General features: G+C 52.3%; 194 protein-coding genes and 3 pseudogenes (2 of these 197 running past the window's edge). 113 read left to right on the forward strand and 84 right to left on the reverse strand.

The genetic code is table 11. The features are described from left to right. On the forward strand, positions 1–1,575 hold the 3' portion of the coding sequence (locus tag ACHZCX_RS14240) for a hypothetical protein (RefSeq protein ID WP_319587876.1). Its footprint begins 945 nt before the window's first position; the window shows 1,575 of its 2,520 coding nt (coding positions 946–2,520); its start codon lies off the left edge, out of view; its stop codon occupies positions 1,573–1,575. A gap of 41 nt (positions 1,576–1,616) precedes the next feature. Here ACHZCX_RS14240 and ACHZCX_RS14245 read toward each other — a convergent pair whose 3' ends face one another. The 6 genes from ACHZCX_RS14245 to ACHZCX_RS14270 all read right to left on the reverse strand — a co-directional run bounded on the left by ACHZCX_RS14245 (position 1,617) and on the right by ACHZCX_RS14270 (position 9,504). Next, on the reverse strand, positions 1,617–1,856 hold the full coding sequence (locus tag ACHZCX_RS14245) for a hypothetical protein (RefSeq protein WP_319587877.1): 240 nt from the start codon (positions 1,854–1,856) through the stop codon (positions 1,617–1,619). 81 nt (positions 1,857–1,937) lie between these two features. Beyond that, entirely contained in the window at positions 1,938–6,890 is a 4,953-nt protein-coding gene (locus tag ACHZCX_RS14250) for a TPR end-of-group domain-containing protein (RefSeq protein WP_319587878.1), read from the reverse strand. A gap of 133 nt (positions 6,891–7,023) precedes the next feature. After that, on the reverse strand, positions 7,024–7,575 hold the full coding sequence (locus tag ACHZCX_RS14255; protein WP_319587879.1) for a hypothetical protein: 552 nt from the start codon (positions 7,573–7,575) through the stop codon (positions 7,024–7,026). Between the two features lie 164 nt (positions 7,576–7,739). Continuing rightward, a complete protein-coding gene (locus ACHZCX_RS14260) occupies positions 7,740–8,189 on the reverse strand; it encodes a cyclic-phosphate processing receiver domain-containing protein (RefSeq protein ID WP_319587880.1) in 450 nt (149 codons plus the stop codon). 63 nt (positions 8,190–8,252) lie between these two features. After that, the gene (locus tag ACHZCX_RS14265) at positions 8,253–8,582 is read right to left on the reverse strand and encodes an FUN14 domain-containing protein (RefSeq protein ID WP_319587881.1); all 330 of its coding nucleotides are present in this window, start codon (positions 8,580–8,582) and stop codon (positions 8,253–8,255) included. A gap of 178 nt (positions 8,583–8,760) precedes the next feature. Further along, positions 8,761–9,504 (reverse strand): NUDIX domain-containing protein, encoded by a 744-nt coding sequence (locus ACHZCX_RS14270; RefSeq protein WP_319587882.1) that lies wholly within the window; start codon positions 9,502–9,504, stop codon positions 8,761–8,763. A 21-nt stretch (positions 9,505–9,525) separates the two neighbouring features. Here ACHZCX_RS14270 and ACHZCX_RS14275 point away from each other — a divergent pair, with 21 nt between their 5' ends. The 22 genes from ACHZCX_RS14275 to ACHZCX_RS14380 all read left to right on the forward strand — a co-directional run bounded on the left by ACHZCX_RS14275 (position 9,526) and on the right by ACHZCX_RS14380 (position 24,971). Beyond that, a complete protein-coding gene (locus ACHZCX_RS14275) occupies positions 9,526–9,711 on the forward strand; it encodes a hypothetical protein (protein ID WP_319587883.1) in 186 nt (61 codons plus the stop codon). Continuing rightward, complete coding sequence (locus ACHZCX_RS14280; protein ID WP_319587884.1) at positions 9,712–9,888, forward strand: hypothetical protein; 177 nt, start codon at positions 9,712–9,714, stop codon at positions 9,886–9,888. A gap of 520 nt (positions 9,889–10,408) precedes the next feature. Further along, on the forward strand, positions 10,409–10,615 hold the full coding sequence (locus ACHZCX_RS14285) for a hypothetical protein (protein ID WP_319587885.1): 207 nt from the start codon (positions 10,409–10,411) through the stop codon (positions 10,613–10,615). Positions 10,616–10,845: 230 nt separating this feature from the next. Continuing rightward, positions 10,846–11,019, forward strand: coding sequence for a hypothetical protein (locus tag ACHZCX_RS14290; protein WP_319587886.1), 174 nt, complete (start codon positions 10,846–10,848; stop codon positions 11,017–11,019). A 132-nt stretch (positions 11,020–11,151) separates the two neighbouring features. After that, a complete protein-coding gene (locus tag ACHZCX_RS14295) occupies positions 11,152–11,358 on the forward strand; it encodes a hypothetical protein (protein ID WP_319587887.1) in 207 nt (68 codons plus the stop codon). A 754-nt stretch (positions 11,359–12,112) separates the two neighbouring features. Beyond that, positions 12,113–12,334: a hypothetical protein gene (locus tag ACHZCX_RS14300; protein WP_319587888.1), complete on the forward strand. Its 222-nt coding sequence runs from the start codon at positions 12,113–12,115 to the stop codon at positions 12,332–12,334. A 244-nt stretch (positions 12,335–12,578) separates the two neighbouring features. Next, positions 12,579–12,968 carry a hypothetical protein gene (locus ACHZCX_RS14305; protein ID WP_319587889.1) on the forward strand — a complete coding sequence of 130 codons (390 nt, stop codon included), beginning with the start codon at positions 12,579–12,581 and terminating at the stop codon, positions 12,966–12,968. Between the two features lie 79 nt (positions 12,969–13,047). Continuing rightward, entirely contained in the window at positions 13,048–13,251 is a 204-nt protein-coding gene (locus ACHZCX_RS14310) for a hypothetical protein (protein ID WP_319587890.1), read from the forward strand. 123 nt (positions 13,252–13,374) lie between these two features. Next, positions 13,375–13,737, forward strand: coding sequence for a hypothetical protein (locus ACHZCX_RS14315; RefSeq protein ID WP_319587891.1), 363 nt, complete (start codon positions 13,375–13,377; stop codon positions 13,735–13,737). A gap of 528 nt (positions 13,738–14,265) precedes the next feature. Further along, complete coding sequence (locus tag ACHZCX_RS14320) at positions 14,266–15,090, forward strand: hypothetical protein (protein ID WP_319587892.1); 825 nt, start codon at positions 14,266–14,268, stop codon at positions 15,088–15,090. Positions 15,091–15,157: 67 nt separating this feature from the next. Beyond that, positions 15,158–15,469: a hypothetical protein gene (locus ACHZCX_RS14325; RefSeq protein ID WP_319587893.1), complete on the forward strand. Its 312-nt coding sequence runs from the start codon at positions 15,158–15,160 to the stop codon at positions 15,467–15,469. Positions 15,470–15,517: 48 nt separating this feature from the next. Beyond that, positions 15,518–16,072, forward strand: coding sequence for a macro domain-containing protein (locus tag ACHZCX_RS14330; protein WP_319587894.1), 555 nt, complete (start codon positions 15,518–15,520; stop codon positions 16,070–16,072). A 461-nt stretch (positions 16,073–16,533) separates the two neighbouring features. Continuing rightward, positions 16,534–17,217: a hypothetical protein gene (locus ACHZCX_RS14335; RefSeq protein ID WP_319587895.1), complete on the forward strand. Its 684-nt coding sequence runs from the start codon at positions 16,534–16,536 to the stop codon at positions 17,215–17,217. A 103-nt stretch (positions 17,218–17,320) separates the two neighbouring features. Beyond that, the gene (locus tag ACHZCX_RS14340; RefSeq protein WP_319587896.1) at positions 17,321–18,292 is read left to right on the forward strand and encodes a hypothetical protein; all 972 of its coding nucleotides are present in this window, start codon (positions 17,321–17,323) and stop codon (positions 18,290–18,292) included. 83 nt (positions 18,293–18,375) lie between these two features. Further along, the gene (locus tag ACHZCX_RS14345; protein ID WP_319587897.1) at positions 18,376–18,771 is read left to right on the forward strand and encodes a single-stranded DNA-binding protein; all 396 of its coding nucleotides are present in this window, start codon (positions 18,376–18,378) and stop codon (positions 18,769–18,771) included. Positions 18,772–18,862: 91 nt separating this feature from the next. Then, positions 18,863–19,072 carry a hypothetical protein gene (locus ACHZCX_RS14350; RefSeq protein ID WP_319587898.1) on the forward strand — a complete coding sequence of 70 codons (210 nt, stop codon included), beginning with the start codon at positions 18,863–18,865 and terminating at the stop codon, positions 19,070–19,072. Positions 19,073–19,098: 26 nt separating this feature from the next. Next, on the forward strand, positions 19,099–20,142 hold the full coding sequence (locus ACHZCX_RS14355; protein ID WP_319588737.1) for a DUF6094 domain-containing protein: 1,044 nt from the start codon (positions 19,099–19,101) through the stop codon (positions 20,140–20,142). An 82-nt stretch (positions 20,143–20,224) separates the two neighbouring features. After that, positions 20,225–20,791, forward strand: a complete 567-nt coding sequence (locus ACHZCX_RS14360) for a hypothetical protein (RefSeq protein WP_319587899.1) — start codon at positions 20,225–20,227, stop codon at positions 20,789–20,791. Positions 20,792–20,871: 80 nt separating this feature from the next. After that, a complete protein-coding gene (locus tag ACHZCX_RS14365; RefSeq protein WP_319587900.1) occupies positions 20,872–23,172 on the forward strand; it encodes a DEAD/DEAH box helicase in 2,301 nt (766 codons plus the stop codon). A gap of 80 nt (positions 23,173–23,252) precedes the next feature. Next, positions 23,253–23,732 carry a DNA repair protein RadC gene (radC, locus tag ACHZCX_RS14370; RefSeq protein WP_319587901.1) on the forward strand — a complete coding sequence of 160 codons (480 nt, stop codon included), beginning with the start codon at positions 23,253–23,255 and terminating at the stop codon, positions 23,730–23,732. A 54-nt stretch (positions 23,733–23,786) separates the two neighbouring features. Beyond that, positions 23,787–24,722 carry a zincin-like metallopeptidase domain-containing protein gene (locus ACHZCX_RS14375; RefSeq protein ID WP_319587902.1) on the forward strand — a complete coding sequence of 312 codons (936 nt, stop codon included), beginning with the start codon at positions 23,787–23,789 and terminating at the stop codon, positions 24,720–24,722. Positions 24,723–24,734: 12 nt separating this feature from the next. Then, entirely contained in the window at positions 24,735–24,971 is a 237-nt protein-coding gene (locus ACHZCX_RS14380; RefSeq protein ID WP_319587903.1) for a hypothetical protein, read from the forward strand. Positions 24,972–25,285: 314 nt separating this feature from the next. Here the strand turns inward: ACHZCX_RS14380 and ACHZCX_RS14385 are convergent, their stop codons facing one another. From ACHZCX_RS14385 to ACHZCX_RS14465, 17 genes are all read right to left on the reverse strand, one after another. Beyond that, complete coding sequence (locus ACHZCX_RS14385; protein WP_319587904.1) at positions 25,286–25,681, reverse strand: hypothetical protein; 396 nt, start codon at positions 25,679–25,681, stop codon at positions 25,286–25,288. Between the two features lie 67 nt (positions 25,682–25,748). Then, positions 25,749–30,026: a hypothetical protein gene (locus tag ACHZCX_RS14390; protein ID WP_319587905.1), complete on the reverse strand. Its 4,278-nt coding sequence runs from the start codon at positions 30,024–30,026 to the stop codon at positions 25,749–25,751. Between the two features lie 33 nt (positions 30,027–30,059). Further along, positions 30,060–30,908, reverse strand: a complete 849-nt coding sequence (locus ACHZCX_RS14395; protein WP_319587906.1) for a DUF4007 family protein — start codon at positions 30,906–30,908, stop codon at positions 30,060–30,062. Between the two features lie 2 nt (positions 30,909–30,910). Further along, entirely contained in the window at positions 30,911–36,244 is a 5,334-nt protein-coding gene (locus ACHZCX_RS14400; RefSeq protein WP_319587907.1) for a type IV secretion system DNA-binding domain-containing protein, read from the reverse strand. Between the two features lie 81 nt (positions 36,245–36,325). Then, complete coding sequence (locus tag ACHZCX_RS14405; protein ID WP_319587908.1) at positions 36,326–37,909, reverse strand: hypothetical protein; 1,584 nt, start codon at positions 37,907–37,909, stop codon at positions 36,326–36,328. Next, complete coding sequence (locus tag ACHZCX_RS14410; protein ID WP_319587909.1) at positions 37,906–42,441, reverse strand: protein kinase; 4,536 nt, start codon at positions 42,439–42,441, stop codon at positions 37,906–37,908. Before ACHZCX_RS14410 ends, ACHZCX_RS14405 begins: the two co-directional genes overlap by 4 nt. Before the next feature lie 14 nt (positions 42,442–42,455). After that, on the reverse strand, positions 42,456–43,244 hold the full coding sequence (locus ACHZCX_RS14415) for a phosphoadenosine phosphosulfate reductase family protein (RefSeq protein WP_319587910.1): 789 nt from the start codon (positions 43,242–43,244) through the stop codon (positions 42,456–42,458). A gap of 192 nt (positions 43,245–43,436) precedes the next feature. Continuing rightward, entirely contained in the window at positions 43,437–46,898 is a 3,462-nt protein-coding gene (locus tag ACHZCX_RS14420; protein ID WP_394708794.1) for a hypothetical protein, read from the reverse strand. A gap of 13 nt (positions 46,899–46,911) precedes the next feature. Next, positions 46,912–47,847: a DUF4007 family protein gene (locus ACHZCX_RS14425; RefSeq protein WP_319587912.1), complete on the reverse strand. Its 936-nt coding sequence runs from the start codon at positions 47,845–47,847 to the stop codon at positions 46,912–46,914. A 130-nt stretch (positions 47,848–47,977) separates the two neighbouring features. After that, positions 47,978–49,468: a DNA phosphorothioation-associated putative methyltransferase gene (locus tag ACHZCX_RS14430; RefSeq protein ID WP_319587913.1), complete on the reverse strand. Its 1,491-nt coding sequence runs from the start codon at positions 49,466–49,468 to the stop codon at positions 47,978–47,980. Between the two features lies 1 nt (position 49,469). Further along, a complete protein-coding gene (locus ACHZCX_RS14435) occupies positions 49,470–50,000 on the reverse strand; it encodes a hypothetical protein (RefSeq protein WP_319587914.1) in 531 nt (176 codons plus the stop codon). 1,217 nt (positions 50,001–51,217) lie between these two features. After that, positions 51,218–51,988, reverse strand: a complete 771-nt coding sequence (locus ACHZCX_RS14440) for an ADP-ribosylglycohydrolase family protein (protein WP_319587915.1) — start codon at positions 51,986–51,988, stop codon at positions 51,218–51,220. A 140-nt stretch (positions 51,989–52,128) separates the two neighbouring features. After that, entirely contained in the window at positions 52,129–52,299 is a 171-nt protein-coding gene (locus tag ACHZCX_RS14445; RefSeq protein WP_394708837.1) for a protein-tyrosine phosphatase family protein, read from the reverse strand. 35 nt (positions 52,300–52,334) lie between these two features. Further along, positions 52,335–52,478, reverse strand: a complete 144-nt coding sequence (locus tag ACHZCX_RS14450; RefSeq protein WP_319587916.1) for a hypothetical protein — start codon at positions 52,476–52,478, stop codon at positions 52,335–52,337. Between the two features lie 32 nt (positions 52,479–52,510). Then, positions 52,511–53,158: a vWA domain-containing protein gene (locus tag ACHZCX_RS14455; protein ID WP_319587917.1), complete on the reverse strand. Its 648-nt coding sequence runs from the start codon at positions 53,156–53,158 to the stop codon at positions 52,511–52,513. A gap of 127 nt (positions 53,159–53,285) precedes the next feature. Further along, positions 53,286–56,396, reverse strand: a complete 3,111-nt coding sequence (locus ACHZCX_RS14460) for a UvrD-helicase domain-containing protein (RefSeq protein WP_319587918.1) — start codon at positions 56,394–56,396, stop codon at positions 53,286–53,288. Beyond that, positions 56,387–58,954, reverse strand: a complete 2,568-nt coding sequence (locus ACHZCX_RS14465) for a PD-(D/E)XK nuclease family protein (protein ID WP_319587919.1) — start codon at positions 58,952–58,954, stop codon at positions 56,387–56,389. The genes ACHZCX_RS14460 and ACHZCX_RS14465 overlap by 10 nt, the downstream gene beginning before the upstream one ends. Before the next feature lie 207 nt (positions 58,955–59,161). On the opposite strand from ACHZCX_RS14465, the gene ACHZCX_RS14470 reads away from it, so the two are divergent. Beyond that, positions 59,162–60,145 carry a WYL domain-containing protein gene (locus tag ACHZCX_RS14470; protein WP_319587920.1) on the forward strand — a complete coding sequence of 328 codons (984 nt, stop codon included), beginning with the start codon at positions 59,162–59,164 and terminating at the stop codon, positions 60,143–60,145. A 259-nt stretch (positions 60,146–60,404) separates the two neighbouring features. Here ACHZCX_RS14470 and ACHZCX_RS14475 read toward each other — a convergent pair whose 3' ends face one another. From ACHZCX_RS14475 to ACHZCX_RS14580, 22 genes are all read right to left on the reverse strand, one after another. Then, positions 60,405–61,355 (reverse strand): lytic transglycosylase domain-containing protein, encoded by a 951-nt coding sequence (locus tag ACHZCX_RS14475; protein ID WP_394708795.1) that lies wholly within the window; start codon positions 61,353–61,355, stop codon positions 60,405–60,407. Between the two features lie 103 nt (positions 61,356–61,458). Continuing rightward, positions 61,459–64,545, reverse strand: a complete 3,087-nt coding sequence (locus tag ACHZCX_RS14480; RefSeq protein WP_319587922.1) for a conjugal transfer protein TraG N-terminal domain-containing protein — start codon at positions 64,543–64,545, stop codon at positions 61,459–61,461. Positions 64,546–64,562: 17 nt separating this feature from the next. After that, on the reverse strand, positions 64,563–65,996 hold the full coding sequence (locus tag ACHZCX_RS14485; protein ID WP_319587923.1) for a conjugal transfer protein TraH: 1,434 nt from the start codon (positions 65,994–65,996) through the stop codon (positions 64,563–64,565). After that, entirely contained in the window at positions 65,993–66,946 is a 954-nt protein-coding gene (locus tag ACHZCX_RS14490; protein WP_319587924.1) for a conjugal transfer protein TraF, read from the reverse strand. The genes ACHZCX_RS14485 and ACHZCX_RS14490 overlap by 4 nt, the downstream gene beginning before the upstream one ends. Further along, positions 66,906–67,367 carry a S26 family signal peptidase gene (locus ACHZCX_RS14495; protein WP_319587925.1) on the reverse strand — a complete coding sequence of 154 codons (462 nt, stop codon included), beginning with the start codon at positions 67,365–67,367 and terminating at the stop codon, positions 66,906–66,908. The genes ACHZCX_RS14490 and ACHZCX_RS14495 overlap by 41 nt, the downstream gene beginning before the upstream one ends. A gap of 34 nt (positions 67,368–67,401) precedes the next feature. Then, positions 67,402–67,734 carry a hypothetical protein gene (locus ACHZCX_RS14500; RefSeq protein WP_319587926.1) on the reverse strand — a complete coding sequence of 111 codons (333 nt, stop codon included), beginning with the start codon at positions 67,732–67,734 and terminating at the stop codon, positions 67,402–67,404. Then, a complete protein-coding gene (locus ACHZCX_RS14505; protein ID WP_319587927.1) occupies positions 67,731–68,480 on the reverse strand; it encodes a TrbC family F-type conjugative pilus assembly protein in 750 nt (249 codons plus the stop codon). Before ACHZCX_RS14505 ends, ACHZCX_RS14500 begins: the two co-directional genes overlap by 4 nt. Continuing rightward, entirely contained in the window at positions 68,468–69,385 is a 918-nt protein-coding gene (locus ACHZCX_RS14510) for a TraU family protein (protein WP_319587928.1), read from the reverse strand. The genes ACHZCX_RS14505 and ACHZCX_RS14510 overlap by 13 nt, the downstream gene beginning before the upstream one ends. After that, entirely contained in the window at positions 69,369–69,974 is a 606-nt protein-coding gene (locus tag ACHZCX_RS14515; RefSeq protein WP_319587929.1) for a hypothetical protein, read from the reverse strand. The genes ACHZCX_RS14510 and ACHZCX_RS14515 overlap by 17 nt, the downstream gene beginning before the upstream one ends. After that, positions 69,964–72,507 carry a TraC family protein gene (locus tag ACHZCX_RS14520; protein ID WP_319587930.1) on the reverse strand — a complete coding sequence of 848 codons (2,544 nt, stop codon included), beginning with the start codon at positions 72,505–72,507 and terminating at the stop codon, positions 69,964–69,966. The genes ACHZCX_RS14515 and ACHZCX_RS14520 overlap by 11 nt, the downstream gene beginning before the upstream one ends. Further along, positions 72,504–72,917, reverse strand: coding sequence for a TraV family lipoprotein (locus tag ACHZCX_RS14525; RefSeq protein ID WP_319587931.1), 414 nt, complete (start codon positions 72,915–72,917; stop codon positions 72,504–72,506). Before ACHZCX_RS14525 ends, ACHZCX_RS14520 begins: the two co-directional genes overlap by 4 nt. 13 nt (positions 72,918–72,930) lie before the next feature. Continuing rightward, positions 72,931–74,106 (reverse strand): TraB/VirB10 family protein, encoded by a 1,176-nt coding sequence (locus tag ACHZCX_RS14530; RefSeq protein ID WP_319587932.1) that lies wholly within the window; start codon positions 74,104–74,106, stop codon positions 72,931–72,933. Next, the gene (locus tag ACHZCX_RS14535; protein ID WP_319587933.1) at positions 74,103–74,873 is read right to left on the reverse strand and encodes a type-F conjugative transfer system secretin TraK; all 771 of its coding nucleotides are present in this window, start codon (positions 74,871–74,873) and stop codon (positions 74,103–74,105) included. Before ACHZCX_RS14535 ends, ACHZCX_RS14530 begins: the two co-directional genes overlap by 4 nt. Further along, positions 74,870–75,445 (reverse strand): type IV conjugative transfer system protein TraE, encoded by a 576-nt coding sequence (locus ACHZCX_RS14540; RefSeq protein WP_319587934.1) that lies wholly within the window; start codon positions 75,443–75,445, stop codon positions 74,870–74,872. The genes ACHZCX_RS14535 and ACHZCX_RS14540 overlap by 4 nt, the downstream gene beginning before the upstream one ends. Next, a complete protein-coding gene (locus ACHZCX_RS14545; protein WP_319587935.1) occupies positions 75,442–75,717 on the reverse strand; it encodes a type IV conjugative transfer system protein TraL in 276 nt (91 codons plus the stop codon). The genes ACHZCX_RS14540 and ACHZCX_RS14545 overlap by 4 nt, the downstream gene beginning before the upstream one ends. 7 nt (positions 75,718–75,724) lie before the next feature. Next, entirely contained in the window at positions 75,725–76,039 is a 315-nt protein-coding gene (locus ACHZCX_RS14550) for a hypothetical protein (protein ID WP_319587936.1), read from the reverse strand. A 49-nt stretch (positions 76,040–76,088) separates the two neighbouring features. Then, positions 76,089–76,610: an OmpA family protein gene (locus ACHZCX_RS14555; RefSeq protein ID WP_319587937.1), complete on the reverse strand. Its 522-nt coding sequence runs from the start codon at positions 76,608–76,610 to the stop codon at positions 76,089–76,091. Between the two features lie 111 nt (positions 76,611–76,721). Next, a complete protein-coding gene (locus ACHZCX_RS14560) occupies positions 76,722–77,177 on the reverse strand; it encodes a hypothetical protein (RefSeq protein ID WP_319587938.1) in 456 nt (151 codons plus the stop codon). Next, the gene (locus ACHZCX_RS14565; protein WP_319587939.1) at positions 77,177–77,710 is read right to left on the reverse strand and encodes a hypothetical protein; all 534 of its coding nucleotides are present in this window, start codon (positions 77,708–77,710) and stop codon (positions 77,177–77,179) included. Before ACHZCX_RS14565 ends, ACHZCX_RS14560 begins: the two co-directional genes overlap by 1 nt. Positions 77,711–77,912: 202 nt before the next feature. Next, complete coding sequence (gene trfA, locus ACHZCX_RS14570) at positions 77,913–78,770, reverse strand: plasmid replication initiator TrfA (protein WP_319587940.1); 858 nt, start codon at positions 78,768–78,770, stop codon at positions 77,913–77,915. Between the two features lie 119 nt (positions 78,771–78,889). After that, positions 78,890–79,114, reverse strand: a complete 225-nt coding sequence (locus ACHZCX_RS14575; RefSeq protein ID WP_319587941.1) for a helix-turn-helix domain-containing protein — start codon at positions 79,112–79,114, stop codon at positions 78,890–78,892. A gap of 480 nt (positions 79,115–79,594) precedes the next feature. After that, positions 79,595–79,987, reverse strand: coding sequence for a hypothetical protein (locus ACHZCX_RS14580; protein ID WP_319587942.1), 393 nt, complete (start codon positions 79,985–79,987; stop codon positions 79,595–79,597). A gap of 86 nt (positions 79,988–80,073) precedes the next feature. Here ACHZCX_RS14580 and ACHZCX_RS14585 point away from each other — a divergent pair, with 86 nt between their 5' ends. The 6 genes from ACHZCX_RS14585 (at position 80,074) to ACHZCX_RS14610 (ending at position 85,193) form a co-directional block, all read left to right on the forward strand. After that, entirely contained in the window at positions 80,074–80,697 is a 624-nt protein-coding gene (locus ACHZCX_RS14585) for a hypothetical protein (RefSeq protein WP_319587943.1), read from the forward strand. Positions 80,698–81,159: 462 nt separating this feature from the next. Further along, complete coding sequence (locus tag ACHZCX_RS14590) at positions 81,160–81,621, forward strand: GNAT family N-acetyltransferase (RefSeq protein ID WP_319587944.1); 462 nt, start codon at positions 81,160–81,162, stop codon at positions 81,619–81,621. Positions 81,622–81,717: 96 nt separating this feature from the next. Continuing rightward, positions 81,718–82,287 (forward strand): hypothetical protein, encoded by a 570-nt coding sequence (locus ACHZCX_RS14595; protein WP_319587945.1) that lies wholly within the window; start codon positions 81,718–81,720, stop codon positions 82,285–82,287. 334 nt (positions 82,288–82,621) lie between these two features. After that, complete coding sequence (locus ACHZCX_RS14600) at positions 82,622–83,014, forward strand: hypothetical protein (RefSeq protein ID WP_319587946.1); 393 nt, start codon at positions 82,622–82,624, stop codon at positions 83,012–83,014. Between the two features lie 165 nt (positions 83,015–83,179). Further along, entirely contained in the window at positions 83,180–84,361 is a 1,182-nt protein-coding gene (locus ACHZCX_RS14605; protein WP_319585389.1) for a tyrosine-type recombinase/integrase, read from the forward strand. Continuing rightward, positions 84,288–85,193: a tyrosine-type recombinase/integrase gene (locus tag ACHZCX_RS14610; RefSeq protein WP_319585388.1), complete on the forward strand. Its 906-nt coding sequence runs from the start codon at positions 84,288–84,290 to the stop codon at positions 85,191–85,193. The genes ACHZCX_RS14605 and ACHZCX_RS14610 overlap by 74 nt, the downstream gene beginning before the upstream one ends. Before the next feature lie 469 nt (positions 85,194–85,662). Here the strand turns inward: ACHZCX_RS14610 and ACHZCX_RS14615 are convergent, their stop codons facing one another. Continuing rightward, on the reverse strand, positions 85,663–86,370 hold the full coding sequence (locus tag ACHZCX_RS14615) for a thermonuclease family protein (protein ID WP_319587947.1): 708 nt from the start codon (positions 86,368–86,370) through the stop codon (positions 85,663–85,665). 251 nt (positions 86,371–86,621) lie between these two features. On the opposite strand from ACHZCX_RS14615, the gene ACHZCX_RS14620 reads away from it, so the two are divergent. The 3 genes from ACHZCX_RS14620 to ACHZCX_RS14630 all read left to right on the forward strand — a co-directional run bounded on the left by ACHZCX_RS14620 (position 86,622) and on the right by ACHZCX_RS14630 (position 88,004). Then, the gene (locus ACHZCX_RS14620; RefSeq protein ID WP_319587948.1) at positions 86,622–87,068 is read left to right on the forward strand and encodes a MucR family transcriptional regulator; all 447 of its coding nucleotides are present in this window, start codon (positions 86,622–86,624) and stop codon (positions 87,066–87,068) included. 25 nt (positions 87,069–87,093) lie between these two features. Continuing rightward, on the forward strand, positions 87,094–87,378 hold the full coding sequence (locus tag ACHZCX_RS14625; protein ID WP_319587949.1) for an HU family DNA-binding protein: 285 nt from the start codon (positions 87,094–87,096) through the stop codon (positions 87,376–87,378). A 239-nt stretch (positions 87,379–87,617) separates the two neighbouring features. After that, complete coding sequence (locus ACHZCX_RS14630) at positions 87,618–88,004, forward strand: hypothetical protein (RefSeq protein ID WP_319587950.1); 387 nt, start codon at positions 87,618–87,620, stop codon at positions 88,002–88,004. 832 nt (positions 88,005–88,836) lie between these two features. Here ACHZCX_RS14630 and ACHZCX_RS14635 read toward each other — a convergent pair. Continuing rightward, the gene (locus tag ACHZCX_RS14635) at positions 88,837–90,381 is read right to left on the reverse strand and encodes a sigma 54-interacting transcriptional regulator (RefSeq protein WP_319587951.1); all 1,545 of its coding nucleotides are present in this window, start codon (positions 90,379–90,381) and stop codon (positions 88,837–88,839) included. 259 nt (positions 90,382–90,640) lie between these two features. Between ACHZCX_RS14635 and ACHZCX_RS14640 the strand changes: the two genes are divergently transcribed. From ACHZCX_RS14640 to ACHZCX_RS14665, 6 genes are all read left to right on the forward strand, one after another. Beyond that, a complete protein-coding gene (locus ACHZCX_RS14640) occupies positions 90,641–91,285 on the forward strand; it encodes an SGNH/GDSL hydrolase family protein (RefSeq protein ID WP_319587952.1) in 645 nt (214 codons plus the stop codon). Next, the gene (locus tag ACHZCX_RS14645; RefSeq protein WP_319587953.1) at positions 91,285–92,220 is read left to right on the forward strand and encodes a PHP domain-containing protein; all 936 of its coding nucleotides are present in this window, start codon (positions 91,285–91,287) and stop codon (positions 92,218–92,220) included. The genes ACHZCX_RS14640 and ACHZCX_RS14645 overlap by 1 nt, the downstream gene beginning before the upstream one ends. Before the next feature lie 10 nt (positions 92,221–92,230). Next, positions 92,231–93,481, forward strand: a complete 1,251-nt coding sequence (locus ACHZCX_RS14650) for an MBL fold metallo-hydrolase (RefSeq protein WP_319587954.1) — start codon at positions 92,231–92,233, stop codon at positions 93,479–93,481. After that, positions 93,482–94,477, forward strand: coding sequence for a hypothetical protein (locus ACHZCX_RS14655; protein ID WP_319587955.1), 996 nt, complete (start codon positions 93,482–93,484; stop codon positions 94,475–94,477). It abuts the gene before it with no gap. A gap of 358 nt (positions 94,478–94,835) precedes the next feature. Further along, positions 94,836–96,017: a tyrosine-type recombinase/integrase gene (locus ACHZCX_RS14660; RefSeq protein ID WP_319585389.1), complete on the forward strand. Its 1,182-nt coding sequence runs from the start codon at positions 94,836–94,838 to the stop codon at positions 96,015–96,017. Further along, on the forward strand, positions 95,944–96,849 hold the full coding sequence (locus ACHZCX_RS14665) for a tyrosine-type recombinase/integrase (protein WP_319585388.1): 906 nt from the start codon (positions 95,944–95,946) through the stop codon (positions 96,847–96,849). Before ACHZCX_RS14660 ends, ACHZCX_RS14665 begins: the two co-directional genes overlap by 74 nt. 664 nt (positions 96,850–97,513) lie before the next feature. Here the strand turns inward: ACHZCX_RS14665 and ACHZCX_RS14670 are convergent. Further along, on the reverse strand, positions 97,514–98,320 hold the full coding sequence (locus ACHZCX_RS14670) for a hypothetical protein (protein ID WP_319587956.1): 807 nt from the start codon (positions 98,318–98,320) through the stop codon (positions 97,514–97,516). Positions 98,321–98,397: 77 nt separating this feature from the next. On the opposite strand from ACHZCX_RS14670, the gene ACHZCX_RS14675 reads away from it, so the two are divergent. Together ACHZCX_RS14675 and ACHZCX_RS14680 are read left to right on the forward strand one after the other, a co-directional pair. Further along, a complete protein-coding gene (locus ACHZCX_RS14675) occupies positions 98,398–98,724 on the forward strand; it encodes a transposase (RefSeq protein WP_319585208.1) in 327 nt (108 codons plus the stop codon). Positions 98,725–98,798: 74 nt separating this feature from the next. Beyond that, positions 98,799–99,740, forward strand: a complete 942-nt coding sequence (locus tag ACHZCX_RS14680; RefSeq protein ID WP_319585350.1) for an IS3 family transposase — start codon at positions 98,799–98,801, stop codon at positions 99,738–99,740. Here ACHZCX_RS14680 and ACHZCX_RS14685 read toward each other — a convergent pair. Together ACHZCX_RS14685 and ACHZCX_RS14690 are read right to left on the reverse strand one after the other, a co-directional pair. After that, positions 99,674–101,146 carry a hypothetical protein gene (locus ACHZCX_RS14685; protein ID WP_319587957.1) on the reverse strand — a complete coding sequence of 491 codons (1,473 nt, stop codon included), beginning with the start codon at positions 101,144–101,146 and terminating at the stop codon, positions 99,674–99,676. The two genes, ACHZCX_RS14680 and ACHZCX_RS14685, sit on opposite strands and share 67 nt — an antisense overlap. A 698-nt stretch (positions 101,147–101,844) precedes the next feature. Then, a pseudogene (locus ACHZCX_RS14690) lies at positions 101,845–102,888 on the reverse strand (IS4 family transposase); the annotation flags it as partial. A gap of 418 nt (positions 102,889–103,306) precedes the next feature. Between ACHZCX_RS14690 and ACHZCX_RS14695 the strand changes: the two are divergent. After that, entirely contained in the window at positions 103,307–104,350 is a 1,044-nt protein-coding gene (locus ACHZCX_RS14695) for an IS110 family transposase (protein ID WP_319585255.1), read from the forward strand. Positions 104,351–104,375: 25 nt separating this feature from the next. On the opposite strand, the gene ACHZCX_RS14700 is transcribed toward ACHZCX_RS14695, so the two are convergent. From ACHZCX_RS14700 to ACHZCX_RS14720, 5 genes are all read right to left on the reverse strand, one after another. Then, positions 104,376–104,570 (reverse strand): hypothetical protein, encoded by a 195-nt coding sequence (locus ACHZCX_RS14700; protein ID WP_319585256.1) that lies wholly within the window; start codon positions 104,568–104,570, stop codon positions 104,376–104,378. Between the two features lie 530 nt (positions 104,571–105,100). Beyond that, complete coding sequence (locus ACHZCX_RS14705) at positions 105,101–106,330, reverse strand: ISL3 family transposase (RefSeq protein WP_319585207.1); 1,230 nt, start codon at positions 106,328–106,330, stop codon at positions 105,101–105,103. A 41-nt stretch (positions 106,331–106,371) separates the two neighbouring features. After that, complete coding sequence (locus tag ACHZCX_RS14710; RefSeq protein WP_394708838.1) at positions 106,372–106,635, reverse strand: GNAT family N-acetyltransferase; 264 nt, start codon at positions 106,633–106,635, stop codon at positions 106,372–106,374. A gap of 9 nt (positions 106,636–106,644) precedes the next feature. Beyond that, positions 106,645–107,792, reverse strand: a protein-coding gene (locus tag ACHZCX_RS14715) for an IS3 family transposase (RefSeq protein ID WP_319585211.1) whose coding sequence is annotated in 2 segments (ribosomal slippage) — positions 106,645–107,534 and positions 107,534–107,792 — 1,149 coding nt in all. Because the reading frame shifts where the segments join, the coding sequence is not laid out codon by codon here. A 66-nt stretch (positions 107,793–107,858) separates the two neighbouring features. Further along, positions 107,859–108,068 (reverse strand): hypothetical protein, encoded by a 210-nt coding sequence (locus tag ACHZCX_RS14720; protein ID WP_319587959.1) that lies wholly within the window; start codon positions 108,066–108,068, stop codon positions 107,859–107,861. A 30-nt stretch (positions 108,069–108,098) separates the two neighbouring features. Between ACHZCX_RS14720 and ACHZCX_RS14725 the strand changes: the two genes are divergently transcribed. From ACHZCX_RS14725 to ACHZCX_RS14735, 3 genes are read left to right on the forward strand one after another with little or no spacing between them, the layout of a single operon-like run. After that, the gene (locus ACHZCX_RS14725; RefSeq protein WP_319585584.1) at positions 108,099–110,234 is read left to right on the forward strand and encodes a type I secretion system permease/ATPase; all 2,136 of its coding nucleotides are present in this window, start codon (positions 108,099–108,101) and stop codon (positions 110,232–110,234) included. Then, positions 110,231–111,574, forward strand: coding sequence for an HlyD family type I secretion periplasmic adaptor subunit (locus ACHZCX_RS14730; RefSeq protein ID WP_319585583.1), 1,344 nt, complete (start codon positions 110,231–110,233; stop codon positions 111,572–111,574). Before ACHZCX_RS14725 ends, ACHZCX_RS14730 begins: the two co-directional genes overlap by 4 nt. Continuing rightward, a complete protein-coding gene (locus ACHZCX_RS14735; RefSeq protein ID WP_319587960.1) occupies positions 111,564–113,030 on the forward strand; it encodes a TolC family protein in 1,467 nt (488 codons plus the stop codon). Before ACHZCX_RS14730 ends, ACHZCX_RS14735 begins: the two co-directional genes overlap by 11 nt. A gap of 190 nt (positions 113,031–113,220) precedes the next feature. Here ACHZCX_RS14735 and tnpA read toward each other — a convergent pair whose 3' ends face one another. The 3 genes from tnpA to ACHZCX_RS14750 form a co-directional block, all read right to left on the reverse strand. Further along, the gene (tnpA, locus tag ACHZCX_RS14740) at positions 113,221–113,652 is read right to left on the reverse strand and encodes an IS200/IS605 family transposase (RefSeq protein WP_319587961.1); all 432 of its coding nucleotides are present in this window, start codon (positions 113,650–113,652) and stop codon (positions 113,221–113,223) included. Positions 113,653–113,853: 201 nt separating this feature from the next. Then, positions 113,854–119,892 carry an Ig-like domain-containing protein gene (locus tag ACHZCX_RS14745; RefSeq protein WP_319587962.1) on the reverse strand — a complete coding sequence of 2,013 codons (6,039 nt, stop codon included), beginning with the start codon at positions 119,890–119,892 and terminating at the stop codon, positions 113,854–113,856. 39 nt (positions 119,893–119,931) lie between these two features. Then, the gene (locus tag ACHZCX_RS14750; protein WP_319587963.1) at positions 119,932–120,663 is read right to left on the reverse strand and encodes a hypothetical protein; all 732 of its coding nucleotides are present in this window, start codon (positions 120,661–120,663) and stop codon (positions 119,932–119,934) included. Between the two features lie 205 nt (positions 120,664–120,868). On the opposite strand from ACHZCX_RS14750, the gene ACHZCX_RS14755 reads away from it, so the two are divergent. Next, the gene (locus tag ACHZCX_RS14755; RefSeq protein WP_319587964.1) at positions 120,869–121,090 is read left to right on the forward strand and encodes an HGGxSTG domain-containing protein; all 222 of its coding nucleotides are present in this window, start codon (positions 120,869–120,871) and stop codon (positions 121,088–121,090) included. 278 nt (positions 121,091–121,368) lie between these two features. On the opposite strand, the gene ACHZCX_RS14760 is transcribed toward ACHZCX_RS14755, so the two are convergent. Then, positions 121,369–122,013: a PEP-CTERM sorting domain-containing protein gene (locus ACHZCX_RS14760; RefSeq protein ID WP_319587965.1), complete on the reverse strand. Its 645-nt coding sequence runs from the start codon at positions 122,011–122,013 to the stop codon at positions 121,369–121,371. Between the two features lie 894 nt (positions 122,014–122,907). Beyond that, complete coding sequence (locus tag ACHZCX_RS14765) at positions 122,908–123,258, reverse strand: metalloregulator ArsR/SmtB family transcription factor (RefSeq protein ID WP_319587966.1); 351 nt, start codon at positions 123,256–123,258, stop codon at positions 122,908–122,910. 82 nt (positions 123,259–123,340) lie between these two features. Here ACHZCX_RS14765 and ACHZCX_RS14770 point away from each other — a divergent pair, with 82 nt between their 5' ends. From ACHZCX_RS14770 to ACHZCX_RS14805, 8 genes and pseudogenes are all read left to right on the forward strand, one after another. Then, positions 123,341–123,676, forward strand: coding sequence for a cytochrome c3 family protein (locus tag ACHZCX_RS14770; protein WP_319587967.1), 336 nt, complete (start codon positions 123,341–123,343; stop codon positions 123,674–123,676). A gap of 21 nt (positions 123,677–123,697) precedes the next feature. Beyond that, positions 123,698–124,459: a 4Fe-4S dicluster domain-containing protein gene (locus ACHZCX_RS14775; protein WP_319587968.1), complete on the forward strand. Its 762-nt coding sequence runs from the start codon at positions 123,698–123,700 to the stop codon at positions 124,457–124,459. Then, positions 124,449–127,682 (forward strand): molybdopterin-dependent oxidoreductase, encoded by a 3,234-nt coding sequence (locus tag ACHZCX_RS14780; RefSeq protein WP_319587969.1) that lies wholly within the window; start codon positions 124,449–124,451, stop codon positions 127,680–127,682. The genes ACHZCX_RS14775 and ACHZCX_RS14780 overlap by 11 nt, the downstream gene beginning before the upstream one ends. A 252-nt stretch (positions 127,683–127,934) precedes the next feature. Beyond that, positions 127,935–129,023, forward strand: coding sequence for an ACR3 family arsenite efflux transporter (gene arsB, locus ACHZCX_RS14785; RefSeq protein WP_319587970.1), 1,089 nt, complete (start codon positions 127,935–127,937; stop codon positions 129,021–129,023). Next, positions 129,004–129,445 (forward strand): annotated as a pseudogene (locus ACHZCX_RS14790) (arsenate reductase ArsC). The gene arsB and the pseudogene ACHZCX_RS14790 overlap by 20 nt, the downstream one beginning before the upstream one ends. A gap of 53 nt (positions 129,446–129,498) precedes the next feature. Beyond that, a pseudogene (locus tag ACHZCX_RS14795) lies at positions 129,499–130,566 on the forward strand (IS630 family transposase). Positions 130,567–130,777: 211 nt separating this feature from the next. Then, entirely contained in the window at positions 130,778–131,491 is a 714-nt protein-coding gene (locus ACHZCX_RS14800; RefSeq protein WP_319587972.1) for a Bax inhibitor-1/YccA family protein, read from the forward strand. A gap of 230 nt (positions 131,492–131,721) precedes the next feature. Continuing rightward, positions 131,722–132,642: a manganese-dependent inorganic pyrophosphatase gene (locus tag ACHZCX_RS14805; protein WP_319587973.1), complete on the forward strand. Its 921-nt coding sequence runs from the start codon at positions 131,722–131,724 to the stop codon at positions 132,640–132,642. Positions 132,643–132,711: 69 nt separating this feature from the next. On the opposite strand, the gene ACHZCX_RS14810 is transcribed toward ACHZCX_RS14805, so the two are convergent. Genes ACHZCX_RS14810 through ACHZCX_RS14820 form a run of 3 tightly spaced genes read right to left on the reverse strand, consistent with a single transcriptional unit; the run spans position 132,712 to position 135,070 of the window. Then, the gene (locus ACHZCX_RS14810) at positions 132,712–133,557 is read right to left on the reverse strand and encodes a hypothetical protein (protein WP_319587974.1); all 846 of its coding nucleotides are present in this window, start codon (positions 133,555–133,557) and stop codon (positions 132,712–132,714) included. 12 nt (positions 133,558–133,569) lie between these two features. Further along, a complete protein-coding gene (locus ACHZCX_RS14815) occupies positions 133,570–133,725 on the reverse strand; it encodes a hypothetical protein (RefSeq protein WP_319587975.1) in 156 nt (51 codons plus the stop codon). Next, positions 133,700–135,070 carry a replication-associated recombination protein A gene (locus ACHZCX_RS14820; protein ID WP_319587976.1) on the reverse strand — a complete coding sequence of 457 codons (1,371 nt, stop codon included), beginning with the start codon at positions 135,068–135,070 and terminating at the stop codon, positions 133,700–133,702. Before ACHZCX_RS14820 ends, ACHZCX_RS14815 begins: the two co-directional genes overlap by 26 nt. Before the next feature lie 137 nt (positions 135,071–135,207). Here ACHZCX_RS14820 and ACHZCX_RS14825 point away from each other — a divergent pair, with 137 nt between their 5' ends. Next, positions 135,208–136,761: an adenylate/guanylate cyclase domain-containing protein gene (locus ACHZCX_RS14825; RefSeq protein ID WP_319587977.1), complete on the forward strand. Its 1,554-nt coding sequence runs from the start codon at positions 135,208–135,210 to the stop codon at positions 136,759–136,761. A 21-nt stretch (positions 136,762–136,782) separates the two neighbouring features. Here the strand turns inward: ACHZCX_RS14825 and ACHZCX_RS14830 are convergent, their stop codons facing one another. Then, positions 136,783–137,232: a PilZ domain-containing protein gene (locus tag ACHZCX_RS14830; protein WP_319587978.1), complete on the reverse strand. Its 450-nt coding sequence runs from the start codon at positions 137,230–137,232 to the stop codon at positions 136,783–136,785. A 192-nt stretch (positions 137,233–137,424) separates the two neighbouring features. Here ACHZCX_RS14830 and ACHZCX_RS14835 point away from each other — a divergent pair, with 192 nt between their 5' ends. Next, positions 137,425–138,888 carry an NAD-dependent succinate-semialdehyde dehydrogenase gene (locus tag ACHZCX_RS14835; protein WP_319587979.1) on the forward strand — a complete coding sequence of 488 codons (1,464 nt, stop codon included), beginning with the start codon at positions 137,425–137,427 and terminating at the stop codon, positions 138,886–138,888. Between the two features lie 9 nt (positions 138,889–138,897). Here the strand turns inward: ACHZCX_RS14835 and folE2 are convergent, their stop codons facing one another. Next, a complete protein-coding gene (folE2, locus tag ACHZCX_RS14840) occupies positions 138,898–139,662 on the reverse strand; it encodes a GTP cyclohydrolase FolE2 (protein ID WP_319587980.1) in 765 nt (254 codons plus the stop codon). A 198-nt stretch (positions 139,663–139,860) separates the two neighbouring features. Between folE2 and ACHZCX_RS14845 the strand changes: the two genes are divergently transcribed. The 9 genes from ACHZCX_RS14845 (at position 139,861) to ACHZCX_RS14885 (ending at position 150,175) form a co-directional block, all read left to right on the forward strand. Continuing rightward, positions 139,861–140,241: an RNA-binding S4 domain-containing protein gene (locus tag ACHZCX_RS14845; protein ID WP_394708839.1), complete on the forward strand. Its 381-nt coding sequence runs from the start codon at positions 139,861–139,863 to the stop codon at positions 140,239–140,241. 19 nt (positions 140,242–140,260) lie between these two features. Beyond that, complete coding sequence (locus tag ACHZCX_RS14850; RefSeq protein ID WP_394708840.1) at positions 140,261–140,893, forward strand: IMP cyclohydrolase; 633 nt, start codon at positions 140,261–140,263, stop codon at positions 140,891–140,893. After that, positions 140,886–141,467, forward strand: a complete 582-nt coding sequence (locus tag ACHZCX_RS14855; protein ID WP_394708841.1) for a phosphoribosylglycinamide formyltransferase — start codon at positions 140,886–140,888, stop codon at positions 141,465–141,467. The genes ACHZCX_RS14850 and ACHZCX_RS14855 overlap by 8 nt, the downstream gene beginning before the upstream one ends. After that, a complete protein-coding gene (gene pyrR, locus ACHZCX_RS14860) occupies positions 141,464–141,997 on the forward strand; it encodes a bifunctional pyr operon transcriptional regulator/uracil phosphoribosyltransferase PyrR (RefSeq protein WP_319587984.1) in 534 nt (177 codons plus the stop codon). The genes ACHZCX_RS14855 and pyrR overlap by 4 nt, the downstream gene beginning before the upstream one ends. A gap of 68 nt (positions 141,998–142,065) precedes the next feature. Beyond that, a complete protein-coding gene (locus tag ACHZCX_RS14865) occupies positions 142,066–143,526 on the forward strand; it encodes a HAMP domain-containing sensor histidine kinase (protein ID WP_319587985.1) in 1,461 nt (486 codons plus the stop codon). A gap of 90 nt (positions 143,527–143,616) precedes the next feature. Beyond that, positions 143,617–145,896: a peptidase U32 family protein gene (locus ACHZCX_RS14870; protein ID WP_319587986.1), complete on the forward strand. Its 2,280-nt coding sequence runs from the start codon at positions 143,617–143,619 to the stop codon at positions 145,894–145,896. A gap of 87 nt (positions 145,897–145,983) precedes the next feature. After that, positions 145,984–147,732 carry a lipid A export permease/ATP-binding protein MsbA gene (gene msbA / locus ACHZCX_RS14875; protein ID WP_319587987.1) on the forward strand — a complete coding sequence of 583 codons (1,749 nt, stop codon included), beginning with the start codon at positions 145,984–145,986 and terminating at the stop codon, positions 147,730–147,732. Further along, complete coding sequence (locus ACHZCX_RS14880) at positions 147,729–148,943, forward strand: O-antigen ligase family protein (protein WP_319587988.1); 1,215 nt, start codon at positions 147,729–147,731, stop codon at positions 148,941–148,943. Before msbA ends, ACHZCX_RS14880 begins: the two co-directional genes overlap by 4 nt. Positions 148,944–149,089: 146 nt before the next feature. Then, a complete protein-coding gene (locus tag ACHZCX_RS14885) occupies positions 149,090–150,175 on the forward strand; it encodes a glycosyltransferase family 9 protein (protein ID WP_319587989.1) in 1,086 nt (361 codons plus the stop codon). On the opposite strand, the gene ACHZCX_RS14890 is transcribed toward ACHZCX_RS14885, so the two are convergent. The 6 genes from ACHZCX_RS14890 to ACHZCX_RS14915 all read right to left on the reverse strand — a co-directional run bounded on the left by ACHZCX_RS14890 (position 150,150) and on the right by ACHZCX_RS14915 (position 158,292). Beyond that, positions 150,150–150,962 (reverse strand): glycosyltransferase family 2 protein, encoded by an 813-nt coding sequence (locus ACHZCX_RS14890; RefSeq protein WP_319587990.1) that lies wholly within the window; start codon positions 150,960–150,962, stop codon positions 150,150–150,152. The two genes, ACHZCX_RS14885 and ACHZCX_RS14890, sit on opposite strands and share 26 nt — an antisense overlap. Then, positions 150,959–153,181 carry a type IV-A pilus assembly ATPase PilB gene (gene pilB, locus ACHZCX_RS14895; protein WP_319587991.1) on the reverse strand — a complete coding sequence of 741 codons (2,223 nt, stop codon included), beginning with the start codon at positions 153,179–153,181 and terminating at the stop codon, positions 150,959–150,961. The genes ACHZCX_RS14890 and pilB overlap by 4 nt, the downstream gene beginning before the upstream one ends. A 223-nt stretch (positions 153,182–153,404) precedes the next feature. Then, positions 153,405–154,352: an FAD-dependent thymidylate synthase gene (locus ACHZCX_RS14900; protein WP_319587992.1), complete on the reverse strand. Its 948-nt coding sequence runs from the start codon at positions 154,350–154,352 to the stop codon at positions 153,405–153,407. Positions 154,353–154,428: 76 nt separating this feature from the next. Further along, positions 154,429–155,613, reverse strand: a complete 1,185-nt coding sequence (nifS, locus tag ACHZCX_RS14905; RefSeq protein WP_319587993.1) for a cysteine desulfurase NifS — start codon at positions 155,611–155,613, stop codon at positions 154,429–154,431. Further along, positions 155,613–156,449: a Fe-S cluster assembly protein NifU gene (nifU, locus tag ACHZCX_RS14910; protein WP_319587994.1), complete on the reverse strand. Its 837-nt coding sequence runs from the start codon at positions 156,447–156,449 to the stop codon at positions 155,613–155,615. Before nifU ends, nifS begins: the two co-directional genes overlap by 1 nt. Before the next feature lie 85 nt (positions 156,450–156,534). Beyond that, a complete protein-coding gene (locus ACHZCX_RS14915; protein WP_319587995.1) occupies positions 156,535–158,292 on the reverse strand; it encodes a phosphoglucomutase in 1,758 nt (585 codons plus the stop codon). Between the two features lie 277 nt (positions 158,293–158,569). Here ACHZCX_RS14915 and ppsA point away from each other — a divergent pair, with 277 nt between their 5' ends. Continuing rightward, positions 158,570–161,020, forward strand: a complete 2,451-nt coding sequence (ppsA, locus tag ACHZCX_RS14920) for a phosphoenolpyruvate synthase (RefSeq protein ID WP_319587996.1) — start codon at positions 158,570–158,572, stop codon at positions 161,018–161,020. 57 nt (positions 161,021–161,077) lie between these two features. Here the strand turns inward: ppsA and ACHZCX_RS14925 are convergent, their stop codons facing one another. After that, positions 161,078–161,257: a Trm112 family protein gene (locus ACHZCX_RS14925; protein WP_319587997.1), complete on the reverse strand. Its 180-nt coding sequence runs from the start codon at positions 161,255–161,257 to the stop codon at positions 161,078–161,080. Between the two features lie 334 nt (positions 161,258–161,591). Between ACHZCX_RS14925 and ACHZCX_RS14930 the strand changes: the two genes are divergently transcribed. The 13 genes from ACHZCX_RS14930 (at position 161,592) to gspE (ending at position 175,475) form a co-directional block, all read left to right on the forward strand. Further along, the gene (locus ACHZCX_RS14930) at positions 161,592–161,795 is read left to right on the forward strand and encodes a hypothetical protein (RefSeq protein ID WP_319587998.1); all 204 of its coding nucleotides are present in this window, start codon (positions 161,592–161,594) and stop codon (positions 161,793–161,795) included. A gap of 199 nt (positions 161,796–161,994) precedes the next feature. After that, positions 161,995–164,379 (forward strand): delta-60 repeat domain-containing protein, encoded by a 2,385-nt coding sequence (locus tag ACHZCX_RS14935; protein ID WP_319587999.1) that lies wholly within the window; start codon positions 161,995–161,997, stop codon positions 164,377–164,379. Between the two features lie 56 nt (positions 164,380–164,435). Then, positions 164,436–164,897, forward strand: coding sequence for a type II secretion system major pseudopilin GspG (gene gspG / locus ACHZCX_RS14940; protein WP_319588000.1), 462 nt, complete (start codon positions 164,436–164,438; stop codon positions 164,895–164,897). 30 nt (positions 164,898–164,927) lie between these two features. After that, the gene (locus tag ACHZCX_RS14945; RefSeq protein WP_394708796.1) at positions 164,928–165,461 is read left to right on the forward strand and encodes a Tfp pilus assembly protein FimT/FimU; all 534 of its coding nucleotides are present in this window, start codon (positions 164,928–164,930) and stop codon (positions 165,459–165,461) included. Then, entirely contained in the window at positions 165,427–165,882 is a 456-nt protein-coding gene (locus ACHZCX_RS14950; protein ID WP_319588002.1) for a prepilin-type N-terminal cleavage/methylation domain-containing protein, read from the forward strand. Before ACHZCX_RS14945 ends, ACHZCX_RS14950 begins: the two co-directional genes overlap by 35 nt. Before the next feature lie 2 nt (positions 165,883–165,884). After that, positions 165,885–166,565 (forward strand): prepilin-type N-terminal cleavage/methylation domain-containing protein, encoded by a 681-nt coding sequence (locus ACHZCX_RS14955; protein WP_319588003.1) that lies wholly within the window; start codon positions 165,885–165,887, stop codon positions 166,563–166,565. Further along, complete coding sequence (gspK, locus tag ACHZCX_RS14960; protein WP_319588004.1) at positions 166,555–167,541, forward strand: type II secretion system minor pseudopilin GspK; 987 nt, start codon at positions 166,555–166,557, stop codon at positions 167,539–167,541. Before ACHZCX_RS14955 ends, gspK begins: the two co-directional genes overlap by 11 nt. Before the next feature lie 37 nt (positions 167,542–167,578). Next, positions 167,579–169,084, forward strand: a complete 1,506-nt coding sequence (gspL, locus tag ACHZCX_RS14965; protein ID WP_319588005.1) for a type II secretion system protein GspL — start codon at positions 167,579–167,581, stop codon at positions 169,082–169,084. Then, positions 169,081–169,623: a type II secretion system protein GspM gene (gspM, locus tag ACHZCX_RS14970; RefSeq protein ID WP_319588006.1), complete on the forward strand. Its 543-nt coding sequence runs from the start codon at positions 169,081–169,083 to the stop codon at positions 169,621–169,623. Before gspL ends, gspM begins: the two co-directional genes overlap by 4 nt. Before the next feature lie 20 nt (positions 169,624–169,643). Continuing rightward, positions 169,644–170,579, forward strand: a complete 936-nt coding sequence (gspN, locus tag ACHZCX_RS14975; protein ID WP_319588007.1) for a type II secretion system protein GspN — start codon at positions 169,644–169,646, stop codon at positions 170,577–170,579. Positions 170,580–170,583: 4 nt separating this feature from the next. Next, positions 170,584–171,351, forward strand: a complete 768-nt coding sequence (locus tag ACHZCX_RS14980; RefSeq protein WP_319588008.1) for a type II secretion system protein N — start codon at positions 170,584–170,586, stop codon at positions 171,349–171,351. A 93-nt stretch (positions 171,352–171,444) separates the two neighbouring features. After that, positions 171,445–173,715: a type II secretion system secretin GspD gene (gene gspD / locus ACHZCX_RS14985; protein WP_319588009.1), complete on the forward strand. Its 2,271-nt coding sequence runs from the start codon at positions 171,445–171,447 to the stop codon at positions 173,713–173,715. A 68-nt stretch (positions 173,716–173,783) separates the two neighbouring features. Beyond that, entirely contained in the window at positions 173,784–175,475 is a 1,692-nt protein-coding gene (gene gspE, locus ACHZCX_RS14990) for a type II secretion system ATPase GspE (protein WP_319588010.1), read from the forward strand. On the opposite strand, the gene gspF is transcribed toward gspE, so the two are convergent. Together gspF and ACHZCX_RS15000 are read right to left on the reverse strand one after the other, a co-directional pair. Further along, the gene (gene gspF, locus ACHZCX_RS14995; protein ID WP_319588011.1) at positions 175,468–176,697 is read right to left on the reverse strand and encodes a type II secretion system inner membrane protein GspF; all 1,230 of its coding nucleotides are present in this window, start codon (positions 176,695–176,697) and stop codon (positions 175,468–175,470) included. The genes gspE and gspF overlap by 8 nt on opposite strands. 120 nt (positions 176,698–176,817) lie before the next feature. Then, positions 176,818–177,330, reverse strand: a complete 513-nt coding sequence (locus ACHZCX_RS15000) for a metal-dependent transcriptional regulator (protein ID WP_319588012.1) — start codon at positions 177,328–177,330, stop codon at positions 176,818–176,820. Positions 177,331–177,447: 117 nt separating this feature from the next. Between ACHZCX_RS15000 and recN the strand changes: the two genes are divergently transcribed. The 29 genes from recN to ACHZCX_RS15145 all read left to right on the forward strand — a co-directional run bounded on the left by recN (position 177,448) and on the right by ACHZCX_RS15145 (position 211,469). Continuing rightward, positions 177,448–179,142: a DNA repair protein RecN gene (gene recN / locus ACHZCX_RS15005; protein ID WP_319588013.1), complete on the forward strand. Its 1,695-nt coding sequence runs from the start codon at positions 177,448–177,450 to the stop codon at positions 179,140–179,142. After that, positions 179,139–180,182 (forward strand): thiamine biosynthesis protein, encoded by a 1,044-nt coding sequence (locus ACHZCX_RS15010; protein ID WP_319588014.1) that lies wholly within the window; start codon positions 179,139–179,141, stop codon positions 180,180–180,182. Before recN ends, ACHZCX_RS15010 begins: the two co-directional genes overlap by 4 nt. A gap of 3 nt (positions 180,183–180,185) precedes the next feature. Next, positions 180,186–181,691: an HDIG domain-containing metalloprotein gene (locus ACHZCX_RS15015; protein ID WP_319588015.1), complete on the forward strand. Its 1,506-nt coding sequence runs from the start codon at positions 180,186–180,188 to the stop codon at positions 181,689–181,691. A 21-nt stretch (positions 181,692–181,712) separates the two neighbouring features. Then, entirely contained in the window at positions 181,713–182,315 is a 603-nt protein-coding gene (locus ACHZCX_RS15020) for an RlmE family RNA methyltransferase (protein WP_319588016.1), read from the forward strand. Between the two features lie 48 nt (positions 182,316–182,363). Beyond that, positions 182,364–183,113, forward strand: coding sequence for a YebC/PmpR family DNA-binding transcriptional regulator (locus ACHZCX_RS15025; protein ID WP_319588017.1), 750 nt, complete (start codon positions 182,364–182,366; stop codon positions 183,111–183,113). A 22-nt stretch (positions 183,114–183,135) separates the two neighbouring features. Further along, positions 183,136–183,630, forward strand: coding sequence for a crossover junction endodeoxyribonuclease RuvC (gene ruvC / locus ACHZCX_RS15030; RefSeq protein WP_319588018.1), 495 nt, complete (start codon positions 183,136–183,138; stop codon positions 183,628–183,630). 56 nt (positions 183,631–183,686) lie between these two features. Continuing rightward, positions 183,687–184,313 carry a Holliday junction branch migration protein RuvA gene (ruvA, locus tag ACHZCX_RS15035; RefSeq protein WP_319588019.1) on the forward strand — a complete coding sequence of 209 codons (627 nt, stop codon included), beginning with the start codon at positions 183,687–183,689 and terminating at the stop codon, positions 184,311–184,313. Between the two features lie 34 nt (positions 184,314–184,347). Next, positions 184,348–185,415 (forward strand): Holliday junction branch migration DNA helicase RuvB, encoded by a 1,068-nt coding sequence (ruvB, locus tag ACHZCX_RS15040; RefSeq protein ID WP_319588020.1) that lies wholly within the window; start codon positions 184,348–184,350, stop codon positions 185,413–185,415. Positions 185,416–185,841: 426 nt separating this feature from the next. Further along, a complete protein-coding gene (gene mraZ / locus ACHZCX_RS15045) occupies positions 185,842–186,294 on the forward strand; it encodes a division/cell wall cluster transcriptional repressor MraZ (protein ID WP_319588021.1) in 453 nt (150 codons plus the stop codon). Between the two features lie 13 nt (positions 186,295–186,307). Next, positions 186,308–187,201, forward strand: coding sequence for a 16S rRNA (cytosine(1402)-N(4))-methyltransferase RsmH (gene rsmH / locus ACHZCX_RS15050; RefSeq protein WP_319588022.1), 894 nt, complete (start codon positions 186,308–186,310; stop codon positions 187,199–187,201). 177 nt (positions 187,202–187,378) lie between these two features. Then, positions 187,379–187,624, forward strand: a complete 246-nt coding sequence (locus ACHZCX_RS15055) for a hypothetical protein (protein ID WP_394708797.1) — start codon at positions 187,379–187,381, stop codon at positions 187,622–187,624. Positions 187,625–187,631: 7 nt separating this feature from the next. Then, on the forward strand, positions 187,632–189,455 hold the full coding sequence (locus ACHZCX_RS15060; protein WP_319588024.1) for a PASTA domain-containing protein: 1,824 nt from the start codon (positions 187,632–187,634) through the stop codon (positions 189,453–189,455). A gap of 13 nt (positions 189,456–189,468) precedes the next feature. Further along, positions 189,469–192,486 carry a UDP-N-acetylmuramoyl-L-alanyl-D-glutamate--2,6-diaminopimelate ligase gene (locus ACHZCX_RS15065; RefSeq protein ID WP_319588025.1) on the forward strand — a complete coding sequence of 1,006 codons (3,018 nt, stop codon included), beginning with the start codon at positions 189,469–189,471 and terminating at the stop codon, positions 192,484–192,486. 15 nt (positions 192,487–192,501) lie between these two features. After that, a complete protein-coding gene (mraY, locus tag ACHZCX_RS15070) occupies positions 192,502–193,581 on the forward strand; it encodes a phospho-N-acetylmuramoyl-pentapeptide-transferase (protein WP_319588026.1) in 1,080 nt (359 codons plus the stop codon). A 3-nt stretch (positions 193,582–193,584) separates the two neighbouring features. Then, a complete protein-coding gene (murD, locus tag ACHZCX_RS15075; protein ID WP_319588027.1) occupies positions 193,585–194,961 on the forward strand; it encodes a UDP-N-acetylmuramoyl-L-alanine--D-glutamate ligase in 1,377 nt (458 codons plus the stop codon). A 9-nt stretch (positions 194,962–194,970) separates the two neighbouring features. Beyond that, positions 194,971–195,192, forward strand: a complete 222-nt coding sequence (locus tag ACHZCX_RS15080; protein WP_319588028.1) for a hypothetical protein — start codon at positions 194,971–194,973, stop codon at positions 195,190–195,192. Further along, positions 195,183–196,271 (forward strand): undecaprenyldiphospho-muramoylpentapeptide beta-N-acetylglucosaminyltransferase, encoded by a 1,089-nt coding sequence (gene murG, locus ACHZCX_RS15085; protein ID WP_319588029.1) that lies wholly within the window; start codon positions 195,183–195,185, stop codon positions 196,269–196,271. The genes ACHZCX_RS15080 and murG overlap by 10 nt, the downstream gene beginning before the upstream one ends. 33 nt (positions 196,272–196,304) lie before the next feature. Next, complete coding sequence (gene murC, locus ACHZCX_RS15090) at positions 196,305–197,690, forward strand: UDP-N-acetylmuramate--L-alanine ligase (RefSeq protein ID WP_319588030.1); 1,386 nt, start codon at positions 196,305–196,307, stop codon at positions 197,688–197,690. Between the two features lie 44 nt (positions 197,691–197,734). Next, positions 197,735–198,667, forward strand: a complete 933-nt coding sequence (gene murB, locus ACHZCX_RS15095) for a UDP-N-acetylmuramate dehydrogenase (protein ID WP_319588031.1) — start codon at positions 197,735–197,737, stop codon at positions 198,665–198,667. A gap of 19 nt (positions 198,668–198,686) precedes the next feature. Then, positions 198,687–199,628, forward strand: a complete 942-nt coding sequence (locus tag ACHZCX_RS15100; RefSeq protein WP_394708798.1) for a cell division protein FtsQ/DivIB — start codon at positions 198,687–198,689, stop codon at positions 199,626–199,628. Positions 199,629–199,632: 4 nt separating this feature from the next. Further along, positions 199,633–200,856 carry a cell division protein FtsA gene (ftsA, locus tag ACHZCX_RS15105; protein ID WP_319588033.1) on the forward strand — a complete coding sequence of 408 codons (1,224 nt, stop codon included), beginning with the start codon at positions 199,633–199,635 and terminating at the stop codon, positions 200,854–200,856. An 86-nt stretch (positions 200,857–200,942) separates the two neighbouring features. After that, positions 200,943–202,154: a cell division protein FtsZ gene (gene ftsZ / locus ACHZCX_RS15110; protein ID WP_319588034.1), complete on the forward strand. Its 1,212-nt coding sequence runs from the start codon at positions 200,943–200,945 to the stop codon at positions 202,152–202,154. A 205-nt stretch (positions 202,155–202,359) separates the two neighbouring features. Continuing rightward, positions 202,360–204,102, forward strand: a complete 1,743-nt coding sequence (locus ACHZCX_RS15115) for a radical SAM protein (protein WP_319588035.1) — start codon at positions 202,360–202,362, stop codon at positions 204,100–204,102. After that, positions 204,089–205,633 (forward strand): ATP-binding protein, encoded by a 1,545-nt coding sequence (locus ACHZCX_RS15120; protein WP_319588036.1) that lies wholly within the window; start codon positions 204,089–204,091, stop codon positions 205,631–205,633. The genes ACHZCX_RS15115 and ACHZCX_RS15120 overlap by 14 nt, the downstream gene beginning before the upstream one ends. A gap of 26 nt (positions 205,634–205,659) precedes the next feature. Further along, positions 205,660–206,763 carry a glycosyltransferase family protein gene (locus ACHZCX_RS15125; protein ID WP_319588037.1) on the forward strand — a complete coding sequence of 368 codons (1,104 nt, stop codon included), beginning with the start codon at positions 205,660–205,662 and terminating at the stop codon, positions 206,761–206,763. Further along, positions 206,750–207,376: an ABC transporter ATP-binding protein gene (locus ACHZCX_RS15130; RefSeq protein ID WP_319588038.1), complete on the forward strand. Its 627-nt coding sequence runs from the start codon at positions 206,750–206,752 to the stop codon at positions 207,374–207,376. Before ACHZCX_RS15125 ends, ACHZCX_RS15130 begins: the two co-directional genes overlap by 14 nt. Further along, positions 207,366–208,181 (forward strand): ABC transporter permease, encoded by an 816-nt coding sequence (locus ACHZCX_RS15135; RefSeq protein WP_319588039.1) that lies wholly within the window; start codon positions 207,366–207,368, stop codon positions 208,179–208,181. The genes ACHZCX_RS15130 and ACHZCX_RS15135 overlap by 11 nt, the downstream gene beginning before the upstream one ends. Before the next feature lie 184 nt (positions 208,182–208,365). After that, complete coding sequence (locus ACHZCX_RS15140) at positions 208,366–210,138, forward strand: ATP-binding protein (RefSeq protein ID WP_319588040.1); 1,773 nt, start codon at positions 208,366–208,368, stop codon at positions 210,136–210,138. A 137-nt stretch (positions 210,139–210,275) separates the two neighbouring features. Continuing rightward, positions 210,276–211,469, forward strand: coding sequence for a multidrug effflux MFS transporter (locus ACHZCX_RS15145; RefSeq protein WP_319588041.1), 1,194 nt, complete (start codon positions 210,276–210,278; stop codon positions 211,467–211,469). 31 nt (positions 211,470–211,500) lie between these two features. Here ACHZCX_RS15145 and ACHZCX_RS15150 read toward each other — a convergent pair whose 3' ends face one another. Continuing rightward, positions 211,501–212,889 carry a putative sensor domain DACNV-containing protein gene (locus ACHZCX_RS15150; RefSeq protein ID WP_319588042.1) on the reverse strand — a complete coding sequence of 463 codons (1,389 nt, stop codon included), beginning with the start codon at positions 212,887–212,889 and terminating at the stop codon, positions 211,501–211,503. Positions 212,890–213,081: 192 nt separating this feature from the next. On the opposite strand from ACHZCX_RS15150, the gene nadA reads away from it, so the two are divergent. The 3 genes from nadA to ACHZCX_RS15165 all read left to right on the forward strand — a co-directional run bounded on the left by nadA (position 213,082) and on the right by ACHZCX_RS15165 (position 215,346). Next, a complete protein-coding gene (gene nadA / locus ACHZCX_RS15155; RefSeq protein WP_319588043.1) occupies positions 213,082–214,140 on the forward strand; it encodes a quinolinate synthase NadA in 1,059 nt (352 codons plus the stop codon). 31 nt (positions 214,141–214,171) lie between these two features. Beyond that, on the forward strand, positions 214,172–214,756 hold the full coding sequence (locus ACHZCX_RS15160) for a hypothetical protein (RefSeq protein WP_319588044.1): 585 nt from the start codon (positions 214,172–214,174) through the stop codon (positions 214,754–214,756). A 395-nt stretch (positions 214,757–215,151) separates the two neighbouring features. After that, entirely contained in the window at positions 215,152–215,346 is a 195-nt protein-coding gene (locus tag ACHZCX_RS15165; protein ID WP_319585256.1) for a hypothetical protein, read from the forward strand. 25 nt (positions 215,347–215,371) lie between these two features. Here ACHZCX_RS15165 and ACHZCX_RS15170 read toward each other — a convergent pair whose 3' ends face one another. The 7 genes from ACHZCX_RS15170 to ACHZCX_RS15200 form a co-directional block, all read right to left on the reverse strand. Beyond that, positions 215,372–216,415: an IS110 family transposase gene (locus tag ACHZCX_RS15170; protein WP_319585255.1), complete on the reverse strand. Its 1,044-nt coding sequence runs from the start codon at positions 216,413–216,415 to the stop codon at positions 215,372–215,374. Positions 216,416–216,637: 222 nt separating this feature from the next. Further along, positions 216,638–218,635 carry a hypothetical protein gene (locus tag ACHZCX_RS15175; RefSeq protein WP_319588045.1) on the reverse strand — a complete coding sequence of 666 codons (1,998 nt, stop codon included), beginning with the start codon at positions 218,633–218,635 and terminating at the stop codon, positions 216,638–216,640. Next, the gene (locus ACHZCX_RS15180; RefSeq protein WP_319588046.1) at positions 218,636–220,108 is read right to left on the reverse strand and encodes a GTPase/DUF3482 domain-containing protein; all 1,473 of its coding nucleotides are present in this window, start codon (positions 220,106–220,108) and stop codon (positions 218,636–218,638) included. Then, a complete protein-coding gene (locus ACHZCX_RS15185; protein WP_319588047.1) occupies positions 220,105–221,721 on the reverse strand; it encodes a DUF2868 domain-containing protein in 1,617 nt (538 codons plus the stop codon). The genes ACHZCX_RS15180 and ACHZCX_RS15185 overlap by 4 nt, the downstream gene beginning before the upstream one ends. Positions 221,722–221,847: 126 nt before the next feature. Continuing rightward, positions 221,848–222,924: an adenylate/guanylate cyclase domain-containing protein gene (locus ACHZCX_RS15190; RefSeq protein WP_319588048.1), complete on the reverse strand. Its 1,077-nt coding sequence runs from the start codon at positions 222,922–222,924 to the stop codon at positions 221,848–221,850. After that, a complete protein-coding gene (gene aroC / locus ACHZCX_RS15195) occupies positions 222,924–224,018 on the reverse strand; it encodes a chorismate synthase (RefSeq protein ID WP_319588049.1) in 1,095 nt (364 codons plus the stop codon). Before aroC ends, ACHZCX_RS15190 begins: the two co-directional genes overlap by 1 nt. Before the next feature lie 1,093 nt (positions 224,019–225,111). Then, a complete protein-coding gene (locus ACHZCX_RS15200; protein ID WP_319588050.1) occupies positions 225,112–226,140 on the reverse strand; it encodes an SDR family oxidoreductase in 1,029 nt (342 codons plus the stop codon). Between the two features lie 132 nt (positions 226,141–226,272). On the opposite strand from ACHZCX_RS15200, the gene dinB reads away from it, so the two are divergent. Both dinB and ACHZCX_RS15210 read left to right on the forward strand, forming a co-directional pair. Beyond that, positions 226,273–227,493: a DNA polymerase IV gene (gene dinB / locus ACHZCX_RS15205; protein ID WP_319588051.1), complete on the forward strand. Its 1,221-nt coding sequence runs from the start codon at positions 226,273–226,275 to the stop codon at positions 227,491–227,493. A gap of 181 nt (positions 227,494–227,674) precedes the next feature. Next, entirely contained in the window at positions 227,675–228,055 is a 381-nt protein-coding gene (locus ACHZCX_RS15210) for a hypothetical protein (protein WP_319588052.1), read from the forward strand. Positions 228,056–228,181: 126 nt separating this feature from the next. Here the strand turns inward: ACHZCX_RS15210 and ACHZCX_RS15215 are convergent, their stop codons facing one another. Together ACHZCX_RS15215 and ACHZCX_RS15220 are read right to left on the reverse strand one after the other, a co-directional pair. Next, entirely contained in the window at positions 228,182–229,897 is a 1,716-nt protein-coding gene (locus tag ACHZCX_RS15215; protein ID WP_319588053.1) for a cation:proton antiporter, read from the reverse strand. A 158-nt stretch (positions 229,898–230,055) separates the two neighbouring features. Beyond that, positions 230,056–230,686, reverse strand: the 3' portion of a protein-coding gene (locus tag ACHZCX_RS15220) for a DUF1566 domain-containing protein (protein ID WP_319588054.1). 311 nt of this gene lie beyond the right edge of the window; only the last 631 of its 942 coding nucleotides appear in the window; its start codon lies off the right edge, out of view; the stop codon is at positions 230,056–230,058.

Here is a 230,686-nt window from a genome sequence, read left to right on the forward strand (position 1 = left end):
CCGAACGTCAAAGAACAGCCCTACCTTCCGCTCAAGGGCGGATTTTCTGTTACACCAATCAATGGCCAGAAATTTCTCGCCCCTGATTATTTTTCACCCAACGGCATCATGACGGTCGACGAGGCTGCCTGTGCCTTCCGTATTCCTTGGCCGGAAAGGATCGATCCACAAGGCTTGCCTATTAAAAACCATCGTTCAGGCTTGATCTCACCGACGATACTGCAGAACCAAAAACCTCAGATGCTGCTTCTTGGCACCAACCGCCATAACGGCCATATCAACGAAGTCCGGGTTTCCGATGAAGACCGGATGCGCCACACCCTGGTCATGGGCCAGACAGGAACCGGAAAATCAATTTTTCTCGAAGGGATGGCTATTTCAGATATCGAACAAGGTAAAGGTATCTGCTTTATCGACCCGCACGGAGACTCGATTGAAAAAATTCTCCAACTCTACCCTGAAGACAGAATCGATGATCTAGTGCTGATCGATTTTCTTGATCAGGAACGAATCATACCGTTCAACATTCTTTCCTTTGGTGACGCGGAAGAGCGGGATCACCTCATTGATGATCTCTACGGATGGATTGATCTTGCCTATGACATGAAAACCACGGGTGGCCCTATATTTGAATCGTACTTTCGCAGTTTTCTCCGCCTCCTGATGGAAGAGGAGGTGTGCAAAACATTTTCCCCAACCATCCATGATTTTCTTCGCCTGTTCAACGATCGCAAATTCCGCAACTATTGCCGAGACAAATGCGCCGATCCGGAAGTTGATCGCATGATCGATCAGGCATTGGCCGCGGGGGGGGATGCATCTTTGCAAAACATAACTCCTTATGTGACTTCGAAACTCAATCGGTTTTTTTGCAATGAGACCGTGAAAGTCATGACCGGCCAGGAGAGCATGGCCCTAAATTTTCAAGAAATGATGGATCAGGGCAAAGTCATGCTCGTCAATCTTGGTCGAGGACGTTTTGGCAGCGTTGCAGCCAGCCTGCTGGCCAGCCAAATTGTCAGCCGAATCCAGATCGCCGCTATGAACCGGATCAAGATGAAAGCAGCGCTACGGCGTGATTTTTTTCTTTACGTCGATGAATTTCAGACCATCGCCTCCGAACCCTTCATTGCCATGCTGTCCGAGGCACGGAAATTCAAACTCGGCCTGATCCTGGCGAATCAATATGCCGATCAACTGGATACAAAAAAAATAGGAAGCGGTGATTCTGTTCTCAGTGCGTTGCTCGGCAATGTCGGCAATACAACCTGCTTTCGGCTTGGAATCAACGATGCCCGTACCATGGAAGGTGTCTTTCACCCGAATTTCAACAGTGAAGATCTGGTCAACCTGCCGACTGGCACCTGTTATGTCAATCTCAAGACCAGGTCAGCCAATCCATGCTCGTTCAGCCTGGAGACACGGTACATGGAAGGGAAAAACCGACCTGACTACGAGGCCAGGCTTAGAGAAACATCCCAGAGAAAGCATACCATTACCCTGCAGGAGGCGCGTTCGAATATGACCAAACATGACGAGCTAATCCGAACACTGTGCAATAAAGACGATGAATAAATCCCATTTTTCTTAAATGAGTCCGCTAATTGCCGATCATTTCATGAGAAAAATGTTGGTGTTCGGATACACGCCACCAGTCCTGGAGCTTCCGTCTGCAGCCGAAGCACAACATCAAAGCAGACACGTTTGTCTCCTTCGCCCAGTTGACAGCTTACTAGGCTCTCGATGGTGCCGTGACACACCCTCTCTTGCCACCTTGGACTGGCTGAACTGGCCGGGGTGGTCAATCCTGTTAGGCACATGTTGAGCAACAAGGCGAAAACTATTCGTTGTTTCATGGGCCAGCCTCCTAACCATTTAAAATCTTTGGGATGACGAACGATCGTGTCCATCTCTTCCATCTGATTTCCTTTCGACATCTACTCTGCCTTCACATCCCGCATCCGGACGAGGAGGGCCTGGAAAGTGGGCAGGTCGCGCAGCGAGGCGAGATCTTTGTCCTGCTCTGCGTGGTCGGCATCGGTGTTGCCCAACTCGACGGACCGGGTTAGGGCAGTCAGAGCTTCAACCTCCTTGCCCAGCCGGGCGCGAGTGCAGGCCAGGCCATACTGGATATCCGCATCTTCAGGCTTGAGGGCAACAGCACGCTGCATGGCCACATCGGCCTCAACACTATGTCCATGCTCCCTGGTCGGGTCTCCCTGGTCCTGATAGAACTGGGCGATCAACCCTTGGGCAAATGCCACCAGATTCCAGAGCATGGCATCCTCCGGATACTCCCTGATTAACTCCTGAAGGATTTTTAGGGCACGCTGGTAGCCTTGCAAGGCCACTTGCGGATTGGCTGCTTGTTCCCGTATCGCCACCTGCAAAAGCCATTGACAGAGGATTTTCTTATTCTCAATATTGGGCAGAAGATCGGCCATATGGGCGCTGAACATTGAACCTCGCCGCCACCAGATGATGGCGGCACCCGCATCCTCGCGCTCTGTTGCTGCCAACCGATGGCAGGAAGACAGACAGTCATTCAGATACTGGGTGTTCTCCGGTTCCAGCTCCCGCAGACGCTCATGGATGGCCAGGCCCTTAGCATACCATTTACGCGCCTGTTCCGGGTCGCGGCGGCCATCCAGGTCGCCCATCTTGTCGCAGGAGACGGAGAGATCCCGCAGATACTCGGTGTTCTCCGGCTCCAGCTCCCGCAGACGCTCATGGATGGCCAGGCCCTTGGCATACCATTTACGCGCCTGTTCCGGGTCGCGGCGGCCATCCAGGTCGCCCATCTTGTCGCAGGAGACGGAGAGATCCCGCAGATACTCGGTGTTCTCCGGCTCCAGCTCCCGCAGACGCTCATGGATGGCCAGGCCCTTGGCATACCATTTACGCGCCTGTTCCGGGTCGCGGCGGCCATCCAGGTCGCCCATCTTGTCGCAGGAGACGGAGAGATCCCGCAGATACTCGGTGTTCTCCGGCTCCAGCTCCCGCAGACGCTCACAGATGGCCAAGCCCTTGGCATACCATTTACGCGCCTGTTCCGGGTCGCGGCGGCCATCCAGGTCGCCCATCTTGTCGCAGGAGATGGAAAGATCCCGCAGATACTGGGTGTTCTCCGGCTCCAGCGCTACCAGTCGCTCACTAATTTCCAAGGCCCGTTCGTACCAGCGCCCGGCAAGCTCGGGATCGCGCGTTTTCTCCATGTCCCCCATCCGTTCGCAGGAGACGGAGAGGTTATATAGATATCCCCTGGTATCAGGCTCCAGCGCCACTAGACTCTCAATAATTTCCAGGGCCCGGCCGTACCAGCTCCGGGCCTGCTCAAGATCGCGACGCTCTTCAATTTCGCCCATCCCAATGCAGTCACAGAAAAGGTCAAACAGATAAACAGTATTCTCCGGCTCCAGTACCACTAACTGCTCATGAATTTTCAACCCGCTCTCGTACAAGCGCTTAGCCTGCTCAGGGTCGTGCTGCTCCTCCATCCTGCCCTTCCCAAGGTAGGAGGCGGAAAGATAACGCAGGTTACTGGCGTCCTCCGGCTCCAGCGCCACTAGACTCTCACTAATTTCCAGGGCCTGGCCGTACCAGTTCCGGGCCTGCTTAGGATCGCCCAGTTCCTCGATCTTGCCAATCGCAAGGTAAAAGGTGGAAAGACCACGCAGGTGATTGGTGTCCAACGGCTCTTGCGTCACTAGCCGCTCCATTATTTCCAGGGCCCAGACGTACCAGCGCCGGGCTAACTCCGGATTGCGCAGCTCCTCCACGCAGCCAATCATGTGGAGGGACATGGAGACACTAAACAGATAATGTGTATTCTCCGGCTCCAGCGCCACTAGACTATCACTAATTTCCAAGGCCCGTTCGAACAAGCGCCCGGCCTGCTCGGGATCGCGCATTTGCTCCACGCTGCCCATCAAAATAAGGGATTCAAGGAGTTCAAACTGGTAGTGGCTGTCCTCCGGCTCCAGCGCCACTAGACGCTCTCTAATTTCCAGTGCCCGTCCGTACCAGCTCCGGCCCTCCTCAGAATCACGCTGCACCTCAATCTCGCCCATCTTGCGGTAGAAGTAGGCGAGGAAAGATTGGTATGAGGTATTATCCGGCTCCAGCTCCACCATACGCTCGCATATTTCCAGGCCCTGAGCGTGAATCAGGTGAAGGGCCGGGCTGGCCCCAAGCCGTTTGTTCAGGTTTATGCCGGTCCCCATCAGACCAAAATATAACCGCTCAAGGCTGGATGTATGGTTTTCCTGCAGAACGTAACCGCATAAAGCTTGCAGCTTTTGGCCATACCTGGCCAGTTCCGCCTGAATCGACCGAGCAGTGCCCAAGGGGGCGACCTGCTCAAGTATCCGGGCCAAGAGTAGACAGCTGCGTAAGTCTCCCATTGCCAATATGTCTCCCGATGGCAAAAAGACATGCAACCAACTGGGATTAATAGCAAAAACGATCTCCCCAGACTTGGTCAAGGCACCATCGAACCGGGCAGTCTGGGGTAGTTGCAGCCAAGCGGTAAGACTTACCTCGGAGAAGGCTGGATCGCGGCGCTGTAGGGCACGAAATATGACCTGTTCGGCCAGGGAGTCGCTCAACCAATCCAAACCACCAGATTCCGATTTCCGAAGAAAACCGGACTCGACCATCCGCTCGAGGTCATCCATACCAGCGGCAATCCGCACTGGATCGTTCCCTAGTCGCTCCTGCCATTGACAGTGCCACTGGTCGGCCAAGGATTCCGGAATCTGCTCATAACCCTGATCAATGCAGATATCGGCCAAGGCCAGCACCCGCTCTTTCAGGGAGCCTTTCCTCCCCTGGCTAGCGGCGAAGCTCCGATCCAGCCAGGCATCCCACACCTTGGCCTCGGTAAGAGTTGAAGGAGGATATTCTTGGCCAGCGAAAGCCTGGTGAAAAAGCAGTACCATCAATGGATGGCGCAGCAGTGTTCGGGTTTTCGGGGCAAGTTGTTCCCAAGGAGCCGGACAGGAGGAAGCCAGGGCCGTGGCGGTGGCCTGAAAGGCGCCTCTGGTCTCGGCTTCGGTAAAGGGACGAAGGCAGAGCCAGGGCTGATCCTCGCCTTGCAGGTCAGGAAAATGGGCAAAATTGCGGGGCTGATCGAGGAAATGGCCGCTACTGCCGGTCTCATTCCATCGGTCCAGGAGCACAAAAAGCCGTTCAGTACGCACCGAGACCAAGAGGCGGACAAATTGCCGGCCCAAGCGCTTGTTGCAGGCGGCAGCCATGGAGGCCAGTTCCGCAACTTCCTGCAACAATTTCTTGGCATCTTGGGCCTCGTTGACCGCATCGAGTAGAATAATGAGGCGGCGCTGTTCGTGATCAGCATCCTGTTGCCGGGCCTGCTGCTGCCAGGCGGTGAGCAGTTCGTCAAAACGTCGTGCCATGGTCTTGGGATCGTAGAAAAAACCTAGGCCATCACGGATACGGCCAAAAAGACTGGTGTCGTCGCGCAATGCTCCGCCCAACAAGAGTAGCACGCAGTCGTTGTTATCGCAGGTTTCCTGTACTGGATCTTCGGTGACAGAGTCGGCTGAGGTCAGCAGATCTTCGGCAAGACGGCAAAATAGCGAGGTTTTGCCCATGCCCGCATCGGCAGCAACCATCAAGGCCACCTCTCGCCCATGATCGAGCCAGCGGCGGATGGCATCATCGACGCCATGGATCTGCTCGGCTGGTTCCCCTCCGGTAGTAGCACCCTGTGGGCTCCGACGCAAACGGACCTGATAGAAGTCTGGAAAATATTTCACGCCCTTTAGGTTGTTGACCAGCCCCAGGCTGGTTTCCTTGGCCCACTGGCTCACGCTCCAGGGATCAAATTTTCTGTAATCAAATCCTGGGTCGATATTTTTTGCCCGCAGCAGGTCCTGATACCGTGCGAGGGTATCCTGGCGTTCGCTTCGACTTCTGACCCCCAGATAGAGGGCCGTTTCCTTGCCATGCCCCCCGAATACCAGGAGAGGTTCGGTGAATCCTTGGGGCAAGGGCTCATCCGAGGACAGGAACAGGGGATAGAGTGGCAGAAGATCGTCATCATGATTCCTGAGAATCGTCGATGACTCGACGAACAGGTCCTCCATTCGCGCATCGTTACATTTCTGTTCGGTAAAGAATTCCTGCCCGCCAATCAGGACAACCACGCCGTTTGGGCTTTGGCGCAACACGGTAATGGAGGCCACAGGAATGAAGGTGTGCAAAACGACATCGAGAAGTTCACGTATTTCCGGCAGCCGTCGGCCACATTCCGCCTCATCCCAGGGAGAATCATGGGCTCGTTCATTGCGTAAGTCACGGAGTCGTTCATGGATCTTCAAGCCGTTACGCTGTAATTTGGAGAATTGCTTGGCAGCAAGCACCAGATCCGCGGCAAAAGGGCCACCTTCGCTGAATGTGGGAAAGCCTCCTTGCCGATCCTGTTGCGGAAGAAAGACGTGCTTGCACAACGTGTTCAACACATGAAACCAGCCTTCCAAGGACGGACGACGCAGATACTGCAACGCGATAGCCGCCTTTTCGCACTGCCGAGTCTGAGATTGAAGAAACTGCGCCAGAAAGATGAGGGCGGTAAGGCGGAGCACCGAGGTGTAGGCATAGAAGGCACAGTCCACTGCCCAGGAGGCTGTTTTGGACTCGAGCATACTGCGGTAGCCCCAAGCGATAGGAAAAGGGTAGCGCTCCAACACCAGGGTGGAGAGTGTATCGGCTGGAGGTGAAACCGAGCCGGCTGGAGTATCAGTGGTCGGTGATTCCGGGCCCGCCACCGGCCACCGATGGTCACAATCCTCGCAGAGGAACCCTTTGTTTTTGGAGCGCACGGTCACATCCGTTGAGCCACATGCGGGACAGCTACGTTCATTCATGCCGGGCGTTCTCCTTGCTTGTTTGTTGTCATGGTTTAGCATTCACCGGGCATATGCCCTACCGTCCTCTTTCCACCGTTTGGAACCGCTCTAGACGGCCTGACAAGGACAACTTCTGGAGGACAAGAGCTGCCTACAGGGAATCAAGAAGCTGTTTGGCATAGCGAAAATACTCATCTCTAAGTATGCACCACTTGACCTCGATGAATTCCGCCTGTGTCGATGCAAGCCCCTTCATTATTGCCATTATAGACTCCCTGGCGCTCAACCTGTAAGTGTTTCCCATCAAGGTCATGGCGATGGATTGCAGACCATTTTTCACACTCTCTTCGGCCGTGTTTCTTACGGCGGAGGTCAGCAGGGCAGAGGCTTGCTGGGGAGAAAATACGGTGTCATTCACATGGTGATAGAATGCGGCCGCGACAACAAGATGCCCCCATGTTTCATTTCCCTCGATTACTTTGGCATAACCATGACGTAACGGCTTTATTCTGGCGATTTCCTCCTCCACGGCAACATACAGTTCCCCTTGCTCCTCGACACTCTCCACTTCGTGTGTAGATGAGGTTTTCAAGGCTTTTGCTGCTGCCGTTCCACCAATGGCGCAGACTTGCCCGTCGACCGGTAACACCAGACCGTCGGCGTCTACCCTTGCAATATCCTTCTGTAATAATGTGATTTTCAACGACACCCTCCTGCAATCCAAGATACATGGTAGTGAATTTCCAAGGCATTCGGAAAGAAAAAACATTCCGTTACAAGGTGGAACGGCCGACTCCTGCGGGGGCATTCGAGCTTGATTTAGCCGCTACGACGAATATTGGACTATTGCCCCAAAAAATCTGCACGCTACGCATCCCTGTCTTCCCACGCCTCGCGAACTTCTTCCAGCCATTCATGGTAGAGTGCGTCGTTGATGTCAAACCAAGATGTTCTCGTCACTCCAAATCCGGCCTCTTCCAATCTTCTCACCATGATTGGCGCCTTCCCCGGATTCATGGAATGAATGAGCACTGGCACACGGTTGGAGATGTTGCCGATCATGGCTTCAACCATTTGAGTCCCTGACAGATCCCGATCGGCAACGGTCACCACCCCCATCTGCAGATCATGGTCCAGCAGGATACCGCCAAGGACATGGCCACGATCTCTCTTCAACATCCCCAGCGCACTGCCGCCATTACGTACGGCCACGAGCCGAAACCCGATTGGGAGGTAATTCTGAAACCATTGGATTCTTATTGGGTTATCCTCGATCAGCAGGATAGGAATGAGAGGTGTGTTTTTTGCTCTTGCCATGCCACTCCTTGGAAAAGAGTTATCCGTCGATCAGTTGAACCCGCTTTCATACAACGGAAAAGGTTATCCCATGCGCAAACCCGCAAGAAACCCTGCCCCAGCGCTCACCCCCTGACAGGTGAATCGGGAGAGCCGATCCATGAGAAAGCCACCAGATTGTTTCGCCAAGTCCATGGCTGATTGGGCCGCTCGCTCTATTTCGTGATGATTGACCACGGCAATACCGTAATATTCTGTAACAAAAAACAGGATGACAATCATTCCACCCAACAAAAGAGCCGCGCGCAACATCTTTTTGGCGCAATACCCTACAGCTAGACCGATGACGAAGGGTGCACCGACATTCGGCAGCAAAAAAGAGGGGTCGAGAAAATCCTGGGAAGGTTCGGGCATGGCTTGTCCTCACGACAGGAAAGGTTTTTTTCAAAGGAACTTATTCCGACTACCCCTTGAGTCGATCCTGATGACGAATTGGTGACAGGCCAGTTAAAAATTACTCTCTATCGATATATTTACAAAGGGAAGATGTGGCTAATGTGTACTTGATCGCATTGAGAACGCATGCTTTTGATCAGAAACTCACCTCCGAAGAAAAAAAGATGTTCGTCAATCTCGGAAGATCATCCTTGGCTTTGTCGCCGCTCCTAAGCCTGTCCATAAGTTCGCTTGGCGTCAGCCAATAGAACGCGCAGAAATCATCCTGATTGTAAATCGGTGTCTGGTCGGCACAGATCTCATACACGGTCATGAAGGCTGAAACCCCATGCCTATAGGGTGTAAGCCGGCCCAGGATTCTTGGCTGCATCAATGCGGCTTCGAGATTCAACTCCTCCTTCAACTCGCGTGCAAAAGCCTGGTCATAGGTTTCGCCAGAAGCAACATGCCCGCCCATGCTCATGTCAAGGCACAGGGGAAAGAGTTTCTTCCCTGCTGCGCGCCGTGGAATCCACAACTGGCCGCTGCCGTTTCTCAAGAAGGCATTGACTACCCTGAAATTGCAAGCCCCTTCCAGATAGAGAACCGATCTCCATTGTTGACCGATGACCCTGTCATCGGTGTCAACGATATCCAGCAGTTCATCGTCCTGATGAGTGTGATGAAGAAACACCATACCTGTCAGTACCCCCCCTAAACCGGGCCAAGTAATCCATCGTCTGTCACATCTAGAACAATCAATAAGACTAATGAGATAAGGGATAATTTCCGCTATCCCGGCGATCGAAAAATATACGGCAAAGGAACAAGAAAAATGAATCTGACGACAAAGTAACTGAAATCGAAAACACCAAGTGAGCCGATGAAATTCCCCATCCATCAATCCACTGGAGAATATCGTATGCGTACTCTGCAACTCGTCATGATCACCTTATTTGTGCTCGCCTCCTCCTCAATCTGTCAATCCGCCGGCAATCTGTACATCGTCGGTGTCGATGAAAGCGGCAGCTACACTATGCGCCCCAAAGTAATTAAAATGGTCGAACGGCTGATACATTCCCTTGAACCAGGAGGGGACACCCTGTAAGTGCGGCGTGTCACCGACAAGAGTTATATCGATGGCGAACAGACTCAATTATTGCCCGTGCCTCTCAAGATTCCAGCGGTCCCGCCCGAGTTCAATCAACCGGCTCCAGGTCGTTACAATATGGTGGCCCAGAAGCAGTATCTCCTAGCAAAGGCCAACAGTGCACGTATCGCCTAAGAAACGACTGCACGAACCGAAGCGCTCAAGTAGGGGGCCATTGGCCATATTCCAGCATCGTTCCTCTTAAAAGTCCGAAAACCAATATTTACGGATTTCTTGCAGCCAGTGCAGGCCGTCTTAACGCACAGGATCAGTACATCCGGAAGATTATCCTGATCGCCAGTGATATGCGGGATAACTGCAAAGGTAATATCGATCTCGAACTGAGTAGCGCTGAAGTTGTGGTCATGGCCTTTGAAAAAGACCTTGATCCTAAAAAATACTAAGGAAATCCGTGATACATGGACCACAACCTTGACCGCGATGAAAGCAGCCCGTGTAACCTTCCTCAATCCGGACGAAAATGTGCTGTCCTTTATCAAGCAGTAATGAGATGAGCGGTCATTCAAAATCCATGCTGCTAAAAAAAGCACATCAGCTTCAAACTAACTGTCATATTCTTCATCGCATTACTGACGATAGAAGCACAACGCGGCCACAACGGCCATTCCTGAACCAACACAATAAGGAGAACAAAATGGCAAACGCACACAATCAGGGACAATCAGACGCAAGTCAAGACAACCAAACCACCAGTGATCATTTCGATTCCCAGGGGTTCGTTGGCGGAACCATCAGTATGCTCTGCGGTGGAGGACCGAGTTCTACCTACAATCCGCCTTCCGATTCATCGGAAAAAGCAGACTACGATGCCGGCTGGAACCATACCAAGAGTCAGTCTTGAACCAAAGATTCCCCTCATCATTCCGGGGTGCTACAGGGGCACCCCGGAAATTTATCCTCTCTAAAACTGCACTTTTCCATGCATTTTGTCCTGACTGTTCAAGCGGACGGGTTCTCCGAAAAAAAAATTTCCCTGTCACAAACAGGTCCCGCTGAAACGACATAATAGGCAAGGGCACAACGCAGCCACCAAGGCCGCTCCATCAACCACCAGAGTAAAGGAGAGAACACATGAGCAGCAAACCCGTGGTCAACAAGTACGACAAAGCAGGCGTCACCCATGTCTGGCACGAGAACAGCGCCGGGAACACCACCAAGGAGGGCCATCGAGTCCATCACCACCAGTCAGGCAATGTGACCAACAACCACGGCAAAATCGTCGGCAATGACAGGAGGAAAAAATAGGTCACACCGGAACGAGGGGCGGGCTCCGAGCCTGCCCCTAATATCACCCATAACATTAGGTGAACCATGCGATTAGCAAGGTGCCGACCGCATGTCAAACAACACAATCAAAAAATAACAAAGGAGACAACAATGTCAAACGCACACAATCAAGGGCAATCAGACGCAAGTCAAGACAACCAAACCACCAGTGATCATTTCGATTCCCAGGGGTTCGTTGGCGGAACCATCAGTATGCTCTGCGGTGGAGGACCGAGTTCTACCTACAATCCGCCTTCCGATTCATCGGAAAAAGCAGACTACGATGCCGGCTGGAACCATACCAAAAGTCAATCCTGAACCAAAGATTCCCTTCACCATTCCGGGGTGCTACAGGGGCACCCCGGAAATTCATCCTCCCTAATTCACTTTGCACCGCCAATATGACCACTGCCCATGAACTGTGCATGGATGAAACGAGCACGGTTTCAACTGGCATCGGTACTTTCTGCGACTGCGAAATCAGTTGAAAAATCTGTCACGATCCAAGGCAAACAGACGACATATCCAGTAAACACATCAACCACGGAGGCGCAGCATGAACCATTGATTAACAGCATAACACACTGTCTGCCGCAGGGCGGGCCGGGCGGACGGCGCCTGGGAACAGAAGCCGAACAATTAAAGCTCCACTGTCATCCGGTTAGTAAGGAATCAACTCCCCTCCTCGTCTCAACGTTTAGGATACCATCCTGAGCGGCAAGCAGAGGCATATTAAGGAGTACGTTAATCGCCGGACATTGAAGAAGGTGATTCCGCGAAAATTCATTCCAACTAGCTGAATTTATAATTTAAATATATAAAATATTATAGTTGCTTATGTCCGCAAATTAATGACCGTGTTAATAACAGCAACTAAAAAAACATTACAAATTTTGTCACAAAACGTCGGTATAACGCGACGTAATCAGTAACAACAAAGGAGGTGGGATATGGGTTTCTAAGTAATTATGAAAGATCCTGGCCTTGTCAAAGGCCCCGGCGTAGCGAGCCTGGGAACAGAATCGCTTTTAACAAAGTCATCGTCACAAACAATCAACCAGGAGAACAAATTATGGAAGAACAACAAGGAATCATCAAGGTGCAAGAACTCGAGGCATGTTTGAAGGAAATTGAAAAACTCGTCAGAACGGAAAGTGATGAAGCGGACCGTCGTGCCAACGACCATCGCGCGCCGGAATATTATCGCTCAGATATGCAAGGTTACAGCAGGGGCGTATCTGTCTGGGGCCTGAAAGTTGTCAACATGATTCGGGACATGTACTGCAAAGATTGAGCGGGCGGAGAGCCGGGGCATTCTTGCGAGATATTTCATGCAATCAATTCAATGTCATGGAGGTCAATCATGAGTGAGCAGGTAAGCAATTCCCCATCTTATGAAAGCTCCCCCCGGCTCCGAACATTCCCACCCTCTAGGAAAGATTACCTACCCGAGCCCGGGATGAGATTGCCGCTGCTGGCGGTCTCGGTGCAACACGTAATCTTCTTGCTGATCACTCGAATTCCGTCCCCTGGCTGATTTGACCGTCCAGCACACCTCCCTGCAGAGCCATAAAGAGGGACTGGCCGTCCTGCTTCTTTCTTCCATGGTTTCGGCAATAGAACGAGTGCCACAACTTGCCGCGATGGTCAACCTCGATGCCGAGTTGGATAAAATTAAAAGTGAAGCGGGCAACCTGCTGCAACTGGCCCAATCAAGCAGCGGTCACAATCTTTCTGCCAGAGCCATGCAGGCCGAGCAACAACTTCGCGACATCTCCGCACGAACCCACCAACAACTTGCCACCGTTGAGGGTGAACTGTTGCATGAACTGGTTGGAGGCACTCTGAGAGACTTGGGATATAAAGTCAATATCAAGGGGACCACCGTGCGTGCAACCAGAGGACGACCTGCATCTGGGCAAGCGTGAACGAACGTAGCGGCCTTAATCTTGATGTGTCGGGTTTTTCAGGTCGCACCTGCCAAACCGAAATCAAAGCACTGGAAAAATGATGGATCAACTTGGCCTTGTTCTCAAACGCACCTCGGCTGTTATGCATCAGAACGTGAAAGGGGGCGATCTTGCCCAAAGCCTGGCCAATGACTTTGATGCCCTGACCACAACTTCAAACGCTCCGGTTTGGAGCCAGCCGGTGGGGAAATCTCAACCTAACACCTCGATCGTCTCAACGAAAATCCTGCTGCGCACCTAGACGGGCAACGATTTGATACCAAACAGCATTGGGAAAAATGGAACAGAAAGCAGGTAATATCGACACGTTGAGAAGTGGCAATGAGCCTTTAGACGGCAATCAAACAAACCTGGAGGTCAAATTATGCGTACAGCCGGCTTGTTAGCCTTCCTTCCACAGGAATTTCTTCCTCTGATGATGGTTTGCGGTGGCCTCCTTGTCATTTTAGGGCAGAAAAAGCTCGCCGGGATGCTGTTCACTTTGTGCGGTGTCATGATTGTTGCCCCCATTGTTCTTGATCCACTCCTCGCCCAATTACCCGAATGGGTTCTGTATCTGCTCATCGCCTATTTAGTCATGGATGTGCTGGCCATATTCCTCGTCTTGCTCGTCGGTGAACGAGCCTGGGATGAAGCCAAGGGGCATCTGGTTGCGCGCTCGATCATCTTCCTGATCTTTGCGCCCTTTAAACTTATTGGTTTTTTAATGTTCGGGCGCCGCAGATGAAAATGTTCAGGCATAAGGAGGAAGCATATGTTGCCTAGGATATTGTTGTTGCCAACAATGATTTTGAACCTATTCCTCGTTTCCTGTTCTGGATTGGTCACCACATCAGACTACACAAGAAAAACCTATAGTTATGAACATAAATCTCTAAGAAATATAGAAGATATGAGATGGGATGCTTCGAAACAAACTCAGCATTATCACGTACACGGGATGAATCGTGAATGGGATCAACATCATCACGTAAACCGCGTGTATCAAGAACGGGAATTTAACAGGTCAGATATACACTCAAAACATTACGACCAAAATCATCATTTAAACTGGGTTAATCGGGAACGGAAAACTGATAGGCCAGATAACCACTTAAAACATGACGACCATAAGACAGGAGAACATAAGGCCCACAAGCCACCGTCTAAGTCCAACGAAAACAACAAGCAAACATATAAACGCCATTCAACCTCTAACATGGGAAGAAGACCTTAATAATCTGACCCCTTGCTTGGAAGAAAATTGACAGCGGCAATGTTGCACCAGAAGAGCAAATTTAAAAAGCCAGATACATTCAAGATGCCGTCAAATTATTTTTATAAAGGCTGTTCTATGAACAAAATTCAAAAGGTGACGAATCAAATGCGGCTTAGAAAATCATTGGTTTCAATACTGCTCACCGCTGTTTCTATTATTGCTATCGGGATTCCAATCCATCCCTCCCATGCCGGGGTGCTCTCCAATTCGATCAGCAAAGCTCTCGCCGAAAAAGCGGCGCAGAGGGTTGCCGTGAAGGAAGCAGCAGAAAGAGGGGCTGCTCGCACGAGCATAGAAAGAACAGCAACCGCCCGATCGACCAGTAGCCAGACTGCGGAAAAGGCTGCAGCAAAAGAACTGACTACCAAGCAAGCTGAATCCCAGCGTGCCAATCGTCTGTACCGGGAGAATAAAATCGACTGGGCAGAAAAGAACACCAAGAATCTGCAGTACGATGCCAGCAAGCATGAACACGGAAATCTGCCGATCAGAACGTTGAATGCTGACAAACAGGTGCAAAAGTATTACCCCACGGTCCGGGAGGCGAGAGCAGCGATGAAAAAAGGGATTGAACCCAATCGCCACATGACTGCCACAACCCACGGACCTGGTAGGGAATCCTTTAAAAAAGCCCAGCAACGGTACGGTCTGACCGATGAGCCGAAAGCACGCGTGACCATTCAGATGCACAAGGAGCAACAGTATATTTCCACCAAGGCCATTGGTGGCGCCAGAGGAGTGTCCGAAAATCTTCCCGTTAAAAGAATCCCGCCAGAGGACGTTGGCCATCTCTATCTAGGCCCTTCTAAGAGGACACACTGATCCGGTATCAAATTGCCCTGCATGCAATTTTTCTGTCACTCGTTCATCACGCCCAACGACATATTCCATGAACCCAACCAAGGAGGTGGATATGGACCGGTGGACGGAAGAAACCCTCGACAAGAACCAGGCAAAGGAAGAAAGTGCAGTTCAACCGATCAGGGAGGAGGCCATTCAATGGGGGATCGCCAGGGTGGCTGAACTGGAAGAGCGGTTTGGGATTACCTCCCCAGCCCTTGTCGCCAGGGCGCTGGGGATTTCCATCTCCCTGGCGCTAACATTTTTGCAAACCAGAGACTCTGTTCCGATCAATCATCAGCAAAGTAAAAATAATGCTGTTCCATTTTGGCAACGAACAATTTTTCGGATAAAAAAGTAGACAAGTTAACAGAATAGAAAAACAGCAAATGCGGATAGGGCCACTCCCATGCCATGGTTTGACAAACTCAATATTGATTGCATTCATGGAGATATTCTCGCTATGCAGACTGAAGCCATAGCATGTAATGTTAATCTCCATTTGGACATGAATTATTCTCTCGGCAAACAACTGGCTGCCAAGTATGGCGCTGAACTGAAAACAGCGGCCAACTATGCCCGGCAACTTCTTCCAAACGGATCTCTTGAATTGGGTCAGGCAATTTTTACTCCGTTAACCACCTTTCCTCCTTTGAAAGGAGTTATCTTCTTTGGCTGGTGGACAGCCGACAATGAATTCACCAGAGCGTTGATTTATCGTTCACTTGCCAATGTCTTGCGGAAATGTTTCGAAAATAATTGTTTCTCTCTTGCCCTTCCCTTGTTTGGTTCCGGATCGGGCAGCATGCCCTTTCAAAACTTTCAGGATACCGTTGCTCAGGTACTTGAAGAGTTAAACAGTCTTAATCGCTCTGATTCTTTTCCATTGGAAGAATTATATTTCGTTTCTACAAACCACGATCGAGTAGAACAATTGAGACAGAGGTTGGATTTGCTCCAGTGATATTGAGCGTTTTCTCCATTGTCCCTCTTGCTATTTCTGCCTTAAAACGGTAGGTTAATTCTTAATTATTCCGACTCATTTCCAATGAGATACCCCTTTCCAGGGCTTAACTGAACACGATTTTCGTGTTCTTGAACTCCAGTAGTACGCGGCGCTGCCTTTCCCCGGCCAAAGACGTTTAATCGCAGAGGCGAACGTCTTTCTTTGACCTGGAAGAGTCGCGCACGCACCCCTACAAACGAATCGCTCGATTCGTTCCCTTCATTCTCTTTTTCCCGTTGAACCGATAGCTCATTCTCTGTCTTTTCGAAGCCGTATTCTCTCTGCGAGTTCTCGAAAAGGCTGAACCTATCGGTCTTTCAATACATACCCCACCCCACTCATCCATCGGGAGCTGTTACGTCATGCTCCCGGCGGAGCCATGTCGTCTTGTTCCCCCATACTCATAAGGAGGCAACACCATGGCACCATTGCAGGAACAAATTCAATCGATCAACGAACGCTTGCGAGCATTTGGCATCGAGGCGATTCAGGAAGTCAAGATGACCGACAAGGGAGGTAACCAGATCGGTCAGATCAAGTACGGCTTTCGGCCGCAGTACGTCTTTGACAGCGTTAATGAGGTACTCGGTCCGGAAAACTGGCGGTACGAATTGACCAAGGAGGAGATTTTTGAGTCCCAGGCGGTCGCCGAGGTTCGATTATTTTTAAAAATCGATGGCGACTGGCTGTGCAAGGGCTCACACAAGGGACAGATGCAGATCGTCAAAGGCAATGTCGGCGATGCCCAGAAAGGAGCCATCACGGATGCCATTCAGAAATGCATGTCACTGTTGTCCATCGGCAGCGACGCCTACAAGGGACTGTTAAAAAACGTCTACCTTCAAGGAACGCAACGAACTCAGCCACCCGCTCCCCAACCAAAAACCAAACCCGCATCCAAAACCAGCCAACCCGTTGAGCCGCCTGCCAATCAAGGCGATACGCAGGCAACCTTGCCCAAAATCGCCGGCGTTACCTTCGAGAACCGTCAAGGCGTGATCATCGCTATCGGCGAACATCTTTTCGACAAGAAGGAACTGCTCAAGGCCGCAGGCTTTCAATGGGATAAAACCGGCAAGACCTGGATGAAGCAAGCAGCTTAACCAGCTCAACCCTACTCAACCCAACCCAACCAAAGGGGGAGTGATACCATTCCCTCGGCGGGAATCCGTGTATCCTCCCTCATTTTTCCAGGAGGACACCACCATGTCAGACCAGTTAATGCTCACCTTGCAGGCCGCTCTACAGCAGCTTGCCATCCAACAGACCGAGGAAACGCTCGGTGATCGAAGCACCTATCTCGGGGCTTCCGACATCGGCGCCTGCCCACGCAAAACCATTCTCAGAAAACTCCATGCCCCCGAGGCCGACCTCGTCACCCTGCTGCGGCAACGACGCGGTCACATGGCCGAGGAATTGGTTGCCGCCGCCTTCATGGTTGCCGGTTTCAGTAACTTCCAGCGGCAAACCGAGGTTCGACATGCGGGCGCTGTCCCGGTCATGGCCCATCTCGATTTTGTCTTCATCTCGGAGGTGCGCAAAACCATGGCAGTCCTGGAGGTGAAAGCACCGGAGAACATCCCGGAACACCCCTACGGCGCATGGGAGACTCAACTCTATCTGCAAATGGGACTGCTGGCCGATAGCTTCCCCGATTACACCGTGGAGAAAGGCGCCATCCTGGCGGTCAATTTCGGTGATCAGGGGATGCGGCTCTTTGGCGGTTACACGCCCCAGGACACCATCTATCACGGCCTGATCGACCGGGCCGCCATCATCTGGAACCAATACCAAGCCTACAGTGCAGGTGATCTTGCCACTCCTTTCATGGAAGTGGGACCACTCTGCGGCTACTGCCCCTTCCTCATTGATTGCCCCAAGTTCGAGGCCGAGGAGGTACGCGAGCTGACGGAGAGTGTCGAGATCCTGCTGGAACTGCAACACCAGCAAAAGGATCTGGAAGCAGAGATCGGCATGCGCAAGAGCGATCTCTTGGCCATCGTTGCTCAGCGTGGTCCGCTCAAGGCCTATGGCCATCTGCTGCGCAAGGCGGTCCGAACACGAAAGTCGCTGGATACGGACCAACTCAACCAGTTCCTTCAAGGCTATGACCACTCGCTGAATGATTTCCAGAAAAGCAGCTCCTACGCCTTCCTGGAAATTAAGAAAGCCGCCTGAACCCATTCTTCCCATCCATAATGCACCCAATTCTCTCCCCATGGAGGGGAGAGCGATCACCTCATTCTTCAAGGAGAATCATCATGTTGAACAAGACCATGCTGATTGGCAATTTAGGCGCAGACGTTGACACCCGTTACACCAAGACCCAGGTCGCCGTGGCCACCTTCCGTATCGCCACCACCGAACGGTGGAAGGATAACGAGGGTAAACCACAGGAATCGACCGAATGGCATCGCATTGTTGCCTTCGGCCGCCTGGCTGAAATCTGCTCCGAGTACCTCTCGAAAGGCTCCAAGGTCTACCTGGAGGGCCGTTTGCAGACCCGCAAATGGCAGGACGCAGGAGGTGTCACCCGTTTCACCACGGAGATTATTGTCCGTGAGATGAAGATGCTGGGTGGCGGCGAACGAACCGATATTCCGGTGCCACCGGAAGACGGTCAGGATCCGCCTCCTTCCGACGATGTACCGTTCTGATTGCCACTGATTGCACTCACAACACCCCATGCCTGAACTCCACATCTGTGGGGTTCAGGCCCTTTTGCGAAAGAACTACAGGAGAACAACCATGACACGACGCACCGAATCCGCCCGGCAGGCGCTTGATCAGTATTGCCTGAGCAAAGGTGAACCACTGGATACGCTTGAAACCGGAATCATCGATCTTTTGACTGACCTGCTGCATTTGGCCCAAACAGAGGGTCAGGATGGCTTTATGCTCGGGCAAACAGCTCAGATGCATTTCCTGGTCGAAACCGAACACTTGAGAAAGCCCTGAATACACCACCACCAACACAGGAGAACATCATGGCACGACTGGGTTCACAGGCCAAGGCCGGCTTCTATCCGACACCGGAAAGCATCCGTGGCCAACTCAAAACACTGCTTGATATTGAAGACGGCGCCCGCATTCTCGATCCCTGCTGCGGCAACGGCAACACACTTGCCGCATTGGCAGAAAGAACAGGCGCAATTACCTATGGCATTGAACTGGATCATGATCGGGCCACCGAAGCTCGGCAACGAATTGACCATCTGCTCTGGGGCGACGCTCTGGTGGAGATGCGGATTTCACCCGGCGCCTTTGGCCTGCTCTATCTCAATCCACCCTATGACTACAGTCTGGAGCCGGAGGCCCAGGCCCAGCGACTGGAAGCCCTCTTTCTCAGACGCTTCCAGGAAACCCTGCACAAGGATGGCTGGCTGGTGCTGGTTGTCCCCTACACAGTGCTGGCCGCCTGCGCACCAATCCTGACCCGGCATTTCATCGACCTTCAGGTCTACGCCTTTCCGGAGGAGGAGTTTCACATCTTCCACCAGTGTTTGGTGCTGGGGCGGAAACGCTCGCTGGTGACCAAGACCAAGGCTGCCCAAATGGAGCAAGAGCTGAACTGCATCGCCGGCATGGATCCGGAGATCTTTCTGGCAACAGCTCCGCAGTTAGAAAGCCGTACGGAACGATTGGTTATCCCAGCACCCAAACATCCCTGCACCTTCAAGTGCAGCCGGATCGATCCCCGGGAAGCTATCCCCCTGGTCCGCAAGAGCGGGCTGTTGGAGAATCTGCTCACCCACGATCTGGCACCCGGACAGTGCCACTCCATTCGGCCGCTTGCTCCACTGAAAAACGGCCACCTAGCCCTGATGCTTGCCGGCGGTTACATGAACGGCGAGATCGAGATAGACGGCCGCCGGCTGGTGATCAAGGGCGTGGTCCACAAGACGGAAAAAATACACTCCATAGCCGAGAACAACAGCGGCGACACCATGGTCACCACCCGTGACCTGTATCAGCCCACGGTCAAAGCCATCGACATGGCCAAGGCCGAGATGCTGATCATCCGCTAAGTTTTGTAATCTTCAATCACACCAACCCATTGGGGGAGTCTTCCCCGGTGGGGATGTCTCCCTCTTTTTTCAAGGAGGCATCATGCACGACTATCTCACCATCCGCAGCAACGGCTTTGTCACTTACTGCGATGGTCTCATCGCCAGCATCCAGGCGGATCAGGCGCGGGCTTATCTGCTCAGTCTGGTCGGCAGCCCGGCCCGGATCCAGGCCACCTCGGCCCACTTCTACAACGGCGGTTTCAGCCGGATCTCCGGGATCGAACCCACTCCCTTGGAGTTGGGCCGCACCCCGGGAACCATCCGCTCCATCCGGGCGCGGAAGATCGGCGATGTGGTCAACAAGGTGCTGATCAGCGCTGAGCAGTTCGAACGTAAGGCTCAGCACACCGAAACCACCTGCTCGGTCATCGTCTTTGGCGAGGACATGGCAGCGGTCAAGCAGCAGGCATATCATCGCTTGGACAACAGCACCACCATGCCGCTGAAACCCAAGTGGCGCGACTGGTTGTGGGACGAGGTCCTGCAGCCGGAACGGCTCTACTCGTTCGGCAATCCGCAACTGCGGCAAGCCTGGAAAATCAACTGGCAGGAGGATGAACTGGAGGAACGGATTCTGGAAGGGGTCCGACTTAATTACCTCAGTTAACCGAATTCAAATCAACCCTATCAGGGAAGGCATTCGTTCCCCTGACGGGGATCGTCTGCCTTCACCATGGAGGACAGACGATGGACATCCCTTTAAGCGAATTTCTCGATCAATGGGGCGAGGTACTCAAGTCCCAGGTCATCACCACCATGCACCCGGTCTATCAGCCCAAGGCAGAGGATCAGTGGGATGCGCAGGCCCGCGAACAACTGGTCCAGCTCAAGCGCACCCCGTTTGAGGCCCAGATCCGCTGCGGCATCCTGCCCATTGCCCGGACGCTCTACAAGGAGGACCGCAAAGGTGCCTTCCTGGTGGGCGAGATGGGAGCGGGCAAGACGATCATGAGCCTGGCCGTGGCCGCGGTCGATCCCAAGCCGGCCAAACGGATCCTCATTCAATGCCCCGGTCATCTGGTGCGCAAGTGGATCCGGGAGGCGGAAGCAACCCTGCCCGGCTGCACCTGTGTCAACCTCAACGGCCGGGACATGACCTTATTACTTGATCATAAACATAACCCTGCAAAACCTCGGGGCACCGAGATCTGGGTCCTGGGCAAGGAGCGGGCCAAGCTGCACTACCAGCGCAAGCCCGGCCTCATGGTCCGGCAAGGGGCAACCTGCTGCCCGGATTGTGGCGCTCAGGTCTTTTTGAATCTGAGCGACCCGGCACCGGTCTGCGAACATTGTCGGGCCCGGATGTGGTCGGCCGATGGTGGACGCAACCGGCGCTATGCCAAGGCCGAGTTCATCAAACGCTATCTCCCCAAAGGGTTCTTCGACCTGGTCATCCTCGACGAGGTCCACGAACTCAAGGGAGGCGGCACCGCCCAGGGCCAGGCCATGTCCTGCCTGATTGCCCGCTCCCGCAAGGTGCTGGCGCTGACCGGCACCCTCATGGGTGGCTACTCGAAGGATTTGTTCTACCTCCTCTGGCGGATGTTTCCCCGGCAGATGGTGCAGGCTGGTTTTGAATACGGCCGCACCCTCGGGTTTGCCGAACGCTACGGGGTGGTGGAACGCACCTACAAGGCCGATGATTTAGGCCCGGACTGGAATCAGGCCAGCATTGGCCGCAAGACCGGCAAGGCCCGGATCAAGGAAGCGCCGGGGATTTCCCCCTTGCTGCTGCCGGATCTGCTCTTGGAGCGTTCCGCTTTTGTCCGGCTGAACGATGTCAGTCAGGCACTGCCGGATTACGAAGAAATCATCGTCACCACACCCATGGATGACGTACTCCAAACCCATTATTTCGAACTCTCCAACACCTTGGTCTCTGCCACCCGCAAGGGCCTGGCCTGCGGGGATATGCGGATGTTGGGCAAGATGCTGCAAAGCCTCCTGGCCTATCCGGATGGTTGCCGCTTCGGCGAACGAGTCTATCTCGAACGTGGCGGCGTGGAGGAATTGATCGCCTCGGCTCCGGCCCTGGAAATCAACCTCCTGGCCAAGGAAAAGCGGCTGTTGGAGATCCTGGCAACCGAACGCAAACAGGGTCGCAAGGTGGCGGTCTTTGTCGAACACACCGGCACCCGCGACTTGCTCCCCACCCTGGTGGACAAGCTGCATCAGCAAGGATTCACTCCTTTGGTCCTGCGGGGACAGGCGGTCAAACCGGAACAGCGGGAAGACTGGCTCAAGGAGAACCTCGCCACCAACCAGTATGACTGTCTGCTCTCTAACCCCAACCTGGTCAAGACCGGTCTGGATTTGCTCGACTTCCCGACCATCGTCTTCTTCCAGTGCGGGTATTCGGTGTTCACCCTCAGACAGGCCAGCCGGCGTTCCTGGCGGATTGGTCAGAACCTGCCGGTCCGGGTCTTCTACTTGGCCTATGCCGAAACCATGCAGGACAAGGCGCTCAGCCTCATGGCCCAGAAGATGGAAACCTCGCTCGCGGTTGAGGGCGAACTCTCGGGGCAAGGGCTGGCTGCCCTCTCCGAATCGGAGAATAGCATGATGTACGAGTTGGCCAAGGCCCTTACCGGCCAGCAGCCTGTGGAGGATGTCAACACGGCCTGGAGCAGGTATCGCCAGCGGGAGTTGGCCTCGGTGCTCGATCTCGATGAGACCCGGATCATCACCACCACCGAGGAAACTCGTGTGACCACCACAACCACCATCAGTTTTCCCGACGGGCAGACCGCCCTGGTCCGCCACGAGTTAGTGATCAGGGGGCGGGTCTATCTCCGGGGCAATGCGGCGGTGGCCTATGTGGACGGCAACCGGTTCCGGCTGCAATCCGGGATCATCTATTGGCAGGGTCGCAGGATCGGCAGCTATGACCGCCAAGGACATGGCGAAATCAACCACAAACCCATTCGCGTCTACAAGCCGCCACAACTCAGCCATTTCGTTCTGGCCGAGGTCCGACAGGCTGCTTGAATACTTTTTGAACTCAAACCAATCCCTGACGGGGCACACTGCCCCGATGGGCTGTTGTGCCTCGTCCATAGGAGGCACACATGCTCTACATCAGAGATCTCTGCGGGTTCTACGAACCCGCACCTAAGGAAACCATCCTCTCCGAAGCCCGCAGGTTGAGCGGTTATCAGTTCCGGCGTGCGGCTGCTATATCAACACCTACCGCCGCCAAAGAAGCCATCGGTCTCAAGTTGGTCGGCCTGGAATATGAACTGTTCGCCTGTCTGTTTTTGGATACAAGACATCAGGTGCTGGCCTGGCGGGAGATGTTCCGGGGTTCGATCAACCGCAACTCGGTCCATCCCCGGGAGGTCGTCAAGGAGGCGCTAAAGCTCAATGCAGCAGCGGTCATCCTGGCCCATAACCACCCCTCCGGCAGCATCCAACCCAGTAAGGAAGATCTGGAACTCACCCGTACCCTGACCGAGATCCTCAAGGTGATCGATGTCCGGGTCCTCGATCATCTGATCGTGGGTGACGAGGTCGTCTCTCTTGCTGAAACCGGTCATCACACCGCATGAAACCCATTGGGGACGATCCAACGGGCTCGTCCCCTGCAACCAAGGAGCGAGATTATGAACAATCAAAAAGTATCCATCTACGAAGAAATCACCGCCAAGATCATCACCGCCCTGGAAGACGGCGTCAATCCCTGGGCCAAGCCCTGGCAGGCAGTCCATTACGGACCATTCCGCAATGCGCTCACCAACCGGCCCTATCGGGGGATGAACGTCCTGCTGCTCAACCTGGCGGCGCTCTCCCGAGGGCATGTCGATCCCCGCTGGCTCACCTTCCGCAATGCCGAGCAATTGGGCGGCCATGTGCGCAAGGGCGAGAAAGGAGCCTCCATTGTCTTCTGGAAGATTCTGCCGGCCAGGGACCGGGACGGCGATGCGGAACCCGACGCACTTACCGACAACGAACAGGAGCGGAAGCTGATCCCCTTTGCCCGCAGCTACACGGTGTTCAATGTGGAGCAGTGTGAGGGACTGGAGCTAGCGCCGCTGGTCGAAGAAGAGGCGCCGGATGTGGACGATTACAATGAGTTGGCGGAGCAGATCATGGCCCTGCCAAACCTGAAGCATGGCGGAAACCAGGCCTGCTATCTGCCGGGTCCGGATATGGTGCTTCTGCCGCACCGGTCCAGCTTTGAGCATGATGATTTTTATTACGCTACTGGTTTCCACGAGACAGTGCATTGGGTAGGCCACCCCAGCCGGTTGAACCGGGTGTTCGGCACCCGGTTCGGTGATCTTGGTTACGCCTTCGAGGAGTTGGTGGCCGAGATCGGCGCCGCCTTCCTTGGTGCCCACACCGGCATTCCCTTTGAGAACATGAGGCATCCAGAATATATTCACCATTGGCTGCAGATTCTCCAGGGCGACAGCAAGGCCATCTTCACCGTCGCTGCCAAGGCCCAGCAAGCTGCCGACTTTGTCCTCGATAAAGCCGGGATTGTTGGTGCTCAGGAAGATGTTTCCGTAACGAACGAGCTTCCCGTTGCGGCGTGAGAGGAGGGGCTGATGAACATGAAAAGGTACAAGATTCCGGTGGTTTTTGAATTCGCGGGTGAATTCAGTATCGAAGCGCCTTCACTCGAAACCGCAAGACATTGTGTGCAGCACCACTGCGGGCTTACCATAGGCACGGTGCATTCGACCTTGCCAGCCGATCAGGTTGACTGGAGTTTTTCCTGCCATCCAACCAAGAAGGTCGGAAAAGGGTGCCGTTGTGAAGAGTCGGTAACCGACCACGAATAATTTGAAGAAACGAAGAAACCCCAGTAACGCCAACGGCTGCTCCGACCATAACGGTTGGGCAGCCGTTTTTTAATGCCGGTTTAACGGGTCAAAAAGGCAAGAAACAGGGCCTCCGGCAAAGAAAAAAAAACGGGGTGTTGGAAGAAACGAAGAAACAGGTTGTTAAAGTCAAAATGTACTGGTGAAATGTGAATTATAACGTGGCATTCACTAGCTGGGTGAAACGCAGCGGAATCCCAGTCCGTGTGCAAGGCATGGTTAGCCACAATCCTGACATTTGGCTTTATTGTGAGACAATGCCTCCAGCAGATTGCTCAGCCAGGCATCACGGATGCCTCCATAAAAGCAGCTTCACGGGAAAACTGAACTATTAAGCTCCCAACCATAAAAAGGAGATAGACCAACTGTCCTTCGCCATTTGAAAATATTTCGATGGAGGCCTCAGCTTCTTCATTCAGGAAACCGCTTTCCCATTCACTAGCTTCAACAAAATCAATGCCTTGGCGTAATAACTCCATTTCATTATTTTGAACTTCAAAGAATACTTTGCGAGCGTTCTCAACACACCGTTGATGATCTTTCCCATCGACATGAACAAACAGCCGAATGTGTATCCCTCTATTCCATGGAACTTCCGCGAAATATGCCGACTCATCTACAAGGGACAGTCTGCCAAAGTTGGTATCCACTATTTCTGATGGTTCTCTCATATGGCAATCTCCTAATCTGAGCTATATGAAAATTGCTGGGGATTACTGAGCTAAATTTTAAGATTCCCTATGTTGACAAGTCGGTGTTGATGATTTTTATGAATTCTCTTTGTAATTCTGCAGAAAGACTCCGGTACATTTCTATGACGCCATCTAGCTGGAGTTCACCTAATCGTTGCGTTAGCTGGTAACGGCTACGTTCGACTATCTTTATTTGGTCTGGAGAAAGGCAGAGCGGCGGATTACCAATTTGCGCTAAGTTGACACGGCAGCTCCTTGCATCCATCTCGTTTATTGAGTCGTTATTAATGGCATTTTCAACTAGCCAACGGTCTGCTAACCTTTGCCTCTCCTCCAAGAAATTTTCTAAAATATTTCTATATGTATCTTCATGGTCCCATGGTGCTTCGTCTTCGTCATCCTGTTCTGTGAGCAATGTATTTATCCGTGACTCGACAGTGTCTATTAATACCTCATTTGAGCACTGCAAATTACTCCATACAGAACAATCCTCCTCAAACTGACTAAGCTGACGCTGCATTGAGGTAAGATCGTCGATATTTGCGGGGTTATCTTCAGAGAATATCGTTAGCAACAGATTGACTTCTCGTTGCCCATTTTTTATTTCTGGAAAATTTTGAAACGATAAATTCCATAATTCTCCAAATCTATCCTCATGTTTTTTTATTTGCCCCTTACACTTTTCTTTAAATACTTCTAACCCATTCAACATGGTTCTAATTTCTGGAGCGTTAATCTCCTCCCCAGCTTGAATCAATGGCTTGACCAAATTGTCAGCCTCTTTGATCCAAATTCTCAATTCAGCAACCCGGCTTTGTTGTGAGATACGATTTTGATGGCTATCTATAAAAGCTTTCGATTCATTAACAATATAGGATATTTTTTGCCGTTCGCTGATCTGGGAGATAATGTGTAGTGCATGTTTTTCTGTTTTTTCTGCATATTCATGAAGGCTAATATTTCTAAAAAAACGACATATTTTGTCAATTAATCGAATTCTAAATTCAGGGATTTGAGCTGAAGACAGGCAACTTTGATACGGCAACCAATCATCAAAACAGTTCACTGCAGCTTCCCTAGCCTTGCTAAACAATTCCTTAAAAGGTTGAGATTGCTCCTCGGTCCAGAAATCTACCTCATTTTTCATCAAGAGTAGGCGTTGCTGCACATCTTGAGCAATCCAACACAAAGTACCTGCATCTTTCTTTTTATATGACCAATCAAATCTTTCCGCCTGCTTTTCCCAGAAATTATCGAGAGCTCGCAGGGCGTTAATTGATCTCTCAGCATGCTCCTCGAGCCTTGTGTACCTTTCGTAAAGCTCGCCGTGAGGTAGAGGAATTCTCTTTCTCAGCTGCTGTGCTCTTTCAAGATAAGATAATTTACCAAGATGAGTAAGCTCCATATCCCATTGAGACAGGAGCTTCTGCCATTCTCCGGTTTCAGAATCAGAAACATACCTTATTCGAGTTTGATCAAGAATTTTTAGATTGAGAAAACTACCAGAGAATGCCTGTCTGATCCAAGTTGCAGGCGTAACATCTTGGCCCTCATAAACAAGTACAGCTATATTTTGCCTCGGAGAAAGAAACACTCCAAAAACAAGACCAGCCGAAGCAATATTGAATCCGTAAGGAGGGGCGAGCAGCTTTTTAAACAACTTGCCGATATTCAGTATTTTTTCCTGTTCCAGTTGATCATCGAGTAAGCCAATAAGCTGACTAAGTTTTCGGAGCTTTGGCCGCATACTGATCTGGCCGTCGCCACCCATTACGTCCCAAGATTCAAGTAACTGGGAGGCGCGATTTTGTGTTTGCCTTGTTTGCGTTGAAAGCCACGAATGGTTCAAACTTCCGGTCAGCAGTTCGACGGTAATTAATCGACAATCTTTTGCTGCATTACCTTTTGTTGTTCTGAATCCATCAAAATCAAATGGAATGATATCAGGGTATGCTTGCTGAAAGACATCGTTGCATACCTTTACGAGACGATTATTGCTAATTTTGAAAAAAGAAGAGAAAAAATAACATCTGTTTTTAGTTAGTTCTTCACAAATACGTTTGAGCTCTTCTTTAAGTTTACTTTTGTGATCTTCAATAAAATGAGAAAATTTATGTCTTTCATCTATTGGCAGGTCGCCGCATAAAATAGAATATTCTGCTAATATTTTACTGAGGGTATTGTGCTCGTCATGAAGAAAAACGACGATTATTGGAGCTACAGCATTTTCTTTTTTCCCGAGTGTAGTATCTAAAATTTGCTGAATAGATCGTGAAGCTGCTTCATTATTTTCATCTCCTCTTCCATAGCAATAAATCAGTTGACCTCGAAGTTCGTCAGGTTTAATTGCATTACGCCAATCAACTAAGGCATTTTCAATGGAACCTGAAAGAATATCAAGATTTGAACAACTGGTTACAAACTGCCACTCAGGTGTTGAAATACTATGTTCAGCTGCAAAAATTGGTTCGATATCAGCGAGATCCGCCCACACTTTGCAGTGAGTAGAAAATATGCTTTCGATCTGCCCGATAGCGATAGACTGCGTTTTTTTTCTGAGAAAATTTAAAAAGGTACTCCTTGGGATAGCATCGCCAATAATCTCGTAACGATGAAAACGATCATTCCACTCAAGTACCCCATACTCACTAACAAGGTTTCCAATAACATTCTCAACCTTTTCTTGAATGAATCCTGATAAAGCCGACAAAGCTCTATGGGCCTCCTCGATGTTACCAACTTTTAATCCAAGTTTAGAAGCAATGAGTACCGCGAGAAGGACTTGACGATCTTCAGTAGAAAAATCATGCTGGTATTTCTGCGTTACTAACTCATAGGATTGCGCTGCGGCTCCTCCTAACCCCGACTCTTCCGTAGCAATCAATTCTTTGACAAGAGGGGAATCACAAAGCTTTGTCGCAGAAATACTCCAGGACTTATCCCCTTTTCCTAGAATGCGATCCTTTTCCTGATCAAAAGCGTCAGCAACAAAACTCAGAGCAGAACGCTGCTGGAGAAATTCAGAAGAGCGGCAGAGAAACCAAGTAGCTAAAGGATGAAGTGGCCAGCATCCTCTGACTATAACCTGCTGAAACAGTGCGGAGTTTTTCCAAACACTCTGCTGTTCTGACACAGGGAACCATGCCTGTATATCCCGTTGTAGTGCCTGATTTTCTGAAGATTTCCCCTGGAGAAATTTATCAAGAAAACCTGTGTCTTTTTTTTGAATCAGATGGGCAAATAGTGTCTCGAGATTACTCGATAAATGATATTTTTTCGCTGAATCATAGCGACCAATATATCGCTGGATTACGGATTGACTGTCTCGTGAAATACGAGACAAGTAGACCTTGAGTTCATACTGATTCAAACACAGCATAGAACATTTGTCCGAATTGTTCTGCACACCTTCATAGATCTGTTGCAGGGCAGCATCCCCGGCAATATGAGGTCTGTCTGCGGCGAACTCTAGATAGCGACCAAATTCATCAAAGATAATGAGTAATCCATGAAAATGTTTTCCTTCGCCGCAATAGTGTTCGCAAAGCGTCTCTATAAGTTGTGTTGGGGATTCTTCTCCTATAGCGCGTAATGGATAGCCATTAGCTTGCAGAAACACTTCGTTGACATACTGAAAGGCGATATCTTCATGGAGCGAGAGTCTATTAATGATTTCAGACTCACTTGTGTCATTTCCAAAATATTTAATAAAATCGTTTTTCCTGAGAGTAAAGTTACGTTCGACAAAGCTGCTAGCCTGCTGAAAACGTGGCCAAAGATCATCAATTGCCGAGGTGTCTAGTCCGCGATCATGAAGCCGACCTAAGGCTTGTCTGCTTAGTTCACTAGCAAGATCAAAATTACCCATCCCGTTAATTGGAAGCACAAGAATCGGTGCTGAGCATTCATTAAGGACTATTGAAATTTTACTGCCTAGAACAGGATCGGTTCGTTTTAGATTCTCAAGTATTTGGCGACCAGATTCACCTTTAGGGTCAGACAGAAGTGTCGCAAGAGTAAGTGCAAGATGTGACTTACCGGTACCGTATCCGGCGATCGCAAGCGAGATAGGTGACTCGCGCTTCACTGCCCCGGCAAGTGACTCTACAACACTTGCCGTAAACGTTACGGTGTCTATTAAATTATACCCTTGTGATTCAACTAAATCCTCTACGGCGACCCCATGGTACTCTGGACCATGAAAAACAAAATTCGAGGCAGCTTTATCACGACGGGCAGTATCACTTTCAAACCAATTTATCTGTACTGCCCCATCAAAAAAGAGATCTCGCCTAAACTCGACGACTTCGGATACAGTTGCCATGTCTTCTCCAAGTCTTTTATTGATCAATGCTCATTAGGCTAATTCATCATACAAAGTTGACCAGAATAGTTTAGATTCAGCACTTCGAGTCAAAACCCATGGTCTCATTTGTTTATCGATGGTGAATGCACCGGCTTCTTGTATTAAATCTAAGGCAATTTCATATTGTCGTTCATTCCATCCGCACATCTCTTGAAAACAAACAGATCCGAAATTTGTAACTGTAACTTGACGGTCTTCAGGGAAATACTCGTCCCACAAAGAGAGAAATAACGCACTGTAGCCATTTCGGAAACTACCGAGAATCGGGGCATGAGCGCGGACGAAACCGCTTGGACCTCGCTCAAGAACAGATGCAAGCCGTAAACCTGCGGTCTCCTCATAAGTGCGGATAAGAGGGCCCAAAGGAGACCTGTTGCGCTTGCCGCAATACCGTTCTATAAATTCTTTAAGATTCTTTTCAGTGAAGCTCATCCCTAAGGTTTTATACCCTTCGGTGAACGCCAGATACCAGATTTCGGCACCATTTTTTTTTCGGCATAGATGGAGATGTGCGAGCCACTGTGTCAAGTTTTCACTAAGGTTATTATCTTCAAGCAGTACAACTCTACCAAACGGGGTTAGCTCGAAAGTTTTTTTTCCTTGCCCATTTTTTTGGGGAAATTCTATAAGCCCCATCCCAATACAATAGTTTATTGTTGCAGGCACTTTACCGGATGATCGGCCAACAGGGATCCCGGTTTGTTTAGAAATGTCCTGATCTGTTCCTCCCTGTCCGCTGGCGACAAATTTGAGTAGCGAGGCAACATTCTGACGTTCCATGATAAAAGATTGATGAAACGTAACAGGTAGGCGGCATCCTTTTACTTGATCTTCAGTCATGCTCATTTTGCTAAACGCTCAGATAAGGCTGTTATTCTGATAGGAAAAGCTTTTTCTTCCAACTTCTTTGTATGGGGGTTGAGAGAAGGGCCGAGTGAATAGCACTCACCTTTTTGCAAAACTACTAACTTCTCTTTCCATATATTAACGTTTTCACTGGTAGCGTTAGCAAGTATGGTCGCATACTCTTTCAATTCCGTGTCTGCCGGCCGAAAAAATAATTTGTGCGATGCCATGAATAACCGACTTCGCTCCTCCAGGGCTAGGTTGCTCAAAGTCTGGGTCGCAAGAATTGCAGCTAACCCAAATTTTCTTCCCTCAGTAAGGAATTTAGCTAAAGGAGCATCAAGTCGGTGGTCCAGATTCTGTATTTCATCCAACACCATGGGCAATGGATACTTTTTATTTCCCTGATTACGCGCGAAATCATACAGATCCCATAAGATAAATTCTGTGGTCATTCTAGCAATATCACGTGGCAACCCAGCAAGCTGAAGAATGTTAATTTTATTAATGGAATTAGAATACATTTCCTGCCAGCTATTCTGTTCACTACTTTGGAACAAAGCAGCGCGGCCCAGAGGCGTAAGCTTGTTAACTACGGCTTGGGCATAACTACTTCCATCATCTTCCAGGTCTTTCAACAGCTTCCCAAAATCATACCCTTCTTCAGTGTATGCTATTAGCCCTTGCTCAATCACCTTTTGCAGGAGTGCTTTTTGCTGCTCTCCAAAAGAATCATACACAGCGGTGAAAACGCTTGTCACTCTTCCAGCGATAGTGTAGGGATTTTCAATAGTTTCAATGCCTTCATCAATGAGCATTCGCTGTGCCCTGAAGGGATTAATAGGAAGAGGAGAATTGATAACTACATGCTGTTCGGGCTGAACTGTCTCTGTGAATTGCGGCTCCAGGTGCTTTGGTAAAAATCCCATGGTGTAGTCAACTATGACACAACGCTGACTTTGTTTAGCAAGCTCCAAAAGAATGCACTGGATGGCATAGGTCTTACCCATACCTGAATTCCCAAAAATGAGAATATGTCGGTTTGCCAGCTGCGAATGGCCAAACTCCCAAAACACTTCACGTTTTACCATGCCTAGGGTCTCCCCTAATAGGATGCGGTCAGGAACTTGGCTAGAAACACCCGATTGGCTCCTTTTGTCTCCTTCGCGCTCTGGGTTGGGTTCGGCAGTTTTCACGGCACCTAGATCTTCATCTGGTTCGCCTTTTTTAGTTCTCTCAGATGGGCCCCCACTGCTAGCCTTTTCTTTTGTATCGTGTTCTTCCTGTTCCTTCTCTGCGGTGCTCTTTTCGGGTTCTTTTATATTTATATCTTCAGCAATATTTCCCTCCGTAGTCGTTTCTCTTTTCGCTGCTTCATATTCTTCTTCTGGAATACATAATTTACTATCTGAGCAGGGGATATTTATTTCATTCCCACCATCACAGATGGATGATATCGTGTTTTTTCCTGCGAATATGACATCTATTTTCATAGGTCTCCCTTGATAACAAAAATCCCACTGTCGATCCAGTGCATAGGAGTCACTATTATTGTCTGTCCAATAAACTACGGCCATGGCTCGCCAACAAATAACGAACTTCCCTTCACCTAGTTGCTCCAAGGCAAAAGTAACGTCGGCCTGTTGTTTAGAAGTGATGCGGCTTTTGCTAGCAATCAGGCGCTGAAGCTGTGCCCACCAGTAGCGTTGATCAAAATCAATAGGTATTTTTTTCCTATTTTTGCCGTTGTAGGTTCTAGGAGAAAATACTTTCACCAAATGGCGCAGCCCGCTTTCCAACTGAACATGTGCTTTATTTAGATGATCTTCATTGGTATTAGCAAGCTTGCACTCGATAATATGGGCATCGATTACGATGCGATTGCCTGCAACTAAATGAGCAACAATACGGAGAAGATCCGGACGGTTGGGATCATATGAGGTGTCAAACCAGTGAATAAAGGAATCCAGTGAAATCAACTCATCACAAAGAAGTGTCCCTTTTTCTTCAGGTTCCGGCAAGGACATGCGAACCAAAGTTGATGCAATCAGTTCACGGATGTTACGCTCCCCCGAGCCCGTCGCTCTGACCAAGGACAAACCTGAAAGCAGTCTTGAGCAGTCAACTAGGCGATGAACGGTGTTATCAAGAATGCGCTCCTCCCATGGGCCACAAATCCTATTCAGTTGCCTTGCCACCTTTGCTTTGATATCTACTAAAGACGAGCGCTCTGTAGAGACTGTGTAATTCAGTTCCCCTCTAAATCCAAGACCTGCAGAAAACCCTATAATCTCACGTTCTTTTAGCCCCACTACTCCTACGTTTTTGGTTAACTTTTCATCAATGGCTGGATCAAGACATACAACCCAGGTGGCTTTTTCGTGGAGCTTCTCAATCAATTTCAGCCATTTGCCGTAATTCCCCTTGCTTATAACAATAAATTCCTGCCCCAAGGCATAGCCAGGATGTTTGAAATAGACCCCAAGTTCCGAATGTAGGGTAGCTAAACGAAAACGTCGGTTACTGATTACTGTGGCTCTTTCATGCATATGTGCAGGTAAATCAATGCTGCAACAAGGAGTTTCCACGACCGGAAACTTTAAGGAGTAGGCAAGATCAACCTGATATGGCTCCGTCTTTTCGACTTCATTACCAGCATCACTAGCGGAGATAAAATTCATCAGTAAGGCCAAATCCGCTTCAAAATCTTCCCTCTTAATCAAGCGCTCATAGTCTTGAATGTCATGGGCAATCCGGTGGGCGATGGAAAGGCGACAATTTTTATAAAATGAAAATTTGGTTGTCTCTCTGGCTAGTTCCCACCGTTTCTTCCACTCTTGCAGATATCTGCTTGCTTCTTGTTGTTGCTCATCAGTGGTAAAAAGAGTCAGAGAAAAATGGTACGGGGATGTCTCGGCTTCAAGGGATTTACTCGCCAGCCGTTCCATTAAAAAAGTATTGATACCGGCAATTAACGGTTGAAAAGCGTCAGGATTGATCACTGCCAATGAAATTCCATCAACTGCATGGGGATACACCATCACATATTCTTCAAGGAAGCGTTTAATAACCCTAGATTCACGGTTTTCCCGAAAAAGTACCGTATCTGTTATATCGTCCTCCTCGTTTTCATCCGCCCGCAATAGCATCTTGGCCGATAAAGGCGCTGTACTTTCTGGTGGATTACCAAAACAGTGAATTAATCCGTGAGATTTAATACAGGTATTTAATGTTTTGCTCGAATCGGAAATCAAACCAAAGAGCGGATAATTGATCTTTGCCAGATCGCAGACATCACCCCATTGCTGCGAGCTGATCTTCATCCCTGCTCTATCAACTAAAATATTTTCTATTTTTGAAATAAACCCATGAACGAGAAAAATATCTCGACTTTCAAGCATCTCTAAGAGTGCAGGGTGCATCCCCGTGAGGACAGCGGTAGGCAGATAGTTCGTATGAGGATTTTCAAGATCCTTTGCATTCATGATTGCAAAGGATTTATACACTAAGGGTGCGTATGGGTTTGTCGGGCCAACTTTCTGGTCCCTTGTGAACGATTTTAAAATTTCCTTATATTTATTTGAAAATTTTGGCCATGGTCCATCAAGAGCGGTATACATCCCATCCTGGTCCATGGCCCGGATCAATTTTCCATACTCATGTGATAAATCATGAAGGAGGGGTCGAATCGGATCCAGGGGTGGAAGTTCGGGCAGATCTAGAAAATTTTCCACTTCTAAATTCTTGAGTCCCAACTGCAAAATACGATTTATTTCATCTTCATCAGAAGCGAGAAATAGTTCATCGTAATAAGATATGGAGAAAACTGGAAGGCAGGGATCCGCAGAAGGTAACTTCTCACGAATTGCTCGAGCTAGATTCCAAAGATTCCTTTCAGGTTGAGTTGCCGGAATTTGCCACTGAAATGTCCGCTGCACACCGTGTTGATTTTGCGTCTGGAAATGAATAATAAACTGAAAACCAGGAATTCCAGCTCCTGCTCGCTCAAAGCTCACATTTTCAGAAAGAAGTGCGCTTTTTATTGCTATATTTTTCTCGACTCCATCAAGTTCAACCGTGATTCTTAGTTTTTTCTCAATATAGGCGTCAAGGCCACCTAAGCAGCCTCGCAAGAGATCTATGCCATCGTTTTCTGTATCTAGGTCATGGCGGAACTTACGGCCAGTAATGCTGATTTGTTCGAGTAACTCTGCAGGACTTTGATCTCCGCAACTTTTTTTAAAATCAACGAGACAATACCATAGTGCGGTCAATACCGTCTCCAAAGGCGAAGCGTCAATTTTAGTAAGCTTTGACGGGGCCGAATTTTTTCGTGGCTTCTTGAATTTTAGTATCTTATCTTTTATCGGTGCAAAATCGGTTCGCAAAAGACGTTTTCTTGCCGAAATATCGTTATTCCTGATGTATTGACGCAAGTTGGCAAGAAGATCATTCGTATCGATGAATTGATCCACGGAAAAAGATATCTCCGCTGTTCCTCTTTCAACCTCTTCAGCAAAACGATCAATGTTATCAAGTGTTTTTTTTCTTTCCGAGTTTTTCAGAAAACTCTGGTAAGAGAAAAATTTTGCGGCCTCCTGGATATAATCAGGCCAGCTGTTTTTCCTGCGTTGGGGAAGCTCCCTGAATGGAGGCAAGTCCCAAAATCCTAGATTATTATACATGGCCAACAAGGCGTCTTTCCCATCTTGCACGCCATTAAAATCCATTTCCCCAAGGAAAGCAGCCATCGATAAAAAATCTCCGGTGCCCTGCTTATGCAATTGCTGCAATAAAGCATCTATATCATCAAAGTGTTCGTCTTCAGCGTAGATGTTTTTTTCGGAAAATAGGCGATTCACCCAAGGGATAAAAGAACGATTGAGTGCCTCATCCCAGACAGTTTTCCCATCCAAACGGAAAAAATCTTCTAACCCACCGCTATCCCGCGCGTAATCTATTCCGATCAGAATAATTACCAAGTTGTCATACTCAGGGAAGTCCTCAAGCTTCAAGTTGCGATAATGGGTCAGTTTATCATCTTTATCTATCCACTGTTTTCCCTCAAGCTGGTCAACACTATCTTGAACGCTCTTTGGATCAGTTGCCTGCCAATGCTGATAAAGCCCATATCCGACCTGAAAAAAAAACTTTATGTTCTGCGGATTGCCAGCGAGGAATTCCTCTAGTGCGGTACCCGTCTGCAAAATAACATCGGGCGGAGCAGACGAGAGTACTGCTCGGAATTCTTTACTGCCAGTAGTGCCTGCAAGGCATGGCCGACAATGGTGGACGAGATACTCTGCTAAGGTATGGGCATACAAATTCATTTCGAAAGATTTCCTTGTACTAACTAGTGCAGAAACGGTTCAAACAGACACCAAAGGAACTGATTGTGAATCGATCTTCCATTAGAAAGGATTCGTCACTTGTGAAACTGCATCCGAAAGGGGAAGAAGGAATCCAGCGGCCAATAGATCCTCTTCCAACCATTTGTTATCACTATGGGTCATATGCAGTTTCTGGCGAGGATGCGTCCACTTGATCGCTTTTTCTAACAGTGGCCCTCCGGTTGCCATACCGTAATAGCAGTACATAAGTTGTTCAAAACTCTGAAGAGTGCGTTTCTCTCCAGGCGGTATTAGGGCGAGTACCAGGTAGCGTAACAATTTATCAGAAATTACCATCCTTGCACCAGGTCCGGTTTTAGGAATAATAAAACCGATTCGCTTTGCTAGTGATACAAACAGCTCGTGTCCCTGTTCATCCCCTCTTTTTTCTGGGTCATTCGCGCCTGTTCGGGTTGAAGGCACAATATCTGGGTGCCTCAAGGCACCATGAATAACCTCTTGAACGCGGACTAAATTGCTTTTCGCCGTCTCCTTCAACACCGGGTCGTCAAGCTGCTCGGGGCTAATAATCCAGGAAAAACCGCAGGCACCACCTAGATCAGACAATGCGTCATTCATAGTGCCACTGTACCGGCAAGCTTGGGCACATAGGCTACGCAATACCTGCAATACGCAACATAGGGTTAGCATTTCAATCTTTTCTAACGGATCGATAGACGATCGGCAAATATTGGCAAATTCACAAGCAAACAGATAGGCTTCTTTCCAGCTCTCTTCGGGACACCAGCCGCACTGTGCGGGGTTACGCTTGATCAGACGGTTAGTTTGTTGGTCGGCTGCTTCAATCCACTCGCAGAGTGAATCAATGGGGCTTGTTTTTTGAAACAACTCATTGAGGCCACTAGTTACAGATGCGACAGCGTCCTCTGCCTGCCCTTTTCTAAATTTGTTTTTTTCTTCAAAAGCTACCAGTTCAGGACTGTTGAAATAACGTATCAAATTACAGAGCTGCAGATAGAGAATTTCGCCGCCACGAGCAAGGAAATCATGTTGGGTAAAGGTGAAAAATCCTCTTGGGTCATCAAGTGCATTATCCCATTGGATATCGGGATTTTGGTTTCCCATTACCCGTTTCCAAATAGTTTCACAGGCAACTAAGCGAGTACTCACCGGCAAATAGACTTGAGTGCACCAGGTACGGTTAGCGGCTACTCCAACAAAACCATAAAGCAGCTGCTCCAGTAATTCCAAAACCTCATCTTTGGAGATATGCTCTGTTTCTATTCGCTCCTTTAAAGTGGTTATTATCTGTTTGAAGTGCTGTTTATGACAACCATGCCGGGTCTCAAGCTTTGAAGAGCCAAGAAAAGAGAAAAGTTTCAGTCCCAATCGCGGTTCAGGTGTATATTTTAACGTACTGTTTTCAGGCCACCTTGCCATGATTTCCCTGTCCGGCAGCGAACAGCCCCAACCAACATCCGAATCGAAAACCGTTTTTGGAGAAAGAAAGACCAGCAAGAATTCCACAAGGTATTCAATGTCGGTCTGATCTTTGTAAAACCGTCGGCCAAAGATCTGAATGGCGGCGTTGTCATCATCTGATTTATGCTGTGCCAACCGTGGAAATCGAGGTACAGTTGTCATGATGTCACCTGTAACTGCTGATCATTGATTTCAAGTGTTCTGACTTTTAGCCGCCCACTCCTTCCCATTTCCAGCAGATTGAGCTGAGTGCCTGTGCCTGTATTCTTCTGTTTCTCAAGTAAGCGGGACTTGAAGCGTTCCAGTCGGTCTCGATAGCCCGGGTGCAACCCTTGGCCAAGCTCCCCTCTATCACGCAGAAGAACAAAATCAAGAAAAGGTAGATCCAGTTCAAGGCTGTTTTGGGAGTTACTTTCACGCAGTTCAAGCACACTCCGTTTCGGTTCAAATTGTTCATTCACCGATTTCCAATCGAGGGAAAAAGAGCTGAAGGGAATCTCAGCAAGCAGAAGTTGGACGCTTTGCCGATAACCTTCATTGCGTCTTCGTAAAGCGATATAAAGGCTGTTTGACGCATGATTTTCACTTAAGAGAAATCCAGTGTACTGTTCCTGAAGGACGCGGAGTATTTTGCGCAGCAATTTACTCTTGTACATAGTCTGCGGCCCGTTTCCTTCCTGCCATTGCTCCATATCTACGAGGACCTCAGATTCAAGAAACTGTGGAATAAAGCTAGACAAAGATGAAGGGAACTCACCAAAAATATAATAGAGGCGGCGAAGTGCCCCACGGTCCTGACAAGTTTTTTCATTCTCACCATTTACTCTGAAGATACTATCCTTCTGAAAGGGCTCAAGAAGAGGTGTAAGTAGAGGCGGCAGATGGGGGAGTTCCCCTTTTTCCATGCTCCAAAAAATTTTATCGAGAGCAGGAAAGGGCTTAGAACCGCATTCGAGCTTACGGATATGTCGGATGGCCGCCATGCGACCGACAAGCTCGTTCCTTTTTCCCTCTTTGTAACCGAAAAAGAGGTCGCTGAAGAAGAAATCCATTGCATCCGGCGGATTTGGAGCAGCCGCCTGACCATGAATCACAGAACAGTCAAGCCCCCCGGTCAGACTATAGGCAAGATGCCCGGTTAATTGACGCATGGTCAGGCGGGTTCCATATTCTTTCAATCGCCGATAAATCCATGAAATCCGCTCGCTCACTCGTTCTTTGGCTGCCAGCAAGGCCATAATATTTCGTCTTATGGGGCAGGAAACCTGGACCTGACAGGAACTGCATTTTCCCCACCCTTGATGTTCTAAAATCCTCTTCAAGACATCAATACAAGTCGAGATATTGTCTGTGCCCGCTAGATTTATAATCGAAAGCTGGGTATCCAAAAGGGTCAACTCCCGAGGGTCCGCCGAACCTAAAGTATCCAGGAGACGACCTTCCACGTCATAGCTATCTACCCCTAGTTCCTCGGCAAGAATTTTCCATGTGGCCAGCAAGGTACCGGTATTGGAAATAATGAACCATCGCTCGCTATTCTCCGACTGAAGGACGGACCTTATTTTTGAGACTCTTTCTTCCGCGCTTAACTCGCTCATATCTTTAACGATATGAATTGTGTGGCCATGATATTCAATGGATTCATCTTCTTTCAGTGGACGATCGAGAGGTAAATCCGGCGGAATACCGTGCAATTGTTTGTACAGCTCTAAACCAATAGTTGATTTTCCATCGCCGGCATGACCAGTAAGGAACACATGGATGCCCTCTGGGGCTGTAAGGCGTTCAAGAATATAATTTGTTTGCGGCAACGGGACGTGTATCTGGCCAAAATGCTTGCTGAGGGCTTGAGTTTCAGCAAGTGCACCTTCATCAGCAGCGGTGGCATTGTGCAGGCTATTCAGATAGCGTACAAAATCGTTTTCTTCAGTGTGAGCGACTTCTTCTATCTTTAAGGGAAGAAGTGATTCATGTGGAGCTGGGGTCTTTTCAGGCTCAGGCAAGAATTGCTCATTCTGTTCCTCTGGTGGCAGCCAAATTGTATCAAAAACCTCTTGCATGCGATCAATATCTGCAAATCTATCATTGCGCAGAGGTTGCACCGCTTGTTCTAACCAGTCAAATAAAGCGGCAGGTATTTCTATTTGCCGCTCTTCATTTGTGACCTGAGGGATACTGTCAACAGTGGGTACTCCTACATAAGGCCGCCGTCCTAGCAGCCATTCAAAAAGAGTAACTCCTAAAGCAAAAAGATCCCCTGACTCACAAAATTCATAATCAATTTTTCTAAGTAAATCCGGAGCAATATAATAATCAGTTCCCTGGTAGAGGCCTATGTGTGGGCTGCAAGCAGTCCCAAAGTCAAGAAGAACAGGATCGCCCTGGACAGTGAGAAGAATGTTGTCCGGTTTGATATCGTTATGGAGAAGGGGCGTTTCCCGGGCAGGGTCGCGATGCAGGGCTTGCAGCGCCATGAGCAGACATGTAGCGACATGCCTAAAGGTTTCTATTGTTGGAATCCTTCCATTTTTGATCAGTTTGCGTAAGGACGGCCCCTGAATTAGGTTGGTTACCAGAAAAAAACGTCCGTTGCTCCAAACATGGACGCCATATTCATGAAGCACGAACGGGCTGTTCACCAAAGAGAGGTGTTTTTGCTCGGCGTTGATTCTTTCTCTGGGGATCTCATGAAAATAAAGCTTCAAAGCTATCTCGTTGCCATTGAAGCCTCTTCCCGCATAGACCTGTGCTTCCCGGCCTTGGCCAATCAAACTATCAATGACGTAGACATCATGGGAAGTCCCGGGAGCTAGAGGATCATTGCTCTTTTTTGCGGGCGCCTTCTTGTTATGATCATCGAGCTGTTCCTCGAGTTGTGTTTCTATATCATTCGTGTTTTGGGGACGTTGATTGCGATTCAAGAGGACGAGAGAGGAAATGAGAGGAATAATAGTCTTATTGACGACGACCTCTCGAAGGCAATCTTTATTTTCTTCAGTCAGGCTGTCCACACGATTTAACAACTCTAGTGAGTTATCAAACGGTGGTTTACCACACAGCAGAGTGTAAAAAATAACACCGACGCTAAAGAGGTCGGTCGCTTCAGAAAATTGTCCGTCCGTATACAGCTCTGGAGCAAGAAATGGAGAAGCTACCAGATTCTCCGGGTCATGAAACACCGTGTACTCTGGCCCGTGATCTGGGATATATGTATAGTCAAAGTTCATCAATACAGGTAGTAGACCCTGCATTAAAATATTTTCAGGTCGGAGATCTCTATGCACTATGGCTTTTTCATGTAACACCGAAAGTCCAGCTACTATTCCCAGAATTATTTTAACAGCTTCTTCCTCCGAGAATTTCCCCTTGTTGTGCAGAACATCGGCCAAGGTTCCTTCGTTCGACCAATCCGAAACCTCAATAATCAAATCATCTTCGTTAGGAAGCGCCTCAACTCGCAACAAATTAGGGTGATAATCTAATTGATCAAGAGTCTTTAAAGTGTTGAAAGCCTGTTTACGCTGCTTCTCTTGCTGGTTGTAAGGTAGGGTGGAATCAGGAGTAAAGATCCGTAATCGTTTGACCGACTGCAATTCTAACCCTTTCACCCGGGCAAGAAGTTCCAGTCGTCCAGGGGTCTGGGTGATATTATCAAGGAGTTCGTATCCGGGAATATGCAAACCTTTTTTCTTAGGTCCATCAACCAGGTTCCATAGAGAGTCAGCGATTTTTTCCCGATCATTTGGACCTAGGATTTTATCTTCGGTACTAATTCTGAATTGGAAATAATGCACCAAATCATCTGTGCCTGCAAAGGTGGGATTTTTTGCGGCTTTTTTGGGAAGAGATTGGTTGTATACGATTGCTTTAGGATTGGTCAGAACTACAACTGAATCTACCCAAGGAATTTTGATAAAAGGGAATGTATTTTCGAGATGACTTTTTAAAACTTTACATTTGTAGGTATTTGCCTTGTGCGGATCTGGAGGGAATTTTCCGTGGACATGCCAGTTATTGGGAAGAATCTCGATCTCCCCACCCCAATGTTTTAACTCTACAATGGCAATAAAACTGCTGCATATAGCAATTAAGTCACATTCAAGATATTCATTTGTAGCAGAATCATGGAGCTCGAAGTTGGGGATAAATTCCACCTGCTTGGCAAGCAGTGGAATGATGGCCTCCAAAGCTTGCTGCTCATGGGGGAATTTGGAAGGAATTTCTAAGGCGCGAGGGGTGGGAGATGATATATATGGAGCCAATGCGCCAATGATAAATCTTTTCACCTCTCCGCAATGCTCAGTATCCGATATTAAGTATGAAAAAAGTTCTTCGTCAAGATGTGCATAATCTACCAAATTCAACAAATCCTTGGGAGATCCTACGGAGGTTAAGGCGTCAAGCTCTTCTTTTTTACCTTTTAAAGGTTGTAATTTCCAAAAACTGCTGGAACGCAAATGAAAGAATGGATTTACAGGCCTGTTACTGTCTTGTGGCCTAGAATATTTTATGAAATATTTTTTAAATAAATCTTTAAAATATGAATTAAAATATATCTTATTTTCAGTATATACCCCTGATTCAATCCCTTCAATCACTGCCAGTATAGCTAGTGCTTTATGAGGTTTATCTTCATGTATATTTTTCGGCAAAACAGTAAGCAGTAATTTTTCTATATTAGAAAATTCAATCATAATCATCCTGTCAATTATAAATCACAAACTATACAAGCCCTTTGGGTACATCCTCCTAAAATATCAACAAGCTTTCTTCCATTAGGTCCATTGAGTTTAACAGGGACTTTATCTTTAAATGATTCTATAATTTGTTCTTTACGTTCTATCAATTCGCTCAAGCTTTCTTCTTGGCTCCATGTAAAGCGTTTCTGATCTTTTCCTACCTTTTCATATTCCATGGCTTTTTTAAAAAGGTCAGGATGCTCATTGTGCAAATTGACCCATTCTATTTTTTGTTGAAAAAAACAGAAAAAACAACCGGATCGGCTTCTCCATTTGTAATATTCAGGAAATCCTAATCCGCTACTCTCTAGCAAGTTTTCAATATCTGCATACACGAGTCCATCTTCTATAAAAGGATATCTTGGAATGATATTATCTTTAGATGAAAGATATCCTTCTCTATCTTCATCTGCTCTTATGCCGATGTAACTAAATATTTTATCATTCCCTATATATAGCTCATAAGGAGAAATTTTGAGTACATCTGTACACCATCTTTTAAAAGGTGATGGTAAATAGCCTCCTTTGAGCTCAAGCCATGTTTCAAAATCTCTTTTTGGCTTCAGGACTTTGATCTCAATCCCCAACATTGCGCGCATGCGCTGCAAAAAATCATAGGTTTCCGGCAACTCATAACCGGTATCCATGAATACATATTCCAAGTTAGGTATCTTATCATGTAAATAGACAGCCAAGGCTGCGCTATCCTTGCCACCCGACAAGGATAGTACATGCCGCCGTTCATCGCTTTTCTTCATATTTCCCTTCCACTGTACTTATTTCATTTCAGTCAGCCTTAATGATCGGCATATCTAAAGGTGTCCTGTCAATAAAGAATTAAAATTTTTTGAAAGCTTTCCTAATGCCTTTTTTTCAATCCAGAGACTGGTAACTATTTCTGATTAAATTTCAGCCTAAAAGAGCTCGTTTTCAAAAAACCTAAACATCGTTCATTTCGCGCTTATTTCCCCTTGCAACACCGAATCGCCGAGGAGTAGTAAGAGGGCCTCTAAATCATCTGGCGAAAGCGATTCCCTTAATCGCCTGGCTATAGATTGCATCCCGCCAAGAGTTTTCTTTTTTACCCGCAGAATTTTTCTTTGACTGCTACCCGCTGAATTCATCATTGATACATAACGAATTTCTTCATTTTTCTTTTTCGTGGGCAAGTCGAGTTCAGCAGCAACAAGCGATTCAAAGGAGTGGAAGCGATCGACAAGATCATGGAGGCGGGTGGCAAAAATCTGAAGATCGTTGTCTCGCCAAGAGTTAACAGGACGCTGATTAACTACGGTTGCTACTGTGACAACCCACTCTGAAGGACTTGGAGCCTGTTTACCAAGAACGATTAAAAAAGGTTTCAGATCTTTGTCCGCACATCTTTCAACAAGCAACGCCGAACGTTCTCCGAGATCTTCTTGCAGAGATGACAAAGGAACCTCCCGGCCAAAAACACTTTGCATGACTTTGGCAATTTCCTCATGAAGAAGTTTGTCCGCTCTTGTTAGTTCAAGTAAAGTTTCACGAAGAGCCTTTTGGAACTCAAGCTCTTGCACTTGGGAGTTGCATTGCCCCTCGCTAACGAATGGTTCAAAGGAAAGAGCCTTGGGTAATTCACGAAAAAGCAATTCTATGGGATCTTTTGAATTTAACAAAACACGAAGAATGTTTCTGGCCCTGTTACTGACAGTTTTTGTCTGCAAAACATAGCCCGACAAGTTGTTTGCAAACTGAATCAAGGGGCCGACTACGCTCACCATGCTCGCATTGCGAATCCTATCAGTTCCCAATTCCACATTGGCATTGAGAAGTTGCTGGTAAAGCCTGAAAATTTCATGGAGAGTTCCGGAAGTCGCGAATCTTTTTACAGAGAAAAGATCCGGTCTTTTTACGAGAAGCTCCATCTCCTCAGGAGACAAGTAAGGAAGAAATGTATTTTCCCGGTATAAAGCTACTTCTTCGGAATTGACCAAAAGATAGAGGCATAATATGACAGGGACAGGACCATACTTCAGTCCAAAGGGTGGCTGCTGCAAGGTTTGTATAATATAGCTGAGAGGCACCCTCTTTTTCTCGGCCTGCTTTAACCCATCATCTATTTTTTCCCAAACAGCATGAAAAGTTGATGTCTGGCACGGTGCTGTGAATTTCCAGGTGTCACCATTGTCTTCTTTATGGAGCCCTTCGGCAAGGAGCATGGTGCGGTAGATTGCGACCTCGGGTCCCGTGCCCTGCATGTTCAAGAGAGGAACCGTGCTCTGTGTTACCATCGCGTCAATAAGTTCACGCCGTGCCATTGCAGTGGCTGACGACAATTTGTCACGATTAATAAGTTCGTTCCGGATAAGCGGGCAAGCCTTAAAAACTTGATCACATAAGATTGAGAGTAAGCCTGAGAGTTGCCGATGAGTGGTTATCGTATGCTTCTTGCCAAAGGCATACCAGGCAACAGGAGCGCCTGGGGCAAAGAGCGTTTCTAACAATTGCTTCAGCCGTTTCTCGGCAACCCCTGCTCGGTATCTAGCCTCTTTACGAGCTACGCCATCTCTGGCCAACTCGGGAGACTCCGCTAGCATATTATTAGTGGCAGTAGCCTCAATTACAGCTTCCCGTAGTTGTTTTTCGCATGAGGCATGGGCAATGAGCACAGGTCGTCCATCAGGCGTTGCCTCTACAAATTGGATTTCTTCAGATGTTCCATCAAAACAATATACAACCAGGCCATCCGCTTCTTTTGAAATGTTGGTGACTAGGTATTCTAGATTTGCACAGGAAGACCAATGTCTTTCAAAATATCGCAACGTGCCAGTCCGGTATGAATGGCGTGAAGCTATAAGAGGGTGCAACGGGGCTGTTTTTTTCAACATATCCTCAAGCACAAGTACCGATGACCTTTCTCTATATTCTTCTAAAGTCGAAGCGATGTCGATGTCCGTTCCTTCCCACAAACGGTATTCGTCGGCGTATTCGCGATATATAAGCAAGCCTTTATTAATTAATTTGTCCAAAAGGCCATCATGATCTGCGGCAGCACGTATGTTTTGATGACCCGGAAAAGAAAGGGCAAATTTTGTAATATCCTGAGAAGCACGCAACCCTGTAGGTTTTGCAAGCAGATTCAACAAGCCGATATTTTTAATCAACTCTTGTTCATTAGCTGGCAGGTGGCGGGTTTCTTCTATGATGGAGTTGACCTCAAACCATCTTTTTGCTTCTGGGCGGTTGAGGGAGGGGGTGCTGGTGACTGAGAGAAAATAATCATACAGCGTCGCAAGGCCAAAAGTTGTCAGACTTTCAGAGTCGTGCTGAATATCGTTGTGGTGTAAAAAATAGGGTAAAGCGCAAGGATCTCCCCCACAGAGAAAAGCAAACAGAGTGCGATCATTTTGGGCGAATCTGGCGCACAACTCAGGCAGCACATAAACTACTAGTGGGTGTAAGGGGTAGCAGTCTTCAATGGTTTTTCTGTTTAAAGTAAGAGGTCCCGGCAATGATAGGGCAGAAAATTGTTCAGAGTAAAAATTGGTCCATGCTTGTAATTTTTCAGCAAATGGAGAGACCTTATTTGCTTTTTTCAGGGTGTATGCAATAAAGCGAATCATCTGTTGCTGAGGCTCGACGAATGAGATGTCTTCAAACCGTCCTTGGATCTTGCCCCATTCCTGCAACTGTTTTCCTGAAAATTCGGATGAATATTCCTCAAAAGCTTGATGCAAGCATACCCACAAGTATATGTTCGGACTTTCAGCTAAAGTCTGCAGGATGTAGACATCACCCAAGCCGTTATGCTGGGCCATGTACTCCAGGTTTTTCCCAAACTCATCAAGCACCACCACAACTGGTGCCCCGTACAAGGAACCAGCTTCCTTGATATAGCGAGCGAGCGTAGGGGTGTCCTTAGCATCTCCGTCCTTGAAAACTTCGACTTGGGATATAAGCTGCCTTAAGGAGTTGGAAGGCGCCATATCCCGAAATTCTCGATGCAAGGAGTTGAGTAATGCTTGAGCAATGGTACGATTGACAGGCTCAAATGAAGAAGTTGCAATAATTCGAAAAAACCCCTTATGGGTTTTCGTCAATTCACTAGGGAAACTTCTTGTAAAATCTTTATAGACGTTTTCTGATGACGCCCGCAGAAGCTCTCTGGCAATCTGGCCATGTCTTGATGTTTTTGCCCCACATAACGCGATAAAGAAATTCACAAAAGAAGATTTTCCCATTCCGTAAGGCCCGGTCAGCGACCAGGAAGAAACCTTCTCGCCTTTTAAAGCGCCTATGAATCTTTTTATAATTTCCAGCCCTTTATCCGTCAGAATGTACTGATTAAGAGTTGAGACATTTCCCAAGTCTCTCTCAATGTTGACAGAGCGGGCAATGATGGAATCGGGGACTACAATATCGGATAAAAACATATGAGAGTATTGATCAGTTGTTTTGTGTGTAATATTGGCTTAGGAGTTGTTGAGCTATGCGATCAGGTTCCTGTTCAAATTGCAGCTGTCTATTCCCATAAGATTCAATAAAAGCAACTCCTGGGATTGTCATCACCCCTTCATCGAGACGCCGTCCAGCGCCTGTCTCAGAAATTCGGAACAGTACCCCAGGGCTATTGAAACCATAGACCAGCTTGTGGAGGGATAAGGTTCTTAAAGTGGGCTGAGTGTGGGCAGCATATTGGAAGCATGCGGCAAGAAAAATTTGATTAGGCAAGGTGTTTTTTTCATCAATGTTAAAAGAAAAAGCCTGCCTATCACCGTCGGAAGACAAAAGGCCGAGCTGGGTAAATGGACATTCTATTTCGTCAGAATTTTGTGATTTTGACGAGCCATACATGCGGATAAAACAAGATGCGTCTTTTTCTATTGAGGCAAGCGCAACGTTTTTTGATTTATAATGCTGACTCATACGTTCAGTCACTGCCGTGGCAAGATCCTTGGAAGTAAATTTACCAGACAGCGACAGGTTCAGGACAAGTGGCCATGCTGTAGCCAAGATGGGCGGCATACAAAGCTGCCAATGGAGAAGCCAAAGGCTACCTATATCCTCTAAATACGGATCCCAGCCTGTCTGATCGTTAAAAAGCTGGTTACCCAAGTCTGTGACTTGCATTTGACCGCCGATCCGAAGTGTTTTTTTATCACCTACAGGTTCAAGAATTTTATAAGCCATGGCCCAAAATCGAACCGCTCGCACCATATTCTTCCCTACCCCGAGATACTCAATTGCGTTAGCTGAGTCAAAAACATCGGAGCCATGTTCTACGACAGCATCATAACCTTTTTTTAGCCAGCCATAACGTGGCGGGAAAGTCTCATGGCGGGCAAAAAAAATAGTCTCAATCCATTCAGTCAACTCCATCATGATTCATCAATACCATTAATAATATTATATAATTTTAAAGAGGTAATATGGCAAAGCGAGATCCTGAAAGTAGAGGTACTTGCTTGAGACATGGGGGTATCATTGCGCATATCGCCCTCTATTACTCGGACTATTGTATTTTATAAAATTTAAAACCCTTAATTTGCATATTATTTTGATTCAACAGGGCGTCAAATTCCGTTTTCGACGGTCCAAAACCATTGAAATTTAACCATTCAAACGACATCAACCTTTTATCAAATGCTTTTTGTTTGGAATAATTTGGCATATCGTCTTTCAACAATATTGACTTCAAATAAAGCGGCTGCGGCGGAAATTCATCCCCGTAATTAAAAAAATCTATAACCTGTTCACGTAACTTTACCTTTACCCGTTGCTCTAATAGAGGCAGCGGTTTATTCCAGAAATCATCGTAGCGTAAAAAAGTTACCTTGCCCGAATTAAAATGGATTTTTATCAGGTCAATCTCGCTTACATCTCCGTATAATCGACTGGCACAGCCAATGTAGACCCGCAAAACGGCAGGCAGGTATTCAAGGAGCGCACCGTGCACAATGAAAGAATGGTCAGGTACCAACTGGCCGCATTGCAAATCTTGATTTGCCAGAATACAGGCTTTTCTAATCAGCTCAGCTTTCCCCGCTGAAAATAGGAGCTCCCTCGCTTGATCTAAAGCCTTGCCGTACTTCCCCCAAAAAGTTTTGATGTCTCTTTTTAGCCCATCTGGCATGTGGAGATAAGGCTTTCGCCTTTCAAAAAGCCCTAGGGCGAAATAGACTGACAAATCATTTTTCTTAGATTCAGCAGCGGTTACATATATGGCATCTCCATGGATGGCGATTAGGAGACGAATTGCTTTTTCATGAGATCCGACAGAAGAACGTAACTGTTCAGATTGGGAAAATTCTTCTTGAGACGGAACCCTCCCAAGGTCGAGACATTTAGTCCAAAAAAGATCGAGTAATTCTTTATGTTGTTCATAAAAAACATGCTGTCTTATTTCTAACCGTTTCGAGTCGCAGGTATACGACAATCGTTGCCAATTTTTTTTACTTTTTTCGCGGGATATAAGGAAATTTTGTTCTTCAATTTTATCTTTAAAAATATAAAAAATACCAGGGCCAATGGCTATCGCATCTTCCCTCAACACATCTTCTATGTATTTACGAATTTCAGGCTGGGTATAGTATTTTTGAAATGTATTCCTTGCAGTTACTACACCGTCATTTAATGGTTGAAAACGATTGATTATGCTTTCGCCACCCAGCATAACAGCCACTACAAGCAGCTTTTTTGCGTAATTGTAGGCGTTAAATAATGTTTTTTTTCGTTCTCCTTGGTCTTCTATAACGTTGATAACAAAACCAAGATTAACGATATCACTGACAACAATCTCTTGATTGGGGAAATAGACAGGATCCCATCCTAACGCATTGATATTGTATTGTTGTAAAATACGAACATCGTCACCTTTTCCGCAACCATAATCAAGGATAGTAATGTTATCTGAAATATAATCATGACGATACAGGCTCTGCATTGGTGCAGACAAACTGTAACGATCAATCGCAGTTCGATGACGTTCTATTTTTATGCTCATATCACTTTGCAACTACGATGTGCCCATCTTCCAGCTTATAACCTCTTTCGGCAATAATATTACTCCAATTTTTCTTGAAACCAATAAATTTAGAATTATCGTATAAGCCAGCTTGTTCACCTTCTCGTGTAAGTTCTTTAAATAAAGGAACTAATGGGTGATCCTTTGAAAGAAACATTTCTTTACGGTGCAAGATAGGAGGGTTGGAAGATTTTTTATAATTAAAAGAACGCAGAGTATTTTTTAAAAAATTATATACAAAACTGGTATGCAATTCAGGGTATGCCATAGAAAAAAAATCAGGATAATGCAAAAGTGAAATTTTAAATTCATATTTGAATATTTTAATAATATTCCATAATAATTTGTCATCCGACAACAATTTAATTTTAAAATTAATAAATTTAATTAATTTTTCATTTTGATTTAAATATATCGATTTATGCATATAAATTGCATCAGGCATCTTTTTTCCATCAGCAATACATGCCACCATCTGTAAATATTCATCAGGAGAAAGTTCGTTGATCATACTGTGCAACCAAAATATTCAATTATTATATGGATATTTCTTTAAAAGCACACTTTCTATATGAGAATGTGGAGATGCCCTTTTTTTAGATACCATTCTTTAAGAAAGGAGGTGAGGGGGATGAGGTATGTCTACAATTACCTTGTATCATGACTTTGATATGGTTGGCTATCGCTACAAAAGCCCCTCGTATCGGGAGGGCAATCTGATCTCCACGATTGAAAATGATCCGCACTCCCTGCGCCGCCGCCCCTATTGCCAAAGCCCACAGGCGGTTAGACGCGGCACATCAATGCGAATTTCAAGACCGTGGCTATTGGCATTACTGAGGACAAAAGCCGGATTGCACCGGAAAACAGGGCACCTACGCCCAAAAAACGCCGTCAACCATCGCAAGGATTATTACAGGGGGCTCTTCCTCACTCCTGCCACCCAGCCGACTGATCCAACTACCTCAGCGCCAAAAAGCTCTTTTTTATATATGACCATCGGGCTCGTCCAACGAATAAGGTTAGATTGTCAGAGCGCAGAAAGCCACAATCTAACCTTATTCGTTAGCCTGTTGCCTTTCCCTAGGCTCTGCGCTCCGTGTTGTTTACGTCTTCAAGCCACTGCTCAATTTCTTCGCTGCTCAAATCTTCCCATAGCATCACCTCCCATGTTTCATCGAGCAAGAAATTTCTCAATAACGCTTCAAACTCTTCGTCCGTCTTATTAACCCATTGGTTCGGAGGCCACTAACCACCTGAGTAGCCTAAGAGCATTCCAGGTGATGCACAAATCACTCCAGGGGAACTACTGCGAGAATTCAAACCCCTGTCACCTGCGCAATGAACGGTGCGATAGGCTTCAATGGTTGAATCATGTCCTCACGTTTCATAGGTTGTACCATTTCTTCCTCAAACATATGGCTTTCTTACCTTATTGGACTAATGGGATGATATTTCATCTGTCCACAGCCTTTTTCGTCATCTTGTGCGGAAAGGAGCTTTTTTATATATCAAATCCACACAAAACAACAAGGAGCCATGAGGGGGCTTGGTCAGATATCGTGGTTTGGGTGCAGAGGTGTCCATGCTTTTAACCTGGGTGCTGTGCTTGCGTTTGGAGAAAAATCCGGGACGAACTTATCGGCTTCAATGGACGCGTGATTGGTGGTTACAGAAATCTGGCCGTAAATGGCAGCCGTGGTATCGGCGTCGTTGCCCAGATTGACCCTAAGTAGACAACCTTCCTTTAAGGATGACGATCGGTGGAAGGCCTACAAAGCCGCTTCCAGCAACTGGAGCACATAACCGCTGCCGACAATTGCAGGGGGGGGGCTTTTGCTTGAATGAGCCGCATGCAATCTCGTCTATTTCCCGGCAAAGAGTTAGCACCCCTAAAGACCGGGCACCGGTGCATAGCGGGAGGACAAGCAGTTCTTCCTTGCAGGTACCCAGAACAGCGCCGACAAGCAGTCCCGCTGACAAGTAGAGGCAGTCATCCAGGAAGGAACGGGCTCCGTGCGCGGTCCTGGAACTCTCCCCGCTCAGGAGGATCGCTCTTTCCGGGTCAAATGCGAAGAACAGGGCAACCGGTGCAATCCGCATTAAGCTGCCATTGCCGGCAGAATGGGGATCAGTGGAACCGCAGAACGGGTTACCCGTCTGCTGATAGCGGTGCAGGGCTTTTGAGACAGTCCCGCCAATATCAAAACTTTTGCCGTTACTGCTCAGACACCCTTCCTTCCACCAGCGGACATACAGCTCCATCTGGTCGCGGGCATCGAAGCCCTTACAGGTAATCAAACTGCCTGCCAGACAGAGCGCCATGGAGGTGTCATCGGTCCACTCCCCAGGGTTGAGCCCAAACGGCCCGCCGTCGACCATATCCTCGACCAAAGGGAAAGTGCCAGGGGGCTTGAACTCCACCGTTGTCCCCACAGCATCACCGACGGCCAACCCCAGCTGGCATCCTTGATAGCGTTGTTCCAAGGAAATCATCATTCCCTCCAATCCAAGATATACTGCTTCTGTTCCAAGGTTTCCGGTGATTGCAGGTAGGCTGATTTGGTATTATGCCGACAGAGCTCCTGAAGCCGATCATAGGCAGCCTGCCCCTCTTGACCGTGTCGTGCCAACCAGCATCAGACTACGGTTCCCGTTCGACCAATCCCTCTCCAGCAATGGACATACAAAAACTTGCTCTCGTTTATGTGCTGATCGATGGCGTCCAGGATTTTCAGCATCAGTTCGGAGGATATGGGAACCGAAACATCACGGATGGGATATCGGAGATATCGCGCCCCAACAATCATTTCCTTGTATGGAATCAATCCGTCCTCTTCCTCAGTCAGGTCATGAAAAGCGACACGCCGGCCTGCATCAGGGAGTTGAGTTTAATGAGCGAATATTGTTCGTCGAGATTACGCGAGTACTTTTCCGCAAGGAATTGGCCAGGAGAAACGTAGTAGCAGTGTGGTATTAGCCGTTTCATGGTCGTCTCCGGCGGTGTTGAGTGGTTTTTTTTCAAACTCCAGCCTTCTTTTGTGCATCGAAATCTTCCTCCTCATAGGCCATGTCCACTTTTTCACCGCGCCTGAAGGATGCAAGATTGGAAGACAGGGAGCAGAGTGCTTCCCTAACTCCCTCAGCATTATTGGCATACTTCATGGCCCTGTCCTGCCTGATCCCGATATCGGCAGCCACACTTACCACATCGATATTCGCACCGAGAAAAACAACCTCCCAGGAATAGACTTCCTGTTGTTCCTTGATCATGGATTTGATCCGGTTGAGGGTAAATTCTTTGGATGCGTTTTCCTCACCATCGGTTTGAATCAGAAAGATCACTTTTTCTGGTCGACCTGACTCGTCCATGTCGCTCAAACGTATGCCGGTGGAGGTGATAGCCTTGCCGACGGCATCAAATAAAGCTGTCATGCCCCGGGGCACATAGGTGGTCTCGTCTAGATGTCTCGCCTCCTGGATATCGATTGCATTGCAGTTGACCTCATAGCGGTCATCGAACTGGATGAGGGTGAAGGTAGCATCCCCTTCGACCTGTTTCTGTTCATCGACAAAGGTGTTGAATGCGCCGATAACTTCATTGGTAAGTGGTTCCATGGAGCCGGAACGATCGAGCACCACGGTTATGTCGCTGTAATTTTTTTTCATATCGTCTCCCGGTAAAATTGTCTTCGGCAGTTTCTATGGCCATACGATACCATGGTTGGTATGACAAATAGCGTCTGACCAATAAAAAAAACCATGGCAGAATATCAACACTTCTCCGAGAGTATTTCTATATACCTTTGACCTCTACCATCAGGCCAACCACGGGCAGATGGATATATGTCGCCAACACCTTCTTCCTACCGGCATGAAACAACGCATCACGATACATCACCAACTGACCGGCAAAGCCTTCCGCCTTTTCTTTTGCATCGGCAATACTGCCGGGAAAGCTCTTGTGATCGATGATGATGTATCCTTCCTCCGTTTCAAGGAGTAGATCGATAAAACCCGAGATAATTGTGCCGACATCGGTTCGGTATGTTACTGGGATTTCCCTGTGGCAGACAGCTTGCGGCCATTGCTTCTGGATGAAATTATCTAGCCGTTCACCCGCCTGCAGCAGAACCTCTGGACTCAGGTTCCCTTTCACGCCCCAGCGCTCGAGAGTCTCTCCTGCTATCTGCAGGCGCTTCTCCTGCGCATATTGACGATGATTGGCACCGAGAAAGGTGTGCATTGCTTCCCCCAACATTTGCATGTCCGGTTTTCCCTGCAGAGTAAGTCGTTCACCCAACCGTTCTTCCGCTATAATATTCCCTTGGGCAACAACTGAAGAGGCAGCCTGATAAGCCGGAGGATATTCCCTGCCTTCTTCTGCCCTATACCCGGAACCAGGCACGACAGCCTGTTCGAGGGGCGGCAGCGGAGTCCCGATCCTTCCCGTAACTGCCACCTCTTTTCCAGCCCACAGAGCAGCACCATCCTTGGGCGTGGCAAGAAGTGGCGCATCTCCATCATCAATCAGCAGGCGAAGGATTCCCTTTTGCAGAAAACCCGGTCTTCCTACCAGCACCAGAATATCCCGTGCTCTGGTCCAACCGACATAGAGGAGGCGTAATTCTTGACGTTGCTCCTTTTCCCGATGAATAAGGGTTGCATCGTCTCTCATCAATCGATCATGAAACGGTGCCCCTATTTTGAAATTCCCATAAGGATTGGGCCAAAAACGCAGCCTCCGGTTTGCCAGAGGATCATCCAAGGTGAATTCTGTATCACTCACCACCGTAACGCCCAACGGCAGAGGATTGTAAACCTTTTCGAGTTGAAACAAGACGGTCACCGGCCATTCGAGCCCCTTTGCCCCGTGCCAGGTCAGAATCTGCACAGTATCCTCATCCTGCACAACCGCTTTGGTGTCCGCATCGAGTCCTTCAAGATGTGCAAGCAGTCCGGCAGGGCTTATCCCCCTGCTTGCGACATTACAGCTCTCAATGTACTGCGCGCACAGAGAGCGCAGGCTATCCAGGTTGGCAAGTCGTTCTTCTGTATTTCCCCAGGAACAACAGTGCGTGCGCACATCGGCAACCTGCATTGCCTTATCGACTACCTGCAGCACCCCTGCGGCCTGCAGCGAGAACCCGATCTGTTCCACCTCGTCAAAAATTGCGAGATCAAAGGCCTGCGCATACCTGGCCGAGAGTGCCTTTTGTAGCCAGCGATTGTAATCGCCAGGATTATCAAGCAGTCTTGCTACCTCTGCACGGGCAAGTGAATCCGTGGGATCGATCAGAAGCCGCATGACGGCAAGGACAAGTATCACTTCGGGACAGGCCAGTAACCCAGGGCGTGGCACTGCCGCGCTTATACCCTGCTTTTCCAATGCCTCGGCAACAGCAACGCAAACGTCGTTTACCCTGCAGAGGATTGCAATATCGCCGCCCCTGACCCGTCTACTCATTCCCGTTTTGGCATCACGCACACGTACGTTCTCATCGGCGAGGAAGGCTTTCATCGCCCCTGCCAACGCCAAGGCATCATCCGACTGATTTTTGCTCTCCAAGTTCCAGCACTCATAGGCCGGACCCAGCCCTCCAGGTATTTGCTTTTCCACCTCAGGGGCCGGTTCAAGACGCACCCGCTGTTCCGGAAATTCTTGGTGTGCGAAGGCAGACGCAAAGACATCGGAGGTAGAGCGCACCAACTCGGGCCGACTGCGCCAGGACAGGGAAAGAGTCTCTGGCTCCTCGCCGGAAAGGATTGTCTCAATGGCCGCATCCATTAACGAGGGATCGGCATCACGAAAACCATAGATTGCCTGTTTCTGGTCACCAACCCAGACAGAACGCTTGGCAAGCGCGGCAAGCTTTAGAAATATGGCCAGTTGGATAGGACTGGTATCCTGGAATTCATCAACCAGCACTAGGTCGAGTCGCTCGCTCAAAATTTCCGCAGGCTCTTGCATCTGCAGCAGCTTTAAAGCCAGGGCTTCCTGATCGGTAAAATCAATAAAACCCCATCTACGTTTATACTCCTGATAGGCCGTGAGAGCCCTTGCAGCAATATCAAAGGTAAGCGTTATCAGCCGCTGGGCATCTTCTTTCAGGCGGGGATGATTGTCATGGACCGCCGCTGCTGCATTGAGGGGATCGGCGACTTCCTGGGATTTCTTGCCTGTCTTCAACGTTGCCAAACGATGCCATTCGTTCCAGGGTAAATATACTTGCTGCTGCATACACCTCTGCAGCTGTTGCACTGTATTCCTGGCTTCCTTAGTAGTTTTCGTCGTATCGGATTCGATATCGACATCGCGCAGGAATTCACGAATTGCGTCCCGTAACTGCTGATCAAGCTGGGCTCCATTGGGGTGTGTTTCACCAAAGAGCCTTTGATATTCTTCGACTGAACGCCTACCGCAGGCAAAAAGATCCTCCCCGGAGAGACCATTGGCGCGCGCTTTACCAATAATGGCACTCACTTCTTTGCGGATATCAAGACCTTTGAAACGTCGCTCAAGCTGATACATCTCGCCACTGAGCTTGGTGTCGATCTCCCCGGCCATGGCCTTTGCGATGACACCGGCAACGGCGTTTTCCTCCAATACGCGTTGCTCGGGAGATATTCCCAAATAAAAGGCAAAGTCTTGCAATAATCCGCCACACACCGAATTCACCGTCCCGATGCGTGCCGCCGACAATTGTTGTGCCTGTGTGGTGAGCTTGCCGCTGAGCAGACGTGTGCGTACCCTCTCCTGCAATTCGGCAGCCGCCTTGATGGTGAACGTCGTTGCCAAAATAGCATCCGGACGGACGTTGTCCTCTTTTACAGCGTTAAGCAATAATTCAGACAATTTATACGTCTTACCGCTTCCGGCACTGGCGGATATAATTTCTATGCGCATTGTTGAAACCTCCTACCGCAAAGAACCTCATACTCACAAAATCTGCAGGGCGGCTCAAGAATGAGCTTACCCTCCTCAACCCTGCTCTCAATATCTTCACCATTATTGCCAGGGCATAACAGCACGCCGGATTTCACAACCTTCCAGGTAGAAATGAAAGTTTCCTCGAATATCTGAAATATTTCTTCCGTTTCAGGAACAATAGCCTCTTCCCCCAGAGGAAAACTGCGGAGATCAGTCGTCAGTAGGGCCTGGTCCTCCAGGGTATAATAGGCAAGTTGTGGATATCTCCCTCGCAGCTCCTTGAGCAGAAAACCATAAAGGACAATCTGCAGGGCCGTACCCGATTCCATTTTCTTTTTATAAAACTTTGCCCAACTCCGTTTCATATCAACTACCGTAAAGGGACTGTCTATGACAAGGTCGGCAAAGCCTTCCAGACGTTGTGAAGAAAAAACAGCGCTGAGTTTTTGTTCCAGGGAGATCTTTTGGACTCCTGCCTTATGGAGATGCTCCAGCAGGGCCTTGGTTGCGAGCATCACCGTTCGGCGAATTCGCTCCCGTTCCACCTCCATGCCCTCCTGGAAGAGTACAGCGACCATTCTCGGAGCTTTTTTCGCGAACAGATCCGCCGCCATTTGTTCACCTTCTTCTGGCGTCGGCAGAGTCTCTGATGCCAGTACCTCTTCAAGCAGGGTATGGGCAAGACTACCAAGAACAGGGACAAGGTCCGGCAGAGAGGTCTTGTGATCTCCCCGGATACCACCACAATACTGCAGGCTCCATTTCAGTGGGCAGCCAAGAAAGTTTTCTAAACTCGAAGGCGACTCAACTTCACGCGGTGTCACAGTTTCAGGGGCTACGTGCCACACCGGTTGCGGGCAAGGCACCTGCAACGGTGGTGGTGTGGTAAGAGTAGGGGCAAAATCACTTTTTATCCGCTTGCAGGCCAGATTTTCCGTCTCTTTCCCGGATGCGGCCAACAGTTCGTCCCAAAGTGGATGAGGATAGAGTTCCGCCCCTAGGTGGTTCTGCTCCGGACAGATCAGCAGCAGTCTCGATTCGGCACACAGAAGAGGACGCCGCCAGCGTTCAGCCCTGCTGTTCGCAAGGAGTGCGGAATCAGGCAGATGAACGCCTGCTTCTGTGAGCAGATCCATTTCTTCCCTGGAGAACAGGGGCAGATTGATGGCAGACACACTGTCGCGGGTGAAATTCCACCACACCACTGTTCCTGCTCTTCCGGCAACGGCCTCGGGATAGGGAACGGCGGCCAGCCCTGCCTGAGCCGGTATAGCTGGAACGCCACGCTGCTCTGAAGTGGCACCATCCAGCAATTTCTGTAACAATGGCCCTTCAACGGTCTCTTCCTGTAACGATAAAACCATCTCCCTGAAGAGAGAACATTGGTTGATCGTAGGCAGAGCGACCGGATCATCCTTGAACCGACCACGCAGCCATGTCCGCAGCATGTCGACACGCTGTACAATCTCATCTGCTGTGAAGTGAAGGCTTGTAACCTGCGAGAATAACAGCTCCAGCCGATCAGCAACACGGCTGCGTTTTTCGGCATCATCAAGTGCTTGCAGTCCCTCTTTGAGCTCTGCATTCCACAGATCACTGCCAATGGCGGGCCATCGTGAAAGAGCCTCGCGCAATCTACGGCCAATACCTTTGGGAACCGGTGAGACGGGGAGAGTGAGCAGATCCATAACTCGTTCAGGATCCGGAGGATTATGTCCCATGTCGAGGACCAGCGGCAGCAGCTGAAGCAGGGATGAGCCTTCTTCCGGTTCTGCACCTGTGACTGGAAGACCAAAACGATGCAATGCATTATCCAGTATGGCATCGCCACCTATGATGACGACATCGGCCAAGCCCTTTTTTTCTTGTAGGGCATTCAACCACGCAGCAACTTCCTCCGCTGCTCGTAACATGCCATCTGGTCGTACCAGCTGCAATGTACCGTCTCCGCAAGGGGCAAACTTCTCTTTCCGCGCGTTGCCAAGATCACACTCGGAGTTACCAGCGTTTTGCACCGGCCTGCAATGAATAACCGCCCCCTGCTTTTGCAGCACACGGAAAAGGTCCTGCCAGAGGGGAGGCAAGACGTCAATCTCCTCCAACAGCACAATTTCAGGAAATTCGGCTTTGAAATCAGCAACTTTTGCGCAAATGGCCAGCAATCGCTGCGCAATGCCAGGGCGAATATGAGTTGAGATGCTGGCAAGATCCGCCAGTCGTAGTGTCAGAGCTTGCCCTTGCCAGCCATGAAAAACAAGGAAATCATGCAGGTGGAGAATGTTGCGGGCAACTCCGAAGGGATCGGCGGAAAAGGACGATGACCAAAACTTGTTATCCTCTCTTTTCAAAAAAGGAATGAGAGAGGAAATCCGTATCACCTCATGCACAGCAGGGCCACGCAAGCCGAGCATACCCTCCAGATAGCTAAGCATGCCCAAGCACCCAAGCCGGATTTCCCCTACTCTACCTCGTTCCGTATAGGGCCAGATCGGCCATGTCCGAGCGTCAAAGGCGGAATCGAAAATTATTTTCATCTCACTCTCCTCGTTGAGGCATAGGAATTTACTAGAAATCAGGTAAGTTAGTTGTCACATAGCCCCGGACCGGTCGAGCGCTACGGGTACGTCGCTCTAATTTTTTACATATCGTCGTCCGGTGAAAATTGTCTTTGGTGCTTTGTCAGGCCTTACGATACCATGGTTGGTATGACAAATAGCGTCTAACCAATAAAAAAAAACACCATGGCAAAATACAAACCACAGCATGCACGTCTGTTGTTCATCGACAGGAAAATTCGGGAAAAACGATATCCAAATTGTTCGTCACTGGCCGAAGAGTGGGAAACAAGCTCCAGAACCATCCACCGGGATTTGGATTACATGCGTTGCGAACTGAATGCACCTTTGGAGTATTCAGCCAAGGAGCGGGGATTTTATTACACCGAAGAACAATACCAACTCCCGGCAATGAACATCAGAGAGAGCGATCTCTTTGCCATCTACCTGACCGAAAAATTGCTGGAGCAGTATGAAGGAACGCCAATTTATGACAGTTTGAGATCAATGTTCAGAAAGATCGAGGATTCACTGCCGGACAAGGTGGTCATCAAGCCTGCTGATCAATCTCGCTTCACCGTGATCCCCCCTTTTTCTACAGTTATTCTACCGGAGGTTTTACCAACCGTCTTCGACTGTCTGCGAACTTTGACCCGATTAGAAATCGAATATCGCACCCCTGGAGGCACGACGGTCTGGCGGCAGATTGATCCGTATCATGGGGTTCGCTTCGAAGGTGACTGGTATGTGGTTGGATTCTGCCATCTGCGAAAAGAGATAAGAACCTTCAGTCTTTCTCGAATCCAGAAGTTAAAGCAATGCAAGGAGCGTTTTCGTTTGCCGGAACGATTCGATTTCAAAAAACTCTCCGGCAGTCACTTTGGCGTTCATTGGAGCGATAAGGAGTTCGAGGTGCGTATTCTGTTTGCAAAAGAAGCAGCCACATATGTGCGCGAACGCCAGTGGCATCCGACACAGAATCTTGAGGAGCATGAGGATGGATCACTTCTCTTGACGATGACGGTCAATCATCTTCTGGAGTTGAAACGATGGGTATTGTCGTGGGGGGATGCAGCGCGAGTGCTCGCCCCTTCTTCTCTGGTTGAGGAGATGCGAAATGCAACCCAAAGCATGGCTGCATTCTATCGGGATGCAGGTCATTCTGAGTAGACGGGAAGCACAGGCGTCTGTAAAAATATCCATACTTCTAACAGTTAAAAACAAATTAGATTCGCAATGTGCAATGACGACGATGAATATAATGGTCTTTTTGATGACGATCCAGCGTTGGACTGCATTCTTTTTGAGGAAATGCGGAAAGAAAATGCCCAGCGAACGGGGAGAGGAGGCTGCTTGGGAATACTGATTATCTTCTTGATTCCTGCCTGTTATTTGGCAATTCACTTTGCGATCATTTGAATGAGTTGCATTACCGCATCCTTTTGAAAGACTGATATTCTTCAAGTACCTTGGATACATAGGTCTTGGTTTCAACGATATTCGGCATGCGTCCCTTGACCTTGCCAGGCCCGGCGTTGTAGGCCGCGAGGCTGAGTTCTACATCCCATCCATAACTATCGAGCAGGGAACGCAGGTATTTTGTGCCGCCAGCAATGTTGTCTTGAGGATCAACGGGGTCGGTAACCTGAAGGTCTTTTGCGGTCGCCGGCATGAGTTGCATCAACCCCTGAGCGCCCTTGGGCGAAACAGCGGCAGGGTCAAAATTCGATTCGGCTTTGATGATGGCCTTGATCAGCAAGGGATCGACACCGTGTTCGGTGGCGGCTGCGTGGATGAATGCGTTGATTGTTTGAGAGGATATATCACTCGTTGATCGTGCAATCGGTCGGTTGATTGCGATCTTCTTGTTCGTTTGGCTGCTCTTGCTCCGCATATAATGGACGTTCCCTTGAACGTCCATATAGGCAGCAACTGTTGCCCCGGCGGTGATCGGTAGAGTGCAGCTCGACGCGAAGTAGATTAAAAAAACGGCCAAGAGCGGAAACAATGCAAAGGGCTTTCGTTCTTTTGGATCCACCTTAATCCTCGTATCTGTCACTTGTAAGGCTCTTCCTGATGGTTTGACTTTTTTCAGAAACATGATAAGTGTTAATTTTAAAGGTATTTTCTTGCACACGAACCGGTACTGATCCTCCAGCAAACCAGCACACCGGAGAACAATCATGGCTGACGAGACCAAGTGGACCACCATTTGCCCCCACTGCGGGTATGAATCTGAAGACAGCGCGATGTGCCGGTCCTGTGGCCGATTGATGGATGAGTCGGTGCCGGTGCGACCTTTTTCCGCAAGCGGGTTGATGTCAAAAATCGTGGAGTCTTGGCAGCCTTGCAACGACGAGGAAGCATTATCGCCAATCAAGGAAGAACCTGAATTTTGTCCCAGTTGGCGCATGTACCAGGGAAACATTTACCACTGGGATGACAAATAAATTTTTCTGGCATACTCCCCATTCCTTATAAGCCTATTTCCTTTTGTGAATTTCAACCACAGCTCCGGGTTTTCTTTCACCCGGAGCCAATCGAATCTCTGTCGGTTCCTGAAAGTATCCCTCTGTGGTCGGCCTATTCCCCTGACTATCCACCACCCCTTTGAACACCTTGCCGATCCCCTCTGTGGCCATCCCTTTTGCATCGGTGCGAATTCGACCTTGTCCTGATTCCTCACGCCGATTGACACTCCGCAGATTATCCGCGTCGGTTATAGTTCTCGTCCCATTCGGTTCTTGTAACGGGAGGTGATTCTCGGGGGATTGGATGCTTCCCTCGTTAATGCTAGCGGTGTTGGAGCGAGCCAATCTGGCCGTCTGATCGACAAAACCCTTAATCAGACCTTGGTCAAGGATACGATTCCGAGCGTTGTGGATGGCTCCTTGCACCTCTGATTGTGTACTCCCCCAGCCGTACCCGTGCCCGCTGACAAAACCACTGACGATAGCGTTCATGTTATTGACACCGGCTGCGCCGTGCTGGGTGACATAACTGTTGAAATCGCTGATGGTTTTGCGGATCGTCTCCGGAGTTTCTTCGCCGTACCGATCTCGGGCATAATTCCTCACCAGAGCCGTGGTCAAATCTGCACCGTAAGACTCCTGCGATCTGCTGATTGACCGGGCCTCGTCAATGATGGAGTAGGCCTCTGTGGCACCAATGCGCTTGGCCACATTCGCCAGGTAATCCAATCCACGACCATCGCTGAATGTCTGGGCGACCGCTTCAGAGCGTACTCTAGCCTCGTCCCTGGCGAAGGCTTTGGCAGTATCTTCGGAAACTTGAAAGCTCACCCGTTCTCCATCACCTCCTACTACTGACAATTGGCCATTCGCACCCAAGCTGGCACCAACGATTTTTCCTCCTGCGCCCAACATGCCTTGCAGTTGAGTTCTTTGAATTTCATCCAGAGAGTGCATAAAACTCGACTGATCATTAAAGGCCCGTTTCCAACTGTTGCTGAGCGCATTATTGAGGGAGTCAGAATAACTCTGGTTGGTTCCACCAGAAAGACTATCCCTCTGCACCTGTTGCCAGAGCATCCCCCAGTTGCTGTCACTGCCCAGAGTTTTGGCGGCACCGGACACCTTCTGCTGCACCGCCATGGCGCCAACCTTGATCGGATCAAGGCCATGAACCGAGGCATGGGTGGTAGTTCTGGCTCCATCACTATCAACCACGTAAGAGGCCTTTCCGGTGGCAAGTATATCCTCCTGGATGCCGGTTTCACCTGGACCAAGGGTGACGACACTGGAAGAGCCGTCCGGGTTGACCGATTCAGACCGCATCCGGGTCGCGGCTCCGTCAGGGCCGGTGGAGATAGAGACCGGTCCGGAGGCGGTGCCGACACTCTGGTTGGCCGAGGCCATCATGGTGGCAAAGTCCCCCTGAGATGGCATCGGCGGAATTTGTCCCGACTGTTGCAAACTCCTGCGGGCGTTCATGGCAGCGGTATGCCCGCCCACCGATTTGTGCAGACCCCAGGATTCAGCGGCAGCCAGGTTGGCAAAGCGATGTTCAGCCATCCCGTCCAACAGGCCGGCGGCCTTGGTTTGCTGACGCATGGCAGACGAAAGACCATCCGGAGTGAGCAAGGCACCGGCATGACTGCCAGCTCCTTGAACAAGGCCACTCAGATTGCCGGCCAGCATGGCCAGGGCATGGCCACCGAAGCGGATCAACATCATCGAAAACAGACTGGCCAACATGATCCCGGCGGAACGAATGACGCCAAACATAGCCAGCATCTTGGTAGAGACCGAAGGCAGGGCCGCCATAGCATAGACACCGAGGTTTGATTGCCGGACTTCCTCGAAGTTGCGGACGGCATAATCCATGGCCGCCCCGTGGATCACCGCATCAGTTACGCCCCAGGTGGAGAGGAAGACAAAAAAGCCCAGCATCACCGAGGCTGCCTTGCCGACAATCGGGGTGGGAAGAAAGAGGACCAGAAACGGGATCACGCCGATGGCAATGGCGGTCATCACCGCCCGGATGATCGGTATCCACTCGTTCATGGTCAGGCCGATACCCAAACCGGAAGTGGTTATCTTGCGGTCGCTCTCCATCAGCATGGAGGTCTCGACATCATCCTGGAAATAGAAGTTATAGAGGATCTCGGCAATCTGTCGCTGCTGGATGATCCGCTCCGGTGTCACCGCTGTACCGGTGGTAAAGTTGAGGGTGTTGGTGATCTGATTGCGGCAGGTGGCCAGCTCGGTGGCGCTGCTTGGATCGTAGTAGGATTTGCTGCAGACCTTGCGGATCGACTCGCTGTAGTTGGCAGCGGTGGCGTAGATCGGCTGCAGGTTGGTCCAGGCCTGGGTGCAGCTCATGGCGGTCCCGGCCGGACTCGCGGCATCGTAATAGACGGTATAGACCGAAGGGTTGACCGTCTGGGCGAGATTGACCAGAAAATCAGTGCTGGTGTTGCGCAGGTCATCCAGGGACAGGGTGGTGCCCGGCCGCATCAGCTCGAAGGTGACGCAGTCCTTGACGTAACGGATCATGGAGGTGCGGGCATAGTTGTCCTTGGGCGAGGAACCCTTGACCGACTCCAGGGTCTTGAAGCCGATACCTCCTGCCGTTTGGGTATAGGCAGCATCCGGAGCCGCCGAGGTATCGATGATGTCGACTAACCCGCGTTCGATCAGGTTGAGGGTGCCGGCGGTGAAGACGATGGCATCCGGGATTCCACCCACTGTCTGGAAGCGGTTGAGAACCGGGTCATAGACAGTAATGTTGCCTTTGGGGACGAAGACAGCCAGATAGACGATGGCCCCAAACACCACCGGCACGGTCCAGGTGAGCGGGATGATCCGGGCCCCGGTGGTAGCCCTGGCGATCCAGGCCGCTGCCCCGGCCATGATGCCGATGACCGTCATCACAAAGATGAGGCCCTGATAACTGGCATCACTGAAGATCAGGGCAATGCGGATGAAGGCCTGAACGATGGGATTGAAACCACCGTAGGTGTAATACTCCATATCCAGGGCCAGGGCAGACCCGGCCGAAAGGAAAATGGCACCCAAGGCCAGAGGGAGCATCGTCCATTTTTTCATCGTGCCTCCTTTTACCATCACAACTGCATCCTCGCGGCCAGGTCCTTGCCGTAGCGCCGGGTGATCTCGGCGGCCATCTGCACCTCCATCCGCTGCATGTGGTTGAGATAGGCGACCGTGGTGTTCATCTCGTTCGCCGCCGCGACATAGCCGGTCTTGGCAGCCTCTTTCAAGGTGCGAATTCGCGCCAACATGGCGGTAATACTCTGGTCGGCATGTTCGGCAAAGAGCACGGCGGCGCACTTCTCCGGTCCCTGACCGGTGGAAGGCCCGGCTTTCTTCTCCAGCACCTCCTTGGCCTTGGCGGCAATGGATTCACCCCGGAGATAGAGATCGGAGAGCATCTGCAGGCTGTAGGCCTTGGCGGTGATGTCCGCCAGGCCGGGGATGATCGTCGCCCTGGTGCTGGTGCCCACTGCGGTTTTGAGAATCGGCAGGGTGGCGAGCGGGTTGGACTCAAGAAAGGTCTGCTCGGCGGTAGTAAGAGCACCCTTATTCTCCACCTTGTCGGCAATGCTGTTCAGAGTGGTGCTGACATGGGTGACCAGATCCCGGTTGGCATCATTGATCTGGCTGCAAGTGCTGGTTGTACTCTTGATGTAAACCGCTCCTTCGGTGAAGGCCTTGATGTCGTCCGGATTGTTCTGCGGACAAGGTGGGATGGCAGAAATTCGATAGGCATTGGCAGGGCCTTCCAACTGCACGTCACCCACCAATCCACGAATCAGATCAATATGGCTGGCCGGAATACTCATCCGCGAGCCGACATTGGCGAGCAGCGAACCACCGGCGAGAAAGATGTTGGTTATTTCAGCATTGCAGCCGCTGGTCACATCAGCCACATCCGCCGGCTGGGGCTGATTGTTGTTGGCCCGGTCCTGCTTGGTGAGAATATCCCACATCTCGGCGGTGCCGCTGACCAGTTTGTTTTCCTTGATGGCCGTGCCGAGCTTCTCCCGCATCACCTCGGAGGAGTGAAAACCGTTTTCATTGGCCACGATCCCCACCAGTTCCTTGGAGGCGGCACATTCATCCAACTGCATGGAGTTGAGGTTGTCGGCCAGTGCCTCGAAGTTCTTGATGGTGTTGGAGCACTGTTCGCATAGTGTCTTCAAAGCCAGATCAAAGGCCACCGCCGGTGCACCGGCGAGGATGGCCTGGAGCTTGTTGACCAGGTAATCGGTGTTCATGAAACTGAAGCCGCCCATGAATACATCGATACCACCGCAGCCGCTCTTGATCCGGGGCACCTCCACGGTGACGGGGTATTCAGCCGTGCTGTGCCAGCGGCCCGAGAAACTGCCGCCGGAGTAATAGCCTCGCTGTTGCCCGCTGAAGTAATTGGGCGTGCTGCCGGCCTGCTGCTGCAGCCAGTCGTCGACCCAGCCTGCCTGCGCCGTTTGGGCGGAAATGGTCACCGCGAGAATGGTGGAAAGGAGTGCTTTTTTCATGGCGATGGCCTCGTGGATGACTTGTTGGTTGGACCGGTCCCTTGCCAGGGTGTCTGAATTTTCAGGATCGAGGTTGGATCCAGGGCACTGCCTTTCTGAAACTCATAGGTAGTGAACGATTCCATGGAGGTGTCACCACGCATGGAGCGGATAACCTGGTAGAGGTTGCGCTCGATCTCCGGCAGCGTGGCCACGCCGGTGGCAATGGGCATGGACTGTTCCCGGTCCTGCCTGATCAGCAGCAAGGTCGGGGTAGTGGTGATGTTGAAGCGCAGGGCGATATTGGATTCACGTTCCATATCCACCGGCTTGACCTGCCAGCCGTATTTGTCGACGAAGTAGGCCAGGATTTGGGCCTGCTTCTCGCAAAAGCCGCAACCAGGGGCGACGAAGAACAGCAGGGCATGATCATTCCTGGCCTCGCTGATCGTCTCGCCTATCTCCTCCTGCTGCATCTGTACCCGGGCGACCGCTCCGGGGCTGGAGGTGGGATAGACCTGGTTGATGTTGAACAGGTCCGCCCGCTTCTGGGTGACGAACTGGGCCGCATTGGCGTAGGCCAGGGCCTTGCGCCGCGCGATGTCCTGGATGGAGAGATATTCAAGAATATTCTGCTCGGTCGGAAACTGGACCGCCTTCTTCTGCAGGCCGTTCAGTAACTGCTGGAAATCATCCGGATGCATGTTCCACAGGGTTTCCGTGGAATAGTGGGCCAGGGATACATCACGCGACATGGTGGCGGAGGTTGTGGGCACAGTGGCCGGTTCTTCTCTGTCCTCCTCAACCGGAGCCGGATCCTCGTACCAGAACCAGCCGTGCTTGCTCTCCTGGTAGAAGTTGGTGGTCGTGGGAGGAACGGCGGTTCCGGCCCAGGCCGGCACCGCCAGCAGCACCAGACTCAAGCCCACGCTACCAAAGCGGCAGCGCTTGATGGCTGATCTCGTGAACATCAATGAACCCATAGTATTTGCTGTCATAACTGCGAGGATGAGTGCCGACCATGAACAGTTTGTCCGCCGGAACTGGGCCGTTGAAGGAAAATTGGGGCAAGGATCGACCCTTGCTATCCGCTTCCAATGCCTGCCCCAGCAGCCTGCCATTGCAGAAAAAATGGTGGGTTTCGTCGGTGGTCAGTTGCTCGCCCGGAAGGCAACCGACCTTCTTGAGCATCTGGCCATGATCTGCACGCAGTCCTGACCGCACCTGCGAGAGATCCTGACGACGAAAGACCCGGTAATCGCCCAGCTCCACCTTGGCGGGGGCTGGCAGGAGAAAAAAGACCCGATGCTCCAGCGAACCACTGGTGGCCACGGTAATCCGTCCGGGCAGCCAGGCGCCGACCAGGAGGAAGGCGAGAAAGACGATTGTCACGGCCTGTTCTCGCCGGCTCAACGGCCAGAGCGGTCTATTTGAGTTTGATTTCAGTATCCGGATCATGATGAAGCACCACATCCTTGAGGATGATCATTTGGTGAGGTGGTTGTTCCTGGAACACCTGTTCCAGGGTGTCGAGATTTCGTTTCCACTGCTCTTCGGTAATTGTCCCGGCAGCGAGCAAGGTCTTCTGTTCCTGCAGGTATCCTTTCAGATCAGCCACCTTCACCTTGGGGACCAAAAAGCGGTCGTAGGAAAAGACCACTACCAGAACAATGACCAGGACAATGCCGATCACCTCCAGGTAGCCGGGAGAAACTGTTGCCCTGCTTTCTTCGTCACGTACTTCTATTGGTTCGTTCATTGGTTACCTCGCAATTTGGCACCGATGCCAGCCAAAGCGGAATTGTTTGCCGCCTTGCCAACCTTTTCCAGCAGGTAGGCCAGCTCCGCTTCCCCATGGATCGACCAGGAATTCTGGCCGTTGTCATAGACCAGTGCCGGTACCTCGATGATGTTGTATCGGGTGAACAACTCCGGGTTGACCCGTAGCGGTATTTCCAGCCGCTGACAGGGAGATTCGGGTGTATCCCTACATCCCGGATCGGTGTGCATTACCCGGTTAAAATAGTCGGCATTGAAGCGCCTGCCTTCCAATCCTTGCGGCAGACCAAACAGGGCCGGCACAATCCGTTGTTCGCCGGTTCGGCCAATATCGATCAGGTATCGGTTCACTAGGCTCTCGGGTACGGAACTGGAAAGGAAGAGGTAGAGCGACTCCTGGATGTTAAGCGCACCTTTTCCCTGTGGCGCTATTGCCTGTTCCTGCGGTGGCCCACCGTGCTGGATCCTGTCCATCTGGCAACGGAGCTTCTCCTGAAAGTCAGGCGCGTGGAATTGTTCCACCGCTTGCCGGGCTTCTTCCTGCCCTTTCTGTTTATGGACATTCTCAGGAAGAGGCATTGACGCACTGGTTTTTCTGGCTTGTTCGACCGCTTTATCCACCAGTTCTCGGGTTTCTTTTCGTTCTTTTGCCAAGACTACCCACTCGCCTTGAAAGAGGGCGATTATCAGCACTACGGCAAGTATCCTCCAACTTATTCGCAGCATGTGCAGCACCGTTGCTTGCGGTAGACCACCCAGAGGAACTCGTCGTTGGAACCCAAGGCGCCCATGTAGGGCGGATTGAGTCCGGAGTCATACAGGGAAGTAGCCCGGCCGATGGGATGCACTCCCCGAATTCCGGGCCTGGCCACGTTCATCTTGTAGTTGCTTTTGATCCAGACTGGGGTTTGCATACAGCCACAGAGCGGAGATGCGTCACAGATCATGCCGATACGATTGAGCTTGTAGAGCATTCGGTAGGCAGCTGTGGCATTGGCCTGGACGATGTTGTCGTTATCGACATGGCCGGTCAAGGGATAGGCCAATCCGCCACTACCGACACACCAGGGCATGGCATCGAGCGGCCAGCCGGCATTGGCGGCAGTGGCATCGGCCATGCAACTCATCACCATTGCCTTGTTGGCAAAAAGGGAGACCTCGGGGGTGAGCAAGGCCGCCAGTTCATCATTCTGCCAGAGCGGGTCATACTCGCTCCACCAGGTTCCGTAGTCGTTACGCTGACAGATCCCGCGCATCAGAGGCAAGAGAAAGGCATGCGACTGGGCAAAGGTGGATTCGTTGGCCAGATCGACCGCATCCGAGCTTTTGTTTTTGCCCCCCAGTTCATCGGTCAAGGTTCCTCCAACCGAACGGCCCAGCATCGCCGAATAAAAGGCAATCGATGAGGTGTCCAGCAGGAGAAAAGGCTCCCAGTAACTGACGATTATCCCGGTCTCCATAAAAACGGGTGGTGGGCGGGGGCAGATACATACTCCTTCGATGGTGAAATCGATTTCGTTCCAATCGATATCCGTAATCGAATTAAAAGACGTTCCCGATTTGGCAAAGGACGGGAATGGAATCAAGAGAAGCAGGCAGAGAGCGAGCATCCTGCTAAGGCTTTGCGGCAAGGCGCACCTCCCGAACCGTCAGTTTGTTGTCCTGCTCGATCACCACGGAAGGAGCTGCCTTGAGCTGGAGTCGGGCGGCAGTGTCGTGGGTCAGGTAGTAGACCGAACGCTGCAACTCTTGCTTCAACTGGGCCGCGTAGCCGCCGGACAGCAGGAGGGTGACCCGGTGATTCTGGAAATAGGGAGAACCCTTGAACCATTGGATCTGCTCCGGATCGCTACCGTCGATGACCACCAGCCCACCGGTAAGCCCAGCATACTGCAAGGGATTGAAGGTGAAGCCCTGGGGATAGAGCAGGTTGCCCTGGCTATCCTTGATGTCGCGCTCCAGGGTTTGGGTCAGGTCCACGGTGAACACCCGATCACTCGCTGCCCGGGGCAGCGGGTGAAGATTGGCCGGCTGATAGCGGTTATGGGTGTTAAACAGGGCGTCAATATCTATGCCGGTTGCCTTCTGCTTGAACTCTTCACGGATATCCTGCTCAACAATGGGATAGGTCTTTCCCGCACTCTCCAACCGGGTATGCACTGCCAACGCCTGCGTGACGCAGGTCACTGCCCACATGCAGAGCAACAGTTTAAATCGCATCCTGCTCCCTCCGGGCAACCATCTCCAGGATGGCTTGGTGATAGGTGAGGTCACTCTTGACCATGGCCTCGATGGCGGCAATCTCGGCGGGTTTGGAGGTGTAGATGAAGTAGTCGTAGTGATTGACCACCAATCGGGCCACACCCAGACCAAAAGGTGTGTCGAAAAAGATCTCCGAGTATTTGGGGGGATTGGATTTGACGCTTTTCAGCAGCTGGAGAACGAAATCGTCATACTCGATCAACCCCTGCTTGCGGGCCTGATCAAAGTCCGAGGATTCGAGGTAGATCTTGAAGGCCGAGTTACCATTGATCACCCGGCCCACCTCGCCGAAACTGTCCAGATCAAGGATCGACTGGGTGATAATCATGAAGCTGCCGTTGTACTTGCGGGCACGCCGGTACCCCTCGTTGATCACTGGCCCCAACATGGCCGCCTTGCCCAAGAACTGCCAGGCCTCGTCAAAGATGATCAGCCGCGAACGGGACCGGTCAGAGAGATAGAGATCCTGGGTGACCGCATTGAGCACCAGGAGGGTGACGACCCGGTAGAGATCAGGCTGAATCTTTAGATTCTCCAGCTCCAGGACAACAAAGGCGTCGCGGTGGATGTCAAAGGTGGAGGGGCCGGTGAAGAACTTGCCGTGAAAGCCGTGACTGGTGAACTCGCGGATGTTGAAGGCCAGCTTTCGTGCAACTTCAACCAAGGCTGGATTGTCGCTCATCGAGTCGAAATCAGCCGCCGGTACCCCAGGGAACTTAGCGAGAAATTCATAGACCGCATCGGCATCGGCCTCTTGCCCCTTCTGCTGCCAGGCCCAGCGGACCGCATTGCGGATCATGTTCAGCTCGGTGTCGTCGCACTTCTCAGTGTCCGAATTGGAGTAGGCCATCTGGGCAAAGACGGCGGTCACCGATTTGAGTTCCTCGTCCGGCTCCTGGATGGAGGTGAAGGGATTGAGGCAGACCGTGGTGCCCGGCTGGAAATCGAGATAGCGGGCGCCCAGCATGTTGGCGATTTTTTTATACGAGCCGCCGATGTCGATGATCCGCACCAGGGCACCGCAGGCGTAGTAGTTGAAGGCCAGGAAGTTGACCAAAAAGGACTTGCCCGAGCCGGTGGTGGCGCAGCAGACGGTGTTGTGGTTGGGAGCCCCTTTGGCAAAGAAATCCAGGCTGACCAGTTGGCCCTTGCGGCCGGTGAAGATCAGCTTCGGTACCCCGCCGGTACCTGCAAAGTCGCCCTGGACGGGTAGCAAGGGAGTCACTGAAGGGACCGGGGCGATGAAATCCCGCTCCAGGTTGTCGATATTCTTGCCGGTGGTGTAGAGGCCGAAGGGTAAGGCCGAGAGGAAGAGGATTTTGAGGATGAAAGAATCCTGCTGCATGACATAGCCGTTATCCTCCCAGATCCGCCGTGCCCGGGTGCAGGACTCGCGAGCCCCTTCCAGATCCCGGCCCCAGACTAGGAGGATGGGGATGATGCGAACGAACTTGACCCCGTGCTCCAGGGCGTCGGTTGCCTCCAGATGCTCCTCCTGCTTTCTCCGCAGCAAGGGAGACAACGAGCCGACCGCCTGCTGATTGAGGAGCAGGTTGCATTTGGCGTGGATCCTGGTTTCCAGTCCCTGCTCAAAGAGGATATTGAGGGTGTAGAGGAAGCCAGTTTTGATTTGATCCATATCCGACACCAGGCCCCAGATACCACCAAAGAGTGCATTGGTCTGCAAGGGGTCGACCTGGGTGGGGATGGTCTTGGGAGTGGTGCAGCAGAAAAAATTATCCCCCACCTGGAGATGGTCACCCGCCTCCCGCACCACGGTGTCAGCGTTGAGGATTTGTTTGCGAAGGGGGATGGTGTCGTTGTAGCTGGTGAAGTTGTGCTCTGGATAGCTGGCCGGATAATGGTTGAATAACCGCCGCGCCCATTCGAGCAGGTCGCCCGGCTGCATGGAACGCGGAGACAGGAGCGCCGCCTTCAGGGTTTCGGTGATCTGCCGTTTGATGTCCTGCAGGGGTTTGGATCTCTCCCGGTCGATGAAGTCCTCGGGATTCGGCGCCTCCGGGGTGTCGCCGGGCAGTTTGACCGCAACGAATAGGCGGAAGTTGCGCACCGGGATGTTGGAGCAGGCGGCAAGACCTCTGCGTCCTTTTTCCATGAAATCGACAATTTGATTCGTACTTGTGCGGACAATGATGTCTGCCACTTTTCTACTTTCCCGGTAGGCCTCCAGGGTCGGGGCGATATGGGAGTCGGCATGGAGGATCAGTTGGAGCACGCTCCCCTTGGGCAAGCCGGCCCGAAATAACCCTTCCAGCGAGGTCAGGGCCTTGGGACCGGCAAAGGTCAGCGGGGTGCATTCCCAGAGCATGCCCAGACTGCAATCCTGGTTGAGGTAGATGTCGAGGTTATAGTCGTAGGCCAGATAGTTCAGGTAGGCGGAGAACGGATGCCGGCTGGTCATTTGCTCAAGGTCCGCCTGCTTGAGGTGGGCGCCAGGACCCAAGCCGATTTTTTCCAGCAGGGAGATCATGGCTTTTTCTCACTGACCTCGGTCAGCGCCCACTGGGAGGGCTCAATCTCCAGATAGGCGTACCGGGTCATGAACAGTTCGTTGTTTTCCCCCCGGTAAGGGAGCAGCAGTACCCGCAGGATCTTGGGCGGATTGAGCACCGGAGTTTCCGGTGCTTCCAGCAGATCAGTCAGCGCCTTGTAACGGCTGTTTTGGGCCTCGATCTGGGAAATGTTGATTGAATTTGTTTCAATACCCTGATTGTCAGGAAGCCGGGCTTCCTTGTAGGCCGTCGGCGTATCCAGGCACTTGCCCTCACTGTCCCTGGCTTTGCAGCGGAAGTTCTCCTCATAGGGATTGACCGCATCCTTGACCCCGGCACAGCCCGAGACCAGGACAAGCGCGGCGAGGTAGGCGATTATTCTCATCATGGCATATCCTCGTTTACTGTTGGGCAAACTCATTGTTCTTGATGTCCCTGATCTCCAACTCCTTACCCTCGGAGATGATGACCGTGATTTTTTTGGCTGCACCGACCTCGATCACCGGGGTGGTCTGCTTCACCAGGTCGAGGTAGAAATCGCTCATGGTCTGGGCGCCCTGGGAGAGGCCGGTGCCCAGAGCGGACTTGCCGATCTGGGAGCCGTCGATGGTCGAGGTGGAGCCCAGAGCAGAGGTTGAGGTGGTCGTAGCCGATGACTTGAGCGCATCACCGGCGCCTTCGAACAGACCGGCGACAATGGCCCGGACCGTGGCCGCGCCCATGCGCGACACCACCCGGCCGGAGATCCCTACCTTGGAATCAGAATCGGTGACAAAGCCCTTCACCTGGGCATCAATCACCGCCTTGCCTTCGTTGCTCAGGCAGGAGAGCGAGACCAGCCGCACATCGGCCCGTTCCTTGTCGAGCCGGCCGACCGCCTCGGCAACCACAAAACAGCCGGAGAGTTCGGCCTTGATGTCATTGGGCAGGACCGCCGGGGTCTTGATCCGCAGCAGCAGCGGTTCCGGGCTGTTCTTGCTTGTGCCCGAAGTGGCCGCGTCAAAGCCGGTCAGCAGGTTAGCCTCCATGAATGAGGGCGGCAGGTACACGGTCCGGCCTTTCTTCTTGGTATCCCCTTTGGGCAGGCTATCGTTCTTGACCACCGTGATCTTGCCGACCCGCTTTTTGTCCTTTTGATTGGAGGCAGGTGCGATATGCGGATTCTCCTCACCTCCGGCCACAGGTTGCTGCAGGGGCGGAGGAAAGGCAGCCTTGCCGCGTTCGATCTCGCCGGCTTCGGGTATCTTGGGCAGTTCTTTTTCCCTGGCAGCTTTCTGATTGCTCCTTTCAGTCGCTTCGAGATCCTTCCGGCCCCGTTCCAGATCCCGTTGCATGGTGGAGACATGCCCCTCAAGCTCTTCCAGCTTGCGCCGGTACTCGCGGACAATGGTCTTCTCCATCAGATCCGGGTCAAGCCGGGTATTCTGGCCGCGTTCATTGCTTTGGTTGGGCGGGTGCGTCGATCTGGAGTTGTAGCCGGTCACCACCAGCACCAGGAGGACGGCGCCTATCAGCGACCAGATGACGATCTTCTTCCGTGCCGGTGTGAGCCGATTGAACCGTTCCTTGATCTTCATGGCTCAACTCCGCCATCAAGGGTGGCCATGGTTGCGGCAGGCACATCTTTGCGTTCCACCACAAAGACCCGGGTCGACTGCTTGGGCTTGAGGTTGTGCTGTTCGATGGCCACCGCCAGAATCGGGTTGCCGACAGCGGCAGCGAGAAAGGTCTTCTCGGCCAGCTCCAGATCCGTGGTCGACCGGGAGGTGGCCTTGAAGGACTTGAGCCGCAGGCCGACGCCTTCAATCTCGACCACCTGCTGCCGGACGAGGTCAAGGTCCGGGCAGAGGTGCACAGGTTGTTTCTTGTCGATCACCTGATAACTAGAAGGGAAGACGCCATCGTAGGCCTCCTGGATGAGTTGCAGCGCATGCTTCTCCAGGGGCATGTTCTTGTAGCGGGCGATGTTCTTCTCCACGGTCTCGCTCTTGGGCAGGGCAAGGCGGACCGTGACCGCATTGATCTCAGCCGGGGCACCGATGATGGTATAGACCGAGCCGTTGCAGACCGCGTAAATCTCGCTGGGCTCCTTGCTGTACTTGAGCTTGCCGGCCATCTCCTCGGCGGTGAACTTGACAAAGGCATTGTTGCCGGAGAAGTGGCCGGTCAGCCCCTTCTCTTCAGAGAAGATCAGATCGCTCATCTGCCCGGGGCAGACGATGCGGTTGATCTCCCGGGCTGAGAGTTCCACCATGGTGGGGACCTCGGCAGGAACGCCTTCGCCTGAAAAGGCTTGGCCGGTGGTCAGCAATAAATAGCCGATGGAAAGGCACAATCTCTTCATCGTTCACTCCTCTCTTCTCCGGATTGTTCCTTCTCCTTGAAGGCCAGCAGGGAAAACCGGCCGTCACGAATCTGGTAGTCGAGGAAATAGGTTCGGGTGGTGTTTTCCAGTCGAGAGTTGCCGGTGTACTGCTTCAGATCGCCAAACACCTCGATGCGGTTGTCCTTCATGGTCAGAATCTGCGGATAGAACACCGAGCTGACCTGGGACTCCTCGATCCGGCCGGCCAGCGAGTACCAGAGGGTGGAAGCCTCGGGGTAGGACTCGGGGGCGTAGTAGACCAGCAGTTCGTTGAACTGTTTGCGTGCCGTACTGGGCGAATAGGTGGTGGCCAGGGAAACGATCCGCCGGCCGATATCCTGGATGTAGGCCTCCGTTGGTTTGCCCTGGACAAACTCCACCGTGCCGGTCATCTGCGGCGGGATGAGGATCACCTTCTGATAGCGTACCGCCCGGTAGGCCATGAAGGAGGTGAACATCAGGCAGACGGTCAAGGCGATGACCACAAACTGGAGTAACCGGTTGTGGGCAAAGAGGTTGCTGCTGTGTTGCACATAGGTGTTGAGTTTCACTCGTGGAACTCCTGTTCAAAGTAGCCGGGGTAGTTTTTCATCTGCAGCAAGGCGCAGGCATAAAGCAGGTGCTTGAGAAATCCTCTCGGCTTGCTCCGTTTGGTTCGGATATAACCGTACTGGATGCCAACAAAGACGATCCAGGCCAGGCCCCCGTAGATCAGGGCCACCGTGAGGGTGAACAGAAAAATGGCCAGCTCATCGACCTCAAACCATAGCACCTGGAAGGGTCGGGATAGGTACTGGGGAAATTTTCGGGATGAGCCGGCCATGTTCCCCTCAGCAGATTAAAGCGCCAATGGTCTCGACCACGGTGTTGGCCCGGAGCAGAAAAGCCCCGCCCAAAACCACACCGGCCGCCGGCAGGATCATCTGCCGGATGGCAAGGATGGCAGCCACGCACATACAGGCCACCCCGCCGGTGAAGCCCACCGGGCCAAGCAAGATCTGGTTGACGCCGATGTCGTAGAGGTCATAGGCAAAGGAGCCGGTCGCCGGCACGGTCATGGCCAAGGCATTGCCCGCTCTGATCAGGGAGAGCAGTACGGCGGCCATCCAGGTTGCCATGTTCAAACGTTTGCGGAAGCGTTTCATCTTAGTCTCCTCCAAAGAGATTTTTTGAAGTATCTGCCGTTCAGGCAGGTTAAGGCTGAATGATGGCGAGTTCTACTCGCCGGTTGTTGGCCAATTCAGTTCCAGGTAGCGGGTAATACGAGCCCTTTCCTTCGACCTTCGAGACGGTGAAACCATTGGCACGAAGAACCACGGCCACCTGTTCCGCCCGCTGCTGGGAGAGGATACGGTTGCGATCTTCCGTCCCCAGCGAACAGGTGTGCCCGGTGACGATCAATCCAGCCTCCGGAGCAATGTTGCATTGGGCCAGGGCTGCCAGTAGAGATTCTTGCTCGGTCTGCGACAGCTCAGTGCTGCCGAGTTGGAAATGCACCACCGGAAGCACACAACCATCCTTGGCCTTTGCGGTCCTTTCCTCGCACGCAGGCTGGCGGTGGTTGGGTGTGCTGGTAAGGATGAAGGTCTCCCGGTCAGCCAAGCGCACGGTCTCGCTCAACAGAGAAAAGCGCTCCTGTCGAATCTCCCTTGCGGTAAGCAGGGAGGCGTTGAGAAGCAGGCCAACCATCAATATGCAGATCATCTGAGCGTTCATAGTTTCCTCACTCTCTTTTTTCCGGGGTGGTGACCTTTTTTGGGCAAAAAAATGATGCAGGTGCAGTCTTGCCGGGTTGGGTAATTGCCAATAAACGTTGTTTCTTATTTCTTAGTTTGTGCTTCGTAAGAGTTCGGACTGGTCCGATTTTTTCTTTTCCCGATGCCGGGCGACCTGCGCTTGGGTGCGAATTTTTCGTATCCGAATGATTTGATGCGTGGTCAGTTCGAACCGAAAGGTGGTCTGGATTTCTTCGATGACCTGCTGCAGGGAGAGACGGTTCCCTGATTTCTGGTTGAAGTAGCGGGAATAGGCATAGCGTTCCCATTTCGAATTCAAGGCCACGGTCTGCACAAATTTTTTCCTCGCATTGACCGACATCCGGGAGATCTGCGAGCGAAGGACAGCTTTGTTGCCCCAGACCTGTTCCATTAGCTGCAGGCCGATCAGATCTTCTTGGGTGAGCGGTTCCTGGATGATGGCCGCCCGCTTCAGGAGCAGCAGGATCTTCCTCGGAATGGGTGATTGTTGTGCGTATTTGGTGATGGTGGGGCAGTCGTTGTTCATCAGGCGGCCTCGGTGAGTTGAAGAAGGGTGTGGTTGAGAAGACGGCAAACCTGGCGTCGGCTGACCTTGAACTGATGAGCCGCCTCCAGGGTGGTAACTGGCAGCTCTTGCTGCAGTATCCAGGAGCAGATCTCCCGTTTTCGACCATCGATCACCTGCAGGGCTTCTTCGATCTCACAAGGATATGGTTCGGGGAGGTATTCCTCTTCTTCCCGAGAGGCCGTGCAAAGCAGGTAGTCGTGCGCAGAGTGTACCGGTTGGACACCGGCTGCCATTTTGAGGCAGTGCGTTTTAAAGATGACCCGGAAGAAGGGAGTCAGCTTCTGGGGAGAATTTTTCTGTTGCACCACGATCAGTGCGTGAACAGCAGCCATGGTTGCCTCCTGAAACAGGTCGTCCTCATCCGCCGCCATGTACGGGAGATAGGGTCTCGCCACCCAGTGGACAATTCGCATGTGGGAACGGACCCATCCAATGGCTGCTTGCCAGATCTCGTGGTTGGCGGTTGACTGGTTGGCGTTCGGAGCGTTCATGGTGCGACCGGGGCTTTTCGCCCTTTTCTTTTATGATTAAAAAAAGATTAAAGATGATTAGAGGGTCTGCCGGCCCCGAAAAAACCCTTGTTTTTGCAAGGGGTTGGAGGCGAAAAAAATTGAGCAACTGTGAGTGCTATGCCCCCAAAATGTGAGTGCTATGCCCCCATTTTTGTGAGTGTAATGCCCCCGGGTGTGAGTGCTATGCCCCCTGAATGTGAGTGCTATGCCCCCCAGGTGTGAGTGCTATGCCCCCTCTCTCCAGAGGTGACTGGGAGAGGCGAACCACGTTCAACTTGTCTTCCTGATCAATTGCCCAACCCAGAATTGCGCCGGCCTCAATCAATTCGTTCATGGCGGTTCGCAGGCTCCGGCGAAAGTCAACCAGGCGAGCGCACTCCGACCCGCACAGGTGCTTCAATGTGGTGATTTTCACCGGATAGGGCATTCTGTGACTCGCGTAAAAGCCATGCAACCACTTGGCGAGATCGGTCTTGAGTTGCAGCCTTTGTTGCCACTGCACCTGGGTCCATCCGACATCGAAAAGACCAACCAATTTGGGATTGATCCTGATGATGTAGGACTGGTCTTCATCGCTGAAGTAAAATTCGTCGACCAATGAACCGGCATAGGAGAAAGTCCCTCTATGAAAGCCCTGTTTAAGGTTGACTTTGATCTCCACGGCGGTGGCTGTCAGTCGTCGGAGTGAATCCTTGAGCCACTCCCGCCCTGATTTACCGCCTTGGCGTCCTATGGCCGCAAGAAAGGGCTTCACCTTGATACGGAGAAATTGTCGCTTCTCCGGGGCAGGTTCACGGGCCTGAAAATGAAGCGCTTGCGCCAATACGTCGAAATCGCCCTGGTCCAATCGCCATCCGGTGTATTGGATCGTCACCCCCTTGAGCGATGCGATGAGTTCCTTTTTGACGGCTTTTCGCCGTCCCCTTTTAATCACCCCGAACAGAGCGGAACGCAGGCATATATTGGGGATGCCGCGAGTCTTCTCCGGCCAATCGGGTAATAGAGGGATTTGTTCAATAGCTTGTATCTTCTGTCGCATCTCCGGTGAGAGGGAATCAAAGCATCGATGCTGGAGAAGGTTGCTCGCCTCTGGTTCTGTTGGAAAGAATTCGTGTGAAATAACAGCCTCCTTTCTTAAAATTGTTGGGATGAAGAGGGTTACCGTTCACGAATCTCGATGGTTCGACGCGGCCTACCTGCTTTCACCGCTCGAATGCGCTTGCTCTCAAACCAGGTATTCAGGTCTGCCTCCAGGATCAAAACGGTTTTACCTGGCTTGTAAGCCGCCAGATCACCTCTCTTGATTGCCCGATGAATGGTGTGATAGCTGCATTTGGCGAGTTGAGCCGCTTCATCGATCGTGATGGACGTGTTTCGTATCATTGGCACATACCTTGTGAACTGCTGCGCGAATCTGGTCAGGAGTGCCCCAGATCCAGATAACCTTGCTGATACCGGTGACCATTTCGAGGCGAACCGCCACCGCTTTCGGGCAGGGCCTTCTGCCGTGGAGGATATGGCTGAAAAAGTCGGGCGATATTTCCGCCCGGAGGGCAAGCTGCTTTTGGGTGATCCGCTCTTTAGTTGCACTCATAGTCAACTATTTGGATTAAATTTTAGGTGACGTCAAGAAAAATATAACGACAATATACTGTTTTTATTGAATAAATTGAGCAATTGCTCAAGTGATGAGCATGTGCTCAATTTTTCACCATGCATTTCTACGCAATCATTGCCCCAAAGAAGGCAACGCAGAGGGGCTGATTGCTGATGCGAAAAATTGTTGCTATGGGGAAAAGGTGGACTGGGTTTGAATCTGTCCGTTGTCCTTCATGAGATCGTAGGCAAATGTAGCGAACTTGCCTATAATGTCGTCTTTTGCAGGGTCGCAACTGGTTGGAATAGGAACGATTGTGGCCTGGAACGCGTCCATCTTGATATTTTTGCCAGGAACAGGAACGTGTATGCATTTTCCTGGAACGACGAAGAAATATGCAGGTGAGCCGTCCATCTTTGCAGCGGGCGGTTCAGGTGATGGCGGTGAGCCTTTTTTCCTTTTCCGGTATTCTCGCCAGTAATCGGGATGGCGTTCCCGCCATCGTTTCTGACAGTCGATCTGGTTTTGTCGGTAATCGGGATCAGTGGCTCTTTTTTTTCGCTGCCATTCTCTTTTTCTTGCTCGCTGGCAGTCAGCACGGTTGCAGTATTGTTGGTTGGGGTTCCTTGGGTTTGCAGGTTTGATTCGTCGACAAGCATTGCAGCAGAAGGATTTCATGGCAACGGTTTCCTCAAACGCTATTGCGCTATAGGTTTAAAATGACGAGCAAAATTAGGCTCGCGCCATGAGATTTAAACCAAACGCCAATACCGAAGAATATGCAACCCCCTCACATTTTCGGCCCAGACGTATTCTCGGCTTTTATTTATTGAGCAAATGCTCTATCGTTTGTGACATGAATAACGCAATCGCAGAGCAGTTCCGGGCCGCCTTGAATTTCTTGCTTCATCAGGAGGGAAGAGGCGCCCAAGTGCGCCTTGCCGGGGCACAGAACATTGATCGAGGCTATCTCAACGCTGTCACCAAGGGGAGAAAGCCGGCGGCCGAGGAGATCCGTCTCAAAATTGCCGATCACTTCGGCATAACGTATGAAGCGATGCTCACCCTCGGTCGGGCGGTTGAGGAAGGGAAGGTGGTACAGGGCCAAGGACTTTCACGGCTTGGGCCTTCAAATGACGCACAATCCAGTGGTGAGAGGCATGATCAGCCTTCGGATAAAACGAAATCCGAAGCCTTGCAGCGTTTTTTGGAGGTACTCCACTCTGAAACTGAGTACAGCAACCTCTTGAATGAAATGACCGATGCCTTCTACCGCGCCATGAAAGCAAAGCAGGAAACTTCACATATGGTTAGGAGGTTGGAAATGCTGGAAGAAAGATTGGGAAAATTGGAATCGTCATCCGATTAGGATAGAGAAGAAAACAACGAAGAGGGCTGTTTTCGTTGATATGTAGAAATTGAGATTCAATCTGCACGCCACGTATTTTGGTTTCGATCAAATCTGAAAAATACTCAAAAAAAGATACGCGGGGATAAGGTCAACCTTTTCGTTTCTCGGTCTCACTGTCGATAATCAGGAAAAATATTGCCCGACTTTCCTGCCTCGTGGGGAAAGAGCAGTTTGTCTTTTGACTTTGTCATATTGATACAATGTATGTTGCTCAATCCATCAGCGTTTTGATATTATGTTGTTTTATGAGTTGACTCCAGCTTGTTTAAAATTCGGAAAATTGGCTTAATAATACTGTTAGATTATTGAAAAAAACATCTAGATAAAATTATGGATCATTTGAATAGTGATAATTTGGAATACGGTTTACTAACAACCAGATTAGAAACTTAAAATATGATCTGGTCTCAAGAAAAGAACATGATCATTCTTGTCAATAATCTATCCGACCATCAAGAACGGGTTCGAGCAAGAAAAATAGGTCAAATAGCGAATCGTGAATTGCAACATGATGGGCCGATCTATCACGAAAGTGAGTCAGCTGATTCTAGAGATATCCATCTCTATCTTTATGTTTCCGATGTAAGAGTTGTGGGTTTTGCAATTTTTGAGAAAAGAGATTATGTTTCGAAATATACGTGGGATGAATATGATAAAAAGATTGAAAAAGAATTAAAAGAACACAGTCCCATATGGTCTCTTGGGTTAATTTGGTTTCATAAAAAATATCGAAAAACCGGGGTTGCAACTCATTTATTTCAAATTTGCCTGAATCATCTTAAAATCGGAATTAATGATATCGGATTGTACACACCATTCACTAAAGAGGGCGAAGCTTGGGCTAGAGCTACCTTCGAGAAGGAATTTATTATTGCAAAATAAAAAAATCTAACCAGGCGCTCAACAACGCTCCGTTGCACTCCGCTCGGACCCGGCAAACAACGCCGGGCCGGTTAGCTCAACGTTCGGAAAACAAACATGATCTCTAAGAAACAAGTCGACGCTGCAGTCGCTTCTGCAAAGGAGGCGATCCGACCAGATGCGGACCTATCATGGGTCACACGCTCAGCACTGATGGAGAGAGCATATTTTTTGGGTTTGTATGCAGGGCTGAGGAGCATCGCAAACGAGGATGATCTTCGAGGACTGGTTCTCAAAACTATCACCAACACAATGTTTTCGAGGAATGGAGATGATTTTTTTACGTCGACATCCCTTGGAAAAGTCTTCAACGCGCTTCAACACGAAATTCTTTATGCCGAGCGACAGATCGTGAACCCAGAATCTATCGACTCGCTTCGGGTCGGGATAGAAGAGATCGATCATCGATGGAAGTATAACGTAAATGAAGCGGAAGAACTGACTGAAGCACTCCGGCGAACGATTCAAGCGTCCACGGTTACGGGCGTCGCAAGCCCTACGACCGACAGGGAAGAGCGCGATTTTCGCCATCGTTGCTGTCAAATGCTGCAGCATTTGGAGAAATGTATTCGGTTTCTTAGTTTGCCTCAAACAGACCACCGGAAGTGGAGGTCCTTTGACGAATAACTGCCGAACAAGGCGGTGGTGAACAACCGGCTACCCGCTCTGAGTCGAAATGACCATCGTAACTATAACCCTTAACCCTGTTGCGGAGTGGCGCTCCCGGTATCCGGTGCCACACCTCGACGTTAAAAGTCAACATTGCTCTGAAACATGTTGACCGGCTTCCCTCACTCGCTGGAAAAGAGCAGTTTGTCTTTTGACTTTGTCATATTGTAACCATGCTGCTTGGTCAAACATGTAAAATTTTGATATTGTTTTGTTTTCTTGCTTGACCTTAGTTGGTTAATTGTTCGGTAAATTGGCTTAATAACACTGTTAGAAGTCAAAGGAGCCGTAAATGGGTATTTCCAACATAAAAACCATATTTGTCTCATTACTGGCTATATCAATGGTTGCGTGCGCATCTGGATCGGCAATCGTAACTGGAACTAAAAGAACGCCATTGGAACCAAGCCAGGTTAAACTGTACTTAGAGTCACCAGCTAAGTTTGAGGTCATAGGTATAGTTAATGCGTCAAGTGATGCTGGATGGACCGAACAAGGATCAGTGGATTACGCTGTACAAGAACTCAAAAATCAAGCGGCAAAGCTTGGTGCAAATGGAGTTTTATTGGGCGCTACTGGTGAGAGCACATCAACAGTCGTAGGTGGTTATGGAACGGGATATATGTATGCTATACCAGTTACAGCTAAGACTGTTTCAGGTAAAGCTATATATGTCAGCGAATAAGACTTCTAACAAAGCCATCAAAAGCGACGCCAAAAAAGCGGCGCGCTTTATGGCAACGTTAAAAGTCAACATTGCTTAAGTATATACGTAATAAAATTGAGACCGAGAAAGTGATAAAATACGGTTGTCAAAATCCTGTTTTTTCGAAGAGAGAAGGAGGATGTGATGGCCAATTCACTCGATTTTTCGAACAATTATTACCCCACTGAATGGCTTAGTTCGGTTTACTCAACCAACCATTCTTTATTCATTCCGCTTCAGGATAGCCCCATTTTTGAAGCTGAATCATTACAAACATTCTCCTTTCCTAGCGCCGGCGCTCTCTATTTTCACCAACCCAGTGAAAGACGGAGAGCACTCAACAGGGCTGCAGACAGATTAGAAGCAAGTAGCCTCCCTGGTTTTGAGTACGTCGTTTCGTATCTTTACAGCAAATACCGTAGTAATCACTCGATATCCTCGATCAGGCAGACAGGCAGGACTCTTTATTCCTTTTTGTTGTTTTTCAATGGGTTAGGACGGCACCATATTGAGCAGATCAGCAGGAAAGATATTGCTCAATACGTCGAGCGGGAGCAGGAGCGTGGGTTAAAGATCAACTCAGTCCGTCAGCACCTGCATACGGTATATTCCTTCCTCAATTATCTGGTCAGAAACGATATACTTCCCGCAGATATACTGCTGAAAAAGATCCGGTTGCGACTGCCAGAGATTCTCCCCAAAGCAATTCCAGCAGAAGATGTGGACAAAATTCTCCAAACTGTAACTAACACCAGGGATCGAGCTCTTATCCTTTTACTCCTTCATACAGGGATGCGAATAGGCGAGCTCCTCAACCTCCGGTTGCCAGATATCGTACAATCAGAACGAAAAATTTTATTGTACGTCGGCGAGAAAAATTTACACGGTAGGGTTGTCTATTACGGCAACACAGCAGAGAAGGCACTGAACGCGTGGCTGTCGATCAGAGACCCGGCTAATGAATACCTTTTCTACGGTTACAAGGGGAAATCACTGTCCTATGCAGGAGCGCGGAAGATGATGAAAAGCGTTATTCACAAAGCCGGACTTGAACACAAAGGGTACAGCCTCCATTCTTTGCGACATACCTACGCAACTAATATGCTGAATGCTGGATTACGAGTGGAAGTTTTACAGCAACTTCTGGGGCATCTGAACATTGACATGACACTGCGATATGCAAGGATATCGAACTTTACACAGGAAGAAGCCTACTTCAAAGCTATGGCAGTTATTGAGCAGGGAGGTCGCCATGAATATGACAGAGTCAATCCTGAATTACAGGCAGTATTTGAAGAGAAAAAATTTTTCTCCTCTCACGATTAAAAACTATCTTCACCGCTTGCAGCGATTTTTCAGTTGGGTTTCAACGGCTGTTGAATTGACGACTGTGGCGGAGATTAGATTGTATATTGACTACTTGCTTGAAAAACGTGTAGCCCCACGTACCATCAACTGTCACCTGTCGAGTATCCGGCTGTTTTATGATTATCTGGTAGATGAGGAGAATATCATCCTAGAAAATCCAGTTATCGGAGGTCTCCTGCTCAAGGAATCACGACCGCTTCCCAGATATTTAACCGATAATGAGGTAGAGGGATTTTTTAGATTCGTTTCCAATAAGCGGGATTTTGCAATTTTTATGCTGATGCTCCGTTGTGGTTTACGGGTTAACGAAATTGCGAATTTATCTCTCGATTGCATTGATTACAGACGCAGCCGGATAATGGTCAGAAATGGTAAGGGCGCAAAAGATCGGATAGTTTTCATCAGTAACGATGCAGCTAGTGCTTTGGCGGTCTATTTGCAACACAGGTCTGTGACAAAGGAAAGTCGAATATTCCTGGCTGAAAAAGGTCGGTGTCGTGGCAAGCCCATATCGGTTCGCGCGATACAGAAACGAGTAGAATACTACGCAAAAATTAGTGAGATTCCTGTTACCTGTCACAGGTTTCGGCATACTATGGCAACACAGCTTCTCAATGCCGACGCAGACTTGGTGAGCATTCAGGAAATTCTAGGTCATACTAAGATCAAAACCACTCAGCGTTACAGTAAGTTGTCAAATCTGAAAGTACAGCAAGATTACTTCACAGCCATGGAAGTGATCACTGAAAGGGCTTTGGGCAATCCGCTAGAAGAGAGTTCGAGGTCATAATCCGCTCTGCCAAAGCCCAATTCCTCCGACGAGCAATAAGTAGAGGCCCATTCTCGGAATCAGACTTTGACAGAGCTACCATCGAGGTGGCAAATAATCTTGACAGATCATATGTGAAGGGTAGAGAATAGACGCAAGTAACAGATTAATCTAAAAGGAAAAATAGGATCTGTTACGTATATAGACTGTCAACCTTGACTGCGAAACAGCAAAGAGAATGCTATCTCTTCCATTTTTAGCTAAACGCAACATAACGTACCAATCTGGCTGCTAACATGCGTTCTCGTCAATTCTACGCACTTCTCGCACGGAAATGATTCATGGTTTTCACATAACCCGCACGGCGTATACATTGCTGCAACAGCTTCCAACTTTGATCCGAAAGACGATGTGCAGTTCTTGCAGTTGTAAGCCTTGCACCCAGGTGCTTGGAATTTCATGCCGGTAACGTTGCCATGAAATATCCTTTTTACCTGACACATTCTTTATGCGCCCTATAGCCAGCATTTATGGCTTCTTGGGCTGATTTCAATCTCACTGTACAGTTCTTGCAATTGTAATCAACGCAGCCAGGGCCATGAAAAACATGGCTATTGACGTTGCCGTGATATTCAGCTGATCCAGTTGGTAAAGCTTGAGGGTTGCCAGACGGTAATGCAACGCCTGCTGCACTGCTGCTTCCACCGCTTCGCTGCTCGTGTCTGAATTCCCAAGGAGGTACAGGGTTGGCATCTGCCCACAACCCTTTATGTGCAGCCTTCGCAGCTTCTTCTAGCTTCAGCCAGTCATAGCAAAAACTTTCCTCACAATATTTCCGATACATCCAGCCAAACCCTTGGGCGACAATCTGTTCATTCAAATTGATGTCATCCGCGTACACCATGGCCACGGTTCTACCATAGTGGTCTTTAGTTATTGGCTCTACACGTACCTTCCTCCCTGATAACATTGATGAGGTGAAATCTTTGGCTTCTTGGCCGAATGCTTGACTTTTTTCAGGGGTATCAATTCCAAAAAAACGAATTTCTAGTGATTTCCATGTACCAGACACAATGATTGTGTCACCGTCAGTAACAGAAACAACTTTAGCGGTGATGGTTTCCGCCTGCGAGGAATCGTTGAAAGCAGGAGATAATACTAATGAAATTAATAAGAAAAGGATGTTGAGTAGTTTCAATTTTATTTCCTCGTGGATTCGCCAGCTACTTGAATCAGTTCTGTGGCAGGGTGCGGGTTTCTTCCGCATTGGCGTGAATGAAATGGGAATAAAGAAATTATATCGTTTGATTGCTGCTTGTCAAAATATAATTGGTTGCATATTTAGTAAAAATTTGAAAACAGTATCAGTTAAATTCTGTTATGCTAACAGTCAGGGTTACTCCTGTATTAGATAATAATTAATAATCAATTTCATTAAGGAACAATTTTATGAGCAAAACACTTGTGCAGATGACTGCCGAAATCATCCAATCGCAAATCACCAGCAAGCAAATGAGCACCGATGAAATCAAAACTGCTTTGAACGACACTTTTCAGGCCCTTAAAGCGCTTCAAGACGCCGAAGCCGGTGGAGATATAGTGACTGAGGCTGAAGATGCCAATCCAACCGTTGATCCGAAGAAATCAATTCAGAAAAATAAGGTTGTCTGTCTTGAGTGTGGCCAGGAATTCAAAATGCTGTCTCCCAAGCATTTAGGATCCCATGGCCTCACTGCAAAAGAATACCGAAAAAAATATGGATTTTCAGCACGTCAGCCACTTTGTGCAAAGGCACTTTCAGAAAAGCGTTCCTTGTCTGGCAAAGAAAGAGGCATTCCGGCCAACCTCCGCATATCCATCGATGCACGAACCAAGAAGAAAGGTGCAAGTAAATAACAACCCGCTAATTACAGGATACGTTATGACCAAATCACAGTTGATAGAAGCTTTTGCTCTGGATCAAAATTTGCCTCCCAAAACAGCTGCCTCCATTGTGAATACGATTCTGGATACGATGATCGAGACTCTGGTTAAAGGTGATAATATCGAGTTGCGCGGGTTCGGAACTTTCACAGTGCGGGAATATGAGACGTATACCGGCAGAAACCCTAAAACTGGGAGCCCGATATCGGTGAAGCCTAAAAAGCTGCCATTCTTCAAAGCCGGTAAAGATCTCAGGGAATCAATAGATGCGAACCGGGGTTAAATGACCGAATCGTTACGAAGGGTTGAGATCAGGGCTTTGACCTTATTCGAGCCAATGAGAAACCGTAGAAACAGTGGATTGCTTTTCGATTCTTCGAATGAAAAGTCCAGTATGATTGGAAATATGTTGCCCGGCTTCCTCGGCTCACCTGGAAAGAGAGGTTTGTTTTTTGACTTTGTCATATTGTAACGATGCCAGTTGGTCAATTAACACTGTTAGCGAAGAAGGAGAATTTACCAATGATGCGTTGGATCACTTACTTGTTTGTTGCCCTTTCCATTTCTGGGTGCGCAACCATTGATACTGTGCAGCCTGGAACCGGCGGTTCAACCTTTGAGGTTCGCGGAAAGAGCTATGACGAAATATGGAAAGCTGTGGTGAGAACGGCAAGCCGCAGTCTCACAATCGTTGATAGTAATAAGGAATCCGGAACATTAAGGGCCGAAAAGGGCGTCGGCATGGCGACATGGGGAGAGGTTGTGGGCATTTTTGTACGTCCAACAAATAATGGTGCTCCGGTGTACACAGTCGAGGTGCAAAGTCTGAAGCGTGCGAGGGCTCAAATCACCGGACAAGATTGGACATCCACAATGATTTCAGGAATCAAAGCAGAACTCGACCAATAATTCTTGCTAACAAGCCCATCAACTCGGAAAGCAAAAAGCGGCGTTCCTTCGTCGCTCTGCTTATTGCTGCTGGTTATGGGCGACGTTAGAAGTCAACAGTCGAGTAGCCCGGGGGAGTCGCACCCCCAGGCCCTCACAGATCCGGACGTGAGCCTCTCAACTCATCCGGCTCCTCATGTCCCCTCTTAACCGAGGTTTGAATTACTTCGAGGTTCCTCCCATCTCTGGTTGACCCAAAAGCAATCATGGACATGTTACCCCCTTCGCTCCACCTCCATTACAGAGTCTTCAACACTACTACGAGGTAATCCGTCCCTGTGCTCCGCATCGGTACTCTCATCCTCATGGGGCCTCAACTTGGATTTCTCCCTTATCATCGGAACGACAGGTTCCCACGTTCCGCACGAAAGCCCAGATCATGTTCACGCCACCTTTATGCCGGCCGCCGCTCGGACAGTAAAACAGGTTTCCTCCGAACTTATCCTGGGTTGGAACAAGATCCCAGTTTTGACAGCAACTTATATTTTCGACACCTCATCAGTGGTTCAGGGTTATTCGTCTCCATGATCCATACCTGACCCGATCCAACGCCGGGCCTTTTCCTTAACGTTCACCACCATGGCTCTTTACCACAGCAGCTTAAGGTGGTTTGGAGCCCGCTCCTGTAAGCCGACCCCGAGGGACCTACCCTCATCTTTCGTGCAGCCTCGTGGCGCACTTGCTCCTGTTAATCTTGATTGAAAATATGGAGAGTTCGATCTGAAAAAATCATTTCATTTTGCCGGTTGATCTCTGGTCGTAATCCTTTTGAATCTGTATACAGAGAAAAAAACTACCTATGTTTAATGTTATTTTTTAATGTATTTATAGATATATTAAGGTTATCGGCAATTAGATAGTTCGGCAATCCTTTGTCCTTGAGGCATTTGTATACGTGGTTAATGTATCTAGATTTCACACCTTCAGGTGGCTCAAGTTTTATGCTATTGCTTCTGTATTTATCAATAGCTGTATCATCGAAAAGTCCGCTAAATGTTACATCAATACAATATCCTTGATATTTTCTTTTCTTTAGAGAGCCATGATTATTTTCTAGTCTTTTATCTTCGAATTCGTGCTCGCCTAAAATAATATTTTCATCTTTTCCGAGCGTTAACCTTCTCCTGACATAATTTGCCAACTCCCGGATATTTCCAGGCCAATGATAAGCTTCCAGTTCGTCTAATCGTTGATTGAAATATAGAATAGTATCACTTCGTTTCTGCTCAGATTTTTCCATCTTGTAAGCTAGGTGATCAATAAGGGTGGGTAAATCATCAATGATATCTCTCAGGCTGGGAATAGTAAGAACCTTACCAGCTAGGCGATAATAGAGATCTTTACGGAATTCCTTCGATAGTATTTTTTCTCGCAACAACTCATTCTGGCCACCCGCAATTATCTTCACGTCTGCCACCATATCCCGATCACTGCCCATCGGTGTGTATGTACCGTTATCTAAAAACCGCAGGAGCATTGCTTGGACTCGCGGGGGCATATCGGGTAGTTCGTCAAGAAACAGGGTGCCTCCGTCTAATGTAGCAAACAGGCCTTTTCTATCTATTGCGTCGGTATAAGCTCCTTTTACATGGCCAAACAGTTCAGATATTAAATAGTCTTCTTTAAGGCCTGCACAGTTTATTGCACCGAAGTTTTTATCTCGCCGACAAGGGTCAAGGTGATGGAGGAAAAATGCAGCGGCTTCCTTTCCAGTTCCTGTTTCTCCTAAAAGCAATACATTGTTTAATCCTGCCTTTGCTACCCTGTAAATGTTCATTTTTAACTTTATTAGATCAGCAGACTTACCTTCAATTGCAGGAAAATTGAACTTTGAAAATTTATCAGCTAGGCGCTTTTCTTCAGAGGAAATGGAGTCTAGACCATTGGCCAGGGTAACGATTGCTTTTCTAAGCTCATCTCTATTAACATCACCGTTTTCATCACCAAGAAAAGTTAAAGTGATTTTATACCTGAGAAAATTAATTATATCTTGTTTCAATGGTGATGTGGTTTTTTTTGGATATAGATGCAAAAACTTTTTTCCGCAACAAAGGGCCAATTTTTTTTCGACCCGTTGTTCAGGTTCACCGTACCAGTAAACCCGCCCACCTTCTTTGGCGATTGCCTGAAGATACAAACAAACATCATCGTTGCAGACAAAAGGGGCCACTATAACGATTTCAGCATTTTTACAGGTTTGGTGAACGTGGCCAAGTGTAGCGGCCACAGATCGCCTGCCTGTTTCTATAACCACTTCAGGCTCTAAATTTTTTGATCTGCATATCTCTGCCGCCTTCCATATTGACTCCGGAGTTGGCCAGACAAGAATATAAGCCATGTGTCGCTCCATTCGTATTTATCAAAATATGACATAATTTATACATTTAAATGATATCACGTGTCATTTAATGACAAAAGAGGAAAAGAGAGAGCAACACGCAAAAACAGAATTTTGACATATAACCAGCCAAATTTAAATGTTTTGTACGATTACAGGCAATCGCCACTCAACATGGAGCAATAATTGCCCTTGGAGTGAAGGTTCGTCAATTTTGAATATTTCACGCCACTAACCGAAACGACAGGAGAGGGTAATTATGCAAAAAAAGAAGGTTGTACTGCTTGGAGACTCTATTTTTGACAATGAAGCCTATGTCGCCAGAGGGGAGTCTGTAATTGAACAGATCGGCAAAATTAACAAAAAAGATTGGCACGCAGAATTGCTGGCATTAGATGGCGCCATAACGCGTGACATTGCGCGGCAATGTGCCCAAGTCGGTCAAGACATTACCCATATTTTTGTGAGTTGCGGTGGTAATGATGCACTTGGTTACATAAATGTTTTTGGAGAAAAATGTTCATCAATGATTGAAGCCATGCATAAACTAACAGAAATAAAATTACAATTTCACGGTTTCTATCAAGAAATGCTCTACAGCATTTTAAAATTAAATAAAAAATTATCTGTATGCACAATATATGATTCTTCACCAGAGATAGAAGAAGAATTGTTAACTGCTTTAACAATTTTCAACGATATAATATTCAAAGAAGCATTCAAATTAGGCATACCAGTTATTGATTTACGAATGATTTTCGATCAACCTGCAGATTACTCCTCAGTGTCCCCAATCGAACCGTCAGAGATCGGAGGAAAGAAAATAGCTAAAGCCATTGCCTATGTTGTCGAAAACCATGACTTTAATACTAAAAATAGCGTGATTTACTCGACGGGATTGTAATGGAAAACACCGACCAACCCAGATACTTTGTCGGGAAAGAGGATGGATTCATACAGGCTTTCGCCCATCTTCATCTTCACTCTTGTTATTCAATCGGAGATGGTCTTATCGAATTCACGAAATTATTTAAAAAATGCCATGAATTCGGCATGTCGAGCGTAGCCTTGACTGACCATGCCACATTGGCAGGGATTGCAAGTTTTTACAGTCAGGCATTGGACCACAATATCAAGCCGATTGTTGGTTGTGAGTTCAATGTGGTCGATGACCGTTTCGTCCACAAAGTGCAAGGAGATGTGAAAACAGGATACCACTTAGTCTTGCTGGCCCAAGATCAAGTAGGGCTAGAAAACCTGATGCAACTTGATTATCTGGCTCACGCAGAGGGGTATTTTAGAGTACCTAGTGTTGACTTAAATTTATTATCCCTCCACAATAAAGGTCTGGTTTGCTTGAGCGGTTGTCTGGCCGGGCGGATCCCGCAACTTATCGTAGCTGGGAAAAAGACCTTAGCTCGCCTCGCAGCATTGGAGTTGCAGCATATTTTTGGAGACAACTTTTACCTTGAACTTCAAGAGAATGGATTGATTGTCCAGCGCTATGTGAACACTGAGTTGGTGAAATTGGGCAATGAATTAGACATCCAAGTGGTGGCTACAAATGACAACCATTTCCTAGAACCTGAAGATGTAGATCTTTTTCAGCAGGATTTTTTCGGGCCAACCTGCGATTCGTTCGACTCCGGCAAGGTGCATTTACATTTCAAATCAGCATCGCGGATGCTGGAGGATTTTCAACGCACGCCTCAGGCTTTAGCCAACACGGTCCGAATTGCTTCACTTTGCCGATTAAACCTATCTCCTGCAGAGTTCATTGATAAACTCAAAAAACATCAACAACGTCTTGAAGTTCTAAAAATCAATACCCCAAGGTAAAGAATCCACAATGCGTGTTTGCATCCACAGAGGTAGTCACCAAATAGGCGGTAGCTGCGTCGAAGTTGAACAAGACGGGAAAAGGATCCTGATCGATCTAGGCCTGCCGTTGGATGCCGAAATCAACGAAAGGTTCCATATTCCTGAAAAATTGGGTGCCATTGACGGAAGTGATCCTTCCTTGCTGGGCATCCTCATCTCCCATCCTCATCTTGACCATTTTGGATTATTGGCCCATGTTTCCTCAAACATCCCTATCGGTATAGGAGGTGCAGCTCGACGAATTCTTTCGGCTGCTGGGCCATTTTTGCCTGGGAACTGGCCTGTCCCGGCGCAGGGTTGGGATTATAAATCAGGACATAGTTTTACTGTGGGGCCGTTTCACATAACCCCCTATCTCGTCGACCATTCCGCTTACGACGCGTACGCATTGCTCATCGAGGGCGGCGGCCGGCGCTTGTTCTACAGTGGCGACTTTCGATCGCATGGCCGTAAATCAGCTTTATTCAAAAAAATGCTGGCCATGCCGCCAAGAAACATAGACGCCATGCTGGTTGAGGGTTCGTCATTGGGTCGACTCAATGATAATCAACACTTTCCAGCCGAATCTGATATCGAGACGCAACTCGTTGAAGCCTTCTCCGTAACAAACGGCTTAGCTATGGTCCATGCCTCAGTGCAAAATATCGACCGGATCGTTTCCATCTTTCGCGCTTCTAAGCGAACAGGCAGAAAATTGGTCATTGACCTTTACGCTGCGGCCATTCTTGAGGCTACTGGAAATAAAAACATACCTCAATCAGATTGGCCATCTATGGCTCTCTTCGTACCACAGGTGCAACGTCTCCAAATCAAAGAAAACGCTTGGTTCGACCTACTGAAGCAGCATTCGTCTAACCGGATTTACATAGAAGGCCTCCGCGAAATGCCGAAGAGGTCCACCTTGCTTTTCCGTCCTTTGCACCGGTTTGACCTCGAGCGCGGCAAATGTCTGGAAGGGGCTGCTTATTTTTATTCGCAATGGGAAGGTTATTGGGAACAAGGCAATTACGACAAACTTAAAGATTGGCTCGAACGGCACAGTATTCCAAGGCACAATATCCACACGTCTGGACATGCTAGTCCTGCCGACCTCAAGGCCTTTGTTGCCGCTTTATCACCAGGAAAAGTCGTTCCGATTCACAGCTTTTTTCCAGAGAAATTTCTAGAGCTTTTCCCAAACGTGGAGGCTCATAATGATGGCGAATGGTGGGAGGTATAAATGGAAAACAAAAAAATAACACGCGGAATTAATAAAGAGTTTGCAGAAAAATTCATAAAATCTGAACTTTATCAGCTTTACAAAAAGCACAATGATGAATTAATCATAGGTGTTCGTAATAATTCTCTTAATTTATATTACAACTGCGACAGCATAGCAAAAATATCATGCATAAATAATTCACTTCGTTGTGAAATAGATAGATATTACACAGATGGAATACATTATAAAATTAATGATAAAAACAAAAAGTACGAAATTTCTCAAAATGAGATATGTGATAAATATGATAAAATAAAAGAAAACAGCAACAAAAAGCAAAAAAATGAAAAAAAAGCACAATCGAATTTATTTATTAAAAATAACTCAAATGAGTTATCAAATTGGTTTTGTATCGATATCGAGTATGTTAAATCATTCAATGATAAAAACGAAAAAAACGAATCTAATTTTTCAGCGAGATTTGACATTATAGCAATATCAAAAAAAGAAATATCAAAAGAAGAAGGACATGTTGCCGCTTTAATAGAATTGAAATATGGAAACAGTTCTATAGGTGGTAATAGTGGTATATATAAACATGCTAATGACTTTTTCAAATTTAAAGATAAAAATTATTTTGAAGATCACTTAAAAGGTGAAATTTTTGACATTATAGAAAGTCAAAAAGATATAGGAATTAATATTCCTTTTAATGAATTAAATAAAGAATCTTTATTAACATATAAATTTTATTTTATTATATTAAATAATAATTCTGAAACAGAAAATTTTTCAACTCCAAAGCAAACAATGGCTGGATATCTTTTTAGAAAAAAGAAATGGGGATGCAAGAGATTATCAAAAAAATACTGTGTCGAGAATGATTTCGGAGATATAACAAAAAAGGAAAATATTGTTAACGCCACTTTTTTATTTTCGAAATGGACACTTGATAATCTTTCAATTGAAGATATAATTGATGGTGATTACGATGAAATTATCACACCTATGTAATCATTTATTTAAATCGTATATAATCGAAGTAATTCGCGTTTTTTCAATAACGTCTCAATGAATTAATTGTAACCAAGTTGTTAGCTTGCTACGAACGCACCTTACCGTTATTATTCTTGTAATAAAAGATTGTAAAATTCCTATCACTACTTGTACACAAAAAGGGTCAGAGTAAAACTACATATCGTGACAACAACTGTCAGGTCTGTTTCGTTGTGCGAAGAAACTGGAACGACGACCACGTTTTTCTACGCCGAGTCCATATTTCTCCAGTATATACGTAATAAAATTGAGACCGAGAAAGTGATAAAATACGGTTGTCAAAATCCTGTTTTTTCGAAGAGAGAAGGAGGATGTGATGGCCAATTCACTCGATTTTTCGAACAATTATTACCCCACTGAATGGCTTAGTTCGGTTTACTCAACCAACCATTCTTTATTCATTCCGCTTCAGGATAGCCCCATTTTTGAAGCTGAATCATTACAAACATTCTCCTTTCCTAGCGCCGGCGCTCTCTATTTTCACCAACCCAGTGAAAGACGGAGAGCACTCAACAGGGCTGCAGACAGATTAGAAGCAAGTAGCCTCCCTGGTTTTGAGTACGTCGTTTCGTATCTTTACAGCAAATACCGTAGTAATCACTCGATATCCTCGATCAGGCAGACAGGCAGGACTCTTTATTCCTTTTTGTTGTTTTTCAATGGGTTAGGACGGCACCATATTGAGCAGATCAGCAGGAAAGATATTGCTCAATACGTCGAGCGGGAGCAGGAGCGTGGGTTAAAGATCAACTCAGTCCGTCAGCACCTGCATACGGTATATTCCTTCCTCAATTATCTGGTCAGAAACGATATACTTCCCGCAGATATACTGCTGAAAAAGATCCGGTTGCGACTGCCAGAGATTCTCCCCAAAGCAATTCCAGCAGAAGATGTGGACAAAATTCTCCAAACTGTAACTAACACCAGGGATCGAGCTCTTATCCTTTTACTCCTTCATACAGGGATGCGAATAGGCGAGCTCCTCAACCTCCGGTTGCCAGATATCGTACAATCAGAACGAAAAATTTTATTGTACGTCGGCGAGAAAAATTTACACGGTAGGGTTGTCTATTACGGCAACACAGCAGAGAAGGCACTGAACGCGTGGCTGTCGATCAGAGACCCGGCTAATGAATACCTTTTCTACGGTTACAAGGGGAAATCACTGTCCTATGCAGGAGCGCGGAAGATGATGAAAAGCGTTATTCACAAAGCCGGACTTGAACACAAAGGGTACAGCCTCCATTCTTTGCGACATACCTACGCAACTAATATGCTGAATGCTGGATTACGAGTGGAAGTTTTACAGCAACTTCTGGGGCATCTGAACATTGACATGACACTGCGATATGCAAGGATATCGAACTTTACACAGGAAGAAGCCTACTTCAAAGCTATGGCAGTTATTGAGCAGGGAGGTCGCCATGAATATGACAGAGTCAATCCTGAATTACAGGCAGTATTTGAAGAGAAAAAATTTTTCTCCTCTCACGATTAAAAACTATCTTCACCGCTTGCAGCGATTTTTCAGTTGGGTTTCAACGGCTGTTGAATTGACGACTGTGGCGGAGATTAGATTGTATATTGACTACTTGCTTGAAAAACGTGTAGCCCCACGTACCATCAACTGTCACCTGTCGAGTATCCGGCTGTTTTATGATTATCTGGTAGATGAGGAGAATATCATCCTAGAAAATCCAGTTATCGGAGGTCTCCTGCTCAAGGAATCACGACCGCTTCCCAGATATTTAACCGATAATGAGGTAGAGGGATTTTTTAGATTCGTTTCCAATAAGCGGGATTTTGCAATTTTTATGCTGATGCTCCGTTGTGGTTTACGGGTTAACGAAATTGCGAATTTATCTCTCGATTGCATTGATTACAGACGCAGCCGGATAATGGTCAGAAATGGTAAGGGCGCAAAAGATCGGATAGTTTTCATCAGTAACGATGCAGCTAGTGCTTTGGCGGTCTATTTGCAACACAGGTCTGTGACAAAGGAAAGTCGAATATTCCTGGCTGAAAAAGGTCGGTGTCGTGGCAAGCCCATATCGGTTCGCGCGATACAGAAACGAGTAGAATACTACGCAAAAATTAGTGAGATTCCTGTTACCTGTCACAGGTTTCGGCATACTATGGCAACACAGCTTCTCAATGCCGACGCAGACTTGGTGAGCATTCAGGAAATTCTAGGTCATACTAAGATCAAAACCACTCAGCGTTACAGTAAGTTGTCAAATCTGAAAGTACAGCAAGATTACTTCACAGCCATGGAAGTGATCACTGAAAGGGCTTTGGGCAATCCGCTAGAAGAGAGTTCGAGGTCATAATCCGCTCTGCCAAAGCCCAATTCCTCCGACGAGCAATAAGTAGAGGCCCATTCTCGGAATCAGACTTTGACAGAGCTACCATCGAGGTGGCAAATAATCTTGACAGATCATATGTGAAGGGTAGAGAATAGACGCAAGTAACAGATTAATCTAAAAGGAAAAATAGGATCTGTTACGTATATAGACTGTAAATCATGACTTTCAGAAAAGAGGTGGGCAGGAACCTAAATCAAAATAGACGAGTCAACAAAGATTGGAAAGCACCTTGACCCGTCGCCTCCTGAAAGATTCAGGAATAACCTCAAGCCTTGCCTGCGTAAAACTGATTGATACTGCCAGGAACAATATCCTCTTGAACTTGATCCTTACCAAGTCTCATAAATTTGGGATCTGGGGAAAAGGCGGCGCAGTATAGCCTATGTCGAAAATTTCATGACAGTTCGGGCAAATGAACAGCCACCTCACCGCCTCACCATCAGCCTTGAACATAGAGTGAAAACCGTCCTTATAACCGCATTGAGGACAAATCTTGAATTCCTCCTTTACCTCTATCTTTCGCACATTGTATTTCATACTTTATAACCACCTCATCTCTAGGTACTGTACCCCCCATTAATGGTTGTTGTGGAGGGTATCTTCATTCAAACCGTACGATATTCCCACATCATTTCATCAGACGTTTGGCCAAAGGATCCCATAACTTCCCTTTCTCAACTATCTCAATAAATCGTTGAACACTAAATCCGTCGGGAAACAAATCGTCTTCAACAACTTCTTTTTCAAGTACCAGGTTACGACCCAATAACTGCCGTTCATTTCGCAATATTACGATCAAACCTTCCAATGATACCTTGAGAAACCCATCTATCAACTCCTGGTCATGTTCAATCGAGGTGTCCACAATCCAGGGGTAGACCTTGACCTTGTTTATGTCCGTTCGTAATTGGAGTTCAGACTGTAATTTTTCATTGTATAGAATGGATTTTTGTATAGCGATTTGTTTACGTTGAAGTTGTTGAGCGGCTTTACGTAGGGTGATTGTTCGATGGATCCAAGCTTCCTGCTTTGTTTTTCTCAGATAGGACGATTTTACTTCCAAGATTAAAATGTGGTCGTCTTGGTGACAAATCAGGTCAACCTCACCCGGGTCATAACCATCTTCTGCATCTGGTTGATATGATTCTAAAACGTAAAATCCTTTACTCCTGAATATATCACCTAATCGTGATTCAATGCGGTGAGTTTCATCCGTTCTGCCTTTCCGTCTACATCCAATCCTTCGTAAATTGTTAACGGCAGCGGTTGAATTGTTCTGTGATGCCATCAGCCAGGGCAACTGAAACCCAAACATGCCAAGTTTGATTATCGGTTGTTCATGAAATTCTGGTGTCGGTACATTGGGTGCTTTGTCTATGCTGTCCCTCAACTCTTTCAGGTCATTCGTCCAAAATTCTAAAATATTTGCGGCCATCCTGAGATCTCCATCGGGATAAGTGTTGTCTTGGTTCAACGGGAATAGGACTTTTGAGCTGTTCATGATAAACCATTATGAACGGAGGAAAGTCCATGCGAAAGAAACGTCACAACTACAGCCCTGAAGAGAAGGTAATCATCCTCAAGCGCCACCTGGTTGGCCGGGAAACGGTATCGGATCTCTGCGATGAATACCAACTGCAGCCGAATACATTCTACGGTTGGCAAAAGCAGTTTTTCGAAAAGGGAGCTGCTGCTTTTGCCCTAGAAAACAAAGACTCCAAGAAGGTACAAGAACAACGAATCCATCAGCTTGAAGATAAATTGCGTCGGAAACATGAAGTTCTTTCCGAGTTGCTGGAGGAGCATATCCAGTTAAAAAAAGAACTTGGGGAGCTCTGAATGGTAGCTGGGTTCCTCATGATACACGTGATACCGTTGTTGATTTCAGCAAGCATTGGAGCAAGAAAGCTGAAGTGGCCCTGCAAGAGATCATCGCTTGGCTGGCCGTTTCCAGGAGCAAGTTTTATGCATGGATCAAGCGGTACGGCAAGGCCAACGAACATAATGGGCTGATCCCCCGGGATTTCTGGCTTGAACCTTGGGAACGGGCAGCGATCGTCAATTTTGCTGTCAACAATCCCCTTGAGGGGTATCGGCGGTTGACGTTTATGCTACTGGATCAGGACATCGTTGCCGTCAGCCCCAGCAGCACCTGGCGAGTTCTAGGCCAGGCAGGGTTGCTGCAGAAATGGAACCGGAAGAAAAGCCTCAAGGGCACCGGCTTTGTGCAACCGCTCAGGCCCCATGACCATTGGCATGTGGACATTTCTTATATCAACATCTGCGGCACATTTTATTATTTGTGCAGCATTCTCGATGGATGCAGTCGTTTCATTGTCCACTGGGAGATCAGGGAACAGATGACGGAAATGGATGTGGAGATCATCCTGCAACGCGCCAAGGAGCACTTTCCCGAAGCCCGGCCAAGGATCATTTCAGATAACGGGCCACAATTTATTGCCAAGGATTTCAAAGAATTCATCCGTATCTCGGGAATGACGCATGTGCGGACATCGCCATATTATCCGCAGTCCAACGGCAAATTGGAACGGTTCCACGCAACCATCAAGGGGGAATGTATTCGTCCCGGTGTCCCGCTTTCCCTTGACGATGCCCGAAGAATGGTTGAAGGGTTTATCCATCACTACAACAACGTCAGGTTGCACAGCGCCATCGGATATATCGCGCCGATGGACAAATTGAACGGCAGAGAACAGGAAATATTCAAAGAGCGAGACAAAAAACTGGAAAAAGCCCGGGAACTGAGAAAGAAAAAACGACTTCGTGCCTACGGGCCAATCACCCCAAGGGGAGATAATACGGCTCCCCATAACCCCTTAATGCAAACAGCTTGAATGTCCATTTCCAACTGAGGCGGAACAGTGTCGGAAACTGTCCATGACTTTATCCGTTCAGCTTTTTCCGATGGCTCTGCCCAAGTTAACGGAAATCGATTTTCTCCAGTCATGAGACCTTCGATCATCAACTGTGACAACGCTGGAATCCAGTTTCCAGTTTCCTGCAGATACTCCTGAAATTTGGCGATGTATGACGAGTTGAAAAATGCCGTCATAAGTTCGAGAGAATGTATGGTTTTGAACAAATCAACCTTTGAACCATCCGGTAAAACAATTTCTGATCGCAAGCCAAATACTTCATCCAACTGCAAAAACACCTGACAAGCTTTGATGTGCGCAAGACGGTTTGAATCATCGTTTTCTGGCAACCCAAAATGTTGAGTGGCTAGGTCCGACTGGAGATGAAAAAGTAGAGCCTTATTGAACCAGTAAGTATGAAGTGCAGAGAGTTTTCTGCCGTTAAAGTCCCATTCAGATTCCTCGGGAATTTCGATAGGATAAATGGTTAGGTGATCACCCTCAAAAAGATATCGATAATCATCGTCGTAACAGAACTCATAGACAGTTCCATGTAAAAAAGCATTCCGTTTTACCACAGCAGCAATGAGAACATTTAGCCGATCAAGATTTTTCAGGCACAATGACGGAGGATTTTCCCCTGGAAGCAATAACGGCATCAGGTGGCGTTTAAGCGATTTTGCTAAGAACCGTTCATTGAGTCTAAAATCGTTTTCAGGCCTGCTTTTGAGTTTCCATACGAGGAGTTCACTTAATGCATCCCAAGCACGTTGATGCATCTCATTGTATGCATCATCTTTCTTTGGTGATTCGTATCTTTCGGGGACTAAATTCTGGAAAGTGAATAGGCTCCCGTACAGCAGATATTCAAATATTGTCAGCTCATCCAATTCCTTTTTAAGGTCATGAATCTGGTTATCATGCTGATGCAGTTCCTCGTAGAGTATCTGGCAAACTTTTATGAACTGTTGGAAATCAACGTCCCCGTCGTCAGCTATTGAGAGGATGGTCGTCCATGAAGGTGAGTCTGGCTGAAAAAAAAGGCGGGAATATCGTATTCCCCGTTTGAGTGTTTCTGGTTCAGTTTGAAGCAAACGCCGGAATAACTTATCATCCACTAAACCGAAATGTAGTGAGCGGCCAAGTGCAAGCGATATGGGATCAGATTGGTAACCAGTATCAGTTATTTTTTGCCAGAATGAGCATTGCCATAATGCTGTGGTTCGAACCTGATGAGTAAAATCCTTTTTTTGGGGTTTACCGTCCAGGTAGAGGTGCGAGCACGAGTCAGCAGCTTGTTCAAGAGAATCTGTTACTGTGAAATTCCTTTCGAACAACTTTTCGTACGCAATCCTGCACTGTTCAACCGCAGTAGATGAAGTCATTTAAGAATAATTTTGCAATCTGTATTGTTGGCTATTAACTCTGTCTGTCAAAAATCTGTCGCTGCTAAAATCTTTTTGAAAAAAAGTACTATCTGTTTTAATTTATGGGATAATATTGAATCGCTCCTGTTGCCATTATATAGAAGTGTTTGAAATACCTCGCAAACGGGTCAGGAAGATAAAGATTTAAATTTTAATGAATTATGTTCTTCCACGCCGCTGAGAATGCCAAGAATATTCTGCCCAGAGCAAAGTAAAACTTGCCCAGAGTTACCGTGAAAACTTTGCTCACGTTTTCTCCCTGTACTGGGGGCTGGTACAGTTTGGATGTTCCAAGCGGCGTTTATTTGGAGTAGTTCAGACTTAATCTGACACAGAGCTGGGGAAAAGATATATTGATTTTGTCGATCAAAAGCCTCAGGAACTACTTAATGCATCCCAACTTATTATTACTACTGTATATACGGCTTAGCTGAGAAGTGAAAGGTGAGGATTGGCCAGGAGATCCTTGTTAACTGGTTCCCGAAACGACTGTCAGGTTCAATCAAATCTCCCCGTTCGACCAGATTAGAACTCGATTATTTCGAATGGTAGTTGAAAATTGCGCCCAAAAATGCGACTATTATTAATAATTGTTTAATTTTAAATATAATATTCAGGATTCCTAATCCTGGTGCCGCAGGTTCGAATCCTGCCTGGAGCACCAATTGTATCAAGCGCTTAACTCTTTGCGAGTCAGGCGCTTTTTTGTTGATTCGTGGTTTAGCGACCAAGAGGTACACGCATAGGGCTATCCACACCTGGGTCAACACTGCGTTGCTGGATGTTCCCAGAAAAGTTTTGATCTTCAGATTCTGCTTGATCCACTTGAAGAACAGCTCGATCTGCCAGCGCTCCTTATAAATAGCTGCGATCTCCTTGGCTTTCAGGTGGTGGGCATTGGTGACAAAGCGATATTCGACACCGGTTTCCGCATCGGTGTACGCGACCAAGCGAAGCGGCTCCTTGACGCCCTTGAGCCGGATGGACTGGTCATTGGTGATGCCGGGGCTTTTACGTCCAGCCCGTTTGAGCAGGTATTCGACATCGGCGTTGCTTTTCAGGCGGGTGACAAAGAAAATGGAGTTTATGGTCAGGTCATTATACCATGCGTAATCGGTGAAGCCGCGATCAAAGCAGACAAAGGATCCCTTGGGAAGTTTGAGGGTTTTGGCCCAGTTGATCTCATGCACCTTGCCGCTGGTCATGTCCATGAACGCGGGGATAAAGCCATCGGCATCCAGCCCCATGTGCAACTTGATGGCCCCTTTTTTCTGCCGAAACTCGGCCCATGGAAACACGGACAGGCAGAGATTGATCACCGTGGTGTCCAAGAGGTAGAGTTTGCCCTGGAAGGAAAACTTGTGTTTGGGAGCAGCCAGTTGGCATCGGCTCAACAGTCGGGTGAAGAGCGTCTGATAGAGGGTGGCAGGCTGTTCGGCATTCACCCGTGCCAGTGTCGCTTTGGAAGTTTTTTTCATGCCGAGGTGATAGAGACGTTGATCTTGCGCCTTCAGGTTATCGGTGATGTCCCGGAGACTTCTTCTGCCGGACATCTGCCCGATCAGCAGAGCCAGGAACTGACTCCACCGGTTGTAGGAGCGGAACTTCTGTCCCGCATGATGTACCTTGGCAAGAGCATCGAATTCATATCTCGGTATAAGTGCAATCAGTTGCTTCAGCGCGGTATCGCTATGGGCCATGGCTCGGATCTCCTTGGTTTGTATGATCTTTTTCGCAAAATCATTATACCCCAAAGAGCTCTCTGAGCCTCTTTTTATTGATCATTTATGAGACAGCAGTGATTTAACATGTATAATCCCAGTATATTACATGGAAAAATCCGGAGATTGAACCCTCTGGTGCTACGTGGTCAACCATGGGTATGAACAACTGGTCCATGCTAAAAGCATTCGGGGATGGCAACGATCGTGCAAAACCAGCAATCGTCAGTTGCTAACGGTGAAATAACCTGCCGGCCGAGGGATTGCCCACCTTTTAAGAACGCGGCTATTTCCGGTCAGGTTTATTGACTTGATACTAGAGAAGGCCCCCTGAGCACCCGGCGGACTATTCCGCTATAATGGGGGTATCAGCAACCCTTAGCAAGGAGGCCTTCTCATGCGATTGTACACCAAGCAACACAAGCATTACTGTGGAATCGACCTGCACACCAACAAAATGTACCTGTGCATCCTCAGCCAGGAAGGGGACATCCTGCTCCATCGCAACATCAAGACCGAGCCGGAAACCTTCCTCAAAACCATCGCCCCCTATCGGGATGATCTGGTGGTGTGCGCCGAGTGCATGTTCTCCTGGTACTGGCTGGCCGATCTCTGCGCCACGGAAAACATCCCCTTTATCCTCGGTCATGCGCTCTACATGCGAGCCATCCACGGCGGCAAAAGCAAGAACGACAAGATTGACTCCCAGAAGATCGCTGCCTTGCTCAGGGGCGGCCTCATTCCCATGGCCTACGTGTATCCCCAGCGGATGCGTGCCACTCGGGACCTGATGCGCCGGCGCAACCATCTCATGCGCAAGCGGGCCGAGCTCTTTGCCCACACCCAGAATACCGCCAGCCAGTACAACCTGCAGGTGCCTCTGGGCCGGATCGCCAAACCGCAAAACCGGGAAGGCTTGCTGGATCGGTTCGACGATCCCTCGGTGTGCATGTCCATGGCCGCCAATCTCGACATGATCGACGCCTATGACCGGGTGTTGGCCGTCCTCGAACAGGACATCATTGCCCACGCAAAGGAGCATGACCCGACTGCTTATGCCCTCTTGAAGAGCATCCCCGGCGTGGGCCGGATCAATGCCCTCAATCTGCTCTATGAGATCGAGGACATCAGCCGCTTTCCCAGGGTTCAGGATTTCGCCTCCTATTGCCGCCTGGTCACCTGCTCCAAGGAATCCAACGGCAAGAAATACGGCAGTGGCGGCAAGAAGATCGGCAACGCCCATCTCCGCTGGGCCTTTTCCTTGGCTGCGCAACTGTTCCTCAAAAGCAACGAACCGGGCCGGCAATTCCACGACAAGCTGGTGCGGAAACACGGCAAAGGCAAGGCGCTTTCCATCCTGGCGCACAAGCTCGGCCGAGCGGTCTATTTCATGCTGAAAAACCGGCAGGGGTTCAACATGCATACGTTCCTGGCCGTCTAATCGAGGGGACGGGCGAGCCCGACACCTAACTGGAGCTTTTTTCGAGCATATCCGCATGGCCCTCCGGAGCATATCCTCCGTCTGCCGTCAGCATTATGGGCCATGGTCTGCCGGTTGCACCGCAGCCAGAAGGCTTGATTGGCCGTCCGTCCCGCTCGTTGAACATCTGCTTGTTGATGTGGTTCTGCCCCTCACCCGAGCCCGGCTCTAACTCTGGCATGCCGCCGCATGACCAAGCCGTTTTGAATGGGACGGCACGAGGGTACGCGATTGTTTCTAGGACGCGACAACAAAATCCTTGCCGCAATCACCCGGCCTTCGTTCCCGGCGAGCCCGCGAATGGAACCCGGTCTCCGACGAGCAAGAGAGTGGCCCATTCTCGACCGGGTTCCATTCGCTCGTTGCTCTTGCCAGCATCGTCTTAACTGGCAAAGTGGTTGATCCTCGATAAGTGTTTGGCGCAGAGTCACTCTGTCGTCGAATATGAAACCCAAGTCAGGGCGCGCTTCATCGGGCAATTGGTCGGATTGTACCGACCACAGAGTGATAAGTTCATCGCTCCCGGATACCTTTATCCGTTGACAACCGGGGGCCTTCTAAGGGTTATGGTTTTTTTACCATGTGCAGCAATTCAATACCTTGATTTGTTGTTTCTCTGCCCGCTATTTGAAAACCCATTTTTTGATAAAGATGGATGTTTCTTTCGCTTTTATTGCCCGTACAAAGCAGAAAACTATGTGCATTGGTTCCTCACATGAAACGGTGCATGAGCGGTATGGCCGGTAAGTTGCCCATACAGTGGTAGAGGTTGCAGATAAAGAGGTCAGCTGTTCTGAACCCATAGGCCTTGTGGCTGACGACTTTGGCTTTATTGTTGAGCCCTTCGACAGTGCCGTTGCTGATGGGCATGTGGAACCAGGTCAGGATGTTTTCTTCATGGCGTCGGACCATCCAGGCAAACTCGCGTAAGGGTTCCAGGCGAGAATGCGTTGCCCACCAAAACCACTGCTTCAAGTGCTTCCTGGCCCAGGTTTTTGTCTTATAGGACCATAAATCTCGAAAGCGCTCTTTGAGGAGATAGGCCCTGTTGATCTTCAGATTCATATGCTCAAGGCTGCTGAGTCTGATCCTTTGCTTCGGCGTAAGGTTCCAAGGATTCTTAAGCCAGATATACCGGCTGTCCTTCATGAGCTCCTTGTGTTCCTTTCCTTTTTCTCGGATCTCATCTCGCCGGACTTGATCAACCGCTTCCATCAGGTGGCGAACGATATGAAATTTATCAAAAACAAGAGTTGCCTGCGGAGCACATTCCTTGATCACCTCGACATAGGGCTTCCACATATCGCAACAGATGCCCTGGAGTTTGTTTGTCCGCTCTGGCCCGAGGTAGTTGAAAAAGCTGCGCAAGGTATCTTTGGTTCTTTCAACCCCGCTCCAGATCAAGGTTTTTGAGCGGAGATCGTACACATTGGTGAGGTAGACATGACCTTTTTTCCGCGAAATCTCATCAATACCAATATGCGTAATGCCGCTGAGATCGCGATGCTCCATGCCATATTTCACTACGCTTTTGACTGCTGTGGCAACCGTACCCCAGGCACAACTGAACAGTTTGGCGACAGAGTACCAGGGCAGCATCTCGGCCCACTTGGCCAGGTAGCAACTGTAGGCAAGAGTAAAGCGTTGCTTGCCCGTCACCCAGGGAAGTTTCTCCGTGCGGACGCCTCCACATCGAGAACAAGACACCCGACGAGGTACATATTTGACCCAGACAGGTATATTCCACAGAGGCACGTGGCGAAAGAATCGCACCTCTCGCCGATCCCGGTAGACGGCAGGATGTCCGCATGACCCGCATCGCACCCTGTGGCGGGCATCAGGACGAATTTCAGCGATTATTCCATCGGAGTCTTTGGTGACCGTATGTACTCGAAAACCTTGCAAATCAACCGTCTGTTTGATTATCTGTTCAACAAGCATGAGTTCCTCTGTAGATAGATTATTGGCTGGCCGGCCTTTATCTACCTAAAAGAACTCATGCTTTTAAATTTGTTAAGCTGTTTTACGCACCGTTTCGTGCGGGGAACCTGTGCATTTGGTTCCATAACTTCGATTTCAGATAGTAATTTGGAACCAATGCCTTGATTTTGAAATTTCGGTACTACAGTTAACCGTTCTATTTCTATACTATGGTTTCTTTCTGTAAATCTAACGGAACCTGAGGTGGTCGGGGTTTGTGAGACATCCTGAGGTGTGAAATAAGCAATGTTGCTTTTATTATACAGTTACAGGCCTCAGGCTGCCTTGCTCAATTGTTCGATTCGTTTTGAATAAGCCTCATTTGGAGTCTGCTTGTCAAGTGACGAATGTTTTCTTTTCTCATTATACCAGCCGAACCAGGAAGTCAGATCCTTGACAAGCTCAGTTCCCGTTTCGTATGACTTCAGGTAGATCCTTTCGTATTTCAGGGTGCGCCAAAGTCGCTCGATAAAGATATTGTCCTTGAATCGTCCTTTGCCGTCCATGCTGATTTTGACGTTCCAGGCCTTGAGGACTGAGGTGAACGCTTCGCTGGTGAATTGGCACCCCTGATCAGTATTGAATATCTCAGGAGCGCCATATTTAAAGAGAGCCTCTTTCAAAGCCTCAACGCAAAATCTGGTGTCCAGAGTGTTGGATAGTCGCCAGGCGAGAACCTTTCTGGTGGCCCAATCCATGATCGCGATCAGGTACATGAAACCCCGAGCCATAGGGATGTAGGTGATGTCAGTCGCCCACACCTGATCGGGCCTGTCAATGGTCACTCCCCGGAGCAGATAGGGATAGACCGGATGCTTCGGCTGTCGCCTGCTGGTGCCCGGCTTGGGAGCTAAAGACTCGATGCCCATGACCCGCATTAAGCGACGGACACGACCTCTTCCCACCACGAGTTCGGGAGTTGTGAGGTGATCAGCAAAGGAACGGCTCCCCATCCAGGGGTGCTCAATATAGAGTTTGTCTATCCGGGCCATCAGTTCCAAATCACCAACACGTAGACCGAAGCCAAGGCCGCGGTAATAGTTGGAACGAGGCAGTCCGAAAAGCTGGCAGCAACGCTGAACAGAAACTTCAGGATGTCCCATAGCGATCACCTGTTGTTTCTGCGCCCGGCCAAGTTCAGACCGGGCAGATTGGCTAAAAAATCGTTCTCAACCTTGAGCTTGCCGATCTGACGGTGGAGCTCGGCCACTTCGGCCTCATGGTTGACTTCTTTCTTCTTGCCCTTGCCAAAAAGCTCAGAAGCGTTCTTGGTCAGATCCTGCTTCCAGCGGGTGATCTGGGTCGGGTGAACCCGGTACTCAGTAGCCAGTTCAGCCAGAGTCTTGGACTCCGACAGTGCGGCCAGGGCTACTGTGGCCTTAAATTCTGCGCTGTGACGTGGACGATGAGGTGGGTTTGACATTGAACTTCTCCTTGCAAAATAGGTTGGTTCATTGCTTATACACCTGTCTCAATAATCGGCACCTCTTCAACCAACGATTTCCCCATTAAACAAGGCTTTCAAGAATATCTTTATATTGAACTCTTCTCTAATAGATTCAAGGGATTGCCTGAGAGGTGGTAAATTGAAATTATTATATATTTTAGCTTGACCAAGAAATGCGTCTTTTTGGATTTTGAGTATTTCTTCGGCATCCTCAATTGATGCCTTTTTAATTGTTATTTGCGATTGGTTCATCGATGCGGACCATAACAGAGAAGAGGAGACATGGATTCAGGGCTTTTGGCATTGGTGATGATGGCCAGGTATCATGGCATCGCGGTTGATGAAACACAGCTGCGGCACGAGTTTGGCCAGGAGCCGTTTTCCACGGAACGGATACTGCTGGCTGCCAAACACCTGGGAATGACTGCCAAGCCCGTTGAGCAGGACCCGGATCGCCTGGAACGTGCGCCCCTTCCTGCCGTGGCCATCGACAAAGAGGGCAACTATTGTATCGCGGTCAAGTTCGGCTATGAGGGCGGTGACAAGGCCCGGCCGAAGATCATCGTCCAGCGGCCTGGTTCTGCCGCCGAGACGCTCGATCTCCCAGATTTTCTCGCGCAATGGTCCGGGCAGTTCCTCTTTTTCACCTCCAAGGCGAGTTTTGCCGAGGAACTGGCCAAATTTGACTTCAGTTGGTTCATACCGGCCATCGTCAAATATCGAAAATTGCTGGGCGAAGTTCTCCTGATCTCCTTTGTGCTGCAGCTCATTGGCCTGGCCACTCCTTTGGCTTTTCAGGTGGTGATGGACAAGGTGCTGGTCAATCACGCCATGAAAACGCTCAATGTCATTGCCGTCGGGCTGCTCTGCGCCACCCTGTTTGAATCGATTCTTACCGGAATCCGCACCTGGGTGTTTGCCCGCACCAGCAGCAAGATCGATGTCGAGCTCGGCGCCCGGCTTTTCCGGCATCTGTTGGCGCTGCCCCTTGCCTATTTCCAGTCGCGGCGGGTCGGTGATTCCGTGGCCCGAATCCGTGAGCTGGAAAACATCCGCTCCTTTCTCACCGGCAATGCCATTACTTTGGTGATGGACCTGTTGTTCTCCTTTGTCTTTCTTGGGGTGATGCTCTGGTACAGTGCTTTACTTACCCTGGTCGTCGTTATCTCCATACCAGTGTATATCGCCTTGTCGGTGGCGATTACCCCGACCTTGCGGGCACGCCTGAACGAGAAATTCAATCGTGGCGCCAAGAATCAGGCCTTTTTAGTGGAATCGATCAGTGGCATCGACACGGTCAAGTCGATGGCCGTTGAACCCCGCTGGATTCAGAACTGGGAAAAACAGCTCGCCTCCTATGTGTCTGCAGGAGTCAGTGCCAACAACGTCTCCATGGTGGCCAGCGGCGGGGTGAATCTGGTGAGCAAACTGGTGACGGTCGCCATCCTCTGGTTTGGCGCGTCGCTGGTGGTGGAGGGCAAATTGACAGTGGGTGAATTAATCGCCTTTAACATGCTCTCCGGGAGAATATCTTCTCCGATCCTTCGTCTTGCCCAGTTGTGGAATGACTTTCAGCAGGTGGGGATTTCCATGCAGCGCCTGGGCGATATTCTCAATGCCAAGACGGAGGTGGTGGGCCAGAAAACCCGGATTCCCCGGTTGGCCGGCACCATCGAGTTTGACCAGGTTTCTTTCCGCTACCGACCCGATGCCCCGGACGTCATTCGTGACCTCCAGCTCAAGATCGCCCCGGGAGAGGTGATCGGCATTGTCGGCCGTTCAGGTTCAGGGAAAAGCACCCTGGCCCGACTGCTGCAGCGCCTCTATGTTCCGGATCGTGGCCGGGTACTGATCGATGGCCAGGACCTGGCGGTGATCGACACCACCTCCTTGCGGCACCAGTTGGGCGTAGTCCTCCAGGAAAATATTCTCTTCACTGGCTCCATCCGGGAAAATATTGCCTTGGCTAACCCCGCTTTTCCCATTGAAACTATTATCGAGGCGGCGAAGCTCGCAGGCGCCCATGAATTCATCTGCGAACAACCGGAAGGCTACGATACCCAGGTGGGAGAACATGGTGCCGGGTTGTCCGGCGGCCAACGGCAACGGATTGCCATCGCCCGCGCTCTCATCAGCAATCCGCGCATCCTCATTTTTGACGAGGCCACCAGCGCCCTGGACTATGAATCGGAAAAAATCCTCCAGGACAACATGCGCAAGATCTGGGCCGGACGCACGGTGCTGATTATTGCGCACCGACTTTCGGCCGTGCGAGACGCGGACCGCATTATTGTGCTGGATCGGGGACAGATCGTCGAGGTCGGATCGCACAGCGAATTGATCGCGATCGATGGTGGTATTTATGCCCATTTGAATCAATTGCAACTTGGTTCAATCCCGACACCGGTGGCACTATGAGCGCCAAACACAAGCGAGAGGCGTATGTCGGGTTGTTACGCCATTATCGCAAGGTTTTTCAACACTACTGGCAGAAACGCAATGAGTTGGGCGGTGGGCTCTTTACTGAAGATGAAGCGGAATTTTTACCTGCCGCCCTCTCGCTCCAGGAAAAACCAGTTTCACCAACCTCCCGTCTGACGGCCAAGGTGTTGATACTGTTGGTCGTCGTGCTCCTTGCCTGGTCGATTCTGGGCCACATTGACATCATTGTCAACGCCACCGGTGAAATCATCCCCAGTGGGCGCACCAAGACCATTGCCTCGGTGGATGTAGCCAGCGTCAGAGCCCTGCACGTCGTGGAAGGGCAAAAGGTCCGGAAAGGGGATGTGCTGATTGAGCTGGATACCAGCGCCCCCGATGCCGAGCGCGACAAGGCCTTGTCAAGCGTGATGGAGGCGACCCTGCAGGTGGCAAGATCGCGGGCGATGATCACAGCTGTTGACAGCCGGAAACGACCGACACTCGCTCCGCTTGAAGGCATCTCTACCGAAAAGCTGCACGAGGCGCAAAAGCATTTAGATGGCCAGTTCCATGATTTTATGGCCAAACTCCAACGCCTCGATGGGGCAATCTCCCGCTATGCCCAAGCCTTGCCGCTGGCGACCCAGCGTGCTGTTGATTACAAGGAACTGGCCAAGGAGCATGATGTCTCCCAGCACGCGTATCTGGAAAAGGAGCAGGCGCGGGTTGATCTGCACGGGCAATTGGTGGAGGCAAAGGACCAGCGGACGGCTTTGATTGCTGAAACCAGGCGAGCCGCTTTCGATGCTCTGGCCGAGGGAGAAAAGATCGTCGGGGCGGCGCGGCAGGATGCGTTGCGGGCAGGCTCACACAGTAATCTGCTCAAGCTGGTTGCGCCGGTGGAGGGCACGGTACAGCAGCTGACCGTGCATACCATCGGCGGAGTGGTGCCGGCGGCGCAACCTCTGATGCTGATCGTCCCCAAGGAGAACCGCCTCGAGGTGGAAGCCTTCCTGGAGAACAAGGATGTGGGCTTTGTTGAGGAGAGCCAGATGGCGGCGGTCAAGGTCGATGCCTTTGAATATACCAAGTACGGCACCGTGCCCGCCAAGGTGGTGCATGTCTCGCGCGATGCCATCAAGGATGAGAAAAAGGGGTTGATTTACTCAATCCGGGTCGCACTGGATACCTCGATCATCCCGGTGAACGGCCACGACATGGAGTTGAGTCCGGGCATGTCGGTGAAGGTGGAGATCAAGACCGGCTCGCGCCGGGTGATCGAATACGTGTTGAGTCCGCTGCTGCAGCATAAGCGGGAGAGTCTCAATGAGCGTTGATTTCGGCAGGTATCAAGGATGTTATGGACGGATAGGCTTTCGAACGGGCGTGTTGCTGCTGGCAGGATTGATCTGGGCCGCGGCGGCGTGGGCTCTTGATCCCGCGTATCCGCTTGTCGATCCGTTGCGCACCAAGCCTGATTTGCTGCATACCGGGGTCACGCTTCCGGGCGACGGCGCGCCGGTTCCCTGTCCGGCGCAGAAAGATTTTTCTCTGCCGCTGACTTTGGGCGAGGCTGTTGATCTGGCCTTGTGCAATAATCCGCAGATCAGATCTTCCTGGGCAAATATCAAAATCCAGGCCGGGGCACTCGGCGAAGCACGATCTGCCTATCTACCCGCAGTAACTGGATCGCTTGGCCGGACCAATGACCAGATCAGGTATTCGGATTCCCGTTTCACCGAAACTAATGTCGATCAGAACACCGCGCAAGGGACCGTGACCTGGCGCCTCCTTGATTTTGGGGGACGAACAGCCAACCATCAGGCTGCTGAAAATCTACTGACAGCGGCACTCGCCAGCCACAGTGCCACCTTGCAAAAAGCGCTGACTGAAGTGATTCAAGCCTATTGCGATGCGCTGACCACTCGTGCGGCCTTCAACGCAAAAGTCGAGAGTGTGGATATTGCCACCAACACGCTCCGTTCAGCAAGGTCGCGGGAAGAAAAAGGGGCTCTTGCGCAAACCGACACCCTGCAGGCGACCACCGCCTTGGCCAAGGCCTCTTTGGAAAAAAACCGTGCGCAGGGCGGCTATGAAAAAGCCTTGTCCGTGTTGCGATATCTTTTGGGAGTGCCTGGAAATCCTGCGATCTCATTGCCGGAGAACCTGGATGAGAAGGCCGGTGAGAATGGCGGCAAGGCTCTGGCCGTTTGGTTAGATGAAACCCAGAAACAGCATCCCGCTCTTCTTGCGGCCCGAAGTCAACTCGAAGCCGCGCAGCAGCGGGTCGAAGCCACTCGCTCGGCAGGTTTGCCTTCATTGGGCCTTTCCGCCAGCTACTACCAAAATACCCGGCCCGGTGAAGCGGTCACGCATACCGACACTAAAGAAACCACCGTGGGCCTGACGCTGACCGTGCCGATCTTTGACGGATTTTCTTCCACCTACAAGGTTCGGGGCGCCCAGGCCCAGGTAGAGCAAAAGGAAGCGGCACTGGTTGACACCGAACATCAGATCGCCATGGAGGTCATCAAGGCGCATGCCGATGCCACTTCCGCCCTGCAGAATCTGGAGGCCTCCGCAAACCTGCTTGGAGCTGCACAAAAGGCACTGGCTGTTTCGCAGCGCAAGTATGCCAAGGGAGCTGCCGACATCAACGAGCTGTTGAACACCCAAGCAGCCCTGGCCGATGCACGGCAGGAACGGATTCGTTGTCTGGCTGAATGGCGTTCTGCGCGCTTACGACTTCTGGCCAGTGCTGGACAGATAGGAAGAGCAGCAGCCGTGGAATAAGCTAAAGAATGAATAGTCTGGAAAACCGAAGGAAGCACTCAACTCAAAGCTGTTGGTCCTGCGTTATCGCAGCATTTGCGCTCATGGAATTTTGAGTCAGTGACCACCGGCAAAGCCGGTGGCTTGAAAGATTGTGAACTGCTCAAAGCGGTATATTCAGCAGATTCTCTGACCACCATTCGGTGGCCGACTATCTGAATAGTTGCAGTTGATCGACACGATGGTCTTCTTGTTCTTGCTCGCGGATGTAAGCCCGCATAACCTCTTCATCGGCACCGACAGTTGAAACAAAATAGCCCCGTGCCCAAAAACTCATGCCGCTATAGTTCTTCCGTTGGCCAAGGTAGGTCCGCGCTATATGGATCGCGCTTTTTCCTTTCATATAGCCAACCACCTGCGATACGGCATATTTCGGCGGTATCGAAATCAGCATGTGCACATGATCGGATTGCAAATGCCCTTCCAGCACACGGCTCTCCTTCTGCCGGGCAAGGTCATGGAACACATCTCCAAGATTCTTGCGGAGTTGACCGTAAAGCATTTTCCGACGGCATTTCGGTATCCACACTACATGGAACTTGCAATCCCATTTCGTGTGGCTTAAACATTGTACGTTGTTCATGAAGCCTCCTTTCTCGTGACTTTGAGCGGTCCACGTGAGAGGAGGCTTCTTTATTATGCTGGAACCATCAAATTTTTGTTGTCCCCCGGCAAAGCCGGGGGTTTACCTAACTGAAATTATTTCCACCTTTTCCGTTTCCAAATATCGTTTTGTATTTCCTCGTGAATAGCGGTCATGCCTGATTGATGCGAAGCCAATAAGTCAAACCAAGGAAATCTGAGCCCCGTTGCAGCTCAACTCCGACGGGGATACCCCACTGATAACCAATGCCCCTTGGGAAACATTAGAAAATTGATTGCCGTCGTAGACTACCAAAGTGTCACTCCCGCTGCCGCCAACGGTGAAGGTAGTGCCTGACAAAGTTCCCTGTTGCAGAAAATATTTCTGGTTAACAACCAGGCCATTACCAGGTGCATCCATTTTACTTAGATTCGCGGTAACAGGATTCCTGGTCTGGAATTGAATGATATCGTCTCCTGCCGCGAAATTATCCACGACATCAAAGCCTCCTGTGATGGAAAAGGTATCACCCGCATCCAAGGTAAGGCTGGCATCATTGTCATGCCAGGTGACCACTGCCGCATCTTGCTGGGAAAAAAGGAATGTATCATTTCCGGTGCCGCCAAGCATGGTGTCGGCTCCGATCCCGCCTTCAATTACGCACCCGCTACTTGAGGCAGTGAGGGTATCGTTGCCCGCACCGCCGTAAATATAGAGGCTCCCGGTGTAACTGCTCATGTCGATAGTACTAGCTCCGCTGCCGCCAAGGGCAATCTTGTCACCGGCGGTTGCGATGTTGCTGGAAGCATCTTTAACATCAGCTCCCGCAGTCAGCAGGAGCCAGTCCGTATCCACAAAGGTATGGTTCACGGTTTCGGTCAGGACATTGGCACTAACCCCACGGTTGGTCACAGTGAGCAGTGTGCCATCGTTGATATGATCGCCACTGCCATCGCCATTCAAATAAACCGGTTTGTGCGCTGCTCCACTCATGAAAGCTATTTTTTCCGAATACGCTAGGGAGATCGAGGTCCCGCTGAAGCTCGCCCCTGATTTATTTAACGCCGGCGCAGTGGTATCCACCAGCTGTACTACGTTCTGCCCTGGGGTCGTGCCCAAGGTGGCGCCGGTGATTCCCTTCAACCGAACAAGGGCGTCCTCCCCGGGTTGGGCCGCAGCCTGATATACGGCCAACGTGTCGTTGTCGCCGTTGCCATCGGTATCAAGGGCAATAGCCACAGTTGTTCCGGGGGTGGTAATGTTTTGCGCCAAGTAAGAGAAGGCCTGGTTAATATTAAAATTTCCGATGGTTGGATCGGTGGAATAAGAGATGGAAACCGGTGCGCCGTTGCTGTCGAGGAAGGTAAGAATACCTTTTTTGATACTGTGCTGAGCCAGATTACCTACAACAATAGTGCCGTTTACCGGGGCCGTCGTGTCGGCGGCAATGCTGTTGGAGGGTAAGTTCAATTTATCGTTGTTCGTGCCGCCAACGCCTGATACGTCGAAGTCATAAATCGACTCGGGGTTATTATTTTTCCATCCATCCGTGTTGACCACCACCGTGTCCGAGGACCGTGTATTCCCATCTGTGAGGTAGATGCCGTCCGCCCCTCCGCCACCGTTGATCCGATCGGCTCCACTGCTGCCGCTTAGGGTTTCCGCTTTGGAGCTACCGGTGAGGATGTCATCACCGCCACCGCTGCTTACATTCCACTTTGACGATGAGGTATACCCTGGCATGGACGAGAGGTTCATGGTGTTGACGCCGGAGCCGCCGAGGATATATGCTGAACATGCCACGTAATTACCCACTGGGTTGTCTACCATCAAAAATGGATTGCTGTCTCCGTCGATAAGGCTTCCACCTGAATAGGTAATTTTCACGTAATCGGTGGCGGCAAAGCTGCTGGTTGTCGATAGCGTCAGCTGGTTGCCACCTGTGATTGAAGCGTTACTGATCGTCATGCTGGTGGCATTGCCGTTTTTGTCGATCTTAAGCAGGCTCCATCCTGCCGAGGCATCGTCCGCAGAAATATTCTTACTGAAGGTGAACGATAAAGCTGCGTTGGCTCCCTCTGTAATTTTGACAGTGCTGACCCTGAATACCATCCCGGAGTCAGAGGAATCATTAGAGCTGCTGGGTATGGTGCCTGCAAAGCTGGCGGCATCCTTACCTGCGCTATTCTGCAGGGCATAGGCATCGTTGCCCGCGGTGGGATCGGTGTACTTGACCGTGACGGTATCCGCCTTGGCAACAGGTTTGGACAACAACAGCTGGACCGTGCTGCCGTTAATCGCAATTTGGGCAATCGGATAGGCGCTGCCATTAGCGCCAGCGGTCACTTGAAAATAACTGGCAGAGGGTTGATGGTCACCATCCATTGATACATTAAATTTTAGGGTCACAATGGTCCCAGAAACAGTGGCATCGAGGATCACAGGGGCTGTTTTCACCATGACTTGTAAAGCCGTTGAAGCAGCCGAGTTGTTGCCCGCCGTATCGGTCTGGATGGCCTTGATGTTATGGAGGCCGTCTGCCAGAGAAGAGGTCTCGACGCTCCAATGGGTCCCTTCAACAACTGCCGTGCCCAGTAATTCGTTCGCATCCACCAGGCCATTACCATTGGTGTCCTCAAACAGGGTCACCCCCATCATGGTCCCAGGCTCAGTCGTCACACCCCAGATTGTCGGGGTCGATTCGTAGGTAAGATTGGTAATGCCGGGGTCAAGGTCGTTAGCGAGGAATGGAACGAGCGGGGCGGAAGGCTTACTGGTATCGATGGTGAGCCTCAATGCATCTGATGGTGCCGAGACATTCCCTGCCACATCGGTGACCTGTGCTTTAATGTTATAAATGCCGTTGGCCAGCGCCAGCGAGGTCACGCTCCATGTGCCGTTAACGCCAACAAGGGCAGTGCCCAGCAATTCACCGGAATCGAGCGTTCCACTATTATTGACGTCCTTGAACACCTGGACCTTATCACCGGCCTGCAGACCTTCTCCCATGAAGACCGGGGTAGTCACCTTGGTGATGTTATCCGTGTTGGATATTCCCTTGTCGGAAGCTATCGACAAAATAGGGGCGGCGGGTGCAGCTTCGCTTGTGTCGATGGTGACCTTGAGGGCCGCCGAGGCTGTGGAAACATTACCCGCCTTGTCCGTCTGAATCGCAGTTAAGGTGTGTTCGCCGTCAGTCAGTACAATGTCTGCAGAGGTGGGGATGCTCCAGACACCAAGGTTGGCAATGCCTGTTCCCAGCAGTTCGCCGTCATCCAGGGTCGCGTTGTGGTTGGCGTCATCGAAGAGTTGCACGCTCGCCCCGGACTCGGCCGTACCGGTGATCGTCAGGGCCGTATTTTTCTTGGTGAGATTGTCGGCACTGGAAACGCCTGTGTCGGAAGCGGCAATCAAATTCAGGGCCGCTGGTGGTGCGGCAGTGGTATCTACCCTGATCGGCAAGACCGTTGAGTTGCCTGAGCGATTGCCGGCCACATCGGTCTGGAACGCCTGGATGGCATGGGAACCGGCTGCCAGAACAGCGGTGTCAATGCTCCAGGTGCCGTCTCCAGCAATAATACCTGTACCCCGTGTTTCACCTATATCGATGAGGCCATTGAGATTGACATCTTCAAACAGGGTTACCGTGGCCCCGTTCTCGCCCGTGCCGCTGATCGTCGGGGTCGTGTCGTTGGTGAAATCGTCGGTACTGGAAAAGCCGGTATCGGAAGCGGTAATCAAATCCAGGGAGATCGGGGCGGTAATCCTGGTGTCAATGGTGACACTTAGGGCATCAGAGATAGTTCTATTGCCTCCTAATGCGTCGGTAACCTGCACCTTGATATCATAGGTGCCGAAAGCCAACGCCAGCGAGGTCACGCTCCATGTGCCGTTAGCGCCAACAGTGGCGGTGCCCAGCAATTCGCTAGTAGGTGTCATGGGGGTGGCCAGATCAAGAGCGTCATTGTGATTGAGGTCCTTGAACACCTTGACCTTGTATCCGGGAGTCAAACTCCCGCCGGAGAAAATCGGGGTAGATATTTTGGTGATATTATCCTCATTGGATACGCCCGAATCCGAGGCCGCTGCCAGATCCAGGATGGCAGGCTTCATTTTGATGGTGTTGCCGGAAAGGAGAAGAGAGTCTGGATCGAGGCTGGTGGTGAAGTCGATTGTCACATCGGCGCCGGCAACCCCGTCGGTACCGATGTAGAGGGTCTGGCCGTCAGCGCTTAACTGGGCATGATTCGCGCCCAACGCAGTACCATCCCCGGTTGAGTTTTCCAGTGCAGTAAATGCGGCACCGGTAATGGAAATAATATCGAGCCCTGTAAAATCGGTAATGGTGTCAACACCGTTACCGCTGGCTGCAAAGACGAAGGTATCCGCTCCAGTGCCCCCGGTCAGGATGTCATCGCCCGTTCCGCCGGTCAAGGTGTCTGTGCCGGCGCCGCCCAACAAAGTGTCTGTACCAGCGCCGCCCAATAAAACGTCGTTGCCGGCCATGCCGTTAAGACTGTCATCGCCATCGCCGCCGGTGAGGGTGTTGGCAGCGGCGTTGCCGGAGATCACGTTGGCCAGGGCGTTGCCGGTGATATTGATTTTACTAAGCCCCGTACCGCCCGCGTCGAAATTTTCTACGTTGTCAGGCAGCGTGAGCAATGTTGCAGTGATGTTAGTGGAGGCACCGCGCAATTGAATCGCATCGATGCCAGCATCGATTTCTTCAATAATGACATCCTGTACTGCGCCTATGCTGGTGAGATCTAAGAGATACGTGTCGTCGCCCAAGCCGCCCTTGAGGGTATCCATGCCGGTACTGCCATCGAGCACGTTAACTCCGTCGTTGCCGATAATTTCATTGTTTAGCGCATTGCCTGTGACATTGAGTAGATTGCTGCCTGTGCCACTGATATCAAAATTTTCCAGGTTGGATCCTAGGACAAGGGTGGCGGCTGTGGCTAAACCCAGATTTCCTGTGGCCCTCAATTGCAGAGTGTCATTGCCTTCACCCGTATTCTCGATAACGGTGTCTTCCAGTGTCGCTACGGTGCCTCTTCTGATCAAATCCACAATATAGGTGTCGTCACCTCTACCGCCTTTGAGGGTATCGGGGCCAGCACTGCCGTCTAAAACATTGTTGCCTGTGTTTCCCGTGATCGTGTTGATGCCACTGTTGCCAGTGCCGTTAATGTTGCCATTTCCGGTGAGTATAATATTTTGGGCATCGGGAGTATCGGCTAAAGAGCAATCAACGGAGGATGCAACAGTGTGCGTTTCTGCTAAAATAAAGGATTTAAGATCATCTAGATCGATTGAATTATCTCCGTTTTGATCAATGGCGGTGCCATCTGCATTGAATAATGTTCGCAGGTCTACCCTGAGACCGGTTGCACTATAATGCTCTTCCATCGAATCATAGGATATATCCGTGATCGTTCCGCTTAATCCACCAGAAGCGTAATAGTTGATATTTCCCTTTAGGGTAAAGCCACCGTCATCGCTGGATAAACTGATTTTACTCACCGAACCTGTAACCGACCGCACCCCGTTTGTATCGCCGATGCAGGTGAGTGTACCTTGATAAATCAAGTCGAAAGTTGGTGTTAACACCTTAAATTCAGTCAGGCTGCCGCTAAAGGTAGAAAGCCCCGTGGAATCCTGCGAATAGTTAACTGATCCTTTTAAGAGCAAGCTATAATCATTTTGCGGACGGCTGATTGAAATTTGGGAAAAATTGGCGCTGACGGCGAAGCCGGGGCCTATAACATTACCCGAAAGGTTTACCGTGCCAGCCGCCACAATATTCAGCATTGGGGTGGAAAAACTCATACCGGTCAGGGTCCCCGTCAACCCACCAGTATCCCAGTTAATTGTGACGCCCCCGTTGCCTGTGGACAAATTAAAAGAGATGTCATTACCATAGCTACAGGAAATACTGGTGACTGAAGATGAGCCGGTGGCATAATCCGCGCCGGTAAATTTACCCAGGGAAGTACCTTGTACCGTAATTGTGATCTTATTGGGATCGGCAGTGCTTTGATAAATTTGGGTATATTGCGTCTGGTCGGCACTCAAGATTTCACCAGGGTCTCCCTCAGTCAGTGCCACAATATTATTATATTTTCCTTCTAGATACGGCTCAATTGAATTCTCTGGATGGGCAGGGTCATTAATTAGGTTTTGAAAGTCAGTCAAAGCATCGTCAAAGTCGATCGAAAAATTCTGAATGGTACTCATCTTTTTCTCCTTTCCCAAATAATGAGATATGCTAATTTTTTAAAAAGAGGCGCCAAGGAAAATTGTTGGTCCGTGTGTAATGTGGGAACCACTTGCACTGTAATTTTCCTGATCCAATTTCACTGTCAGGTAGGAATATCTATATCCAGTACCAATTACCCAGGTTGGAGTATACTGGTATTCAATACAAAAATTACTTTCAGCGACCATACCGCCCGCAGAAAGTTCTCCAAAAGAAATTGATCCAAGAGAAAAATAGTTTGTCCTTATCCGGTATTTCAGACGATCAGAATGCGCATAAGAGGCAAACATACCTAGAGCTGGCAGGGGAACAGTAATGCTTTCTGATCGCGATCCTAAAATTGGTATTTTTGCGTCAGCGTTAATATTCAAAATTTGCATGCCTAGCGAACCGCCAAGCTCAAAATTTTTATTCTGGATTAATGCACGGTTGTAAAAAAACTTCAGTGTTTGAGTATCAATTTCCACAGGAGCTTTCAAGCCTAATTTGATGGAAAAACCAAAAAATTTTATCCTTTCATGCGTCAATGCACCTGTATCTGTGTGGTCTTCGTTATAAGTTATATTCCATGAGCTAGCCTGATTAGGATAGTACTCTAGTTGCAGGAAGGGAAAAAAAGAATAGTGCTCTTCTGTAAAATCTTTTCGAATATTAACTTCTCGTGGATATCGTTTTTTTTTCTCCTTGTAATGCACGTCAGGTGAACGATATGTATATTGCTCACCCGTTATAAGACGAAATTTTTGCATATTGCAGCGAGTCGAATCTACACAGTCTGCATACGTTACTGTTGATATCAAGACGCCAAAGAATATTGGATAAAATTTAAGTTGAAAGTTCACCGCTTATATTTCAAAATTAGTTTTTCTAGCATCAGAATCAGTGATTAGCTTATGCCGAATCTCCTTTCTGGGTTCGGTTGAAACAATTTTTCCCCGCAAAGTATCAGTAAAAATGAAGTACGCCTTTGAAGAATTGCTATCTCGTCGATTTTGCGAAGCGCGAACCAGGAAGGGAACACCGTGCCAGCGGTTGGATATTTACTGGAATGGTCGATGCCGTTTAAACGGCAGGGATCGTGGTGATGATTTCCGATCAGTATGCACTTCTATGAAACAAGAGGTGGCCAGCGTAAAAGCATTGGTATTGCTGGTACTAGTGCACCAAGCTAGTTAGCTCGAAAAAATTATCCTATTTACAGTGCGTTACATAGGGCACCGGAAGGGATCAAGCGAAAGTACTTTGAGCTGGGAAAAATTGAATATCCTATTTTAAGTGCCATAAACATTGGTGTTGCTGGTACAGAGCTGTTAAGCCCTGTGCACCAAGCCAGGTTAGTCGGGGAACTTATACTTTCTATACTGGGTTCGGTGGGATGCTGGGGCGGATCAAGGTGGAATAAAAATGACAGAGCTGTTAAGCCCTGCCTCTTGAATCCGGCATTACGGAACAATTTAATTTCGCCTTCTCCTGCCAACTGCTGCAAGTCCAGCTAAACCAGTGCCAAAGAGGAGTGTGGTGGTTGGCTCTGGGACAGGGGCATTAGACTGAACCGGCCTAACTGTTAGTTCACCTGACATGTATAGGTAAGTGTCTGGGGATACATAAGGAGCATAAAAGGAAGTGAAAATGAGACTATCATTTGAATTGTAAAACTCAGGATATATTGGATAAAATCCAGGATGCCAAATAGGATAATTGGTGATTATTTTCATTGCCTTTGAATCAGGAGACTCAAAATTTTGAGAGGGATAATTAAAGACAAAAATAGTAGTTGGTGTCTCTGACTGTCCCCTGCCATTAAATGACTGAATTTCGCCACTTAAAAAGGTGAAGCCAGGCGTCCCATTTGTAGTCGATACAATGATATCCACATCCCAAACAGCACCATTGCCTGTTTCTGGAGCTGTATCGGAAACGAATGACCCAAAAACGCTACCCACATCTGTTGCATTGTTATCCAACAAGGTTGCGTCTATGTGATATCTGAGTGGAACAGCTAGGGAGGGACTAGTAAGTACGAGAATCCAAAAAACAGATAAAATATAGCTTTTGAAGTTTACCGTTGGAAAGTGAAACAAAATTAAAAAAAATTTCATGGATCCTCCTTTTTTAGCGTGGCTAACGTCTCGCCACAGATGATGTTTTGGGTCCGGCCACGGAAGATGGCAAGCGCAAGGTTGTTCTCAATGGGTTCAAGCGTAAACAATCAACAACGATGCGGCGGAGCCTTTAACTGCCAGTTGATATAAAAATTTTGGTTCTTTCGTCTTTAAGTTGAAAGCCTCGGATTCAGCAAGCCGCAGTGCTGATGTATCTTGAGGAGGAAGTAGGCGACATCCTTATAACCGTAAGCCATACTCTTTAATCTTGGCGGATTCAACTCTGAAGTGCAACAGCTAGCGGCGGCTTGGTATAGTTCATTTTTGTCGCGAAGAATACTTCATGCGGCGAACGATATTCCAATACTTTTCACGGTCGATGGTTGAGTCGGTCAACCGCTCGCTGCACCTGCTCCTCGCTAATATTGCTCATTATGCCCCAAAGAGCTCTCTGAGCCTCTTTTTATTGATCATTTATGAGACAGCAGTGTCCAAAGATGGTGATTCAACAGACGGCTTGATTGAAATCGAAAATGGAGTTGTGAGAAAGATTAGGTGATACCGAAAGTTTCGGTAGAATCTGGGTAGATATAATCGTTAAAACTGTGGAAAATGTGGTAATGGAAGGCAAACTATAGAAGGGAATTTTTACTGTTATTTTAAAAGATTACGGAATTTCAAAACGTTGAGAAAAAAGACCTTTTACAATTCCTAATCCTGGTGCCGCAGGTTCGAATCCTGCCTGGAGCACCATAGTATTATGAAGGATTAACAAGTGAATTTAGCTTGTTAATCCTTTTTTTATTCTTTCTATGCCATGTAGATGATGTCAAACCGGCCCGTATTGAAATTGGGAAGGCCATGGTCAGGGATTTTAGTTGCTGCTTGTCTCTAACTGCAGGTTCCGGAGTCTTTGCCCTGGAGGTGTGTTTCGAGGCGTTGCCTGTCCGTTCGGCAGGCAGGGTGGTCTGTCAGTTTGTTTGTGATAAGGTTCAGCTGGGTCTGGAGAAATCCATCGAGCTCTTTTTTGAGGGAATAGTACATCCAGATACCTCCGCGACGGTCCTGGAGCCATCCGTTTCGTTTTAGGTAGGCGAGATGGCGGGAAACCGTGGATTGCGGCATGTTGAGGGCCTGCATCAGATCGCAGACACAGTATTCGTTTTCCCCTTGAAGAAGAATGAGAAGACGCAATCTGGTTTCATCGGCCAGAGATTTGAAAATTTCAACGGTGGTTCGCATGGGGACAAAGTACCCCAGAGAAAAATGACCGTCAACGTTTCTGACTCCTATCTTGTGGCAATCCGCTTATCCGGATATGTTAATGTCGTCGATTAACCTTTTCAAGGAGGTGACCATGAAGTTGGCTCTAGCTGCGGTACTTGTTTTGCTGTCCGGAAGCGTCGCCTTGGCTGTGGTCGGTGGCGGTGACATCACCTTAATAAACAAAGGAGGGGCGACGGTCTTCAATCACGAAAACCATGTGGAGGGTGCCGGTCTGAAGTGTCAGGGTTGCCACGCGAAGCTGTTCGCCGATGCCAAGCAGCACAAGGCGGTCACAATGAAGGCCATGGAACAGGGGAAATCTTGCGGCGCCTGCCATAACGGTAAGATCGCGTTCAGCGTCAAGGAAAACTGCGAGAGTTGCCATAAGAAATAAGCCCATCAGAGGAGGTAGGGAATGCAGAACGAAGATATTCTGGTTGTGATGCAGAAAGATCTCGAACGGGCATTGGCGAAGCCCGAGAAGAATCGCCGATGGGCCATGCTGATAGACCTGCGCAAATGCGTCGGCTGCCACGCCTGCACCGTCGGTTGCGTTTCCGAGAACAAGCTGCCGCCCAAGATGTACTACCGCCCGGTCCACGAGTATGAACAGGGCAAATATCCCAAGGTCTCCCGAACTTTCCTCCCCCGTCCTTGCATGCAGTGCGACAAGCCGCCCTGTGTGGCCGCTTGTCCGGTTAAAGGCAAGGAAGGCGCCACCTGGAAGGAGGCTGCCGGCCTTAATGCCGGAGTCGTCATGATCAATTACGAGCAATGCATTGGCTGCGGTGCCTGTGTTCCGGCTTGCCCCTATGATGCCCGGACCATGGATGAGGGCCATTTCCATGGCGAAGGTACTCCGGCCAACCAGAAATACGAGACCATGGCCAGCTATGAATACGGCAAACAGTGGCCACGCTCCGGCAAAAATCTGCCGGTGGGCACTGCCCGTAAATGCCATTTCTGCGTCCATCGGCTCGCTGCTGGGCAATTGCCCATCTGCATCACCACCTGCATCGGCAGGTCCGGCTACTTCGGTGATGAAAATGATCCCCAGAGCCTGATCGCCCAGGTGAAAAAGACTAACAAGATCCAGGTGCTCAAGCCGGGCAAGAAAACGGAGCCGCGAGTGTATTACGTTGCTACTGAAAAGCTGGAGGTGCTCTATGGTAAATAAAAAACAACCCATCGTTTCCCGCCGCGATTTCCTCAAAACATCGGCATTGGCCGGTTGCGGCGCCTTCGTGGCCACCCATTTTGATTTTGCCCGCGATCTCATTACCCGGGTCGAGGCTGGCGAGCTGACCCAGGCCGAGGCTTACGAACTGCTCAAGGCGGAAAACACCTTGTATTCTTCCTGCCTCAACTGCAATACAGGCTGCGGCATCAAAGTCAAAATTTTCAATGGCGTCGCGGTCAAGATTGACGGCAATCCGTATAACCCCTTCAATTTGCATCCCCATCTAGAGATGAAGGATGCTCCCACTAATGCCGTCATGGTCGACGCCGGTCTCTGCCCCAAGGGACAGGCCGGGCATCAAGGCGCCTATGATCCCTACCGGGTGACCAAGGTGCTGAAACGGGTCGGCAAGCGGGGAGAGAATAAATGGACCACCATCCCCTTTAATCAAGCCATTGAGGAGATTGTGGGCGGCGGCAAGCTGTTTGCGAATGTGCCTGGAGAGGAAGCCCGCCAGGTCACCGGCCTCAAGGAGTTGTACGCCCTGACTGACAGCAAGGCCTTCGAGGAGATGGGCAAGGATGCTGCTGCCCTGCGCAAGAAAAAACCGGAAGAGCGTCAGGCGACCATCGAGGAGTTCAAGGTCAAACATGCCGCCAACCTGGCTGCGCTGATCGATCCCGACCACCCCGACTTCGGACCGAAGAACAACCAGTTTGTCTACTTCTGGGGGCGAAAGAAGGCTGGCCGCTCTAATTTTGCGAGCGCCTTCACCGGCGCCTTCGGCACCGCCAACACCCACGGCCACACCACGGTTTGCCAGGGTTCGCTCTACTTTGCCTGCAAGGCGATGAGCGAACAGTACGTGGGCAACAATTTCAAGGACGGCCAGAAGTTCTACTGGCAAGCGGATCAGGAGAATAGCGACTACATCCTCTTTGTCGGCGCCAACCTCTTTGACGGCAACTACGGCCCCACCAACCGCGCCATGCGCATGACCCAGCGGATGGCGGATGGCAAACTGAAGATGACCGTGCTCGATCCCCGGTTTACCAAGCTGGCCTCCAAGGCCCAGCGCTGGGTGCCGGTGCTGCCGGGTACCGATGCCGCCTTTGCCATGGGCATGACCCGCTGGATCCTGGAAAACAAGAAGTATGATGCCAATTTTCTGGCCTGCTGCAACAAGGCTGCCGCCGCCGCGATCAAGGAACTGACCTGGAGCAACGGTCCTTGGCTGGTCAAGGTGGATAAGGACGGCAAGCCCGGCAAGTTCCTCCGCGCCCAGGAGATCGGTTTGAAAGCGGCGGAGAAGCGGACTGACAAGGACGGTAAGGAATTTGATTTTGAATACCTGGTCGCCATCAAGGACGGCCAGCCGGTGGCCTTTGATCCCAACGACGAAAAAGAAGCGGTGACCGGCGAACTGTTCGTCGACACCGTGCTCAAGGATGCCGAAGGCAAGGATGTGCCCGTCAAGAGTGGTCTGCAGGTGATGCTGGAAACAGCCAAGGAAAAAACCATTGCCGAATATGCCGCCCTCTGCGGCACCGACGCCGCCACCATCGAGGCGGTGGCCAAGGAGTTCACCAGCTATGGCAAGAAGGCCTGTGTTGATGTCCATCGCGGCCCGGCTCAGCACACCAACGGTTTTTATAACATCGCCTCTTTGATGAATCTCAACCTGTTGATCGGCAACTTCGACTGGAAGGGCGGGATGATCGCTGCCTCTGTTTTCAATATCGATGGCTCCGGCACCGATAACCAGCCGTTCAATTTCAAAAAGATCGGCCCCAAAGGTTTGAAGAGCTTCGGCACCTCGATCATCCGTCATGACATCAAGTACGAGGAGTCCACCCTGTTCAAGGGCAAGGAATCCTATCCGGCCAAGCGCAATTGGTGGCCGATCTCCTCGGATGTCTACGAGGAAATCCTGCCCTCTATTGCCGATGCCTATCCCTACCAGGCCAAGGTGGTTTTTTCCTACATGGGGGCGCCCACCTATTCGCTGCCGGCGGGGCATACCCAGATTGCCGCCCTGCTGGATCTCGATAAGCTGCCGCTCTATATCGCCAGCGACATCGTCATCGGACCGACTTCGATGTATGCAGACTACATCATTCCCGACCTCCACTATCTGGAACGCTGGGAATTTCAAGGATCCCACCCCAACATGCCGGTCCGCATCCAGCCGGTGCGACAGCCGGTGATCGCCTCGCCCAACGAGGTGGTGACGGTGTTCGGTCAGGAACAGCCGCTCTCCTACGAGACCTTCTGGCTCGCCCTGGCGGAAAAGCTCGGCTTCAAGGGATTTGGCACGAACGGCTTCGGCGAGGGCCAGGATTTCACCCGGCCGGATGATTTCTACATCCGCATGGTGGCCAACATCGCCTTGGACCGCAAGGAACCGGTGGCTGACGCGAGCCAGGAGGAAATCGATCTGTTCCTCAAGTCACGCCGTCATCTGCCCAAGAACGTCTTTGATGCCGAACGCTGGCAGAGAATCGCCGGAGCTGCCTGGCCCAAGGTGGTCACCGTGCTCAATCGGGGGGGGCGTTTTGACAGCCAGGGTGCCACCTACAAGGGTGAGCAGGTGACAAACAAGTACGGCAAGCAGATCAATCTTTACCAGGAGAAAACAGCCGGCTGCAAAGACGCCTTTACCGGTAAGTCTTACTACGGCCTGGCCCGTTATGTGCCGGTGGCCGACACCCTGGGCAACGAACCAATCAAGCTCAGTGAAGGGTATCCGCTCCATCTCATTACCCAGCGGGATATCCGCCATACCAAGGCACGGACGATCACGCATCCGTATCTCACCGACCTCATGCCGGAGAACGGCATCATTCTCCACACCAGCGATGCCAAGAAGCTGGGAGTCAAGACCGGAGATCAGGTGAAGGTGCTCTCGGCAACTAATCCCGAGGGCGTTTGGGATCTGGGCAACGGCAATAAAAAGCCGATGATCGGCAAGGTTCAGGTCACGGAAACCATCCGTCCTGGAGTGGTCACCTTTACCCTCGGTCATGGCCATTGGGATTCGGGGGCCGTGGATGTCACCATTGATGGTAAACTGGTCAAGGGGGATAAGAAGCGGGCGGGCGGCGTCCATGCCAATGCCGCCATGTGGGTCGATCCCCACCTGAAGAACACCTGCATGATCGACAAAGTCGGTGGCAGCGTCTCGTTCTATGACACCAAGGTGAAGCTGGTCAAAGTGTAAGGTTCCACCCTTTCAACCACAGAAAAACGGGCTGCCTTCGGGCAGCCCGTTTGCTTTTGCGGCTTCCCCGCGGCCTTTTCGTTGACCAACGTTTTTCCCATCAAATCTTAATCGCATGCTCATCTGCACATGGTTCATAGCTGGACGGGGATTGACTCATCCGTTCAAGCGGATTAACATCGCAACCATCAAATGCCCCGCAGGCTTTGCTTCCGGTCATTTCCTGAAATAGTATTCACCAAAGGATTTATTATGAGCCAGCAACCCAAACAACTCGGTTTTCTTGATCGGTTTCTCACCCTGTGGATCTTTCTTGCCATGTTCGCCGGGGTCATGCTCGGCTATACTATCCCCGGCGTGCAGGGCGTGATCAACGCTTTTCAAGTAGGGACCACCAATATTCCCATTGCCATCGGTCTGATCATGATGATGTATCCGCCCCTGGCCAAGGTCAAATACGAGCAGTTGGGGCAGGTGTTCCGCAACGGCAAGGTTCTGTTCCTTTCTCTGATGCAGAACTGGGTGATCGGCCCAGTGCTGATGTTTCTGCTGGCCATCACCTTTCTCTCCGGGCAGCAGCATTACATGGTTGGCCTGATTCTCATCGGCCTGGCCCGTTGTATCGCCATGGTCATTGTCTGGAACGATCTGGCCGACGGCGACACCGAGTACTGCGCGGGCCTGGTGGCCTTCAATTCCATTTTCCAGGTGCTGTTTTTTTCCCTCTACGCCTGGATCTTCATCACCGTCATCCCCGGCTGGTTCGGTCTGACCGGAGCGGTGGTCGATGTCTCCATCGCCGAGATCGCCTGGTCGGTGTTCATCTATCTGGGCATCCCCTTTATCGCCGGCATGCTCAGCCGGTTGATCGGCATCAAGCTGAAGGGCAAGGACTGGTATGAAACGGTGTTTATCCCCCGGATCAGCCCGATGACCCTTATTTTCCTCCTTTTCACTATTCTTGTGATGTTTTCACTCAAGGGTGAGTACATTGTCCAACTGCCCTTTGATGTCCTTCAGATCGCCCTGCCCCTGACCATTTATTTCCTGATGATGTTCGCGGTCTCCTTCTACCTCTCCATGCGTGCCGGGGCGACCTACGAGCAGACCGTCACCCTGAGTTTTACCGCCGCCTCCAACAACTTTGAGTTGGCTATCGCCGTTGCCATCGCCGTGTTCGGCATCAACTCAGGTGAGGCCTTTGCCGCAGTCATCGGCCCTCTGGTCGAGGTGCCGGTACTGATTGGGCTGGTCAATGTGGCCTTGCGGCTGAAACAGAAATATTTCCCCTATGAACGCAACACGCTCGCCGGAGTTTGCCATGTCCGGACGAAGCAATAAGATGGCCATCCTTTTCCTCTGCACCGGCAACTCCTGCCGCAGTCAGATGGCCGAGGGCTGGGCGAGGCACTTGCGGGCGGATGTCATTGCGCCGTATTCGGCCGGCATCGAAAAACACGGGTTGAATCCGTACGCGGTTAGAATCATGGCCGAGGCGGGTATCGATATTTCAAGGCAACGCTCAAAGCTGATTGAAGAATTACCGATTGCGGCTTTCGATTACGTCATTACCCTCTGCGGGCATGCCCATGAAACCTGCTCCTATTTTCCTGGACGGACCGTTCACCGGGGCTTTGCCGATCCCCCTGAACTGGCAAAAAAATGCCTCTTCCGAGGAGGAGGTTCTCCAGGCGTACCGCATGGTCTGCGATCAGATCCGGGAGTTTGTCGAATCCTTGCCTGAAAGTCTCGTCGCGAACTAGTGTCCCGTGCGGTTAATTGGGCATATTTATCAACTTATGTGTTATAGTGCGTCATGCCACGCACACATGAAAACTACACAATTAATGAAGACGAGCAGCGGAGCCTTGAAGCCCTGCTGCGTTCACCTAAAACAGCGCAAAGCCTTGTATTCCGTGCGGAGATCATCCTGCTGACGGCTTCTGGAAAGACAGTTGAGCAAGTGGCAAGCCAGCTCGGGACCACTGCACTGACTGTCTACCGCTGGAGGAAGCGATTCAAAGACCAAGGCCTCACGGGCCTTCAGGATCGTTTTCGAAGTGGTCAACCCAAGAAGCTTCCCAAAGAAGAAGTCAAGGAAGTGCTGAGAATGACTGTGGAATGCATTCCTCGAGAGGCGACTCATTGAAGTGTCCGCCTCATGGCGAAAGCGGCTCATGTCACCACCTGGCAAGTGCGGGAAATATGGAAGGCTGCCGACTTAAAACCCCATCGGCTCAAGACATTCAAAATCAGCAATGATCCACACTTTGCTGAAAAGGTTATAGATGTCGTTGGGCTGTACATGAATCCTCCTGAAAATGCGGTTGTTTTATCCGTTGACGAAAAAACTCAAATTCAGGCATTAGATCGAACCCAACCGATGCTCCCGTTGCGGCCAGGCCAAATTGAACGTCGGACACATGATTATAAGCGAAACGGGACCACCAGCCTTTACGCTGCCTTTGACATTGTAACCGGTAAGGTTATTGGGAGGACGACAGCACGGCACAGGGCAAAAGAATTTCTCGATTTTCTTCGGCAAATAAAAAAAGCAATGCCGTCAGATGTTGACCTCCACGTTATTCTGGACAACAGCAGTACACACAAAACGGTTGAAGTGAAGAAGTGGCTCAAGACCAATCCCCGCTTCAAAATGCATTTTACCCCAACCAGCGCATCATGGCTTAATGCTGTAGAAGGCTGGTTTGGACAGCTGGAACGTCGTTCTCTTTATCGCGGAGTTTTTACCAGTGTCAAAGAACTGAGAAACGAAATCCACCGTTTCATAAGCCCTCATAATTCAAAGACGGCAAAACCTTTCAAGTGGACAAAAAGCGCCGATGGTATCCTTGATAAAGTGGAAAGAGCAAAACAATCATAAAAAACGAGACTAACCGCACGGGACACTAGGCGCTGCAGTTGGTGGCATCGTTTCCGCTGGTATTGCTTGTCACGGCAGGTCGGCAAATGGCGTTTGTAGCCGTGAATTTTTCTTTGCGGAGGGCAAGAGAATATTGCCTTTCCCGCCGAAATGGTTACTCTTTGTCAGAGACACTACATAGACCATTCATACCATGAAGGAGAAAGCTGACATGCAAACGCAGATAGGAACACGTGATATAACCCTGGCTCAGGCAAGGCAGGAGGCCTCGACCATCTTTCTGGCCAAGGTATTCAACTGGATGGCCATCGGGCTTGCCATTACCGGCGGGGTGGCCTTTTTTATTGCCGAGTCGGGCATCGTCAAGACGTTGATAGCCAGCCCGATTTTCTTCATCCTGGTGCTGGCCGAATTAGGCATGGTCTTTTTTCTTTCCGCCCGTATCGATAAACTGCAGCCGGGTACGGCTACCGGACTGTTTGTCGGCTACGCGGTCCTCAATGGCCTGACGTTATCCACCATCTTTTTGGCCTATACCCACGCCTCCATTGCCGCCACATTCCTGGTTACAGCCGGTATGTTCGCGGCCATGGCGGTCTACGGTTTGGTCACCAAGCGGGATCTCTCCGGTATGGGCTCGTTCATGTTTATGGGCCTAATAGGCATCCTGTTGGCGTCGGTCGTCAACATCTTCTTGAAAAGCTCGGGCCTGTACTGGGCGATTTCCGCCATCGGTGTGCTGGTTTTTGTCGGACTGACCGCCTATGACGTCCAGAAGATTAAAAATATGGGCGAGGAGGGCATCATGCAGCAGGGTGAGGGCGCCATCCGCAAAGGAGCCATACTGGGGGCTTTGGCCCTGTATCTGGACTTCATCAATCTGTTCCTGATGCTGCTGCGTTTTTTTGGTGGCAGCCGCGATTAATCAGGCCACCTTTTTCGGGTGTCAAACAAAGGGATCGACAGAGTCGATCCCTTTGTTTTTGGATGAAGAGCCGCTCCTGCCGGGGATTTTTCCTTTTTCTGCTTGACGCTTATAAGTGAACATTATAATGTCGTTCAATTTAATTGTTTCCAGCCGCTCGGGCGGTTTGGGGTGAAGAGAAGCGCACATATTTTATGTGTCATTTATCAAGTTTTGGGAGGTGTTACGTCATGTCTGTTTATGTTATTGGTCACAAAAGTCCGGATACCGATTCTGTTACTGCCGCCATTGCGTATGCTGAATTGATGAAAGCAAAAGGGGAAGATTATATTCCCGCTATGTCAGGAAAGTTGAATCCAGAGACCGAAGTCGTTCTCAAGCAGTTCGGTTTTGCCGCCCCGGAGATCATGACCGACGCCACCGGGAAGAAAGTTGCACTCGTTGATCACAGTGATTTGGCCCAGGCTCCGGATAACCTCAGCGCTGGCGAGGTTGTGGCCGTGGTTGACCATCACAAAATCGGTGATGTGACCACCAACCAGCCCATTTTCTTCTGCAATATGCCGGTCGGCTGCACCTGTACCGTCCTCAAGGTCCTCTATGACCTGGAAGGCGTGGCGGTTGCTCCTAAAGTTGCTGGGATTATGCTCTCCGCCATTCTCAGCGATACCGTCAACTTCAAATCCCCTACCTGTACCCCTGCCGACAAGAAGGCCGTGGCTGAGCTGGCTGCCATCGCCGGCATCAAGGACACCGACGCCATCTTCATGGAGATGCTCAAGGCAAAAAGCGCGGTTGCCGGCGTTCCTGCCATGGAATTGCTGCACCGTGACTACAAGGATTTTGATATGAAGGGCAAGAAGGTTGGCGTTGGCCAGTTGGAGCTTGCCACCCTGGATCAGGTTGCCGATATGCGTGAGGCCCTGTTAGCGGCCATGAAAGAGCAGAAGGGCAGCGAGCGTCATTCGGTTCTGCTGATGCTCACCGACGTTGTCAAGGAAGGCACTGACCTAGTAGTTCTTTCCGACGACCCGGCTCTGATCGAAGGTGCCTTTGGAGCTAAACTTTCCGGCAATTCCATGTGGATTGACGGCATGATGAGCCGCAAGAAACAGACCGTCCCGAATTTGCAGAAGGCTTTCGGCTGCTAAGTCGAGGTTTTTTCTCCGCATAAAAAAAGGCCGCCCTTGGGCGGCCTTTTTTTATTTTGTTTCTATCGGTTACCGTGTTTGTCCGTGCTGCAGTTTATCGATGCTCCGCTGCGTTTGTCTGACCAGTGCCTCGATCTCGGGGTCGCTGACCAGGGACTGCTTGAGTGCGATGAAGCGGTTGGCATAGGTTGACGCCGGTTGATCCTTTTCCCGAACCTGCGGCGACGAGGCCCCTTCGCTCCATTTGCCATGGCCGTTCCAGTCAATATCCATAACGCCCAGATATTTACCTCGAATCTCGGTTTGGGCGATCAGGGTCTTGTTGACAACTGTAGGCGTCATGTTGCCGATGACATGGCCTGCCTGGAAGATCAGGTCGATGGAGCTATGCTTTCGAGCTATCTCCATGTTTTCCGATAAAGCATAGTTCGACAGAAGCAGGATGCAAGTGACATCCTTTTCCATCTTGGCCAAGGCCTCCGGCAGTGTGCTGCGCCAGTCCGCCACCTGAAATTCTCCCGGTTCGTCGGGAAAGGCAGTGTGGTCGGTGAGCGCCAGGATGGCCATCTTGACGCCGCCTACCTGTCGATGGAGCATTGGAGTGAACAAGGGCTGGTGCGAGGCCGGGTCGACGAGGTTGAGTGAAAGCCAGGTGAAGGCCGGTGGTTTCTGAGACTGCCTGAGGAAGGCAAGGCCTGCCGCCAGGTCCTGTGCGCCAATACCGGCAAAAGTGGCGCCCATCTTCTGGTTGGCTTGGAGGACGCCATCGGCGGCAATCTTTGCCGTTTCAGCTGTGCCCGGCTCCAGCCGATCCATTTTAAACAACAGGTTGCCGCCGGTGACAATCAGTGACGGGAGCTGTGGATCGCTGATCAGGCTCTTGATGAGGAAGGCTTTCTTGGACAGACCGCCCAATTTGCCGCTGCCTCAGCCGCAGCCGTCCAGTTCGCCCAGGTTATCGTTGGCATAGATAAGCCGAAATCCCGCAGCGTTGGCCGTTGAGCCGACAAGCAGCGCCAGGATCGGTAAAATCAGGAGGAAGGACAGAATTCGTGGTTTATTCGGTGGTTTTTTTTTGTCCATGTTGTTGTGCTCGTTGTTTGAGGAGGAGTTTCCATTTAGTGAGCCGGTCTTTGATGACCGCCTCGTAGCCGCGGTTGGTTGGTTCATAATAAACGGTGTTGACCAGTTCCGCAGGCAAATGCTCTTGCAGGACAAGGCCGTCACGGTCATCATGGGCATACTGATAGCCCCGGCCGTAACCGATATCCTTCATCAGCGAGGTCGGGGCGTTGCGCAGATGCAGGGGGACCGGCAGTGAACCGGTCCGTTGAATGTCCGCCCGCACCTTGTGATAGCAAACATAGGCGGCGTTGCTTTTGGGGGCCGTGGCCAGGTAGGCAGCGGCCTGGATCAGAGCCAGTTCGCCCTCCGGCGTTCCCAGCATGTGATAGGCCTCCCGGCAGTTGAGAGCGACCTGCAGAGCCTGCGGATCGGCATTGCCGATATCCTCGGAGGCAAAACGAATCATCCGTCGGGCGAGGTAGAGGGGATCTTCGCCTCCGGCCAGCATCCGTCCCAGCCAGTAGACCGCCCCATCCGGGTCGCTGTCGCGCAGACTTTTATGCAGGGCCGAGATGAGATTATAGTGCTCCTCGCCCGAGGCATCATAGCGCAGGGTCTTTTGCTGCAGAGTTTCAAGGATGCAGGTTGTGGAGATGGTCCGCCCCCCGCCCGCGGCCGACTCTTGCCGCCGAAGCGCTTCCAGGGTGAGGGAAGCGGCAGTCTCCAGGTAGTTCAGGGCGCGGCGGCAATCGCCGTCCGCCGCCTCAGTGAGCAGGCGCAGAGCTTGGTCCTCGATATCCAGATGCTGTTCGCCTAATCCGTCAAGGGAGTCGGTCAGTGCCCGTCGGACCACCTGTTGAAGATCCTCGGATCGCAGGGGGGCAAGCAGGAGTACCTGGCACCGGGAGAGCAGGGGAGCGGTAATCTCAAACGAAGGATTTTCCGTCGTGGCCCCGATCAGGGTCAAAAGACCGCTTTCTACATGGGGAAGAAAGGCATCCTGCTGGCTCTTGTTGAAGCGGTGAATCTCGTCAACAAAGAGAATGGTTGGCTTGGGGCTCTGTTCTCGGAGCGATTTTGCTTGTTCAACGATCTGTCGGATTTCCTTGACTCCGGAAAGCACGGCGGAAAAAAAGACGAATTGCGCGGAAATGGCCTGGGCAAGAATGGTGGCCAAGGTTGTTTTTCCGGAACCGGGAGGCCCCCAGAGCACCAGCGAGGGGATGGTGCCGCCGTCGATCAGTTGGCGAAGAAATTTTCCTTGGCCAACCAGATGTTCCTGGCCGACGAAATCCTCCAGGCATCTTGGACGCATCCGCTCGGCAAGCGGTCTATGTGGTGGCTTGTGTTCAGGCATGGTCATTTATACCCCAGTGCGCGGAAAATGGATAGGCACGAGAGGCTATTGCATCCATTTCCGGCCTATTGCTTGCCTTGCCCCCTCCATAATGGTACCATGGAAAGATAAAAAAGATGGAATTCACCCACATGAGAGCTGGCATGCACACTGTTGTTGTTCTCTATACCCCCGACGACCTCCAGGCCGAAGCTATTGTCTCGGCCCTCCCATGGCTGGTGGTGATCCGTTGCCGGGAGGAAGAGGAACTCGAGGCGATTTGCCGCAACCAGGAGTTGTGCCTGGCATTGCTCGTGGATGATCCTCCCCGTGTTGATGGCCGCCGGATTTTTACTGACCTGGGGGCTGCTCAACCTGGGCTTGCCGGTGTACTGTTCTCCTCCACCGTTGACACGGCACTCCTGCATGGGGCACTGGAGGCAGGTTTTTCAGGTTTGGTCGAGCTGCCGGTCAATCCGGTGCACGTCACCCGGGTGGTCAACCAAGCGCTGGAGCGATATAGGCTGCAGCAGGAAAATACCCGGTTACGGACCCTGATTCCCCTGTACAGTCTGGGCGAGCAGTTTGTGGCGGCGTCCACCGAGCAGGAGATTCATGATCTGCTGCTTGATGCGGTCGACCGGCAGACCGGCGCAAGTCACATTTCGGTTATGCTGTATGACCCACATGAAGGCTGCCTCCGTATCGCAGCTTCACGTGGTATGGAGGCCGCCCTGGTGCAATCGATCAGGCTCCAGCCGGGCGACCAGATTGCCGGTTGGGTCTTTCAGCAAGGAAAGCCGGTTCTTCTCAACAAAGAAGATCAGGCCACATCCATCTTCTCACCCCTGCTGCAACAACCAGACATCGTTTCCGCCATTTCATTTCCTCTGAGGATTCGTGAGCGGATACTTGGTGTACTCAATATCAGCCAAAAAAAGACCGATGAACGTTTTTCGGAGGCGGATAACGAGATGCTGAGCATTCTCTGTAGTCAGGCTACCATTGCCCTGGAAAATTTGCGTGCTCGCCTCCAGTTGACGGAAACGACGCGTATGCGGACTCTATTTGAGCAATATGTGGCCCCCGAGGTGGCCGAGCTGCTTCTGGCGCAGAATTCGGATCTGATGGGCTTGGGGGAAATTAAGCAAGTGACGGTGTTGTTTGCCGATATCAGAAATTTTACGCGCCTGGTTCAGCACATCGACCTGCAATCGCTCCGCTCGTTTCTTAACGAATTTTTTCAGTTTTTCACCGAAGAGGTCTTCCAGTACCGGGGGACGGTCGACAAGTTCATGGGCGATGCGGTGCTTGCTGTTTTCGGAGCGCCGGTCAAATTAGATGAGCCGAGTCTGGCAGCGGCACATGCCGCCGTGGCGATCAAAGCGAGATTTGCGGTCCTTCGCGAACAGTGGATGCTTCGGAGTGAGGATTTTCAAAAGGTCGATTTGGGCATTGCCGTAACCAGCGGCACGGTTTTTCTCGGCAATATCGGCTCGACCCGGCGGCTTGATTACACGGTGATCGGCAACGAGGTCAATATCGCCCAACGGTTGGCGGCGGAGGCCTCCGACTGCCGAATTTACGCCACCGATGCGGTGTGCCGTGAGATAGCCGGCCGGTTTGAAGTGGAAGAGTTGGGCGAGATACAGCTTCGAGGCGTTGAACAAAAGACCAGGACCTTCTGTCTCCTTGGAGAAAAAAAGCAGCAGGAGTAAAGAAGGGCCTCGGGAATGGGGTTATCCCTTCTTTTCCAATATCCGGCAATGTCTCTGCCACCAATTGCCCCGTTGTTCCTGATTGTTGCGAAGAGCCGCCCGCATCTCCCGCATCTGGTTTTGTTCTGGATCCTCTGTAAATTCCACCCCCATTTTGAAGGCCCTGATCTCCTGCTGCCGGAATATATCCATCCAGACGGGCAGGGCGATGAGGGTACACGGGTTGATGTCGGGAGGATGATCGATCGTCAGCCGGAGCACGGCATTGTCTACGTCGCGGGTCGAGTAGAAGACGTGAAAATCGTTGTGCATGATCTGGGTCATGAGGAGGCAGGCGCCGTGGGCCGATATATCGATGATCCTCCCGGAAAAAGGACCGGCGAGGACCTGGTCGTCTTTTTGGTCCACCACATGGACCTCCAGGGGGAGAAAATCGGCGATGCGTTCGGATCTGCGGTGTTCAACGTTCATAAGGGCCAAGTCTTTTGCTGAGCGTCTGTTATCGGAGATGAAAAAAGAGTGGCCGTAGTGTATTATGGCTACCTTTATACAGTACCATAGACGAGACTCTACATAAAATTATTTTCAAGCCGGCAGGCAGCAACGGTCTTTTTCCGACACGCTGCCTGTTTTTCTTTGAGGTGCACTCGTGGAGAGGGGGCAATGAAACTACGTCGTCAAGAGCTGTTGCGCTCCCAATGTTATGCGGACGGCAAATGGATGGAAAGTGCGGACGGCAGGCGGATAACGGTTGTCGATCCCTCGACCGGCACGCCCATCGGCTCGGTTCCGGCGTTGGGCAGCAAGGAGATCGCATCCGTTATCCAGGCCGCTCATTGTGCCTGGCCGGCTTGGCGGGCCTTGACCGCCAAAGAACGGGCCCGCCTGCTGCGGCGCTGGTATGACTTGCTGGTTGCCCATCATCAGGATCTGGCGATCATCATGACCATGGAACAGGGCAAGCCGCTGATTGAGGCCAAGGAAGAGGTCTTGTATGGCGCCGGTTATATCGAATGGTATGCCGAGGAGGCCAAGCGGGTGTACGGCGACACTATTCCCATGGGACAGAAGGGCAAGCGGATCATTGTGCTCAAGGAACCGGTGGGGGTCTGTGCCGCCATCACCCCCTGGAATTTCCCCTCGTCGATGATCGCCCGCAAGGCAGCTCCCGCCTTGGCTGCGGGCTGTCCGGTGGTGGTCAAGCCGGCGAGTCAGACTCCGTTTTCCGCCCTGGCCTTGGCTGCCCTCGCCGATGAGGCTGGGATCCCGCCAGGCGTCTTTAATGTGGTCACCGGGCCTGCTGCGGAGATCGGTGCGGAGATGACCGCCAATCCTCTGGTGCGCAAGCTCAGTTTCACCGGTTCAACCGAGGTGGGGAAGATTCTGATGCGCGACTGTGCCGCCACGGTGAAAAAGATTTCGCTGGAACTCGGTGGCCACGCCCCCTTTATCGTCTTTGCCGATGCCGATCTCGATGAGGCGGTTCGCGGGGCAATCGCCTCTAAATATCGTAATTCCGGGCAGACTTGCGTCTGTGCCAATCGATTTTTTGTTCAGGAAGAGGTGTACGAGCAATTTGCCGGCAAGCTGGTTGCGGCGGTGCAGCAGCTGAGGGTCGGGAATGGTTTTGAGGAAGGGGTGCAGCAGGGGCCGTTGATTGATCTTCATGCGGTTGTCAAAATCGAGGAGCAGATCAACGATGCCGTAGCCAAAGGCGCCCGTATTGCCTGCGGCGGCAAGCGGTTGGACTCCGCCGGGTTTTTTTTTGAACCCACGGTGCTGCTCGGCGCCACCCCGGACATGCTGATTGCCAAGGAGGAGACCTTTGGCCCGGTGGCTCCGCTCTTTGCCTTCAAGGAAGACAGCCAGGCCGTGACCCTGGCCAACGATACCCCTTATGGACTGGCTGCCTATTTCTTCAGTCGGGATATCGGCCGTATTTGGCGGACGGCCGAGGCCCTGGAGTACGGCATGGTCGGCATTAACACCGGCAGGATGTCGTCCGAGGCGGCGCCGTTTGGCGGCATCAAGGAGTCGGGGATAGGTCGGGAAGGATCGAAATACGGCATCGAGGAATATTTGGAATTGAAGTATCTCTGCCTCGGCGGTCTGGGAAATCGTTCCTGACCCGGCCCGTCAGTCCCGGATTTTTTTGACAGGTTGTTGCTCCAGATCGCGGCTGTCAACAAAGGCGTAGGCGCTGTGGTTATGGATGGATTCAAAACTTTCGACTCCCACCGAGAACCAGACGATATCGGGATGTTGCATGGCCTTTTGGGCTACCTTACGGGCCACGTCCTCGACAAACATCGGCTGAGCATAGGCCCGTTCGGTCACATATTTTTCGTCGGGCCGTTTGAGCAGGGCATAGACCTCGGAGGAGCCGCAGGTCTCGGCCATGGCGATCAGGTCCTCTAGCCAGATCAGGGCCAGTGACCGGACTGTCAGGGTGATCTCGGCGCGTTGGTTATGGGCGCCGGTCTCGCTGATTTCTTTTGAGCAAGGGCAGAGCGTGGTGACCGGGACCACTATCGTCAAGAGCGGCTCACCGCTCGTTTCCGAGGAGGCGGTGAAGGCGCATTGGTATTCCATCAAGCTGGTTGTGCCGGTGACCGGCGCTTTTTTGGCGATGAAGTAAGGAAAACGCATCTCCAGCCGGGCCTCGTCGGCCTGCAATTGCTCGCGTACCCCGGTCAACAGGGCGGGAAAGATGCCGGAATGGATGTCGGGCAGGAATTGGGCCAGCAGTCCGGTCATGATGCTGACACAGGATTCGAGCCGATCCTGGGGCATCTGCGCCAGCAGATTGATCGTGGCCACGGTTTGCTGGACGCCGCCCCTTTTTTCAGGAATGCGGACGGGGCAGGTGAAGTTGTTGATACCGACGGATTGGAGCGACATGAGCAGGTCTCGAAGAGGGTGAGAGTGCCCCTTACCCGATTTCGTCGGGATCGGCAATACCCTTGAGAATGGATGGCCGGTGAGTCAGGCAGGATGCTCTGGTCGCATGGAGGTGTGTCCGCGCCTCTTTAACTTTGTTTGATCGATCAGGAAAACTGTGGTATTTTGACACGATAAAAAGGGCCGTAAATGTCGAACATGGAAAATGTGCGGATTGACAAATGGCTCTGGGCTGCCCGATTTTTCAAAACCCGCTCTTTGGCGGCTCAGGCGGCAAGCGGTGGTCATGTGGCGCTCAACGGCAACAAGGTCAAGCCGGCGAGGGTGGTGCAGGTCGGCGACATGCTCGAGATCCGGCAGGGATTATTCGAGTACACAGTCCGGATCCTGGCGTTAAGTGAACACCGTGGCCCGGCGGCGGTCGCTCGCACCTTATATGAGGAAACCGAGGCCTCGCTGGCCAAGCGCGAACAGGCGCAGGCCGAACGAAAGGCCTTGAACCTGCAAGGCAACCAACCCGATCGTCGGCCGGATAAGCATGAGCGGCGGAAGATCCGTCAATTTTTAAAAAAAGAATAAGGTGAGAAGGGGGAAGATGATGAGACGAGTGGAACGAGCGCTGATCAGCCTGACTGATAAATCGGGGTGTGAGGGGTTTGCCGGAGCGCTTGCCGCCATGGGAATCGAAATTCTTTCCACAGGCGGCACGGCCCAGAAGTTGCGTGCCAGCGGCCTTAAGGTAACGGATGTGTCGGAGTTTACCGGTTTTCCCGAGATGCTCGACGGCCGGGTCAAAACCCTGCACCCCTTGGTTCACGGCGGTATCCTCAATCAGCGCGAGAATGCTGACCACCAAAGACAATGCCGGCAGCACGGCATCAAGCCCATCGACATCGTTGCCGTCAACCTCTACGCCTTTGCTCAAACCGTGGCGGACCCGGGCTGTACTCTGGCGGATGCCATTGAGAATATTGATATCGGCGGGCCGACGTTGTTGCGCGCCTCGGCAAAAAATTTCCAGGACGTCACCGTGATCGTTGATCCGGCCGATTACCCCCAGGTGCTGTCCGAGTTGCAGGCTCGAGGCAATACCACCCTGGCCACCCGCTTTCGTCTTGCCCGCAAGGTCTTCGAGTTGACCTCCACTTACGATACCGCCATCGCCCAGTGGCTGCGGATAGTCGATCCGGCGGTCGACCCCTATTTTTCCGGAGCCGATGATCATGCGTAAGATGGCGGTACTGCTTTCGGGCAGCGGCAGGACGCTCGATAATTTTCATGAACGAATAGGTGCCGGCACCCTGCAGGCTGAAATACAGGTGGTGATCTCCAACGTATCCGGCGTGCTGGGCTTGGAAAAGGCCGAGCGGTACGGTTATCCTGCCTTCTACGCGAGAAACAACGACGAAATCAACCGGATATTGGCTGGCTACGACATCGATCTCATTGCCCTGGCCGGATATCTGAAGCTCTACACCCCTCCCGAAACATTGAGCCGCTCGGTGCTCAATATACATCCCGCTCTCATTCCCTCTTTCTGCGGCGAGGGCTACTATGGGCATCATGTCCATGAGGCGGTGAAGGCGAGGGGCTGTACGGTGAGCGGCTGCACCGTTCATTTTGCCGACGAGTCTTACGATCAGGGGCCGATCGTCCTGCAGCGATGTGTGGGGCTGGAGGACAGCGACACCCCGGATGATATCGCCGCCAGGGTTTTTGCGGTGGAATGCGAGGTGTTTCCCGAGGCGATCAACCTGGTGGATGCAAAGGGCGTCGACTATTTCTGGAACAGGGTGAAGATATGACGGCACGGACCATTATGATGGGCAGGGACATCGAGCGCAGCCTGGATCGAATCAGTCTGGAGATTGTCGAACGCAACCACGGTGTGGCCGATCTCTCGATCATCGGTATCCATACCGGCGGCGTCTTTTTGGCGCAACGGATCAAGCGGCAAATCGAGGAGCGGGAAGAGGTGACCCTGCCTGCGGGTAACCTGGACATCACCCTGTACCGGGACGATTGGAGTCTCATTTCCCAGAACCCGATCGTCCGCAAATCGGATATCGGTTTTCTCCTGGAAGATAAACGGGTCATCCTGGTGGATGATGTGATCTTTACCGGCCGGACCATTCGCGCCGCCATGGATGCGATCATGGATTATGGCCGGCCCCTGTCGATCCAACTGGCGGTGCTGATCGACCGAGGTGGGCGGGAATTGCCGATTCAACCTGATTATATAGGCATGACCGTCGGCGTGGCCCCCAATGAACGGGTGGATGTTTTGCTCGCCGAGAAGAATGCCCGCGATGCGGTGATTCTTTCCCAGCGATGAGCCTGAAAGCAGTGCATGCTTGTGATCAGCGCGACCGATGATTCCCAATCCTGAATTCTTTTCAGCCCATGAATGAGCAAACGGCCACTCCTCCCATCCCTTCGGACCTCGAAGCGGTTTGCCAGCGCATCCGCGAGAAGGCGGAGAGTTATGCACAGTATAACTTCTCCCAGGGACGGAATGATTTCCTCAAAGCGTTTTTCGAGCTCGCCCAAGAATACGATTCCCTCGACGATTTTTACCGGATCTGTGTTTCCGTGCCCCTTGCCCTGGTTGGTGTCTCCAGTGCTCTGTACCTCTGCCAGGGGCAGAATCACGAATTGCAACTGGTCTGTTCCAGCGAGCAGGGAGTGTTACCGGAACCGAAATCTGCCGGTTACCCGATCCAGATGCATGAGGCGCCCTACGAGTTGGCCGGGTCGTACGTTATCCCCGTTTTCAGCAAGCAGCCTTATGACCAGAAGGAGAATGATGACCGTTACCCGGAGCGGCAGGTGAAGTTGTGGGATGATTTACATGGATTATGCGGCGGCGGCCGGATTTTGGGGATGTTTGAGGTCCGGCGGAAGGAGGGGCTGACCGAAGCCGATAAATTTTTCTTTTTTAAATACGCCAACCGGATCGGATATAATCTCGATAACCGGTTGATTGCCCGGCAGAATATCGACCGATTGAAGTTTATCAACACTCTGGTGATCGATATTGAGCACAACATAATTGTACCCAATATGTATTTTCGGCATCTGTTCAATCAACTCAAAAAGAAAATCAACCTGGTTGATGAATTGAAACGGGAAATGACCGCAACACAGGGGGCAGCGTTGCCCTCAGGGCGGTGCGAGCAATGTTTCGCTAAATTGCAGACACTGCAGGATGACTTGTTTAAATATTATCAGGAAATCGTTAAGCATCACGCCAATATGAGTCTCTTTATCGAGAGCCTGTTTCGGCGGGAACATTTTGAGCGGGGCCATCTGGTGCTCCATCCTAAACGTTGTTTTGTCGAAAAAGAGGTGATCATTCCCCAGTTGGAGCATTATATCAGCCGGTTGAAAGCAGCCAATGTCACCATCGACCGGCCGCAGAACATGCATGAGGAAGAGTTTCCGATTCTGGTCGACATCGGCCTGCTGGCCCAGGTCTATGCCAACCTTTTTTCCAATGCCGCCAAGTACACCCGGGAAATCATCGACCATCAGGGCAGACCGCGCAAGGCCATGGCCTATGGCCGGGAAATTGTCGATAATTTTCCGTGTCCAGGGAAAAAGGGAATTAAATTCAATGTGTTTACCACCGGTCCCAACATGTCTGTGGAGCAGGGTGTTAAGCTCTTCCAGGAGGGCATGCGCGGTGATGACAGTTTGAATGTCCCCGGAACCGGTCATGGATTGTCGTTTATCCGGTTGGTTGTTGAAATGCATGGCGGCAGTGTTGGTTATGATCCGACCCCCGAGGGCAATAATTTTTATTTTATTTTGCCTCTACCGCCCATGGATTACCCTCTAGCCCTTTGCCTACCCACCGAGTAGGTTCACCCCGCAATATTCTTGCGGCGCTGTTCCGGAACGTAGTTTTTCCAGGTGCCGCATCCTTAAGGTTTTTGTTCTGAACAATCATTAATGACAATCATTGAATCGTTCACTCCCCTTCGTTTGACCATGGAACTGCTGGCGCCGGCCGGCACCTTGTCGGCCTTTGAGGCCGCGCTGGATGAAGGAGCCGATGCTGTCTACATCGGCGCACCAGGTCTGAATGCGCGAGCGTTGGCGCGGGACTTCAGCTTTAACGAGATCGCGGCCATGACCGGCCATGCTCATGCTAAGGGAAAAAAACTGTATGTGGCCATGAACAGCCTGATGAAGGAGGACGAGGTGCGCCTCGCTCTGGAGACGCTGCTCAGGCTGGCTCGAATCGGGCCTGATGCCTTAATCATTCAGGATCTGGGGATACTCTATCTGGTTCGCCGGTTTTTTCCGGAATTAAAAGTGCATGCTTCGACCCTGATGACCGTGAACAATTCGATAGCCGCTAACTACCTCAAGGGGCTGGGTTTTGAACGCATTGTTCTTGCCCGCGAACTCAGTCTGGAGGAGATTCGGACCATTCGCCACCGTAGCGATGTGGCACTGGAGATCTTTATCCACGGGGCTATGTGCTTTAGTTATTCCGGTCTTTGCCGCTTCTCCAGTCTGCATGGCGGCAAATCGAGCCTGCGCGGACAGTGTGTCCAACCCTGTCGTCGCCGCTATGAGTGGCTGCCCTCGGGCAAGCGCTTAATCGGCGGTCAAAGCGGCAAGGGCGGCGGGTACCAGTTTTCTATGAACGATCTCAGCGGCATCGATTATCTGGCCGAAGCGCGGGAGGCTGGGGTGGTCAGCCTAAAGATCGAAGGGCGGCTCAAATCGGTGGCCTATGTTCGCAATACGGTCCGTGCCTATCGTCTGGCCCTCCAGGCTCTTGATGCGGCTCCGGAGCAGAGGGCGGGAATGCTCGAAGAGGCCCATCGGCACCTTGACGCAGCCATGGGGCGGAAACGATCTTCGGGTTTCTTCATTGCCGGCAGTGAGGACAAGCTGATTATTCCCAAGCTTTCCGGTAGCACCGGCGAGGTTATCGGCAAGGTGATCCGGTTGGAGGAGACCAAGGGACCTCGGGCAGTGCGGGCTGTTTCCTTGCAGGTAACGCTGCAGTCAGCGATTAAGCTGGGCGATCGGCTGCGCTTGTACGAGGAGCGGACCGGCGATCGCAAGAGCTTTACCCTGCGTTCCTTGGAGATCAAGGGCAGAAAGGTTGACCAGGCGAGTGCGGGGCAGACGGTGACGATCTGGCCGGCAGATATTGAACCGGGGAGTCTGCGCCAACCCTTCCATGGGATTCTTTTTCGGGTTGATGTCAGCGGGCGGTCGGAAAGAAAAGATTCGGCCTTGATGCGCAGTGCAGCGCACCTGCAGCTGCCTCCACCCGATCCTGCGACACTGGAGAAACTGCTGTCGGCTCTTGCCATGGGGAGTGGAAATAAGTCGGATGCGGGCAGGCGAGTTTCCGGCCGGCGGCAATCCGGCCAAGGAAACTTGGGTCGTGAGCGAACCGTTTCGCCGGAATGGTGGCTCAAGGTGCAGTCGCTGGAAGCGCTGGCGCAACGCTATCCATTCACGGTCGCCAAGGTGCTGCTTGATCTCAACAAACGTAATGTCCAGCATTTTCTCCAGTCCCGTCAAGGGAACAAATCCAGGCAGCCATTGCTCGTCTGGGCCTTGCCGCCCATTCTTGGTGAAGAGCAGCTTCCCTGGTATCGCGATGCCGTGCAGCAGCTCCGTCTCCATGGGGCGGAGCATTTTCAGGTCAGCCATATTGGACAGATTGCCATGTTTGCCGGAGCAGGGCCCGAAAAAAATCTTGCTTTATACGGGGATTTTACCTGCAACGTGCTGAATAGCGCCGCCTTGCGGATGTACGCGACAAGCGGATTGTCCGGTGTGCAGTTTTCCCTGGAGACCGATAAGGTGACCCTTGCCGCTGCTTTGGCGCATTTTCCCCGTTCAGCGGGCTCCCCAGAGGGGAAGGGGATGAAGGTCGGGCTGTATGTGTATGGACGGCCGCCACTTTTTTCTGCGCGGTTGGATGCGCCACACTTTCAAGGGCAACGGACCTTTGTCAGTCCGCGCGGCGAACGGTTTTATCTCGACCGCCGGGCTGAAACCCTGTATGCCTTTTCCCACACAACTTTTTCCTTACTGCAACATGCCAATGAATTGAAGCACATGGGGATTGATTACCTCGTTGTTGATGTCAGCCACGGCCAACCGAAAAAGGAGTGTGGCGAGGTCACCACCCTGCTCAGCGGTCGAGGTGAATTACCCTTTGTTTTTTCCGGCAACTATGCTGGTACACTGTCGTGAAATAGGGTAAAAGCGGGTCCTGGGAAAGCCGGCACCCTGTTTTTTTGTGCTTGTTTCGGCGTTTTTTGAATAAATCAAAATATTTACATGAACAATAAAACCCTTTTTTCGAAACTTCTGGTGGTTCTGCGGCCATATCATGCGAAATTATTGCTTGCGATGGTTGGTATGATTGCTGTGGGAGGGTTTAATGCCCTTCAGGCCTATATGGTAAAACCCCTGCTTGATGAGATTTTTTTTAACCGGAACGCCCACCTGCTTAACCTGCTGCCCTTAGGCCTTCTCCTGATCTTTTTTATCAAGGGTATTTTCTACTTCGTTTATTCGTATCTACTGGAAAAGGTCGGGCAGAGCGTCATTCGTGATTTGCGGAATAAAATTTACGCCCATCTGCATGATTTGCCGCTCAGCTTTTTCCACAAGCATCCCACGGGCGAGTTGATTTCACGAATAATCAATGACGTTAGTATGCTGCAATCGTCGATTTCCCATGCGCTTATCCGCATGCTTCGCGATTTTTTTTCCGTGATTGGTTTGCTCGCCGTTATTTTTTATATGGATTGGCGACTGGCTTTGGTCTCACTGCTTTTTCTTCCTATGGCGGCGGTCCCTATTGTTATTTTCGGCAAGAAGTTCAGAAAAATAAGCACAACGTATCAGACAAAAATTGGCGAGGCGACCAGCCAGCTGCATGAAACCATCGCCGGGGTGCGGATCGTGAAGGCTTTTGGCATGGAATGGTTTGAAAAAAGACGTTTTGCCAAGAAGATGCAGGGTGTCATGGATACCCTGATGCTGGAGACCCGCTATAGCTGTCTTTCCCACCCCATGATTGAATTTCTCGGTGGCATCGGCATCGCAATGATCATCTGGTTTGGTGGCGGACAGGTCCTTCAGGGGCATTCGACCCCGGGAGCCTTCATGTCTTTTCTCACCGCATTGATTATGCTCTATGAGCCGTTGAAGGGCGTTAGTAAAATTAACACCACCATTCAGCAGGGGCTGGCTGCGTCAACACGGATATTTTCCCTCCTTGCCCTTCGTCCGGAAATTAGTGAGGCAACCGATGCCCTTGAATTACCTCCTTTTAGCCAGAGCATTACCTTTTCTGATGTCAGTTTCCAGTATGAAGAGAATCCGCCGGTGATTAAGCATCTCAATCTTCGGGTGAACCGGGGCGAAGTCCTGGCTGTGGTGGGTCCGAGCGGCAGCGGTAAGACGACTCTGGCTAACCTGATTCCACGATTTTACGAGATCAGTCAAGGAGAGCTGCGGATCGATGATATCGATATCCGGCAGGTTACCTTTGCCTCTCTTCGTCGGCAAATGGCTCTGGTTACCCAGCAGACTATTCTCTTTAATGACACGGTCCGCAATAACATCGCCTATGGCCGCGACGATTGCCCGGAGGATAAAATCATCGAGGCGGCCCGGTCCGCCTATGCCTTAGATTTTATTCAGGAGTTGCCCCAGGGTTTTGAGACTGTCATCGGTGAGGCAGGCGCTCGGCTGTCCGGTGGCCAGCAACAACGAATTTCCATAGCCCGCGCCTTGCTCAAAGATGCGCCAATTCTGATTCTTGATGAGGCGACCTCTGCTCTTGATACCGAATCGGAACGGGAAGTGCAAAAAGCTTTGGAGAATTTGATGCAGAACCGAACAACTATTATTATAGCTCATCGTCTATCAACGATTCAAAACGCCGATCGAATTATCGTCCTCAAGGATGGGCAACTAGTTGAGGAGGGGAGCCATAGAGAGTTGCTTGCTCTTGGGGGCGACTATAGCGCATTGTACCATTTGCAGTTTTCCGGAGATTCTGCAGAACAAATATGAACGTATATGGTCAGGAAATAGCGCAAATTAACTTTTGTTTGCTTCTCTTGCTGGCTTTTTGCCTGCCTCTTTCGACCTCGGCCGTCAGTGTGACCGCTCTTCTGATTATGGTCTGCTGGTTGATCGAAGGAGGGTTCCGTGAAAAATTCCAGGAGATTGTTGCCAGTCCGATCTGCATTGCTGTGCTTGTGTATGTGGGCGTGTTGATAGTCGGGTTATGCTGGAGTGACTCTCTTCCAGATGGGTTGGGAGCCATCAAGAAGCAGTGGAAGGTCCTCTTGGTACCCATTTTTTTGACTACCATTCGTTGGGAACGGCGCTGGTGGTATGTCACGGCATTCGTAGCCGGGGTGACTGTTACCATGCTTCTCATCTTTCTGGATTATTTTCAACTGTTACAGGTAATCGACCTCTCTAGTCCCGACCTCCATTTTCGCACAGAGACAGTTCAGCTGAGTTATGCGCCAATGCTGGCGTTCACCATCTACCTCCTGTTGCATCAGCTTCTATGGAGTGAAGTGAAAGGTTTGCAATGGTGGAGTTTGTCTATATTCACCGTCCTGCTGGTGGTCAATATGTTTATCACCAGGGGACGCGCAGGATATGCCGCCTTCTTCGCGCTACTCACGCTGTTATTGTTTCAATATTTTCGTCGGAATGTGTTGAAGGCTTTTCTTCTTGTGGTAGTGATGTTACCGCTCCTTTTCTTTACCGCCTATCATTTTAGCCCTGTTTTTCAGGGGCGAATGGACGCGATTCGACAAGATCTAGAGACGCTTAATGAAAATACGGAGACTCCTGTTGGACAACGGTTACATTATTGGCAAGTTTCATGGGCGATTATCAAGGAATCTCCGTGGGGTGGTGTCGGAACCGGAGATTTCTCCCGTGCATATATTGAGATGAACAATAGGTTGTCTCCTACTATTTTGCCTACAAATAACCCCCACAATCAATATATTTTCGCAACCGCTCAACTTGGTGTATTGGGTTTGCTGAGTTTGCTTGGACTTCTTGTCGCCCATTTCTATCAGGCTGCCCGAATGACCGATGGGCTGGAGCGCATTCGTATTGCTTTCCCCTTGTTTTTTATGGTGATTATGTGTTTTGAGTCCTATCTCAATCTGAGTGGGACTGGCTTTTTGTTTTCCTTATTGAGCGCAATTCTTTTTAAAAATGCACCGAGGCATCTTGAAGGTGTTCCTTTATAGGGTGAAGACGCTTCCATTCATACACATTAAAGTAGTGTGCAGTCTTCAAAAGCATTGGCGCATACTCTCTTGCTTTTCGTGGTGGAAGGAGCCGCGGCCTTATTGGAACAGGCTGGGAGCAAGCGCTACGCCGTATGGGTTCGGGAATGGATAAGGATCTTAGCGGTAAACGTATCTTGTTCGTCAAGCAAAGTTCGCTTGGTGATATTGTTCACACTTTTCCGGTGATCCATGCTTTCAAACGCTGCTATCCCTCGTGCCGTATCGGTTGGGTCGTGGAGCAGGCTTTTGCAACATTTGTAGCTCAAGATCCAGCTGTTGATGCGGTTTATCCCATCCATATTCCCTCGACCAGCAACCCGGATTCGAAAAAAGTTGCATATTTCCAGGCGCTCACGGCCACCTTCGGCGTTTTGAACAGATTGCACACCGCGTTTCAAAAGGATCCGTATGATTTGATTTTTGATCTTCATGCTTCTTTTCGCAGTGGCCTTTTTTCCTGGATGAATTCCGGGGGCGTACGGGTAGGGTTTAGCGATGCTCGGGAATTGAATACCTTGTTTCAGAAGCACTTGGTCAAGGTGAAGTCAGGATCGATGCATGCGGTTGAGAAAAATTTATTGTTTTGTTCATTTTTTGGATGCGAACCAGTTGCCGATGACTTTTTCCTCGTCACAAGCCAAACCGACGATCAACAGGCAGGAGCTTTTTTAACGGCCTCCGGGGTGCATCCGGGGCAGCCCTTTGTTTACATTAATCCAACTGCCCGTTGGCAATCGAAGTTTTGGATTAGGTCAAGGTGGGGTGAACTCTGCGATCGGCTTGAGGCAGCTGGTGTGCGCACAATTTTTGGCGGGAGCAAGGATGATCGTGCGTATATCACCGACATTACGGGGCAGATGACAAGTTCCGCCCTTGTTGCCGCGGGTTGTTTGAATCTGACGGAATCAGTGGCGCTGATGAAAAGAGCTGCCGTGTATGTCGGCGTAGATACGGGGCCAATGCACATAGCCGCCATGGCTGGAATTCCGGTGGTCGCGTTGTTTGGTCCCACGCATCCTGAGAGGGTTGGGCCGTATGGGGTGAAAAATGCAGTGATTCAGGCGGAAAATCTTGATTGTCTTTGTTGCCGAAAAAGGGCCTGCGATCATCAAAGCTGCATGCGGGGTATTGCCGTTTCGACTGTTTATGATCGGGTCATGGCCTTCATGGAGCCTGTTGCTGCTCAATAACTGGTTGGAGGGGGGGAGAAGCTGGCGGGGTCCAATTGGCTTGGAGTTCGTGTAATTTAGCGTATTTGTAGAACGTTCCTTCGAAATTGTAGAAAGCGATGATGAATCCCGGCCAACCGTCCATGAGGCCCCGTTTGAGAAAATACATGTGAAAAAAGGACCAGAGGCCATGCCCTAAGGCTGTCCAGAGTGAGCAATTCCGGCGACCGCTCAGGGCAAGCTTTTCGGCACCCAGCGTCGAATACTTATTCGCCTTGTGGATAAGTTCCTCAAGTCTCTTGAACGGAAACTGCCAGATTGCATTATGCAGGTAAGCGACCGGCCGTTCGGTGACAACGGTGAATTCTTCATGCACCGGATCGTTTTTAAACACCAAAGCGCCCTTTTTAAAGAGCTGTGGTTGGCGATAATCGGGGTAGAAACCGGAATAACGGATCCAGCGGCCCATGAAAAAATTTCGGCGGGGGACGTAGTAGGCGTCAGCCTGCGGATACTGCAGGCAGGTGAAAATTTCATCCCTGACCTCGGGTGTACAGCGCTCATCAGAATCCAACGAAAAGATCCACTCATGGGAGCAGGCTGCCATGGCCTGATTACGAAGGTCGCCGAAACCTTGAAAAGGAATTTGGACCACCCGAGCTCCCAACTGTTCTGCCAAGGCAACGGTGTTGTCCTGGCTGTACGAATCGGCTACAACGATTTCATCAGCCCACAGGACGGAGTTGATAGCATCGCAGATTTTATCGGCCTCGTTATAGGCAATGATGTAGACGGAAATTTTCTTCATGCTTGGCGGACAACCTGAGACGGACGAGCTTTATTGGCGCTGGCGAGTTGCACGACGATACGATCGGTTTTATGCAATCGCTCTACCAAAGTCCGAAACAGATACTTGGAGACCTCTGGGTATTTTTCAATAAGCTCCGCCAGCTTGTTTCCCGGATAACGTTTGATCGTGCACCGGCCCACCGAAATGATTGATGCTGACCGCGGCTCCTCCAGAATGGCAGCCATTTCCCCGAAGTACTCGCCCGGTTCAGTGATTTCCGCAATCTTTTTTCCGGAACGGAGCACGGCTACCTTACCCCTGATCAGTTTGAAGAAATCTTTATCCTTGTTACCTTCCTGGATAACAACATCTCCGTCCTCGTACTCCTCAACATCCGGGTTGACCAGATAAGCCGGCAGGCTGTCTTCATGGGCTACGGTGCGTTTCAGGACCTCTTCCAGGCTGGTGACACCTTCGCGGGCTTTTTGCAATCCGGCTTCGCGCAGGGTAAACATCCCCTCCTGCATGGCAACTTTACGGAGTTGCTCTTCGGACACCTCGGCCTGGATGGCCTCGGCCACTGCTTCGGTGACCTCCATGAGTTCGAAAAAACCGACCCGTCCCCGGTAGCCTAAACCGTTGCATTCTGGGCATCCTTTGGCCTTGAACAGATTCAGCTCGTCCAGTTCGCTTTCCTTAAAACCGGCAGCCAGCAGAGTATGGTGCTCATATTGAGCTGGAGTTTTGCATTTCAAGCACAGTTTTCTGGCCAGACGCTGGGAAAGCACCATGGTGAGCGAGGAGGCCAGGATATAAGATGGGATGCCAATATCCACCATACGGCTGACCGTGGCCGGTGAATCGTTGGTGTGCAGGGTCGAAAAAACCAGGTGGCCGGTCATGGCGGCCTTCATGGCAATTTCCGCGGTTTCGATATCCCGGATCTCGCCGACCATGATGATGTCCGGGTCCTGGCGGAGAAAGGCCTTCAACGCCGCGGCAAAGGTCATCCCCACTTCGGCGTTGACGTTGACCTGATTGATGCCTTTGAAGTTAAATTCGACCGGGTCTTCCGCAGTCAAAATTTTGATGTCCTCGGTGTTCAGCGAGTTCAGGGCGGAATATAGCGTAACCGTCTTGCCCGACCCGGTTGGTCCGGTTACCAAAAGCAAGCCTTGCGGGCGCTCCAGGCAACGTCTCAGGGCGGCAAAGGTTTCCACGGTGAAGCCGAGTTTGGTCAGGTCGACGTTGAGAGAGTCCTTGTCAAGGATACGAAGAACGATGCCTTCACCGTAGAGGAGCGGCAAGGTGGAAACCCGGAAATCAACCGCCTTGTTCCGGCCCAGGCGGATTTTGATGCGGCCGTCCTGGGGAACACGCCGTTCGGTGATATTGAGGCCTGCAAGAATCTTCATGCGGGCGGCCATGGCGTTTTTAATGGTCAGCGGCAGGTTCATCGATTTGAACAGAGCGCCATCCTTCCGATAGCGGACCTGCATGGTCTTTTCAAACGGCTCAATGTGAATGTCGCTGACACCATCTTGGACCGCTTTCACCAGGATGCCGTTGACCAATTTAATGATAGGCGCATCCGAGGCGGAAAATTGCTCAAAGCCGCCTTCTTCGGCCCCACCGCTCTCGATTTCAAAATCCTCGGCGGCATCGGAAACCAGGGCGCCAAAGTCATCGACCTGGGTGACGGTTTCTTCCTCGCCCTCTGGTTCGAATTTAAAGAAGGACTGATGCTCTTCGTCGCTGATATGATAGTATTTTTTATACGCCTCTATGATATCCTTTGCGGTTGAGACGCAGACATTAAGATTCTTCTGGACAAGATCCTGCAGTTGCTCGACATCCAGAGTGTCGGTGGGTTCCGCCATGGTCACTTGCAGGGTGTTGCCTGCAAGTCGCAGAGGAAAGGCCATGAAACGTTTGGCGGTTTCGTAGGGGAGTAGGCTTAGGGCTTCTTTGCTCGGTGGTTCCTGTTCGATGGCAACCAGAGTATAGTTGTGCATCCTGCTGAGGAAATTGGCGATGGTGTCGCGTTCAATCGCACCGCTTTCGAGAAGGATCCGGCCTAGTCGTTCTCCGGTTCTCTTCTGGGCGACCTTGGCTTCCTCAAACTGGGTTAACGTTATGTAGCCAGCTTTGCTCAGCAGTTCGCCGATTTTCAGTTTGCCCGCTCCTGACTGGTCTTTGACCGTCCTTTTCATGGAGCTTTTGTGGGCGTCTGTCATTTGTTGTCCTAGTTTGAGAGCCATTTGTGTGGTGAGGTCCCCGGAATAAAATAGAAGGTATTTTTTCGGTATTGTACAACAAATGAAAGAGCGGGTCAAAAAAGAACAAGATTTTTAAGGAATGGTGATTGCCAGAGATAAAAAGTTGGTCAGTATCCTCCCTGTATTTGGGAAAAAACTTTTCCGGCCCTGTTTGTCCGCTGTAGCAAGGAATGTTCGCTAGTTACTCAAGGTGTAAGCGAAAAAGGGCAGGGTAGCGGTTCTGCAAGGTGTGGGCAAGGGGAATCATAACCTCGCGCATGGACGGTTCGGCCGCCGGAGAGGTACGAAGAGAGAGAATATGTCGCCATTCAAGGAGATTGGTATAGACAATAATTTCAGTTTTGCAGGAATTGGGTAGGACTGTCCGGGCCGCCTGGGGCGATGAGGTCTGGAGAAGCCGTAGGTACTGTGCTTCCATCGCCTCCATGGATTGTTGCCAGATGGTGAACTCCTCGCTTTGCTCTTCGAAAAAAACGGGTTTGATAAAAGTCACTTCGTTGCCGAATTTGTCAGCGGAATAGCGGCAATATCGCTGGCTTTCCTGTAGAAAGGTGCAGGGACGATGGCGAACCAATTCATGGGTGACGGCCCGGTTGACAATGAACTTGACCGCCAGATACCGATGTTTGGCATGCAGCGGAGCGGCAAGCTGTTCCACATCCTTGAGAGCCATTTTGGCAATGGTAACCCCGGCAATTCTTTCCGGCGTATCATTGATAGGTAAGGTTTCGAAAAAGTAGGGATGCTGCTCCTTCAAGTAGTGGGCCATGGCACGGGAAAGAGTATCTTCGGGGTGAAAAAGCAGCATCTCGCGAAAGGTCCGGATGGAACCGGTGATCAGCAACCGATTGCCTTCCAGGCGGTCGATCTGCAAGAATTTGGGTTGGAGTGAAAAGAGGGCTTGGATCGGATCTGGAGTGGCGCAGGTAACGACCAGGGTGAGGACTCCCATCTCCAGGACAGAATTGTGGCCATTTTTCGCCATCTTCCTGACAAAGGGAATGGCAGAGTCGCTGTCGATCCGATTTTCACTCTTATAGCAAATACGGCCGCAGAATTCGATGCGGACCGGCAGGCTCTGCTGGTCAAGTTCATCAAGAATTGTGAAGCTTGGCTCAATTATGCGCATGGGCGGATCGACAGGGAAGTTGGGGATAAAAGAAAGGCGCTGCCGTTTAAGGGAGGCAGCGCCGGAGCGAACATTCCTAATTTCCCTCCCAGAAGGGGGACATGGCGCGGAGCTTGGTAATGATAGCCGGCATTTTTTCGAGGACAAAGTCGACCTCTTCCTCAGTGTTGTACACCGACAGGCTGAAGCGGATGGAACCGTGCGCCGCAGTGAACGGTACGCCCATGGCCCGGAGTACATGGGAGGGCTCCAGGGAGCCGGAGGTGCAGGCGGAACCGGAGGAGGCGCAGATGTTGTACTGGTTCATGTGCAGAAGGATGGACTCGCCCTCGACGTATTCGAAGCTGATATTGGCGGTGTTGGGCAGGCGTTGCTCAGGATGACCGTTGAGCAGGGACTTGGGAATCGTTGTCAGCAACCCCTTCTCCAACTTGTCGCGAAGCGCCCGCACCCTCGTGTTTTCTTCTTCCATCTTGTCAGCCGCCAGTTTGCAGGCCTTGCCCAGGCCGACAATAGCGGCGACATTTTCCGTGCCACCCCGACGACCATGTTCCTGATGGCCGCCGTTCAAGAACGGAACAAACGGGGTGCCCTTGCGGACGTACAAGACGCCGACCCCTTTGGGGGCATGGAGCTTGTGGCCGGAGATGGAGAGGAAATCGATTGCCGTTTCTTTGAGGTTGATTGGGATTTTCCCCACGGCCTGCACCGCATCGGTATGAAACAGGATGCCACGTTCCTTGGCGATTTTTGCCATTTCCTCTACCGGGAAAATGACCCCGGTCTCGTTGTTGGCCCACATGACGCTGACAATAGCGGTTTCATCGGTGAGGCTGTCCTTGAACCGTTGCAGATCCAAGGTGCCGTCCGCAGCGACCGGCAAGCGAGAGGTATGATATTTTCGGCCGGTAAAAATTTCCAAACTGTCGCAAAGGTTTTTAACAGCCGGGTGCTCCACTCTAGTGGTAACCACGTGGTTCTTTTCGGGATAGCTCTGAATAGCCGAGAAAATAGCCGTGGAGTCGCTTTCGGTGCCGCAGCTGGTGAAGACGATTTCTCCAGGATGGGCGCCGAGCAGATCGGCGATTTCCTGCCGAGCTTGGTTGATTGCCTGGCCGACTTGGCCGCCGAAGGTGTGCATGGACGAGGGATTGCCGTACAGCTCAGTCAGATACGGCATCATGGCGTCCAGCACCTCCGGGGCGATCCGGCTGGTAGCGTTGTTGTCCATGTAGATAACCTGCTCAGATAATCCAGCCATCACTTATCCTCCTCAACGATCAGGCTGTCGAGTACCTGTTCACGCAATTTCTTTTCGACATATTCTTTTAGAGTTGTCCGTGAGGAGTGGCATCCGGCGCAGGCGCCTCTCAGCGAAACCGTCACAAAATCGCCATCTACATCGATCAGCTGAATATCGCCGTCGTCCTTTTTCAGGGTTGGCTTGATCTCCCGTTCAATGACCTCTTCGATCTTCTTGATCTTCTCCAGTGTGGTCATGCGTTTTTGTTTCTTAAGGCCAACAGGTTGCGCGGGCAGTCCTTCCACCGTCTCTGCCAGAAGTCCGCGCAGCTTGCCCTCGCACTTGCCACATCCACCGCCAGCCTTGGTGAAATTGGTGATTTCCTCAACCGAGACCAGGGAGTTTTCCCTAATCGCCCGGATAATTTCCAGGTCGGTGACGCCGAAACATTCGCATACCACCTCGCCCTGAGCCATGGGCAGGATGGCACCGGTGTAGTCAGCGATGGCGGCCTCCAATGCTTCGCGCCCCATCACCGAGCAGTGCATTTTTTCCTTGGGCAGGCCGCCAAGCGCCTTAGCGATGTCGTCGTTAGTCAGCTTTTTAGCATCCTCCAGCTTCATTCCCTTGAGCATTTCGGTGAGCATGGAGGATGAGGCGATGGCCGAGGCGCAACCAAAAGTTTTGAATTTGGCGTCGGTGATTATTTTGTTTGCGTCGACCTTGATCGTCAGGCGCAGGGCGTCTCCGCAAGCGATGGAGCCGACATTGCCAACGCCGTCGGGATTTTCGATCTCACCGACATTTTTTGGATTGATGAAATGTTCCTGGACCTTCTCTGTATATTCCCACATGACGGTTCTCTGGGTTGATGGTTTTCGATGATCGCTCTCGACCCCTTTTGTTCAATGAGACAGGGGAAGAATACAATTTTCTACATTAGGGCAGGAGTCCTATTTCGGCAAGCATCGATTTGGCACTTTTTACCAGGAGCGAGGTTTCTTCTCGGTTGCGGGCCTCCACATAAAACCGCACCTTGGGTTCGGTACCAGACGGGCGGATCATAATCCAGGAACCGTCGTCGAGAATCATCTTGCGGCCGTCGATGTCAATCACGGAGGCAATGGTTCTGTGGCCTTCGCCCACCTGGACCTGACTGCCCGGACTGTAAGCGCGGAGTTGATCGAGCGCCCGCAGCAGGCTTTCGCCCTGCTGGGAGACCGTGACGCCATCCCGGTCGGGATAATAGTGGCCGAAGGTGGCCTCGATCTCGGCGAGGTAGTGGCCGAGCGGCTTTTTCAGGGTCAGGACCATGTCGATAGCCAGGATCAGGCCGATGAAAGCGTCTTTTTCCGGGGTGTGACCGGTGATGGAGATACCGTCCGATTCCTCGAAGTAGACAAGTGCCTTGTTGATTACCGGTTTGAACTCTTTGAATCCGACTTTGGGTTCAAAGACCTCCTCTCCCAACTGGGTGGCCAGGGCGTTGGCAAAATTGCTGGAGGCCACTGTTTTGGCGACCATGCCCCGTTTGCCTTTGATCTCATGGAGAAAATGATAGGCCATGGCTCCGAATTGATTCATCGAGATTTCGATAGTTCCATCGGTGAAACGGATGCGATCACCGTCCGGATCGATGATGGCCCCAATTTTCAAGGGTTCGGGCCGAGCTGCCAAGGCCGCGATTACCGGCTGCATGTTGGTCGAGGAAGGTTCCGGGGCAATGCCGCCGAAGGTCGGGTCCTCGGTATCGCGCAGCACCAGCAGCCGTTCCGCTGGCGGATTGTTCAACAGCCGACTGAGATACTGGCGGGAAGCGCCGTGGACTGCATCGACGCAGACCACCACTTCATCGTTGGTGGCAAGGTCGGCCAACAGCCGGTCGTACTCGATACCGTGGCGGGCCGTACCGCTGCGGACCAGTTGCTGCCAGCTGATCAAGGCATCCTCCAAGACTATCCCCGGCAACTCTTTCAGTGGTTCTTGCAGGTCAAGTCCCGCTGGAATCAGGGGTACCTGGTCGAGCATCACATATTCCCCGGCGAGGCGGGTGATGGTATCGGTGAGGATCGTCGGGGCCGGGCCGGCATCGGCGGCATTGTATTTGAAGCCGCCGTATTCCAGCGGATTGTGGCTGGGGGTCAGGTTGATGGAGAACGCGGCCTTGCGGATCAGAACCGAGGCTGACAGGGCGCCGGTGGTGGCCTCGCCGGCGTAAAAAACTTTAACGCCGTTGGCGCAGAGGACATTGACCGCTGCCAAGGCGAGCAGGGGGCCGCCGAAGCGGTTGTCGAAGCCAACCACGCAGCCGCGCTGTTGCATTTCGGCAAAACTGTCTACCCCCAGAGCGAGCCGCAGTTCCTCATTGCCCCCTGCTTCCCGGTACAGGCTGAGGATGGCGGCAGTGACCACAGCCACCGAGCGCACGGTGAGATCTTTGCCCAAGGTGCCGCGCCAGCCGGAAGTGCCAAATTGAATAGGGTGCGAAGGCTGTCCCGTATTGGTCAGCATTTCGTCCCTGATTAACTGATACACCTGATCAATTCCGGCTTGCCACTGCTGCCTGACTGAGGGCTTCGCTTCCAGATTTCGGCCCTCGACCAATCGTTTGATCGCGTCGAAATACCTGCTTTTAGTAGGATTTTTTTCAACAATATAGCGGCTGGATATCTCTTGGATTTCGTGTTCGCTGGTCATGTCGGCTCCGTATTGGGGGAGGTGTTCGGCTCGTATTGAAATAATGAAAACATTACGTCAATATAGCCCTTTGCGATATTCTTGGCAAGGTGCTACCGGGCAGTCCGTCACCTGGGCTGTTGCAAGGAAACAAAACAGACGGACGTTTCGGTTGACCAGTTGGGTTTTTTTTTTTACTGTCTACAACTTACAGAATTATACGCCGGTTGCCGACGACAAATGGTTTGAGGAACGGGCTTGGCCCAGCAGACGGTTTCTTTTCACAAGGGAGCACGAGATGAAACACCAACACGAAACAGCACTCATTCTCTGGTTTGACGACATCGGCATCGAGGATGTGCCGATAGTGGGCGGCAAGAACGCTTCCTTGGGTGAAATGCATCAGAAGTTGACGGCGCAGGGGGTGGCGGTGCCCAATGGGTATGCCATCACCGCCTTTGCCTATCGCTACCTCCTCAAAGAGGCGGGGGTCGAGGCTGCCATTCGCGACGCCCTGGCCGGGCTGGACACCCACGATCTGCGCAACCTCCAGGAGCGTGGCGCTAAAGCGCGGGACATCGTCCGCACCGCCGAGTTCCCTGCCGACCTGCGCCAGGCGATCATCAGCGCCTACAACAAGATGGAAGAGGAATATGGCCAGGGCGTCGATGTTGCCGTCCGCTCTTCCGCCACTGCCGAGGACCTGCCGGACGCCTCCTTTGCCGGTCAGCAGGACACCTACCTCAATATCCGTGGGCCGGAAGCTGTGATTGATGCCTGCAAGCGCTGCTTTGCCTCCCTGTTTACGGATCGAGCCATCTCGTATCGCCATGAAAAGGGGTTCGGTCAGTTCGATGTCTATCTCTCGATCGTGGTGCAGAAGATGGTGCGCTCCGATTCCGCTTGCTCCGGCGTTATGTTTTCCATCGATACCGAGTCGGGCTTCAAGGATGCCGTTTTTCTGACGGGCTCCTGGGGACTGGGAGAAAATGTGGTCCAGGGTGCGGTCAATCCGGACGAGTACTACATCTTCAAACCGACCCTCAAGGAGGGCAAGCGGCCGATTGTCGGCAAGCGGGTGGGATCCAAGGAGATCAAGATGGTCTACAACAATGATCCCGGCGCCGAGGAACCGGTCAAAAACATCGAGACGACAGTTGAGGAGCAAGGCTCCTACATTCTCAGCGACGACGAGATCCTGCAATTGGCTCGCTGGGCCTGCATCATAGAGGACCATTACAACCGGCCAATGGATATTGAGTGGGCCAAGGATGGCGACGGCAAGACCGTGGGCACCGGAGGGCTGTTCATCGTTCAGGCTCGACCGGAAACCGTGCATTCCCAGGCCTGCACCCGGACCATGGAAACCTATGTACTCAAGGAGAAGGGCGCGCTGCTGGCCAAGGGCCAGGCGGTCGGCGCCAAGATCGGCCAGGGAATCACCAGGGTCCTCAATAACGTCAGTCAGATCCACGATTTCAGGGCCGGAGAGGTGCTGGTCACCGATATGACCGACCCCGACTGGGAGCCGGTCATGAAAACCGCCGGCGCTATCGTCACCAACCGTGGCGGCCGGACCTGTCATGCAGCGATTATTTCCCGCGAGTTGGGCATTCCCTGTGTGATTGGCACGGAAAACGGGACCAAAATGATTAAGGACGGTCAGCAGGTCACTGTTTCTTGCGCCGAGGGTGAAACCGGCCACATCTATGACGGGTTGCTCAAATTTGAGGTTGAAACTTTGGACCTCGAAAACATTCCGGCCACCCGGACCAAGATCATGATGAATGTCGGGTTGCCGGAGAAGGCTTTCGTCGAGGCGCAACTACCCAACGAGGGGGTTGGGTTGGCGCGCGAGGAATTTATCATCAACTCGCATATCGGCATCCATCCCCTGGCTCTGATCAATTACGAGAAACTGCGCGAGCGCGCGGATGAGAACGATGAAATTTTCGACATTATCGAGGAAATCGACCATCGAACCTCGGCCTACCCCGGTGACAAACGCCAGTATTTCATCGATAAACTGGCCGAGGGCGTCGGCCGGATCGGGGCCGGTTTTTACCCCAAGGACGTTATTGTCCGGTTGTCTGATTTCAAATCCAACGAATACGCCAATTTAATTGGCGGCCATCTCTACGAGCCCGAGGAATCCAACCCTATGATCGGCTGGCGCGGAGCTTCCCGCTACTACGATCCGCGCTACAAGGCGGCCTTTGAGCTGGAATGCAAGGCCCTGCTTAAGGCGCGCAATGACATGGGGCTGACTAACATCAAACTGATGGTGCCGTTTTGCCGCACCCCGGAAGAGGGGCGCAGGGTGATCGAAGTGCTGCGGGAATTCGGCCTGGTGCAGGGCGAGAACGGCCTGGAGGTCTACGTGATGTGCGAGATCCCCTCCAATGTCATCAGCGCCGATGCATTTTGCGATGTCTTTGACGGGTTTTCCATCGGTTCCAATGATCTGACCCAATTGACGCTGGGGCTTGATCGCGACTCCGATCTGGTGGCGCACATCTACGACGAGCGCAACGAGGCGGTAAAGACTTTGATTAAAATGGTGATTGCCACAGCCAAGCGCCGGGGGCGCAAGATTGGTATCTGTGGCCAGGCGCCGTCAGATTTTCCGGACTTCGCCACCTTCTTGGTCGAGGAAGGCATCGATTCGATCAGTCTCGTTTCAGATACGGTGGTGAAAACCAGATTGGCCATTGCGGCCAAGGAGCGGGAATTGGGCATTACCCCGTAAGCAATTGCGGAGTGGAAAAAATGGCCTGGCGGGATGGTATGTCCCGCCAGGCTTTTATTACGATTTTGCATCCTCGAGCGGTTTGGCCTCGTCGATCAGCATAATCGGGATGTTATCGCGGATTTCAAACACCAACCGGCAGGCGCGGCAGATAATCCCGTTTTGCTCTTGATTCAATGTAACCGGGCCCTTGCACTGCGGGCAGGCCAGGATTTCCAGCAATTCCTTTTTGATCATCTTTCCATTCCCCGAGCGTTTTTGGCTTTTCTGAGGCGGCATTGCCTCGCTTTTTTTTCAATGCTTTTCCCTGACTGATCCGGCCAGGAGAAAGAGTGGTCTTCTTTCGAGGTATTGTACTGTATTGCCGTCAGAGGGTAAAGCGGCTTGCGGAATAGCGTGTTTGAAAATGGTTGCGGGAAATATTTGTGAGCGGTTCGTTATCCTGATAAGCATGGAGCGTTTTTTTTGCTTCTTGCGAGCCCTTTCCTCGCAAGGAGACAATGGCAAAGAGGTGTGAAACGTTGTTCGCAACAGAATCTTGTTTTCCAGCAAAGTATGCGTTTGTGTAGGTGTGGCTGATAAGGCTCAGGGGTCGTTAAAAAAAGTATCTCGCTTGCGCAAGTTCCACCGCATCACAGTTCTCGATTTGCTGTTGCCGAGCATCTTGACCGGCGAGGCAATCGGCCGTGAGAAACTGGCTCTGCTAAGTCACGGCGGGTTTTGCCGCAACTGCAAGCAATGCCGGTATTCGATCTGCAGTTTCGGCAAGGCGTAACCGGAAAACACGACCATCTTTCTCTTTTTTGACGGAACTCTTTGCATCTAGCCTCTTTGACGAATAGAAGCTGTATCTCTTGTTCAATTGCGGTATAATAAACAAATGTGTTATAGTTCGTATAGATAAAGTCCCAGTCCCCCTGATGCGAGGCGCGACCATGCTGAATCGATATCCTTTGGTGCTTGGAATATGGGTTTTGCTTGTTTTCTTTTGTAATCCCCCCCTTTGGGCTGTTACCCGGCTTGATGCTGCCTTTGGTCTCAACGGCCGGGTGGCTGTTGAGCTGGGGGTGAAGAACAGTGGCCATGCGGTGGTTGTCCAACCGGATCGTAAGATCGTGGTCGCCGGCTCTTCTTCTAAGGGAAACGTCTTTAATTTTTCTCTCCTTCGTTTTAACAAAAACGGTTCGCTCGATTCCACTTTTAATGGTGACGGTTCGGTTATCACCTCCCTTTCCGTTGGCGACGACGAGGCTTTGGCGCTTGGTCTGCTCTCAGATGATCGAATTATCGCCGCTGGGTACAGTCACAATGGGAAGGATCGGGATCTGGCCTTAGTATGTTTTCGTCCGGATGGTTCCCTTGATAAAAGTTTCGGTGATGCTGGGGTTGTGCTGACCTCAATCGGTAATGGCAATGAGGAAATTACTGCCTTGACGATCAGTCCCTCCAATAAGATTACTGTTGTCGGATCGACTGAAGGAACGGCAGGCAGGGTTTTGGTGACCGCCCGCTTCTTTGCCAATGGTGAGCTGGATGCCTCTTATGGTGAGCAGGGGGTCAGCCTGATAGGGATCGGTAAAGATGCCTCCGCCGAGGGGATTGTTGAACGGGAAGATGGAACGTATGTCGTTTCGGGATCCTACGAAGAGAATAAAAAATCATCGGCAATGTTGGTGGGGTTGAATGGGGACGGGACAGTTGATGCCGGTTTCGGTGATAAGGGGGTCGCGATCCCGACCGGGAATTTTGCCGCCAGCGAGGGCTATGGCTTGGCCACCGACGATGACGGCATGATCTATGTCGCCGGGGCGGTGGGGATTCCAGGCGGAAGGGATACCGCCCTTTTTCGTTTTACCCGGAACGGCAAGGCTGATTCGGCGTTTGGCGATCAAGGTGTTATGGTGACTCAAATCAGCAAAGAAGACGATGTCCTTTACGATGTCGATGCGGGTAAGAATGGGGTGGCCGCAAGCGGCTTTACCACCGATGCCGGTACTCGCCAGTTTTTACTGAACTCTTATTCTCAGGATGCTGCTGCGGCCGAGGCAACCGCCAGCATCCGGGGTGTGTCGGCGGGCAATGAGGGTGCCGCCTCGGAACTTCCGCCGGTCCAGGAAGTGCGGGTGAACGGCAAAAGCAAGGTCCAGATCAGGCGATTGCAGGTATGGAGCAACGAAGTCCAAATCCGGGAATTGCAGTTGTCGGGGGACTCCTTCGGCAATTCCGCTGTCTGGCAAGCTCCCCAGATTTTGGCCTCAGGCAAGGTCGATCCCGGTTTAGACCGGCTGCTCTCCCATACCAGCCAGCAGATTGGGGAATTTTTCCTGCCCGCCGCCCATGCAGTGGAGGGCTTGTGGCCGGAAACAGCGGCTGGGACATTTTCATCCCGCAGTATCACCACCACCTTTAGTGAGGGCGAGGCTGTGAGTTATGCAGTGACCTCGGACGAAGAGGGGAACATTATCGTGGTGGGGACAGCCGACGGCAATAATGCCAGCTCGATTGTTGCCGCCCGCTTTGTGGCGGAGGATCTGGTTGACCGCATAACCAACAAACCCGGTCATCGAAGTAGCCATATCGCCACCACTGTTCCTGCCGATGTGACCAGAACCACCATGGTTACCGGAGGCGAAATCGCCGATTCCTTTGATAAAGAGGTCGTTCGCCGGGGAGTGGTGTTCAGCGTCCAACCTGGACCGGTGTATACAGGCAAGGGTGCCGTCGGCGGCAAAGGAATCTCAGCGGTGCCAACAGGCAAAGTTGATCCATTGGTCTCTTTCTTCCTGCCCGAAGCGGTGGCTGCCGATCCATCAGGCCCGCAGGTGACGAATACCGCCTCCGCAAACAACATTGTGCTCGAACAATTCATTTCCGAAGGGGAAACGGAAAACGGTACCGGAGTGGGTGGATACACGACTCTGATGGAGTCTCTCCTGCCCGGAACACTTTATTATATTCGGGCCTATGCCCTCACCGCCAAGGGTGAGGTGTATTACGGCAATCAGGTCAGTGTCAGAACCGCAGACGCCTGTTTTATTGCCACGGCCTCTTTCGGCACCTTGCTGCATCCCTGTGTTGGCATCCTCCGTGACTTCCGTGATGCTTTTCTTGTCAACCACAGTGCCGGCCGGTGGTTGGTTGACCGGTACTACACCCTTTCGCCGCCTTTGGCCGACTTTATTGCCGGCAACGCTGTGCTGCGTTTTGTGGTGCGGGCATTGCTTTTGCCACTTATCGGTTTTTCCTGGCTGGCCCTGAAAACGGGGCTGGGCATGACGTTGTTTCTTGTTGCCGGTGCGATGGTATTCTTGGGTTGGGTTGTGGACCGCATCCGTCAGCCGCTGAGCTTGGGGGGATGACGAACCCGCAGGGCCTGGTACGATGAGTGGATTTTTTTTAACTAAAGAGAAGAATAATGGGATTAAGACAAAATAAGGTGCATGCGCTCACCTGTACGCAGGGGTTCACCTTGATCGAACTGATGGTGGTGATGGTGATTCTCGGGATTCTTGCCGGGCTCATCGTTCCAAGGATTATGGATCGTCCTGAAGAAGCCCGGCGGACCAAAGCCGCCATCCAGATTCAATCAATTGAACAGGCTCTGAAACTGTATAAACTCGATAATGGTCAATATCCGATAACCGAACAGGGGTTACTTGCTCTAGTGGAGCCGCCTGCGACCGGTACGCTTGCCAAGAAATGGCGCACTGGCGGGTATCTGGAAAAAGGCAAGGTTCCCAAGGATCCCTGGGATAACGATTTTGTCTACATCTCTCCCGGGCTGCATGGCGATTATGACCTTACTTCCTACGGCCCTGACAATCAGTCTGGTGGGGAGGGGAAGGATGCGGACATCAATAATTGGGAACTGCAATAAAGAACTGGCTTGCTCTGTCCAGCCACCTTCATGCAACGCTCCCCCTTGAACAATAAAGCCTTCACCCTGCTTGAACTGATCGTGGTGATGGCTCTTATTGCCCTGATCGCCTCGTTCTCCGTGCCCCAGATTGCTCATTTCCTTTACGCTGACCAGTTGAAGGTTTCCGTGCGCAAGCTCATAGGCTTAATCCACCAGTCTTCACAATTGGCCCAGCGGCATCAGGCCCCGTATCTGCTCACGTATCAGCCCAAAGAGCGCACCTTTGTTGTTGGTCCGGAACAAGTCGAGGAAAAGGTAAAGGATAAGGTCATAAAAAAAGAAAACAGGCTGCAACTTGCCGATTCGGTGGCGGTTCGAGATCTTTGGTCATGGTACGGCGGTCCCCGCCCGTCCGATGCGTTCGTCATCCGCTTTACCAAAAACGGTTATGTTGAACCATCGATCATCCATCTGCGTAAGGAGGACGGCCAGGAGCTTTCCGTAATCTTGTCTCCGTTCCTTGGAAAAGTGAACATAGTGGACGGTTATGTCCTCCCGGAAAAGGAAACCTCGTTTCAATAGCCGCCCCCAGGGGGGGCTTCGCTGCAGTTCCGCAGGGTTTACCCTTCTTGAGGTGATGATTGCCGTTGCGCTTATTGCCATTGCCCTGGTCACCCTGATTGGGGCTCAGGCCCAAAGCATCTCCATTGCCACCGGGTCGCGATTCGAGACCATGGCCTCTCTGCTGGCGCAATGGAAACTGACGGAGTTCAATCTTCAGGACTATGAGCAGCTGACCAGTGGGGAAGGAAATTTTGGCGAAGAATACCCCCATTTTTTCTGGAAATCAGAAGTCAACGAACTTGCGGAGGATGAGACGGGAATCAAGGGGGCCAAAGGTCTCCTTAAGGCGGTTGATGTGACTGTTTGGGTCGATCAGGATACAACCCGGACGTACACCGTGCGGACCATATTGTATAAACAACCGGCAGCGAACAAGTAACCATGCGCGAGAACGGTTTTACTCTGTTGGAGGTCCTGCTGGCGACAACCGTTCTCGGAGTGGTCATGGCGATGCTGACTCTTTCGCTGTCCGCCACCCTGCGAGTGGTCGAGGCCACCGAGAAACAAGAACAGGTGTATTCCCTGGCCCAGATAGCCATGCGCCGAATCAGCGAGGACCTGACCGCCGCCGTCGCGGCTCCAGAGGGCATCTTTATCGGCCAGAAAAATGGGTTGCGTGATCGACGGGCCGATACGCTGGAGTTTACCTCTCAGGCCCATCTTGTCTTGAATCCGGAAAAGCAGAAGCCGGGGGTGGCACTTATCCGGTATCAACTGCAAGAGGATCCGGACGATGAACGCAGATTGAAATTGCTACGCTCGGATACCCCGGTGCTCCCCGGCGTTGACCCCCCCAAGGGCCTCTCGAAAGATGAGGGGACGGACCCGGCCTTTCTGCTCGCCGACACCCTGCGCGCGGTTCAATTTAGTTATTTCAACCGAGAAGGTCGGGAATTTGACAGTTGGCGGAAGGAGCCAAGCTCTGGGGAGGAGGAAACATCCGGAGAACTACCGGCCGCCGTTCACTGCACCTTGGATTTTTGGCTTGACCCGGACAAGGAGATTTCGCAATCCTTCAGCACCCGGATATTGCTGCCTGCGGAGGCTCCAGGTGAGCATTGAACGGGTAGTCGGCAACCAGTCAGGCATGGCTCTGGTGCTGACCCTGCTGACGATCAGCTTTCTGGTGGCGATCACCGTGCAACTCATGATGACCGTTGATCGGCAGGTCTCTGTCTCGACCGCCCAGCGGGAACAGGTGCGGCTTGACGGCATGGTGCTTGCCGGATTGAATCTGGCCCGGGCTGCCTTGGCAGCAGATCAGAAAGAAAATGCCCATGAATCCCTCCATGACGCGTGGGCCACCTTCGACCCGGATAGGTTCAAGGCCCTGGCTGGTGATGTCATCCTCAAGATTTTGGTGACCGATCTGAGCGGAAGGCTGCAGGTGAATGCGCTTGGCGATAGCGCCAAAGAGAAGTATCGGGAAGCGTGGTTGCGCTTGCTCTTGTCCGGCCGTTTCGCCATAGCCGGCAGGGATGAGGCTGAGGCCCTGCTTGACGCACTCGGCGACTGGGTCGATCAGGATAAAGATGAGCGGCAAGAGGGCGCGGAGGAACAATACTATCGGACGCTCAATCCCCCTTATTCCTGCCGAAACGGCCCCGTTGCCACCCCCGAGGAGCTGCTTCTGGTCAAGGGGATGACTCCGGTGCTTTTGTTCGGCGACGCCGACCATGAAGGTCTGGTCAATTCGATCACAGTGATGGGCGAAGACGGTAAAGTCAACCTGAATACAGCGCCGTTGCCGGTCTTGCAAGCCTTGTCACCGGAAATGACTCAAAAAATGGCACAGGAATTGATAGAGTTCCGAGAAGATCAACGGTATGCTCAATTGTTGTTGAACTCTGACTGGTACCGGCAGGTAAGCGGGTTTCCCCGTTCGATCGATTTCGGCACTGACTTGTTGACTGTGACCGGTAAATATTTCAAAGTAACAGTCAGTGCAACCCTTCATGAGTACAACCGTATCGGAACCGGAGTTCTTCTCCGGAGCGATGAGCAGCGGCTCACTCTCCTGAACTGGAAGCTGGAGTGACCCCAGGAAAGTGTAACTGTTAATAAATGCGAGATTCATGGGCCTGAAATCACTGGGTATCGACATAAGTGACAGTTACGTCACTGCGGTGGTGCTGGAACAGCAGAGAAAGAAATTGGCGTTGTGCGCCAGTTTCTTTCTGCCCTTGCCCGAAGGCGCCGATCCTGCAACGCACATTCGTTTGCTGTGCCAACAACTCGACTGGCAGGAGGGGGTGAGTGTGTGTGGGTTGCCCCTTTCCATGCTCAGCGTCCGTAATCTGGCCCTGCCGTTTAAGGATGTCAAAAAGATAGCACAGATCCTGCCTTTGGAGTTGGAAGAGCAGTTGATTATTCCCATTGACTCCCTGATCACCGATTTTTCCGTCAGTAAAAAAGATGCGGCAGGGGCTCTGGTTGTTGCTTTCTCTCTGGAAAGAGCTTTTTTAAGTGGTTTGCTGGAGGAAGTGCAGGATCTTGTCGATCCGGATATTGTCACGCCGGCAATGGTGCCTCTAGCCGCGCAGATGGTCAAGCACAATAAAGACGGAAATAACTTCCTCCTGATCCATGCGGACCAGCACTCCGGCACCATGGTCCTTGTGTTGAATGACAAGGCTGTTTTTTACCGGCGGCTTTCCTATCCGGAGCAGATGATCCTTCATCCCCCCTTTCATGTTGAAAATGACCAGATCGTGATATCCGACACGGCGGCGACTCAGGAGTGCATTCACCTGTTCAGCCGGTTGGTCGAGCAAAGTCTGAATTATTTCCGCGTGGAACATAAGGAAGAGGGGCGTCCAGAACGGGTCGTCCTCACAGGTCCCTTCGCCGAAATAGCGCCCATGGCCGAGATTATTCATTCGGTCCTTGGGCTTCCGGTTGAGGAGATGGATCTTTTGGCGGTTAATGCCATTTCATGTCCAGAGGAAAGACGGCTTCAGTGGCATGGTCAGCATTTTGACCGTGCTCTGTCTTTAGCGTTGCAGGGGTTCAGACGGGCGGATATTAATTTCCGTAAAGAGGGTTTTGCCAAAAAACAGGCCTTTTTTTCTTCAAAGAAACGGTTCTTTGGAGCGCTCTCTGCAGTGGCGGTTCTGGGTATGTGCCTGTTCGGGTTTCTGGGGTATGATTATTACCGGCTACAGCAAAGGGACAAGGCGCTTGGGGAGGAAATGGTTGCCATTTTCAAAAAGAGTTTTCCTGGAGTAACCAAGGTGCAGGACCCTTTTGTCGAGATGCAGGCGCGGCTCAAGTCGGCCCAAGGACCAGCCTCGCCCACTGCAATCTTGTACGGCAAAAAAAAGGTGCTTGGCCTGCTGACCGACATCTCAGCCCGCATTCCGGCAACCGTCGCGTTGCGGGTCAGTCGTCTGGCCATTGATCGTGAGTCGGTCTTGATCAAGGGGACAACCGACACCTTTAACTCTGTGGAAATAATCAAAAGTTCTTTGTCGGGTTCTTCGAAATTCAAATCCGTACAGATTGTTTCGGCAACGGCGGATAAGGAGAAAAAGAACGGTGCCATCCGGTTCGAAGTCCAGTTGCAGCTTGAGGGCATATGAAGCAACTGAATCAGCGTGAAAAAATTGCAGTGGGCATCGGCGGTGGCGCCTTGGTTCTCTTTATCGTGTTCCAGTTCATTGTTTTTCCTCTAACAGACGGGCGGGCTAAATTGACGAAGAGGCTGAGCTCACGTGAGAAAGCCGTGACCGAAATGCGCATTTTACAGGAGCGCTATCAAAAAATCACTCAGCAGTCGGGTTCCCTTGCTTCTCAACTCGCTCAACGGGAACCCGACTTCAGCCTCTTCTCCTTTCTCGAAAAAAAGGCTGCTGATAGCGAGGTCAAGGAGCATATCGCTTATATGAAACCGTCCGAGTCTCTGGAAAGCGATCAGTTCAAGCAGAGCCAGGTCGAAATGAAACTGCAGGCGGTCAACTTGAAAAAACTTGTCATGTTTCTTGAGCAAGCGGAATCTCCAGAACATCTTGTCGGGATTGACAAAATTACTATTCAAGATAACACCAAGGAGGAGGGAACCCTTGATGTGACCCTGCAGATGGTGAGTGTCGATCAGGCTAAGGGACCCGCATCCCACTAGAGGTGGGGGCGGGAGCATTCATGTTGAGAAAAGCTTTAGGATGGGTGGGCCGCAGTGTCGGATATCTGCTCTATGCCTTGGGGTTGATTGGCCTATTGCTGTGGCTCCTTTTCCCTCAAGAGGCGGTGCGCCGGTATCTGGAGGCGTCTCTCAATCGTGTTAGCCCGACTCTGCGTTGGCAAATCGAGGGAGTCGCTCTGGAAATACCTGAGGGATTAACGCTTCGGGCCATTGGGGGCTATGAGAAAGGGGAGGGCAAGATCCCTCTGTTGCGAATCAACAGTTTGACGTTGCGGCCAAATATTGCAGAGTCGTTACAGGCTGGGAGACCGCAGGTCGGATACTGGTTGACGGCCGGCAAAGGTACTGTTGCTGGTATCGTGCGGATGACTGATTGGCAAAAGGTACTGCAAGTGGAAGGCACAGTCCAAGATTCCCAACTGACGGACTTTCCTCTGTTGAGTCGTCAGCTGGGACGGACACTGCAAGGATCGATCTCGGGAACCTTTACCGGGACCATTTTACTCGCAAAGGGTGAAATGGCCGAGCTGGAAGCACGATTGAAGGTGGCAAATGGGCGTTTGGGCTTGAAACGGCCTATCCTCGGTCATACAGAGTTGCCCTTCTCGCAGGGAACATTCACTCTGCGTGGCCACGGCGATAAGCTGGAACTGGCGCAAGGGAGAGTCGAGTCGGAACTGTTCGGCGGCCAATTCTCAGGGACAATCACCATGCATCGCGATCTGGCTCTGAGCCAGCTCGATTTGAAGGGCACCATGCAACCCAAAACGAAATTTTTCAAAGGGCTGGACAACACCGTAGCCCTGCAGGCCTTTCGCGTGCAGCTGAAGGACAACTCCTTACCGTTTCGGGTATCCGGTGACCTTTCAAATCCGGGAATACATTTCGAGGAATACTCCATGCATGTTCAAACCCTGGAAAAGGAGTTGAAATAACGTCGTGACATCCACTGTGCTCCGCCTAGCGGTCATCGCTCTTCTAGTTTATGCCGGGGTTAGCCTTTGGTATAGCCGGATCGAAGAGCGGCTTCAAGGGCCGCAACCCGCAGAACAAAAGGAACGTGTCGCAACTCCGGTGCAGGAAGAGAGTCAGCCTGTGGCTGCCGAAGAAGATTATCGGATTATTCTGACCAGGAATATTTTTAAGGCCGCTCTTGAAACGAGTGACCACTCGGGGGGATCATCGCAAGCTGATTTGGACGATCTGGCAGAAACCAAACTGCATTTGGTGCTGCTCGGCACGGTGACCGGAGGCAAGGATGATGCCCGAGCCATCATTCGTGACGAAACAACAAAGCTTGAAGACCTCTATCAGGCAGGAAGCGAACTGCAGGGAGCGGTCATTAGTAGAATCAGTAGGGGCAAGGTGGTGTTGCAATTGAATGGCCGTGAGGAAATTCTCACCATTAAGGATCCCGAGAACGAAAATCAGGGTCAGAATGGGGCACCACGAATGGAAAGCAAGGCGGCGGGCAAAACCTTGCGTCCGCCGGGCAGGGAGGTTGAAAACAAGGTGCCCGAGGCCCAGCCCCGGAGGCGTATCAGTTTTCGCAATGCAGCCCCGGCAGCTCCGGGAGCCGAAAACCCGGCCAGCCCGTCACCGGAAGAGAGACCGGCTGAAATGGCCGAAAACCAACCTATGCCCGACGATGAAGCACCTCTTCCCGATGCAAAGATGGAAAAAGGTGCGGAACAACAGGGACAATAGGCTGAGGATGTTGTTGTCGGCAACAGTTCGAGCAGGAAAATAACTCTGGATGAGTGGCGACGAATCGGCTGCTCCTTTTCTATGTGAATGATTATGAGAAAGTCCCTTTTTTTTGTCCGTACCCTGTTGGTCGCTCTTTTGCCCCTGCTTTTTTTCATGCCGCCGCTTTTTGCCGCCAGTCCGAAGGTGGTGCAGCAGGGTGGAAGTGCACAGCGCTTTGTTACCATCGATTTTAACGATGTTGATATCAACCTGTTCATTAAATACATCAGTGAACTGACACAGAAAAATTTCATTGTCGACCGGGAAGTGAAAGGTAAGGTGACTATCATCTCGCCGACCCGCATCTCCGAGGATGATGCCTATCGGGTTTTTGAATCTGTGCTGGAGGTCCATGGTTTTGCCGCCATACCCAGCGGTTCCGTCATTAAGGTCGTGCCTTCGGTTGTGGCGCGATCGAAAAATATTGCCACCTTGCATGAGGGTGAGCCGTCTTCAGGGGAAGATAGGGTGGTTACCCAAATTATTTCTCTCAAGTATGCCAATGCCGAAGAAGTCAAAAATCTCCTGACCCCCCTGGCTTCAAAAACCAGTGTGCTGATCTCCCATGCCGGTTCGGGCATGCTTATTCTCACTGATTTTAACTCGAACATTTCTCGCTTACTCGAGATTATTAGGGCTGTGGATGTGCCTACAGATGGTGAAGAGATGGTCATTATTCCGCTGCAACGCACGTCAGCAGAAAGCCTCTCCAAGGCAATCAGTCAATTGTTTGTCGCCACTCCGGCGCAGAAGGGGGTCCGTCCGGAACTGGTTAAGATTATTCCCTTTGAGCGGACCAACTCCCTGATTGTCATGGCGTCCAAAGCCTCAGTACAGCGAGTTCGGGCACTCGTGGCTAAGCTGGACGAGGATGCGCCCAGAAAGGACGGCAATCTGCGGGTGATTTACCTGCAGCACGCCAATGCCGAAGAATTGGTTAAGGTGTTGATGAATCTGCCCAATGATGCGGCAGGGAGTAAAGGGACGGGCGCTGCCGGTGCTGCTTCGCCGTCGATGCCTGCTATATCCAAGGATGTAAAAATTGTTGCTGATTCGGCAACCAATGTGTTGATTGTCACCGGACCGCGCGAGGAATATGAGGCGGTTGCAGATGTCGTGAAAAAACTCGATATCCCGCGGCGGATGGTTTACCTAGAGGCTTTGATCATGGAGGTCAAGGTCACAAAAGATTTTGCCATTGGCGTGCAATGGGCTGATGGCGATGGGTCCGTAATCGGCGGCTTTAGTGGTAAGGCAGGCGCCGCGGCCTATGACAATTTGACCAATATGACAACCGACCCAGGACAATTACCTGCGGGTTTTGCCTTGGGAGTTCTTAAAAAGGGTATAAAAATCGGCGATGTTACCTTTCCTAATCTTGGCGCTGTGGTCAATGCCTATAAAAGTGATGATGACATAAATGTCATCGCCACTCCGCAAATCTTAACCACCGACAATAAAAAAGCCACGATCAAAGTCGGTGAGAATGTACCCTATATCACCAGCAAGAACACTACCACAACCCAGCAGGATTATACCAACTATGAATACAAAGATGTGGCCACCAGCTTGACCATCACCCCTCAGGTCAATCAGGCAGAAGTGGTGCGCTTAGAGATTGGCGTTGAGGTGATTAAACTCAAAGCTGGCGCGGCGACCGGCACACCCACGACCTTCACACGGACAGCAGACACCACCGTAGTAGTGCATAACGAGCAGACAGTAGTGATCGGCGGAATGATCGGTCAGGACACCACCACTGGAGAATACAAAGTGCCATTGCTTGGCGATATCCCCGTTCTGGGCTGGTTATTCAAGTCGCACAGCAACACGCAGGAAAAGACCAACCTCTATATTTTTATTACCCCGCATATCGTCGAGAGTTCAGCTGAGCTTGCTGATTTGTATCAGAAAAAACGGGATGTAATGGAAGGCGTCCACAGAAATCCTGGCGATGCCGCCGATCAATACTTTCACCCCGTTGCTAACCCGGAGAACAGCGTAGCACTGGCGGATATCGGGTTTGCCAAGCTGCAGAAGAATGAGCTTGTCGGCGCTAGGGAGTATTTCAACCAAGCACTGAAGATCGATCCCAATAACGGTTCTGCCCTGCTTAATCTGGCCACGGTTTGCGAACGGGAAGGGAAAAAAGCAGAGGCCGAAACCCTCTATCGTCGGATATTGGCCCTGCCTTCCGCCAATGGCGACGGGAAAGGAAAAGCTGGAAAAGGGAAAGAGGGGCAGGCGGAGGAAGACCCATTGAAGGCGCTTGCGCGCGCTGGGCTGAAGCGCCTGCAACTCGGCAAGGGATCGAGTTTGTGAAATGGAGGTGACGGTTGCGGAAAAGAGAGCTCAATGATGCTGCCCCAATTGATCCGAGGATCTGACAAATGCGTCTCTTAGGTGAAATCCTCCAGGATACCTTTGGTGTGGCCGCCGGAAGCATTGAGGCGGCCCTTGCCCTGCAGCAGGAAAAAGGGGGGCGGATTGGAGAAATACTGATCCAGCTTCGCAAGATCACAGAAAGCGATCTGTTGAGCGCCCGTAGCGTGCAGTGTGGTTTGGAGGTTGTGTATACACTGCCGGTTGATTTCGAACCCTTCTTTGTCCCCCGCGTCCCCATCGGATTTCTTAAGAAATTCAAGATGATTCCCATCGCCACGCCAGCGGAATCGTACATTGCCGTGGCTGAGCCGTTTTTCTTTCAGCAGTTGGATGACCTGCAGCGGTTGCTCCAGTGGGAAGGGATCAAGACGGTCCTGGCTTCCCAGAACGAGATTTTTGTCGCCATCAATTCAGCGTACGACATGACCCGGCAGGAGGTTGCCGATCAGGTCATGCAGGATGTGGATGAGGAGAATCCGGAAAGTATCCTTTCCGAGATCGAGGAAACCTCTGATCTGCTCGATGACACCAGCGACGCCCCGGTGATCAAGCTGGTGAACCTGGTCCTCTCCCAGGCGGTGCGTGACAATGCCAGCGACATCCATATTGAATCCTACAAAGATAGGGTCAAGATCCGCAAACGGGTCGACGGCATTCTCTACGACATGTATTCACCACCTCGCCATGTGCAGGGCAAGCTGATCTCGCGGGTCAAGATCATGGCCAAGATGGATATCGCCGAAAAGCGGTTGCCGCAGGACGGCCGGATCGAGATCAGGATTGCCGACAAGAATATTGATATTCGGGTTTCGACCCTGCCAACCTCTTTCGGCGAGCGCGTGGTCATGCGACTCTTGGACAAGTCGAGTTCACTTGTGCCGCTGGAGGATTTGGGATTCTCCAGGGAAGATTTGAATCATTTTCTCAAGATGATCAAAGCCCCGCACGGGATCATTCTGGTTACCGGTCCAACCGGCAGCGGCAAGACAACGACCCTCTATTCGGCCTTGGGCCTTATCAATAATTCTGATATCAATATTATCACTGTTGAGGATCCGATCGAGTACCAGATGCAGGGTATCAGTCAGGTGCAGGTTAACTCCAAGATCGGACTCACCTTCTCCACCGGCCTGCGGACCATCGTCCGTCAGGACCCGGATGTGATCCTGGTGGGCGAGATCCGCGATCTGGAAACCGCTCAAATTGCGATTCAGTCAGCCCTCACCGGTCATCTGGTTTTTTCCACCCTGCACACCAACGATGCGGCCAGCGCGATTACCCGCCTGATTGACATGGGCGTGGAACCCTTTCTGGTTAGCTCGGCGGTCAATGCCATCTTGGCTCAACGATTAGTACGGAAAATCTGTCCGCATTGCCGGGAAGCCTATGTGCCGTCCAATGCCTACTTGGAAAGGGTGGGATTGTCGCCGATCAAGTTTGCCAATAGGGAATTGTATCGGGGCATTGGTTGTGGCCTTTGTTTGCAAACCGGCTACAAGGGAAGGATCGGGATTTTCGAGTTAATGAGTCTGACGCCGGCAATGAAGAGTCTGATTTTGAGCACCTCGGATGCCGGCCAGATCAAGAAGCAGGCGCTTTCCTCTCTGGCGACGGGCATGATGACCTTGCGCCAGGACGGCCTGCGCAAGGTGCTGGCCGGGTTGACCACTCTGGAAGAGGTCTTCCGGGTTACCTGATCAGTTGGTTCATTTCAAAGATGGGCAGTAGGATCGAGACGACGATGAAGCTGACCACCACCCCCATGGTGAGGATCATTACCGGCTCGATCATTGAGGTCAGAGCCAAGATTTTGCTCTCCAACTCCTTTTCATAACTGTCTGCCGCCTTGGCGAGCATCTTGTCCAGGGTGCCGCTCTGTTCCCCGACCGCCATCATTTGCACCAGCATTGGCGGGAACCATTCGTTTCCCTTGAAAAAATGCGACAGGCTTGATCCCTTTTCCAGTTCATCACAGGCATTATTAATCAGGTCGGCCAAGAGGACATTGTCGACGATATTTTTGACGATCTGCAGTGAGGTGATCAGGGGAACGCCGGATTGGAGGAGGCTGGCCAGGGTGCGGCTGAAACGGGCCGAAGCGGTTTTGATAGTGAGATCGCGGAATCCCGGTGCCGACAGCTTGAGTCCGTCCCAGCGTTGCCTGCCGGCCGGGGTGCCGATGTACCAGCGAGCTCCGGCTATGGCCCCCAGGACGACAAACAGCACTGCCCACCAGAATTGTTTAAGCAGCGCACTGATGGCGATGAGGATAATCGTCGGTAACGGTAATGCCTGTTTGGTACCTTCAAAGACCCCGGTGATACTGGGCACAATGAAGGTGATCAGGAGAAACAGGACGACGACGCCGACAATGGCCATGAACAGAGGGTAGAGCAGGGCTGCCTTGATGCGGGAGCCGATTGCGTGCTGATTTTCGCCGAATTCCGCCAGCCGTTCGAGCACCACATCCAGCGAACCCGAGGCTTCGCCGGCGCGGACCATGTTGACGTAGATTTTTGAGAAAAGCCGGGGGTGATCGGTGAGAGCTGACGTCAGGGAATTGCCTTCGTTGACGGCATCCTTGATCTGGGCGAGAACAGTTTTGAATGAACGGTTGTCCGTTTGTTCGATCAGGCCGTTGAGGGCGGGGATCAAGGAGATGCCGGCTCCGAGCAGGGTGGCCAGTTGCCGGGTGGCAATATGCACCTCCTGCTGCTTGATGCTCTTTCCCAGGGTCAGCTGCTTTGAGAACAGGGACGTTTTTATCGTGGAGGGCTTGCTTGAGGTTTCCTTGAGATCCACCGGGTAATGGCCAAGGCCGCGAATTTTCTGCCGAGCTGCGGTCAATGAATCCGCGTCAATGACCCCCTTCAGCTTTTTGCCCGAACTGCTCAGGGCTGTATATTCATAGACTGGCATCTGTGGCTTCACCTTACAGGGAAAGAGGTATCCCTTTGCACCTGCTGTGGGTTATGCTAATATGAAAAGCTTGAGAGCGACGGGTTGAGCTGGCCGTGCCTTCTCCCGCAAGCTCTGTTTTCAGCCGAGGCGTTTCCCCATTTGTCCATCCAGGCAGTGGGAGACACAGGTGGCGCAGTTACTGGCGGTCTGGCCTCGTTGGCAGAAGTTGGCAAAACCGGTGATCAGATCCTTGCCGCCCCGGGGGCAGACTTCTAAAAATTTGATAAAGTCGACCATACGGTTAATGATTTCCGGCGGGGCGGTGTGTTCAATCTTGCATGCGCCTTCTTCGGCAAGAGCTTCCTCAATGGCAAGAACATCGGTAAAAAATTGTTTCAGCGAGTTGTGCCGGCGGATGACATCCTCGGCGATTTCGCGTCCTTCGCTGGTCAGGGTGATGACTTCATAAGGTGCGTAATTGATCAATCCTCTGCGCGACAGGGCTCGTAGGGCCTCTGTGACCGAAGCGCCGCTCACGGCGAGGCGGGCGGTGATGTCCTTGCCCCGGGCCACTTGTTTCGCGGTGATGATATGGTATATGGCCTCGATATAGTCTTCAAGGCTGGCGCTGAGCTGTTGCGGATCAGTCATCTCAAAACTCCCGTTTGCTTATTTTTACATGTATCTTCAGCACGATACATTCTTGCACCCTTGGCGTCAAGAAGAATGTCGCCGCTCGCGTTCGGCGTTTAAACGGTAAAAAAAACCATGTTGCAGGAACTTCGAGTACAAAATCTGGCCCTGATCGACGCCCTTCATCTCGATCTTTCGGCCCAGAAAACCGGGCTGATCGTTCTGACCGGTGAGACCGGCGCCGGGAAATCCATCATCTTGCAGGCCATCAATCTGCTGACCGGTGGTAGAGGTGCAGCCTCCTGGGTGCGCAACGACTGCGAGCAGGCGGGGATTGAAGCGGTGTTCGCCATCCGCCCCGATCATGCCGAAATGAATAGTTTGCTCAGTGAGCATTCCCTCAAGGATGGGATGACGTGCATTGTCCGTCGTGTCCTAACCCGGGAGGGGCGATCCAGGGCGTATGTCAACGATCAATCAGTCACCACCCGTCTGTCCGGGGAGTTGACCGCGGGGTTGATCAACATTGCCAGCCAGCATGATCACCAGCAACTGCTCAATGTCCGCAGTCACCTTGATTATCTTGACGCTTACGGTGAACTCCGGGGGTTGCGGCAGCAGTTCACCAAGCTCTTTCATCGTTGGCAACAGGCCTCCTCGGAGCTGCGGCAATTGCAGGAGAAAGAGCAGGACAAGGAACAGCAGCGCGATTTTCTCCGCTTCCAGCTCGCAGAGATCCGCAAGTGTAACCCGGTGGCGGGCGAGGACGAGCAACTGTTACGTGAGCGTGAGCAGCTCAAGTCCGCGGATACGCTGCGCCGTCTGGTGAGCGCTTCTAGTCGGCAACTAACCGACCTGGTGAACGGTACCTTGGTTGAGAGTAGAAAAAATTTGGAACAGGCGGCCTCTCTCGACGGTAGTCTTGGTCCGCTGGCCGAGCGAATCACCTCCGCCGGATTCGAATTAGAGGACCTGGCCGGCGGTCTGCGGAAATATCTTGATGCGATTTCCATGGATCCTGTCCGGCTCGACAATCTTTCCGAGCGATTGACCGAATTGAAACAGCTGCAGCGCAAATACGGGCCGACGCTCGACGAGGTGATCGCCTTTGCCGAAAAGGCTGAGTCCACCCTGGCATTGCTGGAGAGCTTGGAAGAGGAGATTGCCCGGGCGGAAGTCAAGGTGGAGGAAATCTCCACCGAGGCCTTGCTCAAGGCTGCCGACTTGACCCTGGCCCGCCGGGAGGCTGCAAGTAAACTGGAGAACAGCATGGAAAGGGAATTGGCCTCCCTCAGTTTTCCCCAGGCTGTTTTTCGCGTGGCAGTGACCGAGCCGGAGGGGCTCGGGTTAGACGGAATCCATAGCACCGGACGAGACCTGGTCGAGTTTCTTTTTTCCGCCAATCCTGGAGAGCCTGCGAAACCTTTGGTGAAGATCGTCTCCGGTGGTGAGTTGTCACGATTGATGCTGGCAATGAAATGTTTGCTGGCCCGCCGGGATCAGGTCGACACGGTGATTTTCGATGAGGTCGACGCCGGAATCGGCGGCCAGGCAGCCGAAGCCGTGGCCGGGAAGATCAGCGAATTGGCCGGGCATCATCAGGTGGTGTGCATCACCCATCTGCCGCAGATTGCCGCTTGTGCGGACCTGCATTTCAAGGTGGAAAAACGGGTGGAAGACGGACGCACGCGGACCGTCATTAATCTGCTCCAGCAGGAAGAGCAGGTGGCCGAACTGGCGCGGATGCTGGGCGGTGATCATCCGACGGCTCAAACATTGGCCCTTGCCGGTGAGCTGGTCGAGCGCCGGGGCAAAAGAAGATCGGCATGACGAACCAGGTAGCGTTGGGGCTTTTTTCAGGCGGTCTCGATTCGATTCTCGCCTGCCGGGTGATTGCCGATCAGGGTGTGCGGGTTGTGGCACTTAAATTCGTCACCCCCTTTTTTGACAGCGAGTTGCTGACTCGGCCCACCCAATACGCGGAAGCCATGCGGCAGCAATACGGGCTGGAGGTGGTGGTTGTTGATGTCAGTGAGGGGTATGTGCGCCTGTTGGAAAATCCTGCCCATGGCTTTGGTCGGTATTTCAATCCCTGCATCGACTGCAAGATCCTGATGCTGAACCGGGCCCGTGAATTGATGCCGGTCTATGGTGCTTCCTTCCTGGTTACCGGGGAGGTTTTAGGGCAACGGCCGATGTCCCAGCGACGGGATACCCTGCGGGTAATCGAGCGCGATTCCGGGTGTACCGGCCTTCTCCTGCGGCCGCTCAGTGCCAAGCTGATGCTTCCGACCCAGGCGGAGCTGGAAGGCGTGGTTGACCGGGAGCAACTCCATGCGTTTTCCGGCCGGGGCCGCAAGCAGCAGAAGTTGCTGGCAGCACAATTGGGTATTACAAAGTATCCCACCCCCGCGGGCGGTTGCATGCTCACCGACCCCAACCTGGCCTCGCGGATCAAACATTTCTACAACGGGCTTTTTTCCTTTGGCGAGGAGTACGCCGTTGCTGATCTCCGGTTGCTGGCTGCCGGCCGCCAATTCAAGCTTGCCGACGACATCTGGTTTATCCTTGGACGGGACGAACGGGAAAACACGCTTCTCGAAACCCTGCGGGGCCTGGATGACTGGCTGCTGCGGATGACCACTCGGCCTGGTCCGCTCGGTCTTCTCCGCCGTGCTCGGCAACAGGTGGCCGGTTCAGATCGGGAGGCGGCGATTGTCCGTCAGCTGGCCGGCCTGGTGATCCGTTATGGCAAGAAGATCGATGGGGTGCTTATGGAAGCTGAAGTGATGATAGATAAGGGGACCAGTTGCGAAAAGGGATGGTTTGCTCCCCTGGCTGAAGCTGAATGTGACCCCTGGCGGATTTAGCCCGTGCATGCAGTGGCCAATGCCCTGAGCAATCGGCAGGTTTTGCGGGTCTTGCCGTCATGGTTACGGCGGCAATTGACCCTTTTGCATCGTGAACTGGGCGGCGAGCTCTATCTTGCCGGTGGCGTGGTCCGCGATCTGTTACTGGGGAAAGTCCCGGCGGACATTGACCTGACCATGCCAGAAAGGGCCAGGGTCTGGGCTGGCAAATTGGCTGTCTTGACCGGTGGTGCCCTGGTACCCCTTGGCCGTGAGGAGGATGCGGCCCGGGTGGTCTGTCGACGGACGACTATCGATTTCTCCTCGTTTCGTCAAGGGGCCAGAACGATAGCCGAAGATCTGATTCGTCGGGACCTGAGCGTCAACGCCCTGGCCTTGCGGCTCGACCCGTGGCTGAATCGGCCGCGAGCGGATGACGAGGTCGAGGTACCGCTGATTGATCCCACCGGAGGCCTTGCTGATCTAAGGCATGGCCTCATCCGGGTGGCGAGCGCGGAGAGTTTCACCAGCGACCCGCTGCGTCTTTTGCGCGTCTTTCGTTTTGCCGCCACCCTAGAGTTTGCCGTGGAGGCCGCCACCTTTGGCCTGGTGCACCAACATTGCAGACTGATAACTCAAGTTGCTCCCGAGCGGATAGCCTACGAACTGGATTGTATTGTGGCCGCCCCCGATGTCCATGGCGCCATACGATTGATGGCCGAGAGCGGGTTGCTGTGGCAGATGATTCCCGAACTGGCTGCCGGGGTCGGCATGGAGCAGCCCAAAAGTCATCACTTGGATGTCTGGCTCCACAATTTGGAGACCTTACGGCAGATGGAGCGGATCATCGCGGAGCCCTCCAGGTATTTCCCCGAAATGGGGGAGAGAATGGCCGCCTACCTCGCAGGGACGCGCCAGCCTCGGCGTCTGAAGTGGGCCGCTCTGTTGCACGACCTCGGCAAACCTGCCACCTTTGCCCTGCGAGCAGATAAAGGGGACCGCATCACCTTCTACAATCATGACCTGATCGGGGCCCGGATGTTCAACGCCTTTGCCTTGCGGCTGCGCTGGAGCAATGAAGAAAGGGCGTCGGTTGGCCGCCTGATTGCGGGGCACATGCGGCCCTTTCATCTGGCCAATGTTGCTCGCGCCGGCAATCTTTCCTCACGGGCCGCTATCCGGATGATTCGTCAGGCCGGTGGCGAGCTGCCGGGGCTTTTTTTGCTGGCCATGGCCGACAGCCTGGCCGGACAGGGCGTCGAGCGGCTTGAGGGCATGGAAGGAGAGTTAGCCGAGTTGTATCGTCAGTTGGAACAGATCCGAAGTGAGCGCGTTGCTCCGGTGCAGGCTGCTGTGCCGCTGCTGACGGGCAGGGATTTGATCGAGGTTCTGCATCTTCAGCCTGGTCCTGTTTTCAAAAAGATCCTTGCTGCGGTCGAGGAGGCCCAAATGACGGGTGAAGTGGACGATGTTAACGGCGCCATGCGGCTGGCAAAAAAAATAGTGACGGATATTTCCGTTGAGTCCTGAACGAATTCAAGGGAGAGGCAGATGCGCGACGAGCAGGATTATTATTTTAAAAAAGCGAAGAAAGAAAAATATCCGGCCCGGTCTGTCTACAAACTGGAAGAGGCCCAACTGAAATATAAGTTCTTGAAGAGCGGCCAGCGAGTGCTTGATCTGGGCTGCCATCCCGGCAGTTGGAGCATGTATACCGCCGGCCTTCTCGGCGAGAACGGGCTAGTGGTGGCTGCCGATCTCCAGCGCACCGATATCGCTCTGCAAAAACCCCATGCCGAAATCCATTGGCTCTGTTATGATGTCTATTCGGCGGAGTTTGTTGATTATCTGAAGAGCCACTGGCCAGGCTTTCATGTGGTGCTCAGTGATATGGCGCCCCGTACTACAGGCAGCCAGTATGCCGATCATCAGCAATCGCTTGCTCTGGTGCGGCGGGTTCTTGATTTGGCCGCATTGTTTTTGCATGAAAACGGAACCTTATACTGCAAGGTCTTTCAGGGAGAGGATTTCCCCGAATTCCTGCAGGAATGTAAACCCTTGTTTGCAACCGTTAAGGTGGTGAAACCCAAAAGTTCGCGTCTGGAAAGCCGGGAAGTCTTTGTACTGGGCCGGGGTTTTCGCCGGGCGAAATGATTTGTACACCAGGAATTGGACGAAATTATCAATTGAAGGAGTCAGACCGTGTCGGGACATTCGAAGTGGAGCACGATCAAGCGCAAGAAAGGGGCCAATGACGCCAAGCGCGGCAAGATCTTTACCAAACTGATCAAGGAAATCACCATTGCTGCCAGGATGGGCGGCGGCGATATAGACGGTAATCCTCGTCTGCGCAGCGCCGTTACGGCGGCCAAGGGCGAAAATATGCCCAAAGACAATATCGATCGGGCCATCAAAAAAGGGACCGGCGACCTTGGCGGCGCGATCTATGAAGAGATCCTCTATGAGGGCTATGGGCCGGGTGGGGTAGCGGTGCTGGTCGAGACCATGACCGACAATAAGAATAGAACCGTGGCCGATATCCGTCACTTTTTTGCCAAGAGCGGCGGCAACCTCGGCGAGTCCGGCTGTGTGGCCTGGATGTTCGACAAGAAGGGAACTCTATCGGTCGAGAAAGAAGGCATGGCCGAAGATGAGCTGATGGATCTGGCGCTGGAGGCCGGCGCGGAAGATGTGGTGGAAGAGGAGGACAGCTTTCAGATCATCACTGCCCCAGAGTCCTTCAACGATGTGGTCGATCAGTTGGAAAAAGGTAAAGTCAAGTTTTCCGAGGCCACTCTCTCCATGGTGCCCAGAACCAGCATTGAGGTAACCGAGGAAAAAACCGCGCGTTCTTTGTTGCGTTTGCTGGAAAATCTTGAGGATCACGACGATGTCCAGAAGGTGCACGCCAACTTCGACATTGCCGACGAGCTGATGGAGCTCTTGTCCTGAACATCGTCTTCCGTGTTCGCGGATGCGTATTTTAGGCATTGATCCCGGATCGCGGATCACCGGCTACGGGGTGATCGCCACCTGCGGCCATGAAATCGGGTTTGTCACCTGCGGTACCATACGCACGGCTGGAGAAACTGATTTCTCGCGGCGTTTGCTGATTATTTTTCAGGATTTGTGCGAGGTGATCAGCGTGCACACCCCCGAAGTGGCCGCAGTTGAGGATATTTTCATTAACCGTAACCCACGCTCGGCCCTCAAGCTCGGGCACGCTCGGGGTGCGGCGGTGGTCGCGGCTCTGCATAATAATTTGGCGGTGTATGATTACACCGCCCGCAAAGTGAAACAGTCGGTGGCTGGGTACGGGCAGGCAGAAAAAGGGCAGGTGCAGCACATGGTGCGGTCCCTGCTGGGGCTGGATTCGATTCCTTCGGAGGATGCTGCCGACGCTTTGGCTGTAGCCATTTGCCATGCCCACCATGCCGCCTTTCACTCGGAACTTGCCACCCGGATTTAGTCTGAAAACAGTAACCTTTCTCGCCAAACTACTATGCCTCCTGCCTCCTCTCGTCGATGATTGCCTCCCTCAGTGGTCTGGTTTTAGCTAAAAGCCCCAATGCCGTTATTCTTGATGTGGGAGGGGTGGGGTATGAGGCGTTTATCTCCGGGCGAACCTACGACGCTTTGCCGGAAACCGGGCACGCCTGTTTTCTTTTTGTGCAGACGGTGGTCCGTGAAGATGCGATCATTCTTTTTGGCTTCAGTAAAAAAGACGAGAAAGACCTCTTCCTCCTGCTGGTCACGGTTTCCGGTATCGGGCCAAAACTGGCCCTGACCATTCTTTCGGGCATTGGTGTGGAGGAGCTGTGTAGGGCGCTGACGATGAAAGATGTGTCGCGGCTGATGGCCTTGCCGGGAATCGGCAAAAAGACGGCTCAGCGCCTCTGTGTGGAGTTGGCGGAAAAGGTTGGCGGTCTGAGCGATTTCATGGCAGAAGGGGCCGGTATGCATGCATCGGCACCGATCGGTGAACCCAATGCGATAGCCGATGCCGTTTCCGCCTTAGTCAACCTCGGATACCCCCAGGCTATGGCCTGGCAGGCCTTGCGTGTGGTCGAGCAGCAACTTCCCGAGGGATCGGAGTCTCTCCGGGTTGAGGATCTGATTCGGTTGGCCCTGCGATCTCTGGCAGCTAGATAATGCCTGCAATGAGACTAAACGGGAAAAGGGCACGATGAAACACGAAGAGAATCTGACCGGGAAACGTTTGATCGCCGGAGGGGCGCAACCGGAGGATCTCCAGGTAGGGAGTGAGATCCGGCCGCGCCGGTTGGATGACTATATCGGCCAGGACCAGGTGAAGCAGAGCCTGCGGATTTTCATTCAGGCGGCCCTGCAACGGGGCGAACCCTTGGATCATGTGTTATTTCACGGCTTTCCCGGGCTGGGCAAGACGACGCTGGCCTACATCATTGCCAATGAAATGGGGGCCGGCATCAAAGTCACCTCGGGTCCGGTGATCGAGCGTCCGGGTGACTTGGCCGCTATTCTTACCAGTTTGCAAGCCGGGGATGTCCTGTTTATCGATGAAATCCACCGGCTTAATCATGTGGTGGAGGAAATTTTGTATCCGGCCATGGAAGATTTCCAGCTTGATCTGGTCATCGGTCAGGGCCCGGGGGCCCGATCTGTGAAGATGGATCTGCCACGTTTCACCCTGGTGGGGGCAACAACCAGGACAGGGTTGCTGACGCCTCCATTGCGCGACCGGTTTGGCGTTATGCTTCGTCTTGAGTATTATAGTCCGGAGCAACTGGTGACGATTATTCAGCGAACAGCTCGATTGTTCAGAATGGAAATTGATGCTGATGGAGCCATGGAACTGGGGCGGCGCTCCCGGGGCACGCCCCGGATTGCCAACCGGTTGCTGCGCCGTGTCCGCGATTATTCGGAGGTCGGCGGGCACCCAGTTGTTTCCCGGACCGTAGCCGACGAGGCGCTCACCATGCTCAATGTCGACCCGCTCGGCCTGGACGAGATGGATCGAAGAATCCTGCTGACCCTGATCGAGAAGTTCCAGGGTGGTCCCATCGGCTTGGAAACCCTGTCGACAGCGGTCTGTGAGGAAAAAAACACCCTTGAGGATGTCTATGAGCCCTTTCTCATCCAGTCCGGTTTTTTAATTCGCACCCCACGGGGCCGCATGGCCACCGTCGCCGCTTATGAGCACCTTCAGTTACCGATTCATTCCAGTCCCCTGCAGCAAGCAATCGTATTTGACCTTTCCGGTAATAAATCCTGAATAGCCCCTCCTCTTCTATTTTTCTTCTCCGGTTTCAACGGTTCCATCGCGGCATCACGCCCCCGGAAACCTATTGATGGAGAATTTTAAAGGGCTTTGATTTTCATCCACGCTTTGATTATCCACGCAATTCATTCAGCACGTTGCCTTGTCCCGTGTCTTAGGAGCTGTTTACTCCGGATCGGGTCTTTCGCGAGGGTTTCTCGGCAGTCCCTCTTCTTGTATGTATCTTAAATGCAACAATAAGTTGTAAGTTTTTCCGCGGCGGGTCTGGGCGGTTTTCACCCGTTGTCTTTACTCTATTTTTCCTTGACTCTCGTGCCTGGTTCGTATACTAATGAGTCATAGAGTGGTGGAAAGTGGTTTAAAGGGGTTGAAAGTGGTGGGCTGGCTCGTTTCGGGTTGGGTTAAGGGAAAAGGAGTGCTGTGCAGCGATTTCGGAGTCACTCGGAACATAGTCTTGACCCAAAGGGGCGGTTGAACATACCGACCCGGTTCCGTGACGTGCTTCGGGAGCAATACAACTCCGAAATGTTGATTGTCACCCACTGGGAAAAAAGTCTTCGCGCCTATCCGGTCGCCGAGTGGGAAGCTCTTGAAGAAAAGTTGCTGGCCCGGGGGGAAAATCAACCTGATTTCGCCCGGTTTGTCCGGTACGTCATCGCCGGTGTCAACGAATGTCCCGTGGACAAACAGGGGCGCATCCTTCTGCCGCCCACATTGAGGGCAGGCATGGGTATTGAAAAGGATGTGGCCGTGGTCGGTATGCTCCGGCATTTTGAGATATGGGATAAGAGTGCATGGGATGAAGAGACCAGGAATACTCGCCAGAACTTCGGCGACTTCAGGGACGGTCTCGCTAATCTAGGAATTTTGTAGTCCATAAGGCCGTATGTCGCAAGATCAATGTGCGATTCATACCCCGGTGTTGCAGGACGAGGTTCTTGAGTGGATGCAACCGAGGCCGGGGGGGCTCTATGTGGACGGAACCTTGGGGCTGGGTGGACATGCCCTGGCTGTACTGGAAAAGTCGGCGCCAACAGGACGGCTCATCGGGTTTGAATGGGATGAGGATGCGGCCGGAAAGGCGGCCGATCGTTTGGCTGGCTATTCCGAGCGGGTTCATGTGGTGCGAGCCTCCTATGCCGATCTGGTTTCGGAACTCGGCAAGATGGGGGTGAGAGGCATTGATGGTTTGGTGGCCGACCTCGGAGTCTCCTCGTTGCAGCTCGATCAGGCGGATCGGGGATTCAGTTTTCGTACCGAGAGTGCCTTGGATATGCGTATGGACCGTCGCGGTCCTGTGACCGCCGCGTCGCTGGTGGCCAGGCTTTCCGAGGAACAGTTGGCCGATGTTTTTTACCATTACGGCGAGGAGTGGCAAGCCCGGAGAATAGCACGCTTTCTCGTCCAGGCACGGCAAGAACAACCTATAGACACCACGGCGAGACTGGCAGCGATTGTGGCCGAGGCCATTCCCCGGAAGTATCATCCGCAAAAAGTGCATGTTGCCACAAAAGTGTTCCAAGCGTTGCGGATCGCGGTGAACGGTGAACTCGACAACCTGACGAGGCTGCTGGCCACGGCGCCGGAGGTGCTGAACAAAGGTGCGAGGATCTGCATCATCACCTTCCATTCTCTGGAGGACCGAATAGTGAAACAGGTCTTTCAGCAGAATGCGGCGTACAAGGTGCTCTGCAAACGGCCGATTGCATCTTTGCCGGCAGAGATAGAACGGAATCCGAGGGCGAGAAGCGCAAAGCTTCGGGTAGCGGAAAGAGTGTAGCGTGTTTTCCGAAAACCATTTCGGAGAGCAGGGGCAAGGAAAATAGGAGAATTGGAAATGGCGCCAAATGTGAGTGTCCGAACATACAAACCCCGGCAACAAACGTTTTCAAATAAGGAAAAAAAACAGACTCAGCCCCGGTTCACCCTGAACCTTTTAACCGGACAAGGGAAAGTTATGGCCGCATTGTTGGCGGTGACCGTGGTGACGGGCCTGGGGTTGACCCAATTTTTCCATGGGCAAATAGCAGATATGCGTGCCAGGGCTGAACAGTTGCGGGCAAAAAATACGAGCACGGCCACTGAGAATGTTCGGTTGTTGGCCGGGCGTGCTCAGCTCGCTTCAAAAACACAAGTGGCGGCTCTTGCCGCGACCAAATTAAACCTGTTTGAACCCGATAAAGGGCAGGTGCGTCGGATGTAATTGGGCGATGATAAAATCCCTCCGGTCAAAAAAGAATAAAAGACGATGGCCAATCCCTTTACTTTTCTTTGTTATTTTGCTGACAGCAGCTGGCGCCGTTCTGTATAGAATCCACCCCTCCCTCCAGGATATCGGCAGGATACTACAGTCTGCTGTCGGCAAAATTTCCACTCATTCAGCGGGCCAAACGCCCGCTGAACCTGTTTTAAGGGGAACCGTTTATGATCGGAAATGGCGGGAGTTGGCGGTGTCCTATCGGTTGTTCTCCCTGCAGGTCAACCCAGCGGAGGTCGGCGACCGGCGCAAGACGGCAGAGGAGCTGGCTCGGTTTATCGGCGATAAGCCGGGGAATGTCGAAACTCGGCTAAAAAATTCGCAAGATTCCTTGGTTTTAGCGGAGGACATCGATGAGAAGCAGGCCGCGCAGATCAATGCGCTGCAACTCAAGGGAGTGTCGTGTAAGGCTGATGAAATCCGGTTTTATCCCGGGCATACCACTGCCTCGCATGTACTAGGTTTCATGGGAGACGGTGTCGGCCTAGCCGGGGTGGAGGGCAAATACGACACGGTCCTGCAGGCGGGCGGGTTCCGGAAGAGTAATATTCCGGATATTGATTTTCAAGGGCAGGAGAGTTTGGGGGCGACTGAGACAGATCTTATTCTCACCCTGGACGTCGATCTGCAAAAGCAGTTGGAAAACCGATTTCGCGGGTATCTAGCGACCCAAGGGGCGGAAAAAGGCATGGGCCTGCTGATAGAGCCGGGAAGCGGCCGTATTCTCGCTTTGGTGAACCAACCTTCTTTCAATCCTAATTATTTTTGGAAGGCCAGTGAGAGTAACCGGGTCAATCGCATTTACAACCATGTGCTCAATAAGGATTTGATCCGTCCTATCCTGGCAAGGGCTGCCGCCATTGAGCGCGAAGGGTTGGATGGCCCCGCCCTTCTTCCACCAACCGTGGCTGCCCCGAACTATGGATTTTCCGGGGAAAAGATCGATGCTTTTGAACAGCAGATTCAACTGTATGGTTCGGTTTTCGGTAATTGGGAATCGGGTCCAGGGGTACCGGATCAAGCGGATGCCCAGCCGGTTGTCACCGGGGTGCAGGTAGGCGTGACTTTGGCAAGCTTGGTGAATGGAGGCTGGCGGATAACACCCTATGTGATCGATTCTCTTTACGATCACAATACAGCCAAGCGGTATAGTCGTCACAATGAGGCCACTGAAAAAATTCATGTGCTTGACCCGGCCTTGGGAGTGAAAATCCGCCGAGACTTGTTCACCAACTGGCTTTTAGAACAGGAAAACATGATCGTTTTCACCGCCGATCATGTGCAAATGCGGAAGGAGAAGGAATTTTCTCAGTACTCCATGCAGGAGTTGTTTGTTGGCATGGCACCGGCAAAACAGCCGAAATATTTTTTACTGATGGCGGTTGAACGGGACCATTTGTATCCCCTGTCGAGTGAAAAAGGAAGCGGCAAGGCAGCCTTGGAGGCCATGGGTAAGGAGTTACTTTCTGTGTTTGTCAAAAGTCAATCACCGGAAGGCTTGGCGGATAGGCCGCCGGAGCGAAGCAAGGAAAATTTGCGGCAGTTGTTTATCAGCAAACGGTTGAGTTTTCGGGAAGCTCCGGGCAAGGCCAACGAACCGATACCCCTTATGCCTAAAATGCGGGGTATGAGCCTGCGTAAAGGATTGCAGCAGATTGATAAGTACAAGATGAAAGTGAATATCAACGGCAGCGGTCGAATTATTGCCCAGTATCCGCTTCCCGGGCAATCGTTGATCGGAGTTGACGAATGCATGCTCACCCTGGAATCCAAATGATCGGGTCAAGGCTATGATTACCCTGGCACAACTCCTCCAGTTTATACCCTCCCTCGACGCCGGTCGACTGACCGAGGCGGTCCTGGAAAAGGGTGTCACAGCGGTTACCTCTGATTCACGACAAGTGATTCCGGGGAGTCTTTTTGTTGCTGTCCAGGGGGAGAAGACCGACGGCCGCTTGTTTATTGCGGATGCGATTAAAAAGGGCTGCCTGGCGGTTGTGGTGGAGCAACAAAAGGAAGTGGAAGAGCTTGCCGTACCGGTTATACATGCCCCTGATTGTCATGAGGCGATCAGCGAGTTGGCGGCCGCCTGGTATGGGTATCCCGCCAAAAAGATGCAATTGATCGGCATTACCGGAACGAATGGCAAGACTACCTGCAGTTGGTTGATTGAGGGCATGCTGGTAGCCGCTGGGTATCGGCCGGGAGTGATTGGTACTATTACTTACCGGTATCATGGCCGCGATGGTTTGCACATTCTTCAGGAGGCACCGCTGACCACCCCGGACCCGGTCACCTTGCAGAGCCTGTTTCGCACTATGGCGGACGAGGGCGTAACCCATGTGATCATTGAGGTCTCGTCCCACGCTTTGCAGCAAAAGCGGCTGGGGCAAACCTGTTTTGATGTGGCGCTGTTCACTAACCTGAGTCGCGACCATCTTGACTACCATCAGACCATGGAACAGTATTTTGCGGCCAAGCAGCAGTTGTTCCAGTCTCATCTCAAGCCAAAGGGCACCGCGGTGGTGGTCATTGGCCCGCATGCCGAGGGCGTTGATTGGGGTGAGGCAATCTGTCGGTCGATCACCAAAGATTCACTGATCCGCTGCGGCGTTTCGGCGAAGTGCGAGGTGAGTGGAGATGCGATCATGCAAGCCGTGGAAGGATTCGGCTGTACCCTCAATCTCCGGGGTGAGGGGACGGCGTTCGCCTCGCCGTTGACCGGTGGTTTCAACGTCCTCAATGTCCTGGCCGCCGCCGGCGTCGGTTTAGGGCTTGGCTTGTCCAATGACCGGATTCGAGAGGGGCTGGCCCAAGTAGGGCGAGTCCCCGGCCGCTTGGAACGAGTGAGGCTTTCGGCAGGGCTTTTCTCAATGGGACCGGCGGTCTTTGTCGATTATGCTCATACGCCCGATGCTTTGGAAAATGTGCTGAAAACATTGAAGGAACTGGCGAGCCGCCGGCTTATCTGTGTTTTTGGCTGCGGCGGAGATCGTGATCGCGGCAAGCGGCCACAAATGGGGGCCATTGCCGCCCGCCTTGCAGATGTTGTGATCGTTACTTCCGATAATCCGCGCACCGAAAATCCGCAGGCCATTCTCGAGGAGATCGTTGCAGGTGTTGCCGCCAACGGTAAAAATGTTCATCCTGTTGAGGAGTTATTGACTGGTGCAGCGCCGCTCGACGGGTACACGGTGATCAGCGATCGGAGAAAGGCTATTGCCGCTGCCTGCAGCTTGGCTGGTCCGGGAGACAGCCTGCTCATTGCTGGCAAGGGGCATGAGAACTACCAGATCATTGGCACGGTTAAACATTTTTTTGATGATCGTTTAGAGGCAATTAACGGACTTGCGCACTGGAACGAACACCATCTGCTGGCGGCCACGGGCGGCAAGGTAAAGTCGGGCAGGCAGCGATCAGTTTTTAATGAGATCTCGACCGATTCGAGGAAATTGACCGCCAACGACATTTTCGTTGCCCTCAGCGGCGAAACCTTCGATGGGCATCAGTACATTGATGCCGCCGCAGATCGCGGTGCAGCGGTGGTCATCGCCGAGCAGATGCCGTCAGAGTACCGCGAGGGCGTTCTGTATATCCAGGTCGACAACAGTCTTCAGGCCCTCGGTGACCTGGCCGCTTATCGCCGTCGGCTTCTCGGTAGCGAGGTCAAGGTGGCTACCGTTACCGGCAGTTCAGGCAAAACCACGGTTAAGGAGATGGTTGCCGGCATTTTTGCCGAGGCCCTGCGGGAGGTCCACACCGGCATTGATCCGCTTTTGAAAACCAAGGGAAATTTCAACAATCTTGTCGGGGTGCCCCTCTCGCTTTTGCCGCTGGAGGCCGGACACCGACTGGCCATTCTGGAGATAGGCATGAATGTTCCCGGCGAGATTGCTCGGCTGACCGAGATTGTTGATCCCGACATTGGCTGCATCAACAATGTTCACCCCGCCCATCTGCAGGGATTGGGCAATCTTGCTGGGGTAGCAGCGGCCAAGGGCGAGCTTTTTGCCGGGATGCGACCTGAGGCGGTCCGGGTGGTGAATTGCGATGACCCCCAAGTTCGAGCGCTGGCCAAAAAAGCAGGCGGGAACCAAATCGGTTTTGCGGTCACGCCATCCGGCCGGAAGCAGAATCCTTTGGTTCGAGTCACCCGCCAGGAAAATAGGGGCGAGCTGGGCATGCGGTTCACCCTGCATATCGGGAAATGGTGCCGCCGGATCGCTGTGCCCGTTTTTGGCAGCCACAATGTCGGCAACTGTGCGGCCGCCGCCGCTATTGCCCATGCCGCTGACATCGGCTCTGAGATTATTGCCCAGGGATTGCAGCAGTATGCGCCCTCGGTGGACAAGCGGTTGGCAATCAGTGAACTTCCTGGAGGATTGAAGGTAGTCAATGACGCCTACAACGCCAACCCGGCCTCGATGGCTGCCGGTTTGCGCACCGTTGCCAGTTTCGGCGTGAACTGTCGCCGCGTGGCCGCCTTAGGCGACATGCTTGAATTGGGACCGTCGTCGACGAATTTGCATTCTGGGATCGGCACGTTGGCTGCCAGCTTGGGCTATGACCACCTTCTCCTCACAGGTGCCCAAATGGTGCATGCAGCTCAAGCTGCCTTGGCAGGTGGCATGAAGCCGGAAAATGTTCAGATCTTTCAGAACCCCCGGGCTATGGCCGACGGACTTTGCCGGATGCTGGCAGACAGCAGTTTGGGTAAGGGCGATTGGCTTTTGATTAAAGGATCGCGCGGCATGCGTATGGAACAGCTTCTTGATGAGCTGGAGCAACGGTTGAAAACAGGAAAGTAAGCATACAGCAAAACCATGTTCTATAATCTTTTATACCCCTTTCATACGGAGTTGAGCTGGCTCAACGTTTTCCGTTATATTACCTTCCGCTCCATCGGCAGCGCGGTGACCGCCTTTCTCATCCTGGTGATCATTGGCCCCCGCTTCATCGCCTGGCTGCAAAAAAGGCAGATCGGTCAGGTGATTCGGGACGATGGACCGGAAACGCACTTTGCCAAGAAAGGGGTGCCGACCATGGGCGGGGTGTTGATCCTCTTCGCCATGACTGTGTCCGCGCTGTTGTGGACCGATTTGCGCAGCAGCCTGGTCTGGTTGTTGATCGGCATTAGTTTGTTTTTTGGCTGCATCGGTTCGGCCGACGACATCAAAAAGATCCATAAGGGGAATTCAAGAGGCTTGAGCGCCCGGGAAAAACTGGTGCTCCAGGTGATCGGGTCGGCGGTGGTCGGTGTGTTTCTGCTCCTGACCCGTGGTCACGACGGTATCCTCAGCTTCCCTTTTTTCAAATCGTTTCATCCCGATCTGGGGTGGTGGTACTTGCCCTTTGCCATACTGGTGATCGTCGGTGCTTCCAATGCGGTCAATCTCACCGATGGCTTGGACGGGCTGGCTGCCGGGCCGATTGTGATCACCGCCTCGACCTATCTCATTTTTTCGTATATTGCCGGTAATGCTGTTGTCGCCAGTTATCTGCAGATCCCCTTTGTGCCCGGCGCCGGTGAGGTCACTATATATTGCGGCGCCATTGTCGGCGCTTGTCTCGGTTTTCTGTGGTTTAACTGCTACCCGGCCGAGATCTTCATGGGTGACGTCGGCTCACTTTCCCTGGGGGGCACCCTGGGTGTGGTTTCGATCATCACCAAGCAGGAATTCCTCCTGGTGATTGTCGGTGGCATTTTTGTGATGGAGGCTCTTTCCGTCATCCTCCAGGTGGGGTATTTCAAAATGAGCGGTGGGCGGCGGATTTTTCTCATGGCACCTTTTCACCATCATTTTGAGAAGAAAGGCTGGTTGGAACCGAAGGTGGTGGTCCGTTTCTGGATTATCTCCATTATTCTGGGCCTGATTGCCCTGGCAACCCTCAAGCTGAGATAAGACGTGCAGATTCAAAGCGGCATGCAGGCGGTGGTCATCGGGTTGGGAGCAGCGGGTCTTTCCACGGTCCGGTATCTGTTGGCTCGGGGCGTGCGAGTCAAGGTCTCGGACCGGAGGAGTGTCGACCAGATTGCAGCAGAGACCCTGGATTTTCTTCGGCATGCAGGTGTGCCCTTAGAGACGGGCGGTCACACCGTTTCCTTACTCACCGGTGCAGATATGGTGATTCCTGGGCCCGGAGTGCCGCTTGATCTGCCGGTGATCCAATCGGCTCGTGAACAAGGATTGCCGATCCTCGGGGAATTGGCCCTGGCGGCCGGTCAATACCGGGTGCCGGTCATCGCCGTTACCGGTTCCAACGGCAAAACAACGGTCACCAGTTTAATCGGCCATCTGTTGAAGGCCGCGGGAAAGAAACCCTTTGTCGGCGGCAATATTGGCACCCCCCTGCTGGACTATTTTATCGAGCCGAGCGCCTTTGACGTGGTAGTGCTTGAACTTTCCAGCTTCCAGCTTGACCTGGCAGCAATGTTTCGCCCGGATATTGGTCTGCTGCTCAACATTTCGCCCGATCATCTGGACCGGCATGGTTCACTGGATGCATACACGAACGCCAAAAGGAACCTGTTTCGTTTTCAGGCAGCCGGCGATTTCGCTATCCTTGGTGCCGATGACCCGGTCAGCGCGGCAACACCGCTCAATTCCGGCGTTCGGGGATGTGCTTTTGGCCGAAAGGCCGGTTGCGAGGCCAGAATAGTCGACGGTTGCGTAATCCTCCAAGGAAATCGGGGTGGAGTGTCGAACGAAGAAGTTTATAACCTTGATGGCACTAAGCTACATTCCTCGGTCAACCAATTGAATGCCGCTGCTGCCATCATCGCGGTAGCGCTCCACGGCTGTGGCTCTGAGGCCATTGAGCAGGGTTTGGCCGGGTTTGAACCGCCGCCCCATCGCATGGCCGAGGTGGCGACAATTGACGGGGTCCGGTTTATCAATGATTCTAAGGCCACCAATATCGGCGCCCTGGAAGCGGCCCTCGGTGGGTGCGAGGCCCCTGTTGTGCTCATAGCTGGCGGCCGCGACAAGGGGAGCGACTACACTTTGTTACAAGAAGTGGTCGGGAAAAAAGTCAAGCACCTGGTGCTGGTGGGTGAGGCAGCCGGATTGATGCGGGCGGCACTGGGTTCAGTGGTGCCGACTGAAGATGCGACCACCATGGAGGATGCGGTGCGGAAGTCGATGGCGGCTGCAGTCAGCGGTGACTTGGTGCTGTTGGCCCCCGGTTGCGCCAGTTACGACATGTTTTCCGGATACGAGGAGCGCGGGCGGGTTTTTGCCGAGAGCGTGTGTCTTCTTGGCCGGGAACGGAAGCAAGCCTAAGTCGTGACCATGAGACGAATCTGCTGTGTTTGCCAGAGGATTGAACAGGAGGGCGAGTGGCGATCCGATCTGTTCCTGTCCGAGGATCAAATGCTGACCCATGGTTATTGCCCCGAGTGTTTCGGTGAGGCAATGGCGGCGGTTGAGGAATTGATGGGCGAAGTGGTAGCCGGTGCGCAGCCTCTTTCGGGCTGGTCAATCATGCAGGGACAGGAGAACCGATGCGTCTGATTGTGGCCGGGGGCGGAACCGGTGGGCATCTTTTTCCCGGGATTGCGGTGGCCACAGCCATGCGGGAGCGAATTGCCTCGACCAAGGTGTTGTTTATCGGCACCTCTCGCCTTCTGGATCAACAGGCTTTGGCCGGACTTGGCTTTGAGCTGGCAGCTTTGGAGTGCGGCGGGGTCAAGGGGCTTGGTTTTACCGGCCGGCTTCGCAGTCTTTTCCTAATGCCCGGAGCGGTGTTTGAGGCTCTGCGGATGCTGCGTCGATTTAAACCTGATTTGGTGCTCGGTGTTGGCGGCTATGTGACTGGTCCGGTCCTGCTGGCAGCCAAAATTTTGAATGTTCCCATCGCTATCCATGAGCAGAATTCGGTGCCGGGTATGGCCAATAGATTGGCCGGAAAGCTCGCAGACATGGTCTTTATTTCTCTCCCCTGTCTGCCATCTTTTCCGCCGAAAAAGACGATGCAGACCGGGAATCCGCTGCGTCGGGAGATTCTGGAGGCCGCTGCAACGGAAAAACAAGCCACCGATCAACTAACCGTGCTCGTCCTCGGCGGCAGTCAGGGTGCGCATCGGGTCAATGTGTTGATGCTGGAGGCGGTGGAAATATTAAGGAAACAGCATCAAGCGTTTCGTCTGATCCATCAAACCGGAACAGCCGATCAGGAGCAATTGACCAACGGTTATAAACAACTTGGGATCGATGCTGAAGTGACCGCCTTTATTCGGAACATGGCTGAGGTCTATTCTCGTGCCGACCTGGTGGTGTCACGGGCGGGCGCCACCACCCTGGCCGAACTTGCGGTCATGGGGCTGCCGGCCCTGCTCATTCCCTATCCCTATGCTGCGGACGACCACCAGGTAACAAACGGAGAATATTACGTAAAAAGAAATGGCTGCCGGTTGTTGCGCGAAGCCGGGTTGACCGGAGAAATTCTTGCCCGCACGATCAGCGAGTGCTTGCAGAACCGGGAAGAGTTACATACAATGGCGACCAACATGAAGACCATGGCAATGCCGGACGCCACGAACCGGATCGTGGACGAATGTTTACGGCTTGCTGCCCGAAAGGAGCAGCCGTGATAATTCTTGATTCAATCAACAATAGGCGCCTTCATGTATAGAAAAACCAAACATATCCACTTCGTCGGCATCGGCGGCATTGGCATGTCGGGCATTGCCGAACTGCTGCTGAGTCTGGGATACAGGGTGAGCGGTTCTGACCTGCGTGCGACCGACATCACCAAAAGGCTGGAACAGTTGGGCGGGGTGATTTATCAGGGTCATGAGGCAGCCTGGGCAGCGGGGGCTGATGTGGTCGTGACCTCCACCGCTATACCTGTCGGCAATCCCGAGGTTCTGGCCGCCAAGGAAGCACATGTCCCAGTGATCCAGCGGGCAGAGATGTTGGCCGAGCTGATGCGGCTGACGAAATACGGTATTGCCATAGCCGGTAGTCACGGGAAAACCTCAACTACCTCGATGGTGGCCGCTGTCCTGGCTGAGGCCGAGCTCGACCCCACGGTGGTGGTCGGCGGTAAGGTTCATGGGCTCGGTAGCAACGCCAAACTCGGGGAAGGCGAGTTTCTGGTCGCCGAGGCCGATGAAAGCGACGGCTCGTTCCTTAAACTGTCGCCGGTGATCGAGGTGGTGACGAACATCGACCTCGAGCATCTTGACTATTATCGCGATATTGAGCACATCAAGGACACCTTTCTCGAATTCATCGACCGCCTCCCTTTTTATGGCGTGGCGGTTGTCTGCATCGATAACGACCATGTCGCCGAGATCTTGCCTCACATAAAAAAACGCATTTTTACCTACGGCCTCAGCGAACAGGCTGATCTGCAGGCCATCAAAATCAGCTCGGGCAACGGTACCTCCAGCTTCACGGTCCGTAGCCGGGAGGGCGAATTAGGCGTCATCCGCCTCAACCGGCCGGGGAGGCACCTGATTTACAACAGCCTGGCAGCGGTTAGTGTCGGTTTGGAATTGGAGATCGATTTTCCGGTGATTGCTCGTGCGCTAGAGAAATTCCAGGGGGTTCAGCGGCGCCTACAGGTCAAGGGCGAGGCTGGCGGTGTGTTGGTGGTTGACGATTACGGGCACCATCCCACGGAGATCAGGGCTACTCTGGACGCCGTCCGCGAGGGATGGCCGGAGCGGCGGGTGGTGGTGGCTTTTCAGCCACATCGCTACACCCGGACCCAGGGGCTGTTTGCTGATTTTGTCACCGCCTTTCGCCGGGCCGATGTTCTGGTCCTGACCGACATCTATGCGGCGAGCGAACAACCGATCGAGGGGGTCACCTCTGAGTGTCTGCAGGAGGCAATCAGGCAGCATGGCCAGCGTCAGACCCATTTCATCTCTCAGTTGGTGCAACAGCCGCAGGCTTTGCTGCCGTTGCTCCAGCCCGGTGATCTGTTTTTGACCCTGGGTGCCGGCAATATTGTCCGGGTTGGCGAGCAGTTGCTCGATCTGCTGAAGGAACAAAAAGGTTGAGGGGTGAGTTGAGCAGTGCCCGCAACGATGAGATGAAAAGCACGATGAACCACCAACAATGCGCCGAGCTTGCGACGATCTGTCGCTCCATCCGTTGGGACGTCGATATGGCTCCCTATTCGACCTTCCGCACCGGCGGGGTGGCCGAGGCGATGGTTGAGGTTGGTGACATAGCGGAATTGTCAGCTCTGTTGCGGTGGCTCCAAAAGGAACAGACGCAATGGCATGTCATTGGCGGCGGCTCTAATATCCTGGTGACCGGCCGGTATCACGAGGGTGTGTTTATCCGGCTGCGCGGTTCCATTCAGGATATTCTCCTCGAACCGCCGGATGCGTACGCGGCTGAAGAGGGTGTCCTGGTCAGGGTGCATGCCGGATGCAGTCTGGCTGCCTTTCTTGGTTGGTGTGTCCGCAATGATCTCGGCGGTCTGGAATTCATGGCCGGCATTCCCGGCAGTGTCGGCGGGGCCATCCGGATGAACGCCGGCGCTCTGGGCCATGCGATCAGTGAACTCCTGGAATCGGTACACTGTATGACCAGTCAAGGGGAGACGTTGGCAGTGGCCAAGGACGCGGCTCTCTTTGCCTATCGCTCCACCCGGCTACCGGGCGAACATGCCGGCAAGATGTTGATCACTGCTGGAGTGTTTCGTTTGCAGCGGGCCGATGGAAAGCACGTGGCGGCGCGCTGCCGGGAGATTGTCGAACAGCGCAAACAAAAACAGCCCCAGGGGCTTGGTTCCGCCGGCTCTTTTTTTAAGAATCCTGAAGGGGATTTTGCCGGTCGCCTTATCGAGCGGGCGGGATTGAAAGGACTCTCGCATGGTAAGGCGATGGTGTCGCCCAAACATGCTAATTTTATTGTCAATACCGGCGGGGCTGTGCCTGAGGATATTATCGCCCTCATGGAGGAAGTCCGGCGGAAAGTGTTGCAGCATTCGGGCGTTCTTCTTGAGCCTGAAGTTCGCATCTATTAGGAAACGGAAGTGAGGGCAGATGGCAATCTATACTCCCCGCCCGTCACCGACCCGTTCCCGGAAAGGGGGAGGTAAGTCCAGCTGGTTGGGTGGATTTTTCAAAGCCTTGTTCCGCCGGAAGGGCAAGGCGCCAGAATCGTTTCGGACTCAGGTCGTGGTGACTGGGGCACAGCGGGCCTGGAAGTGGAAAAAGCTTTCTCGAAATGCCCTGTTGGTTTGCTTTCTTTTTTGTGTCGTGGGGACGCTCTTTTGGGGGACGAAACAGCTGGTGTTCCGATCCAATATCTTTCATCTGACGGATATCAGGATTACCGGGACCCGCATCACGACTCAGCGGCAGATTCTCGAACTTGCAGGTCTGCGCCTGGGGGGGAGCCTGTTGCGGTTCGACGCCAAGGCGGCGGCAACGCTGATTGAAGCGCATCCTTGGGTCGAACGGGCGGAAATTAAAACCCAGTGGCCTTCCGCTGTGGAAATCACTATCAGCGAATTCCAGCCCTTTGCTCTGGTGAATCTTGAAGAGGGTAAGGAGAAACGGCTGCGCTACCTGAACAGGTCAGGTCACCTGTTTTCCGAGGTCGCTCAAGGGCAGGAGTTGGATTTCCCAGTGATAACCGGTGTGCTGTCGCAGAAAGATGTAGAGGCGGATCGCCTTGTTAAAGGGAGCCTGGCGGAAGGGGCGTGCAGCCTGTTGCTTTTGGCGGCCAAGGGAAATGCTATTCTACCGATTCAGGCGGTTTCCGAGGTGCATATCGATCAGAAACTGGGGCTTATTCTTTACCTGGTGGACCGGCCTTTTCCTGTCTACTTTGGCACGGACCGGCTGCAGATAAAATACTCTCGATTGCTCAAGGTGCTAGAACAGCTGTATGCAAAAAAACAGGTTGATGCCGTTAAAGAAATTCGAATGGATTATTTAGATGATAAAGTCTTGGTTACCGGAGTCCAAATTGACGGATGAGGAGATGGAAGAGCGTGACGTGCGGGAACCCGGTGAGCTCGTCGCCGGCCTGGATATCGGCACGACCAAGGTCTGCGCTCTGATCGGCGAGGTCTTCGACGATCGGGTTGAGATCGTTGGTGTCGGTACGGCCTCCTCTTCAGGCATGAAAAAAGGTGTAGTGGTTAACATCGAGTCCACGGTCAAGTCGATTCGTCAGGCCGTCGATGCCGCCTCGGATATGGCCGGCTGCGATATTGAGTCGGTTTTTGTGGGCATTGCCGGCAACCACATCAAGGGCTTCAACTCGCCCGGCATCATTGCCATCAACAATCAGGAGATCAAGGAAAAGGACATCGATGCCGTCATTCAGGCGGCACAGACGGTCAAGATATCTGACAATCAGCAGATTATCCATGTCCTGCCGCAGGAATACATGGTCGATGACCATACCGGCATCCAGAACCCGCTCGGCATGACCGGGGTGCGCCTAGTGACCAATGTCCATATCGTCACTGCCGATGTTACTGCCCTGCATAACGTGGTCACCAGTTGCAACCGGGCTAACCTCAACGTGGCGGAGATCGTCCTTGAGTCTGTGGCCTCCTCGCTGACCGTTCTGGGGCGAGATGAGATGGAGTTAGGGGTAGCCCTGATCGACATCGGCGGCGGCACCACCGACCTGGCTATTTTTTGCAACGGCACCATTAAGCATACCTGGGAGCTGGCCCTAGGCGGCAACAATTTGACCAGCGATCTGTCCGTCGGCCTGCGTACACCGCTCCTGGAAGCTGAGGAGCTCAAGTATCTCTATGGCGGTGCCCTTTCTTCAATGATCAAGGAGAACCACATCATTGAGGTGCCGACAGTTGGTGACCGCAAACCACGCAAGGTGTCGCAGCGGATCATGGTCGAAATTCTTGAGGCCCGGATGGAAGAGATCCTGCAGATGGTCAATAAAAATATTTGTGCCTCGGGGTATCGCAATCGGATTAACGCCGGCATCGTCATCACCGGCGGCACCGCCCTCCTGGCCAATATTGTGGAGATGGCGGAGCAGATATTCGACCTACCGGTGCGAATCGGCTACCCGCAGGGGGTCTCGGGGCGGATCGAGGATATCCGCTCCCCGCGCTGTACCACCGGGGTCGGACTTGTGTTGTATGGCAGTAAAGCGAAGGCCTATGTCCCCAAAGAAAGCGGTGGGATGGTTAACAAGCTGAAAAAGTGGATGAAAAATATCGTCTGAATCGACAGAACTTTTCCTTTAGTATCACCAGGCTCGGTGGTATATTTAAAGGGATTTTATAGGAAATCTTTTCTTGGGAGAGAAACATGCCTTTCAGGATGGCCGAAGAGGAAACTGTGGCAGTTATCAAGGTGATCGGAGTCGGCGGTGGTGGCGGTAACGCCATCAACACCATGGTCGAAAGCCGTTTGGCGGGCGTTCAGTTCATTGCCGCCAACACGGACATGCAGGCTCTTGAAAAATCCCGTGCTGATATCCGCCTGCAACTGGGGCCGGGAATCACCAAGGGCATGGGGGCGGGCGCCGACCCTGAAATGGGCCGGGAAGCCGCCCAGGAAAGTTTTGATGACCTGCAGGCCGTGCTGAAGGGAGCCGATATGGTTTTTGTCACCGCCGGATTAGGAGGCGGCACCGGCACCGGAGCGGCTCCGGTCATCGCCAAGCTGAGCAAGGAGGCCGGAGCGCTGACAGTTTCTGTTGTCACCAAACCTTTCTACTTTGAGGCGAAAAAGCGGATGCGCAATGCCGAGTCGGGGTGGGAGAAATTGAAAGAGTACTCCGACACCATCATCACCGTGCCCAACGACCGGTTGCTCAGTCTGATGAACAAGAACTCCACCCTGGTGGATATGATGCAAATGGTCGATAATGTCTTGTTACAGGCGGTCAAGGGTATTACCGATCTGATCAACCTGCCGGGACACATCAACGTCGACTTTGCCGACCTCAAGACCGTCATGAAAGAGGTCGGACCGGCGATCATGGGAACGGGGTCGGCGGTTGGTGACAACCGCGCTACCGAGGCGGCAAAGCGAGCCATCGACAACCAACTGCTCGAAGACGTTGGTATCGACGGCGCCCGCGGCATTCTGATCAATATTTCGGCGGCCAAAGATACCCTGACCATGAACGAGTTCATGGAAGCCTCGGCTCTGATCCAGGAAAAAGCCCATGATGACGCTAATATCATCATCGGTGCCCTGTTTGATGAATCGCTTGGCGAGGAACTCCGGGTCACAGTCATTGCCACCGGTATTTCCAGCATTGAGGAGCCGGAGGTTTCGCAACTTGAGGTGAAGCGACCACGGCAGGCGCATTCCCCAGCGTCGCCAACCCGAACTCGCCTGCCGAGAATTCTGGAGGATGAGGTTAATATCCCGGAGACTACCCCAGTCAGTATCGCCAAACCCAACCTCCTGCCCAAGGGGCTCCCACGCATGCCCAAACCGATTTTTGACGACCACGAAATTAACAACGAGTACGACGAGCCGGCCTATCTTCGCAAAAAGGCGAACTGAAAGCCGGGAGCGGGCCGGTGACGGGCAATCCGGCGCCACAAAGGTTCTGTGCGGGGGAATATCCGGTGGATATTCCCCCGACGTGTCTGGGTCGCCTGTTCTCGGTGCATGCACTCCGTTGCGTGTGCCAATAAATGGGCGTCGTGCCGGCAAGCTGACAGCGGCAGGAGATTACTCTGCTTTCCTCAACCCCTAGGCCAACACTTTGTCCTCCTACCTTGCCACCGAAACCGGGACTGTCCGCAAAAAATGGAAAGGCAGGATGCCCGTGGCCCTGCTGTATCCCAACACCTATCCCGTTGCTGTTTCCAACCTCGGTTTCCAATTGGTCTACTCCCTGCTGAACCAGCAGGATACAGTGGTCTGCGAGCGATTTGTCTATCCCGAGGCATCCCAGCCCCTGCGTTCGCTCGAATCCTCCCGCCCGTTGAGCGATTTTCCCCTGGTCTTTGGCTCGATCAGTTTTGAGCACGATTTTCCCCGGCTGGCCGCGATGCTCGCGGCGGGTGGTATTGAGCCTCTAGCGGCTCAACGGGCGCAAGATATTGGCCCGGGCCGCCCCTTAGTCGTCCTGGGTGGGGTCGGAGTGTTCATGAATCCCGAGCCGCTTGCGATCTTTGCCGACCTCATGGTCATCGGCGAGGCCGAGCCGATCCTGGAATCCTTGCTCGCAGCCCTTGAAGGCTTTGCCACTACCAGCCGGGAGAGTCTCCTGCTGCATATAGGAGCTTCTTTGCCAGGGTGTTATGTTCCCGCCTTTTACCGGTTCTCGTACACCGGCAGCGGCGAAGTTCTCGATATCACAGCACCGGCCGAACTGCCGCTTCCGGTCGCCAAGGTGATCGCCCCGGCGATGGAGCGCGCGGCCCATTCAACCCTGCTGTCGCCCGAGGCCGAGCTGGGCATGTATATGGTGGAGCTGGGACGTGGGTGCAGCCGGGGTTGCCGCTTTTGTGCGGCTGGATTCATTTATCGCCCTCCTCGTCTGTGGTCGGCAGAGGCCATCCTCCGGGGTTTGGCCGATCGTCCGGAGCGGATTGACCGCATCGGCCTGCTCGGCATGGAGATGGCAAGCAGCGAAACGGTCGACAAAATTGCCGGCTACCTCCGGGAGCACGCCTGCACGCTTTCCTTCTCCTCTCTCCGGGCGGACCGCATCACCGATCAAACCCTGGCGCTCCTCGCTGCCTCGAACCTGAAAAGCGTGGCCATTGCCGCCGACGGCTGCTCGGAGCGGCTGCGGACCCTGATCAATAAAGGACTGGGCGAAGACGACCTCTTGACCGCTGCCGAGCGTCTGGTCACCGCCGGTATCTTCCATCTCAAGCTGTATGTGATGATCGGTCTGCCCACGGAAACCCAAGAGGATTTGGACCACCTGGTTCGCCTGGTCGATCGGCTGCAGGCGCGAATTCTGCCGGTAGGCCGGGCCAGGGGACGGGTTTCGGAACTGACTCTTTCGATCAACTGCTTTGTGCCCAAGCCTTGGACACCCTTCCAATATTGTTCCTTTGGTGGTCTGACGGCGGAACAGGCGTCGGAAGAGAATACATCGAAGGCCCTGGCAGCCTTGAAGGAAAAAATCAGGTATCTTCGCAAAATGTTCACCGGTAAAGCCAATCTCCGTCTCAAATTCGATCATCTCGAGCAGGCCTTGCAACAGGCGGTTTATGCCCGAGCGGATCGGCGGATCGGTCCGGCCCTGCTTGATATCGGCAGTGGCCGTTTTTCCTTCAAACAGGCCCTTCCGCGCCATGGGATCAATCCCTGGCAGTTTGCCGTTCGCCCGCGAAGTCGGGAAGAACGGATGTGCTGGGAGGTGATCGATCACTCCATCCGTCCCAGGTATCTTTGGGAAGAGTATGAACGAGCCTTGCGCGGAACCTTGACCACGGCCTGCGAACCGGTCGTCTGCCGCCGCTGTGGAGTCTGTCATGAAACCCCGTAGACGCAGTCAGTCGCAGAAAAGAGTGCGGTTCAAACTGCCCAGGCTGTCGTTGGCAGCGGTGAGGCTGAAAATTCCCGACCTTTCCCGTCTCTGGCGGCGGATCCGCTACCGCGGGCGCAGCAGTACGCTGCTGCCCTTCGAGCTGGTTAAATATTTTTCTTTCACCTCGCTGACCCTCATCCTGATAGCCTCCTTCCTGCTCTCCTGGATGATTGCCGCCAACGCCAAGACCGTGTTGCTGCAGCGCAGCGAGGCGTATTCCAGGTTGTTTGCCGACCATGTCAACCGTCAGGTCTTCCTCCAGTTCGTCCTGCCCACCGTCGTCCGCTACGGGAAGATCGCCCTTTCCGAGAAGGAACAGTTCGAGCGCCTCGACCAGATCGTCAACAACATCGCCCGCGGCATGCGCATCGAATCGGTCACCATTTACGAACCCCTTCAGAACAGGATCGCCTATTCCACCATGTCGGAGCTGATGGGCAAGCGCGACATGGGCGGGCTGGAGTACCAGAAAGCGGCCAAGGGAGAAAGTAACTCGATGCTGATCAGCGGAGGAAGCCTGTTCAGTCTTCTCCCCGGTACCGCTGAGATTTACTGCACCTTGAAAACCTATGTTCCTTTCCGCCAGGAAAACAAGCTGGGCGAGCGCACCGGTGAAATAATGGGGGTCATCGAGGTCGTCCAGGATCTCTCCGAGGACCTGGAAGCCATCGTTCTTCTCCAGGGGCGGGTTATTATCCTCTCTTTGGTGATCATGTCCATTCTCTTCACCATCCTCAGCCTGATCGTGGTGCGCGCAAACCGGATCATCGCCGAGCGGGCCGAGGAGCGGCTGCGTCTGGAAGAACAGCTCAACGAGGCCCAGCGGCTTGCCTCCCTGGGCAAGATGGTGGCGGCCGTTTCCCACGAGATCAAGAATCCGCTGGGTATTGTGCGTTCGACCGCTGAAATCCTTGGGACCCGGATCAGTAAGGTGGCCCCGGGCAACGAGCACCTGGCCAACATTATCGTCGAGGAAACTTCAAGGCTGGACAACATTGTTCGCGAATTTCTCGATTTTGCCAGACCTCGGGACGTGCGGAAGGCTGCCGGCTCGCTCAATGCCGTGCTGGAGCGATTGCTCCGTTTCATGGAGCCGGAGTTTCAGCAGAAAGAGGTGCAGGTGCAGGTTCTACTCGACGAGGAGCTGCCCGAGATTTTTTTCGATAGCGAGCAGATCTACCAGGTTATCCTCAATATTGTTTTCAATGCGATTCAGGCCATGCCTCAGGGCGGCGCACTTTTTCTGAAAACCGTCGCCCTTCCGGAGGAAAACGCGGTCATGCTCGAGGTGGTTGACACCGGCATAGGTATCACTCCGGAAAAGCTTGAGCAAATTTTCACCCCCTTCTATACCAACAAAAATCGCGGCACCGGGCTCGGTCTGGCCATTGCCAAGAGTATCGTCGACAAGCATCAGGGAAAAATAACCGTCAGCAGCATTCCGGGCGAGGGCAGCACCTTTCGCCTCACCCTGCCAGTGGGCGCATAGGCTGTTTTCTCGAGACCATCTGGGCAATGGACGGTAGAAAAGGGTTTCGGATCGGTTGCTGCATCAGTGGGCATGGTTTTGGTCATGCCACCCGGGCCATCGCCGTGATGCAAGCCTTGTCCCGGCGGGTGGAAGTGGCCTTGACCATCGTCACTCAAGCCCCGGCGTGGTTGTTTGCCGAGTCGTTGCGCGTACCGTTTGACCTGCATGCCGAGGCAGTGGATGTCGGTCTGGTTCAGCACAGTGCTCTCGTCGAGGACCTGCCCGCTACCCTCCAGGCCTTGGCAGTCTATTCTTGCCAAGCAGAAGAGCGGGTGGCGCGGATTGCCCGTCATCTGGCCGGTTGCCACTTGGTGCTCTGCGATATTGCTCCTTGGGGTATTGCCGCCGCTCACCAAGCCGGTATTCCTTCCATTTTGATCGAGAATTTTACCTGGGATTGGATCTACGAGGGCTATGCGGCCCGCTGGCCGCAACTCCGACCCCATATTGATACCCTCAGGGCATTGTTTTTCCGGGCGGATTACCACATCCAGACCCGGCCCGTCTGTGCCCCCACGGCCTGCGATCTCGTGGTTGATCCGGTGGTCAGGGCGCTGGTGCGGCCAGAACAGATCCGGCAGCGGCTGTATCTCGAACCCGGACAGAAGGTGGTGCTGTTGACCATGGGCGGCCTTGGAGTTGAGACCGTTTCCCTTCAGCCCCTGCTGCAACGTCGGGATCTGGTTTTTGTCCTTCCCGGAAGGAGCCGGGAGAATGAGTTTACCGCCAATCTCCGCTTTCTCGGCCGGGAGGCCTCCTGGTATCATCCCGACCTGGTCGCCGCCGCAGATCTGGTGGTCGGCAAGCTCGGTTATTCCACAGTGGCCGAGGCCTATCAGGCGAAGACTCCCTATGCTTATGTGGCCAGGCGCGACTTTCGTGAATCCGCCTCGCTTGCCGTTTTTGTCGACGACCAGCTGTCTTCCTGGGAAATTCCGCAAGAGTTCCTCTCCAACGGCCGGTGGCTTGAAGCCCTGCCGCCTTTCCCGGCGGAGCAATCTCGTATCCCCCGAACAATGAACGGAGCCGACCAGGTCGCCATCTGGCTGACGGATCTCCTCAATGAGCAACCCCATGCCCCCTCTTGAGATCGACAAACTGTGTTTTCGCAACCGCGGTCCCTATTCCTTTCGTCTCGAGAGTGGTGAGTGTGTTGGCCTACAAGGGGCCTCGGGGGCTGGCAAGAGCCTGCTCCTTCGGGCCATTGCCGATCTCGATCCGCGTACCGGCACTCTTCGGCTGGGCGATCTAGATGCCGATGCGGTGGCTGCACCCCTGTGGCGGCGCACCGTCGGTCTGCTGCCGGCGGAAAGCGGCTGGTGGCTCGATCTGGTGGGTGACCATTTCACCGATTTTGACGCAATTGATGACCAGACCCTGACGGCCGCCGGTTTTGATCGGTCAGTCCAGGGTTGGCAGGTCAGTCGGCTCTCGACCGGAGAAAAACAGCGGCTGGCCATCCTCCGCCTGCTGCACAACCAGCCCCGGTGCCTGCTGCTTGACGAGCCAACAGCGAGTCTCGACCAGCAGGCGGTGACTCGGATTGAAGAGCTGCTGCTGACCTATAGTGCCACCCACCAGGCACCCGTGCTCTGGGTCAGCCACGATTTGACCCAGTTGGACCGGGTCTGCCAGCGGCGCTTGTTCATGGAGAGCACCGGTCACCTTGTCATCCCGGGAGGACCCGCCGATGGGTGTTAGACCACTTTCTCCCGCCGATCTGGCGTTGGCCGCCTCACTGGTGCTGCTGCTTGGCCTCCTCTCCTGGCGGCTGCAACTCGGTTTGAGCAAGCAACTGGCCATTGCTGCGGTCCGAACCACGGTCCAGTTGCTGCTCATTGGTCAGGTGTTGCGCCTGCTCTTTGCCGATGCCCATCCAGCCTATGTGTTCGCCATCTCCCTGGTGATGCTGGTGGCGGCCGGCCGGGAGGCGGTAGCGCGTCAGCACCGCAGGGTTCGTGGTGCCCACGGCTGGCTGATCGGCACCGGGGCGATGTTCCTTTCTTCCTTCACGGTCACCTTTCTGGCCCTCTTTGTCATTATCGGTCATCAACCCTGGTACGCACCCCAGTATGCCATTCCCCTGCTTGGCATGCTTCTGGGCAACACCATGAGCGGCGTGGCCCTGGGCATGGAACGGGTCACCGAGACGGTCTGGCAGCAGCGGGCGATCATCGAGCAGCGGCTCCTGCTTGGCCAGCCCGCGACCACGGCGGTGCGTGAAATCCGTCGTCAGGCCATCCGCGCTGCGATGATGCCGATCATTAATTCCATGGCCACCGTTGGTCTGGTGAGTCTTCCGGGAATGATGACCGGCCAGATCCTGGGCGGCTCCAGCCCTATGGAGGCAGTGAACTATCAAATTCTGATCATGTTTCTCATCTGTGCCGGTACCGGTTTCGGTGCCGTGGCCGCTATCTTCGGCGTGGAGCGGCGGCTGTTCGACGCTCGCCACCGCCTGCGGCTCGATGTTCTTCGCGTTGCGGGTGAAGCCTCCAACTCCTAAGAAGTGGCGGCCGCAGGGGTGATCAGCAGAACAATCGCCTCCTGCCTCCGGTTGCCGCAGGAAGCGGTTGTTTCTCGTCTCATTCCCTGATATTATTATATAATAGGCGCGGTGCTTTCCGGTGATGGACAGCCGCGTCTTTTTTTCTGGCAACAGTTCAGATTTTTCCGAACCGTGAGAGGACATGGATACCAACCCCCTGCGTGGCAAATCCCGAGGACCGCTGAAAATAGCCGCTATCTTTCTGGCTGTTGCCGTCTTCTGGATCTTCTTCTCCGACCGGATCGTCTCTTCTTTGGTCGATGAGACGCGACTCCTCAACGAGATCCAGGCCCTCAAGAAATGGCTCTTCGTCATTGGCACCGCCTGGCTGATCTATTTTTTACTGAAACGGGAAATCTCAACCTACCAGACGATTACCGAGCATCTCCAGAAGAGCCGGCAGGAGCTTCTCGACATCCTTGATGCCATGCCCGTGGGCATCGTTTTGACCGACGGCGTGACCATCGAATACGTCAATATCAGTTTTTCCGAGCGGTTTGGCTACAGCCTTGATGAAATTGCCACCGATGCGCAGTGGTATCTGCTCGCCTATCCCGATCCCGCCTACCGGGAACAAGTGAGAGCCGCGTGGCGAGACGAGGTGAACCGGGCGAGGGAGAGCAATTCGTCCATTCGTCCCCTTGAGGTCAAGGTGACCTGTAAAAATGGTCTGGTCAGGCATGCCATTGCCAACACCCAGGTCATCAACCAACGGATCGTGGTCATTCTCACTGATATCACCGAGCGGGAGTTGTTGCACAACGAGTTGATCAAGATGCAGAAACTGGAATCCATTGGGGTGCTGGCCGGCGGTATAGCCCATGATTTCAATAATATCCTCACCGGGATCATGGGCAATCTTTCCTATGCCCGGCTGGTGCTCGAACCCGGACATGCCGCCGAGCAACCGCTGGAGTCAGCGGAGAAGGCTTCGGAGCGTGCTGCGGAACTGACCCGGCAGTTGCTGACTTTTGCCCAGGGGGGAGAGCCGATCAAAGAGGTGGTGTCCGTCGGTTCCCTCATCAACGAGGCAGTGGCCTTCATTTTGCGGGGAACTAAAGTCCGTGGAGATATCCACCTTGATAATGCAGTGCAGGCGATTGAGGCCGACGAAGGACAGATCTCGCAGGTGTTCAACAATGTCTTGATCAACGCGGTTCAGGCGATGCCTGAAGGTGGTGTGCTGCGGATTGCCGCCAACAATGCCAGGCTTGAAGCCGCCAACACCTTAGCCCTTCCAGAGGGTGAGTATGTCCGGATCACCATTGCCGATGAGGGATCCGGCATCCCTGAAGAAACCCTGGAACGTATTTTTGATCCCTACTTCAGCACCAAGGCCTCCGGGACCGGCCTGGGGCTTGCCTCGGCCTACTCGATCGTCACCCGGCACGCCGGCCATATCAGTGCTGATTCCACACCCGGGAAGGGGTCGGTCGTGACCATCCTGCTGCCCGCAACCAGCCAAACTCCAGCGGCCGAGCTGTCCGTTCCCGCCACTATTCGCCCCGCAGATGGCGGTCAGAGGCGGCTTCCCCTGCTGGTTATGGATGACGAGGCGGTTATTCGTGACCTTGCCGCGACCATGCTGACTCATTTGGGATACGAGGTCCGCGTCTGCGCCGACGGCGAGGCGGCGATAGGCTTTTACGAGGCCGCCCTGGCAGCCGGAACCCCCTATGCCGCAGTTCTCATGGATCTGACTATCCCCGGCGGCATGGGAGGGTTGGAGGCTTCGCGGCGCATCCTTGCCCTGGACGGCGATGCCTGTCTGATTGTGTCCAGCGGTTATTCCCACGATCCAGTCATGTCGGATCATCAAGCCTATGGGTTTTCAGGGGTGCTGGCCAAACCCTATACGGTGGTCGAACTGGGGCAGGCGCTGCAAACGGTCCTGGCAGCACGGCACCCTCGCTGAGCGACCAGTAGCGGATGGGGCTGCCGGGTAACGGTTGCACCTTTGCCGGATATGGGCGATGATCAAGCCCGTTTGGAGCCGGAGTTCATGCCGGTCCACGCATTCAATCGAGAATTTCCAAGAGAGGAGTGCTCCGGATGGGCATTGTTAAGGAAATCAGGGAGCGCTTTCCCCCGATCATTTTGTTACTTGCCTTGTTGTCGGCCTTTCCTCCGCTGGCCACCGACATGTACCTGCCGGCCCTGCCGCTGTTGCAGCGGGAGTGGCAGGTACCGCTGGTGGTCATTAACCTCACCCTGGTCACCTTTTTCATAACCTACTGTGGCTTTCTCCTGATTTACGGCCCGCTTTCCGATCGCTACGGCAGAAAGCCGCCGCTGCTTGTGGGGGTGGGATTGTTCGTCCTTTCCTGCCTGGTCTGTGGTCTTGCCCAGAGCCCCAGCATGATGATTTGCGGCCGGATTCTGCAGGGAGCGGGTGCGGCGGCGGCCTCGGCCATTGTTTTTGCCGTCAGCAAGGACCGGTTTACCGGCCAGCAGCGGCAACGGGTGTTCATTCAGATCGGCGTGATTGTCGCCATCGCGCCGATGATCGCCCCGATCCTCGGCGGCTGGATTATCGCCCTGTTTTCCTGGCGCTGGATTTTTCTGCTCCAGGCAATCATGGGAACCGTTGCCTTTGCTGGGGTGCTCCGCATGGATGAGTCCCTGCGTCCGCAAGCACCGCCCAGTTTCTCCGAGGTCGCGTCCGGCTACCTGCGCCTGTTTCGTAACAAGCGTTACATGGTGCTGCTCTTGACGCTGTCATGTACCTGCGTGCCGGTCTTTGCCTTTATCGGCGGTTCCGCGGATCTCTACATCACCCGGCTGGGCTTTGATGAGCGGCAGTTCGGCTATTTTTTCGGCTTCAATGCCCTGGCCTTTGTCCTGGCGCCGCTTTCCTTTTCCCGCATGGTGCGCCATTTCCCGATCACCCGGCTGATGCCCTACGCCTTCACCGGCATGCTCGTCTCCTCGCTGTTCCTCCTTTGTTCCTGGATTCCAGATCCCTGGCGGTTGACCCTGCCGATGTTTTGTCTGACCTTTTCCTTTTCCTTCTGCCGGCCAGCGGGCAACAATCTGATTCTGGAGCAGGTGGACCGGGACACCGGCGCCGCCTCATCGCTGATGGTCTTTTTCTATTTTATGATCGGCGCTTTGGCCATGTGGTTTTTTTCGTTCGACTGGAACGACAAGATCGTGATGCTGGGAAGGATGGGGGTCGTCTCGGTTGCCTGCACCCTGCTGCTTTGGCAGGTGGTCAAGCGGCGGTTGCGGCCGGTGTCCGGCTGAAGGGAGAGAAGGAGAGGGCGGCTAACGGTGTTCAGTTGTCGCCGATGAACATCTGGGAGGTCAGATTCCAGCAGGTGACGATGCCGTTGCGCCATTTCGCCAGTTGCACGTTGCCGTCCTGGGAAACGACGATGGCCATCGCCTGGTGGAGGGCATTGCAGAGGTGGTAGGCGGAACGGTGCCGGGAGCCGTATCCCTCGATATTCGCCAGGCTGAGCATCTTGCCCTCAACATCGCTGGCGAGCGCCACTTCAGTCAGCTTGTCGAGCGAACCGACGATCATGCCGCCGAAGCCGATCGGGCCGCGGCTGCTGGTCACCACCGCGCCGTCGACCGAGGCCAGGCTGGCGACGAACTGGGCGTGTTCGTAGAGGGCCTCCGCAAGATCGTAGACCGCCGATTCGTGGCGGAGTTCCACATAATCCTTCCAGGTGATGATCTTATCCGGATCCTTGATATCGCCGAGAACGGTGGTGGCCAGGCGGATGGTCCGGACCATCAGATTCTGTTGCCGCTGGACGGCCTCGTCATGCCGGAACCGGTATTTGAGGAGGATGTAGGGGTTCTCCGCCGCAAGTTCTTCCGGGTTGGCGCCGGGGAAGATGATGAAGGTGCCACCGTGGCGGGACATGCGGGTGACACTGATAACCCGTTTCAACAGTTGAAACTGGAGACTTTCGATGAACTCGTCTTGGATCCTGGCCACCGGATAGAGCACGCTGGCGCGAAAAATCTCATGCAGTTGCAGCAGGTTGTTCCGTTCCTCGGCAAAGAGCTTGTTCATCCATTTGGATTGAAAGGCATTGGCGGTGGAATCGATCAGCTTGCCGCCGTTGAGAGTGGCGATGATCTTGAGTCCCCGGCAGATGGCGAGCTTGCCCGGACCGGTGACATGGATGCCAAAGACATCCGGCAGTTGGTTGGTCTTCTTGTTGCCGCCGCGTTCCTCTTGCAGCCAGCGGATGCCCGAATTGAGGATCCCCCAAATCTGAAAACCCTTGTCCGGGTGCGGCTCGATGGCGATGAGGGACCGCTCGAAATCCACGGCCGGCGAGAGGCGGCGCAGTTCGTATTCGTTGAAGGGCCGCGGGGTGGAGAAGAGCAGCCGGAGAAACCCCTTGGGCGGCCCCTGATCGGAGGGGAAGAGCTGAGAAGGTGCGAGAATGAGGCGCAGGGTAACGGGCCGGTCCTCCTCTCGCATCATGCTCACCTGGTAACAGGTTGAGATCAGTCGCTCCAGGGCCAGTTTGCCCGGCAGGGCAGCGCTCTCTCCTCCGGTGACACTCTCCCCCGGCGACGGCATCTCGTTCCATCGTTGATTGATGAGGGCGACAAGGTCGGAGGGATAGACGTGCATGGCCTGTTTTGGGGAAAGTAGTTTGCCGGGATGCGGGCGATGTGCCGCAGGTTGACTCAACATAAAACCATGATGATTAAGGTTTGTAAACCAATTTTATGGTCGTGTTTTCCATGGGATGCGCCGTTTGGGGTGGCTGGGTGAAAAATGATTGTGCTGAGTGGGGTTTTGCAGTAGTAGGGAGCCTTGCAACAGGACCGGCTGCCCTGAAAGGTGCCCGGTTTTTTAATCGAAATTAAGACGATAGAATGAGACATGAAAAACGGAGCAGGAGAAAACCTGGCGGATGTCCGTATCCCCCTGGTCAAAGTCCCGGCACATCCTGTCAGGCTGGAGTTGCCTGGCCCGGAGAAGGACGCACTCAAAGATCGCATCAGAACCATGCTGCGACAGCAGAACGCCGTCCTGGTGGCCCATTATTATACCGATGGCGATCTTCAGGATCTTGCCGAGGAGACCGGCGGCTGCGTCGCCGACTCCCTGGAGATGGCCCGGTTCGGCACCGAGCATCCGGCCCAGATCCTGGTGGTGGCCGGGGTGCGGTTCATGGGCGAGACCTCCAAGATTCTTAACAACGAAAAACGGGTGCTCATGCCCGATCTCGCGGCCACCTGTTCGCTCGACGAGGGTTGTCCGATTGGTCTGTTCTCCGATTTCTGCGACCGGCATCCCGATCATACGGTGGTGGTCTATGCCAACACCAGCGCCGAGGTCAAGGCCCGTTCCCACTGGGTGGTCACCTCGGGCATTGCCCTGCCGGTGGTCAAGCATCTGGCTGAGAAGGGAGAGAAAATTCTCTGGGGCCCGGATCGGCATCTCGGCAGGTACGTGCAGCAACTGACCGGAGTGGAGATGATCCTCTGGCCCGGTTCCTGCGTGGTCCATGAGGAATTCAAGGCCGATGCTTTGATCCAACTGCGCAAACTCCATCCCCAGGCGGCGGTGCTCGTTCATCCCGAATCGCCCCAGGAGGTGGTCGATCAGGCGGATGTGGTCGGCTCCACCACGGCCCTGATTCAGGCGGTGCAGCGGCTACCAAACAAAGAATTTATTGTGGCCACCGATGCCGGCATCTTCAACAAGATGCGGCAGCTGGCACCGGACAAAATTCTTCTCGGAGCGCCGATTGCCGGCGAAGGGGCCACCTGTGAGAGTTGTGCCCGCTGCCCCTGGATGGAGATGAACACCCTGGAGAAATTGGCAATAGCCCTGGAGGCTGGGGCAGGGGAGATCGAGGTGGCGCCGGAATTGGCGGCCAAGGCTCGCATCCCGATTCAGCGGATGCTTGATTTTGCCAAGACGTTGAAAAAATAGCGGTTGATGGGGTGGATGGAAGGATTGCTTCTTGGCAGAGTTTCCACTTGTCAGCCTGTTAGGGCGTAAGATGAAAAGGCAAAAAATTGTATTTTTTACCATAGGGCTGTATATTATTTTACTAATAATTGCAATGTTTGTTAGCAATTTTGTCCCTGAAAACAGCAGTACAGTTTATTTATTATTAGGAAACATTTTACTATCAGCTACAATCATATCGTATTTAGAAAAAAGAAGCGATAAGCGTAATTTAGAAATGCTAATTAAAAGACATTCATGGGCTGAATGTAGTACTTTGAGACGCGTCTTTCTATTTCTAGCATCTATGTTTATGCTCTACTATCCTGTATATTTCGGCATACCATGGGTTTACAATACATTTTTTGGAGAAAATAGGTATGTTTTTGCGATAGTTACAGGGTGGAAAGGAGCTGGGGCTCGGACTTGTGCTCAACCACTGATAAATAATCTAAGTATATTTCATTATGCCCCTCACGCGTTATGTGTTAGCGAAAACGAAAAGGAAAATTTTAAAATAGGCACCAAAATTAAATTAGTTGGAAAAATATCAAAAGTTGGCATGAACGTATCTAACATTGAAAGACAATTACCCTAACCAGTCAATAAACCCTTAGAAGGCCCCCGGTTGTCAACGGATAAAGGTATCCGGGAGCGATGAACTTATCACTCTGTGGTCGGTACAATCCGACCAATTGCCCGATGAAGCGCGCCCTGACTTGGGTTTCATATTCGACGACAGAGTGACTCTGCGCCAAACACTTATCGAGGATCAACCACTTTGCCAGTTAAGACGATGCTGGCAAGAGCAACGAGCGAATGGAACCCGGTCGAGAATGGGCCACTCTCTTGCTCGTCGGAGACCGGGTTCCATTCGCGGGCTCGCCGGGAACGAAGGCCGGGTGATTGCGGCAAGGATTTTGTTGTCGCGTCCTAGAAACAATCGCGTACCCTCGTGCCGTCCCATTCAAAACGGCTTGGTCATGCGGCGGCATGCCAGAGTTAGAGCCGGGCTCGGGTGAGGGGCAGAACCACATCAACAAGCAGATGTTCAACGAGCGGGACGGACGGCCAATCAAGCCTTCTGGCTGCGGTGCAACCGGCAGACCATGGCCCATAATGCTGACGGCAGACGGAGGATATGCTCCGGAGGGCCATGCGGATATGCTCGAAAAAAGCTCCAGTTAGGTGTCGGGCTCGCCCGTCCCCTCGATTAGACGGCCAGGAACGTATGCATGTTGAACCCCTGCCGGTTTTTCAGCATGAAATAGACCGCTCGGCCGAGCTTGTGCGCCAGGATGGAAAGCGCCTTGCCTTTGCCGTGTTTCCGCACCAGCTTGTCGTGGAATTGCCGGCCCGGTTCGTTGCTTTTGAGGAACAGTTGCGCAGCCAAGGAAAAGGCCCAGCGGAGATGGGCGTTGCCGATCTTCTTGCCGCCACTGCCGTATTTCTTGCCGTTGGATTCCTTGGAGCAGGTGACCAGGCGGCAATAGGAGGCGAAATCCTGAACCCTGGGAAAGCGGCTGATGTCCTCGATCTCATAGAGCAGATTGAGGGCATTGATCCGGCCCACGCCGGGGATGCTCTTCAAGAGGGCATAAGCAGTCGGGTCATGCTCCTTTGCGTGGGCAATGATGTCCTGTTCGAGGACGGCCAACACCCGGTCATAGGCGTCGATCATGTCGAGATTGGCGGCCATGGACATGCACACCGAGGGATCGTCGAACCGATCCAGCAAGCCTTCCCGGTTTTGCGGTTTGGCGATCCGGCCCAGAGGCACCTGCAGGTTGTACTGGCTGGCGGTATTCTGGGTGTGGGCAAAGAGCTCGGCCCGCTTGCGCATGAGATGGTTGCGCCGGCGCATCAGGTCCCGAGTGGCACGCATCCGCTGGGGATACACGTAGGCCATGGGAATGAGGCCGCCCCTGAGCAAGGCAGCGATCTTCTGGGAGTCAATCTTGTCGTTCTTGCTTTTGCCGCCGTGGATGGCTCGCATGTAGAGCGCATGACCGAGGATAAAGGGGATGTTTTCCGTGGCGCAGAGATCGGCCAGCCAGTACCAGGAGAACATGCACTCGGCGCACACCACCAGATCATCCCGATAGGGGGCGATGGTTTTGAGGAAGGTTTCCGGCTCGGTCTTGATGTTGCGATGGAGCAGGATGTCCCCTTCCTGGCTGAGGATGCACAGGTACATTTTGTTGGTGTGCAGGTCGATTCCACAGTAATGCTTGTGTTGCTTGGTGTACAATCGCATGAGAAGGCCTCCTTGCTAAGGGTTGCTGATACCCCCATTATAGCGGAATAGTCCGCCGGGTGCTCAGGGGGCCTTCTCTAGTATCAAGTCAATAAACCTGACCGGAAATTGCCGCGTTCTTAAAAGGTGGGCAGCGCATCGGTCGGTAGGTTATTTCACCGTTAAAATGACAGGGACCACTTCTCTGTTGATCCATCGTCCGTCGATTCAAAACGATCAGGCTTAGGCAGCCGGGAGTAACACCCCTTCCTTGATGAGCTGAGCGAGCAGGCCTTCGTGCTCTTGCGGATCGATGCGGGGCGAATTGAGCACGGCGGCACGGTACGACTCCAGGGTCCGGGGTTGCGCGAACAGGTGTAAGGTGGTCCGGTAGGAGGCGTGGGGCATGGCGACAATGCCGCTCTCCAGAAAGAGGCAGACGGTGCGCCGGTAGGGAAGCGGGCCGCTCATGTTGGGGTGCAGTTGCCGGAGCAAGGGGAGCAGGTCGAGATAGTCCTGTTCGTGGGTGGTTATCCGGGTTTGATCGAGCACGAAACAGTCGTCACCATTTGAGCGGGGAGAGACAGGGTATGCGGCAACAGGCCCTATGCCCTGTTCGATTTTTTTACAACTGAAACCGATCAGATCAGCCATGAACGATGGGCACTGATGTGGGCCTGCCTGTAGCCGCCGTGCAAGTTCGTTGACGATCGCCTCCAGCGGCGGTTTGGCAAAAAAGCCAGCCACTGTTTCTGCGTCGAGCCAGAGCGTCAGCACCGCTTCCAATTCGCCGAGCCACCCGTCCTCGAAACAGGCGAGGAGAACATGCAACAGTTCGTGGCAGTGGCGCTCCAGCCGCTCCAGCACCAGGAGTAGGGCCTCGTGCCGGATGAGAAAGGGCTGGGGCAGATGAGCTGGAATCATCAGGCAGAGGTTGTCCACCGGAAAGGGATGCAAGCGCCCTTCGTCAACCTGTGTTTTCAGATCGAGAAAGCGGGCAAAATCACGGGGGCGGTCTTGATGCTCCTCCCAGTAGCGGCTGCCGACATCGGTGGAAAGGTGGTCGACACAGACATGAACCGGTAGTCCCTGGAGAAAGAGCCGGTGTTTGAACTGCAGGATCTCCCCGATTTCCCGTTCCAGTTCTCCAGCCGGCATCGCGGGGTGATAGCGGCTGAAAAAGACCTCGAGCCGCACCTGTCCGTTGAAGGCCTCCCTGATGGCGCGAAAGTTTTCCTCCATCTGCTGCAGGCTGTAGGATGCGCCCCGCTTGATGGCTGTTCTCCGGTTGTCGGCAACCACCTCTGGTGAAAACTCGAAAATCGGTGGCCGGGCTCCGCTGTTGAAAGCGCGCCGGTAGAGATCGAGAAATTCGGCGTCGAGCAGATGCCAGGCCCCGTAATGGAGGGTGAAGTGGCCCCGCAGTTCCTGGTCCTCGTTGATCGCCTGAAACAGGAATTTGACAAAGGCCGGATCGTTTTCGTAGCAGATGTAGAGAACTGTGGTGTGCGCCTTGAGTAGGTGGAGGTCAGCCATGATGGCCGCGATCGACCGGGTGACCGGCTTGCTGCGTCCGGAATGAAGACGAAAGGCATGGCGGCTGCCGCCGCAGTATTCGCAATCAAAAACACAGCCACGGCCCAGGAGCAGGGGAAAGCCGAGCTTGGTATTGATGGTGTCGAAGTAACGCTCGGCATCAACTAAGTAGGAACAATCGGCAAAGACCAGGCTGTCGAAAAGCGGCTGTTCCATCAGCCACAGGCCATCGCTTCGCCGGATTTCACCCTCATCCCGCCACACCAGGTTAGCGATGGTCTCCGGTGCCCTGCCTTGCAGTAAGTGGGCCACCGGTTCCTCGGGGTCACCGACCACCACATAATCCAACTCCCCGACAGTTGCCAGCAGAGACTCGGCAAAGTAGGAGGCGGTGAAGCCGCCGCAGAGGGTGACCACTGCCGGATCCCACTCCCGGACCATTGCCAGGGCCGCCAGTAGGCCGTGGGCGGTTTCCTGCCAATGACAGACGAAACCGACATGGGTGGGGTGCAGGGTTTGCAGGATCCTGAATAGCCGCTCTCGCACCTCAACCTCCGGGTAGAGCGCCGGATTGAAAATCCGCGCCTCCATACCCTGCTTTCCGAGCGCATCACAGAGGCCGAAGCTCCCCATGGGGATATAGAAAAAATAGGGGCTGGCGCAGTTGATGATCAGCAGTCGCGGCGGCTGGGGAGAATTCGCCACTTATGCACTCCTATCCTGCGCGGGAAAGGGCGGGATGCCATCATCCGGGCCGGCCGTCTGCCGGTCTTCGGCAATGTCGCTAAACTGGTCACGGAGCAGGTCTTGGAGGGCCACCGAGGCTTCCTCGATCTCGCCCTCGTGTCCCTTGTGCACGGCCCGGAAAAAACGGTCGCAGATCTTGCGCTGTTCCCGGTCCCAGTGGCTGGTCAACCCGCTTTTGCCGCCCGCAGGTTTCGGCAGGCCGAGCATCCGCTCGTAATCGCGGCGGCCGTGGGCCCAGTTGATCACATGTGAGTAGAAGAGCAAGCCCCGGTCGAGCAGGATGTAGAGCAATTGGATGTTGTTCACCGGCCCCACCCGCAGTTGCTCGCCGCCCATTTTCATCCCCAGCAGCCGGACACCGGAAAGCAGATCTTTGCCTTTGAGAGCGGTGGCCCCGGCGCCGATCAGACCGCCAACGGCCGAAAAGAGGCCAAACGAGGTGCCGATGGTGGCGGCGTCGATCCCCACCCCCAGGGCCGCACCGCCCAGCGCCCCGGCCAGGATGATCTGCCGGTCGCTGAGGCCGAGGAATTCCCAGGTCCGCTTGCTGAACAGATCCTCTGCCAGGATTGACTGCGGCGGCAGCTCCAGGTTGAAGATGTTATGCTTGAACAGTTGCCGGATGGCCTGTTGCGCCCGGCGCTCCCTTTCGGCAACATAATCGAGGTATTCCTGGTGCAGTTCCCTCCGTTTGCGGTCCTCCTCGTCGCGGCTGCACGGCACGGTCCTCCGGTAAGCGAGAACTTCTTGGAGCAGGCCGGCGAGGAGGGCGGCAGCACGTTGGTTGCGGACCTCCCACTCCTCCTGGAAGGCTTCAATCACGGTCCGGAGCACCGGCTCCAGCTGCTGATCAATGGCTTTGAGGCTTTCGAGCAGTTCGATCCGTTGCCGGTAATTGGCCCGGCAGGAGTTGAACAGGCGGATGGCGTTGAAATGTCTGCGGAATTCGTTCTGCCAGTGGGTCAGATACCCGACTTCCTCATCCTTGCAGTTAATTACCGCCATCCGGGGGGCGCCGCTCAGGCGAAGAATTTCCATCTCGGCCCGATCGACGTGACGCAGGGGCCGCGAACCGTCGACCACAAAGATCACCCCGGCCCCGGCCGCCACCGGCCCAAGCAGTTCACAGTCATCGCGAAAGGCAGGGTCGTCCCGGTGTGCCGCCAGAAAAGCCGCCAGCATGCCTTCCTCCGGTCCCTGATAGTCTTGCAGCCACTGCAGAGTCTGGCGCGGATTCTGGAAACCGGGCGTATCGATGAAACGGATGATCTCCCGGCCGTCGATACACACCGGAAAGGTCTGGCAGACCTGGGTTTCACCGGGAATGGGGCTGACTCGCACCGAATCGTCCTCGGCCAGGGTGGAGAGGACCGAGGACTTGCCTTCGTTGGGGTGGCCGATGATGGCAAATTCCGGAATGATTGTTTTCATGGCTGCACCAGAGGTTGGACCTCAAGCCAGGGATCACCCAGGGCTTGCATTTTCTGCCTCCAGATCTGCAACTGTTCCGGATCGACCGGCGTGAGTACCGTTTGGGCGGAGGGCTTGCCGATCAGGTAAATGGTGAGCGGAGTTCGTTCTCCGGCCAGCTGGCGCAACTGGCGCAGGAACAGTTCGGTTTCCTTGAGCGGCGGCTGCCAGGCCTCCTGGAGCAGGAGAATGCCGGCCAGTTTGCCTTGATCCGCCGCTGTCCCCAGGGGCGCTAGATTTTCCCCCTCGCCCGTACCGGGCACACCATACCGGAGACACTCAAATCGAGCCGGTTCGAACTGTGGGCGCACCAGGTCAATGAGGGTATTTTGCGGGCAATCCTCGTAGACTTCATCCGGGATCAGCAGGCAGAACAGGGCCCCCTCGGCGACTGTTGCCGGTACGAGCACGGATTGATCCGGGGTGGATTTCATCGCCCTTTCCGGTGCAGATGCGGAAGGCCGCACGACTTCCGATCGTGCGTTTCCCCTGACCCCGTTGGTGTCAACCCGGGGCGCGGTCATCCGTCGCAAGAGCGGCCGGATGCCCAGGGTAGCGAAATGCAATTGTTCCAGGGCTTGCCGCTGTTGCACCAGGCCCAGCACCAGCAGGAGGCAGCGGGGCAGGAGACCGTAAACCAGCACGGACAAACAAAGAAAAGGCCACCAGGCCACCAGGTCGCTCGTTGCCAGGTGGCTGACGCCTTCCTTCAGCACCATTTGGCTGCCCTGGATCTGTGCCAAGCTCGGATAAGCCGGCGATACGGCCCAGGACCAGGGCAGGGCGATCCATTGGACCAGGCCGGCGACGAGTTCGGCCGAGAGTTGCAGACTCGATTGCCAGGCAAAGGCAATATCGGAAAAGGCCACCTTGGCCAAGGTCGCGCTAATCACCCCGAGGTTGAAGCCGATGCTCCCCAGTTGCATCAGGATGAATGCCGGCCAGATGAGCAGGGCGGCCAGTTCCTGGCGCTGCCGCACACCGCCCAGGAGTGCCGCCAAGTCGAGCCGCTGGTGTCCGGTCATTTTGCGTTGCAGCCACCGGCGGATACCATCCAGCCCCCGCATCAGCAACCGGCCGATGAGGACGTAAACCACGGTGGATTCCATCGGGATCCGCCGCACCCGCCGGTAGCATAACAAGAGCGCCTGCAGGCCGAGCAGCACGAGTTGGACGGCCACGAACAGGCCGAAATAGACCGAGACGTTGAGCGGCGTTGTCCCCGAGTAGAGCAACAGGGAACCAGCCAGGCCGAGACCGGCAAAGAGGCCGCAGAAAAAAAACAGCCCCTGGCAGAGGAAGGCCAGTTCCCGCCACACGGTTCCGGGCAGCAGCAATCCCTCGCGCCCCCGCTCCCGCCGATACTGCAATTGCCGTATCGCCAGCCATTTCCGCACCAGGATGCGGGGCGGAATATCGTCGGCCTTGCCCAGTTTCGGCTCGATCTTGGCCAGATAGATGATCCGGTCGCGTTTGGCCAGGGCCGCCTCCCCGTCTTTGCGCTGCACCTCCTCGTCAAGCTGGGAAAAAAAGTGGAGATCGATCAGGTCAGCGATGGACCACAGATTTTTCACGGCTGGAACTCCGGGGATGAGGGCGCCGGTGAGGGGCGAAAGTGATTATGGGGTGGAAACATGCTGTCTTCTGCAAGGAGGATTGATCGGTGCCGGAAAGGCTGGTCGGATAGGTTTTGAACCGGATTATTCCCGTCGCCCCTCGAGGAAGCAGGTGGATTGCAGCCCCTTGCCCTTCATCTCCACCTCAAGCGGGCAGGAAAAAAGAAAGTCCGGATTCAGCCGCCTGCGGATCTCGGCGGAAACATTGATCTGCATGGGGCCGGAAAGGGCTTCCAGGCGAGCGGCGATGTTGACCGTGTCGCCGAAGATGTCGTACAAATATTTTTTTGAGCCGACGATACCGCCCACCAACGGGCCGGAATGCAGGCCGATCCGCACCTGCCATTGCTGGCCAAAGGTTCGGTTGCGGCGGCGAAGATAGGCGACCATCTCCAGGGCGGCGACGGCCGCGTCCCGGGTATGGTGCTCATTGGCTTCGGGAATGCCGCAGACAAAAAGGTAGGCATCGCCGATGGTTTTCATCCGTTCGCAGCGGTTGGTCTCGGCAATCCGGTCAAAAGCGGTGAACAGGGTGTTGAGTTCACCGATGAGCACCTCCGGGGCCAGAGTGGCGGCGGCCGAGGTGAACTGGACGATATCGACGAAACAGACGCTGACATCGGGAAAATACTGGGGCGTGCAACTGCCTTTCGCCATCAGTTCACGGGCGACACGAGCCGGCAGGACATTAAGCAGCAGTGCCTCGGATTTTTGTTTTTCGGCTTCGAGAAGGCGATTTTTCTCGCCCAATTGCCGCTGCAGACGGCAGAGCTTGAGATGGGTGTCAACCCGGGCCAGGACCTCTGCAGGATGAAAGGGCTTGATAATGTAATCAACGCCGCCGGCCGCAAAACCGCTGAGCTTGTCGGCGGTATTGTCGAGCGAGGAAATGAAGATAACCGGGATATCGCGGGTGGTTTCCTGCTCCTTCAACAACCGGCAGAGCTCCAGTCCGTCCATCTCCGGCATGAGGATATCGAGCAGGATCAGGTCCGGCCGTTCTTCCCCCACCAGGAGCAGGGCCTCCTTGCCGTGCAACGCAGTGCGAACCTCGTGGCCCTCCTTTTCCAGGAGGCGCTTGAGGACGCGCTGGTTGATCTGAGAATCCTCGACAACCAGGATTGAGGCGGCGGGCGGAGCGGCTATCACGGCACCAGGCATCAGAAGGGGCAGACGGTCTGGCGGGCCCGCTGTTGCAGGGCCATATCGATCAGTACCAGGGCGGCCATGGATTCGACGATCGGGATTGCCCGCGGCACCACGCAGGGGTCGTGCCGGCCCTTGGCTTGCAAGGAGACGTCTTCGCCGTCGAAGTCAACGGTCTCCTGGGCCATGCCGATGGTGGCCACCGGCTTGAAGGCCACCCGGAAGAGAACAGGTTCGCCGTTGCTGATCCCACCCTGAATGCCGCCGCTGTAATTGGTCCGGGTTCCCAGCCGTTCGCCTTTGCGTATAAAAGGATCGTTATGTTCGCTGCCGCGCATCCGGGTGCCGGCAAAACCGGAGCCGACGTCAAAGCCCTTGGTGGCGGGCAGGGAAAGCATGGCGTGCGCCAGCCGGGCCTCCAGCTTGTCGAAGACCGGTTCGCCCAGACCAATGGGCACATTGCGGCAGACACAGGTGAGGATGCCGCCGGTGCTGTCCTTGGCCTCCAGCACCTCCTTGATCCTGGCTTCCATGCGCGCAGCTGTCGCCGCGTCGGGGCAGCGGACGATATGGGCGTCAACCTCGGCCCTGCTGATCCGCAGGGCGTCGACCTCCGGCGCCTCAATGTCGCCAACCGCGCTCACCCAGGCGACTATCTCGATGCCGTAGGTCTGGCGTAGCCATTTTTCGGCAATAGCCCCAGCGGCCACCCGGCCGATGGTCTCGCGGGCACTGGACCGGCCACCGCCGCTTGAGGCGCGGATGCCGTACTTCATCTGATAGGTGAAATCGGCGTGGGAGGGGCGGGGGATTTGGCTCATCTCACCGTAATCCTGGGGCCGCTGATCCTTGTTGTTGACTAGGAGCATGATCGGCGTTCCCAGGGTACGGCCGAATTCTGTCCCGGAGTAGATGGTGACCTGATCAGCTTCCTGGCGCGGAGTGGAAAGGTCGCTTTGCCCCGGTCGCCGCCGGGACAATTGCGGCTGGATGTCCGCCTCGGTCAATTCCATCCCGGAAGGGCAACCGTCGACGATGGCGCCGACGCCCTTGCAGTGTGATTCCCCAAAAGTTGTTACCCTATACAGGGTTCCCAGCGTACTGGACATGGTGTACTCCTTTGTGCCTTTGCGTTTTGTGTCTTTTTAGGCGGGTCGGCGGTGGTTTTGTCGACTGTTCAAACTTTTTTTTGGGGCCCGGATGCAGGGCAACGAAATCCGGGGCATTCTGCCGCTGCCCCCCTTGGTTCCCGGATTACGCATGCGCTTCATCCGGGCTACTCGCTGTTGAAAATAGGGTGGCTTTTACGTGTTGAAAATTTATTTTTTAAAAACCACGCCATCCTCCTCCTAACACCCACCAAAAGCTAAAATATATAATAATTGCCCATCCAATATATTTAAGGATACCGAATCTTGAGTCAGCTAATTCATATATTGCAATCAGGCCGGATATGATACCCGGTATAAAGAAATACCATTGCAGTTTTATAGGATGGATTATTTTGCTAACAATAAAAAAACATACAAATATGATTGTAAATTTATGCTCTTTAATTATGTTGCCGTATCCTGGCACGTAGAACCTGACCTTATGTATTGCGTCTCCTGAAAAATCTGTTTCTATCTCTCTCCTGCAGCCAAAACATCTATATTTAGAAATCTTTCCTTTTTCCCCTTTTTAAAAATTCCTAATCATTCCATATTTTCCGCAGTTGTGACATGGAAAATCTGTGACAGCATTACTGTTTTTAGGTTCATTCATGTGTTGATCCAATGTCCTGCGCCAAGAGAGTTGTGTCGAATGGGTAAACGCCGGTATCGTTTGCCCCACCACCAACAAGAATTCCTTCCTTTTTTTCCCAACCTCCTGACGCAACCTCCACCTTCCGTCTCCCTGCGGGAGGGGCATTCTTTTCTTTGCGTGCCCAAAGAAAAGAATCAAAAGAAAGGGCAGCCGCGTCGCTGAGACGACCCCGTTCGCCGCGCTCCAAAACCGGCGGGGCAAAAACTCGCTGCGCTCAAACAGCTTGCCCCTTCATCCGGTTTCGGATCACGCCGCCCGGCTCAGCGCCGATGGCTCCCCCGTCCCCGGATTACCTGCAAGGCCGCAATTATTGTCTCGGCGGGATACACCTAAGCGGCTTTTTGTTCAACAATTTTAGGGTTGACGGTTACAGGCTCCCAAGAGACTTGCAAACTCTCACCCTGAAAACTTATTGAGATACCAATCAGCCGCCTTGTCGAGGCCGGAACGGACCGAGTATTCGGGTACATAGCCCAACAGCTGCGCCGCCTTGCCGATGTCAGCCAGCGAATGGCGAACGTCACCGGCGCGGAAATCACGATAGACCGGCGCAGCGCCGGCAGCGGCTGGAATCCGCTCGGCCACCCGCTCCTGGATGAGCCGGTACAGTTCATTGAGGCTGGTGCGTTCACCAAAGGCGACATTGTAGACCTGATCGGCGGCTGCGTCATCGGCGGTGGCCGCCATGATGTTGGCCTGGACGCAGTTGTCGATGAAACAGAAATCGCGGCTGGTCTCGCCGTCGCCGTTGATGAAGACCGGTTCGCCCTTGAGCAGACCGGCAAACCATTTGGGAATGACGGCGGCATAGGCCCCGTCCGGGTCCTGGCGCTGGCCGAAGATGTTGAAGTAGCGCAGGCCGATGGTTTTGCAGCCGTAGGCGCGGGCAAAGACGCTCGCGTAGAGTTCATTGACCAGTTTGGTCACCGCATAGGGCGAGAGCGGATTGCCGATCCGGTCTTCGACCTTGGGCAGGCCGGGATGGTCGCCGTAGGTCGAGCTGGAGGCGGCGTAGACCATCCGTCGCACCTTGGCATCCCGTGCCGCCACCAGCATGTTGAGAAAACCGCTGATGTTGTTTTCGTTGGTGGTGATTGGATCTTCGATCGAGCGCGGCACCGAGCCGAGTGCCGCCTGATGGAGGACATAGTCCGCACCAGTGCAGGCCTTACGGCAGGTTTCCAGGTCGCGGATATCACCTCGGATGAAACAGAATCGCTGCCAGGCATCCGCACCCACCCGGCCCTCGACCTCGTCGAGATTGTGCTGGTGGCCGGTGGAAAAATTATCGAGGCCCACCACCCGCTGCCCAAGATCGAGCAGGATTTCGAGCAGATTGGAGCCGATGAAGCCGGCCACGCCGGTCACCAGCCAGGTGGCGGGCTGTTGCCGGAGATGGCCCCGGCGCTCCTGATACGCGTTCATTTTGTTTATTCCCCTAGCCTGTGATTTGTTGTACCTTGTGCCGCATCGCACCGGTGTGTCCGGTTGGATAATAGCCTTGACCGCAGTCAGCGTCAATGGAGATAACATCGCGAGCCAACACCCCATCTTGCCATGCCGCTCATTCGGAAAATCATTCACGTTGACATGGACGCCTTTTTTGCCTCGGTCGAGCAGCGAGACCGGCCCGAACTGCAGGGGCTGCCGGTGATTGTCGGCGGCAATCCCCGGAGCCGGGGCGTGGTTGCGGCGTGCTCCTACGAGGCCCGCGCCTTCGGCATTCATTCGGCCATGCCCAGTAGTCAGGCCTATCAACTCTGTCCGCAGGCCGTTTTCCTCAAGCCCCGGATGGCACGCTACCAGGAGGTGTCACGGCAGATCATGGCCCTCTTCCACCGCTACACACACCTGGTGGAGCCGCTTTCCGTGGACGAGGCCTTTCTCGACGTCACCGACAATCTCCTTGATGAACCTTCGGCCACCCGGATAGCCCAAACCATCCGCACTGCCATCCAGGCTGTCACCGGTCTGACCGCCTCGGCTGGCGTTTCCTATAACAAATTTCTGGCCAAGATCGCCTCTGGCCACAACAAGCCCGACGGCCTCACCGTGATTCCACCGGACCGGGCCCCGGCCTTTATCGCTGCCCTGCCGATCGGCAAGTTTTACGGGGTCGGTCGGGTCACGAAAAAAAAGATGCTGCTCCAGGGGATAGGCACCGGCAGGGATCTCCTCCGGTTTTCCCGTGAGGAATTGGTCGCCCTGTTTGGCAAGAGCGGTCATTTTTTTTACGATATCTCTCGTGGCCAGGATCAACGTCCGGTGGAACCGGCCAGAGTGCGCAAATCCATCGGCTCGGAAACCACCCTCTCCACGGATATCCTCGATTTTGTTCGGGTGAGCACCGTTCTCATTGACCTGGCTCAACAGGTGGCTCGCATTTTGGCGCAAAAAAAGACCGGTGGCCGCACCCTGACCCTCAAGGTCCGCTACAGCGACTTCACCACCATCACCCGCTCCTGCACGCTGGCTCAGGGCTTTTTTGCAGCAAGCGACATCCTGGCCCAGTTGCCCCGGCTCCTCGCGGCCACCGAGGCCGGCCGGCGCAAGATCCGTCTACTCGGGGTCACGGTGGCCAATCTCTGCACCGAGCAGGAGGCCCGGTTCCTCTCCATGCGACAGCTCCCCCTGCCTTTCCCGCCGCCACGATCCAGGACAGCGCCGTGTTCTCCCGATGGCAAGGCAACAAAAGAGGCTATTTCGAAGGCTTCAAAGGCTGATCAAGGGTTCCCAGGCCTCAATCGATCAAACGATATGCACTTGGACGGCGCTTGAGCAACGCTCAGGTTCTCGCTCCGGTTCAGCTTGTCTCCCGCCAAACTCGTGAAACGAGACTCTCTGGCACACATTTTGGATTTTTCTCCGCTTCGGAGGAGGAACAGGGGCCGCGACCTTTGCAGCTTCATCATTGCGTGGCAATCAACGGTAGGCACCCCCTTGTAAAAAAGGAGTACACATGGATTTTCCAGGACGAGGAAGAGTGGTTCCCTTGGCTCAGGTCAAAGACATCTGCGCCCATTTCGGTTTGGTAGCGCTTTGGGAAAAAATTGAAAAGAATCCGCCCTGCCATCCATTCAGTTCCGATGGCTGTTCTTTGTGGTTCGATAAGTGGAAAGGATTCAACCTCTATCCAGCGTGTTTTAAGCATGATTTGAAATATTGGGCCGGATATCCCGGAGAGGAAATCGAGCGCTTGATTGCAGACGCCGAACTGATGATTGAAGTGGCGCAAATCATGGGATCGATTCACATGGCCGAAACAATGTTCGCCGGCGTGAGAGTTGGCGGCGGGGAATGGATGAAAGCCTCTTTTTCCTGGGGATTTGGACGGGCATGAAATTGAAGGATTTGCTCACCAATCATGTTGATTGGGAGGAAGGGATTGCTTGGTACGGGACACAAAAGAACAGCTCGGTGCACAGGTTGGCTACCGTTCCCTCCTTTTCCTCGAAGCCCGAAAAACTTACTCCTTTTGGAGATAAACCGTCGACGTCCTGATCAGGGCAAGGAATTCGGTAAAACTACGGGCCTGGAGAGTCTGCTCAATCATGGCCGGGTCCTGGTAAAGTAGAGAGAGTTCTGCCACCATGTTGCCGCGGATACCGGGATCGTTTTTCGGAGAAAGAATCAGGAAAACCACGTGGGCGCGCTGCTCGTCCATGAAAGACAGGCCAACCCCTGAAGTTGAGATGCCGGTGACTACATAGGGTTGGGTGATGTCGTCCACCCCGGCGGCCAGCAGCAGCACGTCATTAACAATGGCGGCGCAGGCCACATCCTCGGGGGCGCAATGCACTCGGGTGATGCTGTGCGGATCCAGCCTGCCCTTGAGTATACGACCGACGACGGCCGCCATCTCCTCGATCATTCCCTTCATAGAATCAGCTTCCAATGCAGGCAAAAAAAGCCCGGAACGGAAGGCGTCTTCCAGCCGCACCTTGCGCACCGGACGGAGAATCAACTGCATCATCGGCCCGCTCATCATCGAGGTCAAAATAGCCGTGATGACCAAGGCGACAAATAACTCTTGATGAATGATTCCCCGTTCCAAGGCGAGCAGGCCGAGGATGATCTCCATGGCCCCCCTGGAATTCAAGGCAAAGCCAACCGCCAAAGCTTCCCGGTGCCGCATCCCTCCCCATTTCGCGCCGACCATTCCGCCAAACAGCTTGCAGGCACAGGCAATGCCTAAGACGGTGAGTACTAAGGTGCCGTCGAAATGAGAAATGAAATTGACCTTCAAGCCGATGCTGGCAAAAAAGATCGGCGAAAAGACGCTGGAGACGAACTGGTCGAGGATATAGCGGCTGCGGCGGCGCAGGTTGGGCGAGTCGCCCACCGCCATGCCGATGAAAAAGGCGCCGAAGATGGCGTGGATGCCGATCCATTCGGTGAAAGCTGCCCCCAACAGGGTCAGGATGACAACAAAGCCGATCTCCCCGCCCGGCCACCAGGTATAGGCCTGGACATAGGGCAGAATCCGATGGATCAATTTGCGGCCGGCTGTGAACACAAAGAGTACGAAACTCAGGGCCAGAGTGACGGTCAGGGTGATACTGTTGCTAATATCAGCCACATTGTCGCTCAGCCCGAGGACCACGGCAAAGACGATCCAGCCGACCAGGTCGTTGAATATGGCGGCGCTGACCACCACCACGCCGAAGTCGCTGCGGAAGAGATTCACGTCGAGCAGAGTCTTGACAATCACCGGCAGTGCTGAGATCGACATAGCTACCGCCAGGAACAGAGCAAAAAGCAGGGGGTCGACCGCTGGCTGGGCGCCGAAAAAAGACGGCAGATTCCAGGCGGCGAAAAAACCGGCGGCAAAGGGAATGATGACGCTCGCCACTCCAACCTTCAGCCCGACCCAACCCTTTCGCCAGACATTGGAGAGGTCGACCTCGAGTCCGGCCACCATGAGAAACAGGGTCACCGCCAGACCGGTGATGGTAGTGAGAGCGAAGGCGCTGGGTCCTTCCTGGGGAAAAAGAAAGGCGTTTGCTTCCGGCGCGATCGTGCCGAAAACGGTGGGACCAAGCAGTATTCCGGCCAGCAACTCACCCAGTACTGCTGGCTGGCGGAGCCGATGCGCCAGCTCACCCAGCACCTTGGCAGCTCCAAGCAAGGTCGCCAGGGAGAGCAACAGCACGGCGATGTTATGTTGTTGGAGAGGTTCCATGGATAAGAGCGGGGTTAAAGGCGCACAGCGAGGACATCAAAACCTGACTTTATGTTATAACCTATTGAAGGTCAAAGAAATAATTGATGAGTGCTGGAGAGAACAGGCCACTGGTGCCGGTTTGTTTTTATCAGCGCTTCATTTGTGGAATCTTCAGATCAGGCGTTGGTTCTGCACAGTCTGGCAAACGCGCCGGGACTTGAGCCTGATCCCCGGAAGACCCGCCCCTGCCGGTAATCGACCAGCCAGTAGCCACCGGGATGGCAGCGGGCCGCCGTGAAGATGAAGGGCTGCTCATTGGAAAAACAAGGGTGCATATATAATCCCTTGACGTTTCTTTCGGGTAGGAGCAGTGACATGGCCTCATGCAGCGTCGGCAGCCGCCAGTCGTGCCAGCCGGCGAACCCCTGCTCGCGTAGCTGTTCGGTAGCGGATTTGATAGTGCGCAGCGAGGCAAGCTCCAAGCCGCCCAGTTGCCAGGTCAGACCGGTGTAAGCGTCGGTGACAGTGAGGCTGTCGCCGTTGTCGATCAGAAAGCTAGCAATACCGCCTTGGGGGCGGCGCTGGCTCTCAAAAAAATTCCAGGTTTTGATTTCGGCCTCCATCTGTGCCTCGTTCAGGCTTTGCGCCTCCGAGGGCAGGAGATATTGCCGGCCTGTAAAGGAGAATGTACCCAATAACGGCAGGCCATCGGTGCAAAGATCGGCCTCCCTGGTTTTGATCAGTAATTGCAGGTAGCCGACACCCTTATCCTCGACGAGGTGGATTTGTAGCCATTGTTTAAGGGGG

Origin of the sequence: uncultured Desulfobulbus sp. (genome assembly GCF_963662935.2) — a bacterium.
Lineage (GTDB): Bacteria > Desulfobacterota > Desulfobulbia > Desulfobulbales > Desulfobulbaceae > Desulfobulbus.

What these genes read in the sequence shown, in the direction of transcription:
- ACHZCX_RS15170 (WP_319585255.1), bottom strand. Translation starts at nt 216,415, where the DNA reads ATGCGATTGTACACCAAGCAACACAAGCATTACTGTGGAATCGACCTG.
- ACHZCX_RS14465 (WP_319587919.1), bottom strand. Translation starts at nt 58,954, where the DNA reads ATGAAAATAATTTTCGATTCCGCCTTTGACGCTCGGACATGGCCGATC.
- ACHZCX_RS14260 (WP_319587880.1), bottom strand. Translation starts at nt 8,189, where the DNA reads ATGGCAAGAGCAAAAAACACACCTCTCATTCCTATCCTGCTGATCGAG.
- ACHZCX_RS14870 (WP_319587986.1), top strand. Translation starts at nt 143,617, where the DNA reads ATGACAATCATTGAATCGTTCACTCCCCTTCGTTTGACCATGGAACTG.
- ACHZCX_RS15020 (WP_319588016.1), top strand. Translation starts at nt 181,713, where the DNA reads ATGCGCGACGAGCAGGATTATTATTTTAAAAAAGCGAAGAAAGAAAAA.
- ACHZCX_RS14775 (WP_319587968.1), top strand. Translation starts at nt 123,698, where the DNA reads ATGCAGAACGAAGATATTCTGGTTGTGATGCAGAAAGATCTCGAACGG.
- ACHZCX_RS14750 (WP_319587963.1), bottom strand. Translation starts at nt 120,663, where the DNA reads ATGCAAAAATTTCGTCTTATAACGGGTGAGCAATATACATATCGTTCA.
- ACHZCX_RS15190 (WP_319588048.1), bottom strand. Translation starts at nt 222,924, where the DNA reads ATGCCTGGTGCCGTGATAGCCGCTCCGCCCGCCGCCTCAATCCTGGTT.
- ACHZCX_RS14590 (WP_319587944.1), top strand. Translation starts at nt 81,160, where the DNA reads ATGATCATTCTTGTCAATAATCTATCCGACCATCAAGAACGGGTTCGA.
- ACHZCX_RS14360 (WP_319587899.1), top strand. Translation starts at nt 20,225, where the DNA reads ATGCACGACTATCTCACCATCCGCAGCAACGGCTTTGTCACTTACTGC.
- ACHZCX_RS14455 (WP_319587917.1), bottom strand. Translation starts at nt 53,158, where the DNA reads ATGAAAAAAAATTACAGCGACATAACCGTGGTGCTCGATCGTTCCGGC.
- ACHZCX_RS14320 (WP_319587892.1), top strand. Translation starts at nt 14,266, where the DNA reads ATGTTGCACCAGAAGAGCAAATTTAAAAAGCCAGATACATTCAAGATG.
- ACHZCX_RS15145 (WP_319588041.1), top strand. Translation starts at nt 210,276, where the DNA reads ATGGGCATTGTTAAGGAAATCAGGGAGCGCTTTCCCCCGATCATTTTG.
- ACHZCX_RS14700 (WP_319585256.1), bottom strand. Translation starts at nt 104,570, where the DNA reads ATGCCAGAGTTAGAGCCGGGCTCGGGTGAGGGGCAGAACCACATCAAC.
- ACHZCX_RS14770 (WP_319587967.1), top strand. Translation starts at nt 123,341, where the DNA reads ATGTCGTCGATTAACCTTTTCAAGGAGGTGACCATGAAGTTGGCTCTA.
- ACHZCX_RS14480 (WP_319587922.1), bottom strand. Translation starts at nt 64,545, where the DNA reads ATGAAAAAATGGACGATGCTCCCTCTGGCCTTGGGTGCCATTTTCCTT.
- ACHZCX_RS14375 (WP_319587902.1), top strand. Translation starts at nt 23,787, where the DNA reads ATGAACAATCAAAAAGTATCCATCTACGAAGAAATCACCGCCAAGATC.
- ACHZCX_RS14525 (WP_319587931.1), bottom strand. Translation starts at nt 72,917, where the DNA reads ATGATGAGAATAATCGCCTACCTCGCCGCGCTTGTCCTGGTCTCGGGC.
- ACHZCX_RS14300 (WP_319587888.1), top strand. Translation starts at nt 12,113, where the DNA reads ATGGAAGAACAACAAGGAATCATCAAGGTGCAAGAACTCGAGGCATGT.
- ACHZCX_RS14395 (WP_319587906.1), bottom strand. Translation starts at nt 30,908, where the DNA reads ATGACTGAAGATCAAGTAAAAGGATGCCGCCTACCTGTTACGTTTCAT.
- ACHZCX_RS14725 (WP_319585584.1), top strand. Translation starts at nt 108,099, where the DNA reads ATGGATTCAGGGCTTTTGGCATTGGTGATGATGGCCAGGTATCATGGC.
- ACHZCX_RS14780 (WP_319587969.1), top strand. Translation starts at nt 124,449, where the DNA reads ATGGTAAATAAAAAACAACCCATCGTTTCCCGCCGCGATTTCCTCAAA.
- ACHZCX_RS14610 (WP_319585388.1), top strand. Translation starts at nt 84,288, where the DNA reads ATGAATATGACAGAGTCAATCCTGAATTACAGGCAGTATTTGAAGAGA.
- ACHZCX_RS14745 (WP_319587962.1), bottom strand. Translation starts at nt 119,892, where the DNA reads ATGAGTACCATTCAGAATTTTTCGATCGACTTTGACGATGCTTTGACT.
- ACHZCX_RS14385 (WP_319587904.1), bottom strand. Translation starts at nt 25,681, where the DNA reads ATGAGAGAACCATCAGAAATAGTGGATACCAACTTTGGCAGACTGTCC.
- ACHZCX_RS14815 (WP_319587975.1), bottom strand. Translation starts at nt 133,725, where the DNA reads ATGGACAAAAAAAAACCACCGAATAAACCACGAATTCTGTCCTTCCTC.
- ACHZCX_RS14310 (WP_319587890.1), top strand. Translation starts at nt 13,048, where the DNA reads ATGATGGATCAACTTGGCCTTGTTCTCAAACGCACCTCGGCTGTTATG.
- ACHZCX_RS15000 (WP_319588012.1), bottom strand. Translation starts at nt 177,330, where the DNA reads ATGACTGATCCGCAACAGCTCAGCGCCAGCCTTGAAGACTATATCGAG.
- ACHZCX_RS14600 (WP_319587946.1), top strand. Translation starts at nt 82,622, where the DNA reads ATGGGTATTTCCAACATAAAAACCATATTTGTCTCATTACTGGCTATA.
- gspF (WP_319588011.1), bottom strand. Translation starts at nt 176,697, where the DNA reads ATGCCAGTCTATGAATATACAGCCCTGAGCAGTTCGGGCAAAAAGCTG.
- ACHZCX_RS14865 (WP_319587985.1), top strand. Translation starts at nt 142,066, where the DNA reads ATGAATGAGCAAACGGCCACTCCTCCCATCCCTTCGGACCTCGAAGCG.
- rsmH (WP_319588022.1), top strand. Translation starts at nt 186,308, where the DNA reads ATGTCGCAAGATCAATGTGCGATTCATACCCCGGTGTTGCAGGACGAG.
- ACHZCX_RS14825 (WP_319587977.1), top strand. Translation starts at nt 135,208, where the DNA reads ATGCACACTGTTGTTGTTCTCTATACCCCCGACGACCTCCAGGCCGAA.
- ruvC (WP_319588018.1), top strand. Translation starts at nt 183,136, where the DNA reads ATGCGTATTTTAGGCATTGATCCCGGATCGCGGATCACCGGCTACGGG.
- ACHZCX_RS14425 (WP_319587912.1), bottom strand. Translation starts at nt 47,847, where the DNA reads ATGATGGAGTTGACTGAATGGATTGAGACTATTTTTTTTGCCCGCCAT.
- ACHZCX_RS14915 (WP_319587995.1), bottom strand. Translation starts at nt 158,292, where the DNA reads ATGACCAGCGAACACGAAATCCAAGAGATATCCAGCCGCTATATTGTT.
- ACHZCX_RS15200 (WP_319588050.1), bottom strand. Translation starts at nt 226,140, where the DNA reads ATGAACGCGTATCAGGAGCGCCGGGGCCATCTCCGGCAACAGCCCGCC.
- ACHZCX_RS14295 (WP_319587887.1), top strand. Translation starts at nt 11,152, where the DNA reads ATGTCAAACGCACACAATCAAGGGCAATCAGACGCAAGTCAAGACAAC.
- ACHZCX_RS14955 (WP_319588003.1), top strand. Translation starts at nt 165,885, where the DNA reads ATGCGCGAGAACGGTTTTACTCTGTTGGAGGTCCTGCTGGCGACAACC.
- ACHZCX_RS14605 (WP_319585389.1), top strand. Translation starts at nt 83,180, where the DNA reads ATGGCCAATTCACTCGATTTTTCGAACAATTATTACCCCACTGAATGG.
- ACHZCX_RS14285 (WP_319587885.1), top strand. Translation starts at nt 10,409, where the DNA reads ATGGCAAACGCACACAATCAGGGACAATCAGACGCAAGTCAAGACAAC.
- ACHZCX_RS14535 (WP_319587933.1), bottom strand. Translation starts at nt 74,873, where the DNA reads ATGAAGAGATTGTGCCTTTCCATCGGCTATTTATTGCTGACCACCGGC.
- nifS (WP_319587993.1), bottom strand. Translation starts at nt 155,613, where the DNA reads ATGGCTGGATTATCTGAGCAGGTTATCTACATGGACAACAACGCTACC.
- ACHZCX_RS14720 (WP_319587959.1), bottom strand. Translation starts at nt 108,068, where the DNA reads ATGAACCAATCGCAAATAACAATTAAAAAGGCATCAATTGAGGATGCC.
- ACHZCX_RS14290 (WP_319587886.1), top strand. Translation starts at nt 10,846, where the DNA reads ATGAGCAGCAAACCCGTGGTCAACAAGTACGACAAAGCAGGCGTCACC.
- mraY (WP_319588026.1), top strand. Translation starts at nt 192,502, where the DNA reads ATGTTCTATAATCTTTTATACCCCTTTCATACGGAGTTGAGCTGGCTC.
- ACHZCX_RS14335 (WP_319587895.1), top strand. Translation starts at nt 16,534, where the DNA reads ATGGCACCATTGCAGGAACAAATTCAATCGATCAACGAACGCTTGCGA.
- ACHZCX_RS14435 (WP_319587914.1), bottom strand. Translation starts at nt 50,000, where the DNA reads ATGATCAACGAACTTTCTCCTGATGAATATTTACAGATGGTGGCATGT.
- ACHZCX_RS15215 (WP_319588053.1), bottom strand. Translation starts at nt 229,897, where the DNA reads ATGGAACCTCTCCAACAACATAACATCGCCGTGCTGTTGCTCTCCCTG.
- ACHZCX_RS14565 (WP_319587939.1), bottom strand. Translation starts at nt 77,710, where the DNA reads ATGAACGCTCCGAACGCCAACCAGTCAACCGCCAACCACGAGATCTGG.
- ACHZCX_RS14445 (WP_394708837.1), bottom strand. Translation starts at nt 52,299, where the DNA reads ATGATTGTTGGGGCGCGATATCTCCGATATCCCATCCGTGATGTTTCG.
- ACHZCX_RS14530 (WP_319587932.1), bottom strand. Translation starts at nt 74,106, where the DNA reads ATGAAGATCAAGGAACGGTTCAATCGGCTCACACCGGCACGGAAGAAG.
- ACHZCX_RS14625 (WP_319587949.1), top strand. Translation starts at nt 87,094, where the DNA reads ATGACCAAATCACAGTTGATAGAAGCTTTTGCTCTGGATCAAAATTTG.
- ACHZCX_RS14645 (WP_319587953.1), top strand. Translation starts at nt 91,285, where the DNA reads ATGGAAAACACCGACCAACCCAGATACTTTGTCGGGAAAGAGGATGGA.
- ACHZCX_RS14505 (WP_319587927.1), bottom strand. Translation starts at nt 68,480, where the DNA reads ATGCTGCGAATAAGTTGGAGGATACTTGCCGTAGTGCTGATAATCGCC.
- ACHZCX_RS14630 (WP_319587950.1), top strand. Translation starts at nt 87,618, where the DNA reads ATGATGCGTTGGATCACTTACTTGTTTGTTGCCCTTTCCATTTCTGGG.
- murB (WP_319588031.1), top strand. Translation starts at nt 197,735, where the DNA reads ATGAACCACCAACAATGCGCCGAGCTTGCGACGATCTGTCGCTCCATC.
- trfA (WP_319587940.1), bottom strand. Translation starts at nt 78,770, where the DNA reads ATGCGACAGAAGATACAAGCTATTGAACAAATCCCTCTATTACCCGAT.
- ACHZCX_RS14440 (WP_319587915.1), bottom strand. Translation starts at nt 51,988, where the DNA reads ATGATGATTTCCTTGGAACAACGCTATCAAGGATGCCAGCTGGGGTTG.
- ACHZCX_RS14545 (WP_319587935.1), bottom strand. Translation starts at nt 75,717, where the DNA reads ATGGCCGGCTCATCCCGAAAATTTCCCCAGTACCTATCCCGACCCTTC.
- murC (WP_319588030.1), top strand. Translation starts at nt 196,305, where the DNA reads ATGTATAGAAAAACCAAACATATCCACTTCGTCGGCATCGGCGGCATT.
- ACHZCX_RS14430 (WP_319587913.1), bottom strand. Translation starts at nt 49,468, where the DNA reads ATGAGCATAAAAATAGAACGTCATCGAACTGCGATTGATCGTTACAGT.
- ACHZCX_RS15055 (WP_394708797.1), top strand. Translation starts at nt 187,379, where the DNA reads ATGGCCGCATTGTTGGCGGTGACCGTGGTGACGGGCCTGGGGTTGACC.
- ACHZCX_RS15060 (WP_319588024.1), top strand. Translation starts at nt 187,632, where the DNA reads ATGATAAAATCCCTCCGGTCAAAAAAGAATAAAAGACGATGGCCAATC.
- ACHZCX_RS15125 (WP_319588037.1), top strand. Translation starts at nt 205,660, where the DNA reads ATGGACGGTAGAAAAGGGTTTCGGATCGGTTGCTGCATCAGTGGGCAT.
- recN (WP_319588013.1), top strand. Translation starts at nt 177,448, where the DNA reads ATGTTGCAGGAACTTCGAGTACAAAATCTGGCCCTGATCGACGCCCTT.
- ACHZCX_RS14575 (WP_319587941.1), bottom strand. Translation starts at nt 79,114, where the DNA reads ATGATACGAAACACGTCCATCACGATCGATGAAGCGGCTCAACTCGCC.
- ACHZCX_RS15165 (WP_319585256.1), top strand. Translation starts at nt 215,152, where the DNA reads ATGCCAGAGTTAGAGCCGGGCTCGGGTGAGGGGCAGAACCACATCAAC.
- ACHZCX_RS14885 (WP_319587989.1), top strand. Translation starts at nt 149,090, where the DNA reads ATGGATAAGGATCTTAGCGGTAAACGTATCTTGTTCGTCAAGCAAAGT.
- ACHZCX_RS15150 (WP_319588042.1), bottom strand. Translation starts at nt 212,889, where the DNA reads ATGTTGAGTCAACCTGCGGCACATCGCCCGCATCCCGGCAAACTACTT.
- ACHZCX_RS14820 (WP_319587976.1), bottom strand. Translation starts at nt 135,070, where the DNA reads ATGACCATGCCTGAACACAAGCCACCACATAGACCGCTTGCCGAGCGG.
- ACHZCX_RS14380 (WP_319587903.1), top strand. Translation starts at nt 24,735, where the DNA reads ATGAACATGAAAAGGTACAAGATTCCGGTGGTTTTTGAATTCGCGGGT.
- ACHZCX_RS14850 (WP_394708840.1), top strand. Translation starts at nt 140,261, where the DNA reads ATGAGACGAGTGGAACGAGCGCTGATCAGCCTGACTGATAAATCGGGG.
- ACHZCX_RS14950 (WP_319588002.1), top strand. Translation starts at nt 165,427, where the DNA reads ATGTCCTCCCGGAAAAGGAAACCTCGTTTCAATAGCCGCCCCCAGGGG.
- ACHZCX_RS15180 (WP_319588046.1), bottom strand. Translation starts at nt 220,108, where the DNA reads ATGAAAACAATCATTCCGGAATTTGCCATCATCGGCCACCCCAACGAA.
- ruvA (WP_319588019.1), top strand. Translation starts at nt 183,687, where the DNA reads ATGATTGCCTCCCTCAGTGGTCTGGTTTTAGCTAAAAGCCCCAATGCC.
- ACHZCX_RS15100 (WP_394708798.1), top strand. Translation starts at nt 198,687, where the DNA reads ATGGCAATCTATACTCCCCGCCCGTCACCGACCCGTTCCCGGAAAGGG.
- ACHZCX_RS15135 (WP_319588039.1), top strand. Translation starts at nt 207,366, where the DNA reads ATGGGTGTTAGACCACTTTCTCCCGCCGATCTGGCGTTGGCCGCCTCA.
- gspM (WP_319588006.1), top strand. Translation starts at nt 169,081, where the DNA reads ATGAAGCAACTGAATCAGCGTGAAAAAATTGCAGTGGGCATCGGCGGT.
- ACHZCX_RS15130 (WP_319588038.1), top strand. Translation starts at nt 206,750, where the DNA reads ATGCCCCCTCTTGAGATCGACAAACTGTGTTTTCGCAACCGCGGTCCC.
- ACHZCX_RS14800 (WP_319587972.1), top strand. Translation starts at nt 130,778, where the DNA reads ATGCAAACGCAGATAGGAACACGTGATATAACCCTGGCTCAGGCAAGG.
- gspG (WP_319588000.1), top strand. Translation starts at nt 164,436, where the DNA reads ATGGGATTAAGACAAAATAAGGTGCATGCGCTCACCTGTACGCAGGGG.
- pyrR (WP_319587984.1), top strand. Translation starts at nt 141,464, where the DNA reads ATGACGGCACGGACCATTATGATGGGCAGGGACATCGAGCGCAGCCTG.
- gspD (WP_319588009.1), top strand. Translation starts at nt 171,445, where the DNA reads ATGAGAAAGTCCCTTTTTTTTGTCCGTACCCTGTTGGTCGCTCTTTTG.
- ACHZCX_RS14555 (WP_319587937.1), bottom strand. Translation starts at nt 76,610, where the DNA reads ATGAACGCTCAGATGATCTGCATATTGATGGTTGGCCTGCTTCTCAAC.
- ACHZCX_RS14315 (WP_319587891.1), top strand. Translation starts at nt 13,375, where the DNA reads ATGCGTACAGCCGGCTTGTTAGCCTTCCTTCCACAGGAATTTCTTCCT.
- ACHZCX_RS14520 (WP_319587930.1), bottom strand. Translation starts at nt 72,507, where the DNA reads ATGATCTCCCTGCTGGAAAAAATCGGCTTGGGTCCTGGCGCCCACCTC.
- ACHZCX_RS14450 (WP_319587916.1), bottom strand. Translation starts at nt 52,478, where the DNA reads ATGAAACGGCTAATACCACACTGCTACTACGTTTCTCCTGGCCAATTC.
- ACHZCX_RS14350 (WP_319587898.1), top strand. Translation starts at nt 18,863, where the DNA reads ATGACACGACGCACCGAATCCGCCCGGCAGGCGCTTGATCAGTATTGC.
- ACHZCX_RS14660 (WP_319585389.1), top strand. Translation starts at nt 94,836, where the DNA reads ATGGCCAATTCACTCGATTTTTCGAACAATTATTACCCCACTGAATGG.
- ACHZCX_RS14550 (WP_319587936.1), bottom strand. Translation starts at nt 76,039, where the DNA reads ATGAAACGCTTCCGCAAACGTTTGAACATGGCAACCTGGATGGCCGCC.
- ACHZCX_RS14735 (WP_319587960.1), top strand. Translation starts at nt 111,564, where the DNA reads ATGAGCGTTGATTTCGGCAGGTATCAAGGATGTTATGGACGGATAGGC.
- ACHZCX_RS14325 (WP_319587893.1), top strand. Translation starts at nt 15,158, where the DNA reads ATGAACCCAACCAAGGAGGTGGATATGGACCGGTGGACGGAAGAAACC.
- ACHZCX_RS14415 (WP_319587910.1), bottom strand. Translation starts at nt 43,244, where the DNA reads ATGAAGAAAAGCGATGAACGGCGGCATGTACTATCCTTGTCGGGTGGC.
- ACHZCX_RS14925 (WP_319587997.1), bottom strand. Translation starts at nt 161,257, where the DNA reads ATGATCAAAAAGGAATTGCTGGAAATCCTGGCCTGCCCGCAGTGCAAG.
- gspN (WP_319588007.1), top strand. Translation starts at nt 169,644, where the DNA reads ATGTTGAGAAAAGCTTTAGGATGGGTGGGCCGCAGTGTCGGATATCTG.
- ACHZCX_RS15065 (WP_319588025.1), top strand. Translation starts at nt 189,469, where the DNA reads ATGATTACCCTGGCACAACTCCTCCAGTTTATACCCTCCCTCGACGCC.
- ACHZCX_RS14665 (WP_319585388.1), top strand. Translation starts at nt 95,944, where the DNA reads ATGAATATGACAGAGTCAATCCTGAATTACAGGCAGTATTTGAAGAGA.
- arsB (WP_319587970.1), top strand. Translation starts at nt 127,935, where the DNA reads ATGAGCCAGCAACCCAAACAACTCGGTTTTCTTGATCGGTTTCTCACC.
- ACHZCX_RS14835 (WP_319587979.1), top strand. Translation starts at nt 137,425, where the DNA reads ATGAAACTACGTCGTCAAGAGCTGTTGCGCTCCCAATGTTATGCGGAC.
- ACHZCX_RS14890 (WP_319587990.1), bottom strand. Translation starts at nt 150,962, where the DNA reads ATGAAGAAAATTTCCGTCTACATCATTGCCTATAACGAGGCCGATAAA.
- ACHZCX_RS14685 (WP_319587957.1), bottom strand. Translation starts at nt 101,146, where the DNA reads ATGACTTCATCTACTGCGGTTGAACAGTGCAGGATTGCGTACGAAAAG.
- ACHZCX_RS14345 (WP_319587897.1), top strand. Translation starts at nt 18,376, where the DNA reads ATGTTGAACAAGACCATGCTGATTGGCAATTTAGGCGCAGACGTTGAC.
- ACHZCX_RS14675 (WP_319585208.1), top strand. Translation starts at nt 98,398, where the DNA reads ATGAACGGAGGAAAGTCCATGCGAAAGAAACGTCACAACTACAGCCCT.
- ACHZCX_RS14730 (WP_319585583.1), top strand. Translation starts at nt 110,231, where the DNA reads ATGAGCGCCAAACACAAGCGAGAGGCGTATGTCGGGTTGTTACGCCAT.
- ACHZCX_RS14580 (WP_319587942.1), bottom strand. Translation starts at nt 79,987, where the DNA reads ATGCTTGTCGACGAATCAAACCTGCAAACCCAAGGAACCCCAACCAAC.
- ACHZCX_RS14490 (WP_319587924.1), bottom strand. Translation starts at nt 66,946, where the DNA reads ATGTTCACGAGATCAGCCATCAAGCGCTGCCGCTTTGGTAGCGTGGGC.
- ACHZCX_RS14405 (WP_319587908.1), bottom strand. Translation starts at nt 37,909, where the DNA reads ATGACAACTGTACCTCGATTTCCACGGTTGGCACAGCATAAATCAGAT.
- ACHZCX_RS14420 (WP_394708794.1), bottom strand. Translation starts at nt 46,898, where the DNA reads ATGTTTTTATCCGATATTGTAGTCCCCGATTCCATCATTGCCCGCTCT.
- msbA (WP_319587987.1), top strand. Translation starts at nt 145,984, where the DNA reads ATGAACAATAAAACCCTTTTTTCGAAACTTCTGGTGGTTCTGCGGCCA.
- ACHZCX_RS14945 (WP_394708796.1), top strand. Translation starts at nt 164,928, where the DNA reads ATGCAACGCTCCCCCTTGAACAATAAAGCCTTCACCCTGCTTGAACTG.
- ACHZCX_RS14765 (WP_319587966.1), bottom strand. Translation starts at nt 123,258, where the DNA reads ATGCGAACCACCGTTGAAATTTTCAAATCTCTGGCCGATGAAACCAGA.
- ACHZCX_RS14830 (WP_319587978.1), bottom strand. Translation starts at nt 137,232, where the DNA reads ATGAACGTTGAACACCGCAGATCCGAACGCATCGCCGATTTTCTCCCC.
- gspL (WP_319588005.1), top strand. Translation starts at nt 167,579, where the DNA reads ATGGGCCTGAAATCACTGGGTATCGACATAAGTGACAGTTACGTCACT.
- ACHZCX_RS14515 (WP_319587929.1), bottom strand. Translation starts at nt 69,974, where the DNA reads ATGCGATTTAAACTGTTGCTCTGCATGTGGGCAGTGACCTGCGTCACG.
- ACHZCX_RS14365 (WP_319587900.1), top strand. Translation starts at nt 20,872, where the DNA reads ATGGACATCCCTTTAAGCGAATTTCTCGATCAATGGGGCGAGGTACTC.
- ACHZCX_RS14460 (WP_319587918.1), bottom strand. Translation starts at nt 56,396, where the DNA reads ATGCGCATAGAAATTATATCCGCCAGTGCCGGAAGCGGTAAGACGTAT.
- ACHZCX_RS14635 (WP_319587951.1), bottom strand. Translation starts at nt 90,381, where the DNA reads ATGGCTTATATTCTTGTCTGGCCAACTCCGGAGTCAATATGGAAGGCG.
- ACHZCX_RS14275 (WP_319587883.1), top strand. Translation starts at nt 9,526, where the DNA reads ATGCGTACTCTGCAACTCGTCATGATCACCTTATTTGTGCTCGCCTCC.
- ACHZCX_RS14560 (WP_319587938.1), bottom strand. Translation starts at nt 77,177, where the DNA reads ATGAACAACGACTGCCCCACCATCACCAAATACGCACAACAATCACCC.
- ACHZCX_RS15140 (WP_319588040.1), top strand. Translation starts at nt 208,366, where the DNA reads ATGGATACCAACCCCCTGCGTGGCAAATCCCGAGGACCGCTGAAAATA.
- ppsA (WP_319587996.1), top strand. Translation starts at nt 158,570, where the DNA reads ATGAAACACCAACACGAAACAGCACTCATTCTCTGGTTTGACGACATC.
- ftsA (WP_319588033.1), top strand. Translation starts at nt 199,633, where the DNA reads ATGGAAGAGCGTGACGTGCGGGAACCCGGTGAGCTCGTCGCCGGCCTG.
- ACHZCX_RS14270 (WP_319587882.1), bottom strand. Translation starts at nt 9,504, where the DNA reads ATGGATGGGGAATTTCATCGGCTCACTTGGTGTTTTCGATTTCAGTTA.
- ACHZCX_RS14485 (WP_319587923.1), bottom strand. Translation starts at nt 65,996, where the DNA reads ATGAAAAAAGCACTCCTTTCCACCATTCTCGCGGTGACCATTTCCGCC.
- ACHZCX_RS14500 (WP_319587926.1), bottom strand. Translation starts at nt 67,734, where the DNA reads ATGAACGAACCAATAGAAGTACGTGACGAAGAAAGCAGGGCAACAGTT.
- ACHZCX_RS14595 (WP_319587945.1), top strand. Translation starts at nt 81,718, where the DNA reads ATGATCTCTAAGAAACAAGTCGACGCTGCAGTCGCTTCTGCAAAGGAG.
- ACHZCX_RS14470 (WP_319587920.1), top strand. Translation starts at nt 59,162, where the DNA reads ATGGCAAAATACAAACCACAGCATGCACGTCTGTTGTTCATCGACAGG.
- folE2 (WP_319587980.1), bottom strand. Translation starts at nt 139,662, where the DNA reads ATGTCGCTCCAATCCGTCGGTATCAACAACTTCACCTGCCCCGTCCGC.
- ACHZCX_RS14805 (WP_319587973.1), top strand. Translation starts at nt 131,722, where the DNA reads ATGTCTGTTTATGTTATTGGTCACAAAAGTCCGGATACCGATTCTGTT.
- ruvB (WP_319588020.1), top strand. Translation starts at nt 184,348, where the DNA reads ATGAAACACGAAGAGAATCTGACCGGGAAACGTTTGATCGCCGGAGGG.
- ACHZCX_RS14410 (WP_319587909.1), bottom strand. Translation starts at nt 42,441, where the DNA reads ATGATTGAATTTTCTAATATAGAAAAATTACTGCTTACTGTTTTGCCG.
- ACHZCX_RS14340 (WP_319587896.1), top strand. Translation starts at nt 17,321, where the DNA reads ATGTCAGACCAGTTAATGCTCACCTTGCAGGCCGCTCTACAGCAGCTT.
- murG (WP_319588029.1), top strand. Translation starts at nt 195,183, where the DNA reads ATGCGTCTGATTGTGGCCGGGGGCGGAACCGGTGGGCATCTTTTTCCC.
- ACHZCX_RS15080 (WP_319588028.1), top strand. Translation starts at nt 194,971, where the DNA reads ATGAGACGAATCTGCTGTGTTTGCCAGAGGATTGAACAGGAGGGCGAG.
- ACHZCX_RS14760 (WP_319587965.1), bottom strand. Translation starts at nt 122,013, where the DNA reads ATGAAATTTTTTTTAATTTTGTTTCACTTTCCAACGGTAAACTTCAAA.
- ACHZCX_RS14650 (WP_319587954.1), top strand. Translation starts at nt 92,231, where the DNA reads ATGCGTGTTTGCATCCACAGAGGTAGTCACCAAATAGGCGGTAGCTGC.
- ACHZCX_RS14620 (WP_319587948.1), top strand. Translation starts at nt 86,622, where the DNA reads ATGAGCAAAACACTTGTGCAGATGACTGCCGAAATCATCCAATCGCAA.
- ACHZCX_RS14900 (WP_319587992.1), bottom strand. Translation starts at nt 154,352, where the DNA reads ATGCGCATAATTGAGCCAAGCTTCACAATTCTTGATGAACTTGACCAG.
- ACHZCX_RS14640 (WP_319587952.1), top strand. Translation starts at nt 90,641, where the DNA reads ATGCAAAAAAAGAAGGTTGTACTGCTTGGAGACTCTATTTTTGACAAT.
- ACHZCX_RS14330 (WP_319587894.1), top strand. Translation starts at nt 15,518, where the DNA reads ATGCCATGGTTTGACAAACTCAATATTGATTGCATTCATGGAGATATT.
- ftsZ (WP_319588034.1), top strand. Translation starts at nt 200,943, where the DNA reads ATGCCTTTCAGGATGGCCGAAGAGGAAACTGTGGCAGTTATCAAGGTG.
- ACHZCX_RS14250 (WP_319587878.1), bottom strand. Translation starts at nt 6,890, where the DNA reads ATGAATGAACGTAGCTGTCCCGCATGTGGCTCAACGGATGTGACCGTG.
- ACHZCX_RS15120 (WP_319588036.1), top strand. Translation starts at nt 204,089, where the DNA reads ATGAAACCCCGTAGACGCAGTCAGTCGCAGAAAAGAGTGCGGTTCAAA.
- ACHZCX_RS14695 (WP_319585255.1), top strand. Translation starts at nt 103,307, where the DNA reads ATGCGATTGTACACCAAGCAACACAAGCATTACTGTGGAATCGACCTG.
- ACHZCX_RS14670 (WP_319587956.1), bottom strand. Translation starts at nt 98,320, where the DNA reads ATGGCCGCAAATATTTTAGAATTTTGGACGAATGACCTGAAAGAGTTG.
- ACHZCX_RS14390 (WP_319587905.1), bottom strand. Translation starts at nt 30,026, where the DNA reads ATGGCAACTGTATCCGAAGTCGTCGAGTTTAGGCGAGATCTCTTTTTT.
- ACHZCX_RS14245 (WP_319587877.1), bottom strand. Translation starts at nt 1,856, where the DNA reads ATGAAACAACGAATAGTTTTCGCCTTGTTGCTCAACATGTGCCTAACA.
- ACHZCX_RS14705 (WP_319585207.1), bottom strand. Translation starts at nt 106,330, where the DNA reads ATGCTTGTTGAACAGATAATCAAACAGACGGTTGATTTGCAAGGTTTT.
- tnpA (WP_319587961.1), bottom strand. Translation starts at nt 113,652, where the DNA reads ATGAACAACGTACAATGTTTAAGCCACACGAAATGGGATTGCAAGTTC.
- nadA (WP_319588043.1), top strand. Translation starts at nt 213,082, where the DNA reads ATGAAAAACGGAGCAGGAGAAAACCTGGCGGATGTCCGTATCCCCCTG.
- ACHZCX_RS14845 (WP_394708839.1), top strand. Translation starts at nt 139,861, where the DNA reads ATGGAAAATGTGCGGATTGACAAATGGCTCTGGGCTGCCCGATTTTTC.
- ACHZCX_RS14400 (WP_319587907.1), bottom strand. Translation starts at nt 36,244, where the DNA reads ATGAATTTGTATGCCCATACCTTAGCAGAGTATCTCGTCCACCATTGT.
- aroC (WP_319588049.1), bottom strand. Translation starts at nt 224,018, where the DNA reads ATGTCCAGTACGCTGGGAACCCTGTATAGGGTAACAACTTTTGGGGAA.
- gspE (WP_319588010.1), top strand. Translation starts at nt 173,784, where the DNA reads ATGCGTCTCTTAGGTGAAATCCTCCAGGATACCTTTGGTGTGGCCGCC.
- ACHZCX_RS14755 (WP_319587964.1), top strand. Translation starts at nt 120,869, where the DNA reads ATGAAGTACGCCTTTGAAGAATTGCTATCTCGTCGATTTTGCGAAGCG.
- ACHZCX_RS14855 (WP_394708841.1), top strand. Translation starts at nt 140,886, where the DNA reads ATGCGTAAGATGGCGGTACTGCTTTCGGGCAGCGGCAGGACGCTCGAT.
- nifU (WP_319587994.1), bottom strand. Translation starts at nt 156,449, where the DNA reads ATGTGGGAATATACAGAGAAGGTCCAGGAACATTTCATCAATCCAAAA.
- ACHZCX_RS14265 (WP_319587881.1), bottom strand. Translation starts at nt 8,582, where the DNA reads ATGCCCGAACCTTCCCAGGATTTTCTCGACCCCTCTTTTTTGCTGCCG.
- ACHZCX_RS14655 (WP_319587955.1), top strand. Translation starts at nt 93,482, where the DNA reads ATGGAAAACAAAAAAATAACACGCGGAATTAATAAAGAGTTTGCAGAA.
- ACHZCX_RS14585 (WP_319587943.1), top strand. Translation starts at nt 80,074, where the DNA reads ATGAGATTTAAACCAAACGCCAATACCGAAGAATATGCAACCCCCTCA.
- ACHZCX_RS14880 (WP_319587988.1), top strand. Translation starts at nt 147,729, where the DNA reads ATGAACGTATATGGTCAGGAAATAGCGCAAATTAACTTTTGTTTGCTT.
- radC (WP_319587901.1), top strand. Translation starts at nt 23,253, where the DNA reads ATGCTCTACATCAGAGATCTCTGCGGGTTCTACGAACCCGCACCTAAG.
- pilB (WP_319587991.1), bottom strand. Translation starts at nt 153,181, where the DNA reads ATGACAGACGCCCACAAAAGCTCCATGAAAAGGACGGTCAAAGACCAG.
- ACHZCX_RS15010 (WP_319588014.1), top strand. Translation starts at nt 179,139, where the DNA reads ATGACGAACCAGGTAGCGTTGGGGCTTTTTTCAGGCGGTCTCGATTCG.
- ACHZCX_RS15210 (WP_319588052.1), top strand. Translation starts at nt 227,675, where the DNA reads ATGGATTTTCCAGGACGAGGAAGAGTGGTTCCCTTGGCTCAGGTCAAA.
- dinB (WP_319588051.1), top strand. Translation starts at nt 226,273, where the DNA reads ATGCCGCTCATTCGGAAAATCATTCACGTTGACATGGACGCCTTTTTT.